Origin of the sequence: Paenibacillus cucumis (ex Kampfer et al. 2016), assembly GCF_019748695.1 — a bacterium.
Lineage (GTDB): Bacteria > Bacillota > Bacilli > Paenibacillales > Paenibacillaceae > Paenibacillus > Paenibacillus polysaccharolyticus.
The window spans coordinates 1-230686 of sequence record NZ_JACLIC010000009.1; the positions used below are offsets into that span (position 1 = coordinate 1).

186 protein-coding genes and 2 pseudogenes (1 of these 188 cut by a window edge) are annotated in these 230686 nt (G+C 45.2%); 48 read left to right on the plus strand and 140 right to left on the minus strand.

Annotated features, from left to right (window positions below; all coding sequences use genetic code 11):
• The first annotated feature begins 163 nt into the window (after positions 1 to 163).
• Entirely contained in the window at positions 164 to 718 is a 555-nt protein-coding gene (locus tag H7T88_RS05290; protein ID WP_221787481.1) for an NAD(P)H-dependent oxidoreductase, read from the plus strand.
• Between the two features lie 171 nt (positions 719 to 889).
• On the opposite strand, the gene H7T88_RS05295 is transcribed toward H7T88_RS05290, so the two are convergent.
• Positions 890 to 1636, minus strand: coding sequence for a Bax inhibitor-1/YccA family protein (locus H7T88_RS05295; protein ID WP_221787678.1), 747 nt, complete (start codon positions 1634 to 1636; stop codon positions 890 to 892).
• Positions 1637 to 1877: 241 nt separating this feature from the next.
• A complete protein-coding gene (locus tag H7T88_RS05300; RefSeq protein ID WP_090921395.1) occupies positions 1878 to 2234 on the minus strand; it encodes a nucleotide excision repair endonuclease in 357 nt (118 codons plus the stop codon).
• Between the two features lie 697 nt (positions 2235 to 2931).
• Here H7T88_RS05300 and pdxR point away from each other — a divergent pair.
• The 3 genes from pdxR to H7T88_RS05315 are packed head-to-tail and all read left to right on the plus strand — an operon-like array spanning position 2932 to position 5780.
• Positions 2932 to 4389 carry a MocR-like pyridoxine biosynthesis transcription factor PdxR gene (pdxR, locus tag H7T88_RS05305; protein ID WP_221787482.1) on the plus strand — a complete coding sequence of 486 codons (1458 nt, stop codon included), beginning with the start codon at positions 2932 to 2934 and terminating at the stop codon, positions 4387 to 4389.
• A gap of 27 nt (positions 4390 to 4416) precedes the next feature.
• A complete protein-coding gene (locus H7T88_RS05310; protein ID WP_221787484.1) occupies positions 4417 to 5337 on the plus strand; it encodes a D-alanine--D-alanine ligase in 921 nt (306 codons plus the stop codon).
• On the plus strand, positions 5334 to 5780 hold the full coding sequence (locus tag H7T88_RS05315; RefSeq protein ID WP_260510729.1) for a GNAT family N-acetyltransferase: 447 nt from the start codon (positions 5334 to 5336) through the stop codon (positions 5778 to 5780). Before H7T88_RS05310 ends, H7T88_RS05315 begins: the two co-directional genes overlap by 4 nt.
• An 86-nt stretch (positions 5781 to 5866) precedes the next feature.
• Here H7T88_RS05315 and H7T88_RS05320 read toward each other — a convergent pair whose 3' ends face one another.
• The 5 genes from H7T88_RS05320 to H7T88_RS05335 all read right to left on the minus strand — a co-directional run bounded on the left by H7T88_RS05320 (position 5867) and on the right by H7T88_RS05335 (position 10891).
• A complete protein-coding gene (locus tag H7T88_RS05320) occupies positions 5867 to 6652 on the minus strand; it encodes a glucose 1-dehydrogenase (RefSeq protein ID WP_221787486.1) in 786 nt (261 codons plus the stop codon).
• A gap of 63 nt (positions 6653 to 6715) precedes the next feature.
• The gene (locus H7T88_RS05325) at positions 6716 to 8164 is read right to left on the minus strand and encodes a GNAT family N-acetyltransferase (RefSeq protein WP_221787488.1); all 1449 of its coding nucleotides are present in this window, start codon (positions 8162 to 8164) and stop codon (positions 6716 to 6718) included.
• 255 nt (positions 8165 to 8419) lie between these two features.
• A complete protein-coding gene (locus tag H7T88_RS05330) occupies positions 8420 to 9967 on the minus strand; it encodes a copper amine oxidase N-terminal domain-containing protein (protein ID WP_221787489.1) in 1548 nt (515 codons plus the stop codon).
• A 187-nt stretch (positions 9968 to 10154) separates the two neighbouring features.
• On the minus strand, positions 10155 to 10283 hold the full coding sequence (locus tag H7T88_RS28635; protein ID WP_260510730.1) for a hypothetical protein: 129 nt from the start codon (positions 10281 to 10283) through the stop codon (positions 10155 to 10157).
• Between the two features lie 140 nt (positions 10284 to 10423).
• Positions 10424 to 10891, minus strand: coding sequence for a DUF1877 family protein (locus H7T88_RS05335; protein ID WP_154889914.1), 468 nt, complete (start codon positions 10889 to 10891; stop codon positions 10424 to 10426).
• Between the two features lie 155 nt (positions 10892 to 11046).
• Between H7T88_RS05335 and H7T88_RS05340 the strand changes: the two genes are divergently transcribed.
• Together H7T88_RS05340 and H7T88_RS05345 are read left to right on the plus strand one after the other, a co-directional pair.
• Entirely contained in the window at positions 11047 to 11511 is a 465-nt protein-coding gene (locus H7T88_RS05340) for a DUF4385 domain-containing protein (protein ID WP_154889912.1), read from the plus strand.
• A 104-nt stretch (positions 11512 to 11615) separates the two neighbouring features.
• Positions 11616 to 12923, plus strand: a pseudogene (locus tag H7T88_RS05345) (VWA domain-containing protein).
• Positions 12924 to 12973: 50 nt separating this feature from the next.
• Here the strand turns inward: H7T88_RS05345 and H7T88_RS05350 are convergent.
• Positions 12974 to 13756, minus strand: coding sequence for an SDR family NAD(P)-dependent oxidoreductase (locus H7T88_RS05350; RefSeq protein ID WP_221787491.1), 783 nt, complete (start codon positions 13754 to 13756; stop codon positions 12974 to 12976).
• Positions 13757 to 14008: 252 nt separating this feature from the next.
• On the opposite strand from H7T88_RS05350, the gene H7T88_RS05355 reads away from it, so the two are divergent.
• Positions 14009 to 14668, plus strand: a complete 660-nt coding sequence (locus tag H7T88_RS05355; protein WP_221787493.1) for a TetR/AcrR family transcriptional regulator — start codon at positions 14009 to 14011, stop codon at positions 14666 to 14668.
• A 162-nt stretch (positions 14669 to 14830) separates the two neighbouring features.
• Here the strand turns inward: H7T88_RS05355 and H7T88_RS05360 are convergent, their stop codons facing one another.
• The 5 genes from H7T88_RS05360 to H7T88_RS05380 form a co-directional block, all read right to left on the minus strand.
• Positions 14831 to 15892 (minus strand): LLM class flavin-dependent oxidoreductase, encoded by a 1062-nt coding sequence (locus H7T88_RS05360; RefSeq protein WP_090921199.1) that lies wholly within the window; start codon positions 15890 to 15892, stop codon positions 14831 to 14833.
• Between the two features lie 141 nt (positions 15893 to 16033).
• A complete protein-coding gene (locus H7T88_RS05365) occupies positions 16034 to 16852 on the minus strand; it encodes a class I SAM-dependent methyltransferase (protein ID WP_221787495.1) in 819 nt (272 codons plus the stop codon).
• A gap of 426 nt (positions 16853 to 17278) precedes the next feature.
• A complete protein-coding gene (locus tag H7T88_RS05370) occupies positions 17279 to 18940 on the minus strand; it encodes a DUF4179 domain-containing protein (protein ID WP_221787497.1) in 1662 nt (553 codons plus the stop codon).
• The gene (locus H7T88_RS05375; protein WP_221787499.1) at positions 18897 to 19454 is read right to left on the minus strand and encodes an RNA polymerase sigma factor; all 558 of its coding nucleotides are present in this window, start codon (positions 19452 to 19454) and stop codon (positions 18897 to 18899) included. Before H7T88_RS05375 ends, H7T88_RS05370 begins: the two co-directional genes overlap by 44 nt.
• Before the next feature lie 197 nt (positions 19455 to 19651).
• Positions 19652 to 19993, minus strand: a complete 342-nt coding sequence (locus H7T88_RS05380) for a zinc ribbon domain-containing protein YjdM (protein ID WP_090921192.1) — start codon at positions 19991 to 19993, stop codon at positions 19652 to 19654.
• A 272-nt stretch (positions 19994 to 20265) separates the two neighbouring features.
• Here H7T88_RS05380 and H7T88_RS05385 point away from each other — a divergent pair, with 272 nt between their 5' ends.
• The gene (locus H7T88_RS05385) at positions 20266 to 21417 is read left to right on the plus strand and encodes a VanZ family protein (RefSeq protein ID WP_221787501.1); all 1152 of its coding nucleotides are present in this window, start codon (positions 20266 to 20268) and stop codon (positions 21415 to 21417) included.
• A 182-nt stretch (positions 21418 to 21599) separates the two neighbouring features.
• On the opposite strand, the gene H7T88_RS05390 is transcribed toward H7T88_RS05385, so the two are convergent.
• The 7 genes from H7T88_RS05390 to H7T88_RS05420 form a co-directional block, all read right to left on the minus strand.
• The gene (locus H7T88_RS05390) at positions 21600 to 23060 is read right to left on the minus strand and encodes a carboxylesterase/lipase family protein (protein ID WP_221787503.1); all 1461 of its coding nucleotides are present in this window, start codon (positions 23058 to 23060) and stop codon (positions 21600 to 21602) included.
• 542 nt (positions 23061 to 23602) lie between these two features.
• Positions 23603 to 24688, minus strand: coding sequence for a metallophosphoesterase family protein (locus tag H7T88_RS05395; protein ID WP_221787505.1), 1086 nt, complete (start codon positions 24686 to 24688; stop codon positions 23603 to 23605).
• Entirely contained in the window at positions 24688 to 25026 is a 339-nt protein-coding gene (locus tag H7T88_RS05400; RefSeq protein WP_221787507.1) for a DMT family transporter, read from the minus strand. The genes H7T88_RS05395 and H7T88_RS05400 overlap by 1 nt, the downstream gene beginning before the upstream one ends.
• Entirely contained in the window at positions 25023 to 25793 is a 771-nt protein-coding gene (locus tag H7T88_RS05405; RefSeq protein WP_221787508.1) for an HAD family hydrolase, read from the minus strand. The genes H7T88_RS05400 and H7T88_RS05405 overlap by 4 nt, the downstream gene beginning before the upstream one ends.
• A gap of 123 nt (positions 25794 to 25916) precedes the next feature.
• Positions 25917 to 27293, minus strand: a complete 1377-nt coding sequence (locus tag H7T88_RS05410) for an ABC transporter substrate-binding protein (RefSeq protein WP_221787511.1) — start codon at positions 27291 to 27293, stop codon at positions 25917 to 25919.
• Between the two features lie 51 nt (positions 27294 to 27344).
• Entirely contained in the window at positions 27345 to 28199 is an 855-nt protein-coding gene (locus H7T88_RS05415) for a carbohydrate ABC transporter permease (protein WP_221787513.1), read from the minus strand.
• Positions 28200 to 28249: 50 nt separating this feature from the next.
• Positions 28250 to 29125 (minus strand): carbohydrate ABC transporter permease, encoded by an 876-nt coding sequence (locus tag H7T88_RS05420; RefSeq protein ID WP_154889888.1) that lies wholly within the window; start codon positions 29123 to 29125, stop codon positions 28250 to 28252.
• Positions 29126 to 29325: 200 nt separating this feature from the next.
• Between H7T88_RS05420 and H7T88_RS05425 the strand changes: the two genes are divergently transcribed.
• Positions 29326 to 29901, plus strand: a complete 576-nt coding sequence (locus H7T88_RS05425) for a GbsR/MarR family transcriptional regulator (RefSeq protein WP_154889886.1) — start codon at positions 29326 to 29328, stop codon at positions 29899 to 29901.
• A gap of 151 nt (positions 29902 to 30052) precedes the next feature.
• On the opposite strand, the gene H7T88_RS05430 is transcribed toward H7T88_RS05425, so the two are convergent.
• From H7T88_RS05430 to H7T88_RS05440, 3 genes are all read right to left on the minus strand, one after another.
• Positions 30053 to 30532 (minus strand): lysis system spanin subunit, encoded by a 480-nt coding sequence (locus tag H7T88_RS05430; RefSeq protein WP_154889884.1) that lies wholly within the window; start codon positions 30530 to 30532, stop codon positions 30053 to 30055.
• Positions 30533 to 30683: 151 nt separating this feature from the next.
• The gene (locus H7T88_RS05435) at positions 30684 to 34721 is read right to left on the minus strand and encodes an S-layer homology domain-containing protein (RefSeq protein WP_221787515.1); all 4038 of its coding nucleotides are present in this window, start codon (positions 34719 to 34721) and stop codon (positions 30684 to 30686) included.
• Positions 34722 to 34923: 202 nt separating this feature from the next.
• Positions 34924 to 35472, minus strand: coding sequence for a hypothetical protein (locus H7T88_RS05440; RefSeq protein WP_221787517.1), 549 nt, complete (start codon positions 35470 to 35472; stop codon positions 34924 to 34926).
• A 98-nt stretch (positions 35473 to 35570) separates the two neighbouring features.
• On the opposite strand from H7T88_RS05440, the gene H7T88_RS05445 reads away from it, so the two are divergent.
• Positions 35571 to 36488 carry a phosphatidate cytidylyltransferase gene (locus tag H7T88_RS05445; protein ID WP_221787519.1) on the plus strand — a complete coding sequence of 306 codons (918 nt, stop codon included), beginning with the start codon at positions 35571 to 35573 and terminating at the stop codon, positions 36486 to 36488.
• A gap of 69 nt (positions 36489 to 36557) precedes the next feature.
• Here H7T88_RS05445 and H7T88_RS05450 read toward each other — a convergent pair whose 3' ends face one another.
• The 4 genes from H7T88_RS05450 to H7T88_RS05465 all read right to left on the minus strand — a co-directional run bounded on the left by H7T88_RS05450 (position 36558) and on the right by H7T88_RS05465 (position 39018).
• On the minus strand, positions 36558 to 36962 hold the full coding sequence (locus H7T88_RS05450) for a toxin-antitoxin system TumE family protein (RefSeq protein ID WP_221787520.1): 405 nt from the start codon (positions 36960 to 36962) through the stop codon (positions 36558 to 36560).
• Positions 36937 to 37632, minus strand: coding sequence for a helix-turn-helix domain-containing protein (locus H7T88_RS05455; RefSeq protein ID WP_221787521.1), 696 nt, complete (start codon positions 37630 to 37632; stop codon positions 36937 to 36939). Before H7T88_RS05455 ends, H7T88_RS05450 begins: the two co-directional genes overlap by 26 nt.
• 218 nt (positions 37633 to 37850) lie before the next feature.
• Entirely contained in the window at positions 37851 to 38426 is a 576-nt protein-coding gene (locus H7T88_RS05460) for a hypothetical protein (protein ID WP_221787522.1), read from the minus strand.
• Positions 38427 to 38631: 205 nt separating this feature from the next.
• Entirely contained in the window at positions 38632 to 39018 is a 387-nt protein-coding gene (locus H7T88_RS05465; RefSeq protein ID WP_260510731.1) for a LysM peptidoglycan-binding domain-containing protein, read from the minus strand.
• Between the two features lie 308 nt (positions 39019 to 39326).
• On the opposite strand from H7T88_RS05465, the gene H7T88_RS05470 reads away from it, so the two are divergent.
• The 3 genes from H7T88_RS05470 (at position 39327) to H7T88_RS05480 (ending at position 41848) form a co-directional block, all read left to right on the plus strand.
• Positions 39327 to 40379 carry a bifunctional transcriptional activator/DNA repair enzyme AdaA gene (locus tag H7T88_RS05470; RefSeq protein WP_221787681.1) on the plus strand — a complete coding sequence of 351 codons (1053 nt, stop codon included), beginning with the start codon at positions 39327 to 39329 and terminating at the stop codon, positions 40377 to 40379.
• A gap of 51 nt (positions 40380 to 40430) precedes the next feature.
• Positions 40431 to 41216, plus strand: coding sequence for an isocitrate lyase/PEP mutase family protein (locus tag H7T88_RS05475; protein WP_221787523.1), 786 nt, complete (start codon positions 40431 to 40433; stop codon positions 41214 to 41216).
• A 116-nt stretch (positions 41217 to 41332) separates the two neighbouring features.
• Entirely contained in the window at positions 41333 to 41848 is a 516-nt protein-coding gene (locus H7T88_RS05480; RefSeq protein WP_221787524.1) for a hypothetical protein, read from the plus strand.
• Positions 41849 to 42005: 157 nt separating this feature from the next.
• Here H7T88_RS05480 and H7T88_RS05485 read toward each other — a convergent pair whose 3' ends face one another.
• From H7T88_RS05485 to H7T88_RS05515, 7 genes are all read right to left on the minus strand, one after another.
• A complete protein-coding gene (locus tag H7T88_RS05485; RefSeq protein ID WP_221787525.1) occupies positions 42006 to 42704 on the minus strand; it encodes a hypothetical protein in 699 nt (232 codons plus the stop codon).
• The gene (locus H7T88_RS05490) at positions 42701 to 43579 is read right to left on the minus strand and encodes an ATP-binding cassette domain-containing protein (protein ID WP_221787526.1); all 879 of its coding nucleotides are present in this window, start codon (positions 43577 to 43579) and stop codon (positions 42701 to 42703) included. The genes H7T88_RS05485 and H7T88_RS05490 overlap by 4 nt, the downstream gene beginning before the upstream one ends.
• Positions 43576 to 43956 carry a GntR family transcriptional regulator gene (locus tag H7T88_RS05495; RefSeq protein WP_221787682.1) on the minus strand — a complete coding sequence of 127 codons (381 nt, stop codon included), beginning with the start codon at positions 43954 to 43956 and terminating at the stop codon, positions 43576 to 43578. The genes H7T88_RS05490 and H7T88_RS05495 overlap by 4 nt, the downstream gene beginning before the upstream one ends.
• A gap of 142 nt (positions 43957 to 44098) precedes the next feature.
• Positions 44099 to 44269 carry an aspartyl-phosphate phosphatase Spo0E family protein gene (locus H7T88_RS05500; RefSeq protein WP_090921152.1) on the minus strand — a complete coding sequence of 57 codons (171 nt, stop codon included), beginning with the start codon at positions 44267 to 44269 and terminating at the stop codon, positions 44099 to 44101.
• A gap of 256 nt (positions 44270 to 44525) precedes the next feature.
• Entirely contained in the window at positions 44526 to 45911 is a 1386-nt protein-coding gene (locus H7T88_RS05505; protein ID WP_312027583.1) for a helix-turn-helix domain-containing protein, read from the minus strand.
• A gap of 300 nt (positions 45912 to 46211) precedes the next feature.
• The gene (locus H7T88_RS05510; RefSeq protein WP_090921150.1) at positions 46212 to 47129 is read right to left on the minus strand and encodes an aldo/keto reductase; all 918 of its coding nucleotides are present in this window, start codon (positions 47127 to 47129) and stop codon (positions 46212 to 46214) included.
• A gap of 194 nt (positions 47130 to 47323) precedes the next feature.
• Positions 47324 to 48214, minus strand: coding sequence for a diacylglycerol/lipid kinase family protein (locus H7T88_RS05515; RefSeq protein ID WP_221787527.1), 891 nt, complete (start codon positions 48212 to 48214; stop codon positions 47324 to 47326).
• Between the two features lie 262 nt (positions 48215 to 48476).
• Between H7T88_RS05515 and H7T88_RS05520 the strand changes: the two genes are divergently transcribed.
• Complete coding sequence (locus H7T88_RS05520) at positions 48477 to 49970, plus strand: leucine-rich repeat domain-containing protein (RefSeq protein ID WP_221787532.1); 1494 nt, start codon at positions 48477 to 48479, stop codon at positions 49968 to 49970.
• A gap of 277 nt (positions 49971 to 50247) precedes the next feature.
• Complete coding sequence (locus H7T88_RS05525; protein WP_221787533.1) at positions 50248 to 51588, plus strand: glycoside hydrolase family 30 protein; 1341 nt, start codon at positions 50248 to 50250, stop codon at positions 51586 to 51588.
• A gap of 209 nt (positions 51589 to 51797) precedes the next feature.
• Here H7T88_RS05525 and H7T88_RS05530 read toward each other — a convergent pair whose 3' ends face one another.
• The gene (locus H7T88_RS05530) at positions 51798 to 52760 is read right to left on the minus strand and encodes an endo-1,4-beta-xylanase (protein WP_154889866.1); all 963 of its coding nucleotides are present in this window, start codon (positions 52758 to 52760) and stop codon (positions 51798 to 51800) included.
• 254 nt (positions 52761 to 53014) lie between these two features.
• Here H7T88_RS05530 and H7T88_RS05535 point away from each other — a divergent pair, with 254 nt between their 5' ends.
• Complete coding sequence (locus H7T88_RS05535) at positions 53015 to 55321, plus strand: 5'-nucleotidase C-terminal domain-containing protein (protein ID WP_221787535.1); 2307 nt, start codon at positions 53015 to 53017, stop codon at positions 55319 to 55321.
• A gap of 560 nt (positions 55322 to 55881) precedes the next feature.
• Positions 55882 to 57330 carry a DEAD/DEAH box helicase gene (locus H7T88_RS05540; RefSeq protein ID WP_221787537.1) on the plus strand — a complete coding sequence of 483 codons (1449 nt, stop codon included), beginning with the start codon at positions 55882 to 55884 and terminating at the stop codon, positions 57328 to 57330.
• 196 nt (positions 57331 to 57526) lie between these two features.
• On the opposite strand, the gene H7T88_RS05545 is transcribed toward H7T88_RS05540, so the two are convergent.
• The 3 genes from H7T88_RS05545 to H7T88_RS05555 form a co-directional block, all read right to left on the minus strand.
• Positions 57527 to 58936 carry a DKNYY domain-containing protein gene (locus H7T88_RS05545; protein WP_221787539.1) on the minus strand — a complete coding sequence of 470 codons (1410 nt, stop codon included), beginning with the start codon at positions 58934 to 58936 and terminating at the stop codon, positions 57527 to 57529.
• A gap of 39 nt (positions 58937 to 58975) precedes the next feature.
• Complete coding sequence (locus H7T88_RS05550; protein WP_221787541.1) at positions 58976 to 59752, minus strand: SDR family NAD(P)-dependent oxidoreductase; 777 nt, start codon at positions 59750 to 59752, stop codon at positions 58976 to 58978.
• Positions 59753 to 59858: 106 nt separating this feature from the next.
• Entirely contained in the window at positions 59859 to 60635 is a 777-nt protein-coding gene (locus tag H7T88_RS05555) for an FRG domain-containing protein (protein WP_221787546.1), read from the minus strand.
• Positions 60636 to 60898: 263 nt separating this feature from the next.
• On the opposite strand from H7T88_RS05555, the gene H7T88_RS05560 reads away from it, so the two are divergent.
• A complete protein-coding gene (locus H7T88_RS05560) occupies positions 60899 to 62767 on the plus strand; it encodes an AbfB domain-containing protein (RefSeq protein ID WP_221787547.1) in 1869 nt (622 codons plus the stop codon).
• Between the two features lie 133 nt (positions 62768 to 62900).
• Here the strand turns inward: H7T88_RS05560 and H7T88_RS05565 are convergent, their stop codons facing one another.
• Entirely contained in the window at positions 62901 to 63365 is a 465-nt protein-coding gene (locus H7T88_RS05565; RefSeq protein ID WP_154889859.1) for a hypothetical protein, read from the minus strand.
• Positions 63366 to 63498: 133 nt separating this feature from the next.
• Between H7T88_RS05565 and H7T88_RS05570 the strand changes: the two genes are divergently transcribed.
• Both H7T88_RS05570 and H7T88_RS05575 read left to right on the plus strand, forming a co-directional pair.
• Positions 63499 to 64515 (plus strand): S8 family peptidase, encoded by a 1017-nt coding sequence (locus tag H7T88_RS05570; RefSeq protein ID WP_260510732.1) that lies wholly within the window; start codon positions 63499 to 63501, stop codon positions 64513 to 64515.
• 27 nt (positions 64516 to 64542) lie between these two features.
• On the plus strand, positions 64543 to 65412 hold the full coding sequence (locus tag H7T88_RS05575; protein WP_154889858.1) for a hypothetical protein: 870 nt from the start codon (positions 64543 to 64545) through the stop codon (positions 65410 to 65412).
• Between the two features lie 195 nt (positions 65413 to 65607).
• Here H7T88_RS05575 and H7T88_RS05580 read toward each other — a convergent pair whose 3' ends face one another.
• The 3 genes from H7T88_RS05580 to H7T88_RS05590 form a co-directional block, all read right to left on the minus strand.
• Positions 65608 to 66162, minus strand: a complete 555-nt coding sequence (locus H7T88_RS05580) for a GNAT family N-acetyltransferase (RefSeq protein ID WP_221787548.1) — start codon at positions 66160 to 66162, stop codon at positions 65608 to 65610.
• A 201-nt stretch (positions 66163 to 66363) separates the two neighbouring features.
• The gene (locus tag H7T88_RS05585) at positions 66364 to 66657 is read right to left on the minus strand and encodes a CD3324 family protein (RefSeq protein WP_221787551.1); all 294 of its coding nucleotides are present in this window, start codon (positions 66655 to 66657) and stop codon (positions 66364 to 66366) included.
• Positions 66658 to 66937: 280 nt separating this feature from the next.
• Entirely contained in the window at positions 66938 to 67849 is a 912-nt protein-coding gene (locus H7T88_RS05590) for a helix-turn-helix transcriptional regulator (protein WP_312027584.1), read from the minus strand.
• Positions 67850 to 68028: 179 nt separating this feature from the next.
• Between H7T88_RS05590 and H7T88_RS05595 the strand changes: the two genes are divergently transcribed.
• From H7T88_RS05595 to H7T88_RS05615, 5 genes are all read left to right on the plus strand, one after another.
• Positions 68029 to 68607 carry a hypothetical protein gene (locus H7T88_RS05595; RefSeq protein WP_221787553.1) on the plus strand — a complete coding sequence of 193 codons (579 nt, stop codon included), beginning with the start codon at positions 68029 to 68031 and terminating at the stop codon, positions 68605 to 68607.
• Positions 68604 to 69575 carry an MBL fold metallo-hydrolase gene (locus H7T88_RS05600; protein WP_260510733.1) on the plus strand — a complete coding sequence of 324 codons (972 nt, stop codon included), beginning with the start codon at positions 68604 to 68606 and terminating at the stop codon, positions 69573 to 69575. The genes H7T88_RS05595 and H7T88_RS05600 overlap by 4 nt, the downstream gene beginning before the upstream one ends.
• Before the next feature lie 380 nt (positions 69576 to 69955).
• A complete protein-coding gene (gene rsgA, locus H7T88_RS05605) occupies positions 69956 to 71032 on the plus strand; it encodes a ribosome small subunit-dependent GTPase A (RefSeq protein ID WP_260510734.1) in 1077 nt (358 codons plus the stop codon).
• Positions 71025 to 72059: an aminoglycoside phosphotransferase family protein gene (locus H7T88_RS05610; protein WP_260510735.1), complete on the plus strand. Its 1035-nt coding sequence runs from the start codon at positions 71025 to 71027 to the stop codon at positions 72057 to 72059. The genes rsgA and H7T88_RS05610 overlap by 8 nt, the downstream gene beginning before the upstream one ends.
• 142 nt (positions 72060 to 72201) lie before the next feature.
• Positions 72202 to 72735: a dihydrofolate reductase family protein gene (locus H7T88_RS05615; protein WP_221787563.1), complete on the plus strand. Its 534-nt coding sequence runs from the start codon at positions 72202 to 72204 to the stop codon at positions 72733 to 72735.
• 167 nt (positions 72736 to 72902) lie between these two features.
• On the opposite strand, the gene H7T88_RS05620 is transcribed toward H7T88_RS05615, so the two are convergent.
• The 9 genes from H7T88_RS05620 to H7T88_RS05660 all read right to left on the minus strand — a co-directional run bounded on the left by H7T88_RS05620 (position 72903) and on the right by H7T88_RS05660 (position 84039).
• Entirely contained in the window at positions 72903 to 74030 is a 1128-nt protein-coding gene (locus H7T88_RS05620) for an SGNH/GDSL hydrolase family protein (RefSeq protein ID WP_221787565.1), read from the minus strand.
• 33 nt (positions 74031 to 74063) lie between these two features.
• Complete coding sequence (locus H7T88_RS05625; protein WP_221787698.1) at positions 74064 to 74471, minus strand: hypothetical protein; 408 nt, start codon at positions 74469 to 74471, stop codon at positions 74064 to 74066.
• A 255-nt stretch (positions 74472 to 74726) separates the two neighbouring features.
• Positions 74727 to 75449: an amino acid ABC transporter ATP-binding protein gene (locus tag H7T88_RS05630; RefSeq protein ID WP_090923440.1), complete on the minus strand. Its 723-nt coding sequence runs from the start codon at positions 75447 to 75449 to the stop codon at positions 74727 to 74729.
• Complete coding sequence (locus H7T88_RS05635) at positions 75446 to 76102, minus strand: amino acid ABC transporter permease (RefSeq protein WP_090923441.1); 657 nt, start codon at positions 76100 to 76102, stop codon at positions 75446 to 75448. Before H7T88_RS05635 ends, H7T88_RS05630 begins: the two co-directional genes overlap by 4 nt.
• Positions 76103 to 76120: 18 nt before the next feature.
• Positions 76121 to 76918 carry a transporter substrate-binding domain-containing protein gene (locus H7T88_RS05640; RefSeq protein ID WP_221787566.1) on the minus strand — a complete coding sequence of 266 codons (798 nt, stop codon included), beginning with the start codon at positions 76916 to 76918 and terminating at the stop codon, positions 76121 to 76123.
• Positions 76919 to 77230: 312 nt separating this feature from the next.
• A complete protein-coding gene (locus H7T88_RS05645) occupies positions 77231 to 78133 on the minus strand; it encodes a response regulator (protein WP_154889831.1) in 903 nt (300 codons plus the stop codon).
• Positions 78105 to 79421: a sensor histidine kinase gene (locus H7T88_RS05650; protein WP_221787567.1), complete on the minus strand. Its 1317-nt coding sequence runs from the start codon at positions 79419 to 79421 to the stop codon at positions 78105 to 78107. Before H7T88_RS05650 ends, H7T88_RS05645 begins: the two co-directional genes overlap by 29 nt.
• A gap of 293 nt (positions 79422 to 79714) precedes the next feature.
• Positions 79715 to 82696, minus strand: a complete 2982-nt coding sequence (locus tag H7T88_RS05655; protein ID WP_423246119.1) for an ATP-binding response regulator — start codon at positions 82694 to 82696, stop codon at positions 79715 to 79717.
• Between the two features lie 179 nt (positions 82697 to 82875).
• Positions 82876 to 84039, minus strand: coding sequence for a response regulator (locus H7T88_RS05660; RefSeq protein WP_221787569.1), 1164 nt, complete (start codon positions 84037 to 84039; stop codon positions 82876 to 82878).
• A gap of 167 nt (positions 84040 to 84206) precedes the next feature.
• Here H7T88_RS05660 and H7T88_RS05665 point away from each other — a divergent pair, with 167 nt between their 5' ends.
• On the plus strand, positions 84207 to 84704 hold the full coding sequence (locus H7T88_RS05665) for a DinB family protein (RefSeq protein WP_221787570.1): 498 nt from the start codon (positions 84207 to 84209) through the stop codon (positions 84702 to 84704).
• 221 nt (positions 84705 to 84925) lie between these two features.
• Here H7T88_RS05665 and H7T88_RS05670 read toward each other — a convergent pair whose 3' ends face one another.
• The 4 genes from H7T88_RS05670 to H7T88_RS05685 all read right to left on the minus strand — a co-directional run bounded on the left by H7T88_RS05670 (position 84926) and on the right by H7T88_RS05685 (position 91275).
• Positions 84926 to 85909: an SMI1/KNR4 family protein gene (locus tag H7T88_RS05670; protein ID WP_221787689.1), complete on the minus strand. Its 984-nt coding sequence runs from the start codon at positions 85907 to 85909 to the stop codon at positions 84926 to 84928.
• 214 nt (positions 85910 to 86123) lie between these two features.
• Positions 86124 to 87749: a rhamnogalacturonan lyase B N-terminal domain-containing protein gene (locus H7T88_RS05675; protein WP_221787571.1), complete on the minus strand. Its 1626-nt coding sequence runs from the start codon at positions 87747 to 87749 to the stop codon at positions 86124 to 86126.
• 252 nt (positions 87750 to 88001) lie between these two features.
• Positions 88002 to 88619: a hypothetical protein gene (locus tag H7T88_RS05680; RefSeq protein WP_221787581.1), complete on the minus strand. Its 618-nt coding sequence runs from the start codon at positions 88617 to 88619 to the stop codon at positions 88002 to 88004.
• Between the two features lie 184 nt (positions 88620 to 88803).
• Complete coding sequence (locus H7T88_RS05685; RefSeq protein ID WP_260510736.1) at positions 88804 to 91275, minus strand: S-layer homology domain-containing protein; 2472 nt, start codon at positions 91273 to 91275, stop codon at positions 88804 to 88806.
• 207 nt (positions 91276 to 91482) lie between these two features.
• On the opposite strand from H7T88_RS05685, the gene H7T88_RS05690 reads away from it, so the two are divergent.
• Positions 91483 to 93822, plus strand: coding sequence for an AraC family transcriptional regulator (locus H7T88_RS05690; protein ID WP_221787584.1), 2340 nt, complete (start codon positions 91483 to 91485; stop codon positions 93820 to 93822).
• A gap of 20 nt (positions 93823 to 93842) precedes the next feature.
• Complete coding sequence (locus H7T88_RS05695) at positions 93843 to 95498, plus strand: extracellular solute-binding protein (RefSeq protein WP_221787586.1); 1656 nt, start codon at positions 93843 to 93845, stop codon at positions 95496 to 95498.
• A gap of 323 nt (positions 95499 to 95821) precedes the next feature.
• Here H7T88_RS05695 and H7T88_RS05700 read toward each other — a convergent pair whose 3' ends face one another.
• From H7T88_RS05700 to H7T88_RS05710, 3 genes are all read right to left on the minus strand, one after another.
• The gene (locus H7T88_RS05700) at positions 95822 to 96004 is read right to left on the minus strand and encodes a hypothetical protein (RefSeq protein WP_154889812.1); all 183 of its coding nucleotides are present in this window, start codon (positions 96002 to 96004) and stop codon (positions 95822 to 95824) included.
• A gap of 124 nt (positions 96005 to 96128) precedes the next feature.
• A complete protein-coding gene (locus H7T88_RS05705) occupies positions 96129 to 96671 on the minus strand; it encodes a hypothetical protein (RefSeq protein WP_221787587.1) in 543 nt (180 codons plus the stop codon).
• Between the two features lie 262 nt (positions 96672 to 96933).
• Positions 96934 to 99087: a TerD family protein gene (locus H7T88_RS05710; RefSeq protein ID WP_260510737.1), complete on the minus strand. Its 2154-nt coding sequence runs from the start codon at positions 99085 to 99087 to the stop codon at positions 96934 to 96936.
• 476 nt (positions 99088 to 99563) lie between these two features.
• Between H7T88_RS05710 and H7T88_RS05715 the strand changes: the two genes are divergently transcribed.
• Positions 99564 to 100661, plus strand: coding sequence for a hypothetical protein (locus H7T88_RS05715; protein ID WP_260510738.1), 1098 nt, complete (start codon positions 99564 to 99566; stop codon positions 100659 to 100661).
• 142 nt (positions 100662 to 100803) lie between these two features.
• Here the strand turns inward: H7T88_RS05715 and H7T88_RS05720 are convergent, their stop codons facing one another.
• Positions 100804 to 101949, minus strand: a complete 1146-nt coding sequence (locus H7T88_RS05720) for a response regulator (protein WP_221787588.1) — start codon at positions 101947 to 101949, stop codon at positions 100804 to 100806.
• 153 nt (positions 101950 to 102102) lie between these two features.
• Between H7T88_RS05720 and H7T88_RS05725 the strand changes: the two genes are divergently transcribed.
• Entirely contained in the window at positions 102103 to 105261 is a 3159-nt protein-coding gene (locus H7T88_RS05725; protein ID WP_260510739.1) for a hybrid sensor histidine kinase/response regulator, read from the plus strand.
• Between the two features lie 101 nt (positions 105262 to 105362).
• Here the strand turns inward: H7T88_RS05725 and H7T88_RS05730 are convergent, their stop codons facing one another.
• The 14 genes from H7T88_RS05730 to H7T88_RS05795 all read right to left on the minus strand — a co-directional run bounded on the left by H7T88_RS05730 (position 105363) and on the right by H7T88_RS05795 (position 118157).
• Positions 105363 to 106868: a malate:quinone oxidoreductase gene (locus tag H7T88_RS05730; RefSeq protein ID WP_090923461.1), complete on the minus strand. Its 1506-nt coding sequence runs from the start codon at positions 106866 to 106868 to the stop codon at positions 105363 to 105365.
• 405 nt (positions 106869 to 107273) lie between these two features.
• Positions 107274 to 108056 (minus strand): ABC transporter ATP-binding protein, encoded by a 783-nt coding sequence (locus H7T88_RS05735; RefSeq protein WP_221787589.1) that lies wholly within the window; start codon positions 108054 to 108056, stop codon positions 107274 to 107276.
• A complete protein-coding gene (locus tag H7T88_RS05740) occupies positions 108053 to 108853 on the minus strand; it encodes an ABC transporter ATP-binding protein (RefSeq protein WP_221787590.1) in 801 nt (266 codons plus the stop codon). Before H7T88_RS05740 ends, H7T88_RS05735 begins: the two co-directional genes overlap by 4 nt.
• Positions 108850 to 109704: a nickel transporter permease gene (gene nikC, locus H7T88_RS05745; RefSeq protein WP_221787591.1), complete on the minus strand. Its 855-nt coding sequence runs from the start codon at positions 109702 to 109704 to the stop codon at positions 108850 to 108852. Before nikC ends, H7T88_RS05740 begins: the two co-directional genes overlap by 4 nt.
• On the minus strand, positions 109701 to 110648 hold the full coding sequence (gene nikB, locus H7T88_RS05750; protein WP_154889796.1) for a nickel ABC transporter permease: 948 nt from the start codon (positions 110646 to 110648) through the stop codon (positions 109701 to 109703). The genes nikC and nikB overlap by 4 nt, the downstream gene beginning before the upstream one ends.
• Positions 110648 to 112219, minus strand: a complete 1572-nt coding sequence (gene nikA, locus H7T88_RS05755) for a nickel ABC transporter substrate-binding protein (protein ID WP_221787592.1) — start codon at positions 112217 to 112219, stop codon at positions 110648 to 110650. Before nikA ends, nikB begins: the two co-directional genes overlap by 1 nt.
• Before the next feature lie 187 nt (positions 112220 to 112406).
• Positions 112407 to 113570, minus strand: a complete 1164-nt coding sequence (locus H7T88_RS05760; protein ID WP_221787593.1) for an immunity 26/phosphotriesterase HocA family protein — start codon at positions 113568 to 113570, stop codon at positions 112407 to 112409.
• A 107-nt stretch (positions 113571 to 113677) separates the two neighbouring features.
• Positions 113678 to 114010 carry a hypothetical protein gene (locus H7T88_RS05765; RefSeq protein ID WP_139168924.1) on the minus strand — a complete coding sequence of 111 codons (333 nt, stop codon included), beginning with the start codon at positions 114008 to 114010 and terminating at the stop codon, positions 113678 to 113680.
• Positions 114010 to 114522, minus strand: a complete 513-nt coding sequence (locus H7T88_RS05770) for a hypothetical protein (protein ID WP_221787595.1) — start codon at positions 114520 to 114522, stop codon at positions 114010 to 114012. The genes H7T88_RS05765 and H7T88_RS05770 overlap by 1 nt, the downstream gene beginning before the upstream one ends.
• A gap of 28 nt (positions 114523 to 114550) precedes the next feature.
• Positions 114551 to 115015, minus strand: a complete 465-nt coding sequence (locus tag H7T88_RS05775; protein WP_221787597.1) for a hypothetical protein — start codon at positions 115013 to 115015, stop codon at positions 114551 to 114553.
• Between the two features lie 20 nt (positions 115016 to 115035).
• On the minus strand, positions 115036 to 115527 hold the full coding sequence (locus tag H7T88_RS05780) for a hypothetical protein (RefSeq protein WP_221787598.1): 492 nt from the start codon (positions 115525 to 115527) through the stop codon (positions 115036 to 115038).
• A 42-nt stretch (positions 115528 to 115569) separates the two neighbouring features.
• Positions 115570 to 115968, minus strand: a complete 399-nt coding sequence (locus tag H7T88_RS05785) for an Imm7 family immunity protein (protein ID WP_221787600.1) — start codon at positions 115966 to 115968, stop codon at positions 115570 to 115572.
• 18 nt (positions 115969 to 115986) lie between these two features.
• Positions 115987 to 117159, minus strand: coding sequence for a WXG100 family type VII secretion target (locus H7T88_RS05790; RefSeq protein ID WP_221787602.1), 1173 nt, complete (start codon positions 117157 to 117159; stop codon positions 115987 to 115989).
• A 194-nt stretch (positions 117160 to 117353) separates the two neighbouring features.
• Positions 117354 to 118157 carry a DNA-binding protein gene (locus H7T88_RS05795; protein ID WP_221787604.1) on the minus strand — a complete coding sequence of 268 codons (804 nt, stop codon included), beginning with the start codon at positions 118155 to 118157 and terminating at the stop codon, positions 117354 to 117356.
• 170 nt (positions 118158 to 118327) lie between these two features.
• On the opposite strand from H7T88_RS05795, the gene H7T88_RS05800 reads away from it, so the two are divergent.
• Positions 118328 to 118681: a helix-turn-helix domain-containing protein gene (locus H7T88_RS05800; RefSeq protein ID WP_221787606.1), complete on the plus strand. Its 354-nt coding sequence runs from the start codon at positions 118328 to 118330 to the stop codon at positions 118679 to 118681.
• 402 nt (positions 118682 to 119083) lie between these two features.
• Here H7T88_RS05800 and H7T88_RS05805 read toward each other — a convergent pair whose 3' ends face one another.
• From H7T88_RS05805 to araA, 8 genes are all read right to left on the minus strand, one after another.
• The gene (locus tag H7T88_RS05805) at positions 119084 to 121450 is read right to left on the minus strand and encodes an AAA family ATPase (protein ID WP_221787608.1); all 2367 of its coding nucleotides are present in this window, start codon (positions 121448 to 121450) and stop codon (positions 119084 to 119086) included.
• A complete protein-coding gene (locus H7T88_RS05810; protein WP_221787610.1) occupies positions 121440 to 122159 on the minus strand; it encodes an ABC-three component system middle component 1 in 720 nt (239 codons plus the stop codon). The genes H7T88_RS05805 and H7T88_RS05810 overlap by 11 nt, the downstream gene beginning before the upstream one ends.
• Positions 122156 to 123568 (minus strand): ABC-three component system protein, encoded by a 1413-nt coding sequence (locus tag H7T88_RS05815; protein ID WP_221787613.1) that lies wholly within the window; start codon positions 123566 to 123568, stop codon positions 122156 to 122158. Before H7T88_RS05815 ends, H7T88_RS05810 begins: the two co-directional genes overlap by 4 nt.
• Positions 123569 to 123810: 242 nt before the next feature.
• Positions 123811 to 125838 (minus strand): AAA family ATPase, encoded by a 2028-nt coding sequence (locus tag H7T88_RS05820; protein ID WP_221787615.1) that lies wholly within the window; start codon positions 125836 to 125838, stop codon positions 123811 to 123813.
• Positions 125839 to 126010: 172 nt separating this feature from the next.
• The gene (locus H7T88_RS05825; protein ID WP_221787616.1) at positions 126011 to 127711 is read right to left on the minus strand and encodes a histidine kinase N-terminal 7TM domain-containing diguanylate cyclase; all 1701 of its coding nucleotides are present in this window, start codon (positions 127709 to 127711) and stop codon (positions 126011 to 126013) included.
• Positions 127712 to 128086: 375 nt separating this feature from the next.
• Positions 128087 to 128266: a hypothetical protein gene (locus H7T88_RS05830; protein ID WP_221787623.1), complete on the minus strand. Its 180-nt coding sequence runs from the start codon at positions 128264 to 128266 to the stop codon at positions 128087 to 128089.
• Positions 128267 to 128314: 48 nt separating this feature from the next.
• Positions 128315 to 129085 carry an AAC(3) family N-acetyltransferase gene (locus H7T88_RS05835; protein WP_221787625.1) on the minus strand — a complete coding sequence of 257 codons (771 nt, stop codon included), beginning with the start codon at positions 129083 to 129085 and terminating at the stop codon, positions 128315 to 128317.
• A gap of 288 nt (positions 129086 to 129373) precedes the next feature.
• Entirely contained in the window at positions 129374 to 130798 is a 1425-nt protein-coding gene (gene araA, locus H7T88_RS05840) for an L-arabinose isomerase (protein WP_154889766.1), read from the minus strand.
• A 135-nt stretch (positions 130799 to 130933) separates the two neighbouring features.
• On the opposite strand from araA, the gene H7T88_RS05845 reads away from it, so the two are divergent.
• Positions 130934 to 131170 (plus strand): hypothetical protein, encoded by a 237-nt coding sequence (locus H7T88_RS05845; RefSeq protein ID WP_221787626.1) that lies wholly within the window; start codon positions 130934 to 130936, stop codon positions 131168 to 131170.
• Positions 131171 to 131262: 92 nt separating this feature from the next.
• On the opposite strand, the gene araD is transcribed toward H7T88_RS05845, so the two are convergent.
• Both araD and H7T88_RS05855 read right to left on the minus strand, forming a co-directional pair.
• A complete protein-coding gene (gene araD / locus H7T88_RS05850) occupies positions 131263 to 131958 on the minus strand; it encodes an L-ribulose-5-phosphate 4-epimerase (RefSeq protein ID WP_221787628.1) in 696 nt (231 codons plus the stop codon).
• A 2-nt stretch (positions 131959 to 131960) separates the two neighbouring features.
• On the minus strand, positions 131961 to 133628 hold the full coding sequence (locus H7T88_RS05855; RefSeq protein ID WP_221787630.1) for a xylulokinase: 1668 nt from the start codon (positions 133626 to 133628) through the stop codon (positions 131961 to 131963).
• Positions 133629 to 134005: 377 nt separating this feature from the next.
• Here H7T88_RS05855 and H7T88_RS05860 point away from each other — a divergent pair, with 377 nt between their 5' ends.
• The 3 genes from H7T88_RS05860 to H7T88_RS05870 all read left to right on the plus strand — a co-directional run bounded on the left by H7T88_RS05860 (position 134006) and on the right by H7T88_RS05870 (position 137323).
• Positions 134006 to 135097 (plus strand): GntR family transcriptional regulator, encoded by a 1092-nt coding sequence (locus H7T88_RS05860; RefSeq protein ID WP_090923506.1) that lies wholly within the window; start codon positions 134006 to 134008, stop codon positions 135095 to 135097.
• 166 nt (positions 135098 to 135263) lie between these two features.
• The gene (locus H7T88_RS05865) at positions 135264 to 136118 is read left to right on the plus strand and encodes a helix-turn-helix transcriptional regulator (RefSeq protein WP_154889764.1); all 855 of its coding nucleotides are present in this window, start codon (positions 135264 to 135266) and stop codon (positions 136116 to 136118) included.
• Between the two features lie 242 nt (positions 136119 to 136360).
• Positions 136361 to 137323 (plus strand): aldo/keto reductase, encoded by a 963-nt coding sequence (locus H7T88_RS05870; protein ID WP_154890317.1) that lies wholly within the window; start codon positions 136361 to 136363, stop codon positions 137321 to 137323.
• A 149-nt stretch (positions 137324 to 137472) separates the two neighbouring features.
• Here the strand turns inward: H7T88_RS05870 and H7T88_RS05875 are convergent, their stop codons facing one another.
• Complete coding sequence (locus tag H7T88_RS05875; protein WP_221787632.1) at positions 137473 to 138687, minus strand: ATP-binding protein; 1215 nt, start codon at positions 138685 to 138687, stop codon at positions 137473 to 137475.
• Between the two features lie 230 nt (positions 138688 to 138917).
• Positions 138918 to 139463 (minus strand): 50S ribosomal protein L25, encoded by a 546-nt coding sequence (locus tag H7T88_RS05880; RefSeq protein ID WP_154985723.1) that lies wholly within the window; start codon positions 139461 to 139463, stop codon positions 138918 to 138920.
• A 334-nt stretch (positions 139464 to 139797) separates the two neighbouring features.
• Between H7T88_RS05880 and H7T88_RS05885 the strand changes: the two genes are divergently transcribed.
• Positions 139798 to 141270: a hypothetical protein gene (locus H7T88_RS05885; RefSeq protein WP_154985724.1), complete on the plus strand. Its 1473-nt coding sequence runs from the start codon at positions 139798 to 139800 to the stop codon at positions 141268 to 141270.
• A gap of 159 nt (positions 141271 to 141429) precedes the next feature.
• Positions 141430 to 142302 (plus strand): hypothetical protein, encoded by an 873-nt coding sequence (locus H7T88_RS05890; protein ID WP_221787635.1) that lies wholly within the window; start codon positions 141430 to 141432, stop codon positions 142300 to 142302.
• 84 nt (positions 142303 to 142386) lie between these two features.
• Here the strand turns inward: H7T88_RS05890 and H7T88_RS05895 are convergent, their stop codons facing one another.
• The 4 genes from H7T88_RS05895 to H7T88_RS05910 all read right to left on the minus strand — a co-directional run bounded on the left by H7T88_RS05895 (position 142387) and on the right by H7T88_RS05910 (position 149197).
• A complete protein-coding gene (locus tag H7T88_RS05895) occupies positions 142387 to 144246 on the minus strand; it encodes a hypothetical protein (RefSeq protein ID WP_154985726.1) in 1860 nt (619 codons plus the stop codon).
• 11 nt (positions 144247 to 144257) lie between these two features.
• The gene (locus tag H7T88_RS05900; protein ID WP_090923520.1) at positions 144258 to 146549 is read right to left on the minus strand and encodes a glycosyltransferase family 2 protein; all 2292 of its coding nucleotides are present in this window, start codon (positions 146547 to 146549) and stop codon (positions 144258 to 144260) included.
• A complete protein-coding gene (locus H7T88_RS05905) occupies positions 146549 to 147643 on the minus strand; it encodes a bifunctional glycosyltransferase family 2/GtrA family protein (RefSeq protein WP_221787636.1) in 1095 nt (364 codons plus the stop codon). The genes H7T88_RS05900 and H7T88_RS05905 overlap by 1 nt, the downstream gene beginning before the upstream one ends.
• 285 nt (positions 147644 to 147928) lie before the next feature.
• A complete protein-coding gene (locus tag H7T88_RS05910; protein ID WP_090923524.1) occupies positions 147929 to 149197 on the minus strand; it encodes an L-lactate MFS transporter in 1269 nt (422 codons plus the stop codon).
• Positions 149198 to 149446: 249 nt separating this feature from the next.
• Between H7T88_RS05910 and H7T88_RS05915 the strand changes: the two genes are divergently transcribed.
• The gene (locus H7T88_RS05915) at positions 149447 to 150169 is read left to right on the plus strand and encodes a YheC/YheD family protein (RefSeq protein WP_221787637.1); all 723 of its coding nucleotides are present in this window, start codon (positions 149447 to 149449) and stop codon (positions 150167 to 150169) included.
• Between the two features lie 93 nt (positions 150170 to 150262).
• Here H7T88_RS05915 and H7T88_RS05920 read toward each other — a convergent pair whose 3' ends face one another.
• Positions 150263 to 150598 (minus strand): hypothetical protein, encoded by a 336-nt coding sequence (locus tag H7T88_RS05920; RefSeq protein WP_090923530.1) that lies wholly within the window; start codon positions 150596 to 150598, stop codon positions 150263 to 150265.
• 156 nt (positions 150599 to 150754) lie between these two features.
• Positions 150755 to 152884: a 5'-nucleotidase C-terminal domain-containing protein gene (locus tag H7T88_RS05925; protein WP_221787638.1), complete on the minus strand. Its 2130-nt coding sequence runs from the start codon at positions 152882 to 152884 to the stop codon at positions 150755 to 150757.
• A gap of 506 nt (positions 152885 to 153390) precedes the next feature.
• Here H7T88_RS05925 and H7T88_RS05930 point away from each other — a divergent pair.
• Positions 153391 to 154017: a hypothetical protein gene (locus tag H7T88_RS05930; protein WP_221787639.1), complete on the plus strand. Its 627-nt coding sequence runs from the start codon at positions 153391 to 153393 to the stop codon at positions 154015 to 154017.
• A gap of 109 nt (positions 154018 to 154126) precedes the next feature.
• Here the strand turns inward: H7T88_RS05930 and H7T88_RS05935 are convergent, their stop codons facing one another.
• The 7 genes from H7T88_RS05935 to H7T88_RS05965 all read right to left on the minus strand — a co-directional run bounded on the left by H7T88_RS05935 (position 154127) and on the right by H7T88_RS05965 (position 167991).
• Positions 154127 to 160426: a cadherin-like domain-containing protein gene (locus H7T88_RS05935; protein WP_221787640.1), complete on the minus strand. Its 6300-nt coding sequence runs from the start codon at positions 160424 to 160426 to the stop codon at positions 154127 to 154129.
• Between the two features lie 393 nt (positions 160427 to 160819).
• A complete protein-coding gene (locus tag H7T88_RS05940) occupies positions 160820 to 162211 on the minus strand; it encodes an ADP-ribosylglycohydrolase family protein (protein ID WP_221787641.1) in 1392 nt (463 codons plus the stop codon).
• Position 162212: 1 nt separating this feature from the next.
• Positions 162213 to 163172: a nucleoside hydrolase gene (locus tag H7T88_RS05945; protein ID WP_154889735.1), complete on the minus strand. Its 960-nt coding sequence runs from the start codon at positions 163170 to 163172 to the stop codon at positions 162213 to 162215.
• 10 nt (positions 163173 to 163182) lie between these two features.
• Complete coding sequence (locus tag H7T88_RS05950) at positions 163183 to 164118, minus strand: ABC transporter permease (protein WP_154889733.1); 936 nt, start codon at positions 164116 to 164118, stop codon at positions 163183 to 163185.
• Positions 164111 to 165160, minus strand: coding sequence for an ABC transporter permease (locus H7T88_RS05955; protein WP_154889731.1), 1050 nt, complete (start codon positions 165158 to 165160; stop codon positions 164111 to 164113). The genes H7T88_RS05950 and H7T88_RS05955 overlap by 8 nt, the downstream gene beginning before the upstream one ends.
• Positions 165157 to 166713: an ABC transporter ATP-binding protein gene (locus H7T88_RS05960; protein ID WP_154889729.1), complete on the minus strand. Its 1557-nt coding sequence runs from the start codon at positions 166711 to 166713 to the stop codon at positions 165157 to 165159. Before H7T88_RS05960 ends, H7T88_RS05955 begins: the two co-directional genes overlap by 4 nt.
• 150 nt (positions 166714 to 166863) lie before the next feature.
• Complete coding sequence (locus H7T88_RS05965) at positions 166864 to 167991, minus strand: BMP family ABC transporter substrate-binding protein (protein WP_154889727.1); 1128 nt, start codon at positions 167989 to 167991, stop codon at positions 166864 to 166866.
• 266 nt (positions 167992 to 168257) lie between these two features.
• Between H7T88_RS05965 and H7T88_RS05970 the strand changes: the two genes are divergently transcribed.
• Both H7T88_RS05970 and H7T88_RS05975 read left to right on the plus strand, forming a co-directional pair.
• Positions 168258 to 169019 (plus strand): AraC family transcriptional regulator, encoded by a 762-nt coding sequence (locus H7T88_RS05970; protein WP_154889725.1) that lies wholly within the window; start codon positions 168258 to 168260, stop codon positions 169017 to 169019.
• Positions 169020 to 169396: 377 nt separating this feature from the next.
• Positions 169397 to 169636 (plus strand): hypothetical protein, encoded by a 240-nt coding sequence (locus H7T88_RS05975; protein ID WP_221787642.1) that lies wholly within the window; start codon positions 169397 to 169399, stop codon positions 169634 to 169636.
• Positions 169637 to 170181: 545 nt separating this feature from the next.
• Here the strand turns inward: H7T88_RS05975 and H7T88_RS29235 are convergent.
• The 13 genes and pseudogenes from H7T88_RS29235 to H7T88_RS06040 all read right to left on the minus strand — a co-directional run.
• Positions 170182 to 170439: pseudogene (locus H7T88_RS29235) on the minus strand (CD3324 family protein); the annotation flags it as partial.
• A gap of 11 nt (positions 170440 to 170450) precedes the next feature.
• A complete protein-coding gene (locus H7T88_RS05985; RefSeq protein ID WP_221787643.1) occupies positions 170451 to 171155 on the minus strand; it encodes a hypothetical protein in 705 nt (234 codons plus the stop codon).
• A 233-nt stretch (positions 171156 to 171388) separates the two neighbouring features.
• Entirely contained in the window at positions 171389 to 172264 is an 876-nt protein-coding gene (locus H7T88_RS05990; RefSeq protein WP_221787645.1) for an AraC family transcriptional regulator, read from the minus strand.
• A 103-nt stretch (positions 172265 to 172367) separates the two neighbouring features.
• The gene (locus H7T88_RS05995; protein ID WP_221787646.1) at positions 172368 to 173618 is read right to left on the minus strand and encodes a TerD family protein; all 1251 of its coding nucleotides are present in this window, start codon (positions 173616 to 173618) and stop codon (positions 172368 to 172370) included.
• Positions 173619 to 173857: 239 nt separating this feature from the next.
• Positions 173858 to 174268, minus strand: coding sequence for a VOC family protein (locus tag H7T88_RS06000; protein WP_221787647.1), 411 nt, complete (start codon positions 174266 to 174268; stop codon positions 173858 to 173860).
• Positions 174269 to 174511: 243 nt separating this feature from the next.
• Positions 174512 to 175150: a hypothetical protein gene (locus H7T88_RS06005; protein WP_221787648.1), complete on the minus strand. Its 639-nt coding sequence runs from the start codon at positions 175148 to 175150 to the stop codon at positions 174512 to 174514.
• Positions 175151 to 175359: 209 nt separating this feature from the next.
• Complete coding sequence (gene srtB, locus H7T88_RS06010; RefSeq protein ID WP_221787649.1) at positions 175360 to 176136, minus strand: class B sortase; 777 nt, start codon at positions 176134 to 176136, stop codon at positions 175360 to 175362.
• A 22-nt stretch (positions 176137 to 176158) separates the two neighbouring features.
• The gene (locus tag H7T88_RS06015) at positions 176159 to 182221 is read right to left on the minus strand and encodes a DUF7601 domain-containing protein (protein ID WP_221787650.1); all 6063 of its coding nucleotides are present in this window, start codon (positions 182219 to 182221) and stop codon (positions 176159 to 176161) included.
• Between the two features lie 327 nt (positions 182222 to 182548).
• Complete coding sequence (locus H7T88_RS06020; RefSeq protein ID WP_154889712.1) at positions 182549 to 184039, minus strand: aldehyde dehydrogenase family protein; 1491 nt, start codon at positions 184037 to 184039, stop codon at positions 182549 to 182551.
• 15 nt (positions 184040 to 184054) lie between these two features.
• On the minus strand, positions 184055 to 185140 hold the full coding sequence (locus H7T88_RS06025; RefSeq protein ID WP_221787651.1) for a 5-methyltetrahydropteroyltriglutamate--homocysteine S-methyltransferase: 1086 nt from the start codon (positions 185138 to 185140) through the stop codon (positions 184055 to 184057).
• 222 nt (positions 185141 to 185362) lie between these two features.
• On the minus strand, positions 185363 to 187102 hold the full coding sequence (locus tag H7T88_RS06030; protein ID WP_221787652.1) for an ABC-F family ATP-binding cassette domain-containing protein: 1740 nt from the start codon (positions 187100 to 187102) through the stop codon (positions 185363 to 185365).
• A 310-nt stretch (positions 187103 to 187412) separates the two neighbouring features.
• Entirely contained in the window at positions 187413 to 188276 is an 864-nt protein-coding gene (locus tag H7T88_RS06035) for an aldo/keto reductase (RefSeq protein WP_221787653.1), read from the minus strand.
• Entirely contained in the window at positions 188273 to 188662 is a 390-nt protein-coding gene (locus H7T88_RS06040; protein ID WP_312027586.1) for an ArsR/SmtB family transcription factor, read from the minus strand. Before H7T88_RS06040 ends, H7T88_RS06035 begins: the two co-directional genes overlap by 4 nt.
• Positions 188663 to 188973: 311 nt before the next feature.
• Here H7T88_RS06040 and H7T88_RS06045 point away from each other — a divergent pair, with 311 nt between their 5' ends.
• From H7T88_RS06045 to H7T88_RS06070, 6 genes are all read left to right on the plus strand, one after another.
• The gene (locus tag H7T88_RS06045; protein ID WP_221787655.1) at positions 188974 to 189969 is read left to right on the plus strand and encodes a YndJ family transporter; all 996 of its coding nucleotides are present in this window, start codon (positions 188974 to 188976) and stop codon (positions 189967 to 189969) included.
• Between the two features lie 131 nt (positions 189970 to 190100).
• Positions 190101 to 190553 (plus strand): HEAT repeat domain-containing protein, encoded by a 453-nt coding sequence (locus H7T88_RS06050; RefSeq protein WP_154889698.1) that lies wholly within the window; start codon positions 190101 to 190103, stop codon positions 190551 to 190553.
• Positions 190554 to 190782: 229 nt separating this feature from the next.
• On the plus strand, positions 190783 to 192813 hold the full coding sequence (locus H7T88_RS06055) for a right-handed parallel beta-helix repeat-containing protein (RefSeq protein ID WP_221787657.1): 2031 nt from the start codon (positions 190783 to 190785) through the stop codon (positions 192811 to 192813).
• Between the two features lie 354 nt (positions 192814 to 193167).
• Entirely contained in the window at positions 193168 to 193878 is a 711-nt protein-coding gene (locus tag H7T88_RS06060) for a hypothetical protein (RefSeq protein ID WP_154889694.1), read from the plus strand.
• Positions 193879 to 193924: 46 nt separating this feature from the next.
• On the plus strand, positions 193925 to 194491 hold the full coding sequence (locus tag H7T88_RS06065; RefSeq protein ID WP_154889691.1) for a hypothetical protein: 567 nt from the start codon (positions 193925 to 193927) through the stop codon (positions 194489 to 194491).
• A 13-nt stretch (positions 194492 to 194504) separates the two neighbouring features.
• On the plus strand, positions 194505 to 195353 hold the full coding sequence (locus tag H7T88_RS06070; RefSeq protein WP_154889689.1) for a hypothetical protein: 849 nt from the start codon (positions 194505 to 194507) through the stop codon (positions 195351 to 195353).
• A 198-nt stretch (positions 195354 to 195551) separates the two neighbouring features.
• Here the strand turns inward: H7T88_RS06070 and H7T88_RS06075 are convergent, their stop codons facing one another.
• The 5 genes from H7T88_RS06075 to H7T88_RS06095 all read right to left on the minus strand — a co-directional run bounded on the left by H7T88_RS06075 (position 195552) and on the right by H7T88_RS06095 (position 200823).
• A complete protein-coding gene (locus H7T88_RS06075; protein WP_221787659.1) occupies positions 195552 to 196748 on the minus strand; it encodes a DUF418 domain-containing protein in 1197 nt (398 codons plus the stop codon).
• Between the two features lie 324 nt (positions 196749 to 197072).
• Positions 197073 to 197552, minus strand: coding sequence for a 23S rRNA (pseudouridine(1915)-N(3))-methyltransferase RlmH (gene rlmH, locus H7T88_RS06080; RefSeq protein ID WP_062327777.1), 480 nt, complete (start codon positions 197550 to 197552; stop codon positions 197073 to 197075).
• Positions 197553 to 197894: 342 nt separating this feature from the next.
• Positions 197895 to 198062, minus strand: a complete 168-nt coding sequence (locus H7T88_RS06085) for a CxxH/CxxC protein (protein WP_090923561.1) — start codon at positions 198060 to 198062, stop codon at positions 197895 to 197897.
• A gap of 367 nt (positions 198063 to 198429) precedes the next feature.
• A complete protein-coding gene (locus H7T88_RS28645; protein WP_260510742.1) occupies positions 198430 to 198951 on the minus strand; it encodes a hypothetical protein in 522 nt (173 codons plus the stop codon).
• Between the two features lie 594 nt (positions 198952 to 199545).
• Positions 199546 to 200823, minus strand: coding sequence for a S1C family serine protease (locus H7T88_RS06095; RefSeq protein ID WP_154890313.1), 1278 nt, complete (start codon positions 200821 to 200823; stop codon positions 199546 to 199548).
• Between the two features lie 596 nt (positions 200824 to 201419).
• Here H7T88_RS06095 and H7T88_RS06100 point away from each other — a divergent pair.
• Positions 201420 to 201632 (plus strand): hypothetical protein, encoded by a 213-nt coding sequence (locus H7T88_RS06100; protein ID WP_090923564.1) that lies wholly within the window; start codon positions 201420 to 201422, stop codon positions 201630 to 201632.
• On the opposite strand, the gene H7T88_RS06105 is transcribed toward H7T88_RS06100, so the two are convergent.
• From H7T88_RS06105 to H7T88_RS06220, 24 genes are all read right to left on the minus strand, one after another.
• Positions 201601 to 202407, minus strand: a complete 807-nt coding sequence (locus H7T88_RS06105) for an MBL fold metallo-hydrolase (protein WP_090923565.1) — start codon at positions 202405 to 202407, stop codon at positions 201601 to 201603. The two genes, H7T88_RS06100 and H7T88_RS06105, sit on opposite strands and share 32 nt — an antisense overlap.
• Before the next feature lie 6 nt (positions 202408 to 202413).
• Positions 202414 to 203157 carry a two-component system regulatory protein YycI gene (gene yycI, locus H7T88_RS06110; RefSeq protein WP_090923623.1) on the minus strand — a complete coding sequence of 248 codons (744 nt, stop codon included), beginning with the start codon at positions 203155 to 203157 and terminating at the stop codon, positions 202414 to 202416.
• A gap of 39 nt (positions 203158 to 203196) precedes the next feature.
• Positions 203197 to 204477: a YycH family regulatory protein gene (locus tag H7T88_RS06115; protein ID WP_154889681.1), complete on the minus strand. Its 1281-nt coding sequence runs from the start codon at positions 204475 to 204477 to the stop codon at positions 203197 to 203199.
• The gene (gene walK, locus H7T88_RS06120; RefSeq protein WP_154889679.1) at positions 204461 to 206311 is read right to left on the minus strand and encodes a cell wall metabolism sensor histidine kinase WalK; all 1851 of its coding nucleotides are present in this window, start codon (positions 206309 to 206311) and stop codon (positions 204461 to 204463) included. The genes H7T88_RS06115 and walK overlap by 17 nt, the downstream gene beginning before the upstream one ends.
• Positions 206311 to 207033 (minus strand): cell wall metabolism response regulator VicR, encoded by a 723-nt coding sequence (gene vicR, locus H7T88_RS06125; RefSeq protein WP_221787661.1) that lies wholly within the window; start codon positions 207031 to 207033, stop codon positions 206311 to 206313. The genes walK and vicR overlap by 1 nt, the downstream gene beginning before the upstream one ends.
• A 291-nt stretch (positions 207034 to 207324) precedes the next feature.
• Positions 207325 to 208857 (minus strand): LysM peptidoglycan-binding domain-containing M23 family metallopeptidase, encoded by a 1533-nt coding sequence (locus H7T88_RS06130; RefSeq protein WP_221787663.1) that lies wholly within the window; start codon positions 208855 to 208857, stop codon positions 207325 to 207327.
• 467 nt (positions 208858 to 209324) lie between these two features.
• Positions 209325 to 210083 (minus strand): class I SAM-dependent methyltransferase, encoded by a 759-nt coding sequence (locus tag H7T88_RS06135; RefSeq protein ID WP_221787695.1) that lies wholly within the window; start codon positions 210081 to 210083, stop codon positions 209325 to 209327.
• 389 nt (positions 210084 to 210472) lie between these two features.
• A complete protein-coding gene (locus H7T88_RS06140; protein WP_221787664.1) occupies positions 210473 to 211159 on the minus strand; it encodes a hypothetical protein in 687 nt (228 codons plus the stop codon).
• Positions 211160 to 211320: 161 nt separating this feature from the next.
• A complete protein-coding gene (locus H7T88_RS06145) occupies positions 211321 to 212607 on the minus strand; it encodes an adenylosuccinate synthase (RefSeq protein ID WP_090923571.1) in 1287 nt (428 codons plus the stop codon).
• Positions 212608 to 213051: 444 nt separating this feature from the next.
• Positions 213052 to 214413, minus strand: coding sequence for a replicative DNA helicase (dnaB, locus tag H7T88_RS06150; RefSeq protein WP_090923572.1), 1362 nt, complete (start codon positions 214411 to 214413; stop codon positions 213052 to 213054).
• A gap of 1 nt (position 214414) precedes the next feature.
• Positions 214415 to 214858, minus strand: coding sequence for a 50S ribosomal protein L9 (gene rplI, locus H7T88_RS06155; protein WP_090923573.1), 444 nt, complete (start codon positions 214856 to 214858; stop codon positions 214415 to 214417).
• Complete coding sequence (locus H7T88_RS06160; RefSeq protein WP_090923574.1) at positions 214855 to 216852, minus strand: DHH family phosphoesterase; 1998 nt, start codon at positions 216850 to 216852, stop codon at positions 214855 to 214857. Before H7T88_RS06160 ends, rplI begins: the two co-directional genes overlap by 4 nt.
• Before the next feature lie 11 nt (positions 216853 to 216863).
• Positions 216864 to 217775, minus strand: coding sequence for a DUF2232 domain-containing protein (locus H7T88_RS06165; RefSeq protein WP_221787665.1), 912 nt, complete (start codon positions 217773 to 217775; stop codon positions 216864 to 216866).
• Positions 217776 to 217780: 5 nt separating this feature from the next.
• Positions 217781 to 218083 carry a MazG-like family protein gene (locus H7T88_RS06170; protein ID WP_090923575.1) on the minus strand — a complete coding sequence of 101 codons (303 nt, stop codon included), beginning with the start codon at positions 218081 to 218083 and terminating at the stop codon, positions 217781 to 217783.
• A gap of 204 nt (positions 218084 to 218287) precedes the next feature.
• The gene (locus H7T88_RS06175) at positions 218288 to 218713 is read right to left on the minus strand and encodes a CBS domain-containing protein (RefSeq protein ID WP_090923576.1); all 426 of its coding nucleotides are present in this window, start codon (positions 218711 to 218713) and stop codon (positions 218288 to 218290) included.
• Positions 218714 to 218907: 194 nt separating this feature from the next.
• Entirely contained in the window at positions 218908 to 219942 is a 1035-nt protein-coding gene (locus H7T88_RS06180; RefSeq protein ID WP_090923577.1) for an LCP family protein, read from the minus strand.
• 253 nt (positions 219943 to 220195) lie between these two features.
• Positions 220196 to 221806, minus strand: coding sequence for an MFS transporter (locus tag H7T88_RS06185; protein ID WP_441005018.1), 1611 nt, complete (start codon positions 221804 to 221806; stop codon positions 220196 to 220198).
• A gap of 246 nt (positions 221807 to 222052) precedes the next feature.
• The gene (locus H7T88_RS06190) at positions 222053 to 224479 is read right to left on the minus strand and encodes a S9 family peptidase (protein WP_221787667.1); all 2427 of its coding nucleotides are present in this window, start codon (positions 224477 to 224479) and stop codon (positions 222053 to 222055) included.
• 114 nt (positions 224480 to 224593) lie between these two features.
• Positions 224594 to 225490: a D-alanyl-D-alanine carboxypeptidase family protein gene (locus H7T88_RS06195; RefSeq protein ID WP_154960421.1), complete on the minus strand. Its 897-nt coding sequence runs from the start codon at positions 225488 to 225490 to the stop codon at positions 224594 to 224596.
• A 156-nt stretch (positions 225491 to 225646) separates the two neighbouring features.
• A complete protein-coding gene (locus H7T88_RS06200; RefSeq protein ID WP_221787668.1) occupies positions 225647 to 227473 on the minus strand; it encodes an oligopeptide ABC transporter substrate-binding protein in 1827 nt (608 codons plus the stop codon).
• A 19-nt stretch (positions 227474 to 227492) separates the two neighbouring features.
• The gene (locus tag H7T88_RS06205) at positions 227493 to 228398 is read right to left on the minus strand and encodes an ABC transporter permease (RefSeq protein WP_123067009.1); all 906 of its coding nucleotides are present in this window, start codon (positions 228396 to 228398) and stop codon (positions 227493 to 227495) included.
• 28 nt (positions 228399 to 228426) lie between these two features.
• Positions 228427 to 229389 (minus strand): oligopeptide ABC transporter permease, encoded by a 963-nt coding sequence (gene opp4B / locus H7T88_RS06210; RefSeq protein ID WP_154889655.1) that lies wholly within the window; start codon positions 229387 to 229389, stop codon positions 228427 to 228429.
• A 7-nt stretch (positions 229390 to 229396) separates the two neighbouring features.
• Positions 229397 to 230329 (minus strand): ABC transporter ATP-binding protein, encoded by a 933-nt coding sequence (locus H7T88_RS06215; RefSeq protein WP_260510743.1) that lies wholly within the window; start codon positions 230327 to 230329, stop codon positions 229397 to 229399.
• Positions 230330 to 230333: 4 nt separating this feature from the next.
• Positions 230334 to 230686: the end of an ABC transporter ATP-binding protein gene (locus tag H7T88_RS06220; RefSeq protein ID WP_090923585.1), read on the minus strand. 646 nt of this gene lie beyond the right edge of the window; 353 of the gene's 999 nt are visible here — the last part of the coding sequence; its start codon lies beyond the right edge, outside the window; its stop codon occupies positions 230334 to 230336.

Here is a 230686-nt window from a genome sequence, read left to right on the forward strand (position 1 = left end):
TAATTTGTCCTTTACAAGGGGTACATTTTACATGCGGGGCTGCCTTTTTCAGCTTACTTACTACTTTGTAAGTATTGAACTAAAAAGTGCGTACTTACTTTTATAAAGTTAATTGACTATGATGTAAGGGCGAACACATTTTCCGCAGAATGGAGAGATAACTATGAAAACGTTAATTATTGTCGCTCATCCCGATCTGGCCTCATCACGGATTAATCAGGCTTGGGTACAAGAATTACAGCAGCATGATCATATTACCGTGCACGACTTATACCGCCAGTACCCCAAAGGAACGATCAATGAAAGCCATGAACAGTTGCTACTGGAGCAGCATGAACGCATCATCTTCCAATTCCCGTTGTATTGGTATAGTAGCCCGCCACTTCTGAAGTGGTGGTTCGACACCGTGCTTCAAGCCGGATTTGCCTATGGGCCTGACGGGGGCAAGCTGCAAGGAAAACAGATAGGCGCAGCCGTTTCGACTTTTGGTACAGCTGAATCTTATCAGTCAGCCGGAACCAACCGCTTCACGATTGAAGAGCTATTACGGCCTCTGGAGGCACTGGCACGTTATGTTGGAGCAGACTACCTACCTCCATATTCGCTTCATGATGTATCTCATGTAACCGATGAGCAGTTGGAGCATAGCCAATCACAGTATCTCCTGTATGTAAACGCTCCTGCGGAGCAAACCGAAGTTCAACAATTCGGCTCTTGATGTCCTCTTCGGTCCAGCTTTCTCCACGGTAATAACCGCCCGCAAGCCGAACAACTCAAAGAGGGCTGCTCAGGTCTATTGTATTGACCTGACGCAGCCCTTTAAGTTACCAACGCAACACAATCAAACCAGATACAATCTTATAGCTCGGCTCACTGCTGAGCAGTGCTTCTAGTCGCGGCTCCGCAGTTTGCTGAGCAGACGAAGAATCTCGATGTAAAGCCAAACTAGCGTGACCATCAACCCGAAGGCACCGTACCACTCCATATACTTGGGTGCCCCTTGTTCTGCACCACCTTCAATAAAGTCGAAATCCAGTACCAGATTAAGCGCAGCAACAATGACAATCACAACCGAGATGCCAATACCAATCAGGCTGTTCTCATGAAGATATGGAACCGTGATGCCGAACAGACCGAGCACAAAGCTAAGCAAATACATAATCATGATACCGCCCGTTGCAGCCACTACGCCTAACTTGAAGTTCTCTGTTGCTTTGATTAACCGCGTTTTATAGGCTGTTAACAGGGCAACAAACACCGCCATGGTTAGCAAAGCTGCTTGTAACGTAATTCCGTTGTACAAAGACTCATAACTTGCCGAAAGTGCACCCAGGAACATCCCCTCTGCTACCGCATATATCGGTACAAGATATGGAGATACCACCGGTTTAAACGAAATAATTAGCGCCAAAATAAAACCGACAATTAACCCGCCATAGGCAAGCGGCATCACTTCTTGTCCTTTGAAAAACATCATCCAGGTTGCAAATGCACTGCCCAGCAAAATGATCAACGTGATGAACGCTTTGTTCACCGTGCCGTTAATCGTCATGTAGTTCTGGTACCGATCCCCTCCATATCCTCTGTTCTCAAACGTGCTGTCCTTAAGTGTAGGATTACCGCTACGACCGATCAACACAATCACCTCTTCTTATGTATTGGGTAAATCTGTGAAACCCATTTTCTAGTGCTACTTCCTTGAAAAGTGAACTTTTTAGCTTCTATATTTGTTACGTAGAACTATATTTGCAAAGGGAATGGAGTTGGATGCAATCCATGGATCACATCCTGTCCACCTGCATACGAACCTAGGACATATGTCCTAAATGCATTCAAGCTTACGTTCTTGCTTGTGCACCTTAAATAAACTTGTTTACTTACTTATATAGAACTTTGTCTACATTATACTTCGCCCGCATCGTGTTAATGATATAGGTCTCATAAATTTCACGATCCATTGGATCTTCTACCAAACAAACTTCAATCTTTGTGACTTCGTCGCGGTGATTCTTCATTGGAGATACCGTATCTTCAAAATGCTTTTTGATTCGCGGTCTTAATTTTCGCGCTTTCCCGACAAATAACAACTCACCTGCGGCATTATAAAACATGTAAATTCCGCCTTGCTCGCGCGTAATCAGGTGAAAATCAGTAAATCCATAAATGTGGCTTAACTGCGGATTTTCCTGCTTGGTAATGGTCACATCTGGTGTAGGAACCGTAATCTGAATCATCCATTTCACTTCCTTATATTCTATAGAAATACATCCTAACACATATCATAATCCGACACCATTTCGAGTTAAAAGAAGTACAATTCACGGAATTTTCGCTTTTGCGACAAATATTTCAAAAAAAAGGTTAACTTCCCTGATTCAAAGTGGTACTATAGGGGTATGAGGAAGAATTTGGGCACAAAGACATATGTCTTTGTATCCACGCTCGTTTTATAGAGCCTACCATTTTTCATCTTTTTCATACTGAATTCGGTGACGTGCACACGAGAAGAGTACAGTTAGTAAGAACCGTAGCTTTGAAGTAGATTGTAGAATCACCATCTTTACGAAAACCTATTGCAGCAAGCATTGAGTGGCAATAATTAGCCTTTTAAGATTTCTTTTTAATACAGCATCAAGTTTATCATCTAGAATTAGAATAATATAGACAAAGCATATCGCATAGGAAGTCGATCCACTTAGAATTATACAGACAGGTATTTCTAGAGACTAGTCAGAACATGCAACTGTAGCTAGAACAGAATAGTATTACACCCATAGAATTGAACAGGTTTCACCTCCAGCCCGGCATATGAGCCAGGGCTTTTTCCCGTTGTGCGTACAACTCAGGCCACTTTAGCTACGAAACAGAGGTATCGTGGTTCTTTCTGCTGGGTTTATAATATGGCAAGATACCAGTAGAGGGAGTGATGGGATGTATTCCGACCTGCAATTGACGGAGGACCGCCCTGTATATATACAAGTCAAAGATTATTTGAAACGGTTAATGTTAAAAGGCGGTTTGCAACCTAATCAGAAACTGCCTTCAACCCGTGAAATGAGCACGTTAATGAAGGTAAGCCGAAGCACCATTCTGCTCGCCTACGCAGAGCTTGAAGAGGAAGGGTTGATCTATGCGCTCAAAGGTAAGGGTAACTACGTCAGCACACTTATTGAAACGCAGCAGACCAATGCAATCCATTGGCAACTAGATTGGACGGCGGAGGTTAGCGATTATGCAATTCAGGCAGAGCAATATGATCTGATGAAACATGGCTCAGGAGCCGAGCGCGGCGAAATTTCCTTTACCAGCATCGCGCCGGATGAAAAACTGTTTGATCTTCAAAATGTGAAACGGGCCTTCCTGGATCGCATGTCACTTGAAGGAGAAGTTTTACTTAATTACGGCTACGCCCAAGGATACAAACCGCTCATGAATTATTTGATGAACTACATGGAAAACAAAGGGGTCGACCTTACAGGTAAGGATATTTTGATTACGAACGGGTTTACGGAGGGTTTTGACCTGGTACTTGGAGCATTGCGCAAGAAGAGCGGCAAAGCACTCTGTGAGAATCCTACACATCACACGGCGATCAAAAACCTGAAGTTGCACCAGTTTCAGCTAACCGGTATCGATATGGAACCGGATGGCCTGGATCTGAAGCAGCTAGAGCAACAACTGGCTGGAAGTGCATATGATCTGGCATATCTTGTGCCCTCATATCACAACCCGACCGGAATCGTGACTTCGCCTGCAAAACGAACTGAAATTATACGTTTAATGAACGCATATCAAGTTCCGATTATTGAGGATGGATTTAACGAAGAGCTTCGTTATTCCGGCTCCCATGTCTCACCCTTGATCGCCAGTATGGGTAAGGGTAACGGCCTTGTCTATCTCGGCAGCTTCTCCAAAGTATTGTTTCCCGGACTGCGTGTGGGCTGGATTATCGCGGATGCTACATTGATCGATTATCTGGAAAGCATGAAGCGGGCGCGCAGTATTCATACGTCTACTCTGGATCAGTCTCTGTTATATCAATATTTAAGCAACGGCAATTTTGAAAAATATCTAAAACGGGCTCGTACAGAGTACAAGCGAAAATATGAACTCGCTGTGCATTGTCTAAAACGGCATCTGCCGATGTGTCAAATATCCGGAGCAGGCGGTTTGCATCTGTTTGTGCAGTTTCCACCAGAAGTGCGAACAAGAGAGTTGCTAGCTGCCTGTAAAGTAAACGGGGTAACCTTTACTCCTGGAGATACCTTTTATCTGGAGCCTGGTCAAGGGCTTCACACCATGCGGCTTGGATTCTCCAGAGTCAGTGACGAGAACATCCGCAAAGGCATCCGTATCATCGGGGAAACCGTTGCGAGCATGATGAATTGATTTAATAACATTAAGGAGGATTTTCACATGAGAGTCGGCGTTATTATGGGCGGTACATCTTCAGAGCGGGATATATCCCTGCTCACCGGACAGGAGATGATTGCGAATCTGGACAGAAGTAAATACGAGATCATACCGATTGAGCTGAATTCCAAACGCGATTTGATCGATAAATCGGATGGAATTGATGTAGCCTTGCTTGCCCTGCACGGAAAATACGGAGAAGACGGCACGGTGCAAGGCACGCTTGAATCCCTAGGCATTCCCTATACAGGTTGCGGCGTACTTGCAAGTAGCGTATGCATGGATAAGGACATGTCCAAACAGCTCATGCGGCAAGCAGGGGTACTCACCGGAGACTGGCTTCAAGTGAATCGAATGCAAGATCTGTCCTCTGTGGCTGTCCAGCACTTAACGTACCCTGTCGTAGTTAAACCCAACTCAGGCGGCTCCAGCATTGGAACACAGATCGTTCATGAGCCATCAGCCCTGCCTGCAGCAGTAGAAGCTGCTCTTGCCTGGGATAACAGTGTAATGATTGAGCAATATATTGAGGGTGAAGAGATTACCTGCGCCATTGTAGACGGTAAAATGCTACCCGTGATCTCGATTCGTGCCAATGCTGCCTTTTTTGATTATGCAGCTAAATATGATGATAACGGTGCGGATGAGCAGGTCGTGCAATTACCTTCTGAGCTGCATCAGCGCGTAGAAGCCGCAGCGCTAACTTGTTACAACGTACTCAAATGCAGTGTCTACGCCAGGGTGGATATGCTCATTCGGGATGGAGTGCCTTACGTGCTGGAGGTAAACACCTTACCGGGGCTTACACGGAACAGTCTGCTGCCCAAAAGCGCAGCCGCTGCCGGGATTTCTTTTGCCAAGTTGCTCGACACCATCATTGATCTGTCTCTTAAACAACGTTCCGGGGAGTTGTCGCGTGTATGAGTCTCGATGTAAATATTCGGCATAGCACCAAACAGGATGTACAGGACATGGTTATTCTCATGGATCAACTGGGATACCCCACAACCTACGCCGAGATGCAGGAAAGATACGCTCATATCGCTGCTGATGCCAATTTTACAACGTTGGTAGCCGAAGTGCGCGGACGTGTAGTGGGACTGATTGGCATGCAGACATCCTATTCATATGAAAAGAACGGCAGACATTGCCGCATCATGGCACTGGTTGTTCATGAGCATTACCGCAGCTCCGGTATCGGCCGTCAGCTTCTACTCGCAGCTGAGCAGTGGGCGGCCGAACAGCAGGCGGACTCTCTGTCGCTAAACAGCGGCAATCGTGCGGATCGTGAAGCCGCGCATGCATTTTATCAGAGGATGGGTTATACGGCTGGCAGCACCGGATTCAGTAAAAATGTCATTCGATGAAATCTAAACAACAAAATATGCCCTTCCAAGCACTAATATGGCTTGTAAGGGCACATTTATGTTTTCATGATCTTATCCTGACTGATTTAGTACTTGGCAGATTGTGCACCGTCAATCGGAATGATGGCTCCGTTGATAAATGGCGATTCACCGGACAGCAGGAATGCGACCAAACGTCCGACTTCCTTGGGATCACCCAGACGTTTGGCCGGGTTGTCCTTTACAAACTCTTTGGACGCCGACTCCCAGTCATTTGGGTTAATCTGTTTGAATGAACCGATAACCATGTCTGTCAAAATGGCTCCTGGAGCTACTGCATTGATGCTAATACCATGCTCTGCATATTCAATCGCAGCATCCTTGGTCATGCCTGCAACGGCATGTTTACTTGCCCCATAAGCGATCTGATTAGGCACAGCGCGAATACCACCCACGGAGGAGGTGTTGACGATAAAGCCTTCGCCTTGCTTTTTCATCACAGGCAACACGTGTTTCAAGCCATAAAATACACCTTTTAAATTAATGTCGATTACCTTGTTGAACATCTCGGTTTCATAGTTTTCGATCAGGTTCTGCTTGCCCTCAATACCCGCGTTGTTGAAAAAGGCATCGATGCGCCCAAACTTGACCATGGTATCCCGAACATAGTTCTTAACCGCTTCCTCATTGGCTACGTCTCCCTCGATCAACAGAAACTCAGCTCCGTTCACTTCTTCCGAAATTACCCGCTTGGTCTCCTCCAGTGCCTTCATGTTAACATCCACCAGAGATAGCTTTGCCCCTTCTCGCGCGACCTCTACTGCAGCCGCCCGGCCAAGCCCCGAGCCACCTCCTGTAATCAAGACCACTTTATTGGTGAACCGTTCTGTCATGGTATAGACCTCCTAATGATTTTTTAGATCATCCATATTTCAATACCCTTTTCAAATTAGACTCTAACATGGCTTCGACAACTCATATGCCTCCATTAATTTCTCGATGGGAATCCCATTAATTTTCATTCCTGACACTTGGCAGGCCTCAAGCTCAACACCTGAAAGATCACAGTCGACAAAACGACTGCCTCCCAAATCACAATGTCTCCACTGCATTGGCACACGGTCGTCACCAAGATGTGTATCTTGGAACTGAACCCCGTCCAAAGCACAGAATTCAAACTTGGTATTTGTTAAACGTAAATCTGCAAGCAACATTTCCGTCATATTCAGGTTCGTTAGTTTGCTTCCACTCAGATTACAATCGGTGATGCGGCTGTTCCTCATTGTACTGGAGCTGTACCACATCGAATCCAAATTGGCTTGAACATGTTCATGCTCCTGAATTGGATCATCCTGCCCGCTCCTGGTAACGATCTTCTTCTCATAACCGTACTCTGCATCGGAGGCATACATGCGAACATAACCGAGCTTTTCGTAGAAGTGATGATTACTCGTCTGCCGACTAGAAGTTTCCAGCCTCCAGTGCAGGATATGCGGGAACACAGCCTCAATCTGTCTGATCACTTGTGAGCCTACTCCGCGCCCTTGGAAGACAGGGTCGATATAGATTCTGTCCAACCTTGCGATTCCCTTTCCAAGCACATTTATGCTCACGCCACCGATTGCACAGCCATCTGCTTCCACTACATAGTAGTCCCACTCACGAATGACATACTCATGTAAGCGAACAGCATTATAACCCGGAGGACAAAGATTGCTATCCAAGTCCTGCTCTCCATTCGCCCAGACTTGCATGGCATGATCAAAAGCACGTGTGCAGATTTCTGTCAGTACAATGGCATCTTCGTGTTCTGCTCGGCGCAGGTTTATCGATAATGGTTTGGGTTTAATCCGCCCAGTGGCTTTCCCATTGAAATCCGTGCTGTGAAGTTCAAAATAATCATAGACCTCCCCATCAGACAGGAGTCTTCGATTCACATACTGGAAGCCTGTATGCTCCAGCACTTTGCGAGAAGACGGGTTATATGTCTTCACAATGCCCACAATCCGGTTTAACGACGTATGTTCGAATAGATATGCTGTCAACGCTCGTACCGCCTCAGTGATATAACCTTTGTTGCGGTGATCGCGTGAAATGGCATAAGCTACCTCACGATCAGACGGATCAAGCATATCGTTAGGAAACACACCGCACCAACCGATCAACTGCTGACTCTCCTGATGTATTACCGCAAGCATAATCCGTACATCCTGCGGATCAAACTGTTCATAACTCCCTACGACAAACTGCAAAAATTCACTTAATTGCTCTTCTGTCATCTTCCAATCGGGTAACAGGTCGGTAATTTCAGGCTGATGTGTCAAGGTTGCCAGCGCGGCTTGGTCTTGCAAGGTAAAGGGACGTAACATTACTGAATTAGCAACAATCGTAAAACCATGATTCATATAGAACACCTCTAAGGGATTACTTTGTGATGACACGACAAAAAGGAGCACCTCCAATAGAGGTACTCCCTTGTCGTTTCATCCTTTCAGATCAAACGCCGAAGCTCCTCGTAATGGGTCAAAAAGGACAGACGTATCCCGTGTTGGTCTAACGGAATTTTTGCGCCTTGTTCTTTTCTACATCATTACGAGAAATCTGGCATTCTCTGAAATCCCCTTTCAATTCACGCATCGTTTATAACGATTCACATTGTATTATGGACGATCAATGAAAATCCAGCCTGTATCTTGTTCTTTTTCAATCGTGGCTCCAAGTGATTCTGCCATGAAACGAAGCGGCACATAAGTCTTGCCGTTTTTGCCAACAAAGGCGGATTCCACCATCGTGACTTCTTGCCCCGCAACGGTTGCTTTCGGAGAATCTACCGTCAGTACGATCTCATCTCCAGTGATGTCGTCAATGACAACGATCTGTTTCGAGCCTTTCGTCCATTTCACTTCTGCATCCAATTGCTCGGACAGATACCGAAGTGGCACAAAGGTTGTATTTTTGACCGTTATTGCTCCATTTTCTTCACCCGGATGAAGGAAGATGCTTTTTGTTGAAATTTTCATCTCATTCTTCAGGAATTGATAGACGAATGAATTCGAATCAAAATTTCTAAGCACCTGACCTGGTGTAACTTCCCCTTCGGTTAGTTCCATCACACCACGGGAAGCATCCACTTCATCGACAGTGACCGCGCCGCCGATATTCCATAGCTCACTGTCTGCGCTAACCGTTACAGAACGCACTGGCAAGTCTTCTGATGCAGGCACAGCCACCTTCAAAGACATCTTTTGTTTGCGAATATCGAGTTTACTATCCAGGAAGAAGTCCATATTCAATTTGGTTTCAGGGCCAAATACTGTTTTCAGCTCCGGTGTATCTTTCAGCAGGTTGTTCAGTTCCTGATCATAATTCACCAGAATGCTGTCCAAACCTTCTTTGATCATGGCATAGATGGATGTAACTGCTTCTTCCTTCGATTTTGGCAAGATAGAAGTCATTTCATCGTCTTCCATACCTTCTCCTTCTATACCTTCCAAGCCCATATAACTTTCAAAAACAGGGTACAGCACATCATACAAGTCTCCAATCAACTGTTTGAGACCTTGCTCATCCTTAGAGATACTTGTCAGGAACGGCTTAACCATCGCAAGCAGCTCTTCACCGTTAATCTCCATATGCAGCTTGTTTAGAGACAATGTTTCACCATTTACGGCTTCCTGAACAGGAGTAACGGATATGTTTTTCGGATTGGACAGATGTTTCATGACAAAAGTTAATACCTTTGGAGAAAGCTCTTGCATCTGTTTCTCCAACTCTTTTGTATCTATAGGAAGAAGCATTGTCTCTGCTCCCCCAAGTGTATCCAGAGATATGTAAACCGGTTTCTGAGCTCCATCGACATCGATGGTCATGCCCGACTTGTCCATAGACAGATGGAAAGGCAATTTCGTTCCTTCGATGCTCACTGATCCTTTGAGCGATGCCGTGTTGGCGTCCTTCATCTTGGCATGATCAATGTTGAGTGAAATGGAATTGATTCGTTTAATCATTTCGAGGTCTTCGTCGGTTGCGAATTGTTTGTCCGGTTCTATGTTAATATGCATGGATTGTTTGGTTTCACCGGATTTTACATTGGTGTTATTGACCATGGCTTGGCCAACATCTACTCCGCCCACGGCCTGACAACCTGTAAGAATAACCAGTAACAGGACAAGCGGTACTGCCATCCATTGTCTTAACTTTCGGCTCATAATTGGGATCTCCCCCTTAGCAAAATATGGTTCATTCCATATTATGAGGGCACTTGGAAGCAATGTAAACGGATACGCATAAAAATAGGCCAAATAGGCCGGAACACGTCCGGCCTTCTGGTTCTTCTATCACTCATATGTCATAACATGCGCGTGGGAACATGCTGTTTCATGTAATATTTTCAGACTATTCCTGCTCCTGATCCTCCGCAGACTCTTCCTCTTTCACTTCATCTGCCGGTGTTACAGGGGTCTCGAATTGATCCGGTTCATCGTCTTGAATTGCTTTGTTCTCTTCGTTCTGATTTTGTGTCATAATCGCTCTCCCTCTCTTCAGCAGAATATCATCAAGGCACTGCCTTGTGTGTATCAATAACCGGATGGCATATGAATCAAACATTGTTCCAAACCATGATTGCACACAGACCGGAATTCATCCCTTTAGAAAGAGCCCTTTCAGAACACGTAAAAGATAATCCCGTTGCCGTTCTCTACGGTCACTTGAAACAAAGCCTGTATCTGATCAATCGTTTGCACGATCTCCTGAAAAGTCTCTTCTTCGTCCCAACCTTCCATTACGGGATATACCCCTTCAGCAAGCATCTTGTCCAAGCTGAAACGCGTCCTCACATCCTCAGGGGTAAGTTGCTCCAATGCCATATAAGCCTCAAGAACCTGCTTGTTATTAATCAAGAATAGATCCATATCCGAATAGTTCCCCAAATACTGTTGACTAGCGAGCGGCACAACATAACTTAGCGGAGGTTCTCCATCTACGAGGTTACCATTCAACGTCAACTGTAGCATCTGCCACGTTTTATCAATATCCAGATCAACCTGACAATCATGCACACTAACCTCTCCCGATTGAATGGAATTCAACAACTCATCGGTTACTACCACATATCTACCCGACATGCCCATCGCGTTATCCCTCCTGACATTTCCTTCTATTATTCCCCATTAACCGCGCATGTTACATCAGAATCGGGGTAAAAAGGAAAAAGGGCACAATAACGTCACCCTACAACGATCATGTGGGGAGCGTAAACGAACCATTTCCTAAGGAGGATATCCCGATGAAAAAATTTGACTACAGTCTTAATTACGAGGAACTCGATCTGCGCAAGCAGCCTGAATTATATACCGTTGGCCGGGGCGAGCAAGGGGTGCTCATGGTGGAACCCTACAAAAGCGAGATTCTGCCGCACTGGCGGTTCAAAACACCTGAGATTGCGACAGAGTCATCGAAGAAGATCTATGAACTATTTTTGCAGTATAAGAAAAAGGGGGATTTCATTGGCATGGATATGGCTCGCAAGTTTTTACAGATGGGATACACTCGGGCGAGACGTTATACCAATCATAAAGGCGGGCGCAAATATTCGAAGCAGGATGGCTCGATCCTGCCTTATCAGAACGATCCGGTGAAGGCGGAAGCAGCAGCCATTTTCAAAGCGCAGTGGGAGGTAGCGAAGAAAGATCCCGACTACGTGAAAATGATGAAAAATCATCGGGAAAAGTACGAGTCAGAGGAGGGCTAGGCGCATATCTGAAATCATTGACTTGTGGAAACATATGGTTCAGAATCTATCTTGTTACTGTTTGTTTTCCACCACTATTTTGGAGAAAAGAGGCGCAGCCGACTATGACAGATTCGTTTATACAATTAAACACAGGCCAGAATACCAACATCAACGAATGCGCTCAGCTTCAGGTGACGATCAAGTGCACATCCGCCCCCTCTGCCCTGGATGTTAGCTGTTTCATGGTAAACGAAGCAGGAAAAGTTCCATCGGACGACTATTTTGTATTTTACAATCAGGAGGCTGACCCGCATAACAGCGTTCGTTTGCAACAGATAGAGGAATGGCAGTCTACTTTTGTACTGGACACGCATAAATTGCGGCAAACCTCATTAGAAAAATGTGTGTTCACGGCTACACTTGATGCGGGACATACATTCGCCGATGTTCATACATGCCAGGCGGTTGTTCAAGCCGGTTCCCAGCAGATTACGTATGAGATTACGCAGGCCACAGCAGAAACAGCGCTTATTTTCATTGAAATTTACAAGTATCGTGACGGATTCAAAGTTCGGACCATCGGACGTGGTTTCTTTGGTGGATTACAGCCCCTGGCAGAATCCTTCGGGGTAGAGATTGAAAGTAACCAAGCCTCGGAAGCCGAACAAGCTCTGCTCACAGCACAAGCTGAAGTGGCAGCAGCCTCTTCCCAAACCACAGCACCTGTTGCTGAATCAGTCCCGAGCCCTCCACCACTGAACTTGACCAAAATCGATCTGCTCAAGCATAAAGTAACCCTGTCTCTCCAAAAGAAAAAGGTTGAACCTATTCAGGCACGTGTTGCCGTTGTATTCGATGCATCAGGCTCCATGTACCATCTGTATCGTAAAGGCATCGTGCAAGAAGCCTTTGAGCGGATACTGGCGATTGCATCCGCATTGGATGATAACGGAGAATTAGACGTATGATTCTTCGCCAAAGACTTCTTACGTGCCCCTAGCGTTACCGCCAAAGATTTCGAGAATTATATTGAACGTACATATAAGCTGGGTAGCAAAGGAGGTACTAATAACGAACCTCCTGTAATGCAAGATGTCATTCATAAGTACACCATCGAGGAACCCAATGTAAAGATTCCAACGTATATTATCTTTTTTAGCGATGGCGGGGTTAGTCAAAAAGGAAAAATCAAGCGATTGATTACCGAAAGCTCAACCAAAAATCTGTTCTGGCAATTCGTTGGTTTGGGTAGAGCTAATTACGGTGTTTTGGAAAATCTCGATGATATGGAAGGGCGTTTCATTGATAACGCTAACTTCTTCGCACTGGACGACATCTCGAAAATCAGCGATGAAGAATTGTACGATCGTCTGCTCAATGAATTTCCAAGCTGGATCAAGGAAGCTCGGGCCAAAGACATTCTGGCCTAAAATGTTCATCTTCTATGCTTAATTCAGGCTTGTAGCTTTAACTTGCAATCTTAGAATCGTGGTCTTAACATGCTGCCTACAATTCGCAGCATGGACTTGCGTGGCATGAGGCGGGAGAACTGTGCTGTCCAGTAATTTCGGGCTCCTGGTACTGCATATGGCTTGCCTTTCTCCAGCGCCCTCATGGCCACGGCCACAACATGCTCAGGTGTATCCCGTTTGCCTACAGAAGCTTCACTAGCACCTACCACATCAAAGAACGGCGTCTCGGTTGAACCCGGACATAGTGCCAAAAATTGAACCCCACGCTTCCAATTTTCTTCATATAACGCCTCTGTAAAAGAAAGTACAAATGCCTTTGTCGCCCCGTACACCGCCATAAACGGATCGGGTTGGAAAGCTGCCGTCGAAGCCACGTTAATAACCGTGCCATTCTCCTTCTCTAACATGCTTGGCAAGAAAAGATGCGTCATGTTTGTCAAAGCTAATACGTTCAACATAATCTCATCCTGTTGCCGGGAACCAGGCAATTGTTCAAAGTATCCATGAGTAGCGAATCCAGCGTTATTGATCAGGATATCAATCTGTATTCCCCGTGTCTGGCATTCCTCATGTACCTTCTGTGGCGCGTCTAATTCGGAGAGATCCGATACGATCACTTCTGCCCTTACTTGATATGTACGTTTGATTCGTTCTGCCAATTGTTCCAGCTTAGACTCCGTTCTTGCTACTAGCACAACATGGTTACCCTTCGAAGCCATTTCGAGTGCAAAAACTTCACCTATTCCTGAAGAAGCTCCTGTAATAAGTGCCCATTGATGTTGTTTTATCATTTCTCATCCACCCTTTGCATGAATATGAACACACGTTTTCTATTGGAAACAATGTTTCTATATAGAACCATCGTAACCACTATTCATGATCCTGTCAAATACAATCTGTTTAACTCGACTTCAGAATGTAGTGCTTACTTTCAAGAATCCAATTCAATTGACGTGATCTGGCGTAAAACAGTAGAATGACCATAAGCAAAGGAAGCGTCGCAGTTTCTGTTTAACAACAATACGGTTATGAGGATGAAATCAATGAAGGATACACATTCGGGTTCCGCGGAATCTGCACATACGGTAACAACCTTTCAGGAAGCAAGGCTGCAGCACTCGGATAATCTTCGGCAAAATATTGTGCATGCCGCTGCGGCTTTATTACAAGAGCATGGACCGGAAGCCGTCACGGTACGCCGCGTAGCTGAACGCATGGAATGCTCCACCAAGATCATATATAACCTTTTTGGCAAAAAAGAAGGGTTAGCCAAACATCTCTATTTAGAGGGATGCTCCGTTATGGCCCAGCGTTTTGAAGCTGTTCCCCGGCAAGCATCGTTCGAACAATATTTTCGTGATCTGGCCTACGTCTACTGGGACTTCGGCATTTCTCAATCCAGCTTCTATCAGCTGATGTTTGGAGGTTCTTTTTCCGAATTCAAACCGGACGGAGAGACGTTACAGGGAACAGCCACTGCACTGAAGCAGGTGTCTGGGTTAGTTGAATTATCCATTGAACAAGGAATGATTCAGGTGCAAGATCCCCTGCTTGCGGTGCGCATGATCTGGGCTCCCTTACATGGTGTGATACATCTGTACCTGGGAGGACATATTGAAAACGAAGAAGCTGCCAAAACCCTCTATGATCATACGTTATCGATGGTTATAGGCTCTCTTGTGAACAAATCTGCGAATGGATAAACACAAGATTGGTGCATGTAGAAACGGTTAAAGATAAACGTAAAAGAAGCCTGTCCGCTCGCGTACGTAATACGCTTAGGACAGGCTCCTTTTTCTTTTGCTACTCTACTTCGGTGTACATGAATAGATCAATTCAGATCATTTTTATCATCTACAGCCGGCTTAGCGTGCTTCCTGATTCTCCGCTTCCCAGCGTGCAATTTCCTCACGAACTTTCGGCGCTACTTCTTTGCCCAGTAGTTCGATCGCGTGCATAACCTCATCATGCGGCTGTGTACCCAGTGGTGTATGCAACATGAAACGGGTGATGCCCACTTCTTTGCGCAGATAGATGATTTTCTCAGCGACGGTGTCCACATCCCCTACGTACAATGCACCTTCCAGGCTACGTGCCGCATCAAATGTTTCTCTGCCATAATGTCCCCATCCGCGTTCGCGTCCCAGCTGGTTCATTACCGCTTGCGCAGGGCGGAAAAACTTCTCTACCGCATCATCGGTTGTATCGGCAACAAAGCCGTGAGAGTGGGAAGCAACGGTTAACTTGGAAGCGTCGTGTCCGGCATGTGCGGCTGCTTTTTTGTACAGCTCCACCAGAGGTGCGAATTGTTTTGGACGACCACCGATAATGGCAAGCACCAGCGGCAATCCGAGCAGACCTGCACGGACAACCGATTCCTGATTACCGCCGCTGCCAATCCAGACCGGAAGCTTCTCCTGCACTGGACGCGGATAGATGCCCAGGTTGTTGAAGGAAGGGCGATGTTTGCCTGACCAGGTTACTTTTTCCGACTCCGTCAGTTTCAGAAGCAGATCCAATTTCTCGTCGAACAATTCATCATAGTCGCCCAGATCATAGCCGAACAATGGGAAGGACTCGATGAATGAGCCACGCCCTGCCATAATCTCCGCACGTCCATTTGAAATACCGTCCAATGTCGCAAAGTCCTGAAACACACGTACTGGATCATCCGATGACAACACGGTTACCGCACTGGTCAAGCGAATGTTTTTCGTCTGCGAAGCTGCCGCCGCAAGAATGACTGCCGGGGATGAAGCCGCATAGTCCGAACGATGATGCTCCCCTACACCGTACACATCCAGACCCACTTGATCTGCCAAAACGATTTCTTCCACAACATCACGAATACGCTGTGCATGGCTAATTACTTCTCCTGTATTAACATCCGGGTTTGTTTCCACGAATGTACTAATTCCGATTTCCATGATATGTTCCTCCCTGTGTATGAAGCGATCCGTCGTTCATCTAACCTATTGTAAGTAGATCACCTTTTGTTATATACCTTTATATTGGACTATTTTGAGCAAAAATACAAGTACCCTCTGTTTCCAGAGGGTACTTTTCTTCTACAACTTCCTTCCGACATACAGCAGATGAGACGAGATTCCCAGAATGGAAGGATCTTTGGCCACCTCAATCAAGTATTGAAGCAGTTCTTGCTCCTCGCCCCGTTCCTTCCAATAGTGCTCCTGTTCATCCGTGATCATTGCTTTAAGGCTGGAGGAACCAACCAGCTGAACAGTCTCGAAGCTGTGCTGTTCCATGAACGGCACAACATCCTGCACATGAAAATAGTATGCTCCCGTAAAACGGCCCTGATCCTGATGATCAAATGTGCCTTTTTCTACAAAAGACCGGATCGCATCCATGCTGTCATTGGGCCTCCAATGATGCGGCGATTGCAGTGAGTTGATACTCATCCGCATCCGGGTCTGTACCGCCACAAATACAACGCCTCCCGGCTTTGTTACCCGATAAAGTTCACGCACTGCCGCCTCCCGCGCTTCTTCCTGTTGCAGATGATACAGCGGCCCCAGCATAAGCACCGCATCATAGGTTTCATCGGCAATCCCGTTCAGATGAGTCGCATCCAATACATGAAATCCCTCAAACTGCTGCGTCAGCCCAAACGCTTCGGCCTTTTCTCGTGCTTGTTCTACGGATGAAGGTGTAAGATCCGATAACGTAACCTGGTATCCCCGTTTGGCGAGTTCCATCGCATATTTCCCCGGCCCTGCACCGTTATCCAGAATCAGACCGCTTGGCGGAAGATGTTCGCGAATATAATGCATGTTAATGATGAATTCGATGGGTTCACGCTCCAGCCTGCCCCACTCATCAAATCCGGAATAATATTGAATAATGCGCTCTCGATCTCTATCCATCTCTTGTGCACCTGCCCTTTTCTCTGGAATTAAGCTTGACAGAACATCAAAAAGACCTGCCGCCTCAGCTAAGAGGCGACAGGTCTGACCTTCGCGGTACCACTCTTTTTGTTCATAGACAGGATTATAACAACCTATCCTTCCATAACATCTCATGACCTGATGACGGAGGTTACCCGTCAGAATCTACGTAAAACTCATTCGATCCTGCCTCTCACAGGTGAGTTGGGGACTGGCTGGACTGTCTCTCACCGAATTGACAGTTCTCTGAACCACGCCATATACCTTAATACTCCTGATCATTGCGTTTGCTTATTTAATTTCTCCAAGTATAGATCTCCTAAATATTTACTGTCAACTCTAAATTGGGATGTACCACCATGCTTCTCTCACCTATAGAATACATGTCTAATTATAACAATCCTTCTACTTTTGCTTCTTTTCCACTAATGGTACAGCTATTTTAGCTTCCGGTTCTTCTATACTGTACATCCATGGATATACAACGGCCGTATCCGATGTATACTTCTCATACCGATCAATGCCCTGATTATCTCCGTCGCCTGCAAACTGGGTCTTGGTCGGCATACCATAGCTTCGTTCACCCTTTAAGAGCATAAAGGTCTGATTCATCCCCCCGAAATGGGGATCATCACTATACCTCTCCACGTACAAATCCCCGTCCTTAAGGTAATATGTCCAATGGATTGTATAACCGCCAAGCTTTGAATCCACAACTTGTGGCTTCTCACCAATTACAGGTAAAGTAACCGGCTCGAACTCACCCTCAATATATTGGACTTGATGATGGGCATACAGAGTCATTGGGGTATCCGGATTGATCTTCAGACCTGGGTTTACTTCAAAGCGCAATTCCATTTGGTTTGAAGTATCTGACGGCCATACGGCACCTTCCAACCGGGTACCATTCACATCCAGATCATATTTCAAATAGGGCAGTTGCAAGATGGATCGATCCTGAGCAAGAATCACCCGGATTTGTGTCGGCGTAATGATGGTCTCCTTCACGAGTACCCCTTCCGATTGCTGGCCCAGAGGGAGATCCAACACTCTTTTGCTCGTGCCGCTAAGCATCTCCGTTTTATCTAATCGTATACCGATATTCAGGGGCTGATCCATTCTACCTTCTTCTTTATGATACGCGAGTACATAAGATGAGGCTTGTTGCTCTAACGTGTCCAGGTTATAGAACTGTTCTGATATATATTCACCATGCGCTCCTGGCTTACCGCTTATACTCGGTGCAACCGAATCTAATGTCTGTCCTTTCTGATCATAAATCTTTAAAAAAGGATAAGCATACTCACGGACATCAGATTGGTCAAAAGTTAACGATGTAGACAGCATCACTTGATTATTTTTCTCGTTGAATACACTCACTGCAAGTTTACCCAAGCCGTCTTTATGGATATCAAACCCTTGTGACTGCCGCTGGGAAAGATCCAGGTTAATTGCCTGTTCTTCGGGAGCCAATACCTGGACTCCACTTACTGTGAAATCAACATTGGCCTCTTTTGCTGACGGTGTCCACTCCGTTTCAAAATAACCTTTGTATACTCCGTTCGCCTGATCAAAATCATGATAATACCTGCCTTCGATTTGCTTCCCCGTCTCATCCCTAAGGCCGATCGAAGGGAATCTTACCGTATCCCCTTTGTACTTACCGGGGTTCAAGGTATACAAAATAACGGTACGATTATCATCAGTAAAGGCAGTATCGAGTGTTAATGTTACCCCGCCGACTGTCACCGATTGATTCAGTTTCTGTCCAAGTCCATTTTGCAGCGCATTCCGGATACCACTCCGGTGATCCAACAGGTCAAACCAGTCATAGTGGACTGCTGCATATACAGGTGTCGCCATAAGAACAACGGCAGCTGTTCCGATCAGTGTGGTTTTTTTCCATCTCAGGTTCCGACGTACATTTTCTTTCCTCGCTGAAGCATGAAGCTCAGGGCAACGTTCTTGATCCTTTTGGATCTGATCCCACATGGCATTAAAATCGGGATAATGGATATCCGCATCATTTTTCAGATGATGAGACAATCTTTTTTCTGTATGTTTCACTGTACACTTCCCCTTTCTGATATTGTTTGCTGGCCTTCTCCCATTTTTTCCTCAGCAGACGAATTCCCTTATATATTCTTGATTTCACCGTACCCAGCGGAACTTCCAGCGTTTCGGCCGTTTCCGATAAACTGAATTCGTTCATATAGCGTAGCAGAATGGCTGAACGTATTTTCTCAGGCAACTCCTGAACCCATTGTTCCCAGAGATCCGATTCCTCCGCATGCTGAGCCACCTCGTCAACCGGATCAACCGTTCGTTGCGGCGTGAGCATAAAAAGCCTTTTTTCCCGTTGCTTGGATGCATGCTCTCTTTTCATAAAATTAAGGCAGTGATTCACTGTGATTTTCATCAGCCATGTTTTCATGTAATCTACCTTCCTCCAATCCTGACGGAAGACGGTAATAAAAACGTCGTGGCATACATCTTCCGCATTCTGCGCATGATGGAGCATGTAGTAACACGTCCGGTACACATCTTTGTTGTACATTTCGAACAGTTCTTTTTCAGTCAAACAATTCTCCTCCTTTCTCTGCATCAGCCTTTTCAAATCTATAGACAAAGCCGTTCATTCAAAGGTTCATTCTTCTTCTCTCTTCACAGCCAAAAAAGAACGTTCACTTCCACAGCAATGCAGAAATGAACGTTCTTCATGGATGAAGACAAGTATATTTGAACTCACGTACAGTGCAGTCCCTGAACGACAGCAGCCTAGATCTTTTTCACAAATTCGGACTTCAACTTCATCGCGCCCAAGCTATCGATCTTGCAATCAATATCGTGATCTCCATCGATCAGACGAATATTCTTCACTTTGGTTCCTTGTTTCACGACGAGTGAGCTGCCTTTCACCTTGAGGTCTTTGATGACCGTAACGGTATCCCCATCATTCAGTACATTTCCATTGGCATCACGCACAACTTTGGATTCCTCAGCGTCCCCTTGATCTGCTTCCAAAGACCATTCATGCGCACATTCCGGGCAAACGAGCAAATTTCCGTCCTCGTACGTATATTCCGAATTACATTTCGGACAATTAGGCAAAGTAGACATATGTATTAAACTCTCCATTCTAAAATTGGCTTACATGCAAGTATACGGGATTTGGGCCGTTTGTTCCATACGATGGATCACTGCAACACGGTTTAACTTATATGGAAGGTTCCACCTACACCGAATTTAAACCAAATTTAAACTTGATTCTACCCTTGCTTTAAGGAAATCCGCTTAATATATAAGTATCCAAACAGTGTAACGAAATCATTTTATAAACCTTACGGACATTGTCCTCTGCTTATATTTCCATGCCAAAGGAGTTTCTGCTTATGTCATCCTATGTTTTCCCCATTCAGACCGCGTTTATCATCTTTGTTATAGCCTCCATGTTCCTGCTGCTACCTTGGTTAATCTATGGTTATCGCAAAGACGGCTTCTTTAGCTGGTCCCGGTTTGCCGTCAGCTTTTCTTTTATTTTCTTCCTCATGGCTGCTTACTGCCTTGTGATCCTGCCGCTTCCCGCGACTCGAAATAACTGTGCTGGCCACGCAGCGAATGCGGTTTATTACAACCTTCAACCCTTTATGTTCGTGAAAGACATTATGAGGGAAACACCGATCATCTGGTCTCAACCCTCTACGTGGATCAACATGATTAAGGGCCGAGCTTTCCTGCAAGTGCTGTTCAATGTATTACTGCTCATGCCACTGGGGGTATATATCCGGTATTTCTGGCAAAAGAGGGCGTTCTGGAAACATGCCTTCGTCGCTGGTTTCGGGCTTTCCTTATTTTTCGAAGTCACCCAACTCACCGGGTTATACGGATATTTCAGTTGTCCTTACCGGCTGTTCGATGTGGATGATCTGATGCTGAACACCTCCGGTGCAGTGATTGGATTCTTCGCAGCCCCGCTGGTGTTGGCTTTGTTCCCGTCACGTGAGAGTATTCAAGCCAAGAGTGAGCAAATCGTGGAGCAAAACCGCGTCTATCCTGTGCCACAGTTACTTGCACTACTGATCGATGGTATTGTGGTGGTGATTATCGCCAATCTCATGTCAATCTTCACCTTGTCCAACGATATCCAGGATGTACTAAATACGTCCACGGCGATGGTTATTGTTCTGTTCTTTATCCCATGGGTTCAAAGCGGAGTTACACCAGGCTCTGCCGTTCTCCGGTTCCGATATGTCGATCGTCAAACGGGTACTCCGACGCTTTCAACACTATTGAAACGATTGATTGCTATCTATGCTCCGTGGCTTCTGTTAACGGTTATTCACCTGGTAAGTAAATATGCATACCCTAACTATCGAGATGATGTCATTCAGCCTTATCTCGTCTGGATTTCGCTCGGTATCAGCATGGTGTACTTTCTCGTGTATATCATCCTGTTTATCCATGTGTTGGTCGTGATATTCTCGGGTGGAAAACGTTCCTTCTACTTCGACGAAGTCTCCCGTACGCGAGCCTCGCGTAAATAATAAATCAAGTGTACTCTCTCTTACAGGGACGATCACATAGGCAAAAAAGCGGCCTTTCATGGTGAATCCATGAGGCCGCCTTTGAATTTTCGGATACCGAATCTGATATCGAAATTAATACTGAAATCTGTAAAGTTGTTGAACTCTCTGCATAACATCAGACTTGTGAAATGAAGGATGCCTTACTTAACCCCAAGCAGTTCGCGTTTGGAAGCCTCCGGGTCATGTACAACCTCGATCTCATGGTTGAAAATGAGTGTCGCCCGATCCTCACGATATTCAGGCCATTCGATTCCTGCTGTCTCCGGCTTGCCGTTTTTCGCGAAGGAAATCCAGGCATCCTGTACCTTGAGAGCAAGCATTTTAGCCGCTTCATCCGGCACAGCCTTCATGAATTTCAGCGCATCCAGCGTGTTAAATACAAAGAACATCTCAATGCTGTGGATCGCTCTTTTCAGAAGGGGATGCTCCGGCATCACCCAGTCAAAACGGTACATCCACACCGGGGCATGCTTCTGCTGTGCAGATGCATACTGTAGTGCTGACCGCCAGAAGAACATATCCGTCATGACTTGAGCTTGTCCATCCGCTGTCTTCGGATAACTATCCGCGATAGCAGCGCGATTCTCCAGATCCGGCGTCATGAAGTCGACACCCTGCACCATATCAATTTCGTTCGAGAATGGTACATCCGGCTGAATAAATAACGATCCCTCATGCAGTGTTGTGCCGATAAGTACAGAGACATCCTGTGCGAAACCCTCACTAACAGCCTGAAGTGGTATTTGAGGCAAAGTCTCACCATCGAGCACAGGTTGGAACAACAAGGCCATGCCTGCTCCGCTCTGCTGCTTCACCGTTTCTGCTGCCGCCATAATCTGCTCTACCGGAATGCTGTTCAGCTTAGCTAGGTTGTCTCGGTCCACACCAAGAACCTTCAACATGCCCTCACGCAAAGCCGAAGCTTGCTCAGACGGCATGAGCTGCGAAGCACCACTCTCCATGATGGCACGTTGGAACAGCCCTTTGGCTGCTGGCATCGCCATTAATGCGGCAATACTCATACTACCTGCTGATTCGCCGAACACCGTAACCTGACCCGGATCACCGCCGAAGGCAGTAATGTTATCTTTCACCCATTGCAGCGCAGCTACCTGATCCAGCAGGCCTGCATTGGATACATAGGAATCACCCAGCGGAGCCATATGCAGGAATCCTAGCGGCCCCAGACGATAGTTAATCGTCACCACGATAACATCGCCACGAACGGCTAGTTGTGTGCCATCGTATACAGGCAGACTGCCTGATCCGGTTACGAACGATCCCCCGTGAATCCAGACCATAACGGGAAGAGGCTGACTGTTTTCTTTTTCGGGTGCCCAGATGTTCAGATACAGACTATCTTCTGACTCTGGCGGCTTCTGCCCGCCCATCCACTCTGAATCCCGACGCGGTTGTATATTCTCAGGCCCGAATTCGGTCGCCTGTCTGATTCCTTCCCATGACTCGGGCTGTACCGGAGCTCGGAAACGCAGCTCTCCTACTGGCGGCTTCGCATACGGAATCCCCTTCCATACACTTGCACCGTGTAAAAGCTCGCCTTGAACCGTACCATATTTCGTTTGAACCTGAAGTTCTCGCATTCCGCTTCTACATCCTCTCCGTGATTAAATACATTCATTGGTAACCATGATTAGAGCTTAATGAGGGCTAACCATGTGTATATATTTGAGTATAAATCTTCGGCATACCCATTTACAACTTTGCCCAGATGAATACATTGGGTCATGCCCTCTTTTGAGTTGGATTAAGAAATTCGATCTAAAAATTCTCCGAATGTATATCCCGTACTATAAAATTTTTCAGCAAGAGCAACTATGCTTTTGAGTAGAAAATTAAAAGTATTAAAAATAATAATGCCTAACACAGATATAATCACAGGTAACATCCATTTTCTATATAAATTCCAGTTCGTATGCCTCAAGGTAAGCCATCCCCTTACCAAAACAGTTATTTCATTCCCCAAAAAGGATATGTTAATAATACCTTGTATATCCCAAAAAATACAATATTTAATATTGATGAAATTGCAGTGAAAATTGAGACAAAAACAGAGTCATGTATATACACAACTCTGCTTCAATTACGATTATATCAATCGTCCTCTTTTCACAAAAAATGATGATTAACGCTCCACTACTGGATATCGCACTGTATAGTCAGCGCCTTCAACCCATTTCCCGGCAGTGAAGTCCCGCCCTTTCACAACGACTCGATCCTTGTAAATCTCTACATGCAACCCTTCGCTACCTTCCAAATGTTCATCCTCATCCGTCCATAGATAGGCAACAGAGGAGGCATTAAACATGGTTGGCATGTGGCCTGCACCATCATACATCGTATGCGGTGCTTTCAGCTGCCAATGCGTATGCCCGGAAAACAGAATCGCTTGTGGGTACTTGGCAAGCACGGCTTTCAATTCAGCATCCTGATTCACGCCATACCAGCCTTGTGCCTGAAGCGATCCCGCAACGGTGTCCATTAACGGCTGATGGATAAAGATAAAAATGGGATGATCTGGCATAGCCTGTTCACCCAGCTTCGCATCCAGCCATTCCAGTTGTTTAGACGACATCTCACAGTCCTTAGGATGCGGCTGCTCCGTACCGAGAAAGATGTAATGATATCCATCGATCCAATGATCGTGGTACGTTCCCTTCATTCCTGTCGCCACTTCAAAATCAATCAAACGCCGATGCCATAATCCCGCGACGGTAATGGTTTCGGCTCTAGCGGATATGTCTGCGTGAATTTCCCCTTCATGTGCGGTCTGCCCTGGTAGCACGAATTGGTTGCCAGCCAGTTGCTGAATCAGCGCCGCTGACTCCTCCGCAGTCTGTTTCACCGGATGCTCTAACTCCGCATCTCGCTCCAGGATCTCCGCTACCTGACCTTCATTCATCTCAAGCAAAACCAGGGGAGGCTTCTGCCAGATGACTGCACCAATATCATGATTACCCACCGTGAAACGTATCTCCGGCAACTTCTCCGCATTTTGCTCCCAGATTCGCTGCCATTCCCGATACTCGCTCGGCAACCCGCGGTCGGTTACATCACCCACATGCATAATGCCACTGCTTCCATCGCTAAACGAAGCTATATCTGCAAGCGCCTGCTCCAGATGCCGGTTATGAATATGATCTGCCTCGTCCCGTACATGTGTATCCGTGATCACCTGGAAGGTAGCCAGTGGCTGCTCAGTAGTACTCATTACGAATCACTCCATTTCAGTCCAATAATGCCTATCAAAATAAAACCGATCCATACCATCGACGTCAGCCGCAGTCGTTCACCAAAGAAATAATGCCCCACCACGCCAATCATCGTGATCCCCACGCCTGACCAGATCGCATAGACCACAGCCAGCGGCATATACTTAACGGCATAATTCAGAAAGGTGAAGCTTGCGGCGTAACACACAAACATCATCACGGAAGGCCACAATCTGGAGAAACCATCCGACACTTTAAGTAATATCGTGGCACTCAGTTCCAGAGCAATGGCAAGTGCCAGCAACACCCAGCCCAGATAAGTCTGACTACTCGTCATCGGCCTAACCCACCGGAGAGTAATTCATGGAACGTCTGGATTGTGCGATCCGCCAGTTGTATTTTCCCAGACTCACCAATGCCAATCTTGTAGCCTGCTCCAGCAGCTCTTGCCATCTCCATATCCCCGTCCGTGTCCCCAATCACCATGACCTGCTGCGCCTGTACACCGAGTCGCTCACAAGCAAGTAGCAACATGTCAGGAAACGGTTTACCGCGGTCCACCAGATCTGTGCCAATGACGATGTCAAAGTAATCCTCCAGCCCCATCCATTGCAGATGTTTGACTGCATTTGCCGTTTCATCGGCTGTCACTACGCCCATTTTCAACCCCTGATTCCGTGACTGCTCCAAAAACTCTCTTACACCGGGCAGCGGATGCGCCGGACGATGTACCTCCATCGCTTCCTCGGCCTGTGCGAGGCATGCTCTTACGATCATTTTGGCTTCTGCCCAGCTTAGTCCTGCACGATATCCATGCCACGTCAGCACGGCATATACTTCATCCATCGTACCCATGGCGAGCGGACCCCGGACATCATAACCGTTCATCCGTCCCTGTTCATCGTGAAACGTGCCCCAGATCTTTGGAAGATCGGCTTCATCCATCTCTAGACCACGAATAAGCAGTTGTTCTCTGAAATCATTCAACACACAACCTGTCCAGAACCCCCACATGCCTGTAAAATCAAGCAACGTCCCATCCTTATCAAACAGAATGGCTTCAACCTGCATCTGTGTTCTATCGTCTACTCTATTCTCTTGCATGGACTAACTCCTTGTCTGTGATCGTAATGAATGGAAAGGGCGGTACGTGGTGTACCGCCCTTTTTGCTTAGGCACTAAAGCTTATACATGAGAGAGGATGCAAACTTCATGTATTACAATGAATTATTTTGCAATGCGATCCAGTTCTTTCTGTGCTTTTTCTTTAGCTTCCTTTAACGCCTGCTCTGCAGGAACATTGTTGATCTGTACTTTATCCGCCGCTTCTTTCAGGGCATCGTTAATTTTGCCGCCCGTTGGATCACGGAATGGAGCTGAAGCATGTGCTGCCTGTTGCAATGGTACCGTAATCTGTGGATGCTCTTCACTAAACTTCTTGAAGTCTGGGTCTTGCTGTGCAGATTGGCGTACCGCAATGTAACCTGTGTTCATCGACCATGAAGCGGTGTTCTCGGTTTTGGAGAAATACGTCAGCCATTTATACGCTGCCTGTTGTTGCTCTGGACTAGCTGCTGCCGGAATACCTGCAAGAATTGCACTCGCTACAGGTTTACCTTCGCCAATGCCTTCCCAGCCTGGCTGTTGCATGGCCGCAACGATTTTAAAATCCAGATCGCCTTGGTCACCACTTGAACCGGTGTATCCAGCCGCTTTATTTTTCATCACATCGTCAATGGTCTTGTACCAATACTCCCAGCCTTGACCGCCATATTGAATGCCCATGATTTTGTCTTCGTTGATCCATTTACGGAACAGTTCCCATGTCTCGATCCATTCAGGGGAGTCGATCATCACCGTTTTACCGTCATCACTCAGAATTTTGCCGCCTTTGCCCATAACAGCATCGATCATGTTATCTCTGCCCCACATTGGCTCCCAGCCGTAGAAAGTGGTTTTGCCATTTTCTTTCTTGGACATCTTCGCGGCAGCCTCGGCAAATTTCTCCCATGTCGTCAGGCTTGCCGGGTTAATTCCGTTCTCTTTGAACGTATCCATACGGTAGTACATAATTTGCGTCGTGCCATACATCGGTAAAAAGAACTGCTTGCCATCTACATTCCCTTGTTCCAGGAACGTTTGAATAAAATCGTCTTTTTTGAAGTTCGGGTCAGCCGCGATCATCTCATCCATAGGTGCATAATAACCTTTGCGGGCCCAGTCAATATTGGCACTCAGAACGGCAGCAGGCACTTTCTTGGACGCAATGGCCGCTTGAAGTTTCTGCTCAGTCTCCGTGTAATCAGCTTGTACAATCCCTTTTACAACCACTTCATTCTGCGAAGCGTTGAAAGCATCAATTTTCTTCTTCATATTGTCGCCCAGGTTACCGCCCAGGCCATACCAGAACTCAATCTCCACCGGCGCTTTGGCCTGAGTGTCCGTGCCGCCGCTAGCAGCCGCTGTTGAATTCGATTCTGCCGGGGCTTGTGTTCCACAAGCAGTTATTAAAGCGAAGCTTGCGGCGAGTACCAGCGACATGCCACCTTTCCAGCTCAGGTTCAGTTTCTTTTTCAAAGTCATGCCTGACTTGCTCCAATTCATTGTTGTTCCTCCTGTTTTTGGGTGACTTTATTAGACAAAAGGTGAAGCATATCAATTCTTGTTTACGCCAGCCGTCATGTTCACACTCTGCATAATCGTTTTCTGGGTGAACACGAAAAGAATAAGTAAAGGTGCGATGGTAAACGCACTTGCAGCCATAATCTGCGGCCAAGCCAGTCCATAGGCACCGCCTTCCACGAAGAAACTTCGCAGCCCGGCAGATACCAGCTGTAGGTCAGGATTTTTGGTGATAAGCATTGGCCAGAAATAGTTGTTGTACTGTTCGATGAATGTAATCAGCACCATCACGGCGAAGCTGGAGCGAACGAGCGGTGCAATAATCGTCCAGAGAATGCGGAAGTGTGATGCCCCGTCCAGCTGTCCGGCTTCTACGAGTTCATGAGACACCTGCATAAAGGCCTGACGAATCAGGAAAATGGAGAACACACTGACACAGTTGGATACGATCAGGCCCGTGTAGGAATCCAGTAGATTCAGCTCACTTAACACCAAGTAACCTGGCAGATATACGGCTGTGCTCGGGATCATGTAACCCACCAGAATGATGGCGGTCAACGTTCCTTTGAGGCGGAATCTCATATGAGTCAGGGCATATGCCATCATGCTGGAGTTCACAATCTGGAGCAGACAGATCGCTATGGCGACCCCGGTGCTGTTCAGCATGTACCGTGCAAACGGTGCGGCGTTCCAGGCATCCACGTAGTTCTGCCACAGAAATGTCTCCGGCCAGAAGGTCGGCGGGAACTGCCAGATTTCATCATTTGTTTTGAATCCGCTAATGACCATCCAATAGAACGGAAAGGCAGTGGCAAGTGCAATAATAGCTAGCACCAGATAGCGAAGGATGGCACTGATTTTTACTTTTTTACGGGATGCCTTATGCATCTCTCTGGGCTTCATTTGGCTAGTGTTACTTTTGGGCATGGTCATTGTCATTAGTAGTGCACCAGGCGTCTGCCAAGTAGGAAGGAAACTCCCGATAACAGCACGCAGATCAGAATAATAACTACAGCGATCGATGAAGCTTCTCCGACGTTAAACGATTCAAAAGCAGACTGATAGTACATATACAGCAAGGTTCGAGTTGATCCAGCAGGTCCACCTTGAGTCATGACGTTAATCTGGTCGTAAGCCTGTAGCGATTGAATAGTCAGAATGATCGAAAGGAAAAAGGTCGTTGGTGAGATCAGCGGCAACGTAATGCTTCTGAACTTGTCCCAAGCTCCCGCCCCGTCAATCGAGGCTGCTTCAAGCAGATCGGAAGGCAGATTCCTTAGAGCTACCAGATAGAACACCATCGCCCAACCAATGGACTTCCACAAGGTTACAATCAATACAGCAACAAGTGCCCAATCCATATCGCGGAGCCATCCGATCGGTGATACTCCTACCCAGCCCAGCATCAGATTGGCTAGTCCCACTTGCGGTTCAAAAATCCATGACCAAGCGATGGATACGGCAACCGTTGGTGTCACCCATGGTGAGAAGAGTAATGTGCGAAAAATACCGGATGATTTCATTTTGCTATTCATCAGCATCGCTAGTGCAAGTCCTCCCACAATCGTAGGGATCACACTCCCGAGTCCGAACAACAGCGTCACTTTCAAAGATCGATAGAATTCAGAGTTCGTTAGCAGGTACGTGTAGTTATCCAACCCGACGAACAGCTTGTCCGGGCTCATGAAGTCCCAGTCCGTAAAACTGAGATATACGATGTATCCCAGAGGCCCCAGCCAGAAAATCAACAGCGGGATTAGAGCAGGCAACGTGAATAGAACCGCCTCCGACTCCCTCCAACATTTCAAACGCAATTCTCCCACTCCTTATTGTCCAAATTTTCTTTAACAATTGGCAATTTATAGATGTATATTGGCTTGTTTAATCTTCTGTACAAAAATGATTGTACATTCGAATTGAAAAATCTATTTCGGGGTTGTGTTAAAATTCGAAGGAGTCATGTAAAATATGAATATGTTCGTGGAAACGTTTATTCTATTGCCGAGGTGACATTGTGGGAAAAGAAATTGTTGGGAACCCGAATCATTTATCGTTACCTGATCGGTCTGCACTGAGGGAGAGAGTCATTGAGGCGATTGCCAATACGATGGATCTCTATGGGGTTAATCATACGTTTGGTAAATTGTATGGTGTGATGTATTTCGAAGACCGTCCGATGACGCTGGAAGAGATGAAGACCTCTATGAATATGAGTAAAAGCAACATGAGTTATGCCGTTCGTTCGTTAACCGAGTCTCAAATGATCTATAAGCTGGACGAGAAAAAGGAGCGGCAGGATCAATATGTGGCGGAGACTGACTTCTTTCGCACGTTTCAAAATTTCTTCGGATTAAAGCTGCAGCGGGAAGTGGATGTGATGCTGGAAGGCATCCGCGAGGTGATCCCTGACCTGACAACCATGATTCTAGCGAAACATACAACTGCACAAGAACGGGAAGAGGCATTACGAGATTTGCACAAACTCCAGCATGCAGAGCAATACTATGTCTGGCTTCAAGGATTCGTGGATCGGCTGCGAGAGGGTAAGCTGTATGAACAAAAATCAGAAATACCGGAACAGCAGGACTAGCCTTGTTGAGCATAGACTTAAAGATGTCGGATCTTAGCAGAATAAATTTAGCAGCAGATATGAGATTGAGATCAATCCATTATGAATAAGCATATACAACAAAGAGCTTTACCCAGCCGATGAATGGCTTTGGGGACAGCTCTTTTGAAACCTACATATGTCTGAGTATAAAAGATAAACTTGGCCTTGATTCAAAATACAAATATTTGGAATCCGTTGTTTGAATGTAACATGCACCATTCCACTTATCATCTACAGGAAAAAGGATCGATGTGAATTCCACTTTTTCTGCAGAGTCATTGCCATTGTTTATCTGTATTGTAATTGGTTCATTATAGACATATTCTATGGCGCCACTCTTTTTTATATCTTTGACCTCATCTTCTGATAACGGAGCATTGCCACCTGACATCATATCTCCTTTTTCAAATACGATTAAAGAGAGAAGCTGATCAAAAAGTTGCGGATCTTCTTTTTTATTAATTGATTTCTGTTCTTCAGCGCGATAAAGATGTATCAGATCTGGCTCCCATTTTTCCGGTTCACTGCTCGGATGGAGATACCAACCGAGTGTGAAGCCTAAAGCAACCGCGATCACCACAATAATAGAAACAGATGTATTGAGCTTCATCCCTTCACCTCTCATGCTCGTTTACGTTATAGTATACTGTGAAAACATTATTCATGATTTCCATAGTCCCTATGCTACTTCAATCTCAATAGATAAACAAAAAACCACCCCCTCGGGTGGTTTTCTGCTTCCATCTTTTTAGTTAAAAAAACTACTTCTGTGCTGCAGCTTCAATATCTGTGTAGGCCCAGTGTGTTGCTGGCACGTCGCTAAAGGATGGCGTGGCCACTCCCGTCAGCGGTGTACGTTTGAACAGGACGTTCAGCACTTTTACCGCTTCTGCACGGGTCAGCTTGCTGTCTGGTTTGAATGTACCATCATTGTAACCCGTCATCAGACCAGTGGACTGCACATAGGCAATGGCATCGGCTGCCCACAGATCAGCGGCTACATCCGTAAAGGACGCTGCTTCTGGTGCTGTTGCTGAAGTACTCGCAGTCACAGCATTCGTTTGTTGTTTCTGCAACCAGCGGTACGCGATTGTTGCCATCTGGGCACGCGTAATCGAACCTTCTGGTGCAAACGCTGTGTCACTGAGACCGTTCATGATACCTGCAGCTTGTGCCTTTTGAATCTCACTCGTTGCCCAATGTGTTGCGGCTACATCGGCAAAGGCTGTACCTGCCGCCGTAGCTGTTGCTGTTTCACCCGGCAGATTACGAGCCAGCATTGCAGCCATCTGGGCACGTGTAACGAACGCATCTGGACGGAAATCGGCACCGAAACCTTGGATGTATGGCTCATTCGTCTTTTGAGAGGCTTTCAGCCCATCGACGACAACCAGTGTAAACGTACTGAACTTGGTTACCGTAAACTCAATGCCTTCGCTGTTATTAGCCAGTTTCACGAGTTTGCCTCGCAACAGTTCTTTCGTGCCATCACTGTGTTCAATGTACACAGCCAGGTTATCCAGAATCTGCTGACGAGTTGCCACATCGGTTGGCAAGCTGTTGCTTAGTGGCAATGTCAGCGTCACTTCACGGCTCTGCATGTTCGTTTCGATCTCAACCGGACGAGCCAGTACACGAACATTCGTATTTGGAGCAACTTGCTGAATCACTTGCTCTTTCTTCGCCCGCTCTTCCAAGTCTTTGCGCTCGGATTCCTTTTTGAGTGGAACCAACCGGAAGTATAAGTCTTGATCGAATCCAGCAATGGACTTCGTTGGAATGGAGATTACAGCATTTTCGGTCGAAATTTCCAGTTTCATCGAACCGTCACTTAGATCTTTGACAGCTGTTTTTGGGACTTCGACCCGTGTCTCGGACACGGCATCTTTCGTATCTGGAATCACAATGCGTGCTGTATTGCTACCCAATTGTTTTGCTTTTTCAACCGATTCCTTGGCAATCGCATCTGTCATTTTCACCAAATCTTTAACCGTGCCGTTGGTTTCGGTTGTACGTGTGATTGGGGTTTTGGTCAAGTTTGTGCCGTCAACACCGTTCACATCCACCACGATCTGCTCTTGCTTAGTCGTTGGTGCAGGTGTGGACGTCACTAGTGCAGATGATCCACCGCCACCGTTACCACCTGTGTTGTTGCCCGGGTTAGTTGTGGAACCATTACCATTACCGCTGTCACCGTTGGCTGTAAAGATAATCTTCACAGCACGGCCTGGCAACTCATCACTAAACGCTTTGTGACGAACCCATACTGTTTTGTTACCGCTAAAATCCAACTTCTGAATGGAAGCCAGATCAATCCAATTCAGTTTGCCATCGAATGAAATTTCCATCGTATCATTCAGACCTGTTATTTCGTTTTTAACGTCGTCCCCTTTTACATTAGGGGCAGTGAAGAAACGATTAATTACATATTGTAAATTCCCAATATCCTCATAGCTGTCTTGTTCATCAAGTACCCATTGTGCCAATTCCTTTTGATCTTCCACGCTAAGCTCTGCTCTTTTGGACAGGTCGAGGGCACCCGTACGATCAAAAGCATACTTCTCGAAGAAAGCCTCACCCTCCATTTGAGCTTCCATAGCACTTTGGAGCCACTGACTCATTGGATCAATTTTGGTGGCCTTTTCAATAGATTGATACGGGGCAGTCAAAAGCCCTAACACTACCATTGGTTCCACGATATCTCCTTGGTAGAGTCCTTCCAACTTTTCATAGGCCATCGAATACAGATATTTATAAGCAAAAACATTTTTGTCTACTTTATTAGTGAGTTTCAAATATTTTTGACCAATGCTTCCATACTCTTCTGCTTCTTGGTCGTTAAAGTACTCTGATATATCTACCATCTTTTGTGCAAGTAGATCCAGTTTATTGCTCAAAGCAGTAAGCTCCGTTTGTTCCCAAACAGATTGTGCCAACATGCCAAGTTCAATCATGAGTTGAACCTGATTTTTATTCTCGTAATCTTCACTGACGTATTGGATCAAGAATCCTGCAATGAAATCTCTAACCTGTGGGTTTAAATTTTCGTAGCCGTCAGGAAATTTAATTTCTAAAGCCGGATCTTCCATAGCCTCGCGCATGGCTGTTTTATTTCCACTTTTCCTCGCAGCGTTCAAGACAGACAATACATCCGTGTTATTATCACTGGAGAAAAATTTGTCAAATGAGGTCTGGATTTGAACAAAGGATTCGTACCCCCCATCTGGCCGCTCCGCAATCATGTGATCTGCCAGTGCATTTGACTTTTGTATATCTTTCTTGATTCCATCTATTTTCTCTACATCTATCGGAAAGCTCATTTTAGGATGTTCTAGGTTTTTGTTGTAGTCCGCAATCTCCGATTGAATTTGTCTCAATTGGAACATCGAACCCAACATTTCATTAGTGGTCAGCGCCTTGTTAATTAAGGGGGTGAACCTTGCTTCATCATCGAGAGAAGTTAATAATTTGAATACAGACGACGGACCCTTTTTAAGTTGTAGCTCAAGCATAGCCGCTGTGATACGTTTTTCAATGCCTGAGAATTCAGAATATTTACCAACAAACTGATAGAACATACTGTCAGGAGCAGGTTGATCCAGATAGTTAACTTGTTGCATCTGCTTCGCATATAGTTCATCAAGAGAACTCATTTCATCCGGTCCACCGATGTCATGAATGAATTCAACCGCCTTTAAAGCTAGCTGCACGAGGTATTCAACTTGCTCTTTATTGGCGTACCCTTCACTGGTTGGTGGATCTAAATTAAGCATATAAACTGCGATATCATTCTGATCCTCTGAGGATAATTGCTTGAAATCAGGCGTAGCTATGAAGTTTTTATCGCTCAGTAGTTCAACAGCATCAATTATAAAGTCATTTGCGTTGCCTTTATCCGCTGTTTTTATTAATTCGTTAAACTTTCTCAGTCCTGGTTCAAAGAACTCATCAAATGCTTTTTGCACATCAGATACCGTTTCATAGCCATCCTGCTTGTGATCAAGCATCCACTGAGCCAGTTCATTTTTTTCGTCGTCATTCTGAATTGTAGACATCTTCCCCATGTTAAAAACAAATGGTGGTAAGTTCAGATCTGGCCTAAAAATTGCGTAGTTTTTGATAAATGTATATATTTCAAAAAGTGAGTCAATCGCCTCATTCATACTGTTGATATCCGTTGCTTTATTTATCTCTTTGTAATCCTTAAGTTTCTCATATAACATTGCGAGCTGGCTATTATGGTAGATCGTAACAGAACTGTTTTTGAAAACAATATTGTATAGCAATATATTATCAATAAACATTGTCCAATCCGCACCATTCAGATGCATATAACGAGATGCAGCTTGTGTCCATTCTGCCTTCTCGACACTGGGGAAATAGGAGTACCACTTCCCTAGCAAATTGTATACCTGATCCATTTTCGGTCCTAAGGTCTCAATCTCGAACTGTCCGGGTATTACACTGACGTTATAAATCAGATTAAATGCATATACAGCCTGATTGTCACTATTATATTGCACATCTAGTGGAATCAGCATAATCATACCTCTGGCAATCTCATTCTTTTGATCCTCGCTTAATGCTGCGTAACCTTGAGGCAGCTGTAACAATTCTCCTTCCTCAAGCAAATGACGAACATTAGCTATTTTTTCGCCAGGGTTGGAATCATCATACCCTTGTCTCTCCATGTTTAAAAGTTCGTATGGGTAAGATCGAGCACTTACCACACCTCCAGGACTTACAATCTGAAGCAACATCATAGCCACCAACATAAAACTTACTATCTTTCTGAACAAGGCTTCGCTCTCCTCTCATTTCATGTTTGATCCTTATGCTTGTATCTTTAGACCTAGTTTAGAACACAACAATAAACAGATTCTAAACAAGAAATGATAATAAAAGGAAAAAAATCCACTCCATAGTTGAAAATAGAGTGGATTCCTTCATATTTTTCGTCAAAATTCATCATTTCAAAAAAAATTTAAGCGAAACTTCTTGTTAACGGTCCGGATTTACCTGATATTCACGCAGTCTCCCCTCATACACCAGCTTCAGTTGCTCGCACTGGCGAAAATCATCCGGGGTCACCAGCGCAGGCAGCTTGTTCCACAGCTTGATGCCTGAGCGTTGCAGGATTTCGGCTACAAACTGAGAGCAAAAATAGGAGTTGCTGAACTCCACCGGCTCCTTGAGTGTAATACCAAGAACGCCCAGCAGGTTGTACATATATTTCTGGCGGCTACGAATGAAAATGTGTAGCACCCGCTTCATTTTTTCCACTTCACGCTCCGAGACCCGAAGCTCATAGATGACACATGTCGTATTCGGATATTTACTATACGTCCCTGTCTGGATATCTTCCTTCACAAACCCACCGTTCAGCGGATTGCTCGGATGTTTGCGACCGAAGCTGTACAATTCCGTTAATTCCCGGTCGAACGAGATGGAGGCGTGATTATACGGTGCTTTGGTGTAAGTTTGAATGACTCTTGTAAACAACGTACCTGTATTCGTCAGCAAAATATAAATCGAACGTTCATCGGTCATCCTCATATTTCCCCTTATCAAGTTGGCACTATTCCTTCATAATAACATAGGTACCCTATAATGGAATCTTACATTGAATAAGCAGGTGATCTTCGTACATGAACAGCTCTCTACTGACATTAACTCTGATTTTCGCAGCTCTACTCGTTATACATATTGTGTACAAAGTGATTGCCAAACTGCAGCCAGACAAGGATTATTCGGGCATTGGAACAAAAATTAAAACCTGGTGGGGCATGCTGGCCATCTTTTGCCTTGCTACCCTTTTTAATCCCATCGTCTCGCTGATCTCGCTCATGGTGCTGGCATTTTTCTCGCTGAAGGAATACTTCTCCATGATCCGTAACACCCGCAAAGCCGACCGCCGTCTATTTCTATGGGCGTATCTCGCAATCCCGGTGCAATTTTACTGGATATACATTGGGTGGTATGGCATGTTCATCATCTTTATTCCGCTCTATGTATTTCTCGTCTTGCCCATGCCACGTCTGATCAACAAGGGAACGATCGGATTCCTGCGCAGTGTCAGCTCCACCCAGTGGGGACTCATGCTCATGGTGTTTGGATTAAGTCATCTCGCTTATTTTCCGTTTGCCTCACCCGAGTACGGATCGAAACTGGTGTTGTTCCTCGTTGTGCTAACACAGCTTAATGATGTGGTGCACTATCTCGTATCTCTTTATCTGGGCAAACGAAAAGTGGTGCCTACAGCGAATCCTTTTATTACATGGGAAGGATTTGTGTGTGCATTCCTAGTCACGACGGCGGCCTCCTATTTCATCTATCCCTACCTGACACCATTTGATTGGCAGTTTTCCCTGTTCATCGGAGCACTGATCGGCCTTGCCGGATTCTTCGGCAGCCTCACCGTATCTGTGCTGAAACGGGATCTGCTCATCGGGGATGACAACAAGTCGGATGCACTCAAAAAAAGTTATCTCAGCCGGGTCGACAGTCTCACCTATACCTCGCCGGTCATGTTCCACGTCGTTCGTTATTTCTTTGAATTTATGTAGTTATCAGATATGTCAAAAGGCCTCTCTCATCACCCTGAAAAAAGGATATGGAGGAGGCCTTGCTACAATTTAGCGTTTCAAACTCAGTTGTCTTAATCGAATAAATTCAAGAATATCATTTAATTCATGAAACTTCTCATTATGATGTCTTTCATCATCAGCAGAGTGAATATGGAATGGATCATATTTTGTTACAGAAGAATGCGTACCTTCTGGGTGTTTATGAGCGTGGAATTTCATGATCAATTGTTTGTTGCTATCGTACCAATCATACCAATATAACTCGATGAAACATCGATCCATATCCAATTCCTCAATACAAATTAATTTGGAGAAATCATGAAATAGGATTGTTTTTCTAATACTCCTTCTATCACTTCGAATTCCATTTGCATTTTCTCGAATTTCGGAGATGATATCCGAAAAGTTTTTCTCTATGAATTTAAAGTTACTTTTCGCTATCTTCAAACTCAAGTCTCTGCCTCCCAAGCAAGTGTTGCCAAACTTGAGCATCGGTTTCTTCCTCAGATGTCAGTTCACTTTTAGTCCCGAGCGTTTGTTCAAATTCACCACTGTATTTTTCTTCATAAAACGAGATTTGACGAGTGTAATATTCCAAGTTGTTCTCTTCTTTGGTTATAGATTCATTCTCCTGTTTTCTCCACATATCTACAACATCACGAATAGTAACGACATTCCCTGATGTCATCCTAAAGGCTGTATCATCTGCTATTTTATTATGTTTATTAGCAGCCGCCTTTTGAACACCAATGAATCTGCCTTGTTTAAGCCAATTGTGAATCGTCATGACACTAACACCGAAAAACTGGGCTAATTGGCTGGGAGTATATTCTTCAGCGATTTCTTTTTTCCCTGAGGGGGATACAAGCTTTGTATCCTTATCTGTCGCGACAATTAATGCGTGCTGTAGCAATTGCTCGAATCCTTTTTGGAAAGCTTCATGGTTTTCGAAGATTTCCTCATCTAACTCTTGCATAAGAGTCTCATTATTACGCAATGAATGTGCAAGAACTTTAAACAGCAGAACGCTGTTTTCATAATCACCTAACCTAAATGCAAGTTCCTTAGCAATTTGATTTGAATTTTTGTTAAATAGACTCTTCTCACTATATGTAATAGACATGATCATTTCACCTCACACTCCTATATTATGTCATTCTTCTCTCAAATTCAATAACCAAGTTAAATCAATTTAAATCAAATTAAACAATATTCAATACTCTAGTATAGCTTGCATTTGAAATTTTATACCACATGAGCAAATCCCAGTTGTAAAATAAAACTCCCCCGTTCTTTACGAACGAAGGAGTTGAATCCATCCACTTCTATACTTAACTACGTCTACTTCAAATGAATCTCCTTCTCGGACATCAGCATGTCACCCTCATCATTGGTAAAGACAAATGTGGCTTTTCCGCGTTCACCTTTCATCTCGTCCGAATAGATAAAGCCTGAGAACTGTCCATTACCGCTAAAATAAAAGCCGTCTTCTCCGTTCCCGCCATGCTCGATCGCTTCCTGCATCGTATTCACAATCGTTACCGTGTTGGATGTCCAGCGCATTTCCGTTAGGCTGTAACCTTTGGGCACTTGTTTGATCGCAAAATCAAAGCTGTTGCCTTCACTCGGTTTATCCGATTGATCAATGACAATATCAATATTCTCTGACATTGCCGCAGCGTTAGACTGCGTCTGCATCTTGCCCTCTTCACCTTTTGCGCTATTCTGATCATTTTTGTTTTTGGCCTCTGCATTAGGTATAGATCCCTGTCCAGCTTCCTCGATCGGTTGCTTGGATTGCGGGTAAGCATGCTCCTGTACAGACTCTTTATTATTTTTGGCGCCACAGGCGCTAATAACAATGACCATACATAACACAGCAGTATACAGTGCAGATCTCTTGATCCCCTGTTTCATACTCCATCTTCTCCCTTCGTTCTTCTTGCATCCTTCTCACACACAGATTAGAACCTTATTCATCACTACACCATATCGTCCCTCATGAAGCTCCATAATATGTAAATGATTTTAAAATTCCAGACTGCACCTGTTCTTTTGCAGTGATGAGTGTATGAGTTTTCATACAAAAAGATGGGAATCAGACGTGTATCAATTCTTGTAATTAATGTTGCAATTGCGGTAACTCCAGCACTTGTCCTGTCTGAATGTTTCCGTGTGACAACTGATTTGTATCTTTCAGTGCTTCGACATAAACCCGAGTATCCATCTGATCCGGTTTGTTCGCAAGAGATATACTCCACAAGGTATCTCCCGAAGATACAACAACCTGTTCATTCAGTAGCACAGGCTGATCTCCCGCCGATGCCTTGAATACTACACTGCAACCAGCAATAAATACGCTCATCGTAATGAGTAGCTTAATCATCGCCGGGCGTGTGATCTGATCTCGTAGAAAGAGCCTTGAAGCGTGTTTTTCATATGAGAATTCCGGCTTGGTTCTTAGAACCTGCTCAGGTTCATGAATGCTTTTGTACGTGGAATACTTCATTTCCATCTGACCCCCGATTGTTATCTTCCTTTTTCGTCAATCTTCAACTTGCTTGCCTATATAACTTCACTTAACAACATAATTTTCATCTCTCTCTAAAGCCAAATAGGCACATATTACTAGCTTTTAATCGTATACATAGGTCTATGTTATCACTTCATTCTAAACAAATTCTGAACAATGATCGGTCCGACTGAACAAAAGTTTCAATTCGAGAATAGATGCCTGATTTTCGGCGATGGGACGTGTGATTCTGCCCTATAATAAGGGAAAGATTATGATTCTACTGGAGTAAGGACGTGCGGTTTATGATCTCTGCAGATCTGAAGGAACAGTATTACCAGGCACTGATCGCTAAAGATTCAGAATATGAAGGCTTATTCTATGTCGGTGTTAAAACAACGGGGGTATTCTGTCGTCCCACCTGCCCGGCTCGGAAACCTAAATTTGAGAACTGCGAATTTTATGAGACCGCTCAGCAAGCCCTGCTTGCGTCATTTCGTCCATGCCAGCGATGCCGTCCTTTATCTCATCCCAATCAAGTTTCGGATGTGGTTCGCATGTTGGTGGAGGCTGTCGAGAAGGAGCCGGAAAAACGCTGGAAGGGGCACGATTTCAGGGCACTATCCATTGATGAATCTACTGCTCGCCGTCAGTTCAAAAAAAGATTCGGGATGACCTTTGTCGAATACGCTCGCGCACGGCGTATGGGACTAGCACTGAAACATATTCGTTCAGGGCGCACTGTCATTGATAGCCAACTCTCCACCGGATATGAATCCAGCAGTGGATTCCGGGATGCCTTTTCAAGGATTATGGGAGCTGCACCTACACATGTAGATAACGAACGGGTATTAAGGGCAGCCTGGATCGATACCAGACTTGGCCCCATGATGGCTGTAGCGGATGAGCAAGCTTTATATTTACTCGAATTCATTGATCGCCGAGGGCTGGAACGCGAGGTGGAACGCCTGCGCAAGCGCACCAAATCTGCGATTGTACCTGGCACAACAGCACCTATTCGATCCATTGAACGGGAATTAAATGAATATTTCGACGGCAAAAGGACAACTTTCGACACGGCATTGTTCTGTTTAGGAACACCATTTCAGAAGCGGGTATGGGATGCGTTATTAGCCATTCCGGCCGGGGAAACGAGATCTTATCAGGAGATCGCAAAAGCCCTTGGAAAACCTTCTGCATGCCGGGCCGTAGCCCAAGCGAACGGGGCAAATCAGCTAGCTATTGTTATTCCTTGTCACCGTGTGATTAACGCAAGTGGTGAATTGGGCGGATATGGAGGTGGACTGACACGGAAAAATTGGCTGCTTCAGCACGAGAGACAGATGTCATTACAGTAGGAATTTTCAGTAACAGCACCTTATCTATTTCTATAAAGGAAGTGAGCCAAAATGAAAAACAACCATTGCACACAGAAAGAAAAAGCTGAACAATTTCATCAATATCATGTGAAGGGACAACCACTCTTACTGGTGAACGTGTGGGATGCTGGGAGCGCGCAGACCATTCAATCTACAGGTGCCAAAGCTATTGCTACAGGAAGCTGGTCTGTTGCCGCTGCTCATGGGGAACAGGATGGTGAAGCCCTTCCGTTCCAATTGGTGCTTGCTAATCTTTCACGTATTACAAAGAGCGTAGATCTGCCTGTAACCATCGATATAGAGGGAGGGTATGGCAGGTCCGTGTCAGAAGTGAAGCAAAACGTGTTGCAAATTATTGAACATGGGGCAGTTGGCATTAATATCGAGGACCAGTTACCACATGGTGAAGGCTTATACAGTGTCACAGAACAATGTCTGAGATTATCCGTTGCTCGCGAAGCTGCAAGTGAGGCAGGCATTCCCCTTTTTATCAATGCACGCACCGATCTATTTCTACAACAAGTTCCTGAGAAACATAATGAAGTGTTAGTTAACGAAGCAATTGCACGGTCCGAGGCATATGCGGAAGCAGGGGCAAACGGTATATTCATTCCAGGTTTACAGGATCAGCATTGGATTCAGGAACTATGTGACCGTTCGCCAATCCCCGTCAACGTGATGGTAACCTCCAACGAACCTTCACTCAGACATTTGGCAACACTAGGGGTAGCACGAATCAGCTACGGGCCTTATCCTTATCTGCAAGTTATGGAGAACCTGAAAGCACTTGGGCAACGTATTTTAACAGGAGCATAAGGATTATACTGATGAGGTGTGTTCATACCACGCCGTCTTGCACGGACAGAAGATAGGATGTTTCCAGCCTTCACCTGTGGTATAATCCCACTACCTAACAGTAACAGGAGGCACATATGCTTAACGTTGAACAAAAGCTTGAAATTCTGGAGTCGTACCCACAGCTGCAGCGCAAAAATGTTTCTCTGGGTCGTGTGAACTTCCACTACGAGGACAGTGCCTACGAGAAAAAAATTGTAGCACTCCATATTCACCCGAACGGTAACGGTTATATCTATGCAGGGTTATTGCCAAACTACGAGACGGATGCAAAAGGGTTCGTCAATGTCCGTGATTACTCCGAAGCAGATCTGCGTACATTGCTGGATGCAACACTCGAAGCGATGTCTCATAATCCAGACGCAGTTGAAGTGACTGAGAACGTACCCCCCCCTAAAGAATCTGCCCCGGTTATCCTGTCATCAAGCGGTGGTATCTGGATCAATGAAGAGGGACACACACTTACTTTAAAATATGACAATGATATGTGGTGTGTATATGCTGATTCGGAGCTGGAGATGGCTTTTGAATCACGCGGCGAGGCTGGCGAGTATCTTGAAGAGGAAGGATTCAAACCGCAAGCTCACGCTTAGATTAAAGTACAACCCATAAGAGACGACAAAGAAAAACACGAGGCGAGCATACGTCCTCGTGTTTTTCTTATCCCTCGTGTCTAATTACTGGTGTGATTATTACTGAACATCCTCATTTGCGTTCCCCTAACGGCTTAAACTCTGTAATTCATCACAGTTAGTCTTTGCTGCCTTTGCGTACCAACGGAGCATGCTTCATCATGGGATAGGTGGACAGAAGCAGCGCGCCACCGATTACACCCAGCACCGTAAATACGAGCATTCGATTTTGATAGGCAATCCAGAGCGTGAATTGTCTCATATCTCCAAATGCAACCACCAGCGACAGCACCAGACCAAAGCCAAACAACAGAATCAGGAAATTACGCAGGCCCAGCCGAATACAGCAAACCGTCAAGAAAACAGATAGACCGAGTACCAAGAGCCCCAGCATCATGTCAATCCACAGGTATGGGAACACAAGATAACTCGAAGAATAGAGCATTCCCGGTTGATACAACGTGACCTGTAGCCATCCCCCGACATTCAGCAGATGAACAACCCCATAGATCACATGCAGAATGATCATCGTGCCCACAACCATACAGGCTCCCATCATATAGAAAGATTTCATGAATTGAATCCGTGTACTGCCCATACCAATGGCCACCGGGTAGAGTGTGATTAGACCCGCAATGGCAAAAGTACAGATCCCTCCATACATCGGCCCAAATAATTGTGAGGCATAACTGACATGAAACAGAAAACCAATCGCGACATAGACTGCTGTCAACCCAAGCGCAATGGATGTAAAGATCAGCATATATAAACGCATGTCATCTAAAATTAGCCGATTCGTTCCTTTTACTGCATTCATGCTCTCACCTCCTCCTTCCGCGTTACATTCACCAGATAATCCTGGAGCGTTGCTTTTTCAATGGAAAGCCCATGATGTTGAGCCTTGGCTACCCATTCCTTCGAATACATATCATCAATCATCACTTTGCCGGTTGTACCCATACGAGCAGAATCAATAATATTAGCACCTGCAGAGGCTATCTCCACATCTTGAATTAACCCTGTTAGAAGAACTCCACGTTCGCGCATCTCCTCCATGGGGTGATGATATAACACTTTACCTTGATGTACCACAATCAGGGTTTCACACAAAGGCTGTACCTCTTCGATATGATGTGTTGATATCAGAACCAGACGAGGGTTATCTTCATACGTTTCCAATAATGCTTCATAGAAAAGTTTTCGTTTCTCGGCATCGAGTCCATTCGTAGGCTCATCCATAATCGTCACACTGGCGTTACTGCACAGCCCCAGAATTATTTGAGCGGCTGTCTTCATGCCCTTCGAAAATTTACTCATTTTCTGTTTGGACGGCAGTTCAAAAACATCGATGAGCCGCTTGGCAAGTTGTTGATCCCATTGTGAATGGAAATGTGATCCGATGCTGACCAGATCATTCATTGTCCAGTTTTTACCGAGCGGATGATTCTCCTGGATATAACATAGATGCCCTTGAGCAGACAGATTATTGTACGGGTCCTGACCCATAATTTGAATGGTGCCACTGTCAGGGCGGTTGTGTCCGGCGAGCAGACTCATTAGCGTCGTTTTACCAGCACCGTTCCTTCCCCAAATTGCACCAATTACAGGTTCATTCTCATGCAGGGTGACACTGTTCAGAATAGAGGGCTTACTCTTTTGATAGCTGTAACATACCTGCTCCACATGAATCATATTTCACTCTCCTTATCCTTCTTACCGCGAATCAGATCAATAATCATGTCCTCATCCATCCGAATACGTCTGGCTTCTTCAAGTAAAGGTTTGATGTATTCTTCGTAAAAATGTCGCTTTCGTTCAACAAGCAAGGCTTCCCTGGCTCCTTTGGCAACAAACATTCCCACACCTCGCTGTTTGTATATGATGCCTTTGTCTACCAACTCCTGTAGCCCCTTTCGCGCCGTAGCCGGATTAATATTGTAAAAGCGTGAAAGTTCATTCGTCGAGGGAACCTGCTCCTCCACTCTCAATCTGCCTTCCACAATATCATCCATGATCATCATGGCGATCTGATGAAAAATAGGCTGGGATTCATCCAAGGTCGATTTCATCTGTTTCCAACTTTCATACATAATAATGATTTGCGTGTGTCTTATATGGGGGTCAATTTTTTCTTTTCTTAATTAGTTAGTCGGTTAGTTACTCATGTAACTAACTATAGTATACAAGAACATAAATGTAAATAGACCCTTGTTAATTGATCAACTTCTCCACACGGATTCGGTTATATTGGTTCAGGAGAGCGTCAAGGACTACGGATTGTCTGATCACTTCAGGATGAAGCAGACTGCCATATTGCAGTTGTATCTGATGTAGCTGTTGTCTCGCGTCTTCGATCTGTGATTTTAATTCCATACGATCCATAGCACCCCCTCCTTTTGTCATATTTTAGCTTATTATGCCAATCGGTAGTTTAATGAGGGTATGACAGATATGCTCTTCTATGCGTTACTGAACCGTTTATACATACAAAAAAGAACGCCTCTGAGTTATTCAGAAGCGTTCTGTGGCTCAGGCTTATGTCCCTAAACCGTGATCATTCGTTCGGTAGATTGGAGGAGGGGTATCTTCCTTGACTGGAGATGGCCCGGTAACGGTCGGCAGGATGTTCACCGCGATACTACAAGTAACTATCAGCAAAGCCAGTTTTTTCTTCATTGATTTTTTGCACCTCACCAATCAAGATTTTGTATTGCTGTATAGCAGTATCGGACGCGTAATCCCTGTATTGTTCGAATAGTCCGACACTTCTAAGCATACCTCGTCCATCACTAATTTCAATAGCAAATCTTAAGCTATCCAGAACAAAATTTAAACCTTGTGCAAAGTGATCCCTCTTCAGATAATACTTGCCCAATCCAGCCAATAATCGGACGTAACGATCATCCGTAACCTGCTTGCTGACTTTTCCAATTCGGTTCCGTTGCTCCTGATAAGTAAAATGCGGTGCATACTCTTCTAACACATCATCGATATCCATATCGTATCGATTCGCCGCAGTAACAATATCACATAGCGCAGGAAAGATCTCGTTCTCTTTTGTTGAAATGTAGGCCAGATACTGAGGAAGAATTTCGAACTGTCCAGCCATTAATTGATATATATAACGATTCCCTTCAGCCCATTCCTGAAATTGTTGAATAACAACCATTTCTTCATGATCCGGACCTTTGACCCAAGAGGAATCGGTGTATAACGAAACATATTTGAGGGCCATCTCATAGTTGTCTAAATGGAAATACGCACTTCCCGATGCCAAATAAGCATACATAACATAAAAAATGATAGGTCGTTTCGTTTCTTCCGCTTTCTTTCTCCCATTCAATTCATAGTGAATGGTTGCCTTCACCCGCAGTTTCTCTGATAACTCCTGCACCTTACTCCACCGATGAAGTGAGGCGAACGCATTAATCAATTCATTTAATGCATCCAGTTGATAGCGTTCATCCAGTCGATCCACATAATATTCAAATTGAGCCGCAATAATAACATTCCGCTGCTGATCATTCGACAGTCCGAGCTTGAACAGACGATACTGACAGAGCGCAAGCCGCTCGGAATGTTGCATCTTCTCACTTTCAGCGATTGTTTCATATAAGAGAGTTGCCGGTTTCCATTTACCAGCATGATAGAACTCCTCCGCCACATCAAATAACATCGGGATATACGAAAGATTATCCATCATCAGACGAACGACCTCTTCGATACAGTCCAGCTTATCCAGTTCAGCACATCGATGCAGAAAAGGGCCTAACCTCCGCCAATCCGGCGTTGCGTGCACAAAGCACTCATCAATATACAACTCATAGAAATGGCCCGCTGCAAGCTTCATAGCTACCGTAATACGGTCCAGCTGCTGCATGGAGATAGGTCGATTCTTATTCAAAATGTTGCTGAGTGTGCCAGAATTAATTCCGGACAGCTCTGAAAATAAACTGATCGACATCTGTTCACGCTTCAGATAGCTTGCTAAATGATCGCGTATCGTGGTTGTTGTCGGCTTCAAGGGAACACCACCCTCCAAAATAAAAACACAAAAAGCGAGATTACAGGTACATGCAAAAGTAATTATATGTAATATATACTTGCATTACAATGAAATAATTTCAACTAATTTGTATTAATTACATTTTAATCCTTTTAGAGCGATAAAATATGTATCTATATTTTATATCGAAATGGTCTGTTCTTCCAAGACCCAACTGCACAAAAAAACACGAGCCAGACAGGCTCGTGTCATTTGTCCAAATATCATTACGCATTCAGCGTATTTCACGGTGTTATTCCATACTCAATCTAATGTGACCTAAGGCAGTACATTCCCTGCAGCACGATAGATTTCATACCACTCTGGACGAGTGAGGTGAACCTCACCTGCTTTCACACAATCTTGCAGACGTCCAATATTCATTGTGCCTGTCACAGGTTGCATCTTGGCAGGGTGACGAAGCAACCACGCAATCGCAATGGTCGTATTGCTCACGTCATACTTCGCAGCGATCTCATCGATCTTTGCATTCAATTCCGGGAATTTCTCATTGCCAAGGAAGACACCCTCGAAGAATCCGTATTGGAACGGAGACCACGGTTGAATGGTAATATCATGCAGACGGCAGTAATCCAGAATGCTGCCATCTCTGTTCACCGCAGCGTCATTCTCCATATTCACGTTGATGCCGCTATCGATCATCGTCGTGTTGGTAATACTCATCTGCAGCTGGTTGGCTACCAGAGGTTGTTTGACATATTTTTTGAGCAATGCGATCTGGTTCGGATTCTGGTTGGATACGCCGAAGTGGCGCACTTTTCCCTCACGCTCCAATTGATCGAATGCTTCAGCTACTTCCTCCGGTTCAACAAGTGCATCCGGGCGGTGCAAGAGCAACACATCCAGATATTCTGTTCTTAGACGTTGCAGAATGCCATCCACCGAATTCAGGATATGCTCTTTGGAGAAATCAAACATACCCTTGCGAATGCCGCATTTGGATTGAAGAATCAAATTTTCACGAACCTGGGGATTCATCTGCACAGCATCGGCGAAAATCTCCTCACATGTTCCTGTGCCGTAAATATCAGCGTGATCGAAGAAATTCGCGCCTATTTCCATAGCAGAACGTACAAAATGCTCCGCGTCCTTACTGTCTAATGAATTGATTCGCATACAGCCTACAGCAACTACAGGCACATCGAGTGCACTGCTGCCCAGTTTAATGGTTCTCAAGATGTTTCCCCTCCATATTCAAAAATAGTTTGTGTGCATGAGACCCTGATACATATCCATATATGCATGTCCATGCCTGTCTTCCGTCTATGATTGTGACATATATCTGCAATCGGTTTCAATAGACTTTCCCCACATTTATATGGAGAAATGATTTGTTATAAGCAATACCGCCCAGCCTTGGGCAGTAATCGTTAATCTTTTTCCGGCACGATCACCTTCATATAACCAGGCAATACACGGATATCAACCGGTAAAGCAGGGCCTTCCTCTCCATCCACATTCGTACGAATGGTTTCGTCCGAGCGAACATGAACTTCTTTGGCTGTAAAATAGTGCACGTCCTTATGGTCCTTCAGATTGCCGAAGAACAAAGAAGTGCCTAAGGTCACGCTGTTGAATACACCGATATTTTGAATCACAAAGCAGTGAATCAGTCCGTCGTCTACCTCTGCATCCGGTGACAATTTTTCGAATCCTCCGACCGAGTTAGTAAGGGCCGCCACAAAAAGCGGTGACTCTCCTTCCCAGAATTGCCCGTCATATTCGATCTTCAGAACGTTTGCCGGTGTGTTTACCAGATCCTTCAATCCTTCTTTCAGATAAGCGAATGATCCCAGCTTTGATTTTTCCTCGGACGAAACAGAGAATAACGCCTCCGCCAAGGAGCCGGCAGCCACCACATTGGCAAACAGTCGCCCATTCACCATGCCGAGATCGACCAACCGGGTCTGTTCCGAACGTAACTGCTCGATCGCTTCCTCCGGGTCAAGAGAGATATGTAACGCCCTTGCAAAATCATTCACCGTTCCCAGTGGAACGATACCTAAAAGAGGACGATGTTCCTGGTCCAGCATACCATTAATCGTCTCATGTAATGTGCCATCTCCCCCGATCGAGATGACCAGATCACATCCATCTTTGCAGGCATGTAGACCGTAATGGGTAGCATCGCCTTCCCCGGCTGTTTCGTTCACCACTACTGCATATTGACTGGCTTCCAGAATAGACCGAACCTGGGATACATAATGCTCTGCTTTTTCCTTGCCTGACGACGGATTGCTAATGATCATTGCTTTCCTCATCGATACATCTCCCTCTCCGCATATAACCTCTGTACATCCTTACCCTTTTCATCAAGAGGTTGAATACAGGTGTGATGCAAATATGTTGATCACCATGCAAATTTTTATAATTTACACAAAGTTATGCTGAAAAAGTGCAGGGCATGGCCCTTGTCATATAGAATAAAAGTATAGATAAATAAACGTTATAAAATTACTGTTCCTATAATCCCAAGATGGGTTAATAAGCTAGAGACGTTATGATTTGGAGGGAAGGCATGTAATGAAGAGAATCACACTTGTATTGTTGATATGTATTCTAAGTATAGGTACGGCGGGGCAAGCGATGGCATACACCACCACGGATTCGGATCATTCCCTCATTAAAGATTCTGCGCTAGAGGAAGGACTCAAGCTAATTTTAAATATTCCTGTAGGTGAACACCTCACATCTAAAGATCTGAAGCAGCTTCGTGTGGTGGATCTGAGCAATGCAGGCATTCAAAGTCTTTCCGGGCTGGAACATGCCGTGAATTTGACCCATTTGCGTCTGTACGGTAATGAAATTACCGATCTCACACCACTGGAACACCTGACGGAGCTTCGCGAGATTGACGTCCGAAACAATTACATTACAACCATTCAGCCTCTTGCTGCATTACAGCAACTGGGACGTCTATATATCAGTAACAATTCGATATCCTCCATTGACGTTGTGCGAGAATTTCCCAGACTACATACACTGCATGCCAGCGGCAATCAGATTTTAAGCCTAAATGCTCTAACAGAGCTGCATTCGCTGAAATGGCTCGAAATCTCAAATAATGATATAACCGATCTTACACCACTTGCGGAACAGACTCAGTTGACGCAATTGAATGTGGCGAACAATCATATTTCGGCACTTGATGCTCTCACAGAGTTGCCAGATACCATGCATGAGCTGAATGTGGCAGGTAACCATATATCTCGCCTGGCACCCCTGAGCCACATGACAGAATTGCGGAAACTGGATATCTCGGGTAACCAAATCCAGCAACTGAGTGACATCGCAACATTAACAAACTTAACGGAGCTGAATGCGGAGTCCAATCAGATCTATAATCTGGAGCCGTTGCGCGAGTTAACCAAACTTAACGTCTTGAAGTTATCCAATAACCGGATATGGGATCTAACACCAATCTCGGAATTATCCTTCACACCCGATAACTCAGAAGTACAAAGCGTAGACAACATCTCTGCTTCCACTTCTATGTCCTTAAGCACATCAAATGTGATGACAGAGACGGCTACTGCCGGGCTTACTGTACATAACAATTATCTGGATGTGACAAGTGGCAGTCATACGATGCAATTACTGAACGAGATGAATGTCAGAGAGCAGAAGCGTACGCCGCAGGGGCGTTTTCAACGCCTGATCGAAGGATCTGCCACGGCATATGTGGGCGACCGTGCGTACGAACTTGATGCAGCTCCTTTTATTAATGAAGGCCGGACGTATGTGCCTCTTCGCTTTGTATCCGAGCATTTAAATGCTCGTGTGAACTGGAACAGCGGTACACGCGAAGCAGTCATTACCCAAGAGGATCAAACCATTCGCTGGGGCGTAAGCAACAAGCAGGTTACCATTAACGATGAACTCATCATGAATGATGCTCCGCTGTTAATGAAGGATGGCAATGCCTATGTTCCCATTCGATTTATTTCAGAGAAGCTTCATACAACCGTTGGATATATCGCCAAGAGTAAAACGATTCTGATCTTTGAAAACAAATAACCATATCCCCGCTGCATTGTTAGCGGGGATTTTTTCTGTATTCTGAGGAATAGGGTATATCGCGCTAACTATATGATGAGCCCTTAATTGTGGCCAACATAAGTGTTATGGGTGTAGTGAGCCACTCCCTCCCACTCCATAATGATTCATTTCCAAACGAACCACCTTGGATTAGGGTAAATATTGCACGGATTAGCACATCTGCTTTTGCAGTGGAAGTTGGTATACTAAACGTAATCAAGAGGATTACTCACCAGCCTACGAGGAGGATCATCATATGACATTTACGTTTAACGGATTTTCGACTACACCTACAGAGCCGTGGAACCAGTTATCTTTTTCAGTCACCAATGAAAGCGCTAACTTAAAATTAACCGGTGAACAGCATCAGCTTGTTGAAGGGTTCGGTGGTTGCTTCAATGAGCTTGGTTATTTGGCTTTGGCCCATTTAAGTGACGAGCAGCGACACGAAGTCATGCATTCCCTGTTCCACCCGGAAGGGGAACATCGGTTCACGATCTGTCGCCTGCCGATCGGCGCGAGTGATTATGCAGAGCAGTGGTATAGCCACAACGAAGTAGACGGAGATGTGGCCATGGACCATTTTTCTATCGAACGAGATTTCAAATATCTGATCCCTTATATCAAGGAAGCTTTGAGTTATAACCCAGATTTGCAATTATTCGCATCGCCATGGAGTCCGCCAACCTGGATGAAGTTCCCCAAAGCTTACAACTACGGAACACTGCGCTGGGAAAAGGACATTCTCGAAGCCTACGCTTTGTATTTTGTGAAGTTTGTTAAAGCCTACCGTGAAGCGGGCATTACAATTCATCAGGTACATGTGCAGAATGAAGTGATCGCAGATCAGAAGTTTCCTTCCTGCATGTGGACAGGCGAGCAGCTGCGTGAATTTATCGCTGATTATCTAGGGCCGGCTTTTGACAAACATGGGCTGGACACCGAAATTTGGCTGGGTACGATTAATGCGCCTGATCCGTGGGAAGAACTGATGAAAAAGAAAACAACCGGATTCGATGAATATGCCGGACTGGTGCTCAGCGATCCCAAAGCCTACTCCTATATCAAAGGAGTCGGATATCAATGGGCAGGCAAACACGCCATTCAACGTACCGTAGCAAGTTATCCGGAGCTTCGTTACATGCAGACCGAGAATGAGTGCGGGGATGGGAACAACTCTTGGAACTACGCCAAGCACGTGTATAACCTCTATCAGCACTATTTCAGTAATGGCGTCAACGCCTATATCTATTGGAACATGGTGCTTGAGCCTAAAGGACGTAGCACATGGGGCTGGGAGCAGAATTCAATGATCACTGTTGATCCTGCAAGTAAGGACGTCACTCGTAATCCAGAGTATTATGTCATGAAACATTTTGCTCATCATATCGTTAACGGCGCTCGCCGGCTGGGTCTGTCTGGAGCATGGAGCGGCAAAGCCGTTGCTTTCCGCAACCCGGATAACAGCCTCGTTATCGTTGTTAACAATCCGTTCCCGGATCGCCGTGACCTTCACTTGACGTTCGCCGAAGGACACACGGTTCATGTGCAGTTAGAAGCCGATTCCTTTAACAGTATGGTGATTACAGCGAATTAAAACACCGTATGAACGGCAAGAAACGCAAACATGGCATGATACTGATGCAAGTTAAAAGATCCTGTCCCACATCGTAGTAGGACAGGATCTTTTTTGAGGGGATAATGCATGTTAACTGATTTCAAACGGGTAGAGTGAATCCATTCTGCCTGTGATTGTACTTTTACTAAAGTTTATACAAATGCCCACTCCAAGGTCTGTACCTGGGCTTATGGATTGTTCGCCATGTAGGTTTTCAGCCACTGCATTGCAGGACGCTCTGTGCCATTGCTTCTTACCAGGTGGGAACCACTAGTCCAAGTTTGGTTTTCGTTGTAACCCCACAGCGTAACACCTTTAACAGCCGGGTGCTTCCACAGTACAGGGAACTTCTGTTGGTAACGTTGCAATTGGGTATTGTCATCGCCAGTCATGTCCAGCTCAGATACATACACTGGAAGGCCTGTTGCTTGCAGTTTGTTCAGAACAGTGTTCATCGTGTTCACAGATACATTGTCCATATTGAAGTAGTGCGCTTGAATACCGATGCCATCAACGAGACCTCTGTTTTTCAAAAGGTTGATGATTTGGATATATCGATCTGCCTTCGCAGGGTCACCGATAATGCCGTATTCATTGATCAGCAACTTGGAATTCGGGAAGGCTTGTCTTGCTTGTTGGAATGACCAGATGACCCAATCCCAGCCCGTCTGTCCATCTCCACCAATCGCATTGTGGAAGGCTGGCTTTGCATGCAACGGCTCATTGACTACGTCAACAAACTCCGACTGAGAGTAGCGTTGTCCTGCAGCTCTGATCCATTGAATTACTTCGTTTCTCTGATCTGTTGCAGAAAGGCCATTCATCCAGTTAGGTGCCTGATTTCCCCAAACAAGGGTGTGGAATTTGAAAGGCATTTTATTGTTTTTCGCATAGTTGTAAGCCATATCTGCCTGGCCCCAATTCATCACATTACGCGTACCTTCTACCGCACCCCACTTCGTGGAGTTCTCCGGCGTCACCTGATTCCAGTACGGACTGAAATTGTTTGGTACCTGGTTAGCTATAATATTCCCCAAGAATTTACTGCCTTTAGCCAATCCGGCACTGACACTGCCCACCGCGACTGACGCGGCCAGCACACCTGCCAGAGCAAGCGTACCTACCGTCTTAAACCATTTGGACTTCAACATAATATTCCTCCTTGGTTTGGTTTATTTTATAAAGCGCTTACAAGGACATCATAATGGATAATTTTGGTTTTATACACATATAAAACATACTATTTACTTTGAAAAGTATACTTCCTATTGCTTTATCTTTTTTCTCTGCTTTACGCAACTGTATCGGACATATATGTTACATCAGCGTTTACATTGCGTTGATGTTTCTCTAGTATGGAATGATACATATCATTACAAATATTCAAACACAAAGGGGATTACACATGCGCACACATGGTTTAAAACGTTTTGCTAGTTGGTCATTATCCATTCTATTAGGCACTTCCCTGTTGCTCGCGCCGCTCGCTTCGGAATATGCTCACGCAGCTGAAGCAAATCCAGAGACTAAGATTACTTTGCTTGGCACATCTGATATTCATGGTCGCTTTATGCCATGGGACTACGCACTGGACGGCCCCAACCCTGCCGGAAGCATGACACAGCTCTATACGATGGTAAAAAAGGTTCGTGCTGAGAACCCTAACACCATCCTGCTCGATGCGGGAGATATGATTCAGGACAACTCAGCTGAGCTGTTCAATGATCAGCCCCAGTCACCGATGATGGTGGCCATGAACGAGATGAACTATGATGCCTGGGTTATGGGGAATCATGAATTCAACTTTGGCCTGGACGTGCTGGAGAAAATCTCTTCTCAGTTCAAAGGCCAGGCGCTTGTCGGTAACATTTTCAAAGAAAACGGCGACCGTTACATGCCTGCATATACCATTATTGAGCGCGATGGTATCAAAGTAGGCGTGATTGGTATGAACACCCCGATGATTACTGAATTTGAAAAAGGAACCGATCACCTGGATGGTGTCATTGTCAAAGACCCTGTAGAAGAGACTCGCAAAGCCATTGCTGAGCTGAAAGGCAAAGTGGATGTGATGGTTGGTCTCATGCATATGGGACTGGATAACGAGAACGGCAAACCGGGAACCGGCGTCACGGACATCGCCAATGCCAACCCGGAACTGGCTGCTATTTTTGCCGGACATATGCATCAGCTGATTGAATCACAGACTGTAAACGGCGTGCTGATCTCTGAACCCAACAAATATGGTACACACATGTCACGTATTGACCTGACATTTGCCAAAGAGGACGGCAAGGTTGTGTTGAAGAGCAAGGAAGCCAAGGCACTCGCTGTCAAAAAAGCAGACGGCACTTATGAAGTTTCCGATCCTTCTCTGGAAAAAACACTGCATCCGTTCCACGAGTTCGCTCGTGCCGATGCTAATATCGTGGTCGCGGAACTGAAAGGAATGAATCTGGTTCCGGCGGATGAGATCAAAGGCATCCCTGCCGTGCAGATTCAGGAAACGCCGCTGTCTGATTTTTTCACCGAGGTCATGCTCCATTACAGTGATGCTGACGTTGTTGCCCATCAGATTGATAATGACAAAGCCAAGCTGGACGTTGGCCCGATCAAGAAAAAAGATATTGCGTTTAACTACCAGTACACTTTTGGTGAAGTGACGGTATATGAAGTGACCGGACGAGATCTTAAGGATTACATGGAATGGTCTGCGGGATACTTTAACTCCACTCGCCCAGGGGATGTAACCATCAGCTTTGATCCGAAGCGACGTGCTTCCAAGTACAGCACCGATGATTTCTTCGGCGGTGTGACCTATGAGATTGATCTGACCAAGCCATATGGCAGTCGAATCACGAATTTGAAATACACTAATGGAAAAGCCGTTCAGGAGGGTGATACGCTCAAGCTCGGTATGAATGCTTATCGGATGGAAGCACTCATTGCCAAAGGCGGGGCGCTTGAAGGACGTAAGTTCAAGCAACTCTGGTCCTCCAAGGATGCTTCAGCCTTTGGTGAGATTCAAGGCACGATCCGTAATCTGTCTATCGCATATCTGAAAGACGTGATGAAAGGTGTCTACGAACCGAAGATTCAGCAACATTGGAAAATCACTGGTGTAGACCTGACTGCACCGGAGCGTGCAGATGTCGTGGAACTGATTAATGCTGGCGTTATGACTGTGCCGACAACGGAAGATGGCAAGTACACCAATATTGCCTCCATTAATATTTTGGATGCTGTAACTTCGGACGAGATTGAAGCTCTCTCTTCCAAAGCAGGGATAGATGCAGCACAATTCAAAGGCGTAAAAACGAAAGGTGCTTTCTACCAGAATTTGAACAAGGCTCGCAAAGCAGTAGAAGGTAAAGACAATGGCGGGGGTTCCCCATCTCCAGCAAAGCCGAACCCAACTTCGGTTCCTACACCTGGAGCGCCAAAACCAGGTACTCCGAAACCAGGTAAACCACCTGTTTCTTCGGACAATGGTAAGCCAAGTGTCACAGCTCCAGGCAAACAAGCGAGGGTTACAGCCACTCATCTGAATGTACGTGCGGGTGCATCCTCCAAATCTAAAGTGATTACTTCCGTACCACAAGGTACGATACTTGAAGTAGTTAGCATAGGCCATGCCTATGGCTGGGTCAAAGTGAAGCTGAATGGACAGATGGCATACGTTTATGGCAAATATGTAAGCATTTCAAAATAACACTGTATGTATCAAGGCGGTACACCCATGTAATGATGGAGGTATCGTCTTTTTCTTATTATGGGTTCACTTTCGAGGAAGCTCTCTTTGGAATGATACAAATCGTTTCACGTGGAACGTTGCACATCTAACGATCTCCAGAAACGCTATTTAAGCGATTTTACGCGTTTTTATTTTCTAACGATCTCAGGAGAGCTTATTTGGGCAAAATGAAGTGAGATCGGATGTTCTTATCGTATTTTCAGCAAAATAAGCTTTCTGGTGATCGTTACAATTTCAGAAAGCCCTATATCGTTCAAATAAGCTCATCTGAGATCGTTAGAATAATGCGGGTGCGGACAATGACCGTAACTACCTTCACCGGTATATAGGGGTGCTCCGATATTCAGAAGGTGAGTCTCTTTATTTTCCACGCGCTTCCCGTGCACATAGAGTATAATAGGCAGGTATATGTTACATGTACGGTGCAATGCTGGTAAGTAAGATCATTCACATGGTTACCGAGACCAAAATAACGTGAGCAGACTGCATTTCAAAACTAAAAGCAAAAGAGGTAAACGATGAGTAAGCAGTATTTTAAAGATTATGGCTTGGGGGAAGAGATCGTCAAAGCACTGGACAGCCTGGGTTACGAGAATCCCACCGAAGTTCAGACCCGTGTTATCCCCGTTGCTCTTGAGAATCAAGACCTTGTTGTGAAATCACAGACAGGCAGCGGCAAAACAGCCGCATACGGTATACCGCTCTGCGAACTGGTGGACTGGAACGAAAATAAACCGCAGGCTCTGATTCTGACTCCAACACGAGAGCTGGCCTTGCAGGTCAACGAAGATATCACCAACATTGGTCGCTTTAAACGTATCAAAGCAACTGCGCTGTATGGACAATCTCCTTTTCACATTCAAAAAGCCGAGCTGAAACAACGGACCCATGTGGCTGTGGGCACACCAGGCCGAGTATTGGATCATATTGAACGGGGCACGCTGCCGCTGGATCGCATCGCATATCTGGTCATTGACGAAGCAGATGAGATGCTGAACATGGGCTTTATTGAGACGGTACAAGCGATTATTCAGGCGTTACCGCAGGAACGGACAACCATGCTGTTCTCCGCAACGTTCCCGGAAGATGTGGCGAAGCTGTCCCGTCAATACATGAACACTCCTGTAGAAATCGAGATTAAGGCTAGCGGACTGACTACAGCAACGATTGAACATGCCGTGATTCGCACGTCGGAAGTGAACAAAACTGCACTGCTTCAGGACTTGTTGATTACAGAAAACCCGGACAGCTGCATTGTATTTTGTCGCACACAAGAGAATGTCGATAAGCTGTTCCGCGTGTTGGCTGATTTGGACTATCCGGCAGATCGTATCCATGGCGGTATGGAGCAAGATGAGCGAATTGAAGTGATGAATGCCTTCAGACGAGGACAATTCCGTTATCTGATCGCCACTGACGTTGCCGCACGTGGAATTGACATCACGAACATCACCCATGTCATCAATTATGATATCCCGCTTGAAAAAGAAAGCTATGTACACCGCACAGGCCGCACGGGCCGTGCAGGTAAAACAGGAAGAGCCTTCACCTTGGTCACGCCAAAGGATGGCAGACGTCTTGCAGAGATCGAATCCTACATTGGATTTGAGATTCCTGTGGTCAAAGCCCCTTCAGAAGATGAGGTAGATCGCTACCGGGAAACATTCGAGAAACGCCTCAAGATCGCACCTGAGCGCAAAAAGGACAAGCGTGAGCAGTTGAACCAGCAGATCATGAAGCTGAACTTCAACGGAGGTAAGAAGAAGAAACTTCGTGCGGTTGACTTTGTAGGAACGATTGCGAAGATTGAAGGCGTAAGCGCGGACGATATCGGGATTATCACGATTCTGGATAACGTGACGGATGTGGAAATTCTGAATGGTAAAGGACCGCTCGTGCTGGAAGTCATGCAACATACTACGATTAAACGTATGCAGCTTAAGGTACGTAAAGGTCACAAAAATTAACGAAGAAGCAACGAAACAACGAACAACGAAAGAAGAAACAAATCCATTTCTTCGCTTATGAATCAAATCAAAACCAGGGATAAAGACTTTTAAAGTCTGTCCCTGGTTTTTTATCTACATATAACCAATGCCATTCCATCTAGGATGGCTATAGATCTTATCTCATTTTTAAATCCCTACACCGTAATATTCAGATCTACTTTTTCTTCTTACGCACCGCTCCATCGTGGATAGAATACCGAAACAGCTTATCCTCCGCGCTACCTTGATCATTCGTCACCTGAAAGGTCTCCGCATCCGCCGTTTTGTATACCCCTCCTGTCACAAAACTGAATACGGCCTGATCATCCTTGCCCCAATACCTGTTTAACATGACAAAAGATGCTCCATCGATGCCTTTTACGGTACGTTTGCCATTCGCATTATACAGACTATTTCGATCCTTGGCCCAGCTCTGGGGATCAGCTTCGAGCAAATGAGTAAAGCTAGCACGATCTATCTTTTTATTGACTATGCCCCAGAGATATACCTGATTCGCATCTACAGCCCAACTACCAGATGGTGTGAGTACTTCAAAAGTTGCCGCATCCGCTCCCTTGATCCGTTGAAGTACATCATCAGGATGACCGAAAGGCTGACTCGTACGCGCATACTGCGCGTGATATACATGATTCTGATCCCTGGAAAAACCCAGATGCTCCGTACCGCCTAACACTTCAAACGTTAGTGCATCTGCTCCCTCAACACGATACCCGTTATAATAAACATGCTGCTTGTCTCGACCAAATCGGCCTCCAAGTGACTCGAAGCTCTTCGGATCTGCTTCACGGATGATACGGCACTGAAAATAAACCCAATTCCGATCACGCGCAAACTGTTCGTCTAGCGGTTCAAATGAACTTCGATCCGCACTGCGAACCAAATGGAAGGTGTCTTTAGCATCTCGCCTGTACCCACCGCCGGACTCTGTCCGATAGAATACGGAGGTAGCCGTGGCATACCAATCCCCCGTAAGCTGCATCGCATCATCTGCATGATGAGCGTAGTTAGTCCGCCACCAGCCCGGTATATCTGGGTAATGCTCCCGGAGCCAATCTACGATCTCATATTTATATTCATTGGCGTAACGAAGGCCGCTCGACAAGTGAAACAAATGATCCAGATCCGTACAGTAATCATGCCGCGCAATGGCTGAACTTGTATCAATTTCATCGAACACATGAAAATGCTGGCTGTCTTTGACGTATAGTTGATGTTTATCCTTTGCAAAATAAGGCGTCCCTGGCAACAGCTCAAAACTGCCTGGATCGGAGGGAGAAACGGGCTTGTCCTCCAGATAGACATGCTGCGAATCAGAACTGTAATCCTCGTGCACGACATGGAATGCTTCCGTATCTTGACTGAACAAACTGGCCTTGTTCGTACGTGCATTGAACCACCATATACCCTGATAATCTTTTAGATAGGCAAATGTCAGCCAGCCGTTGGGGTAGGTCGATAAGACTTCGAAACCATCAGCAGTGATCCCGCCTTTGACCAGAACCGCCTCTCCGTTCTCTTTCTGCAAGACCACTAGAGCATTCGCATTGATCACAAAGCGATCCATAACCGTTCCTCCTTCAATCCATGGCTATATCGTCAGAAATTATAAATGAGAGCCACCACTGGCATCCAGACATTGTCCTGTCATCCAGCGACTATCCGCCGAGGCAAGAAATGCAGTGATATCAGCCACGTCCTCGGGCTCTCCCCAGCGATTCATTACAGAGAGCCCGGCTGCGTACGCCTGTCCCTGTGGGTTCGCAAGTGTTCCTGCATTCATCTCGGTGTTAATGATACCCGGTTGTATGGCGTTAACCCTGATCTGGCGGCTCCCCAGTTCTTTAGCAAGCAGCTTCGTGAACGTATCCATGGCCCCTTTGGTCATACTATAAGCAAACACTCCTGGGGAAGCTACACGTGTAACAAAAGAGGAAATGTTGATGATGCACCCTCCATCCCGAAGCCGAGAGACGGCCTGCTGTGTCACAAATAGAGGTGCTTTTACATTAATTCTCATGACATCTTCAAAAGATTCTTCCGTCGTTTCCTCCAGGCTAAGGATCTGTCCTATGCCAGCGTTATTGATCAAAATATCCAACTTGCCTTCTTGTCCGTGCTTCTGAACAGCAGCATCAACCTTGGAAAACAATGCATGAATGCCATCCAGCGTACTTAAATCAGCTCCGATGGCCTGCCCCTGTCCACCACGGTCTATGATGTGCCGCACCACACTCTCCGCTTCCGCCTGCCTTGTTGCAAAATGCACAAGAACGTATGCCCCCTCCTGTGCCAGGCGGATCGCAATACTTCGGCCAATACCTCTGCTCGCACCTGTTACTAAGGCTACTTGTCCTTCCAGTCTTCTGCATGTCTCGTTCATAACGTCATCCCCTTCAATGAATAATCTGACCTTCTCAAAGGCTCAGGACAGTTATATCACGAGACGACAATCACAATCTTGCTCTTATATTCGGGCGATACCTCAATCACTTGTACAGTCCCAAACGGTGATGAAGCTGCTCTCGAATCTCTGTTTGATTGAGTACTTTAACGATCAGCGCAGGCGTGTACTGCTGTTGCATGATTTCAAAAGAAAACTCCGGACTGCACGATGAGGGAACCGTCTGAAACAACTGATAGAAATATAGGCCATTCGGTTCGTCTGAGCCTCTATACTTATACGGTGCCTGATAAATCAGGTAAGGCATTTGGGCCAGATCAGGCTTGTGAAATCCCTTTTTATCGTGATCCGACAACAGACTTATCCATCGCGGGTCATCGCCCATATCCTCAATCAAGTTATAACGAGATGACTTCATTTCCACATTCTCCAATATTAGTTCAGTCACATCGGCTGTATTCTCTCTCGCAAAACCATATACGTACCCTGCCTGACTCGGCTCCTCGCTATGATCGGTGCGGCTCAAACAGGCAAAGTACAAAGCGCGTAGCGGAGACGCTGTAAGTTCGAGCAAGTTCGTAGGCAGACCCTCATGGTGACACCAGGCTAACACATGCTCGCGCTCCCACTCTCCCGCTTGATCTGCCATATCTCGGACATAATCATTTACTGCATCCACATAATATTCCGGGTTATCTCGAAGCAATCGCGCTATTCCTGATCGAAGTAAAGGCGAGGATTGAGTGGCATATCGCCTGTTTTCTCCGCGATAATAATACCCCTCCTGACCATTCGGTAACTCTTCGATCATCGCTATATAGTCTTCTACCGATTTCATCTCATAGCATACGGCATCATTCATAGCAATCTAGCACCTCCAGCACCTATATGTGTTTATCCTTCATCTTCCTACAAACATACTACCATTTACATACGACTTCATCTGATCTTTGGCTTCATATCACGGACAATTGGGGCAGAATTCATGCTCTTTCCGCTTATACTCCATCAGATGTTGCTATGTTCAGCAATCTCTGAATTGTTCACTTGCTAAATATTGTAAATCAACTACAATAGATTTGAAAGCGCTTTAATTATTCTCTAATCTATATGGAGGTGTACGTAATGGGGAAACGTAAGACGGTCTGGCTTCTGGTTTTCACACTCGCATTAACGATGTTTGGTCTACATCCTGAACGAAGCAACGCGGCAAGTGTAGCAATTACCAATGGTACCGATTGGCTTGATACGGCTGGTAATCCCATTCATGCCAACAGCGGTAACATCCTGCAGGTAGGCTCAACGTATTATCTGTATGGTGAACACGCGGTGGGCGGTAAGTTTGACAGCGTGAACGTCTACACCTCAACGGATTTGAAAAATTGGACCTTCAGCAATGCCATCTTGACCAAAGACTCCGCGACGGAACTCGCCTCCAGCAAGATTGAACGTCCCAAAGTGATCTATAATGTCTCCACCAAGCAGTATGTACTCTGGGCTCATTATGAGAACGGTACAGATTATAATCTCGGCCGCGTTGCGGTAGCCACAAGCAGTACACCCAACGGCAAATTTACGTATGAAGGCAGCTTCCGCCCGCTTGACTATGAATCTCGTGACATGACTGTTTTTGTGGATACGGACGGCACAGGTTATCTCGTAACGGCCTCCCGTAAAAACGGCGGTGCGAATGATACGATGGCTATTTTTAAAATGAATGCAAGTTATACAGGGATACAGTCGTTCGAAGGATGGTTGTTCGAGAATGCATACCGAGAGGCCCCGGCTGTTGTGAAAAAAGGAAACCGCTACTACCTCTTCACCTCCCAAGCGGCCGGCTGGTATCCGAATCAGGGTGCATACGCTACAGCTACTTCAATGACCGGGCCATGGTCTGCACTAACGCCTTATGGCAACCCGTCTGCCTTCGGCTCCCAGATCCATGATATTGCCACGATTCAGGGCAGCAGCACCACTTCGTATATCTATATGGCGGATCGCTGGAATCCGATGAATCTGGGCGAGCATAAACATATCTGGTTGCCCCTCACGCTGAATGACGGCAATGGAACGGCATCGCTGGAATGGTATACCACATGGAATATTGATGCGGCAACAGGTCAGATCACGTTACCTGCTCTCGTCAATCATGCCCAAGGCAAGACAGCCTCCGCTAGCTCGACGGCTTCTGGCTCGTCGCCTTCCCTTGTCAATGACGGTAACTATCAGACCTCGTGGGTGGCTTCCTCCAACAGTTGGCCTGCATGGTGGCAGGTCGATTTTGGAGCACCAAAGACCATTACGGAGATAGATACTTCGTGGTTTATGTATAAAGGTTCCGAGGGATATTACAAATACAAAATCGAAATTAGCAACGATGGTGTAAACTACTCCACGCTGGATCGCACCAATAATCTGACATATGGTTTCACCACGGATGCGGTGCATTTCACGGCCCGCTATGTGCGAATAAATATGGTTAACGCTGTATTGTGGAACAATCCGGGCAACTGGTACACCCCAACACTGCATGAAGTCAAAATGCTGGGCCCATCCACGCCTGAAGCTACAGGCTACAGCCAGTTCGCTTCACACAATGTACCGGATCGCATGATCCGTCACGCCAACTATGTTGCTCGCATTGATGCAAATGTCACCCCCGCTCTGGATGCCCAGTTCCGCGTTGTACCGGGTCTTGCCAGCTCTACAGGTGTTTCGCTGGAGGCAATCAACTACCCTGGTTATTTCCTGAAGCGTAATGCGAGTAATAAAATTGTACTTGAAGCCTTCACAAACACCACTGCATATAAAGGCGATGCCACGTTCCTGATCAGCCCCGGCTGGGCAGACGGCACCAAAGTATCTTTGCAATCCTACAGCCAACCGGGATATTACATCCGACATTATGATTATGTCTTGCAACTGGATGCCGTGAATGCCGCCAGCAATACGACTACAAAAGCAGATGCTACGTTTGGGCGATTGAATTTGTAGTCTGTATCGAAAGCCTTTGAATAAATGATTGATGAAAGTGATCCACCATAGATAAAAAAGCCGAAGCACGGGATTAGTATACTTCGGCTCTTTTTACTTTGCAGTTTTGTAACTATTTTTCCTGCTTCAAGAATCAACTTTTTATAGTGATACACCAGCTTTCATTAAGAACGACATCCAAATCAGATAGAGTAATCGTAGAGAGGGAAAAATTCTTTTTTAGTATGACTTCATCCTCATTATCATAGCCAAACCATAGATGCCAGATTTCCAAGTTCGTTTTTTTATCGAGTGAGGTTATATATTGATACAAATCCTTTGTTAAACTGATATGAGGAGCATCAAATTTATAAATATGAGTCAGATCCGTATACTTACTCATGATCTTTAAAGCATATGGAGCCCTATCTATATGGAAACGATTAGAGGCTTCTGGATCTCCATAAAGCACCTTTGCATTTTCATTCATCTCTTTCCAAGGAATCAAGCCATCCGGAACATTCATCCTAATCATATCGCCAGCAGTCAAAATCTCTTGCCCACGAAGTTTAACCTCAGGGATCGGACGATCAGACGCTATGTAGTATTCAAAGCTCATCTTGTACTCCATCCTTCCTTCATTAGCCTCATTATGATTCTATTACAATTTTAACAAAATATTCAATATATAAATGTTAATATATAAAATTTTACTGTATTTACATAATTAAATTTATTAAATAATATTACTTTTGGAATTAATTTTAAAAACTAGAATAAAGCGAGGTGAGTTTATAATAAAAAGAAAGTGGATATTACTTCTTATTTTTTCTGTTATTGTAACATCTATATTCTTTATTTTAAAACTTAGTGAGGAGACTAAGCACTCTTTTGTTGTACTTACTAATCAAGAAGTTGAAAATCTAGATTTCAGTTCACAATTTGAACCTTGGGGAGTTTCCTACATAAAGTCTAGTTCTCACTTTTCGAAAAATGTTAATAAGAAAAGAATAAGAGTTGCAATTATGGATAGTGGTGTAGATAGCAAACATCGAGATCTTGAAGGAGTCTACATATCACATTATAATGCTATCTCTCCCCACAGTAAGGAAGTAGATAAGCTGGGCCACGGCACTGCTATAGCAGGTATTATTTCAGCAAATGACAACGGAAAAGGTATTATAGGGATATCCTCCAATGTAGAGATTATCTCTATAAAGGTTCTAGATGATGAAGGAAAAGGCGATTTAAACAGCTTTGTAAAAGGAATTGAATGGGCAATTAAAAAGGATGTCGATATCATTAATATGAGCTTTGGAGTTAAACGGGACGACCCTCGTTTGAGAAATGCTATTGATGATGCCTCAAAAAAAGGAATAATTTTAGTGGCAGCAGCAGGTAACAATCCAAATATGCACACTCAATTTCCAGCAGCTTACGAAAATGTGATTTCCGTTACCGCTATTGATCACTTAGAGAATTCGTATCCCTATGTCTCGTTGGGAAAAATTGATTTTAGTGCTCCTGGGGTCAATATTCTAACTCTAAAGACTGACAATGAATACCATGTTTTTGATGGCACGTCATTTGCTGCCGCTCATGTTACTGGGTTTGTTGCTAATCTTCTATCAACTAAAGAGTTTTTAAAAAACGAGAACATGATTGAACATATCAAAAATGAACTTCTTCTCATGTCAAAAGATCTCGGAGAACCTGGATATGATCCAATCTATGGCAATGGTTCCTTGTCTTTCGATGAAAACAAATAATGAAAATTATTGGAGGCTAAAAAAATAATGAAAAAAACTCTGAATAAATCAATCATTGCAAGTTTACTTGCGTTTGTTATGACATTTTCACTCGCTTTCCAAGCTCACGCGCAAGAAACTAGAGTATCTAATTTCTCTTCGGAATCCCAATCGGATATAACTATTCTGATTGATAACGAAGAAAAGATGGTTGTAAGTGCTACCATCCCGGCTATAACTCCTAATAATTCCTTTGCTAAGATAAACGCCTTAACATCTGAGTATGATGTTACTACTGATATAACTGGAACTATGACAATAGATAAGAATGTTAAATCAATGACATTGGTAACAAATGAGAAATCAGAAATCAGCTCAGCTAATCAACGCACTTACGATGTTAACATTCACGAAATCAATTCGTTAGGGGACATTCATGCGACTTTTACAGATCTAGAAACAAATCAAACTTACACTATTGAACAAGATAAATTCCAAGCATCGTTTGCAATTCAGCTTGGAATTATAGTTGGCGAAAAGGTGATAGCAGGGTTGCTTGCAATTGGTGCTATCTTAATTGTAACAAATGAAACTTGGGCTTCAGTAATTGAAATAAGAGAGACGTTGAGACAGAAAAACCACGAATACTATCAAGCAAATATAATGGGCGGCCAGTTATATGTGGGACCTGCTATCGATTTAGCTTCAGCTTCAGCTAGACTGATAAACCCTATGTTTTCAGCTGCTGCTCAAAATGTTTGGTCCACAACTAGGCTAGGAGCTGAACGAGTGGCAAGAACAGCCGGTGGTGGAGTAACACCAGTAGGTCCAGAATTAAATGTGGATAAAATCCCAGGATTCTATTACTATGCACATTATCATACATGGAACCGAGTAGGCGGACATTCATTCTTCTAGGCCATAGTGCTCAAGTTCCTATTCCCCTTCTAAGGGAATATGTAGATGTCTCAAAGCCCTTAGAAATATTGGCAAAATGTCGTTTCATATTGATAAAGTCCAACAAAACCGAAGCTCCATCTTGCTTCGGTTTTGTTGGACTTTTCCATTGATGTAGCCCTTTCAGATAACTAGGGAGCAAGCCCCCCTCCCTATCTATATGCTGAAACGAAAGATTAATTTGCGTCCATCCTCGTCTGCATCTGCGGTTATTGCAACGTTCTCCTCATACAATCCTTGCGTATAATTCGCTACCGTCTTGCGCCAGAAATGCTGACCCGTTTTGTTTTTCTCCCCTGGATTGGTGAATATCTCCCAGTTGCCTTTAAACATAGCGAAGATCGTTGCCGCCGCCTTCTCCGCGATACCCATTCCCCGATACGGCTGCAACAGGAAGAATTCGTGCATGAAAAAATCAATACCCGGTGCACAGTGAGGCGGTGTTGCCACCATTGCAAATCCAGCAGGCCTATCCTCAGCCATGATCAGAAAAGGATAGAGACAGCCCGGCTTTTCCCACCATATATTTTGCACATCATATTGGTCGTGTAATGTTCGGTAGTCAGAACTCGCTTCGTAAATACCATGTATATTCGGCCGATGTCCCTCCTGCAGACCATAATGTCCTGACAGGTCATGCAGGTATAACGGATACATGTTTTTGATGATATACGCCTTGTCTGGATTCGTCAGTTCCACTTGGATATTCATGTTTATCTAAATCACCGTTCCTTCCACTGGTTCTATATAAGTAAACGTGCCCTCTGAACTCTATTGTACGAATGCTGGGGGTGGACAGATATGTAATATTCGTTTTCTAATCATTCTGTACATCCACATGTCTACTCATTGAAAGAACATAGTAAAAAGCCACATCCGATGGCTCGAATGTGACTTCCTTTTCATCCAATCTTAATTCATTTCTATTTCTATTTCGCTTCGCTTTTTAGAATATACAATTTTCTTAATACTCTCGATGGATAAACAATATTGCTCTGCAAGCTCATCGATCGTTGCTCCCGTAGCAAACTTCTGGCGAATCTCGTTGTTCCGCTCCCGAATCAGTTGTCGACCGCCTGAATTCTCTCCCCATTTCTTATGGGTATCCTTCGGCCTCGGAATATAGATTAATCCGCCGGGAAGATGACGTTGTATCTCTTCGAGCAATGCCTTCGGAAGGACGGCATCCGCATTCACATATTTCATCGTACTCCACTCCTTAAAAAGTTAATCTTTAAGGTAGCAGAGTCTTACGAAGATTCTTCTGACTTCATCGCGTCAATGATGGCGGGAATGGATATTAGGCTCTATGCAAACAACCGCCGTTGTTCCTCGCATGGACTCTGCATAGAGCTTCTCGTGAAACCTCTTATGAATCGAATCATGGTAGCCCCCCTTTCGCTGAATCGATATAAGATTACGTTAAGTCATGCCCCGGCATTTCGAATTACACTCCTATATCTTCCATATAGGAAACTGATATCCTTTAATCCTCCTTATACTGCGCTACACTTTGCTCCAGCATCGTACGGACCTGCTCTTGAAATTCTGGTGGAGATATCACCTTGACCTCGGGTCCATAGGAGAGTAGCCTACGCGCTGTAAAAGCAAACTCCGAATGTGGCACAACGCCGCGCCACTCTTGATCTGATACGGTCTTGAATAATGTATCCGACGCGGCTATTCTCGCCCCGAATGCTGTAAATTGCAGTACAACCTCTTCGCCATCCGTGTGCGCTGCCTGTTTCAGCCATGCTTTTAGTGTGGGTACAGATTCATCCATCTGATCCAGCACTGTAAGCTGCTTTATTCGATCCACACGATATAACAATACGCGATCGTTATGCCGTGCAGGCATGTACCAATACCCCTGCTCATAATAGATGCCTACGGGATTGACGGTCACCTTTTTCCAGCCACTGCGAGCGTTGTACAAAAATGAAATCACTTTCTTCTCGACTGCGGCTGTTAACAGATCCGATGTAAGGGAATCGTGATGCTCACCCGGATGTTGCATAAAAGCTATGTGTTCCCGTAGCCCTACAATCCGTTCCTGTACATCCGAAGGCAGTGTAGAGAAATACTGTTCTGCCAGATGTCCACGAATCGAACCATACGGAAAATCAGGAACCATCTCCAAATATTCAAGCATCATAAACAAACCTAATGCTTCCTGCTGCGTCAGCTGCAGAGGTGGCAAAATGCGATTGGGCAGCACACGGTATCCACCGTTAACACCTACCTCCGTGTATAGGGGAAAGCCCATCGCCTGTAATGCATCCAGATCACGCTGAATGGTTCGAACCGACACTTCGAATCGTTCTGCAAGCTCCCGAGCCGTGAACTTATGTCTGGAATCCATGAGGCGCATCATCGCCAGCCTGCGTTGATTCATCATATCCCCACCTAAACTACGTCATTTTTTGTCATAGAAAAATTGTAACATATCCGAGCTATTCCACGAACGCGAAGACGTTATAGCATCCTTGAATGATTTTGCTTTGCAGGCAGGCTCTCCGCACATAGATGTAGAATATTAAGGCATCTACCATTAAATGTCGGGAGTTGAGACCAACAATGACCAGTAAAGAAATCTTTCCTGTAAATGTACGTGAGATTATTGATTACATAGAACATGGCGATGTATTGAAGGGGCCTTACCTTTCGGTTACCCATGACGGTGCAGTGACTGGAACAGCATTCGAGACACAAGATTCGTTCACGAATCTGGAGGAAGCCCTGATATTTTATCAGGAAGAAGACGTTGAGCCGCCTTGTTACTTTCTACTGGACATTACCGCAGACGCCTTAGGAGATATTCCACCTGCCTCTGGAGAGGAGCAAAAATCCCTCGACCGAGCATTTATTCTGTATGAAGAAGAGCAAGACTTCTACGGCATGATGAAGAAAAAATTAGAGGGACAGGCCCCGGAATTGGGCCTGAAGCCTGATCAACTTAACCACCTTGCTGATATTATCAGCAGTGATCTATTTCAGATTGCGAGAGCGCGATTGTTATGCAAGGAGCCACATCCGTATTTTGAAGAGATGTTTAATATCTATAAAAATCAAGGACTGCCTGTAGGCTGGGTAGGTGGCGAATCTGCCAGTGAAGGGCACTTCGTCATTTACAGTCGTCCGAGACAGGAGAGATGATGTTGAGAGACCGGATTGCAGCCTTTCGAGGCTCCAAGCATTTTCAATTAAAATACATCACGGATCACGTCATTGCTGCCATTGCGGTTCCAGGAACAGGATCATTAGGGAATGCAACCATCATTGATCTGGGCGATGCAACAATGGTCGTGGATACTTTCCTAACCCCGCAGGCCGCATCCGACCTGAAAGAAGCAGCCACTTCTATTACAGGGAAACCGGTAACCTACGTTGTAAATACACATTGGCACAGTGATCATACCTCTGGAAATCAAGTGTTTGTACCCGAAGCTCTCATTATCTCGACAACGGCTACCCGCGAGATTATGGATACCTTTTCAAGACAAAGAATAGCTCAATATCGGGAGAATACGGAGCAGATGAATCAGGCGATTCATCAACAAGAAATACAACTGCAGCAAGAGACCGATGAAAAGTTAAAACGAGAGATGGCCTGGGATAATGCCAGTGACCGTGAGTTTATGCAGATGCTTCCCGATCTGGTACATTCCGTTCCCACGATAACCTTTGATCAACAGCTGGTGATTCACGGTAGTCAATGCACCGTTCAACTCCTTACATTTGGTGGGGGACATACCCAGAGTGACACCATCCTGTGTATTCCTGAAGAGAAAATCGTTATTACAGGAGATCTGGTCCTGTCCAAACACCATCCGGTTTTGGCTAATGCCAACCCGCAGGAGTGGCGGCGTATATTGGAACAGATCGAGCAGCTTGGGGTGGAGACAATCATTCCCGGGCATGGAGAGGTATGCTCTCTGCAAGAGCTTCATGATGTAAAAGGATATATTCAGGATATGCTGGCTCTGGTGACAGAAGCCGTGAAGACCAAACAATCTATAGATGATATTGAAGTACCGCACAACTATAAGGAATGGTCGTTTACAACCTACTTCAAATCGAATTTAAGCAAAATTCACACGCTTATCACGGAGTCAGAAACATAAATAGTGTAGTTTATAAAATTTTGAAATTTGCATAAAATCAACATTGAATTATTTTCCATTACAGGGTATGGTTAAGAAGCTTAGCGATAAGCAAGTTCCTTACACGAAGGGAGAGGTTTTATATGACTGCTACTTATACGAATATGGTGGTTCAGTATTAAAACCGAATAGCTGGCATATCTGAAAAAAACGGGATGACTCCCGTATTCTTTGTTATGCCATCCAAAGAAACCTTTCGTGAATATTGCTGTTTGCAGATACGATGAAGGTCGTATCTTTTTTGCGTCCTGATGCCGCAGAACAGTAGCTTCGTAAGAGGCTGCTTGTTTGCGGCATTTTTGCGTCCAAAAACAACATTTAAAGGAGCTAACCTTATACCCATGATGAATTTAAAAACCTACGGATATATCGAAACAGAAGAGGTCCCCGATGGATTAATACCTGGAAGAATCACAGAACTTCGGCGGGAGCAATTCACGGTCATGACAGAGCGCGGTGAAGTCACCGCTGTACTAAAAGGATCATTTTATTATCAGGCAGATATGCCAACCGCCTTCCCTTGTGTGGGGGATTTTGTCCTGCTGCGCTACAACGATATCGGTGATTCCCTGATTGTTAAGGTGCTGCCCCGAAGGTCCAAATTCTCGCGCGCAGACTATGCAGGCCATGCTGCAGGCTATGCCAAAACGATAGTGGAGCAGGTTGTCGCCACCAATTTCGATGTCGTATTTATCCTTTCTTCGCTAAACCAAGATTTCAATGTGAATCGCATTCTGCGTTACCTGACACAAGCCAGACAAAGCGGTGGTAAACCGGTCATCATTTTGACTAAGGCAGACCTCGTTACAGAAGATCATGCCATGCTCACGGAAGTTAAACAAAGGATCTCCGATGTACCTGTTCACGTGATCAGCAGTCATACTCGCTTGGGGCTGAACGAACTGGACACTTATCTAGCACCAGGTCAAACCGTTGTATTTCTCGGCATGTCTGGCGTGGGTAAATCCTCTCTGCTCAATGCATTAATTGAAAATGACGTCATGAGAGTGCAGGCCATACGGGAGGACGACAGCCGTGGACGCCATACCACAACACATCGTCAACTCTTTATGTTGCCTTCGGGCGCAATGGTTATTGATACGCCTGGCATGCGTGAGCTTGGGCTTTTCGATGCTGACGAAGGTATTCATGCAAGCTTTGCCGATGTCGAAGCATTATTCGCTCAGTGCCGCTTTACTGATTGCCGCCATCAGACCGAGCCTGGTGTGCAGTTCTCTCAGCACTCGCGGACGGTTCATTACAGCATGAACGGTGGGAGAATTATATTTCCCAGCAGTCAGAGAACAAGTATGTACAACACAAAACGAACTACCTCATCGAAAAAAGAGCAAAAAACAAAATCAACAGGATTCAGAGTAAACAAATCAACAAAAGCGGAGGTCGGAAGAAATGAATAAGACGAAGATGACGAAAATAAAGATGCAAACGTTAACTCATGTTTTAAACCAATATTTTAAGAAGAACATTATTGTAGCGGAATATCATACAACTACTCTGCATGGCGGAACTGTGGGTAACGTCAATCTGGTAACAGGAACAGCCGAAACCGAAGATGACCAAAAGTTTCCTTACCAACTTGTACTGAAGGTTCAGAAACAATGGGAACGTTATAATGATCCCGGTTCCTGGCGCCGGGAATATGATCTGTACATGTCTGACCTCGGAACAACATTCTCGGGGACCTTCCGCTGGCCCAAATGTTATTACGCGGAGATGAATGCCGAGGAAAATGAATTTCAACTGTGGCTGGAATATATCGATGGTGTGTCCGGTCTGGATCTGTCTATTGAAATGGTTGAACAGGCTGCGCTGGAATTAGGGCGTTATCAAGGTAAACTATACGCAGAACAGCCCGCAGTGCTGAAGAGTCTGAACAACCTGAGCCATGCCGATCTCATGAAAAATACGTATCTGCACTATCGCTCATGGCCTGTCGTTTATAATTACATCCGTTCTGAAGACTGCGAATTCCCACCCCATATCCGGCAAATGTTGATTGATATGGATGAACACTCGGACGAAATGTTCGCTCGTATCGAACAGTTGCCACTTGTGTTAAACCATCGGGATTTCTGGGTGACCAATCTGATCTATGCCGATGGGAACATCGCGCTCATCGATTGGGATACATCGGGGTGGGGATACTTTGGAGAGGATATCGCAAGCCTGGTTGCCGATGAGTGCGATATTGAGCATATGGTGGAATATTATCAGCGCTGTGTTCCTGCGTATTATAAGGGCTTTGCGGAATATGCCGATGCTCCTCCACTCGCCGACCACTGTGTACACGAGATGATTCTGTTCGTGTTCGGATACAGACTTGTCGAGGGTTATGTACATGCCGAGTCCGATGCGGCGAAGGAAGAAAACCTGCATATACTCCAGAAAATCTATGAAATGAAACATAGCCCGCTCCAGGGATAAACGGTGCGGTAGTTCATTGCTTATCCATGCTTCCAAGCTCCCTCCTTGGCTGTACTTTAAGTAAATAAGCATTTAAACTACGTCAAGTATTGTCATAGTTATGGTGTATCTTACAGGTATCACAGGAAGGGAGCGATGAACGATGAATACTTCTAATTCAAAAACGATTCTTTACATTGCCATGAGCCTGGATGGATATATTGCCCGATTGGATGGTACGTTCGATTGGTTGCTTGATGTGGAAGGTGATGGCGGCGATAACGGCTATGCCACATTCTATGAAACGATTGGCAGTGTGGTTATGGGACGTTCCTCGTACGAGGCAGTGCTTACCATGCCGGGAGACTTCCCTTATGCAGATCGTCCGACTTATGTGCTTTCTCGCTCAGAACACCCACCTGCACCGCATGTACAATTCACAACCGAGAGCGTAAAAACACTCATTCCCCAGCTGAAACAGTCTTTCGAGGGAGATGTTTGGATTTTAGGCGGAGGCCAGCTTGTTCAATCTGTGATGGAGCAACAGTTAATGGATGAGATTGAGGTGGCTATTATCCCGAAAGTACTGGGTGAAGGTATTCCCTTATTTCCAATGGGCACCGTACCGACCCTGCTGAAAACGATTCGTACCCAGACGCTTGGGCAGATCGTTTCCATCCGATATGAGGTACGGTGAAGTCTTGCAACAGATGGTTGATTAGAATTAGACGACCAGACTCAATAAAAACAACTCGAAGAAGACCGCATAGCGTCCTGCTACGCGGTCTTTCGTTACCCTTGGGTATATAACAACCATTGGGAGAATCGATATAAGTTGGAGAGTTCATTTACACAACTTGTATATTATAGAATTCGCCGAATGTACTCTGTTAAAACATCAGCCGACCGGCGATGTGATTGATCGCCAGGGTGTGACCTTGCGCCGATCGTTTCCTCGGTCGTATTTGGCAACTGAAGGATCGACACAGCACGATCTCTTGTTTGCCCGTGATAGGCATCCACCGCACGGTAGATGGCGGGAAGCAGAGAAGATCCAAGCATGCCATACGCCCAGATGATATGCGCTTGCGGGTTATTTTTTCGCAGCTTGATCAGAAAGCGCTCCACTGCATTCTCGAACTTGGCCAAGTCCGCCTCATGATACGTCCCGTCTCCGTTGAGGCGTTGCTTGTACACTTGTCCGGTCAGTGGATCTGTCCACGCTGGAGACTGGAATGCACCATCGTCATTGCTACCCAGATTGACTACAATAACATCAGGCTGCCAAGAGCTAAAATCATGTGGCTCTAACGCGCCAAGTTGCTCATTTCGCTCTCCCTTCAGCAGACCGCAGACCTGTTCATAATACGCCGGAATATTGCCATTCGGATTGTTGTCCCAACTACTCAGCACGCCCCATCCGCTCTGAGAGATGACACGATACTCTGCATCTAAGGCCTCAGCCGTCATGAACGTATAATTGTGTAGTGCACTGAACCACATGGGTACCCAGTCCTCTTCTGTCTTCGCCCCAATTGCTCCTTCTCCCGAGGTAATGCTATCTCCGATAAACTCGATTTTAAGAGGTTTCTCTTCTACAGGTAGGAACATGCCATCCGCCTTCAGCGCATGAAACTGCAGACTGTTGTTCAGGTCACCACTCATCGCCTGTACATCCTTGATGATACGCACATTTTTGACCGCATTAGGATTCATGCCACGGAATACACAGATCCAGGCTCTACCCCTGGTTAACATCTGACGGCTTACCGGAACACCATTGATAACAATGCTGATCCAGGGCTCAAGCAGATCATAGGAGGATTCTATTTCAACCCAAAATTCCGCACCCTGTACGTTCAATTCGACTGCACTACCTGTCCAAAACAAGGTCAATGGTGACCGCACGGTCGTAGTTCTACCGTGTATTTTTACATGCTGTACATTCGAAATAGCGATAACCTCTAATTCTCCATTGGAGCTGTTACTCATAGGAAACCTCCTGTTCAATTCATGGTTATATTCTCACTTATCGGATACTACCACCCGGAATGGAGCATGCCCTGTTTCCGCATGAAGAAGCTGTGTGGGTTTACGCAGACGCAGACTGCAGACCAGTCTAAATATAGCCCGCTTCTGTTCAACTTCCACCAATGAAACATCAATCCATAGAGGAACCAACGGGGCATGCCAGCATAGGAGATCCACGGCCTCATCCACTGTAAATTGCCGATGCTCTACATTCTGCGGAGCAAGCACAACCAACCGCATCATCTCGTCTGCACCGTTCAGCGATTTGTCCAGTTCGGGAGCAGGTTCAATGAGCAAGCCCATCTCTTCATACTCCAGTTGGTCCCGCTCCCTAATCTCTTCGATGGCCTGTATCAGATGTGCTCGGAAGATTACTTTATCCATCTGAGTTATTCGCTCCATAAACCCATGCCCTCCCTGGTCATGATATGTACTGACACAACTGATGAATCTATCTATATGTTTACACGGACACTCCTACTTATATAGACCTTTTATAATTATTATGCACAACAGCAAAAATCCCCTGCAAGCAACCCTGTTTAAGTTCATCATATCAGATGTGCTCAAGTCCATGGTTTGCCCGTAAGGGATATGTTCATTTATTTTTGATTATCGGAGGAAAAAGGTAGCCTTTTCCGGCTTCTCTTCTGCGCGTTACAGCACCTTACCCAGGAATGCCTTGGTTCGTTCATGACGCGTATTCTGAAAAAGTTCCTCTGGCGTGCCTTCTTCGACAATATAACCGCCGTCCATGAAGATCACCCGATCTGCGACCTCACGGGCAAAGCCCATCTCATGTGTCACAACAATCATCGTAATGCCTTCATGCGCAAGGTTTTTCATGACTTGTAGCACTTCCCCGACCATCTCGGGATCAAGAGCCGAGGTAGGCTCATCAAACAACATCACACTCGGATTCATGGCGAGTGCGCGCGCAATGGCTACACGTTGTTGCTGTCCACCGGACAGCTGATCGGGATAGGCATCTTTTTTCTGAGACAGCCCTACCTTACCAAGCAGTTCCATTGCTTTTTTCTCATTTTCGGCTTTGCTCAGCTTCCGGATATGTTTGGGCGCCAGCATGATGTTCTCTAGCACGGTCAGATGCGGAAACAGATTGAACTGCTGGAATACCATGCCCACATTGGTGCGTAGCTCGTCGATATTGGTCTTCGGGGAGGTAACCTCCACCTCGCCAATCATGACCTTGCCTGACGTGACCTCCTCCAGTAGATTGAGGCAGCGCAAGAAAGTACTTTTGCCAGACCCCGAAGGGCCAATGACACATACTACTTCCTGCTCCCGAATCGTTGTGGAGATATCCTTCAGCACCTCGTTCGCACCAAACTGCTTTCTTAAGTTCTCTACAATAATCATCGGATTGCATACCTCCTTTCAATGAATCGGGATGCCCGGGATAACAGCACAATAATGATCAGATAGAACACACCGACTGTACCCCAGATTTCAAATGCCCGGAAGTTCGCGGAAACGATAATTTCCCCGCTCTGTGTAAGCTCCGCAATCCCTATCGCTGATAATAACGAAGTATCCTTAATCGTAATAATAAACTGGTTTACAAAAGTAGGAATCATACGCCGTGTTGCCTGCGGCAGTACCACGAGCCACATGGTTTTGAAACGACTTAGGCCTAGTGACCTTGCTGCCTCATGCTGCCCTTTGCCAATAGATTCAATCCCTGCCCGGAAAATCTCCGAGATGTATGCACCAGCATTTAAGCTAACCGCGATAATGCCTGCCGTCATGGCCGGAATGCGCATATCCAGAAACACCGGCAGACCGAAGTAAATGAAGTATACCTGCACGAGAAGCGGTGTGCCACGGATGATATCCACATAAAGCGAAGCCACCAGTCGCAACAACCGATTCAGGGAAGTGCTCATCAAGCCGGAGATCAGACCAATCACCATTGCAAAGATGAGCGAGATCACAACAATTTTTAACGTAACGACCGTTCCCTCTAACAGAAGAGGCAATGCATCCAGTATGACTTGCCAGGAGGAATCCATCCGTACCACCGTTCCTTTCTACTTCGCTGCTGTTCCTAGATATTTTTCAACGATCTTGTCGTATTCGCCGTTTGCCTGCAATTTTTTCAGTCCGTCATTGATCTTCTTCTGCAATTCAGCATCGCCTTTAGCTACAGCAATCCCGTAGAAGTCACCGTTCAAGCGGTCACCAACAATCTTAAGTTTAGAGTTAGGGTCCACAGCGATTTTATAAGAAACCACCGGGAAGTCTTCGAGTGTCGCATCCGCGTTTTTATTCGCTACTTCCTGATACATGGATGGGCTATCATCAAAATATTTCACGGTTGCGCCATAGGTCTTCGCATATTCATCAGCGAGATTCGCACCTGACGTTCCTTTTTTGATCGCAATTGTTTTACCTTTCAAATCCTGCGGACTCTTAATGTCGTTGTTATCCTCATTCACGATTAAGGACAGTCCAGCTTGATAGTACGGTTCGGAGAAATCTACAACCTTTTTGCGCTCATCCGTAATACTGATGCCTGCAATTGCGCCATCCAACTGATTTGCTGTAATGGCTGGAATGATACCTTTGAAATCCATCGGCTTGATCTCTACCTCAAAGCCTTCTTCTGCCGCAATGGCATTCATCAGGTCAATGTCGATCCCAACGTATTTTCCATCCTTCTGAAACTCAAACGGAGGATATGTTGCATCCGTACCAAATGTATATTTGGTTACTGCCGATCCACTTGCAGACTGGGCACTGCTGTCTTCTCCTGATTTTGCTGTGCCGCAGGCACTAAGTGCCAGAGCAAGAACTGAAGCCATAACGATGGATGCTACCTTTTTCATGGAAAAACCCCTTTTCCTGATTAGATTGGAATCGACCGAATCGATCATTTGTATTTATGTACGTATTGTATTTCTACACCTACGAGAACTTACGCAATCCTACACATTTTATTAACAACATATGAAAAATAAATTAACACAATGTTGTTTTTGACTACTTTTTTGTACAAAACTCTAAATAATTATATGAAAAACCCTCGTTTTATGTAACTTTATATAACACAAAAATAAAAAAAGACCCTTGGAAAGGGTCTCTAGAATTTTGACTTACACATACCTGCGCTGTGATATGGATTTTATTCACTTACTATTCTAGCTATTTATTTTCTCTACTGTCTCCATGTAGAATACTTGCAGGAATTTCTTGATGTTTACCTTGCTCTTGTTGTCGCTCGCCTGCTCTTCTTCCATCGCCCGCATCTTCATACGCACGTCCTGAAAATCAAAATAAAGCGGCGCATAATGCTCAAATTTATGATTGCTGTAATCCGTAAGCCCAATGGAGGCGAGATTTGTCAGTGCCGTCAGAACCGTTCTGCGGATGCGCTGCTCCATCGCCTTGCACTCCTTCTCCACTTCCTTGGGCGTTAGCTTGTACTTCTGAGCCACAGCTTCATAGGATTCCTTCAGCGGCGGTAGCTCAGAGGCCTGCTTTTGCTCAATAGCGTACTCCATCAGGGCTATGATATCTTTGCTCCCACTCTCACCGATGATGCCCAGATCCATTAATATGCTTCGCGCCGAATCTCGCACCGTTCGGGTCTGAGCAGGAGCCAGGGCCGGAGCTTCTACCAGATTCAGGCGAGCCATGGACTGTTTGATCTCCTGTACATAACGCTCATACTTCCATTGCTCATTCACTTTATTGAGCACATGCTCTACCTCCACCCGGTTGATCGGTTTGTGAATGAAGAACTCAATCCCCTTCTGGTAGGCCGCTCCCACCATCTCTTTGTTGACCACCTGTGAGATCATAATAAATTTGCCGTTATAGCCGCTCTGCTTCAGGTTCGCCACGGTTTCAATCCCGTCTTGATCTGGCATCAACAGGTCAATCAATACGACATCGGGCTTGAGATCCAGAATCATACGCTGTCCTTCCAGACCGCCCTCGGCCATACCCGTAAGCTCCCCGGTTCCACAATTCTCGATGATATCCTGTAGCATGCTGCGGCTCACCACATCATCATCCACGATCAGGATCGAAAGTGTCATGGGCATCGGCCTCCTTCATTAGATTGACCCTGGGGATCATGACTGTGAACACCGTACCCCTTCCAGATGGAGCACCTTCTACCTGAATCTGTCCTTCCAGCGACTGAACGATATCACGTACATGGGAGAGACCAATACCTGTGGCAGCAATGCCCACTTCATTAAACTTGGTCGTATAACCGGGTTCAAAAATAACCCCGCGCTTCGCGTCAGGTACACCTTTTCCCGAATCGGTCACCACAAAATGCACATCCGCATCCTGTTCAAACACCCGTACTTGGATCATGCCCTCCTGCTCAATTGCTTCAACCGCATTAGCCAGCAAGTTATTCATGACCGTAAGCAGTGGGATGTAGTATGGAGACTCCCCTTCATATTGTTGTTCAATCTCGATCTTCACCTGTTTGTGCAACATCTCACTGTATTTCCGATTGGCCCTGCCTGCAAAATGTACCACTTCCGACAGACTCATATTGACCGTCTTCTCGTTATCATAAAGCTTCAACAATCCGGCCAGAATCCGCTGCGAATCCTTCTTCACTTCATGAATCTGTTGAGCAATGCCCAGGGTTCGCTGGCTGTATTCGTTCATGTCCTGCTCACGCAGATCACGATATAGCTCATAACTGTTAGCCGTAATACCTTCAATCGTATTCATCGCTTTTTTCAGGTAAAAAACTTCGCCGTACAGTCCCGAATTCACACTTAACATCTGTTCGATCCGCTTTTCCTGTTCTGCATGCAGGAGCCTGATCTGTCTGACCGCAAAACTGTTATACAGCCCGATGACAAAGTAACTTCGCAAACCACCTACAATCAGCAGATAGAGCCATTCACGCATATAAAAAATATTCGTCCCGCCCAGCACACCTCGCACGAATAACTCCACCAGGTTGGAGGAAAAATCTATACCGGTGATGATACCACCAAGCAATAGCGGGGGAATTTCATGAAAACGGTGTTTGAGCTTGCTTAGCCCATAGGCAAAGACCACATAGTATAAACCTGCTCCAAGGTTATCTTGCATGCTCTCTAGTACGGAGATGGTGTGTATATGGTGAATCAAATCAGCCGATTGGAAAGCTATGCTCGCTAGCCCCGTCAGGATTCCTGTTTTTATATAAGATAAATGGGGCATAATCATCAGCAAAAACAAAAGAATGCTGACCCCGAGGCCGATCCGGAAATAATCTTCCCGAAAGGGATTAATTTTGAACTGTGCACCTACGGACGTAGCCAATGCAACGGCAACCATCTGCACATTCTCGTTTTTGACCCAATTGCGCATCCCTTAATCCACCTACTATCGCAACGTTCACAAGCCCACACTGCTACGGCTCATGCTTCTGATGTTAAATATACTAACATACGCGAGAAACATTAGAAATATTTAAAATTTGGGGATTGTGTCATTCCACTGTTAAACAACATAAAAAGGCTGGAAGTTTGACTTCAACAGCCTTTTTTATCCTTGGCTCCTACCTGCAGGTTTTCCGCTCAACGATTCTGGTCATACGTGAGTATTCCTTGGAGGTTAGGAGTTTAGCTATTCGATCCGAAACGGAACTCCGTAGCTACGGGTTATTCCGTTTCACTGTCAGGAATCTCGAAAGATACCGTGGTCCCCTTGCCCGGCTCACTTACAATGGTTAGTCCGCGGCCATAACGCTGGAGCAATCTACGGTTTGTGTTCGCGATCCCAATCCCGCCTTTACTGCTCCAGGAAGCTTCCTGTAATGCGGCGACTTGCTCAGGTTGCATGCCTTTGCCATTATCCTTGACCTCAATTCGGGTGTAACCCTCACACCGGTTAATGCTCAACCATATCGTTCCTCCGGCAGTACGGCTTAATAAACCATGTTTAACCGCATTCTCCACCAAAGGCTGAATGGATAGAGGAGGCAGACGCAGCGTGAGATTAGACTCCATGTCCAAGACAACAGACAGCCGGTCCTCAAATCGTGTTTTTTCGATAAACAGATACGCTTCGACGAGCTCCAACTCATGGGACAACCTCACTAATTCTCCAGTATTGAGGTAGTTAAAACTGATGCGAAGGTAAGATGAAAAAGCTTCTCCCAGCCTGCGCATATGATCCGTATCTATATCGCTCAGCACCATCAGTGAATTCAGCGTATTAAACAAGAAATGAGGCTGAATCTGTGCCTGCAGATAGGCCGCTTCCATCCGCAGCCGCTCCTTGATAGACTTATTCAGCATCGTCAGTGCTCGTATCCGGTATTTAAGCTCCACGGCATCCACCGGTTTGGTAATATAATCATTAGCTCCGGACGCAAATCCGGTATAAATGTCTGGCGGCTGACTTCGAGCCGTGAGCAACAGCACGGGAAGCTCTGACATGGAAAACTGCTCACGCACCTTCCGGGTCAGCTCATATCCCGACATGTAAGGCATCATTACATCCGTAATCAATAAATCCCACTGGCGTGTATTTAATAATTCCAGCGCTTCCTGCCCTGAACGAGCGGTTGTAATCAGACAAGGCTCATTAGAAAGAATACTGACCAGCACCTCAAGGTTAACCGGGTCATCATCAACAGCCAGAATGAATGACTTTCCTTCTGGCAAAAGAGGGGGCATTTCTTCTGCCGCTGCGGATTCGGCATGTTCTGAAGCAGTATGCTGTAACACAAAGCCGTTTAATGCTTCCTCCATCATCTTGGAGCTTTGCTCCCACACGGCAGGCAGTGGCTCAGCCAGCTGCGGTTGCGGATCTCCCTGCTCGGCTGGCTGAGCCAGCCGCAGATCAAAGCTGAAAATTGAGCCCGCCCCTGGCATGGAACTCACGGACAGTGATCCGCCATGCAGCTCAACAAGCTGTTTGCAGATATTTAATCCAAGCCCGATGCCCTGTCCGTCCCGTTCATCATAGGGACCCTGCTCATACGGAAGAAAAATTCGCGCTTGCGTTTCCTCGTCCATACCTGTACCTGTATCGGCAACATGAATTAGAGCATGGCTCTCAATAAGCTCGGCACTTACCGTAATCGTACCTCCCTCTGTATGTTTAAGGGCATTATGCAACAGGTTATACATAATCTGCACAAGTCGCTTCTCATCGGCCATGACCTGAGGGAAACCTTCTTTAATGTCCATTTGCAGCTGCACCGGCTTTCGTTCAACCATGTATCCCAGCATCGTCATGATGCCAGGCACAACAGATTGCACGGATACCGGAGAACACTGCAGTGTAATACGGTGCTCTTTAAGTCGTACAACATCCAGCAGGTCGCCAAGCAGATGAGACATTCGGCGCCCGATCGTAATAAGCAGCTCCATATCCTCTACACTGCGCGCTTCAAGCTTGCTTTTTTCCCGAATAACGACATTATGAGCAATGTTAATGATTCCGTGCAGCGGTGTTCGCAGCTCATGCGATGTGTTCGCGAGGAACTGGTCTTTGATCTTGTCACCTTTTTGCAGCTCCTTATTCAACTCTATAATTTCGTGGGCATTTCTAAAATACTTTTTGAACCAATAGGCCGAAAATCCCGTAATCGCAAACACGATATCCAGCGGATAATAAACGGTCATGTCGCCCCCGAACCTCCCCGCTGCACTCCATAACAGGTTCGATATAATACCTCCAGCAGTTAGAAGCAGGAAGACCGTATCCCGATCCAGTGATACTCTAAAGATCATCGTTGCTACAATTGAAAAGAACCAGAACGCTGAGATCATAGTGAACAGGTTAATCACATAGTAATGACTCATCGCATAAACAACGCTGATAGGCACGACCAGAATGACAGCAATATAAGCTAAAGTGACAGCTGCATAAATTTGAAGCCATTTTTTTCGGATATGAACGAGAGCCAGTCTCTGGAATAACAGCAGGATACAAGCATTTTGCAACATTACACAGATGACCCGCAGCTTGACTCCCCATGTATAGTTTATCGGTAGCCACAGCATCAAGAGGTTATCATGACCAGCCATAATAATGAAACCAACCGAAGATGTAAGAATAGCTGAAACCAGCAAGCCCCGCTCTTGCGGATTGAAAGCATACAAAATACAGGCGTACATTCCATGCAGCATCAGCACAAGAAAGATCGCCAGTTGAAAACCAATGGAACACCAGCGCGCATATTCTACAGCAGCTTCCGAGCCGAAACGGACAGGTTTGCTAATCCCACCCTTATAAGGGCTGTCATAATTGGCTACACGAACAAGCAGTTCAATGGATGTCGTACCTTCCTGATCATAGGTGGCTGTAAAAGCCGTGCCCCTGGGTACATAGCTCACTTCATTGTCCGTCACTCGTCCCATACGATAAGCGTTCTCTCCGTTAATCTCGACATCGGATGCACTGCGGATATCTTTGAACCAGAAGGTCACGGATGTCTGAAGTGGATCAGTCAAAATACGCAATCGATATGTCGCATATCCAAGTGAATTTCCCCCATCCGGTTTAAGCTCTTCCCTCCAGTCCCCTGGAACCCGAACAAGCTTTCCTTTGGCATTCTCCCCTTTGTTCATAAGCTGCTGACCCGTTAATAGTTCATGCGAGTACAGCTCCCACTCTCCGTTCAGATACATCACAGGAGACTGTTCCAGATCGCCCCCTCGCAAGTCAATGACGCCATTCACGGCGCGATGTTCATCCGTAATCGGAAATAACTGAAACCACACCCAACGCGTACCTAGCAATACAGCAAAAATAGCCAACATTATCCATATGTAGTGATAACGCTTTACCCATCCTTTATCCTGTGCCTTCATCCCATCGTTTGCCCCGGCTCAGTTAAGCCCAGCTTCCAGTCACGATACCAATGACGAATCTCTTCACTAATTGGAATGCCCAAGTCCTGCTCCATTCTGCTCATTAAGAGCCGGTATTGCTCTTCTACACCAAGGTCATGATTTATCTCATCATATAGTTTCATGAGCATGAAGTAGCTTTCTTCTTCGTCAGGTAACATCTGCTGAATCTGCTGCATGTTCTCGACTACACGTTCGTTCTCATCCTGCTTGAGATAATAGAGATTGAGTTGTCTCATATGGTACAACCACAGGTAACGTAATCTCTCCCGCTCAGGTTCAGCCCAAATAAAGTCGTATTGTCCAAAATAGGTGCCCTTGTACCGATATAATGCCTGTTCATAAGCTTGAACCGTTCCGGGCTGCACTTCCCCCCATGCTTTCATCTCCTGCTCCCACTGCTCACTGTCCAGCTGAGCATCCCCCACTTCAAGCTTGTAGCCCGCTTCCAGATGCGCACTTTGAATTTTAATCATATCCATACCACAAGCCTTCAATGTCTGACGAACATGATACATCGTAGTGTAGAGTTGATGCGCTGTCTTCTCTTCTTCCATTCCCGGCCACATCAGGTCCAGCAGCACACTGCGATAAATAACCCGGTTCCGATGATGTAGAAGGTAGGCAAACAACTCCTGAGCTTTGCTGGTACGCCACTTGGCGATCTGCGGCTCTTTGCCTGGCAGTTTAAAGCTTATTTGATTGAAGCAGCAGATCAAGGGAACTTCTGTATCCATCACTCGCTGTTCACATCTGACGGCAAGCTTCTCCCGCACACGTTGCAACGTCCGCTTGAGACGTTCCGTCTGCAAGGGCTTCATTACATAATCCAATGCCTGAAGTTCAAAGGCATGAACTGCATATTGATCATAGCTGGTGACAAAAATAATCTCAGTACCGGGCACCGCGATCTGAATTCGCCGCCCCAAGTCCATTCCATCTATTTCTGGCATATGGATATCCAGAAATACCACATCCGGCCGATGCAGCACAACACCTGCCATCACCTCAGCCGGATTCATATAGCTGGCAGCAATCTGAATGCCGCTTACTTCTTTCTCTAATAACTTTTGCAGTCCGATCAACGCAAGGCGTTCATCATCAACCAGAATGACCTTCACAGGAGCTTCCTCCTCGACCCAGAGGTCTTGATTTTTATTTATACTATTATATCATACGTGTTTTCCAAATCAGGTCCCTGTTTCCACTTTTTAATTTTCTGCAATTTAATTGTATAATGGACATAATGACAGGCCAGAGCCTGTTCTTATAGAGAGGAAGATCACACATGTCAGATGTAAATCAGAGTTTTGGACAAGCCCTTGTTAAATCCCTCGTAGGGGAGCGCGGACATATTCGCATAACCAAAGCACTGCCCGATATTGATGTGGAGCTGGCGGGACGTACGCACGAGGCTATGCCCTATACCATTTATCAATTGGTTAAACATATGCACTACTGGCAGAATTTCATGCTGGAGCATGTTGAGGGGCGCAAGCCGCAGATGCCAGCCAACGTAAGCGAGAGCTGGCCGGTAGAGACAGGCCCACAGGATGAAGCGACTTGGCAAGAGGATATTCAGGCATTCCTGGGCGGAATTGATCAAGGCGTATCCATCGCAGAAACCGCACAACTGAATGATCCGCTTCTCTTTTTCCCAGGCGAAACCAAAGGTGGATTACTGCGCAATATCGCCTCACATAACTCTTATCATCTCGGCGAGATTGTGCTGCTTCGCCGTTTCTATGGCGCATGGCCGCCTCCAGGCGGCGGATTCCCGGCATAATAACGAAAGAACGTACGGGAAAACATCCTCGAATCTGCGATTGAGGATTGTAAACTACAACAATGGCAGATAAAGGCATTGCAACATATGGTACACCGCAGACGAGAAGCCGCATGGGGGTGCACCCTGCGGCTTCTCGTTCATTTAGGATGTTTTTTTAATTGTAACTGCTTTTCATCTTTTGGCACGTAAGGCGTAAACCCGGTTGTCCATCAAAGTGTTTATCGCGTTAACCCTTGGATAAACGTTTCAAAGTTCGGTGCGAGCGGTGTAATCTTTCGCTGGTTCTTATCTACGTAGACGACCTCTGGCTCACCATCATTGCCGAAGGAACGATAGTCCAGCATGACAACCCCTGCTTCGGCAGACGCTTTCGCAATGACCACCCCAATCTCGGGATAACCATCACGTTCAATCACAGCCCAGCTTCCTTCTTCACCGCACAGGGAATGGCGCTTCTCACGGCCAATACCTAATATCCCCTCAATCTCGACATGTCCGGTTTCTCCAGACTCTTCGTTTGTCACGGGGAAAAAGCGGTTATATGGAATGCCTCCGTTATGCTCCTTCATCATCTCAATGTAAGAGGCAGGCAAGCGGAATACAAGTTGTTCTTCCACCGATTCAATCAAGCCATCGCTTGGCAGATCAGACACATACTGCTCCAGAGCCAATTCACTGTCATTCCAGAATTCACCGGATACGGGTACTGGATCATCATGGACTAAAGGTATAGAAGAGATCACCACCGGTTGCTCTTCGGCTGTTATTTTTTCCAACTCACCGTCTTCGTCATCTTCACCCGTTACGCCCTCGCCCTCGCCCTCGTCCGCGTCCTCATCCTCTTCTTCCTCATCGTCCCGGTTTCGAATCCATTCCAGAAACTCCAGCGTATCTTCATCCCCAGGCTCCAGCTCGTCGGATCGTTCAAAAGCTTGCTCTGCCTTGTCGTATTGTTCCAGATAGTAATAAGCCAGTCCAACGCGATACTGCCAGAGTGGATCATCTGCTCCCTCTTCGGCCACGGTCAGGAATTGCTCCACAGCTTCTTCATAACGCTCCAGATTGTTTAAAGCCCGGCCCAAGTGATTCACTAGCTCATAGTCTCTCTCTTCCGCAGGAATCTCCTGCACTGCTTCTACAATTTTCTCGTACTCGTCTTGCTCATGCCAAGTTTCCAGTTGCTCCAATAATTCTTCGTTCATCATCGTGCCTCCGTTCCTTCTTCTCATCATTATGTATTGAAAATTATACCACTATACGGAACCGCTTCTCCAGCGAAGAGGGAAACGGTCTACATCGCAATGGCATTTAACATTGAAAAGCCTAAAAAAGTAGCCCGACCTCATGTTATCCATTCAGTCAGGCCACTCAAGCTATTGCTTCCTTCGTTAACTCTTGTTCTTGGTTAACCCCTGATTAATTCAGCAATTCCACACAATCGTACACCCAACCTGCACTTAACCAGTTGCCCAAGTCGCTGGAGCCACTGATTGGTGTAATGGTGATTGTATTAGCACCGTTAACAAAATGAGATGCGGGAATATTCCAGCTAAAGGTAGTATTGTTGCCCCGGTACGTGCCGATGGTGAAACTGCGTGAATTAGGCTGAGCGGAAGGAGCTGGATTACTTAATGTGCGTCCATTAATAGTTACACTTGGTCGGCCATTATTGTAAGCAGCTGTGATACCGATGTTCAGTACATGTGAGGAGGATGCTTGTGCCGCACTCAAGTTAAAATTCACCGTTGTAGGCGAGTTCTGACCCCGGAATTGAATAGCCGGAAAACGATTCGTTGCACTGCCCGGAGTATACGTTACCGGCCCCCAGCTTGGGTTGCGACTGTCCGAAGGATGACGAATCGGAATCGTCTGTCCGTTCAGGAATTCCCGTGGTGTCCCGTCCCAGTTCCCAATCCGCCAGATGCTGGAGGCTTTGCTCGGATCATTGTTGATGGTGCGGGTATTCACCGTTGTCGTTTGTCCCGCATTCACGTTCACATTTTCCGTGTATACGGCAAGCTCACCTTTATACACCGTCATGGTATATGTTCCCGGAATCATGCCGTACCTGGTAGCAGACCCGCCAGATGATGCATTTGTCCAATACTGAGCGTTGCTGTTCGCAAATCCAATCGTGTAGGCGTAACCTGCCTCCATGCCAGAAAGTCCATTCAACACCACATTACCTCGACTGCTCACCCATCCTTGCAGATTTAATCCTGACATCCAGCTAAAATCAGGTGCGGCAGGTGTTCCTCCAGTTGTAAAAATAAGTGCATACGGCCCATGCAGACCAAGACGCCAGTTCTCCGTCTGGGCATGCCCCGAGTTCATATAATTATAGACTTCCGTCTCAGAGCCGCTCTGGAACTGAATATCACGGAAGAAAGGCCCGCCTGAGCTTTTCTCTCGGTTGCCGTACGCCATAAATACACCAACTCCGTTGCCCGTTACCCCTCGAACAGACAGGTCTTTCGCCTGATCATTACCATAATATTTGGAGGCCGATTGCCCATTCGAGAATCCGAATACATCCTGACTTTCAATCGCCCCCGTATTACCCCTGTTGTTCGAGTTCACCGGCACACCGGTCAGCACACTCCCATTGCCGCGGAAAATATAACGAAGCTCACCAATAGACGGCTGTGCCGTAATATGGGTGGCCATATAGATGATGTTCTCGCCGCCGCGCGAAGCATAATAATGCGTTAATGTACTGGTAGAAACGGTGATTAATACCGTTGAACCCGAAGGTGATCTATTCCACGTCACATTCGCGGATGATCCTAAACCTGAACCAATATGTGATCCTCTATTACTGTTCAGCTCCGTTCCGTTCATCTTGGCCGAGATGATATCTCCATTCGTTTTGTTGACCACATACACAAGTCCTGAACCGGTATTTACCTCGATTCGGGAACCATTGTCTGTCACCTGAATGGTGGCTGCATGGCTCTTTGAAGCAGGAAAAGCAAAAACGGAAGCAACCATGGCGATGAACAGCAGCATACTCGTCCATTTTTTTACCAAACGTTGAGTCATGTGAATATCCCTCCTGATTATCATCACATTATGAAGCGCTTACATTTTAATGTATGCTCAACCTCTACGGTGGATTGTGATGTGCCACATCGTTTGATGTATACCTCATAGTTGCAATACTTCGTTGCGTATTAACCTCCTTTCCCAAAACACCTTTTGATACGATTTTCTTACAGTTACATTATCATAATACCATTATATTACATATCCATACAATGATAAGCTTCCCGTCCCTATGAATACTTCTTTTTCTTATTTGGTGTCCATTACAAGCTCGTATCGATCAAAAATCCAGCCGCTCCTGATCTGCTCAGCAGCCTTCTCGCTAATACGCACAGAAGGTTTTTGCACGCGCGACCCATCTGGTTCAGGCACCGAAAACCGCAGCAGTTTTGTTCTGTTTTTAATCTCACTCACCAGTTCTTCGTACAACTTATATATGGAAGGCCGATATTCCCTGATATCCTCATACGTATAATCTGTTCCTTCTCCACTTTCGGCTTGAATTCGGATATCTTTAGGAAGCGAAATCATAATGCTAGGCAGCTCATCCACAGCCCATTGCTCATGATACGGGAAACTGATGCCTTCATTTCTGACGAAAAACCCAGACATCCCCTGATCCATAGTAAGTACGATGGAATATACAAAGTGCGGGAAGTAGTCCGCCACCTTCTCATTAGCTACATAGTAATCATAAAATTGCTCATACGCCTGAAGCACCTGTTGTTTGTCGTATGAGGTCCGGGCATAGTTCGTTGATACAAACGAAGCTTCTCGATCCTTAAACAGCTTCAGGATCTCACCCCACTCTTCCGGTGTGATCCAAAACTTGATTTTGTAGAATCCACTATTAGTCAGTCGACTCAAGTTATCCCCGCCCTTTACGTAAGTTATATTCGTACAGGTAATAATCCATATTTTACTACAAACTCGGATGACATAGATGTCTACAGCATCATTCACAACAAAAAAAAACGAAACGGCTCGCATATGCGAACCGCCCCGGCAATCTTAATCGATCATAGTAGGATGAGATGGGATGAGATTTGAATTACAGACCTGCAATCAATGATTTGATTGTGCTGTCGCTTTCCAGCGCACGGATGATGATCGTTACCGCTTCAGCGCGAGTTGATTTGCCGTTTGGCGCGAACTCGGAAGCTGTCAATCCATTAACCAGCTTCGCGGATGAAGCAAGTTCAATCGCTTCAGCAGCCCAGTTATCGGATTTCACATCGCTAAAGCTGATTTTCGTACCTGTTGCAAGTGTGTTCAGATCCAGTACACGAGCAATGATGGTAACCATCTCGGCACGAGTGATCGTTGCGTTTGGCTTGAAGGAGCCATCCGCATATCCGCCGATTACACCTTTTTCTGCCAATGTACCAATGTATCCAGCTGCCCAGCTTGTGTTTGTATCTTTGAAGCTGTTGGCTGCTTTATTCTCACCAAGGCCAAGTGCACGGGCAATCATAGCTGTGAATTCAGCACGCGTTACAGAGGCATTTGGCTTGAATGTGCCGTTCTCATATCCGTTGATGACACGTAGTTTCAATGCAGCATTAATATTTTGGTTAGCCCAATGTGTAGAGATATCACTCATCGCCAGTTGTTCATTTTTCGTTGCTTCAATCGCTGCATTAACATTGTTCAATACGTCAGCTTGGCTGACAACATCCGATTTGAACGGATTAGTGGTTCCGCCACCAGGATTTGTAGTATCCTTAACAGCAAGAGCAACACGGTCATTTTGATACACTACCTCAGTTGTATATTTGCTTGGCAGACCTTTCACTTCTACCGATGCAAATTTACCATTCAGTTTGTTTGCATCAAATTTGATCAAAGTGAAGTTGCCTTGTGCAGGTACATAATTATTGTCAAAGTTCACTTGCAGCTTACCGTTCGCATTCACTGTACCTTTGACATCCAATACATCACTCGCAGTACTCACATTCAGCTCCAGCGTTCCGCTTGAGGCTTGTGTGAAGTCACCTTTAATGTTCCATTTACCCTCAACTTTCTCTGCAACCGTACCGCCATTATTCATGACAGAGCCAGCACCAAACGCATTAGCTGAATTACCTTCCAATGTACCTGCCTTAATCTCAGTACCTCCAGAATAGGTGTTGTTGCCTTGCAGATGAAGAACACCACTACCTTCTTTGGTTAGCTTGCCTGTACCAGAGATGTCATTGCGCCATGCGTCTTTTGCGTTAAATCCACCTTTCGCCGCATCCATAACCACGGTTACATCGGTGTTAAATGCGCCATATCCATCTGCTGCCGCGAAGAGGTTAAGACGTCCCCAACCTTCAGGATCATCCAGTACCGGATAGCCTGATGCAATACCTGTAGTCGCCAGTACCGCGCGACGTTGTTGATCGTTCAGGTAAGGCTGTCTTGTTTCAATGAGTACTTCCGCACCTTTAGGCACTTGTACTACCTCCGTTGTGGAGCCGATTTGCGGGAATCCATACGTCATGCGCTCTGTGAATTCGGATTTATTGCGAGCATAGTTGGTAAAGCGGTCTTTACTTATGCCCGTCTCTTTCAAAAGAATTTCATGTGCTTGAGCATATGCCTGCTCTTTCAACTCTTTATTATCCGGATCATTCAGTGCAGATGCTGCAAATGCCGTTGCCAGCACACGGCCGCCCATCACATCCAGAGGGGAGTGCATACCGGCTACAATTCGGTCATCACCCATTTCAGAAGCACGAGTCATAAGCTCCTGGTAACGTTCAGGCACAGCGTAAGCAAGAGCAATAGCTGCAAGGTAGGACGCATTCGTGTGACCGCTCGGGAAACCACCATCCGTCTCCGGTTTGCTGCTCTGCACAGCAACCAGCGAAGGTACGATCAGTTGTTCACCCTGCCAGCGGAACGGGCGCTTATATTGGTAGAACATTTTCGCCTGTTGTGTTGAAGCGTAATCACCGCGAACTTTGCCGATCAGATCCACCATTTTTCCCAACTCGGAATTGGAATCCCCTGCTTTGTTGGAATCGTTTTTATCCGAATACTTGGTTGTCGCCGCATCTGCCGGAATACTTGTAATGGAAGTAAACGTGCCCGACTTTTCCCGATATACACCGGCCAGTTTTCCCAGACCCTCAACCGCGCCATAGGATTGATTCGTACGGTCTGTATAGTACGCAGCATCCTCGTCCGCTTTGGAACGTGTTTTAGCACGTTGTGCCACATAATCAATGTTGTAGTCCAATACGGCGCTATTTAGCTTCGTACCATTATCCCATGCACTTCCTGGTGTCCACAGGTCGAGGAACTTGGATAACGTGCCGATCGCCGGATTGCTGGATACCGTCATATTATCCGGTTTGTTATTTTTGTACGTGTCTACGAAGTAACCCCATGCCGGTTGCTTCGGTAAAGCCACGGTATCATTATTCTGTGCTGCGAGTGCGGCGCCTGGTGCAATAGAACTTGTCAGAACGACCAAACCTAGAGCAGCAGTGAACAATCTTTTCTTGTTTTTGTTTGTAGCAACTTTTGTTTTCAAATCATGTCGACTCCCATCGTTTAATAGTTGGTCTCGGTACGGTCTCAATGTAGCATTGGGGCCGCAAAACCAGCAATAAAACAATTTCGTCATTGTATCAATTTCGACGCAATATCATAAATCCTCAACATTTTACATCAAGTTAATATAAATCGTGAACCTTACTGAATTCGGGTAGTGTATAATTTGGGCCGGGAGGAATGTTTGATGAAAAAGTGGAGCTCTGCATGGGCGGGACTAGCCCTGTCTTATGGTTCAATCGTCATCGTTATTGTGCTGCTGATCTGCTCATTTTTCTATATCTATTTCTCACGCAGTTACAATGAAGAATTAAGAAATAAGAATCAGCTGATTCTTGAAAATACAGCACGTACTATTGAAGGAACCGTACTCAAGCGGGTGCAACAGATGTATGTTGACCTCTCTCTTAATAAATCAGCCAATATTCGTCTCTTTACCGATCAGGAGGATCGAAATGAATTAAATCAGGTGGTAGACCTGCAAGAACTGCTCAAAGCCAAGGTTGCCGCCAATACCGATATTGTTCAAGGCATTCATCTCTATTATCCTGCACGTAATATTATGCTCTCCTCGCTCTATGGACTGCGCTATAAAGCAGATCAGAGCGAAGGGTCTGTGTATTATGCGGACTGGCTTCAGGAGATGCGCACCAGTAAACATAACAGCCTGTGGACGCCAGTACGTCATATTCCAAAGGACATTTTCTCCAGTCAGACAAGCGAGAATACCAATGGTTTGTTCACGTATGCGCACAGCTATCCTTTTCGCTCAACAGGAGAAACCAGTGATGTCATTATCGCCATAGATGTCAAAGAAGAGGCCGTGAATGCAATCATTGAGAATATGATGCCTTCCCAGTATCAACATACCGTAATCGTCAACGCTGCCGGGAATGCAGTGAGTCGATTGCAAGAACAAAGTGCCGGACAGTCTGATATGTACACCGCAAGTCTGAAGAAGACGCTTGAGCTAGGCCACGCCAAAGGTAGCTTCGACGAGAAGATTGGCGATGCACCATATGTGGTTTCCTATCAAACGTTACCATCGACTCAGTGGATGATCTACAGTGCTACGCCATCCAGCTACTACTATGAACAGTCCATCATGATCCAGAAACTTATTCTCGGGATCTGTCTCATTGCGCTGTTGATCGGGCTGATTTTATCCGCTGTGCTTGTACGCGCGAATTATAGTCCGATCAAACGACTGGTGGGCCGCATTAAGGATCTTTCTGGGACTACATCTCATCAGGTTACCAATGAATTTCGCCTGATCGATAATGCCTTTCTTCATCTCAAAGAACAAGTGAATCATCTCGAAGAGACTGTACATGCGAACAGTGCGGCTGTAAGGCACAAAGCTGTGCTTAACCTTTTGCAAGGTAATCCGGAACACAGGCCATGGAAAGAGGAACGTGCTGCTCTCGGTATCGCAAGACAATACAAGGAATACTGCTGCATGCTGATGAATACCGGTTCAGCGATTGCTGAAAGTGGCTCATCGAAACAGCCTGAGACCATTGCCAAACTGATGCATGGGCTGGAATGTTTGTCCTTGCAAGATAGCCGTCTCATTGCAGAAGAACTGCCAGATAATCGATTTGCCGTCATTCTCTGTACCGATGTGGCTTCAGAAGCATTATTGGACAAGTTCGCCGAGCTACTGCTCGCAGAGACACGTCAGCAGCTACAACCAGACATTCAGCTGTCTACAGGCTGTTGGGTCAAGGATCTACGTGATATTCATCAGAGCTTCAACGAAGCGCAAGCTTTGATGAAATATGCTTATCTTTTGCCAGAGCTGCACATTCTGAAAGATCACTCCCTGCTTCAGCGTGAGCACAGCCTGGATGAAATTCCGCAGACTTTGCTTGCCAAGTTCAGAGACAAACTTCAGAGCAGGCAACTTGATGAGGCTGTAGGCACCATCGAACAAGTGGTTGAACTTATGCGGGAAGGACAGTTCCCTGCGGATTATTGCCATTTTATCCTGTCAAATATGGTGTTTATCTACTCGGATGCAGCCAAGAACGTGCGTTATAAGCACCCGTTGCAGTTCGGACACCCTGATCTGTATCACGAATATACCAATCTGCATGATATATTGGCATACCGTAGCTGGCTGACAGCATCGATCACTACATTTATAGAAGAAACCGAGAATCGTAACAGTGATCGAGCCGTCTCCACCATCGAGCTGGCGAAGCAATATATTGAAGCCAACCTTTCGGAAGACCTCTCACTTGAGGCTGTTGGAAGCAAGGTATTCCTTAGTCCCAAGTATCTGAGCAAGCTTTTTAAGGAAGAAATGGGTGTCACCTACACCGACTATGTAACATCAAGGCGGATGGAGCAGGCCAAGCTGTTGATTGAAAACAACAACATGACCATTGACCGGGTTGCAAGCTCGGTTGGTTACGGCACAACCGCCTATTTCATTAAACGTTTCAAAGAAATGTACGGCTGTACACCGGGCAATTATGTACGCAATCTCTCTTCGGCAGCAATATCCGAAGCCGGATCATAAGGATGAGGAGGATGGATCGGATGAAGGTGAAGGAACAGCAGGCAGGAGCGAAAGTTCCTTATCGCTATCGAGTGTTTCTGACTACGGCACTGCTGACGTTGGCGGGCGTTATTCTTGGCGGCTGTAATCTGCTGACCGGACCCAGTGCTGTAGTCGAATCAGAACTGAACGGCACGCCATCCTCTCCTTCGGGCAAAGCCAAATATCACATCTCGTGGACGTTGCATCAGAATCTGCCCGTTCCGCAAGATGCCGAGATGTTGAAACAGGTGGAAGAGCAATTTGATGTAGATCTGGACATCTGGAATATGGAAAACAACAAATATGAGTCGCTTCTCGATATGAGGCTGGCTCAAGGTAACATTCCCGACCTCTTCCGTATTCGTCAGCCGCAGGATTTGTTGAAATATCAGCAGCAAGGGGTGCTTGCCGAGATTCCGGTAGAGACGTTGAAACAATATGCCCCAAATCTCATGCGTATTATCCATGAACAAGCCCCGGCCTATGAACATGCAGGAGTTATAGACGGGAAGTATTACGGCATTCCTGTCATCAATCCAACGAACATCTACCGTACACCGGTGGTATATCGGCAGGATTGGCTGAACAAGCTGGGTTTGTCCGTTCCGCAGACGCTGGCGGAATTCGAGAAGGTTATCTATGCATTTACCTTTGATGATCCCGACGGCAACGGCATCCAGGACACGTATGGTTTATCTAGTGAAGGCATGAATGTGGTATTCGGAGCCTTCGGTCAGATTGTTTTTGCAGATCAACTATACTTCGGCACGAAGGATGGGAAGAAAGTTATTGGTGCGTTGCAGCCCGATATGAAGGAAGCACTGACCTATCTGCGGAAATGGTACAAGGACGGTGTAATCGATCCCGAGTTTGTCACTGGCGAGAATAAAGGCGGTTACAAACATCTGTCTCATGCGTTTATTAACGGTAAAATCGGGATGACCTCGATGGGTAACTACTACCACTGGATTCAGGATGGCGATTATGAGGATTGGCATGCTGAACGTGACGGTAAAGTGGTGAAAAGTCCAGTCCAAGCAACCTTTAATGTAAAAGAACTAACGGCCAAGTTCCCTGAAGCTGGGGTCACATTAGGCCAACCCTTCATGGGACCTCACGGACAACGTGGCTCCAAAGGAAATGACATGTTAATGAGCTTCACTGCCATCGGAGCGGATGCGGTCAAGGAGCCGGGCAAGCTGGAGATGATCCTGCGTATTTTGGATGAGGTTAGTGCAAGCCCTGATCCAGATAAAGCAACAAGCATGACCTATGGCGTGCAAAATAAACACTGGGTCTGGACACCGGGCGAGCCGAAAAACATCGTCATTATGCCGCCATATGACACCATGTTCGGGTATCAGAATACGATTGGTGCCAATATCGGCATGACGGTTCCGCTGAAAGAGACGGGAGAACGGGAGCAATGGGCTTCAACGCTACACCTCGATCAGAACGGCATTTATAATGCGCTGGAGGTCGCCACACCCGCACTGTCTAAATATAGCGATTCGTTGATTCGATTGAAGAACAAAGCCTATATCTCATTTATTACAGGTGAGCGATCACTCCGTGAATTCGATGAGTTTGTACAGGAGTTCATGTCTGCAGGCGGTGCAGAAGTGGTGAAAGAAGCGAATGCGTGGAAGCAGTAGGGGAATGAGGAGGAAGTTTCTCGCAGGCGTGCCGGGGCAGCTTGTGAAGGGAAAGTGACGCAGCAGGATTGAAAGGTGAAAAAATCCATTTCAGTGAGGTTTAAGACACACCTAGGCAACACGCTCAACTCTAACGATCACCAGTGACCTTATTAGGCTGATTTTCACACATTTAGAAATCTAACGATCTCCAGCGACGCTATTTCGGCCAAAATGCATTAAAGATGATGATTTTCCACTGAAAAAACGCAAATAGCGTCATCTGTGATCGTTAGCCGCTGTCCAAAGCTTCGGGGACTGGATCTTAGCTAACTTATGCATCTCTAGACCAGCTGAGGGAGAAGAAGCAATAGAATACACAACATCACCGTCAGAATTGCAAAACAAACTCCAGCCCACATAACATATCCTTTGGGTGCCTGAGGATTAATCACTTTACACATAAAGTAAATAAAGAAATAGCTAACCAACGCAAACAACACCAAAATGACAGGGGTAATAGTCATACTTCACGCCCCTCCTTCTTGGCCACCGTCAAATATGCCCAATCTTCTCCACGCTTAATCGGACTGTTTACATCTTCTTGAAACTTGATGACGGCCTCGTCATACTGCTGTTTCTGCGCTTCGCTTAGACTCGCAACGTATCGCTGCCTCGCCTGTTCAAATTGCGCATCGTCCCATAGCGATAGTAAAAATAAGGGCTGAAAATTCTATTTGCCTCTATCACACCTTGAGGATCAGATATAAGCTGCTCGATTAATAGAATCTCGTGTTGTGTAATGTACTCCATCATCGATAGGAGGCTGCCCTCGAATGCCTCTTTCCCCAATAATTCATACCACTTTATCTCCGAATGCTCATAGTAACTTTCCGGCAGTCCTGTGTAGGACTTATGCTTGATATGCGTAACTTTACAGTGCAGCATAACTTCTATACTCGTTCCTGCTGTATTATGTCTATTGGCCTGCAAATAGATGGATATCAACAATTTCCTCGTTTTCATCTCCAGGGCTTTGCGGGATTTGACAATCTTGAAGCCAGCGAGTGGCAACAAGCTCTGCAATGATTTTAATGTGAACTCGATCAATTCAGTGGACGATGAATGCTCGTTAAATGCATACTGGCCGAGAATGGAATCCACGCTTGTATTTTGACTTGAGTTATTATTCATGTAGATTAGATCACCCCTTATAGTCACGCCAAAGTTACTATAAAATGGAACTCATCGTCAAATGAAGTCATGTTAACATGACTCTCCCATTGATATGTTCCTGCATAGCTTCTGAACCAGCCTAAAAAAGAGCAGCCTTATGACTGCTCCTTCTTCACCAGTTGTGCTAATTGTGCTCGCACATACATACTCATGGACTTCCAACACAACACAGTACCTCACATTACCCAATCCACTCCAAATCATGCCGTCCTTGTACGGATCAAGCCAGATATTCCGCCATAATCTGCTCGATATCATACGGTGTCACACCTTCATCGACCGCATAGATCGTATCGGCCTGCTCCTTCGTATCCACCAGTTCACCTCTCGCCTTGGCGTGCAGCATGAACAAGTCATACAGGTGAGGTTTGCGTAATGAGGTCATTGCTTTCCCCATCAGCACGATGCCTCCCCGATTGCCTTCCACATTGTTGTAATAGTCCGGGTACCTTGTCAGCGCCAGATCCGTCCAGATGATCGTACGATCAACCAGATCCAGAATGACGGGAATTGCGATCTGCGTATCCGCCGTAATATCAATCTTGTTCTCCACCGTGGATGGTTCATAGATTTCGCCCGAGCCGGGTTTCTTACGCATCATCCAGCCTGCAAAACATTCCGGCAAGTTGCAGTACGGATGGCTGGTGAAGGAGTGAAGTGTGGTCACCACATACCTTCCGCCATAATTCACAATCGAAGGGATATGCAGGTCAATAAACTCACTCGCCCCATAAGGTGCAGTCACAATATCCCCGCTATGGACAGCCTTATATTTCACAGACTTCAGATTCGTATATGAGATATGTTCAACATAGTTCCAGTCCTTGTCATACATGATCGCAGACAGGTCAATATCCACACGCCCTGTAGGCGTACCATCGACCTCGCCCTCTTTCCACCAACTGAAGAAACGAATTGTGTCGCCCTCTCCCATCGGGATACGGCTTCCTCTCACAATCGTCCGTAAGGCTTTGCTCGCGGATCGTTGTGAAAATGGAACCAGATAATGTCGCATCCGCTCATCCACATACGTCTTCCCGAGGGAAGGGAATTCAGCGAATCGTGTGATCAGGGCCTGCTCGCATAATTGCACCACTTCCTGACAGACTGCTTCATTCAGCTCTGGCAGCTCATTTGGGATGCCAACCGCCTTGGCCACATTGCCTTTCGGGAAAAAGACCCGCATTTTTGACGCTTCATTCCGCTGTGCGAAATGCTGTCTCACCTGTAATAACACTGGCGTAGACACCTGTGCAGCGACCTCTCCAAAAGCAAGCAGCACATATTCTTCATTGTCTGTAATGCGCAGCATATGATCCAGCTTCCGCGCAAATTCACCCGGACGCTGGGACAACAGGTCAATCAGGCTCCAGATATTCCGATACTGGAACGCGAGCTCTACGCTACCGTTAAAGGTTGTAAACGACTTGTTATTTCGCAGGATATCGAAGGCTTCCTGGCTCCGCGGATACCGTAGCTTGTATTCGGATGGGTGCAAAATCTCCCCCAGCCGAATCCAGCGATCCTTGTAGCGCAGCATATCCTCCGTGATGGAGCCGCATTGCTCCAGTAAACTGAGGAGCAAGCGGCGCTCACGGCGTTTGAATTTACGGAAAGGCGTGGCGGTTGCCAGACTGACGTCCCCCTCCGACCAGGATACTGCCAGTCGGAGTACATCGCTTGCCGTTTTAAAATAATTCCCGATACGTTCCATGCTTGCCAGTTCATTTTTCAATAACACCGCAACAACGAACCCTACATTCTCCTTAAACGGAATCTCCTCCGGTAGTATGGTCTCGACCTCGCTCGGATCAGCGTGTTTCAACGCTTGTTTGATATCTTTTTTGTCCGTATCCGAGATGGAGCCATTCGCTTCGATTACCTGACGGATCAGCTTCTGGAACGCTTGCTTGTTCCCCAGATCGATGATTCTCAGCTTCGTTTGCTCCAGGAAAGGAGACCGCGCGCCAGCAGCCATAGCCGAAAGCTCAAAATCACCCAGCGTATGATGTGTCAGGTAATAAAAAACAGCATTCAAGTACAGCTCCGCTTCGTCTGCTTCCATCACCTGCTCCGGGAATCCCGCATACATCGGTTTGTATTTCACATGGGCACCGACCATCACTTTCAGGTCTTCTACCAGCTGCCCAATCAATGCTGCAAATTGTTCTTCGGACAGCGTCCGCAATGCCTGCATCAGCTCATTGGAGAAGGTAAACCCAAGTGACTCTATATTTTTGAGCGCTGTTGCCAGAAGATTTTTGGGCAATCGATGCACCCTCTGTTGGTCAGGCTCGATCATTAATTTGCCGGCTCTGCGCACATAGATACTGTTCATTTTTATATTGCTGTAATTTACATCTTTATTGTTCATGATCAAAGAGTCCAGGAAAGCCATATCCCTAATTAACATTTGGTGGTTAGCTTGAGAAGGAAGGAATATGATAGCCTGGACGCCTCCTCTCTGATTTGAAATCTTCAGGAGAGCGGCGACCCTAATAATCTCCAATGATGTAGAAGGAAGGACCGCCATAGCCTGAAGGCCAAGAGTTCGAGGTTCCGAAGTTCGTCACCCGAACCTTTGGTGAACTCATCATCTCAGATTTTGGCATCTATGAGCAGGGCAAAAGTATTACGACATGAATTTATACAGAGGGAGTGCTCGAACGGGTGTCGAATAGGATGCAAAGAATAGAAACCAGAGAGTACAATGAAGAGCGAGGCAGAAGTACAGGAATCAACGTATTTATGAAACGAGGTTATCCGAAAATGAGACTCCACACTTTATATAATGATTATATTCGTCTTAAATTCCATCTCCCCCCGGAACCCACACACGGAGATATGATAATGGCATTTGGTCAATATGAGGATGACAGTGCAGCGTTATTCTTTAATGATCACCCCGAGGAAACCTTCTCAAGCTGGATCGTCCGATTACGTCCGAAAGACCCCTACTATGGATCAAAGCCAGACTGGAAGCCCGTATTAGCTGAAACGTTTGAGCAACTTAATGTATATGATGAGATGATTCTGTACTACCTGCTATTCACGATTAATAGCACACTATCCATCAATACACACAACACCTACAGCGAGATGAATGATGTGATGAAAAAATATAGCTTCCTCCAGCTGTCCCATTTGCATGACATAACTTGTTTAAAGACTTCACAGAAGCAGTCGCTGCGCGACTTTTTCTTCTTTATCTATCTCTACGCTCATCCGGTGAATGATGAGACTTTATACGCCTGTACATTTGACCAACAACGTTTGATTCATACCAATACGGGCATTCCACTCGAGGATTATTTCGTTGCTTATTATAATCACTACACCACACATCGCGACGAGCACGCGGAACATATCGTGATCTCAGCAGACGAGATTCAAGCCTGCAAAGCGTTAACTCTGGAGCTGTTACAGGTCATTGAGGGACGTTCCCCCAAGTTAATCATACCTTCTATTAAAAGTTTGGAGCCCGCCATTCAACTCATTAACGATGTCGATGGAATGCTCAAGCTATACAAGGATGATCCTGCGGCGTTTTGCCAGATCATTAGAGATTTGCTCGCTGATGTCATGATGGAGGTGACGTGTGAGACAAACGCTAGTGCTGATTCGGATTCCGATACCACTGCCAATACGGATACACTGGGAGTTGCCGCTGAAAGTGCTTCGGTGAACTCCAGATCATATCGTGATTACTGTTTTACCGTGTTGCTTCAAAATTACGCTTCATATATCCTGTTCTTTGATTTCAACGAAATTCGAGTGCTCATAAATGCTTTCCAGGATACCCCCATGGAATGCCGTTTCATCATCAGCAAAATGTTCACAGACACCATTTTTCTCAATAAGATCATACGCCAGCAAGAGATTGATCTGAACGAGTATCCCGAGGTGACCCGATTTTTTAATGAACAGGCTACGGAGTGGTTTCTGTAGTACCCCTGCAACGAGTAACAATGAGTAACAAGTACTCTTGGCAGTGTCGTTGGTATAAAAAAAACAGCCTCATTCATGAGGCTGTCACAAGGTACAACACATTGATTTTTTCCATACGCCAAATATCCCAGTGAGCAGATGCTCATATATTCCTGGTTTTCCATTCCCGATACCATGATTCCACTTCGGGGCCAGGGTCTACTCCTGCCTCTTGTTGTAATGCTGCTGCCAATTGATGATACTGAGCAACCACCGGCTCTTTATTGCCTAACCGATCATACAACTTCATTAAAGAAAGGCTGACCTCCTCCATCATCGGATCAAATTGTTGCATCTGGTGATACAACATCAGGGCTTCATTGGGGTGTCCTGATTCAATGTAGTATTGCGCCAGCTTCAGCGCATGATTCTGCCAGAGCGCATGCAATCGCTGACGTTCCAGTTCCGCCCACGCGTAATCACCCTCACCGAAATACTTGCCTTCATATTGATCCGAAACATACCGATGCTCGGCAAGTGTAGACGGCGATAATGAAGGCAATCGGTTAAGACGGCTCTCCCACTCTTCCGCATCAATCCGGAGTTCGCCAGTTTCCAATATATAACCAAATTGTTGATAGCGTACCGAAATTCGGTCCTCACCCATGAATTCGTTCAGCATACCACGTAAGCGATGAATGCCACTGTGCAGGTTCGTTATACCTCTCCTCTCATCGAGCTCCGGCCATAACAGCTCAAGCAGGGTGTCACGCTTGATCGGTTTATTGCGATGATGGAGCAAATACGCGAAGAGTTCTCTGATTTTGGTCGTTCTAAACTTCAGATGTTTGGGCGCCTCATTCGGATGCAACTGCACCTGGAGCATTCCCAAGCAACGAATTAACATTCCTCGCTCCGCTGTGTCTTCGATCACGTCCATTGGTGCCGGTACAGCCCTGCGCTGATACATCTTCATCGTTTTATCCAAACGATTCCTTGTTACGGGTTTCATAATATAGTCCAGCACTTCAAGACCATAAGCTGTTAGTGCATGTTCGTTATAGGCTGTTGTGAAAATAACTTCTGTTCTTGGAGATACCTCATGAATTCGTTCAGTTGCTTCAATTCCATTCATCCCCGGCATCTCAATATCCATGAAAACGAGGTCAGGCAAATGTTGCTTAATTTGCTCTATCGCTTCTTCTGCCTTCAAAAAAGAACCGATGACCTCGCAATCCTCTCTCTCAACTAACAATTTATTTAACCTGCTCAGAGCGAGATTTTCATCATCTACCAAAATCACTCTCATATGCACAGCCCTCCGACTCACTTGATGATCCTTTAATCTATAATTTTACCATAAACTTTGGATTGCGAACGCTATCAATTTGGTAATACGTCTAAAATTCGAAATAAAAAAAGGGCGCTCATCGAACACGACGGTGCAGGAGTTAGACGAAACTTGTCGAAATTAAAATCTGCCATGAAACCAATAACCAATATAAAAATACCTAGATATGTCGTGTTGTCCCTTGTCTTTTTAACCATTTTACTTAGCTTTCGCTGGATATGGTCCGCCTCTTTTGTTATACCGGATCATCCAGAACCCGTTCGAGGCGTGTTGGATCTTCGCGGTTGGGATTTTGCTGACACTTCCCCGATCTCTCTGGATGGAGAATGGGGATTCACAACCCATGCATTGATTTCTGGCGGAGAAGATAAACATACGAATTCAGATATGGGGTCGGACAAGCCTTCCACCTGGGTCCAAGTGCCGGGTGACTGGCGCAAGGCGTTACAACCACCTTCTGCTTCGTCATTCGGATATGGAACGTACCAGCTTCGTATACTGCTCGACCCTTCGGTGAAGGAAATATCCCTCTGGGCTCAGAAAATTCAAACCTCATCCATCATTGAGATCAACGGAACGGTTGTTGCCCAGTTTGGTCAACCTGCCAGCGATGCCGAAAGCTATCAACCAGAAAGGACTGCATTTGTAACTTCCTATGCACTAGATGGGACAAATGAACTCACTCTACTTGTGCAGACAGCCAATTTCGACGATCCATTCAGTGGAGGCATTACGCGTTCTCTATACTTGGGTTCTCCTGAAGCCATCGGAAGTGAGCGAGGTTTATCGATTGATTTGCAGAAAATTACGTTCGCTATACTGCTTCTACACAGCCTGTATGCCTTTGTCATGTTTCTGTTTATCCGGAAGCAGCGGGCACTGCTCACGTTCTCGTTGTTAATACTGGCCACGGCCTTAACGGTGGTCTCTGACCATGACGGGCTGTTATTAAACTGGCTGCCACTGAACTTCACTTGGATGGTTAAAGCCAAGGCGATTTCATATGCTTCATTTGCGCTTTTCCTTCTTATGCTGGCCAGAAGCTTTGCGAATCCGAATCATGGGCGAAAGCTCTTTCTTGCATATGCCGGTATTGTAGGAGGATATCTATTATTTTTGCTCCTTGCTCCCGTAACGCTTGTGTACCAAGCACTTCATACTCAAATTCCTGATTTCCTGTATTTGTTCGCCATTGGTTGGTCTGTGCTCCTGTTCTTCAAAATGGCCGCAGCCAAACAAAGCGACGCAAGCTTTCTGCTCTTTGCAGCAATGAGCAGTATGTCCAGTGTGCTGTGGGGAATTGTAAACTCACACAACGAAATCACCAATGTGTATTATCCGATCGATGTTATTGCTGCCATATTTGGCTTTGCGGCCTACTGGTTCAGGAAATATTTCCGCAATGCCACTGAAATTGAAAAACTGTATGAACAGCTCAAAGTGGAAGACCAGCAAAAAGATCAATTCCTGGTGAACACCGCGCATGAATTGCGCACTCCCCTGCATGGGATTATTAACATTGCCGAAAGTATTGCGGTGCGCGAACAGCGTCAATCCGGAGGACAACATACGGAAGACATGAAACTGCTCGTCAATATCGGGAGACAGATGTCGCAATTGATTGATGATCTTCTGGATGTCATTCGTCTGAGAGAAAAACGCATCATATTGCAGAAAAAACCGTTATCCCTCGCCTCTGTCATATCCGGCGTCATTGGTATGTTCCGATTCATGGCGGAGGGCAAGCGAGTCCAGATCATCGTAGATACACCCGAGGGATTACCGCTTGTTCAGGCAGATGAGAGACGACTTGTTCAGATCTTGTACAATCTGCTGCATAACGCGCTCAAATTCACGGATGAGGGTACCATTACCGTATCGGTCAGGGCAGATAAAGATAGCGTCATTATGCAAGTTTCGGATACGGGCACGGGAATTAGCGAGGAGTTACAAGAACGAATATTTGAAGCTTACGAGCAAGGTACTGCTCAAGCACGTTTGAGTGGTGGGATTGGGCTCGGGTTAAGTATCAGCAAACAGCTCACAGAGCTTCATGGTGGTGAACTTACCGTGCAGTCCGTGCTGGGACAAGGATCTACTTTTCAAGTTTCGTTGCCACGAAAAGATACACCTGCCTTAACCGAACAGACCGATCAGACGGAGCATTCGCGATGGGGTGTCCAGCATCTGAGTGAGGTCGCTGTGAGCCTAGATGAAGAGCAACATCCTGTGAACCCCGTCATACCTGGGAAAACTACTGCTCGCATTCTCGCTGTCGATGATGATCCGGTCAACTTACGTGTACTCATCTCGATGCTGTCGAATGAACCCTATGATATACAACCTGCCACTTCAGCGTTAGAAGCCCTGGAATTACTAAATACGCAGTCATGGGATTTATTAATTGCCGATGTGATGATGCCTCATATGTCCGGTTATGAACTGACAGAGAGCGTGCGTAAACGTTATTCCGTATCGGAGCTTCCTATTCTGTTGTTAACGGCCCGAAACGAACCTGCTGATATTTATGCCGGATTCATGGCGGGTGCTACTGATTATGTGACCAAGCCTGTTGACGCTGTAGAGTTGAGACATCGCATTGGTTCATTGATTGTGTTGAAACAATCGATTGATGAGAGATTGCGGATGGAAGCCGCTTATTTGCAGGCACAGATCCAGCCTCACTTCCTGTTTAACACACTCAATTCCATTATGATGCTCAGTGAGATCGATACAGATCGAATGCAGCGATTGGGGGATGCTTTTATCGAATATTTGCAGACCAGCTTCCACTTTGTGAATTCGGAGAAAATGGTGGAGATCACCCACGAGATAGACCTTTCGAAAGCCTATCTCTACATTGAGAAGGAACGATTCGCAGAACGATTAAACGTAGTCTGGGACATTCCAGAAGACATCGATGTGATTCTTCCTCCACTCACGATCCAGCCGCTGATTGAAAATGCTGTTCGCCATGGTGTACTCAGCCAAGTGGACGGTGGGACGGTATGGATCCGCATCGTTGCCCAAACCACGGGCACACTGATCGAGATCGAAGATAACGGCTCAGGCATGCATCCGGAGCAGATTGAACGAGCGCTCGCATGGCCTAAACCGAATCCGTTAAAACCTGGAGGCATTGGTTTAACCAATACCCATCGGCGCTTGAATCAGCTCTATGGACAAGGGTTAAAGATCGTCAGCTCCCCTGGGCAAGGGACGAAGGTTTCCTTTTTTATCCCTGACCAGACCGAAATGGATTCGTTATAAGTTCATTTTCGGGAAAACTAAACCATAAAAAGCTGAGCCTGGACTTGATCCGGGCTCAGCTTTTTTGATTCATTTCCTGGCTTCATGAAGCACTTTATCCATTACACATGCAATGCTTGCTTCTCATCCGACAACCCCAGCGATTTCGCCGTAGACAGATTCACCTCACGTAATAGATCGAGGTTCTCTGCAAGCGAGATGCCGTAAGACGGGATCATCTCTTTGATCTTTGGTTCCCATGCCTTGATATTCTGCGGGAAACAACGTTCCAAAATCTCCAGCATGACTTGAACCGCCGTCGAAGCACCCGGCGATGCGCCTAGTAATGCCGCAATGGAGCCATCTGCCGCAGTTACAACTTCGGTTCCAAATTGCAGTGTGCCTTTGCCGCCCTGAACGGTGTCCTTGATCACCTGCACACGCTGACCTGCCAGCACCATATCCCAGTCCTCACTCTTCGCACTCGGCACGAAATCACGCAGTTCCTTCATGCGTTGTTCCTTCGTTAACATGAGCTGTTGAATGAGATATTTGGTGAGTGAGAGTTCCTTCACACCCGCCGCAAGCATTGTTAAGAGGTTATGCAACTTCACCGAAGCAATGAGGTCTGCATTCGATCCGGTCTTCAAGAACTTCGGTGAGAAACCGGCGAAAGGCCCAAACAGCAGTGACTTCTGGTTGTCGATGTAACGTGTATCCAGATGCGGTACGGACATCGGTGGAGCACCTACGGAAGCTTTGCCATATACTTTGGCATGATGCTGTTCCACGACTTCTGGATTTTTGCAGACCATGAAGATCCCGCTTACCGGGAAGCCACCGATATGTTTACCTTCCGGAATACCGGACTTCTGGAGCAGGTGCAGACTTCCGCCGCCCGCGCCAATGAAAACAAATTTCGCCCGATGACGTTCAACAGCTCCACTCGTCAGATTTTTCACGGTCAATTCCCATGACTTATCGCTTTTGCGTTTAATGCTCTTCACGCTATGTTTATAGTGGACTTCCACCTTTTGTTCCTGTAGATGTTTCAGTAGCATACGCGTTAAAGCACCAAAGTTAACGTCCGTACCGGAGTCAATCTTGGTCGCCGCTACCGGCTCGCTACTTGTGCGGTCTTTCATCATTAGCGGCATCCACTTCGCCAGCTCTTCCCGGTTGTCCGAGAAATCCATGCCTGCGAACAGCGGATGGTTTGACAAGGTGTCGTACCGTCTTTTCAGAAACTGCACATTACTCTCGCCATGCACGTAACTGAGGTGAGGAATCGGCATAATGAAGTCCCTCGGATTCCGAATCAGACGACTGTTCACCAGATAGGACCAAAATTGCTTGGAAACCTGGAATTGCTCGTTCACCTTAATGGCTTTGCTAATATCTACGGTTTTGTCTGGTCGTTCAACAGTATAGTTAAGTTCGCACAGCGCAGCATGCCCGGTTCCGGCATTGTTCCACTCATTCGAGCTTTCTTCTCCTGCCGTGGCAAGCTTCTCAAAAACCTTAATATTCCAGTCTGGTGCCAATTCTTTAAGCAAAGTTCCCAAAGTTGCACTCATAATTCCGGCACCGATCAAGATTACATCTGTACTCGTTTGTCCCTGGCTCATGTCTACCGTCCTTATATCCTATATTTGCCAAAAGGATGTAAGCGTTATCGATTTGGCATTGGCTGCAAGCCCACTCTTCGAGGGTTCACGCCTTGTCTGAATGAATATAACCTTGAACTAGTGTATCAATAATATGGAGCAATTTAAATATGCAATTTCAAGATATTTGCTATTCCCTCAGTATACGCTAGTTTGCCGCGGTTCGTTAGCCCGGTTATAGGCCTGAAAGATTTATTTGTTCAAAGCAAAGAAGGAACTTTGCATTCGCTAGGCAAACGGCCTGTTTTTAAAACATATGATTCGCTGTGAAAAAGAGTGCACAAAGAGCCGCATGCATCATAACCTTCGCATAACGGCTCTTATTATAGTAAGAAGTCAGTCCACACGCTCATACGCGCTATGTCTTCAGAATATCGAAATCAGTTCCTTCGTATACGGGTGGCGTTCCTCGGCGAACAACGCATCCGCGCCAAATTGGTCTACGATCTGTCCGGATTGCATCACGATAATTCGCTGGCTCATTCGGTGCACCGCCGCCAGATCATGTGAGATGAACACATAGGACAGGCCGAGAGATATACGAAGGTCGGTGAGTAGCTGCAGAATCGCTCCCTGCGAAATAACATCCAGACTGGCCGTCGGTTCATCCAGCACAACCACATCCGGCTCAATGCCGATGGCTCGCGCAATCGTAACACGTTGCCGCTGACCACCACTCAGCTCGTGCGGGTAGCGGTTCGCCAGTTCACTCGGCAGTTCTACGGCCTCCAGTAGCTGACGGATGTAAGCTTCTTTCGATGTATAGGTGAAGTGTGTGAGCTTCGCATCCCGACCTAGTTGCTCATAGGGATCGATCAAAGATGCTCCAATGGTAAGTTTCGGATTAAGTGCAGCCGAAGGATTCTGGAAAACAATCTGAATCTTGCGACGGTGCGGGCGCAAGCGGCGCCCATCCAGCCGGGCAATATCCTGCCCGCCAAGTTGAATCGAACCTTGATCCACGTCCTCGATGCGTAGCAGGCAGCGGGCCAGTGTGCTTTTGCCGCAGCCGCTCTCTCCGACAAGACCCAGGCATTCGCCGCGATTCAGGGTGAACGAGATAGCGTTGACGGCAGGATGTTCCGCACCAGCATAGGTGCGGGTGAGCTGTTCCACGTGTAACACGACTTGGCTGGCTTGGCTTCTCACTCCGCGCCCACCTCCTTCAAACCAGACTTCAATTCATTAGTCAATACGGGCGCTGCTTCAATTAATTGACGTGTATACTCATGCTGGGGATGATCCAGAATCCGGTGTTTGCCGCCTGATTCCACGATCTGCCCTTCTTTCATGACAGACAAGCGGTTCGCATATCGGCGCACATGCCGCCAATCATGCGTAATGAACAGGATCGCACAGCCCGTCTCGGCTTGCTTGCGTGCGAGTAGTTCCATTACGCGATGCGCGGACATGCTATCCAGCGCTGTCGTTGCTTCATCGGCAATGAGCAGACGAGGCGAGAGCATGAGCGATGTAGCAATGGATGCGCGCTGCAACTGACCGCCGCTCAGCTGAAACGGATAGCGGCGAAGCAGTTCCGGGCTGAGTCCAACAGACTCCAGCGCTTCTGCGGCACGCTTTTTACGGATCGTAGCAGACTTCTCGCCATGCACCTTCTGATATTCATCAAAGTGTCCGCCAATGCTGCGAAAAGGGGTAAATGCTCCCTGATAGTCCTGAAAAATATACGAGATATCGCGTCCACGCAGTGCACGCATCTCCTTCGGTTTCCGTTCGAGCAGATTACTGCCTTCGAACAGGATACGTCCAGATGCGCGCAGGTTGGGCGGCAGCAGCTGTCCGATCGCCTGCGAGAGCAGGCTCTTGCCACTGCCGCTCTGTCCCACGAGCGCCATGAATTCCCCTTCGCGGACGGCAAGGGACACCTGGTCCACAATCGTCCGCTCTTGGCTGAAGATGCTCAGTTCCTCGATAGAGAGGATCATGACTGCACCTCCTTTTTCACATCAAACCGATCTCGCAAGTAGTCGCCCAGCATATTCGCCAGTAGTACAACCGATACAATAGCCAGACCCGGAAAGACCATTAGTTCAGGTCTGGACTGGAAGTAAGGACGCGAGTCATTCAGCATCGCTCCCCATTCAGGTGTCGGCGGCTGTGCGCCTAGTCCGATGTAGGATAAGGATGAGATCAGCAGGATGATTTTGCCGAGATCCAGACTCGCCAGTACCAGCACATGACCTGCAATATGCGGTAGCAGATGTTTGGTCATGATTCGTGCATCGGACAGACCGTTGGTTCGGGCTACACGAATGTAATCCTTTTGCGACTCGGATAGGACAGTGCTTCGAACCAGACGCGCGTAACTCACCCATTTCACGATAACAATCGCCAGCACCAGATTGCCAATGCCTGCACCAAGCAGACCACTCAGTACAATTGCGACAATGGTGTCCGGAAAAGCCAGAAATGCATCTGCAATACGCATGAACAGCTTGTCGATCCATCCGCGTTTGTACCCTGCGATTAGACCAAACGGAATGCCGATAAGTAGTGCCGCACCGAGTGCAAGCAGGCTGTAACCGAGCGTCTGACCGCCGCCGAGAAGCAGACGTGTCAGCACATCACGGCCCAGATGATCGGTGCCAAGCGGATGAAGCGCGCTCATCCCTTGCAACCTGCTGCGCAGGTCGGTGAGGGTATGATCATGTTTCAGATATAGAAAGGCATACAGGGAGGCCGCGATAACCAGCAATGCAAACAGCATGCCGATGATGGCCTGCCAGCTGTGCTTTTTTGTTTTGGTTGACGGCATGCGCAGGGGTATCGTTTTCATCGGTGGGCCTCCCTTTCCTTCAATTTCATCTCTGGATTTAAATAACGGTAAGACAGATCTACCGCCGTATTCACCAGGAACACGACAACCGCCATAATCAGGATGTATCCCTGAATCAATGGATAATCGCGCTGGCGAATGGCATCCACAACCAGCTTGCCGATCCCCGGATAAGCAAATAGCACTTCAATTACCACAACGCCGCCAATCAGACTGCCCAGACTAACTCCAAATACGGTGATCACCGGGGGCAGACTGTGTCTGAACGCATGCAGGAAGAAGATACGCCCCTCCGAAAGCCCTCTGGCCCGGGCAGATCGCACAAACTCCTGGCTCAGAGAGTCCAGCAAGCTGGAACGTAAAAGACGCACATAAACGCTGGAGATGGCGAGTCCCAGCGTCAGTGATGGCAGAATAAGTGAGGTAAATCCGTCCCGTCCCATCGTGGGCAGACTGCCAAATCGCACGCCGAACAGGTCAATCAGGATGAGTCCCAGCCAGAAGCTGGGCACAGCTGCACCCAGAATAGACAAGATACGGCTCCCCTGATCAATCCAGCTGCCCCGATATAGTGCGGACAGGGAGCCCAGGGGGATAGCCACGAATAGCATGACCAGCAGTGACCCGATTGTCAGCTCGGCTGTTGCCGGAAGTGCGCGCATCAGTGTCTGCATTACCGGCTGACCTGTTGAATAGGACACACCGAAGTCCATCCGCACAAAATCAAGCAGCCAGCGGCCAAATTGCACGGGAAGCGAGTCATTGAAGCCCATTTCCTCGCGCAGTGCTTCAACTTGCTCCTTGCTCACCGATAATTCCTCAACATTCAGGATGGTTAATACCGGATCGCCGGGAGCAAGCCGGATGAACAGGAAACTCACGAACATAATGAAGAGCAGAAATACAAAAACCTCCAGAAACTTGCGAAGCAAAATGCGAAACATTACATCACATCCAGCTTGTTGGTAATCATGTAATATTCACTACGCGTGGTGACCCAGTTCTTCACCTTTTTGCCGTTGTAGGCCACAATCGTTGCTGGATGCAGTACAAACGAGTTCAGCACGTTATCATGCACATAATTGGCTGCTTTCTCTGCCAGCTCCGCGCGTTTCTGCGGTTCTACGGTAAGGTTCAGTTCGTCGATGATCTTGGTCAATGCAGGATCTTCCGATCCACTGAAATTCAGCGCGCCCTTCGGATGGTATGTCGCATTCAGATAATAACCCGCATCCCCGCGTGGAGCGGTCAGATTACTGTATGTAGCGATGTCCCAATCCCGGTTGGAAGCCATGTATTCTTCCGGTGCATCAATCTGACGAATCTGTACATCGATTCCGATCTTTTTCGCATCCGACTGGAACACTTGTGCAATGAGCGGCAGATCGGCGCGTGACGAATAGGTGAGTAGCGTCAGCTTCAATGGTTTGCCGTCTTTGGTCATTACGCCGTTTTGCTGGGTGTAGCCAGCTTCGCCAAGATACTTCACGGCCACATCTGAACCGGTCTCCGTTGTTGCATGTGTATATTTAGGTGCAAAAGGCAGTGATGGCAGGAACGGGCCAATGGCAGGCTCGCCGTAGCCAAGCAGGATCGTATCGACAATACCTTTACGGTCAATCAGCGCATCGAGCGCTCGGCGGACATTCACATCCTTGATGCTCTCCCGCTGCATATTCATCGTCAACTGGTGCACACGGAACGTGGATGTGGATTCAACTTTCAACCCGTCGATGGCTTTGAGAGATTCCAGACTTTCCACTTCCGGGCGGTAAACGACGTCTACTTGACCGGACTTCAGTGCAAGTGAACGGGCGTTAGCATCTTCATTAAACGAAAATGTTACGGAATCCAGCGGCGAAGCCCCGTCCCAATATCCGTCATATCTGCTCAGCTCCAGCTTGCTGCCTGCCGTGAAAGAAGTCAGCTTGAACGGGCCTGTACCGACAGGCTTGTTCACAATGTCCGGCTCACTAACGTCAATAATCGCCGTGTTCGGGTTCACCAGTTCGGATGCAAACTCAGGGAACGGCTCGGTCGTGGTGATCTCCAGCTTGTTCCCCTCGGCTTTGATCGTATCCACCTTCAATGTATTTTGGATGGCTACGTTCTCCTTCAACGCCCGCTCCAGAGATGCTTTAACCGCTTCCCCTGTCATCGGTTTGCCGTTCTGGAACGTCACATTGTCGCGCAGATTAATCGTCCAGTGCTGACCATCTTTACTCTCCCAGCTCTCGGCGAGCCACGGCGCAACGGTCAGATTGTCCTCATCCAGACGCAAGAGCGTTTCCGTAATGCCCGCACGCAGCGGCACATAACTTGAATCCACATGTGGATCAAGTGAACTGGTGGAGAAGTTATATAGGAAGTGAACGTTCTTATTCCCTTGGGTATTGGTATCGCCTTGCTCCGCCGGGCTAGATGTGGATGCTCCGCAAGCGGTAAGTAAGACTGCCGCACTTAGGGCCAAGGAGATTAGCGCCAGCAAAGGCTTCTTTTTCGTAAACAAGGTCATGCCCCTCTCTCATTATGTTTCATATGGTTGTTAATCGTAATCATTATCATCTAAACAATGAGTATTATCTTATCGTAATGATTACGTTTTGACAAGATATTTTTGGTTGATTGGACGCAAAAAATCCGTCTCACCAATGAGAGCGGATTTGGGATGTGTATGTTTTTGTATATGAGATGCGCAGGATTTAATTCTCACCATCTGTAGGGATGTGATACTTTCTTTTTACATAATCGATATACTGCAAGCGTGTCATAGCCCCTGTTTTCTGGCAAAATTCATCATATGTAATGTCTTCGGATAATCCAAATTCCGCCAATGCCAGTTTACGCTCCTTCGCATACTGCGGATGGGCCAGGTCCCTCTCATGCATACGCTCAGATGGCGGGCCAAAGCATTCGGTGGTCAGACCCGAGCAGACTCCGTGATTCATGAAATTCCGTTCCAGCCTAAACGGCGTTTGCTCCTCTGGTTTATGTAACGTGCCCAAGCCCCAGCTCAAACGGACTACACGCTCATTCGTCACGCTCGTTGTCGGTCCGTACCCTATAGGAAACAGGATATCCTCTTCCTCCAATGGTTTATGATACACAAACTCATATCCTCCGCGCAGAAAAAAGTCATCCATCACAATCCTCGTTGTCTCCGACATCGGGGCCGCCAAAATATCCTCTAGCGAAGGGGAACGCTCCGTTGTCTTCCATAAGAAGGGCCGTACAAATAGCGGCATGGTCATGACCGATCTCCAGATGCTTTGCTCGGAAAATAAATCATCCTTTTCCATCTGACGAAGGTTGCCAATCACAAGCACATACCCATCGGTATGCAGATCCAGCTCTACTCTGAAAATATCACCTGGCACCGCCTGATAACGTTGGTTTGGCATATTTTTCAACCGATCAAGCTTGCGGTCATAGTCATCTGGCACGGTGCCCGGAAAATGCTCCAGCCAGGAGATGATCTCTGCTTTGGATGTCATGTGGGAACAGTCCGAAATCGGTAGACTCACGCTGTTACGTTTATTATAAGCTGTAACGTAGCTCTTGCCATCATATGGACTGACTCCAGCGGAGAACGTAACACCTTCTGCCTTGAAGCCGGATACTGTGGTGTAGGTTAGTTTCTTCTCCTTGCCTCTGCTCGTTTTGGGCACAACAAATTGCCGATCTCGCACCTCAATATACACGTCCTCTTCCACATAACTCTCCGGCAGGCTCGATATTCGTTTACGAATAACGTCTCCATCAAAATAAATATAATAGCCATTCTTGATGTCTACCCTATCCCAGTGCGATTCAACAGGCTCAAGACCAACATATGCGCGGTTCTCATTGCTCAGCCATGCATCCACAAGCAAACTCTCCTTTCCAAAAGTAATACTTCCCTGTCTTTTTTATTAGCACTCATCTACGTAAAGAATGCCGTAGGAACCGGAGCTAGTTGACCAAGCCGACAACCCTAGAATATGTACAAAATAACTTCTTCACTGTCAAAAGCATTCGGTAAAATCCGCTGTAAATGCTCTACTCTACCTTTCATATACTCCAGATCGGCTCCCTCCAACCGCTGGATAGCCCACTCTCTCAAACGTTCCAATTCATCCAGTGCATCCCCAAGCTGATGAAAGGCAATCTCGGAGCCGTCCTGTATAATCAAGATGCCCAGTTCATGAATAGCTCTCTCCCAGTGCTCATCATAAAAGTCCTGAGTGGAGATATTCTCACTAAGCGTTAGTTCCGATTCCCGGTCATCTAGTTCTCCGCTGTATCTATACAGCCCCACCGACATCATTATCCCTCCAGCCCACTACAATCTATAAGATCCAAGGAATTATCGCTAATATCTTGAACGGGGATCACCAGAGTTCTCCAATACATTAGTGGATATGCTGCATTATCTACTTCCAGTTCACCCTTTCGTATAGTAAACGTCCCACCTCGTTCGAAGAATTTCAACATTGGCTCATGCAAATCAGCATTTTGAATCGCACCATCTACTCCTTGATCGATTAATTCGCACACTTCCAGATAGCTATAACAAATAGCCTTCATATAGACATTATGAAGTGTATCCAACTGGGGACAAGCACGGTACACATCAGCATCTATCTCTCTTCCAATCATCTTGGCAAAGCTAAATAGGGGATAACCATCTGGGAATAGGCTCAGCTTGTCTAGGAATACATTCACACGTCTTAGATACTCACTGATTAATATGTGATGTGAGTTTTGGGGAGAAAAGCTATCCATTTGAAACGAAATCGCAGACAAACGCTCGATCCCTTTAGCTAATGTAGCCCCCATATTGTTACCCCTCTCCTCGTGATCCTTCTCAGAGTAATCCCGCCATGTCCTTTTCAATAAAATCGCCTTCCAGTGCATCAAAAGGCCAGGCATAGATGTCCGGGTTCTCTCGGCAATGTGAGTTTATTATAAGCTGACCGTTAGAACGTATGAATATCACCCCAGATGCACTGTCTGTCAGTGCTACATCCTTATCCAGTTGTGCAGTTAGTTTATTCACCGCTTGAAAGATAACCCGCAGTGCTTCTTCTGGCGAATGTGAGAAAATCGTGATAGAGATACAATAGTTAATATCCAGACTCAACTCTTCCCTTGTAAAACTCACTGAATCATCATCCTGTACAATACAAGAAAAGGTAGCATTCATTAAAGTGTAGTAATCATCTTTGCATTTCATGCGAGTCTCTGGCGAAAATGACTGTATAGCACTCATTAATAATGTCGCTAGGTGTTTCGTATCTTGTTTATTGAAAACATACAATGCTAATTCCATAAGAAGACCCATCCCGATCATTATTCTTCCAAGTTGTTTAAGTCGAGCGGTTCCATATCTATAAACTTATCGTACCAATGATTTAATGGAATATGCGCTCGCCCTACCACGTTTAATTCTCCTGGCTTGAGTACAACCAGTCCTTCTCTTTCAAAGATTTTGATGAATGGTTCATATATAAGTAAGTAATTAACATAACCATGATCCAGATCAACCAACTTTGCTAACTGCAAGTAGTATTCAAAAACTTTATACACATAAACGTTACTACCGTGTGTTCCCATGGCTTCCACGTTGCAATATTTTGAAATTTCAATCTCTTGTTCATCACCAAGTATATTGGCAACATTAGCTATGGAAGGAGGCAAAGGTTTAGTAGACGTATTTCTAAAGAAGAGCGCTAATCTTCTTAGATACTCTCGCGCTAAATCGGCTTCTATTTCAGAAGAGCGCGTTCCTACACTTTCCCAATTAATCGTATTAATCCTGGTTACTGCTGTTTGCAGATTCACTCTGCTCACCTCTTGTTCATTTCCGTTCTTAGGAGCAAATACTCAGCATTCATCCTCTAATTTCGGCACAAAAGGTGAAAGAAATGGATCTTCTTGCTCTGCGATCTCACCTCGTATTAACGTATACACCTTGAACTGATTAGATGATGCTAAATCATCACTATCTCTTACGTAAAGAATGCCGTAGGAACCCGGAGCTATTTCACCTGCTTTTCTGAACACTTCAATCGGATTAAATTGGATTTCAGGTTTGTGGTTATCAAGGCCAGCAATCCAAAGCTGATAGTCACCATTAACAGCCCTCAGATCTAGTACACCTGAAGTCCAATTCAACTTCTCAATGTACTTCTGTAACTCCTGAATAGCTTCATCATATTGATCCTCATCTTCTTCAAACGACGCGCTTTCTCTTATCGTTGCCCATCCATGGTATTCGAACATATCATTCATCCTCCCTAGTTATAAAGGTCTTGTATCAATAACAATATCCACTTTGTATCTTTCGGCATATTCATTTAACTGTCGTAATACCCTATCATCAGGTTTACCCTCAAAATGAAAATAAGCTTTTTTCCCTGTTTCAATAGCTGCCTCTATCGTTGCTTTTGCCTGTTTTCTAAACTGTTTATCTAGGCTATTTAATGGAGGTTTAGTTTGAGCTATATACTCATCACTAACTGTATCAAATTCCCTACCTTTAGGATCATTTTTAAACTTAACTCTCGACTCACCAGCCAGCTTATCAGCTAGTTTATCAGCCGCTGCATCACCTTTTGGAACTTTAACTAATCCTCCAGAGTATTGTCCAGTATTAATAATTTCAGTTTTAGGCTTGGGTTTAGCTTCTCCTCCACCTGCATTCAATTTAGTTTTTTCCGATTTTGAATTAACCTCCGCAATATTCTTCTTCAACTTCGCCACCGCCGGATGAGAAGAAGGCAAGCGAAACGGGCCTTTGCGCCCCGGCATACTTCCGCGAACCATCTGAAAAGCCATTAAAATCTGACTGAACTTCAGAGAAGTCACCATCATCTGCGCATATCGATCGTTCACTGGTTCGCCTGTGAAGGGGTGAATTCGATTTTCAAAGGCTTCAATCTGCAAAGCAAAAATATCTTCCCCAGGTTCCTCAGTCCCTACGGCTTGCATCCGATTAAAGTCCAAATGTCCCTGATCCTTTTGATACGCCTGCAAGGCCGCCTGATCAGTAACACCATCCTCATTCACAGGCATCTGCACCATTTTACCAAACACGTTGACTTGCGCCATCCGGTAGCCTTTATCCTCCGAACCCGCATCACTCCCCGAGCTCTTCATCATCGCTGCCGCACCCACAGCGCCAATAACACCACCCAGACTGCCCTTCTCGGCATCTGCCTGCTCAAACCTCGTAGCAATATCCGTTAACTCTTTTGAAGTATACAACATGCTCTCCAGTGCTTTCTGTAATACGGGCCGTGACCGTGCAAAATCACCATAAAAACGCTCCTGCGTCACACCCAGCCATACAGCCTGAAGAAACATGATCTGCCTTGAAAGGTTATCCTGGATATGCTCCAACTGTTGTCTCGCCTGATCCACCTGATTGGATACGTGATGTAATTGTTCAGGGGTCACTTTGATTGTACTCATACGCTTTCTCCGCTCATTTGAAATAGGATTATCCTATGTTAGCAGAAGTATAATATGTAAAACCATCCGGCTAACATCCTGAATTTACCTATAACCCGACATCTGACACACCACTCATCGGTGCTATAGTCCTATATGCATATACCCACATCCAAGCACATCCTACCATTTTCAGTAAACCCAATAAGGACTCCCTACTTTATCCCCGCCAAAAACACCCGATACTGCTCAATCTGCTCCTCCGTCGCCATTTTTCGCAACGACTCCAATACCGCTGTACACCTGATAATTTGCCGTTCCATCCCCGGTCTGTCCGCTACACGCATCGCCTTCAAAATAAAATCCACCGCCTCCTGAGGCCTTCCTATCCACTGTTCATATAAAGCCCTTTGATAACAATAGTGGTACATATCATCGTTGTTTAACGAACCCAGACCCACTCCTGACCCATCAACCTTCTCCTCAAGCATATGTATGATAAAATCAATCCGCCACCCATGCCGCACCGCGGCCTCTGTGATCACCTTCAACCCTGACAAACGTTCCTCCGGATACTCCAGCAAAAGGTTCACGTACCCTTCCAGCAACTCAACCTGCCCTGCTTCAATCTCAAGTGCATACCGATAGATTTCAGCTTTACGTTTGAACTCCTGTACAACTTGTAGCTCTGCCTCATCCAATCCTTCCATACACCCCAATGTTGCATACTGCCGGATACAAGCTCGCGCCTGATCGATCTGCCCCAGCTTCTGATAAGCCATACCTCGCATCATATGACTCCATCCTATGTAATAAACCAATGGACGTTCCGTATGGGTATGAAGTTTGGACCCACCTTTCTCCTGACACTCCACCCGTTCTTCATATATACACTGCGCGCACTGGTACAACACATCCGCCGTCTCCAGCACCTTGTTCCAATTTTCAAATGCAACAGCCATATCCAGCATCTCAACGATAATGTCCGGTTTGAGGGATTTCAGGATAGATGGTCGCAAAAAAGGAAGCCTCCTTTAATTAGTAAAAGTAAAGTTGTAATTACTTCTATCACGTAATACTCAACTTACATTATACTACTTTAAAGGCGTAAATAAAACCATTATTGCTATATATTATATCCTGACTTTTCTACCTCATCTTATCTAAGCTTATTAATGAGGTGATTCAAATGTCAGAGTTACGTGAAATGATTGGAACACGAATTAGAGCTATGAGAAATGCTAAAGGACTTACTCAACAAAAGCTGGCTGATATCGCCGGTTTGGATTATAGATACATCGGAGCATTAGAAAGAGGCGAAAGAAACTTTTCCATAGATACGTTGGAGAAAGTTCTACTCGCCATGAATTTGGATATTAGTGAACTAATGTACAGTGGCAGTAGAACAGAAATATTAGATGTTACAAGGCAAGAAGCTCTTGACGAGTTCATTGCTTTGACTAAAAGTCTAACTCACCAGCAAATAATCATATTAAAAAATGTTAACAGAGAACTTTCTCATGCTTTTAAGACAGATAATTAAAATGAAATCTGTATAGCTTTGGGAAATACTTAAACAAATCTTTTCAATAAATTTCTCAGTTTTTCATTTTTTAATATATCGTGATCTAGAGACTTCCATTCGTATAGTTCAAAGTATAATCTCTCTTCAATTCCGTACACTTTAATAGTGGCCACAAATGTTTTTTCAGAGTTTTCGAAATGAAATCGCCATTCTTTAGATACTCTCACTTCTGACTCAACATTAGCTGTTGAGTTTATTAATCTAATATAGGAATTGATTGCGCCTATCATTCTTTTTGTGAAATGTTCACTATTTAGCACATTCTAGCCTCCGTTTTATGCTATTTCTTAAATGTATTATTCTGAATAGATAAAAAGTCCAAAAAAAAATCGCCACCAATTGGTTAGCGATTAATTATATTTATATATTTTCATATAGTTCATTCTTAACGTTAACGTTACCTACACTGTAACCATATTTAAAGAATTTATATCTCAAATACAAAGATACTTTTTCCTCATGTGTTGATAAAATTATCTGTCTGTCATTAAAATCATTACGTAGCAAATCTACCAATGAGACCATATTCATTTCATCCATTGTTTGCACTGGATCGTCTATAAGAAGGGTAGTAATCTTCTGATTACTATATACTTTATTTAAGGCCAATGTAAATGCTATAACAGTTGAAGAAAGTTGTCCTGAACTAAAAGAATGCACAATATCATGATCTGTTTTCCCAGGAGGTACAAAATTTATAGACTTTAATTGTGCCCCGATATCTTCGTTACTGTTAGATTCTTCCTTTATAAAAACTCCAATTCCTCTTTGATGAGTTTGTATAATTTTACCGCAATAGATGTAAAACGGAATCTCTACTTCCATAATCATTTTTCTTCTATATATATTTATATTTTTATTGTATACCTCTAAAATTCTTGTTGTAGATTGACAAAGTTTATTAATATCTCTGAATTTATCCTTCATTTTTTTTAAATTCCTATGAACTTCATTCATTTGCAGATAATACTGATATTCAATGTAGTTTTTCTTCTTGTTAATGCTTTCAATGGATATGTTTTGTATTATACTATGTTTTTTGTTGAATCTATCGATGTACAGCCTTGAAAACAATTGCATATTATCTTTACAGAGCTCACTAACATTCTTTCTCTTACTCTTTATTTCTTCACTTAATTTATTGGCTCTTTCATCAAGATTTTGAATGGCATGTTCTTCACTATTTATGTGCCTTTTTAAATCAATATCGTTAATGACAAACCACTCTTTGGCTTTGTTAAAATCATTAATAACATTAATATATGACTTTAATTGTTCCATAAAGTCTGTTTCAATTGATTTAGAGTTTTCAAGTTCAAATTGTATTTCTTGTATGACTTTATTTAAACTATTATCATAAATTATATTTAGTTCTTTTTTAACTTGCTTAGAAGTTTCATCAAGTTCTAACGTAAGTGCAGTAGTCTTTAATTCAATATCAGTAAGTAGTTGGGCCATATCCTCCTTTTCATGGCCACATAATGGACAAGAAATTGAATCCGAAGGGTTTTCATCAATAAGTTTTTGAAAGATTGCCTGTAAATTTAATCTTGAATTATTTAATTGCTCTATTATTTTAGACATATTATTTGTGCTATTTTGCATTGTTTTCAATCTTTTTATTTTTGATAACAACTCATTATAAGAATCGGTTTCCATTCTGGTGTTTATAATAACCAAATTCAAATCTTTAACTAAAATTTCTCTGTTTCTTAAAATATCTAGATTTTTTTGTAACTCTTTTTGTTCATTATGCTTTTTTTCTAAATCCTTAAATTTATCATGAAAGTTTCCAAGCAATATTATTGCTTTCAATTTCTCAGTTTGATTAGATAATTTCTCTATTTCAATATTTTTTTTCTCGATTTTAAAATCAGCCAAATTCTCAACAAACAACAGTAACTGATCTAATTCGGAAAGATATTCCTCTTTTAATTCCCTACTAATATTCGGAATAATCTCTCTGTCCCAGTTTATTTCTATCTCTTTATCTTGTATCAGAGGTTCGTATGAGATTTCACCTATACTTTGTTTATTAACATCATTATATTTCAATGTCTCTTCTTGGATTTTTCTTTCGAGTGCATTTCTCTCTCTGACTAGTTTATTTTTTAATTTTTCTATATATTCTTTTTGAAAGATCTCCTTCTCTATATTGAAGAGCTTTGACACTGAGTTCATCCTATCCTTTTCATTTTGTTTGAAAAAATGTCCACTCTCCTCTTGTTCAACATAGTTATACATCATAAAGCTGTCATTTATATTTTCTATTCCAAATAGTTTAATAAGTTCCTTGGAATCCACAGCATTCCCTAATAAGGGATCTTCATCAAAATCATTTAGTATATATAATTTAAGGTTACCAAATTCCCCAGGTCGCTTCTGGGTACTTGATATAATATTGCTCACTAATACTCTAGCTAGAACTATACTTTTATTTTTATCTTCATTTGAAATGAATTCAATCTTTATAATAGTCGGTTTACCCTGATTTTTGCTTAAGAGATGATCTGAATATTTTCTATTTGTAGATGCTATTTTATTGGATTGTATCCTTCTAATTTTTCCGGTTAAAACTAATTCAATTGCATCAAAAATAGTTGTTTTTCCAAAACCATTTGGTCCATCTAAAACCATCAGATTTTTACCCTCAAAATCAATTCTTGCCATGTCTACTGATTTGAAGTTCTCAAAGTAGATTCTACTGATATAATAATTATTCAACATCTTCTTCCTCCAATGAATTAACAAAAAACTCCATTTTTTGTATATCATCTTCTAGTTGATTTGATAAACTACTCAAATTAAGTAATTCAATCCAAATATTATAATCTTCTTCTTTTATTTCAGTCTTAATTAATGCTGACAAATCAAGTGTATCCCTAGATAAGTTTCTTAAATTCAAAAAGGGTAACTTAATATATAACTTGGTGATCAGTTCATATTCCGTTATAACCCCGTTTTTCTTCCCTTTCTTAAAATCAGAAAACAGTTCAGAATCAACCAGTTTTTGTTCGATATAATCTGTAACTTTCAATTCATTATCACTTAAATTTTCACTTAACTCCTTTACCTCATCCAAGCTATGTACCAAAACATACTTTTTAAAGTCATAAGGATCCTCTTCTATGTCAAAAATAATAGAATCAATTTTTTTATGTTCCTCTAGTGAATTACATTCTATGAATATTATTAATGAGAGATTTTTGTCTAAGCCTATATAATTTTGTCTTCTTTGAACTATTAAATTTAAATAATTGCTAAACTCATCATCCAAATCTTCGGTTATTTCTTCTGTTTTTTTAAATAAAACTACAAAAAAATCAAACTTATTATTTGCTGTACGTTCTGCAAAAAAAACATTATTATTCAATAAGAGTTCATTATCTATTTTGAACCCCTTCTCATAAAAAATCTTTTCGATTATTTGCTTCATTTTAATTCCTCCTTAACTATTTCCAGACTTATAAAGTCTAATTTTTTAGGAATCATAATGGGAGTTTTATTATCTAATTTTTTACTTAGTTCCTTATGATATGTCGATTTTATATCAAATATTTCTCCATCGAATGTACCATCTAAATCCGTCGTAATAATTTTATGAATATCGAATAACAAATGAGATAAATTGCTATCTTCTTTTAAATTTTTTATTATTCTTTTGCTTACATTATCCACTGCTTTAGGTGCTTTCCCCTCACTTATTGTTGAGATTAGGTGATGACTGCCCAGATTGTTTAAAACGAATACATTTTTTACATCTGTAAGTTCTAATGATAAATTCCCAATTTCTAAAGTAAGGTGAATCAAAGCTTCTTTAACGCCCCTACTATTCAGCAATTCTCTATATTCAACTAATGTTATTGTTCTACTCTTAACTAAGACATTTGGTGATATCTTCCTGCATAATAAAATAAAATCATCGTCATTTAATTGACGAATATAGTCCCAGTTTCTCTCCCAGTTATGACAAATAGGATCATTTTCTTGACTTATTTCATGATCTTCACAGTACTCAGAATAGCATTTTTTAAGAGCTTCTTTTAACAGACCTGCTGTAGTTTTGTTGGAAAATGTAAATATATTTTTAGACAATAATATTTCATAAAATACACTAAACGAAATCTCTGGATCTTCAGAAATTTTCTTATGATTTTTAATAATCCACTTATCAAGCTCCGATTGTAGATTATGATATATAAAATTGATATTGTCATCAGAAGTAAAATATATTGGACTTAAGGAATCCGAGAACTTAATTTCAGAACTGTAGATTGAATAGAATTTATACAGTTGCTGCTTTATTTGATCTCCAATTTCATCGATGTCAACAACGTGACTGTAGGGTAAGCTATCCTCACATTTATTAAAGAAAAGCTTCTCATATACCTCATCAAACTTATTCAACTCAAACATTGAATGCTTATACTCATTCAATTTTTCTATTTTCTTTATTGGAATATATTCAGATAATATTCTTTTCATCTCATTTTTTGTTGGTTTTTCTATTAATGACGTAGTATGTAGATTCACACTTTCTACTACTTTATACTTTGCACACTTGCCTAGTAATTCAAGAATCGCTTCTTTATAAGAGCTAAACAAGTATTTATCTTGATACGATTTAACTTGATGTAATGATATGTAGCAATCATTTTTTTTAATTGAGAAATCCTCTAGATGCTCAATTTCCAGAGAATATTCACTTATATCATTAATTCTACTTTTTAATTCATTTAAATAACATAAGACAGTATAAATAGCTACCTGGCCTTGAAAATCATATCCACTCCAAGATGAAACTGCGCTGTGAACATCTTGAGAATCAGGATGTTTTTTTTTCATAATGTTGACCTCCATTCAAACTTTTATTTATAAGTTTCAACAGTTATACTTAAACTTCCTTCTTCTGTTAATTCTCAACCTAGTGTTATTAAAAAGAAAGAGCTTAAAAGAGGTTCCATATCAGCATATAAATCTTTAATATCACATTATTTTTCTTATTTCATAAAAAAACCTTCGAGATTAGGCCAATCATGATATGAATTCATGGTAGCACTATCTTGAAGGTCGTTAGGTACACTTATTTAAATTTCTGTTAGTACTTCAGGAGTTGCTCTTATCACATCCTCACTAAAAAAATCATTTATGCTAATAAAGACTGATGGAACTGTGAAGGGTTCAATTAACGCCGCTCTATTAAATTCTTCTAAATACTTGAATGATATCTGAGTTTTTTTTGACTCAACAAATGAAATAAACTCACTCTTTGCTTCTAATGATTTAAGTGTTTTACAAAACAAAAATTTGGAATCACCTAGAAGATTAGTAAAATTAGAATCTCCCACTAGCTCATAGTCATCAAATAGTATATGACCATACTCTTGTTTGTTTTCCTCAATTATAATACCGATTGCCTTCTTGTATATTTTAGAGTCCAACACATCTTCTATTCTAGTAACAGTATATGCTGTACTCGGATTGTAGTTATCTAAACTAATTAAATCAACTCGATTTTTATTGTGGTTTATTTGCAAACGCTTCAACTGGATTTTTCCAGAGGGATCTTTTCCTAAATCGGAATTATTGGTTATACTAGGATCTGTATCCGTCAAACAAAGAACTTTTCTTATACTATTAGCTCTTCTATCAATTTTTAAAGGCATTACTAATAGATTGTAAATGTTTCTTACGTTATTGACTCCCCCCACTGGAAGTATCCTTACTTTGTCAGTATCTATTAATGTCTCTAGATATCTTTTATCAGTACCTCCCTCGCACAAAATCAAGTGTTTGGAAGATTCTTTCCTTATATATGCCGAGAGACTAACAGCTAAGTCATAAACACTTTTCAATTTTATTTCATCAGGGAAATACTCCTGACTATCAAGATAATTATAAAAATCAAAAATCGAAAACTTACCGTGATAACTAGATTCCTCTGTTTCAGCCAAATGCAACAATGTCCCATTCTCTATTACTGGTAGAACACCATACCAATGGGTTGTAACCAAAACCTGATTTCCATACATATTTGAGAGTTTTTCCAGTCTCTCAAATTGTTCGAAACAGTGCGATAGGTCTTGTGATACCTCTGGCTCATCAATAGCTAATATAACATTCCTCCCTTTAGCCTCGTCTTCCTTTCCTCTATTTGTCAAAAATGCGTACACTATATCTATTAGTGCCCTCCGTTGCTCTCCGGAACTCAAATCTTCGATTTCCTTATGAGAGCTTTTTAATGTTCTTTTTGAAAAGTAACCATCTAGAATATTATCTACTATGTCAGAAGGTGTTAAGTTACGTCGTTTATTTCTTAATGCTCTAAACTCATAATCAGGATTTACGGTCTTAATTACCTTATTGATATCTTCAATAAAATGAGATAATTGTCCATTTATATGTTCTATTAACGATTGATATTTATCATCTACACTCATTTTCTCCTTAAGAAGCTGCTCAATCTTAAGTATAACATTCTGATTCATTATTTTCTGCATTTGCATATTTTCAATACGAAGTGTTGAATTTGCCTGCTGTTCAACAGGTATATATATATAATTGTAATAGTTCTCAATAACATTATTTATTTGATCTAATGTTATGGTTCCTAGGTTCTTATCGATATTAGAAAAAGGTTTACTTATACTTTTTGCATCTACGTTTTTCCCTATTACCAATAGATAATGGGTTTCTATATAGTTCGCCCTTATCATCTCAGATTGATTGAAAAATTCCTTAATGTGAGCTCTTCTGGTAGCACCTTTGAATGTATCGTTAGCTTCATCCCATAGATACTTGCTTACCTGTTCTAAACCAGACTTTATATCCCCAACCTTTGATTTGAAATCGGAGCTTTCTAGCCATTTTTCTAAGGAACTTTTTTCGATGAGGAAGACCGGTGATATAAATAAATCTTCTTTGTTTTTGCTACTTCTATTAATATTCCAACTTCCTTGTTTAAAAAAGAAATTTAAAGCTTCGAGTATCGCACTTTTACCAGTCCCGTTTTTACCAACAATAGTAGTAAACTTGTATAGATCACTCTTACTTAGATGAATATAGGCTGTCTGAGCGTAAGATTTAAATCCATTGATAAATACTCCTAGTATCATCTTAATATAACCCCTCTTTTATCATTTTTCTTCCATTCTCTATATAAATCGCTACTTATGATCAATAAAATACGAAGCCTCTATACTCATCACTTTATTCTTTTTGAATTGCGCCCTACGCTAATTCTACGGGGCCTATAAATTCCGTCAACATCTTTCAGATATATAAAATTCACACCACACCCCGCGCCAACACCCCATACTCCACCCGGTTCCGGCCCTTTTGCTTCGCCTGATACAGAGCCTTGTCCACTGCATCGAATAGCTGAATTAAATAGCGTTCGCCATCTTCCGGCACGTCTTCGTCCTCATATGCAAAATCATCAATAGATAGAATACCGACGCTAATGGTAATTGCTATTTCCCCCATCCCATAATTCAATGAAATACGGTTGGATTCCACGGTCTGTCTTACACGCTCTGCAATATCAATCGCTAGATCATGCTCGGTATGCGGCAGGTAGATCATGAATTCCTCTCCGCCATAGCGAGTCAGAATATCGGTACTGCGCACAGATTGCCGAAGCGCCTCTGCCGTGCGCACCAGTACTTCGTCCCCAACAACATGACCATAATGGTCATTAATGGCTTTGAAGTGGTCGATATCTAGTAGCATGAGGGAAAACGGCATTTTATATTGAAGGTTCGTGAGTACTTCATGATTCAGATGTTGCGTCAGGTAACGGCGGTTATAACACTGCGTCAGACTGTCCGTCAGCACCAGTTCTTCCAGCTTGCGGTTGGCATCGGACAACTCCTGCCGAATCAGATCCAGTGCCTCATTGCGCTCCTGTAGCGTCTTGTACTGCTGGTTCATCGTTTTCGCATAGAAGCGCTCCTGCGAGACATCCTGGAACGTCAGCAGGTGCCCTAGCGGTGCAAGCGCCGAGTCTACAATCGGAGAAGATTGCAGAATATAGTGGCAGAGCTGGCCGTCTTTCTCTACGATCACTTCGATCTGGCAAAGCTCCATTTTTTTCAAACGATACTTGTTCAGGAATTTCCGACTATTCCCCTCCACAGACACCCCAGCGAGAAATGCCTCCATGTCCCAGGCATCCCCTACATGTTGTTCTATGAAAAAACGAGAGGCTTTGTTCACCTCCACAATCACTTCGTTCTCATCCAGCACCAGGATGCCATACGGAATCGTATTAATGACGTCCTCATGGGCGATGGAGACCAGATTGAACACGTTGTACCTTTTGATTACATACACGAAGAACAGGTCGGACAGGAAAATACCCAGTGAGGTCAGACCCGGAATAATCGGCAACCAACGGCTCAGTAGCACATTGAGGACCGCATCCAGCGTTGCAAACATGGCTAGCACAAAAATACCCCAAAGGGTGATTTTGACCTGCTTTTGAATCATCGCGGGGGTCTTGGACGAGAATACAGCCCGAAACATAATGACGAGGGAAGTCACGAAATAGCTCACCAAAATGAACATGACCACCCAGAACCACGGGCCATAGGCACGCTCGATATAACCGCCCTCCAGAGGCATGACAAAATCATGCCAAGGGTTCGCAACAACCCCAATCGCTCCGATTACAGCGGGTACAAACAGCAACACCAGCCGCCTTTGGCTTAATCGTTCCGCATAACCGGTAATAAACAACGTCAGCAGCAGCCACCCGCTCCCTAGCAGCGACACCGCTACAAAGGACAACAAAACATAGAATAATTGCAGGCCCGGATCATCGGTGAGCGTACTCGCAAATTGACAGAAAGGCCACATCATCATCAAACCGTGAAACAAAAAATACACCTTATGTAAATTGGTAATTCTAACGGTAGCAAACACATACACGCCCACACCAAACAATAGCACGAATAACGAAAGATCATACCACACTAATGGGTTCACAAATCTTCTCCTTCTTGGAAGTGACACTGTTCCATAGTTATCAGCGGAATTCTGATACGTTACCAAACGTTGAACTTTGATTTTTCTTCGGATCATTCTACAAACAACTATATGAGATACATCTGCTAGGCTTTGAATTTGTTCTGGTTAAATTACCCATATCGTACCACACCCCTGATACGCTGAGTAGCCCATTCACTGGAAGTCTGCCCAACCTCTGATTGAAATCGTATTCATTTTTTGCACTTTTGTGAACGTTTTATTTGAAGACTCCACGTCAAAAAAACGCCCAGCTTGCAACTGAGCGTCATCCAGCCCGTAACGGAATACGTAATCTATTTTATTAAAAAAAAAGCTTCACTACTGGTAACTCTCCTACGTCCGTGCTATTTCTATTTTTCTTTTCAATCTATTCATGACTAGCTCATGATCCATCAAAGGTTCTTTAGCAGCAATCTGCTTCTCCGCAACGATTAAACGAAGTTGAAGCTCGTGTCTTGCCTCAGTTAGTCCGTTGTTTCCATCCAATTCATTAGAGGACCGTTTACTTCCCATAAAAATCAGACTCCCTTTTCGTTCCTGATATCGACGCTTCAATTCCACTTACTTCAAATCTGCCAACGGCTCATTGTCCGAGAACAGATCCGGGTTTTCCTTCAGCATCTCCGTAAGCACCTCGGTTGTTCTCTCAGCATCACAGACACTTGCGACAGCATCCCCAAAACTTCCTTTGTGCATCGCTCCTGCTTGAACCAGCACCTCATCCACCTTCCAGAAGTGCTCTGACCAAGATAGTCCGCAATGTCTGCGTGAAGGCACGGAAATTTTAGTTCCATCTGGCAATACGGTATACAGCATCTCATGTTCATCGGTCATTCTGCCCGGAATGTCCACCCACTCCTCGATTCCATGAATAAACGTGTTTCGTTTCAAATCCACCCCCACCAGCAGAATTGTCGCTTGGCGATCAAGTAGCTTGCCCCATGCAGAACCTCGTGCACATGGCGTATCGAAGAGATGATCGTCCTGTGTGAACGCCCGTGCGTCCTTCCCTAATGCCGCTACAGAGTGTGTAGGATGCCAAGAACGGATAACGTTAGGACGTTTACGGAACAACTCAGGCAGAATACCTACACAACAGGAAGACGTTTCCACGTGGAACAATGGATTGCTTTTGTTAATGGTAGACCACGTATGCGTAGGCAAAACGAGCAACCCATCCTTCATATAATCACTCAGCGCATCCAGTACGGTATCTGCTCCGCCTTCCACCTCCCCCATACTCTTCATCGAAGAATGCATCAGCAACGTGCCGTGACGATCTATGCCTAATTCCTCTAGCTGCGCGATAAGACTTTCGTATGTATGTGTCATCTTGGAATAACCTCCTTAGGAATCGATGTGATGTATCGAAAAATAAAACAAAGAGCCGAGATAGGTTCTCGGCCTCTGTAATTACACTTTTATACGGCAAGCAGATGCTCGCTTTAACGTTGAATACGCTTATGAATTTGATCTCTGATACTCTGATCATACTTCAGGTATGAGCAGAGTACAACCGAGATTTATCCTTTGGAATTGGAATCAAGGCGTGGATTAAAGACCTTAGTGATTATTCTAGAACGATATATACCATATATAATTCCATGTTTGTCAGTATGATTATTTAATAATCACGTACTCCAGATTCACCAGCTTCGCATACGTTACGATCTGATCTGTCGTCAGGTTCAAGGATACCACCGTGTGGTGTCCGCCACCGTTCTCAATCCAAGCTTTAACGCCGTCTTGGAAGTTCGGTTTTACTGTCCACAATACACGAGCGACTGGCAAATTTGGTGCAGGAACCGTTGGTTCGAAGGCAGATACTTCATTGATCAGCAATTTGTAGTGTGTACCGAAGTCTGCCATGGATACGACGACACCTTCGCCAGCTTTGCCGTCAAAGACGAGACGAGCCGGATCTTCGCGATCGCCAATCCCCAGTGGAGACACGATGATTCTTGGTTTTGTGCTAGCAAGTGTCGGGTCAACTTCAAGCATGTGAGATTGAAGAATCGCTTCTTGGCCGGCTGCCATTTCATACGTGTAATCTTCCATGAAGCCTGTGTTTTCGTTATGCGCCATGATTTTCAGCAAACGATCCAGCGCCGCTGTTTTCCAATCCCCTTCACCCGCAAATCCGTAGCCTTGAGCCATCAGGCGTTGTACTGCCAGACCCGGAAGTTGCTTCATGCCGTGCAGGTCTTCGAAGTTCGTTGTGAAGGCCGTGTAACCGCCGTTATCCAGGAACTTTTTGATCGCAATTTCATAGCTTGCTTGCACACGTACACTAGCTTCCCATGCTTCTTTGCTGTTAGTGCCATAATCGAATTCATACAGGTCCGCATATTGTGTGATCAATTCATCAATCTCTTGCTCAGTTACAGCGTTCACGTACTCAACAAGGTCGCCGATGCCGTAGTAGTCTACAGTCCAGCCAAACTGGATTTGAGCTTCGACTTTATCCCCTTCTGTTACCCCTACGTTACGCATGTTATCGCCGAAACGAGCAACTTTGATGTTAAAGCTTTCGTTGTATGCCACCGCTACGTCCATCCAGTCTGCAACCTGCTGTTGCACTTCCGGACGCTCCCAGTAACCCACAACAATTTTATTTTGTTTTCTCAGACGGGCATTAATGAAGCCATATTCACGGTCGCCGTGTGCCGCTTGGTTCAGGTTCATGAAGTCCATGTCGATGGTTGCCCATGGAATGCTCTCGTTATATTGCGTTGCGAGGTGAAGCAATGGCTTTTGCAGCAATTTCGTACCGCGAATCCACATTTTCGCTGGAGAGAAAGTATGCATCCAAGTGATTACACCCGCTACTTCGTCGCGGTAGTTTACTTCTTTCATGATGCTGGTGATTTTATCTGCGGTTACAGCCAGATCTTGCAATACAAGCGGGTAAGGAAGTACGCCGCTAGCGTTAAGGGCATCTGTAATTTTCTGTGCGTTTGCTTTAACTTCACCGAGTGCTTCTTCACCGTACAAATGTTGTGAACCGACAACGAACCAAAACTCTTTTGCTGCTGTTGCTGACATGGAATCATCCTCATTTCGTTAGTTTATAGTTGGATAAGATGGGTTTACACCGGGTCACTACGATTGCAGTACCATCTTTCGATCGCTGGTTATCCTCGGATTTCTTTCCATTCCCCTCTTTAAGGGGGAAATCCGATGATAAACGCGAGCGCTTCGCTTCTTCAGATTGGTTCTGCACTCTCCGTTAATGGTGTAAAAAGGTTATTCAACTTCGGGTTGGGCAGGGTAGTTATACCGGGACACTGCGCAGACAGAATAATCTTTCGATCACTGTTATCCCCAGATTTCTTTGAATCCCTTATGTATAAGGAGAAATCCGGTGATAAAGGTGAACGCTCCGCTTCTACAGCTTTCTTCTGTCTGCTCCGTTAGTGGTGTAAAAAAGTTCTATTTAACTGCGGGTTGGGCAGGGTAGTTACACCGGGTCACTCCGATTGCAGCGTCCCAACCTCTACAGTTCCAGATTATTTCTGGCCGTAGTATGCGTCCTTGCCGTGTTTGCGCAGGTAGTGTTTATCCAAAATACCTTGCGGCAGTTCTTTGGCAAAGTTGTTCAACTGGCGGGCGTACAGGTTCATTTTGCACACTTCCTCCAGCACGACGCTGTTCACCACGGCTGACTTGGCGTCTTTACCCCATGTAAACGGTGCGTGACCATGCAGGAGCACTGCCGGAATCGCCATTACATCCAGTCCGCGTTGTTCGAACGTCTCAATGATTACACGGCCCGTCTCTGCTTCGTATCCGCGATCAATCTCATCCTGGTTCAGGAAACGTGCACATGGCACGGCTCCGTAGAACGTATCCGCGTGAGTCGTTCCCATGACAGGTACGTCCAGACCGGCTTGCGCCCAGATCGTTGCCCATGTGGAGTGCGTATGCACGATGCCACCAATTTCCTTGTAGTGTTTGTATAAAACGGCATGGGTAGCGGTGTCCGAGGAAGGTCTCATCTCCCCTTCCACCACGTTACCGTCGAGATCGACGACAACCATGTCGCTGGCTTCCATTTTCTCATAATCGACTCCGCTTGGTTTAATAACGAACAGACCGCTTTCCCGATCAATTGCGCTCACATTGCCCCAAGTGAACTTCACCAGTCCGTGCTTCGGAAGCTCCAGGTTGGCCTCGAATACCTCTTGTTTCAGTTGCTCTAACATGTTTAGTTTCCTCCGTTCTCTACCAGATGCTCTACAGCGGCGTGCTCAATGGCAAGTCCGCTCCGATAGCGTTCGATAAATGCTTCAAATCCCTTCACATCGGCAGCTTCCGGAGCCACTTCGACCCCTTCGACATCCTTGAACACCTTTTGCTCCAGGAAAACATCCAGCGTTTCTTGCTCGCCTTTGTCCTTCAGGTACGAAGCCAGCAAAGCCATACCCCACGCGCCGCCTTCACCAGCGGTAGACATTACCGATACCGGAACGTTCATAGCCGCCGCGACGATTCGCTGACCAACTACAGGTGTCTTAAACAGACCACCATGTGCCAAAATGCTGTCGATCGCCACCTGCTCCTTCTCGGTCAGGATGTCCATACCCAGCTTAAGCGCGCCAAAGGCGCTGAACAGATGTGTGCGCATGAAATTCGCCAGGTTAAACTTGCTTTCTGGAGAGCGCACGAACAACGGACGACCTTGTTCCAGCCCTGTAATATTTTCACCAGAGTAGTACCCGTAGCTGAGCAATCCGCCCCCGTCCGGGTCGGCTTCAAGCGCCTTGTTAAACAACACGCTGAACAGCTTGCCGGAATCGGCCTCGATGCCCATCGCCTCTGCGAACTCGCGGAACAAACCGATCCATGCGTTCAGATCACTGGAGCAGTTGTTAGCATGCACCATGCCAACCGGACTGCCGTCTGGCGTGGTCACCATGTCAATCTCGGGATACACGCTGGACAATTCCTTCTCCAGAACGATCATCGCAAAGACTGACGTGCCCACGGAAATGTTCCCTGTCCGTTTGCGCACACTGTTCGTCGCGACCATACCTGTTCCCGCATCACCTTCTGGTGCACAGAGTGGAATTCCTGATGCCAGTTCTCCTGACGGATCAAGCAGCTTCGCTCCAGCTTCCGTCAATGCACCTGCATGTTCACCTGCGAGGTACACTTTAGGTAGCAAATCCTCAACCTTCCACGGATAACCTTTGCCAGCAATATGCTCATTAAACTGATTGATCATTGCCGGGTGGTAATTATGCGTTGTCTCGTCAATCGGGAACATACCCGATGCATCGCCGATCCCAATCGCCTTATTGCCCGTCAGCAACCAGTGGATATATCCTGCCAGTGTGGTCAGGTAATCAATCTGAGGCACATGTTGCTCTCCGTTCAAAATCGCTTGATACAGATGGGCAATGCTCCAACGTTCAGGGATGTTGAATTGCAACAATTCTGTCAGCTCGCGTGCAGCCGCACCTGTCGTTGAGTTACGCCATGTACGGAACGGTACGAGCATTTCCCCCGCCTGATCCAGCGCGATATATCCGTGCATCATTGCAGAGAATCCGATTGAACCTACAGTCGTCAGCGGTACACTATACTTCTGCTGCACATCCTGCTTCAACTCGCGGTACGCTGTCTGCAAACCCGTGATGATATCCTCCTGATTGTACGTCCAATAGCCGTCTTTCAGCAGGTTCTCCCATTCATAACTGCCAGAGGCAATCGTCTCGAAATGCTCATCAATCAATACCGCTTTAATGCGCGTTGATCCAAGCTCAATCCCAAGTGAGGTTGCTCCCTTGGCAATAGCTTCTTTCACATCCACATGACTCGTCACTTCCGCATATCCCCTCTCTGCTCGCCATCTACGTCCGTGGAATGGCATCTATTCCAACTGCACCCTCGTAAGGTGCAATCCACCACCTACGTTCGTGGCTATAATCTATTTCAGCATTCCAAGAATGCGCTTTCCTGTACTGACAGCCTTAGTATATTTTTTGTACGTACATTTGTCAATGAGATAACGAAGTTATACTCACAAAGGACTTTTTTTGCAAAATACTCAATTACATCAACGAATTTTAATTTATTTCCCCTGTAGAAATTCAAGGTTTAATTCGACAACATCGTAGCCAGTTGTACGTAACATTTATAAAAATGTACGGTTTCTCTTGCAAGTAAAGTGAATCATGCTAGAATATGTACGTACAACTTGAGCCATATTGATATAATATAGACGTTACAACGAAAGAAGTGGACGAATTGAAACCTAAATACCAAGTCATTATTGATGATATAAAGAGCCATATCCTGTCTGGGACTTACAGCATCGGCGAGCAGATTCCTACTGAATCAGCCTTGCAGGAGAGTTATAACGTGAGCCGTCAGACCGTTCGTAAGGCCATTTTGGAGTTGTCTAACGAAGGTTTTTTACGCAGCGAAAAGGGTTCTGGCACCTATGTCAGCAATCAGTACCGATCGCGAGCAGGTGGCAACACTTCCAAGAAGACGATCGGGGTCATTACCACCTATATCTCGGACTATATTTTCCCTTCCATTATTCGCGGTATCGAGCGTCGTCTGAATGAGGACAACTACTCGCTACTGCTCGCCAGTACGAATAATGATGTAGCACAAGAGAAAAAGGCACTTGAGATGATGTTATCTTACGGCGTAGATGGTCTGATTGTTGAACCGACGAAAAGCAATCTGTACAACCCGAATATTGCGTACTATCTGTCTTTTAAGGAGCAGGATGTGCCGTTTGCGATGATCAATGCATTTTATGAGGAGTTAGAGGTGCCCTTTTTCTGTCTGGATGATGTACAGTCCAGTTATCTCGCCACTAAGGAATTAATCTCCAAAGGCCACACCCAGATCGGGATTATTGCCAAAATGGATGATCTGCAGGGCAAGTACCGGATGAAGGGATACATCAAGGCACTAGGGGAAGCAAAACTGAGGTTCCACCCCGAGCATGTGCTCTCGTTTGATACCGCATCAAAAACAGATCTGTCCGCAAACGTGACAGCATATCTGCAAGAAAATCGGGAAGCACTCACCGCGATTGTTTGTTACAACGATGAAGTTGGGCTGGAAGTGGTACACGCTTGCCGCCAGCTCGGTATTTCGATCCCGGATGAGCTGTCCATTATTGGTCAGGACAATTCGTACATCGCCAAAAATGCAAACATCAGGCTGACCACACTCACTCATCCCCAAGAGCAGATGGGGCGTGATGCTGCCGATTGGGTTATCCGCAAGCTTCAGGGGAAGAAAGACCTCCCTACTCAAACCTACTATCAGCCTGAACTGGTGGAGGGAGAAACAGTGAAAGAGATGGAGATTGAGTAAGTATTCTCATGCTTGCAACGCGAGCCAGTAGCAAGTGATATACTAGATGGGGCACGGAGTAATATATATCGTACGGATGGCGTAGAGTTCCATACGATTTACGTTTTTTTAAGTTTACATGAGCAATACAATTTGGGATAAAAAGAGTTCAGGAGGTGATCTCGTCATGGTTGAAACGAACGGCCTATCGCAACCAGCACATCTGTCACCTGTGGACTTGAACAGCATGCGTGCCAAAACGTTGGGAGATTATCTGAAATCACGGCGCGCACGGCTTCAACCGGAGCAAGCAGGGCTCGCCAAGACTCATGGTCAACGCCGGACACCTGGGTTACGCCGAGAAGAGGTTGCCATACTGGCAGGGGTTAGCGCAACCTATTATACGTTTCTGGAACAGGGGCGAGAGGTCGCCGTCTCCCGAGAAGTTATCGAGAGTATCGGCCGGGCACTTCAATTGTCTCCCGATGAGCACACCCATCTGCTCGGCCTATGGAATGGCAATGAACCTGAAATGGCCCCGCCAATTACCTCGGAGATCACTCAACCTTGGCGGGATATTGTGAATCAGATGGCGTTTCCTGCGTTCATCACGAATGATCGTGCTGAGTTGCTTGCCTGGAACACATCTGTCGACAAATACGTATTGGACTACACTTCACGTGCTCCAGAACAACGGAACATGATGTTTAGCCTATTTACAGATCCGGAAATGCGCGCTCGCCTTATCAATTGGGAGGAGATGGCGGCACATTCCGTTGCCATATTCCGTACCTCTTATGATAGATATACACATGATCCGTGGTTTCCCAAGTTTGTAGATGATCTTTCCAAAGAAAGTTCTGAATTTGCATCGTTATGGGAGCTGCACCACGTAGAGGCAAAGAGGGTTACGCGCGTTTACTACCAACTGCCCGACCAAGAACAAGCTATCGCATATGACATTAATTCGTTATCCTTCACGCTGGATCACCCGGATCTGCATCTGTGCATCTATTCTCCAGTCAAGGAACAGGAATCTTAAACAGCGCTTGCCCCTCTTCTTTCACAAATCGTATGATCTACACTTCATTTACCACCGTAGTCCTATACAAGACAACCAGATTCATGCCATCCTGGTACTGCCGTTACTAGCATTAGCATGCTGTGGTTGGGGTAGTAACTGCGAATTAGAATGGAATCATGCCTTAAGCATAACGATGAAGGTACTATATTCTTTAATTTGCGGAAAAGAGGGATGATCGGATGGAGTTTAATAATAATGGAGTGGTGAAAAGAAAGTTAGGTTCACTTGGACTTGAGGTATCCGCACTGGGACTTGGTACCATGATGATGCCTGACAACGAGGATTCTATACGTACGATTCATGGTGCACTGGATCACGGAGTTACCTTGTTCGACACAGCTGATATATATGGGGAACATTTCATGCAACAAGGACTGTTCGGAGGTAACGAGCAGCTGGTTGGTCGAGCTCTGAAAGGCCGTCGTGATCAAGCCATTCTGGCGACCAAATTCGGCATTGTATCTCCAAACATGAAGGTACTCGGACACCCGGCGTATGTCAAAAAATCAATCGATTCCAGCCTGCTTCAACTGGGCACCGATTACATCGACCTGTACTATCAGCATCGCGTTGACCCGGACGTCCCCATTGAAGAGACTGTCGGCGCTATGGCTCAACTTGTGCAGGAAGGTAAAGTCCGCTTTCTCGGTCTCTCGGAAGCAACGGCGGATCAGATCCGGCGGGCACATGCCATTCACCCCATCACGGCGGTAGAAACAGAATACTCGCTCTGGAGCCGCGAAGTAGAGGATGGGGTGCTGCCTGTGCTGGATGAACTGGGTATCGGTTTTGTACCCTATAGTCCCTTGGGACGCGGATTCCTGACTGGACAGATTCGGACGTTTGATGATCTGCCTGCGGATGATTACCGCCGCTTCTTCCCTCGTTTCCAAGGAGATAATTTCAATAAAAATCTGGAGGTCGTTCGGCTGATTGAGCAGCTTGCCGCACGAAAAGGCTGTACTACACCTCAACTGGCTCTAGCCTGGCTGCTGGCGCAGGGGGAGCAAATCGTACCTATACCCGGTACGAAACGTCTAGAGCGGTTGCAGGAGAACCTTGGTGCATTGCAGGTCACGATCACACCGGAAGAATTGGCCGAGATCGAACACATCTCGCCCAAAGGGTTCGCAGCAGGTGAGCGCTATCCTTCGTTTTCCTGAGGTCAGAGTTGAATAAAGAATAAGAACAGGAAAAAGGCTGTCGTTCGGCAGCCTTTCTTAACTCACTTTTTAGAGCTATTTTATACTTATTCTTATACTCTTCTTTTATTTACTCCTCTTAACAAGGAATCTGCCAATCTCCGTGCCCTTCAGCCGCGGTCTGTTGCCGGAAACGTCAGAATCACCGTCGTACCCACGCCCTTCTCACTCACATACTTGATCGTTCCGTTAACCTTCTCCACGATGTTGAAGCAGATCATCAGCCCGAGTCCCGTACCATTCGTTTTCAGCGAGTAAAACGGGGTACCCAAAGCTTTAACTTCCTCCTCCGTCATCCCACACCCCTGATCCACAATTTTGATCTCCACCTTCTGCTTCACAAGTCTTGCTGTTACATGAACCATGGCTCCCGTATCCGAGGCTTCCAGAGCGTTCTTGATCAGATTAATGATCACCTGCTTAAACTCAACGGCATTCATGAAGATCGTGCAGTCCTCTTCAATCTCGATATCGATATGTTTATTGGACAACATGGCGTAGGAGCCCAGTAGGCTAGCTACCCCCTCAAGTAGCTCTTGCACATGTACTTTCTCATCAACCAATATCTCTCGGTTTGGTTTGGCAATGGATAAAAATTGGGAGGTCACCTGTTCCACCGTATTCAGCTCATCGATCATCAGCGCGAACTTGGATCGATCGGCAGCATCGAAGGCCGGATTTTGTTGATACAACTGCAGGAATCCCCGAACCACCGTTACCGGATTACGAATTTCGTGCGCAACCGCTGCCGTTAGATGTGCAACCATTTGGAGACGTTCGGATTGTTGTACCTGTTCCAAATATAGTTCCTGTTTGCGGATCCGATCAAAAGTTAAATAGAAAATGAGAAACAGGAGCAGTTGACTCGCAATGATATTAATCAGATTTCCGGCCAGATCTATATGTATATATTTATACAAATTATCTTGCTTGTGAATATACGTCGTTACAATCACCAGCATGACTGTATTCAAGCTGAGCGAAATATAAAACAACTTGAAATCATAGAACAAGATCGCGAGTGCTGGAAGCAAACAGATCATAATGTAAGTTGTCCACGTCTGAGGATAGATCAAAGCTAGCGTGTAGAAATAGACAAACCCAAGTAAAATAATGCTCAATCGAAATGCAAATGTCTCATATCTGGGGTAAATGAGCAGACATACAGGTATCGTCACAACACATAACAAATGAATGACATATCCGATGGTCATACCCTGAAGCTCTGCGGTAGATACGGCTAAACCGGCTACCATTAGAAGGATCATTAGAAACATCGATATATAATAGGTCTTCCGGTTCATTGGACTATGCAATTCCTTCATCTATTCACCACCTTGTTCGTGAATTTCTATATATAGTATTGTAGCTTATTTCCTGTATCACCTTCCATGGATGAGAAATATTTTATTTTAGTCATACCAAAATAAGCTGCATGGACATTTAGCCCATACAGCTTATTTCGATTAATGCAACTGTATATTTACAGCACATTCTATTTAAAAAAATGTACTCGTAATTAAAGAATAACCCCGATTACGCAAGTATTTACCTATTAAGGTTTAATCACAGAGAGAAGTGATTCGTTGCCCTCTGAGATCACCGTTACTTCCGGCGCGAACTCGGCATCCTCAACATGTAGGGTTTGACCAATTTTCATTGCACTAATATCAAACTCGACCACGGTTGGCAAATGACGAGGTAGAGCCTCCACTTCAATAGTAGCTAACTGAATCTGCACAACCCCGCCGTACTTCGCATCCTCTGGGGTTCCGTTGAACTTGACCGGGATTTTGGTACGTAGCACCTCATCGTTCTGTACCTGCTGAAAATCGACGTGAATCAAATCTCGTGTAACCGGATCACGCTGCAGATCTTCCAGCAATACGGTAAGTGAAGGTTTTTCTTCGAATTGCAGTTCGATGAATCCGGACGCACCTTGGTTCAACCATTTTTGAAATGGTACCGACGGGATATGAATCATTTCATTTTCTGTGTTTTTGCCAAAAACAATACCTGGCAGGCGGCCAGATTGGCGCAAATTCTGAAGTCTGGACGGCTTTAATTTGATACGAGTTTCCGCTTGTATAAGAGTAGTCATGCTATGTTCGCTCCTCTGTATTCTATGATTTTCTGTACACGTTCACTTACCATCATCCAACATTCCCCTACGGGGGCTAAAGAGAGAAACATAGCATCACCACCTCCACACGGCCTCATTTTATAACCATTAAATGTAAACTCCCATAATATACAGCAAGGCACTCTACTTGGAAAAGTAGAATGCCCTTGGGATGCTTCCAGCCTATCATAGAAACCCATGTTTGTCGATGAATCGACCAACTGTACCATGATATTCATCACTTAACAAATACATACATTTGGTATATTATAGAATTGCAGCAAAAAATTATAAGAAGAGAGGAGTTTACACTTTGAAAAAGACACTCTCCATGCTTATCGTCATGAATTTAGTTCTTACCTTTGCTTTTAGTTTCAGCGCTTCTGCTAACAATGATCCTGAGGGAGAAAATTCGCCTGAGGCACGCATTACGGAACAGGTCATACAGCCAGACACTGAGATCATCACTGAGCTGACCGAGGCTCCCACCGAGTTGGATTCCGCTCCATTGAAGGAACATCAGCTCAAGGAAACGGTCAACCTGAATGAAACTTCTGTCACTTCCAAAACACATAAGCAACAAAGTCTACTGGCTACTCCGCAATCGGAGGATACAGATAACACAACAGCTGCAGCTGAGACCACTACATACACTGGCTACATCCAGGAGCAAGGCACCTCCAGCTATTTATACCCGATCTATGTACAGCCGGGGCACATTCTGCAAGTACAGATGGATACCCCCGCATCTGCGCAGCTTGATTACGATCTATATCTCTATGAATTCGATATGTCCACCGGGGAAGTGAATCCGAATCCTATTGATTACTCCATCTACGGGACATATTTGAACAATTACGGGAACGGGTTCAGAACCTTATCTGAAAATGTAGGCACGAAAAATATCACTTCCGGCGCCAAAGCCTACTTAATTGAAGCCTACGGCAAGGTTGGTGCCAGCATTAATGAGCCGTTTACCCTGACGGTCTCCACAAGCTCGACATATGATGCCTTCGAGACGGACGAGAACGCGCTACGTGCCTATCCGCTTACCGTTGCTGTTGGCGGCTCTACACTCGCAACCCGTTCATTGAATTCGGAGATTGATCAGGATTGGTACAAAATCACCGTTCCTGAGAGCAGAAACTATGATGCGATGCGCATCACGCTGGACCAGGCTTCAACGGCGAATGGTTACAAAGCTGAATTGTACGGGGCTTTAAGTAACAATCGAATGGCCTTGATGCCGACCACGAACGGTAATGTATCGTTAGGTACAGGCACTTATTATTTGAAGGTGTATACCACCAACACTTATTCGGACACCAACTATTCACTGCATTTGCAGCCTGTATTACGTGCAGACAAAATTGTCATTACGGGCTACAACTCAAACGGCGGCCCCAATGATTATCCTTCTTACGCCTATGGACGCTACTACCGAATCACAGGATCAAGCTTCACGGTGACAGGGGTTGCGGCTACTTCCGATAACTATGCCGTTGCTAATACGGAAGTCGAGGTCATCTGGGCGAATGATGCCTGGTCTGAAAGCAGCAACAATCGTTATCGCAGTGCCAAAGTTATGACCAACAGCAGTGGGCAGTTCACAGCAACGTTGTCCCTGCCTCCTTCCGCCGGTAGCCTCAGTCAGTACTTGCCAGGAGCCATAAGCTTCACACATTATTATGATCTTTGTGCTGTGGTGGCTAGAGTGACAAGTCGCCCAAGTGTGAATACGACCGATATTGTGTATCACTTCGCCTACAGTATTTATGGCGGTTGATTGAATCAAGGAGAGCAACGAGTGGTGAAAGATAACCGTTCGTTGCTCTTTTTTTGTCCATTTATATTAAAAATATGGAATATTATTCCGATAACATAAAGAGACATGTCTGAGATGGAAACTAGAGCATTTATTTTTGACGAATAGGGGTGTTTACGAATGAAGGTTTCAAGCACAACGCCGTTTGACCTCAATGCCTACACTCATTCACAACAACGCACAGGACAAGCGAATCCATCAAATCAACCAACGATGATTACGGGGAAGTTCGATTTGTCTCATGACATAGATACCGTGGAGATCAGTAACGCTTCCAGACAGCTTGCCTCCTCGGATGTCGTGAACCATTCAGCCGTTTACTTCGGCACCGTTCAGATCAACGAGTCACTGGAACGCCTGCTCAAGGGCCAATCTTCTGAGGTTAAAGGAACGGTCTATGGCATTATTCAATCTAACCTGATTACGGATGTAACAGATAAGGACGATCGATCCGCTTTACTCGAACTGGGTCTAACTCAAGCACAATACATAGCGGACAACTACATGAAAGGCGATCAGGCCACCGAGTTCATGAATACGTTCCGTCAGATTGGAGCAATCTCCACAACCAGAACGATCAACCCTGAAACGAAGCAAGTTCAGTATGATACACCACCACAACGGCCGGTTGGTGCACCAGAGGATTACGTGGATCTTAATTATATGATGCGTAAATTCCAGCCTCAGACCTATGATAAGTTGCAAGACGCCATCGTAAACAACAAGGACTGGAGCAGCATTCTACAGAACTTTGCGAAACAGGCCTCCACGAATCAGGCATGGATCAAAGAATACCGTGAGGATGCGGCCCGTTCTGCTGATAACATGCCCATCCCGAACCGATTTGAAAAGGCTGACACGACCAACCTAAGCTCATTTGTCCATGCGGTGAAAGAGATCATTACCCGGACCGATTCGCCAAACAACAAGCTGCTAATCGATAATATTGAAGCTTTTATGCGAAAGCTTAAACCCGAGGGTAAGGCTACCTAACTAGTCGTTCCGCTCACTGCATATTAAAAAGCTCCACTCCCCGGTTTCATGGGAGTGGAGCTTTTGTTTAATTCGTTCTTGTTGCTACTGCAACGTCAGCATAATTTTATCGCCGGATCGAGTGATCTTATAGACCCCTTTTTGCATATCAATGCCGTAGTGTTTTTTCAGTAACATTTTCGCGTTAAGATCTGTCTCAATCACCACAAGGTAGTCGTAGTTACTTAGCAGATTGTCCATATTATCCTCGTAGAACAGCACAATACCGTCCACATTGGGAGCATATAAGAAGTATCTACCCACGTATTGCATGTAATAACTGGTGACCTGTTGATCTCGGTCAGAGCCGTAAAACAGATACTTGCTTCGATCCTCTTTGCCGCCCGTATACCACCGATCCCCTGTCACCGCATGAACTTCGTAGGGAAGGGTTTTGTCGTACGTTTTGTTGATCGAGATCATCCCGTTATATTCGGACAAGAGAGTTGTTGCCGCGAGTGCCATACACGCGATGATTCCCTGTTGATAATGCCTCTTCGTCTGTACCGTCTTGAATGATTGATAATCAGGAACCTCACCAATGCGGTAATGGAACGTTCGCTCAATATCAACGGCTGCACAAAGCACCAGTCCACCAGCGAACAACACCACGATACTTGATGCATAACGCTCGAACCCAGCCAGTCGAACAGCCTCATCCACAGGCATGGAGAACAGATACAGTGCCAGAATTCCGGCATAGTACAGTACCACGACCACATTCAGTGCAATCAGCACTTTCCACAGGTTCCACTTCTTCTTGAGCACCACATAGGCTACAATTGAAGCCGCGATCGCAACAACTTCAAAAATAACAATGCCCAGCACAGGTCTGGATGTAATATCCACGCTAGACTTCAAGAAGAGCACCAGGATGTCCCACTTTTGCTCAGCTGTTTTACCCGGCTTTAGGGCCGCAGCTGCTCCCTCGAACTTGTTATTCACACCGTGGAATACCGTTGCCATACGCAAGCTCCAACTGAAATACGGCAATAATGCCCCTGCAATCGTACCGAGTACAGCGAGCCCAATCTTCCAGTTCGCACGTTGCTTATTCGTAAGCCAGACATATACGAGAAAGATCAGGCCCACGGCAGCAAAGATGATTCCTGTACTTTTGATCACCGTCAGCAGACCCGCCAGAGGCAGAATAATGATGCAAGCTCGCTTAAGATCATGACGATACTGGTATATCACCGCCACAATCGCAAGTGCAAAGATTGGAAGCAGGAAGTCTACTAGCAGGTTGGTGATACGAATCGTCAGGTTGAAGAAGGATAAGGTCGATAAACCTAACCCGAGAAAAGCATATAATAGGAAACGTTTTTTCTCTGACACGATGCCGAACATGGCGTAGAAACATGAAAAGATCAGCAACCCCTGCGCCAGTAACATAATTGGCTGGGCATGTCCCATAAATCGGCAGATGTAGTATATAAACGACGACGTGCCGAGCGGGTAATTCTTAAACTCAATCAGGTCCGAATTCGGTGTTGGAAACGCATTGGTACTGAGCATCTCCTTCACCACAATCGCCCAATGTGAGAAATTATCGTAGTGAGTAAGCTCCGTGTGGAACAAAATGAGCAAAAATATGAAAACCCCGCTCAAAAAACTCAATTGAAATAACGAAAATGATAATGACCATGAGCCCCGTTTACTCTGGTACAAAGCTTGTATCACTCTGCCTCTAAACAACAATAAGCCTGTGACTAGCACAACAATGCTGCCCGTGAAGAGCTGCCCTGCTAGTCCGGCAAAATAGACGATACAGGCGATAGCCGAGAACACAAATATCGGAATGAACTCCCACCGGATGGACATCACCTTACGGACAAACTGCATATAACCGATCATCGATATTATGAGTAAAATGCCCATCACAAGTTGAAGCAAAAACAGCATGTCTATCTCTCCTAACCCTCTTTGGTGAACCGCTCAGCTTGTGGACGAATCAAATCACTCAGTAACTGATCAATCAAACCACGCCCCAAGATCTCATCGATATTCTCTACGGAGAGAAGCACTTCACGTTTGTTTGCCGTTGTTTTTCCCGTATGTTTTAAGACCAATTCAATGTTGCTTTCGGTGTAAAAGGTAACCTCTGACCCCTCTGCTATCTTGCCTTGCAGATTCGTGGCAGAGAAGAAACGATAATTAAAGCTGAGCAGTGTACAGCTCGCATGATTCGTAAACGTTACGGGAAGATGAAGGGAAAGCCTTGGCATCTTCCGCTGATCCGATTTGGGCTGCACAATCCGTTTTTTCACATTACGCAACATGTCGTCATATGCAGTGTCCCATAGGTTCATTTGCTCCGGTAGCGAATGCTTCCGGTCATAGATGAGCTGCATGTACTGCCGGTTATCCGCCTCACTGAGCGGTTTCACCGTTGCGGAATAACGCCATCCTTCGCCATCTGCTTTGACGTATACGATAACCGCATCAAGATTGGCCTCATATCGACTGGATTTGACGACCAGAGAGATGGTCTTCTGCTCTGGTAGATAAATCGGGTACGGCACATAAAATGCAATGCCATTTTCCGAAAGATCCACTGTCTTGGCCTCGTAACGTAGCGTGCTGTCCGGATAACGGATGATCACATCTTCTTGCGCCCGTATCCGTTCATTCTCCCGGTATGCTCGCCGCCCGATCATGAAGAAGAGCGCATAGAACAAGGCAATCATATTGTGAACGAGCCAGAAGATGATAATACTGCTGAAAAATAAAGCAATGCCGTACTTGCCATTCACGTACCGGATAATCGCAGCGATGGACAGGATCACCAGAAAAATATGCGGCAGTGCATATTTCATCGAGGCAATCCACTCGCGTCCGGTTGAACGATTTTTATTCGTCACCTTGAACTTACGCTCGCGGATGCCCACCGTCTCCAGAATAACCGGCCAGATCAGATACGGCATGAAGATGGTATCGATGACCTGACTCCAGCGCTGATTCCGTATATTACTGGACAGATAACGCATTGATAGACTGTAGAAGAAATACGATGGCAACCAGAAGATCAGAATCTGCCAGAAGGTCGTATTTACGATCTGGAAATCAAATAAAGCGAAAAGAATGGGAGACAAGATAAAGATCAAACGATTGAAAAAAGACCACCAGTATAAAAAACTGCTCACATAGGTCACTCTCGTCCAGAAAGGCAACTTTCTGGAGATCGGTGCACGCGTATTTTGCAAGCTCTGAATGATGCCCCTCGCCCATCGTATCCGCTGTTTGATCATGCTCGGAATCGTGGTCGTCGTCTGTCCTGCAGCTTGAACCTCTTGCGTGGCATACGTGATATACCCCTCTTGCTGCAAACGGATACTTGTCTCAAAATCCTCCGTGATGGTGTTCAGCGGAAACCCACCGATATCTACCATCCCTTGCCGGGCAATCACTGTATTACTGCCCGTATAGGCTACGGCATTGGACGCATTGCGCAGAATGTTAACCTCGCGCGAGAAAAAGTCCTGCTCGTTCGGAATACCCTGCTCCGCATACAGATTGAACTGGAATAGATCCGGGTTGTAAAAGCTTTGCGGGGTCTGTACCAGCCCCAGCTTAAAGGTTGGATCGATCTCCTCCTCACGGCGAAGGCGCCATTCCCCATTTTCTTCGATAAACGTGGAGAGCATGAAGTAGGGTACGGTTTTCATCAGAAACGTATGCTGCGGAATCATATCTGCATCAAAGGTTGCAATAAGTGGAGACGATGTCTTGCTCAGTGCATTGTTCAGGTTGCCGGATTTCGCATCCTTATTACCAGGAAACCCTAGATAACCAATGCCGAACTGCTTCGCCAACTCTTCTACCGCAGGTCTGGCACCATCATCGCACAGGTAGATATGTACCTTCGATTTGTCCGGGTAATCCATAAACGTACAGGCATTCACCGTTTTATACAAAAGGTCAACGGGTTCGTTATGTGTGGCGATAAACACATCGACGTGCGGGTAATATTCGTCCGGGATCACCGGAAAATCGAGTTGTGCCCGTTTCTTTTGCATCTTTTGAAAAAACAACTCGAAGGTCGTGCCGACCGTAACCGCCTCCGCCATAATGAGCAGTATGCCAAAGATGACATTCAGCACCCCTTCGCCCCATGGCAGCGTAAAGAACATACGCCAGATCAGATAGATGGTCATGAGGATCATCGTGATGATGAAAAATACATTTTGCCTTTTCTCGTTTTGCACTACAGCTGCTTCCTCCTTGCTGCAAATACCCACCTCCGCTGCAGTTGGAAACTTAGCAGGAACAGGATGGCATCACAGACGAATTTCGCTGCCTTCTCATCCACGAGGAATAGGGTATGGAATAAATACACGCCTGTACTCGACAACAATATAACCAGGCCGCACAACGTTAAGTAACGCCATAGACTGCCCCGGCTGTCTTCCTTGCGAAACACAAAATATCGATTCAGAACATAATTCACGACGATCGAGATGACTCGGGCAATAACCGTCGCGAGCAAAATTCTTAAATAATGCTGATCCCCCATCATGGGGCGCAGGAAATCGATCAAAAACCAGGCAATGCCCAAATCAACGACAGAACTGGCAACCGACGATGATATAAAACGAAAGAAATTCGAGAACAGCACCCCCATCACCCGGGCACTATCCTGAATCGCTTTGAAATGGGTACCCGCATTGCCATTTTCATAGATCACTTGAATGGGTACCGTATGAATGCCAATACCTGACTGAATACAGGAGATCAGCATCTGCAGTTCATATTCAAATCGCTTGCCGCGTACATCCAGCATAAATGACAATAACTCGGTACCGAAGGCACGAAGTCCCGTCTGGGTATCCGACAGTTTTTTTCCATATAACAGCGCAAAAATAAATGATGTCATCCGATTACCAAATAAAGATTTAGGCGGAATATCGCCCTCACTGAAATCCCGCACGCCGAGTAGTAAGTCATTCGGACGACGTTTGGCTTCCTGAGCAATCCGATACACATCCTCTGCAGCGTGCTGCCCATCTGAATCCGCAGTAACTACGTAATGAGCCTGCCCATAATGCTGTGCTATGTAACGAAATCCGGTCTTCAGCGCCTCACCTTTTCCTTGGTTCTGTGCGTGTCGCAGCAAAGAGCATCCATTATCTTCTAATTCTTCGAAAATGTGCTGATATTTCTCACCAGAACCATCATCTACAATGACCAAATTCATAAAACCGTAATCCCGCAACTGACGTACATAGGATAAAAGTCTATCATCTGGTTCCAGAGAAGGAATGAGGATGATCGTTTCGTCCTTTTCTTCTGCTATAATCATCCGAAATGAGCCCCAATTCGACATATTTTCATGAAAATCTGTTGTATATTAGCGTTAATATCTTCCTTGAATATAGGAGAGTATACCATCGAAAAGGTGGGGCGTAAACGAGAACTTTTGTAATCTAATGGTAAAAAAGTTTTACATTTTCATGTACATGTGATAGTCGTAACAGACTATATCACTCTGATATATTAATCATTCAGCTACCTTATAAATAATAAAGAACCCCCGTCTATTAAACGGAAGGTTCGGGTTACTCACATGCTATTGATATACTTTTGCTCAGACTGTCACTTTGTGGTTGTTATTCACATTTTTATTCTGATATCTGACAGCCCACTTATATACGAAGGTCAGAATAAATCCGGTCAGGCCACAGACGGCCGCAATAACAAAGGCTCTCTGATAACTGCCATCTGCACTATACACATTTCTCATGATTGAGGGTCCGAAATAGCCGGCCAGTGCGAATCCGATAAACATAATTCCGTAATTGACACTGTTGTTTTTGGCCCCAAACTGATCTGCCGTGAAGCCGGGAAATACCCCCATTAAAGAACCAAAGCTTAAACCAATCATGGAAATCCCCATATAAAATGTACCTACACTGTTCTCTCCTGAAAAATAAAGCATGATCAGGCCGGCCACAGATAAGAGAGACGTAATGGCAAGTGTATTGATTCGGCCAATCTTGTCTGAGATATATCCGGCCAGAATCCGGCCACCTGTGTTAAACAGCGCCAAGATCGATACAACTGTTGTTGCCGCAGCAGCCGATAAACCAACCATTTTCTGAGCGATAGGTGAAGCTTGAGAGGTGCACATCAGTCCGGCAAAAGCTCCACTGATCAACAGCAAGATCATCACGTAGAAGATCGGGCTTGCAAGCATGCCTTTCCAATTCTTCTCTTCTCGCGGAGAACGGGCAAGTTGGACAGCACTTGGTGTCCATCCTGACGGAGCAAAATTAGCCGGGCATTTCTCAATAAAGAACGACGCTACGCAAATAATAAGGAGAAAGGCAATCCCTATGATCAAGAATGCAGAGGTTACCCCCGAGTTGCTGATCAACACATTGGCGACCGGAGGAATAATCACAGAACTTAACCCATAAGCAGCCGTCGTTACGCCCCCAACCAATCCGCGTTTGTCGGGGAAGAATTTGATGGAGTTGCTGATCGTACACCCGTAAACCATTCCTGTTCCCAAACCAAGCACAATTCCATAAGCAAATACCAGAAAACCTACAGATGTGGCAAAGCTCGATAGAATCATACCACCCCCGAATAAAATCCCTCCAACCAGAATGACCTTCTTGGGTCCGAATCTGTCATTAATCCATCCACCCGATATCATCGTAATGGGTCCGACTGAATTGCAGATGGTAAACGCAATAGCCAAATCCCCTGGCGTCAATGTACGTCCTGTGAGACCACTTAGATAAGCTGCCATTGGGGCAGCAAATACACTCCATGCATAAATGGAGCCAATACATAGGTTGATAAAACAGCTTGCAATCAGAATAATCCATCTCTTTTTTGTCAGTTCCACTGAGATCTTTTCCCCTCATGATTGTATTGTGAAATAATTCACTAACTTATGCGATAAAGTGTAGCACAGCTTTTTATATCCATCTATGACAACATGTATAGCTTTATCAAGGATTTTTTTGTAGTTACCTGACAGGGGAAAGATTCTCATATTTAGACGAATGGCAGCTTATGCCAGACACAGGTTTGAACTAAAATAAGATGAGAGTCGTAGACCCTGATTTGACCCTGATTAAAGGCTGTGATGTCAATGTTATTTCAACGGGACAAATGGCTACAGTATCGGGCCTTTCGCAATGTCCCTTTGCTCGCCAGACGATTGCCAGAAACACAGTTGCTTGAGAAAGAAACCTTAGACCATATGCTTCTACAACATTCAAGTGTCGTACTGAAACCCTGCGACGGACGTTATGGGAGAGATATTGTGTTCATCCGGCGGCTGAAAACAGGTACCTATCAAATCCAAAATGAGAATAATATCATTACCATGCAAAACAAAAGTGATTTACAGGATTGGTTTGATCAAATTGACAAGGATCGTGAGTATATCATCCAGCAGCGTCTGTATTTAGCTCGTATTCGGCAAAGACCGTTCGACCTTCGTATCATGGTTCAACGTCAAAAAGCAACTTCATCTGCCTGGAAGGTAACCGGTTCCTACGCCAAGATCGCATCACGCGGGTATCTGGTGACTAATGTGACCAACCGTACCATTCCTGTGCTCAAAGCGTTGCAACTAGCACGTGTAGGTGGACGGAAACTGCTCCTTCAAGTAGAGCGCACTGCTCTGCTGGCCGCCAAGAGCCTGGAGGTACACTACCCTGATCTGAGACAGATCGGTTTTGATATTGGAATCGATAAGAAAGGCGGGATCTGGATTATTGAAGGCAATTACCGCCCTGACCTTCGTCCGTTCCGGCACTTGAAGGACTCTTCGATGTATCGCCGAATCTTGTGGTATCAGAAGCATTAATTCCAATCGTTACGACGCAAGAAGCGACTCCCCGTTGACCTGGAGAGTCGCTTCTTAACATCCGTTTCTTTGTTCAACCGATTGCCGATATTATTAACATTTCCGACGGCGTCTAGCTGAACTTACTACACGCGTTACCCGGAACTGATTCGGGCCCACTTGGATAATCGCGAACTGGCTGTAGGATGTTCCTGATGACGTGTAAGGTTCTGCTTCAATATTTCCACTCGGTGTGATCACAGTTGCAGTAATTCGAGTCACCAGACAAACCCCACGCCCCGATGACTGCCAAGTCCCTTCACGTTGAACACTGTAACGGTCATTGCTACAGAAAATAGACGCATACTCGACCGTTCCATACGCATTAAACGAAGTAGAGTTATAAATCTGAACTGGATCATACCCACCTGTTGGTCTACGATTTCCCATTCTCAAAACCTCCTTATTGTTGATAGTTTATTAGATGCAATAGAGCGATTTTGGTGAGGGATAGACGTGGACAAGGCTGAAAAAGTGTATTTGCCTTACAAAAAAAACCACCCGCCATGTTAGCGAGTGGTTTGCAACTGCTGTAGCAATGATGAATTAGGAAGCTTTCGCCGCCGCTGCTTTTTGAATCAACGCTTTGGCATCATTCACTGAAAGGCCTTGCTTAGGTTCCAGCATTTTTTTGTCTGTTGCACTGAAAATGCCTTTATCAATCAGTTTTGCTAGTGGTTTCAACGCGTAAGCAGCCACCGATTTTCCGTCTTCGAAGCCAGCAATGATCGTTGCCGCTTTCGCTTCGGATGCCGGGCTATTCACCAATTTCGCCAAAATGGTTGCTGCCTCTTCCCGAGTGATATCACGCTCAGGATAGAAGTTACCGCCGTAGCCTTGAATAAATCCGGCTTTGGAAGCTTCTGCAATGGCATCGGCATATGCAGCATTCGCAGCAACATCTTTGAATGCAGGTGCTGTAGATACTGCGTCAAGCTTCAGCATATTCACGAGCGCAGTGACAAATTCAGCACGAGAAATAGGTTCATTGTTCGCTGGTGCTGGTGTTTCTGCTGGCTCTGTAGCGACACCGATGTTTGTAATGCGGGCTTCTTTTTTAGCTTGAATATCGCCACCCTTGAATGTATCTGTGATGTATTTGTAGAACACATCCAGATCAATTGGGCCAGCCAAGGAGGATTTTGCATCCAGCAGTACTTTGTAGTTGTCTCCACCTGCAGCCATGAAATTGTTCACGACAGCGGTGTATGATTTTTTAGGATCAATCGGTGTACCATCTTCAAGCGTAAGAGCCGTCACACGCTCAGTAACCGGCTTGCTGAAGTCGGCTGTGTATTTCAAACCAGCAATTTGCAACGTTTTTGTATTTGGTGTACCGTCAGCATTGGTTCCCCATTGCTGTTGTAGCAACGTTTTTACCTGCTCACCTGTCAGCTCCAGCTTCACGAGTGTATTGCCGAAAGGCTGGATTTTAGCCAAATCTGCAAAGGTCACATCCCCTTTTGGCAGGTCTGCACGGATACCACCTGGATTCATGAATGCAAAGTCAGCCTTACTTGCTTTATCGCCAAAGTCTGCTTGACGCATCGCATCTGCAATCAGGTTGCCCAGTGGAGCTTCGTTATTGTAAGCATCCGTACGCAAAACGGTACCATCTGTTGTACCTACTGGCTTGGTCAGCTCAGGGTGCTTATCCAAAGACTTTTTGATAATTGCTAGTGTTTCAGGATCTTCTTTTACACCCTCTTGGAACGTGGTTGTCACGGTAGCCGATTTTTCAGTTACATCTCCCGTAACAGGGTCAATCATCAGCTTGATATCTTCAAACGCTGTACCATAAGAGTATGCTTGCACGATCAGTTTGCCATTCACGACACCGTTCGCCAGAGCGTGATTATCACCCGCAACGATGACATCAACAGGAGAGTTTGCAGGCAACGCTTTTGCCAGATCAGCTGCTTCTCCAGTTGTTACCCCTTCTTTGGTCGATGCTGGGTCATGTGCCAGAACGATAATCGTTTCAACGCCTTGGTCTTGCAGTTCTTTTGCATATTTATTAACGGCTTCAACCTCTTCTTCAGCGCTCAGGAAACGTACACCTGCTGTACCCGCTGGAGATACTTTGTTTGGCGTTGATTTCGTCACGAGTCCGATGAATCCGATTTTGACGCCACCTACTTCTTTGATCACATACGGTTTAATCAAGGGTTTACCTGTGGAGTTCTCAATCACGTTTGCATTCACATAATCAAATTTCGCACCAGCATGGGTTACTTTACCTTCTTTTGGATCAAGTCCGCCAAAAATTTGAGCCTTCAATGCAGCAATCCCTTGGTCAAATTCATGGTTACCCAGAGAACCTACATCAAATCCCATCATATTCATCCATTCCATGGTAGGCTCATCACGATCCATAGATGAGACTGGAGCAGATGCACCAACCGAGTCGCCGTTATGGAACAGCAAGGAATGCTCATATTTGGCCTTAGCTTCTTTGAGATAGGTTGCTAGAATTGGAGCAGAACCTGCCTTCTTATCACCAACCATAGATGTTGTATCCAATTGGCCGTGGAAATCATTGATTCCTATCAAATGTACCTCTACATCTTTACCTGCGGCAGAAACGGAACCGGCTGCTCCGAACAGCTGAGTGAGTAATAATGTAGCAGCTGCCACACGAATGGTGCTTTTCCCCAAAACTTTTTTCCAAGACATGAGTAAACCAAACCCCTCTCCAATTTCAAATCCTGAAACATTTTACCATAGTTCAATTCATAAAAGTGACCAATTCTATTAAATCTATGTAAAAAAAATTACAAAAGAATACATAACTCTTTATATTGAAAATGTTGTATTTTATATTTTTCTCTTGCTATAGTGGAATAAAATGTTATATATTCTCTTTGTAATCACTTTCTAACTCTGTTAAATGAATGAATCATCCTCTTTCACTACCACTATGCCTTCCTGCAACTTCTACCAAACATATTTAAGCTCACAACGATATAAACCATCTATTTTAGCATTTGATGTCCATTAAAGGAGGTGACCCTGAGAGCACTGTACATATGGCTGTCCCATAAATGACCACTGGGGGATGTGTTGATTGCTCTTTCACCACTTCTGACCGAACGCTATGTTGCATTACGGCAATACCCGTAAGCGTTTGTTGTACTACGCAATTTGCATCAACCATTCTAAGGAATATAGGAGAGTGTCCAATGAAAAAGCTATTTTTCCCAAAATCATTCCGCATTTTGATCGCATGTTTGTTGATCCTGGCCTTTGCTGTACCTACAACAGCTTCCGCAGGCTACCTTGGAGATAAATTGTTGATCGGTCAGAGTATGCAAAAAGGGGACTATCTTACCTCCCAAGACGGCAGGTTTTCAGCCATCTGGCAGGATGACGGGAATTTCGTAATCTACCAGAACGGCTCTTCTCTATGGAGCAGTGGCACAAGTAAAAGCGGAGCACTTTCGTTTAAATTCGAACAACAATATGGGAAGCCTGTCATCTATAAATATGGAACGAAGTGGCAAACGGTTTATCAATATGCTTATCGTTGGGGAACCAACCCGGCCACAGGGAAGTATGAATACTATTATGGCCCGGGCTGGGATACCGTACTGGTAACAGATACAACCAAGCTGGTAGATGCCTGGTTTGCGAATACTGCAGCATGGATTCCTGGTCACCATGGAAGCGCGTTACCAACGAACACAACAGGGGACACTTTCGTCATGCAAAATGACGGTAACCTAGTTCTCTACAATACTACCCTGACCAACGAATATTACCCGAATAGCTGGATTCCTGTCTGGGCTTCCAATACGGGCGGCCGTTAATAGGGGATCGACAGAAGCCTTATATTTATGTTGATTGATACTCGCAATGAATATATGAAAAGCCGAAGCAGGAGTTTATCCCCGCTTCGGCTTTTTTATTTTTCGCGAATTACCACAGATCTTCCGGAATGTATTTTAACATCGTTTCGGAGCCATCTGGATTGATCTTGTACGTATGCGTTCTTGTCGCTTCCTCAAGATGTCCGAATGACCATCTGCCCAAACGGTTGTCTGGATAAGAAGCTTCAACCCCGGTTAATGGACCTCTGTACAGCATACCGTTAATCATCTTGACAGCTTCCTCTCTGGTAAGCTGACTGTTGGGTTGGAAGGAGCCATTTTTGTATCCTGATAGGAATCCAAAACGGTATACCTCATCGATAGACTGCTCCGCCCAGCTCCCTTCAATATCGGTAAACGAGCTGATTCTCAATACATTGTTCATCTTCAGCTCTCTTGCAACTCCGAGATAACGAGCAATGGCTGTTGCCAGCTCTGCCCGTGTGATCGGTTGATCTGGCTTGAACGTGTTATCTGCATAACCTTTAAATATCTCTTTGTTTACAACTGCTTCGATATAATCGGCTCCCCAGTAACTTGTAGCAACATCGCTGAATAACTGTACGTGACGAACCTCATCTTGCAATTGCAGTGTACGGGCAAAGATGGCAGCAATCTCTGCACGGGTAATGAGTCGTCCGGGTTTAACGTTACCATCTGGATATCCCATAATGTAACGGGCATGCTTATGTTCATAACGGTTAGAATACAACATCACCTTGATCAAGGATGCATCATCTTGTGTATTCGTAAGTGTAAGCTTGTGATCCGTGCCTATACTAGCCGTTATGGTCCCAAAATCTTCACCTTCGTTCATATCGTTAACCTTGAGTTTGAACGTCAGCTTGCCTTGCGTTCCTCCCGTCAGCTTACCAACATTCCACTTGAGTTCTTGGCCTGTCAAAACACCGCCGTTCGCATCCACCAAACTTAGCCCTGAAGGGATCTTAACTTTGATGTACACACCATCGGCATCGATCGAGGTTTTATTGGCATAGATCACGGTGAAGGTAAGTGTATCTCCTTCGCCACCCTTCATTTTGTCAACCAGAATCGCTGTAGCGAGATCGATAGACCCCGAAGGCGTCGTAGTTGTTGGAACAGTTGCTGGTGGAGTTGAAGTTGTCGGTGAGTTTGATGCACCCGCACTCGTTCCTGCTCCTGATCCTGTTCCTCCAGATGTTGGCATAGGTGTCATGCTAAAGTTATACAGCACAATATCCGTACCCACATGAATCAGCGGTTGGCTTGGATCAACAACTCTGCTATCAAAATCCTTATATCCAGCTCTCTTCGCAGTTAAATAATAGTCCGTATGCGGAAATACCATAAAGGCATATTGCCCTGTCGCATCACTTGTCTGCGGGTTGGCATTATCCGCTGGTGGGAAGTTATTCACTGGCGGCAAGTTAACAACTGTTCCGTTACTGTAATGAAGTGTAACAACAGCACCGGTTATCGGTTGACCTGTTACGGAATCTGTAATTGTACCATACGGGTCAATAAGCACTTCACTGATGCTAATCTGTCCGTCTGCATTAATTTCGGCATTCATGTGCCCTACAACGATAGGTTGTGTCCCGCCTCCTGGAAGCGGAATGTTATAGATAACTTTTGCCGTATAGCTGCCCTTGAGCACACTGTCAATATTAAATATACCGTTGTGGTCAACTGGACCTGTATGATCGCCATTGCCATCATTGATCAATACGTTGTAGCCACCGCCCACAGTCCCATCGAGCGTTGCGGATTCCCCTTGCGTTTTTCCAACCAGGACAATACCTGATACCGTTTTATTTCCATCAAAGGAATGGCCATCCACACTTCCGTTTACGGGGACGTTCTGATTAAACGTGACCGATTTCTGCTGACCGTTGATCTCAACCAGCTTTGTAATCGATACATCGTACGTCACATTCCCCTGCGGTATAGCAATGGTGTATGCCCCATCAACTCCTGTAATAGCAACCGCGTGAAAATCAGCAATGCCATCTCCGTCAAAATCTTTACTTACTTTAATCGTGGAACCTGCTAACGGATGTCCTGCCTGGTCTGTGACAACACCTGTAATAACCCCAGGAGTAATCGTGATATAGATCGTGTCACTAACCTGGATACCCTTTTGGCTATCATCTACGGTTGCCGTCAGCGGTATGGATACCGATCCCGCACCCCCAAGAACCGCTGCAGTAAAGGTTGTCTTAGCAACGCCTTGTGCATCCGTCAGAACCGTTATCGTATTGGTATTTCCGGTAAAATGACCGTACGTTGTATTCGGTACTTCAAACACAACTTCAACGCCTGCCTGAGGACGCCCCTCTTTATCGGTTATCACCGTCTTAAATTCGGATGTAGCCGTACCATTACCAAGTATGGATGAGGGGTTGGCTGTTAATGTTATCTCGTAATCCACAAGTTCAAAATCTTCGGTGATACGTCCGTTTCCATTCACATTGGCTGTAGACACAGAGACTTCTCTATGCGCCGGGCTATATCCATCACGCACAACTTCCAAAATATAATTATTGATGACGACGTCTTCGAAATTGTACTTCCCATTTGTATCGGTCGTAGTACGCCCCTTCTCTTTACCCGCAAGGTCGCGCAAAATTACAGTAGCACCGGATACCGGATTTTGGGTCTCTTTATCTCTGATTGTTCCATCAATGCTAGGGTTGATAAATGTGATTGTAACCGTAGCTTCGTTGGAATTACCTACTCCATCATAAGCCTGATAAGTGAACGTCACACTGCCAGATATTTCTCCAGCAGGCACAAACGTAAATGAACCATCGGTTTTAACATTCAGTGTACCCTTGCTTGTATCACTCAGGGAGCTGATGCTCACGGCAGTAAGCGTACCGTTCCCTACAACGGTATCATTTGATAGAATACCGATTGCCGCAGGAACGTTCAGCGTACGGCCCTTCACTACCTGATAGCTGTCATTCTCAGCTGTAGACAGCTTACTGAATTTTGCATAATAGTCTCCAGCTGAGGAAACTGTCAATGCATAAACTTTATCCGTACTTACAGGTGTACCTGTACCTTCCTCGTTGTCATACCATCCTGCGAAGGCATAACCGGAAGCTGGAACTGCCTTAATCGTTGCAGATTCACCAAGTGCGTAGACACCGTCACCTTCTGTTACGCCACCAACATTACCAATGACATGAGTCGTGATCGGCACTTTGATGGTGATGGTAACCGTAGCTGAACTTGAGTAGGCTGTCCCGTCATAGGCCTCATAAGTAAATGTCACATTACCCGATGCATTTGCTTCCGCAACAAACGTAAACGATCCGTCCGGATTTACATGTAGTGTACCTTTGCTCGTATCACTAAGCGAACTGACATGGTCCACGGTGAGCGGATGATTCTCATCATCGGTATCGTTAGAGAGCAAGCCCTTCTCCGCTGGAACATCCAGTGTGTCTCCGCTTCTAACGTTGTAGCTGTCGTTTTTCGCGGTTGGTTTATGTGCAGGTGGTGTAATGTTAATCGTTACCGTCGCTTCATTCGATAGGGCAGAACCATTATTAGCTTTGTAGGTGAACGTCACACTACCCGATGCTTCTGCTTCCGCCACAAAGGTGAATGATCCATTTGAATATACATTCAGTGTCCCCTTGCCTTCATCACTGATTGAACTGATACTTGCAGCAGTAAGTGTACGTCCCTCGCTATCCGTATCGTTGAGCAAAATGCCCTCTTCCACTGGAACACTGAGAGTTTCTCCTCTCACAACGCTATAAGTATCATCATGGGCTACGGGTAGCGTTGTGAACTTTGCATAGTAATCCTGATTCGTCTGAACATTGAACTGATAAGTTGCATCCGTACTTACAGGAGTTCCTGTTCCTCCCGGGTTATCATACCACCCTGCGAATGTATAACCCTGATTCGGAGTAGCTGTAATTGTTGCAGAATCACCAATGTTATAGGTGGCATCCCCTACAGATGTACCACCAACGGCTCCAATAACATGCGTGTTGATTACAGCTGTGGTCACGTTGGTTACATCCGTAGATACCGTATTCGACGCAAGGTTAATTCCTGAAATGACAGCATTATCGCTATCTAACGTCTGCGGCGTGCCCGGTGCAGTTTTCGTAAAAGTAAGCACCTTGCTGTCATTGGCTGGAACATCAATCCCTGTTTGGGTTTGGCCATCGCTAATGACGCTGAGCCCTGTAATAGCTATATTTGTATAGTTATAGATGGTCACTTTGTAATCTATAGACCCGTTAATTGGAACGGTTGCCGGGCCTGTCTTCATAATTCCCATCTGCAAATCAAGCTTCCCGTTGTTTCCAAGTCTCATAATGGCCTTGCCATTATTCAGCGATTCCTCGGTTACATACGTTGCGCCGATTCCACCCGTTTTGGAAATGGTCTGTTTACTTGTTAAAGCCTGATAATAGGGACTGTCAGCAGGTGGGTGGAAGTACGCTGCCGTCTTGGCTCCGTCATTCGCATTGCCCGCATTGATGTAACGGGATATGTCCGTCACCTGATCAGGTGCTACCTGAAATGTCGGTTTTACTTTATAACTGATTTTAAAAGAACCGCCTGCTGGCGCACTATAGTCTCCAGGTTGCGGACTTGTCCGGTTTTTGAAACGGTAAATATGCGATTGCATATCATCTGCGTCAATATACCATGTAAGATTGCTAACGCCTGCGACGGTTTTAATGACCGCCTTACTTCCATACCCCGCGAATGCATACGCTGTACCACCGTTTATATTCGTATTTGTGTCTACTGTCGCAACAGCATCCCCGATTTTTAACGTGGACAGATCCACAGCAAAATCATTGCTGATATCGTCTGCAACAACGATAGCACTCGCGATATCTGCCGTCTCCCCACCGTTCCCCAAATCCGTGGTTTCCGGTATGTTGAGAAGCGGAAGTATCGTTGTAGTAGCCTCGACATCATTGGTTAAACCAGAGAAAGCTGATTTCACAATGTCATACGTTGGGGCAAATGTGTAATAACTACTGTATACAAATGAATTGGCATAGTTAAATCCATTAGGCCCCTGAGATGCATATGCACTCAGTTTGTCATATGTGTTCTTGGCAGTACCATAGTTATAATTACTATCTTCCTTATTCTCGTTGACTCGTTTCGGATCAAGTCCTGCCCACGCATACACAGGTTCGTTACCGTTATACGGTCCATTGATCGCCGTTGTGGAACCCAACCCTACAGTATACACTTTGGACTGAGTGGCTTCTCCCCCATTGTATTCGGTGTATTTACGGTCCATAAGATCCTTCATATATGCACCGGTAAGAATGGTTAACGCAGCAATTTCCGGATCACCTGTATTTGCCAAACCGACGCCCGCTGTAGCTGGCACATACTTGTTAACATTCGTTCCGCTTTGATTATAATTCGGGATTGTTATAGCCTCAGCTAATGCATTGGCAAAATCGGTCTCAAATGAACTGCCTTTCGGCGAAAGAGACCATGCTTTCTTGGCATGAATTGCCGCTCCATCAGATAGAAGGAATAAATAAGGCTGTCGCTTTGGGCCTGCTCCCTTCGTTCCCACCTTACTCATCGTCTTCGAGACACCGTACATGATGCCGTCCTGAGTGGGAGTGCCGGGCCCTAGTCCAACTGCAGGTTGTGTTCCAACGGAACTACCATCTTTGATTAGATTACTGTTCAAAGTAACCGTTTGAGTATTGCCACCTACATATTTCAGATAGTCTTCTGTACCATGACCCGAACTAAATTCGTAATGTCCCATCTCCATAAATGTACCGAGATGGTTAGCATCAGCTGATCCGCCGAACCAATATACCGCAACACGGTTGTTGGAATTGGCATTCATGACTGTACGGATGGCGTCATTTGCAGCCTTAGCCATAGCTTCTACGCGATAATAAACGCCTGCATCTCCAGCTGTGAGCGCTATTTCTTTACCGCTGCGGGTACCCATTGAAGAACTCATATCCAAAATAAAAGTTACGTCTGCCGCAGATCCGTTCGCATTGCTGTTACCGCCAACGCCTGGATTCGTGGAGTTGGATGTCATATATTCTTGTGCTAGTGCAGATAACTGAATATTGAATGTACCATCATTCTCTGCCGTAACACTTTTGTCTGTCCAGATCCTTCCATCTGAGGCAGCTGTACCGAAGCCAGCAGGTGCTGTATCTGTGACCGGATCGGCCATTAACTTCACACGATATTGCTTGTAGTTTGCCTCTGCTGTGGTTGGAGCGTTATTTGCATAGGCTACTGAACCTAATAATGCAGATAGGCCACTCCCCCCCAGGATTAAACATACCGTGAGCACAATAGAAATGATTTTTTTGATGCCTTTGGTCATATCCTTTTTGCCTCCATATAAAATTGAAATGTAACTGGTTTCTTGCTGTAGATAATTCTGAATCCCCTTTCATATATGCAACCCAGTTAACTTGCTATAGGGAATTCTTGTGCCTGATCTACAAACGTGCATTCACAAAGCAATCTACTGAATCTATTATTGTTTATGACCTACTTTCTATATAAAAGATGATTAGCGAGATTCAGTATAACCTCTGTCTCTAAACAAATACTGAACAACAAAAAAGCCTTAGGAAAATCCTAAGGCTACACACTATTAATATAATTAATTCGAGTTCTATTTTATGATAGGATCGTTCCAAGCAAAGGAAACTGACGCATCAGGGACGAAAAGGCGGTAAAAGATGTACTTCAGTAGGTTTCAAGACACGCCCTAGTTACGCGCTTGATTGTGAAGCTTCAAAAACACCTGATAGCTGCGTTCAGCACAGGAAGAGATCGACACCGGATCGAATCCAACCAGATCGGCGTACAGCGTGTCGTTTAGTGGAGCTGTCCAGGATTCGGGCAACTGTGCTGCCCCAAGGCGCGCACCCATGATCGACCCAACCGTAGCTCCATTACAATCGGTGTCGAGCCCACCATAAACAGACGTGACAACTGCCTTCTCAAAATCATTGCCAGCATACACCAGAGATGCTGCTACCAGTGCAGCATTGTTATTGGTATGCACCGCATCATAATGACTGAACGTATCCCAAATCCTGCTGACCAATTCCCGCTCGTTCCGAGCAGAGAGTCCAATCTCCATGCCTTGAAGCACATCTGCGGCCAGTCTGCTTGTCTTCGGAATCTCGCTGAGTCCAATTTCTACGATACGCTCGCTATTATTTTCCACAAACGCCGCAGCGATCATCGCTGCATTCAACATCTCACCATAAATACCATTCTTGACATGAGAAAAGGAGGCATCTCGCCAGCCAAGTTCGGCTGCCAGTTCAGGTCGTCCGGCTACACCATATGCTAATCCGTCAGCACGGATTGCAGCTCCGATCCACTCGCGGTATGGATTAAGATACATACGCACACACTCCTGGCGTTGCGCCCAATCTACAGGTTTATCCGATTTCAGGTGCGAGGTCTCCTGAGCGAAATTCATGTATGCTTGTGTCTCCGCTGTACATACCTGACTGTATGTGAGACGGTGATGCCACAGTTTTCCGATATCCCACGAATCCCAGTCCAGCCCTTTTTCCTCCAGCAACAGCAAGCCCAGAATCGTGTAACGAATATCATCATCGCTCTCCATAAACCGAATTTTCTCTCGGACACTTAAAGGCCCTAGTTCTGTCAAACTCAAGCCATACTCCTGCTCCGCACGGGAATGTTCAGGAGTATACCCTCGAATTGGCCAGGCGTCAGCTCCCTTGAACCAAAGCTCAATATTTTCCCAGCCCGGGCGTCCATCCTTACCGTAGAGGTAATCGGGGTGTTCCAATGGCTTCCCTAGTGCACACCCAACACTTCGCCCGAGCCAAGCCCCGTAGAATTTATCTCGCCATACTTGCTCACTCCAGTCCGCTTGAAGCTCGCGAGGTCCCTCTGGACGCAAAGCACGGATGTCTTCCAAATTCGAAGGTTCTGCAAAAGGAAAATCAGCCGATACCTGAAGTTCCATCAGTTCTCGGTAGAGTTGCAACAGCGTGCTCTCATCATCAGCGGCCTCGTCCCACTTTTGCATATATCCCTGAGTGTCACAGCCTTCCTCACCCCGTTGAAGCAGTTCAAGTCGCACCGTCTCTCGCAAGTCAGTCCAGCCTGCCATATTAAGAATCCCCTTGTGGAGATTGCTCTACACGAGCGTCCAGGATAGCAAGTGCATCATAGATGAGACGAATGAAGGCATCACGGTCAACATCTAGCAGTACGTTCACATTAGGCTCGCGATCTGTCTTGGTGCGCAAGTCGCCCACGGTCATCCCGCGTGTGTGCGTTCCTTGGGTTTCGATCGTCACGTCCAGCATTTTGCTTTGGAACAGCTGAGGCTGAAGCAGCCATGCAATGGCACACGGATCATGCAGGGCATTGCCATGGTAACCCATCTTTTTGCCGTAAATCGAGTAGAAGTCCAGCAGTTCCCCAACCATAACTGATACGGGGCCGCGTGTTTTCAAAGCCTCAATCTCCTCGTCAAAAATAGCCGCTTTATCCGTCACATCCAGTCCACTCATCGTGATCGGAATTCCTGATTCAAATACAATTTGGGCCGCTTCCGGGTCAACATAGATGTTAAACTCTGCTGTACGAGTTACATTTCCATAAGCAATGCCTCCACCCATCATGGAAATGCCCGCAATCCGTGACTTCAGTTCAGGATACGCACGAATGAGGGTAGCAATATTGGTCAACGGGCCAATGGGCACAAGGGTGATCGGCTCATCCGAAGACAGCAACAGATTTCGTATAAACTCTACAGCCCCTTCTTCAATTGCCCGAAAGCGGCTTGGCGGAAGTACAGGGCCGTCCATTCCCGATTCACCATGGGCTTCCTCTCCCGTCACTAAGGAACCCAACAGCGGCCCCTTCGCTCCTTTCGCTACCGGGATATCCGCTCCGACAAAACTGAGAATTTTGAGCGCATTATTCGTAATCTTCTCTAAGGTCTGGTTGCCGCCCACTGTTGTGATGCCCTTAATCTCCAGCTGCTCTGGGTTAGCCAGCGCCAGCAAAATGGCAATTGCGTCGTCATGTCCTGGATCACAGTCAATAATTATAGGTTTTGTCATTGTTCTCTCCTCAGTTCGTTTTTTGTGCGAATTTACGCCGCTTCTTACGTGTCTCAGCAATCGCATAAACAATTAGTCCGATCACGGTGGCTACATAAGGCAATGTACCGATTAACTCAGCCGGTATCTTGAGCACCTGCAATGCATTAGCCAGTGCCTCCGCTCCACCGAATAGCAGTGAGGTCAGGGCTGTGCCTACGGTTGTACTGCGTCCCATAGACTCCGCTGCGATGGCAATCCAGCCCCGGCCAGCGATCATATCTCTGGTGAATAGAGATAAATATCCCATCGACATGTAGGCACCACCCAAACTGGCAAAGAATCCACTCAGCAACAAAGCCATATACTGAATTTTCACCACACTGACACCAACCGACTGTGCCGCATGCGGATTCTCACCGACGGAACGAATTTGCAGACCTAGTGGCGTACGTTTTAATAAATAATAGACGGCAATAACGGCTAGAATGGAAGCATATGTCAAAATATGATGCCCTGACAGAATCGGGCCGAGCACCGGAATTTGTTGCAACAGGGGAATATCTATACTAGGCAGCACCTTGCTCGGCAAGGACGTAGATGAACCTTTGTCACCACTAAGCAAGTACAGTAGAAACACCGTTCCCCCTGATGCAAACATATTGATGGCAACGCCGCCGAGAATAATATGCGTCTTGAATTTAAGGGTGAAGAAAGCAAGCATTCCGGCAATCGCCGTACCCGACAGCACTGCGCCAAGTAATCCGATCCAGGCACTGGCCGTGTATGAGCTGACAACAACCCCCGCCAGTGCGGATACGAGCATGATTCCCTCCATACCAATGTTGATGATCCCAGCTCGATTGGAGATCAATGCACCTAAAGCCGCGAACAAAATCGGAGTAGTAACCCGTAATACAGAGAAGGCAAAATCCGTCGTTAAAATGACGTTCAGCAGGCTATTCATGCAGTTTGGCCTCCTTCAGCAGCATCCGATTCTTCCAGAATTTCAAGAACTGCTCCGCAGAGATCAGCAAAATAATGACTGCTTGAATAATGGAAATCATCTCGGAAGGCACATCCGACAAACGAGCCATCAGGTCCGCACCGATACGAATATAGGCGAGGAAGAGTGCGGCACCAATGACGGAAAGAGGATTGTTCTTGGCAAGCATGGCCACAAGTGCACCATCCAGTCCATATCCCGGCAATGCCGTCCATTGAAAGCGATTATACATGCCCAGCACTTCGACCGAACCACCCATACCGGCAATAAAACCTGCAATTAGGTGCACCAGAATGATGACTTTTGCTGTTTTCATACCGGAGTATCCAGCAAATTCGCGGTTGGCTCCCGTCATGCGCAGCTCATATCCCCACTTCGTGCGATACATGAAATAATGAGCAAGAACAATCAACACCAGCACAATGATCAGTCCGGTATGCAGCCGTGTGCCTGGCATTATTTTGTCCAGCTGTGCCGTCTCGGCAAATTTATAAGATACATTCGAGAACGCCTTGGCATCCCGCAGGTGATAATTCAACAGATACAAGCCAATTCCAAAAAAGATGCTATTAAACATCAGTGATGTGACCAGTTCATTGGCATTCCATTTGGCCTTTAGATAACCGGGAATAGCTGAGAGTAGTGCACCCACAATCGAACCCGCTCCAATCGCCACGATCGGGTGCATAATTCCGTTCATGCTTAGATGAATAGCCAGAATGGCAGCAACAATACCTGAGATATAAAAGATGCCTTCTGCGCCCAAATTGAACATGTTCGTTTTAAACAGGAGTGACACCGACAGCCCTGTAAACATGAGCGGGATTGCCATTTCCACAACATTGCCCATGCGGCTTAAGGTGGACAGCGGCTCAAACAGGAAGATGCGGATAGTCTCTACAGGCTGGCTGCTCACCAGAGAGATAATAATAAATGCAATAGCTAAAGAAATAAGAATGACTGCTGCCGTGCGGTATACTTCAAAATATTTTAATCGGATCATGGGGAAGCCTCCTCCTCATACTGCTCCTGCTGCTCACGAATCCCAAGCATGTAGAGACCCAGCTCCTCTTCGCTGACGCTTGACGGCGAATCCAACCGGGCGGCAATCTTGCCGTCATATAACACAAGCAGTGTATCACTCATTTCCAGAATTTCATTCAGATCAGCCGATACAAGCACAATTGCAGAGCCCGCATCCCGTAGCTCCAGCAACTTCTGATGGATAAACTGTGCCGCTCCAATGTCCACCCCCCGCGTAGGTTGCTCTGCTATGAGCAGATCCGGTTCGGTTGAGCACTCACGGGCAACGACTACCTTTTGCATATTGCCTCCTGACAACATACCGATTGGCTGTGACGGGCCGGAGCAACGAACCTTGAATTCCTCCACCAGAGAACTTGCCAGCTTTTGAATGGATGACATACTAAGGAGCGGCCCTCTATTCAGCAATTTCGAACGGTACCGGGTGGAGATCAGATTGTCTGCAATACTTGCCTCACCAGCTGACCCCTGGCGCATCCGGTCTTCCGGGATGTAGGAGACGCCGAGCCCACGAATCTCACGGATACCGAGTGAATGAATATCCTTTCCCTTCATTTCGACCTTGCCGCCTGCATAGCGGTTCCCCAAGCTTCCAGTCAGTGCTTCTACGAGCTGACTTTGCCCATTGCCTTCTACACCAGCAATCCCGACAATTTCTCCTGCACGAACATGAAAGCTGATATCCGACAACAGTGCCTTGCCTTCGGGATCAACTGCCCCTAAATTCTGCACAGACAGTACAGGCTCACCATAATTCTTCTGCGTCTTGTCATACTTAAGCACAACATCCCGTCCAACCATTAGCCGTGATATTTCCTGTTCTGTCACATCTGCAATGTTAAGCACACCCTCGGTACGTCCGCCACGCAAAATGGTAATTCTATCGCAGATCGCTTTCACTTCTTTCAGCTTGTGCGAGATAAACACAATCGTATGTCCTTTTTCTTTCAGCAGCTTCAACTCTCGGAACAACTCTTCTGTCTCCTGTGGAGTTAGTACGGCTGTAGGCTCATCCAGAATGAGTATTTCTGCACCACGTAGCAGAGCTTTCAAAATCTCTACCTTTTGCTTCATCCCTACGCTCAAATCCTCAACCTTGGCCCTTGGATTCACGGACAGATTGTACTTGCGCGCCGTTTCCTCCGTCATGCGGACAGCTTCTGCATAATGAATGCCCACACCGCGTCTCGGCTCCATGCCGAGCACCATATTCTCAGCCACGGTGAAGGAAGGAACGAGCATGAAGTGTTGATGCACCATACCGATTCCAAGCGCAATAGCATCCTGAGGGTTGCCAAGCTTGATCTGTTTTCCTTTTAACAAAATCTCGCCTTCGCTCGGCTCTTCCATGCCAAACATCATCTTCATCAATGTAGACTTGCCCGCCCCGTTCTCCCCGGCGATGGCATGAATCTCTCCCTCCTGCAAGGAGAACTGAACATTCTTGTTAGCGACCACCCCATTGGGGTAAACCTTTGAAATATTACGCATTTCCAACAGTGCGCCGGACATGTCGGGTTGCTCCTCTCTACTAGCAATGTGCACAAAAAATGTACAGCCGAAAATGCATCAATGATCATGACTACATCTCCAGCTGTACAACATACACTCGGTTATTTCACTCCGATGATCCTATCCAGTAAACGAATGTTTATGCTTATCTTATGGCTTCACGCTATTACGGATCGCTTCGATCTCTGAGGTTTCCATGCCCATCGCATTGGATACCTTAATCTCTTTGTTTTCAAGTTTCTTCTTGATCTCTTCTACTTTCGCTTGCAGATCAGCAGGGAATACACTTGTATAGATGTCATTCTCCGCAATACCAACACCGTTCTCGACAAAGCCCATCACCTGGCGCTTTCCTGTCTCCAGCTTGCCCTCTTTCGCCTGGTTCACGGCTTCCAAAATCGAAGTGTCGATCTTTTTGATCGCAGAAGTAATGATAAGGTTAGCTTTGGCAGGGTCTGTCTCTTTGAGCAACGCAGCCTGGTCCGAGTCCACGCCGATCGCATACTTGGTTTTTTCCTTGGCTGCATCAAAAATCCCCAGGCCTGTACCGCCCGCTACGTTAAAAATCACGTCAACTCCCGAGTTATATTGAATAAGGGAAAGTTCTTTTCCTTTGGCCGGATTGACGAAATCACCAGCATAAGATACAGCGACCTTAATATTTGGATCTACGTACTTAGCTCCTTCAATGTAACCGACGAGAAAAGCATTGATACCGGGAATGTCCATCCCGCCCAGGAAACCGATCAGGTTGTCCTTGTTTGCATTTGGCATGTCCGACTTGGTCGTGAGCGCCGCAACCGCTCCCGCCAGGAAGGATACTTCATTAGTAGAATAGGACATATTATATACATTGGCCGGGGCATCCTCGATGTCTGTATCGTAGTTAATGAACGTTTTATCCGGATGCTGCTCCGCAGCAGCATTAAACATTTCTGTAATTTCAGAGCCACCAGAAATGACGATGTCCCAGTCCTCAGCAGAAATATCGTTAAACGTTGGCTCCCACTTTGTTTTGTCTGCACCCATTTCAATGACCTTGGTCTTAGCGCCCAGTTCGGACTTAACTAGCTCAAGACCATGATTAGCAGCGTCGAAGAAGGATTTGTCTCCCAGTGTACCTGGAATCAGCAATACCACTTTCAGTTGATTGGTCTGCTCACCGCCATTCCCCGTTCCTGCTGAACCCGTTTCACCTGTTGTACCCTTCTTACCTCCACATGCGGACAGAAGCAACAACAACGCTACCATACAAATTACCAACGCATTCTTCTTCATGTTCTTTACTCACACCCCTGTTTGTTGTTAAAATCATGGATAATCTGTCGTGCTTACAGCCCAGCTTTATAAATCATGTAAATTAAAACCTAATTCTGAATTGTAATGCGTTTTCTTTTCTGCTATAACCGAACGTAAAAACGATTACTTTCATTTAACATTCGTTTATGAGTATGATCATAACAAAATCAAGCCATTATATTTATATGATTTCGGTCGCTTTTTTGTACGATTCGGCTAATTGTCGAAATTAGGGGGAAACAATAATGGATCAAGTTCTATATGTTGTCAGAGCCGAACACGTCCGGTTCACACATATCATCCCTCATCGCCATGAATGTTATGAGTTGGTATATTATTTTAAAGGGAACGGGACATCCATGATTGGAGAACATAACTACCATTTTCAAGCTGGAACCTATGCACTTATTCCGCCACACCAACAGCATGATGAGGATCATCGCGGGGACGCTGAGGTACTTTTTGTTGGATTTCAGACGGATCTGTCCGAAATTGCCGAGCTGCAAGGCATGCATCAGGATGACCGGGAGCATAACATCTATAACTACATGCTACAGTTGAACACGGAATATACACGGCGGGGTGAAGGTGCTCAGGACTACCTGAACGACCGTCTACACCATATGTTACTGCACTTGCTCCATCGTGGAGGTAACAGCATGTACCCTCTGTTCTCCGGAGATCGACTCCAACATGTGCTTTCATATATAAATGAACATTTCACACAACGTCTCTCCATCGAGATGTTAGCGAACATGTCCGGATATAGCTATGATCGCTTCCGGCATCTGTTCAAAGAGAAATACGGAGCCTCCCCTTCTCGATATATGCTAATCAAACGCCTGGATTACGCAAAGCATCTGCTTGCCAGCACACAGATGTCCATCTCGGATGTCTCCGCCGAGGCTGGATTCGTGAATGATGCTCAGTTCTGCAACATGTTCAAAAGAGAGACTGGTACAACCCCGCGCTCCTATCGCAAAAACTTGCAGATCACGAACATCTAGCACCCTTGATTTTTGCTCTGTGAGAGAGTGAGGGTGCCAGATGCTTTTTTGGGGTTATACCTCGCCTGTTGCTACGTTCAACTTAACGAACGAAAAACGCCCTATCTACTGGTTTGTTGATAACCGTAAACAGGACGTAAGATTGTTCTTATTTTTATGGATAGACCTTGTAAAAACCGGCACGTTATAATACTCCCCAAATCCCCTCTCGTCAAGAAATAATGTGCGAATGAGCGATATAACGAGCGAGCCCCCCTCTATTCTTTCTATACAGTAATGAATTTCCGGATATGCAGGGCAATATCACTTTTTTCAATTCATCCGATATCACGTAAAATATTGTTCAGATTGATGAGGAATTAAGAAAGGAGCTTTACATGAACAGCGTGGATAAAATCCAATTTTTTCTCTTTTATGGCGAAGTGCCTGAGGCAACTTGTTACGGGTATATGGAGATAAATCAGGATGGCAATATGATTGCTCTCTACAACAATTATGGCGAAGAGATCGACCTGTTTGGCGGGCATGCAATGGTCAAGGTGCGGACGCTTGGCAAATTAGATGATGAAGACCGCGATAATTTTTACTCCCTGTTAGAAAGTGATGGCGTAGGATAAACTGCACAATGTTTGCTTTACTACTAAACTTTGTAGATTAAAAAGAAAGAATATCATTTTCCCAATTACATTAAGGGCCTCCTTTACAGGATGGCCCAGCTATTAAATCAAACTTTATTAACAAAAATGAATACATTGCCGAAATGTTTCATGAATCTTTTATACTCGGCGTTTTCTTTTAATACAATGATGGAGGGATAGGCATTTATTTTGCTTTGTTTCAACGAAGCGAGCAATCCCTTCTGCATCATGCAATGAAACTTTCCTTCCCTATACTGAATAAGAAGTGGTGGGGACATCGATGTATCATCACTTTCGCTTGCTACGTTCTCCACGTTATCGAATTCTTCATACTGAATAAGGCGTAATGGAAACTGCACCACTCCAAAGTATAAACCATCTTCCTTTATGAGTCCCTGCACATCGGGAGAGGCCTGGCAAGTGAGCAACAAATAGCATTGTATCCATTCTTCAAGCATGCCGGTATTGGCATAGCTTACAGCTGATTCTAGTATCGGAGAATACGTTAATTGTGCATCGGTATGCTTCGAGTAGATGATTTTCTTAATAGAGTCCAGAGATAAATAATATTCATCCGCAAGTTCTGATACAGTGAGCCCATGAGCGTACTTATTTCGGATCATTCGATTGCGCTTTCTGAGTTGAGTTCGGTAACCCGACGTTTCGCCCCAACCCTTTTTTTCCTCCCCGGAAGGAATATACAATAGTTTGCCTGCCGCATACTTCTGAACTTCTTTCATCAGTTCCTCGGGAAGAACATCGCTAGCATTGATATATTTCATAATATCACCATCTATAACGCGTAAATTCGATCTTTTAGTTCACTGATAGACTTCATAATGGACCAGCAGGACTCCGTATCATCAATAGATGCGTGCCAGCGCAAGACGTCAATGCCTTTATAATAAGCCATACATAGAAATCTTTCCTGAAAATCGGGTATGACAATCTCCCTTTTTTTGCAGTAATCAAATAATAATTCTGGAATACGCAAGTATGGCTTATTTAAATCCATAATTACAAAATCGAGAAGAAAATCGCCGATGCCGGATCTGCTCCAGTCAGGGAATCCAACCGTCGTTTTGCCATCCGTGATCATATTAACGAAGAATGTATTGTTATAGACCAAATAGCGTTTCCCCTCACAATACGGGATTCTATCCTTCATTTCCTGCAAATATGTTTCAAAAAATTCACGATCAAGTATCGTTGTCTCGAACATCTCCTGCCAATTATACCAATAGCCCTCTTGAGGTTCTGCGAATGTTTCGATCAGAAATTCTTTACAGCTTCCGTATTCTGTTTTGCATTCCTCATCAAATTCACCGTAGCCCTCGATTCCCTGGATATCAGATACATGAATTTCCATGATCTTGTCAAAAAATAGCTCGTGGCACTCCGCAAACTCTTCCAGGTTTAATTGATCAGCGATACGTCCATTCGGCGTCATATTTACTTTTTCAGATAACATCGAACGAATCATGTGGTCCTTACTCATCTCTTCTTCTCCTTTTCTCAATTAAGACTCATCAGGTGCGCATCTGACATAAGAAAAGGATACCACTCGAATGATGCGGGATATAGGCAATGAATATCTTAAGTGAACTTTACATAGCTCTATAAAAATTCCCCTATACTTGGATCAGGGTTTACCATGCTGTGTTCAAACATACGTTTAAGGCCATCCTCTGATGGATGGCCTTAAATACAAGTAACCGCACTACTATTCTATTATCTTGGAATAACAGGTATCCAAATCTCGCTCTTAAAGTTGGGAGATGACACATCTTTACCTTCATTCCATAAGATTTCCGGTCCTTCCGCCACTTCATAGCTGGCAGAAGGAAACCATTCGGAATAGATTCGACCCCATACCTGTTGTAACGTTTCCGGGAAAGGTCCAGCCGCTTCGAAGACGGCCCACGTCATTGCGGGAACCTCTAACTTTGCAAATCTCTCAGGAAACTCCTTGGATGATGTAGCAGCACCTATATAATGGTCCAGCTCTCCTCTTTCCTCCATTCGCCCTTCAGAAAAATGCACCGAAGCTGAAATTAATCCCTGTGGCTCAACATTGGAAAGTTGTTTCAATTCACCAATATCTTCACTGGTTAAGCTTTGCCACATTGATGCAATTTCCGGGTTCACCCCGTCAAATTGAATGGGTACCCTCTTCATTATGCCTACAATATAGAACGATTCCTTCTCAACAACACGATAGTTCATTGCATTTCCTCCCTGAACAGTTAATTGGAAGGTCATTCGTGGATAGGCTACTAAAGACGACACATGCGACCTGACCGATGATGGCGTTATTCCGTGCAATGCTTGGAAAGCTCTGGAGAAAGCATCAGCTGATCGATAACCATATTTCACTGCCACATCCACAATTCTTAAATCTCCAGCTTGAAGTTCGAATGCCGCGAGAGTCAGACGCCTCCTCCGGATGTATTCCGACAACGGAATGCCTGCAAGAAAGGAAAACATTCTTGAAAAATGATAGTCTGAACAATGTGCCCGTTTCGCTGCTTCCTTCAGATCGATGTCTTCCTCAAGATGATCTTCAATATACTGTAAGGCTCTATTCAGATTGGCCAGCGAATCCATCCAAATGACCTCCTTTCAGGTATAGAATATCAAGAGTGGAATGTTCACATCCGACATTTCATGCACAGATTTGTGGGACAGTTAACTTGAACGAACCATTTGATTATTTATAGTCATTCATCGGCCCTTTATCCATGATCACTTCTACCATTTTGGAAGATCCCATCTTGAGCTTGGGCCTATTCTCTGAATTAGGCTTACTATAAAGCTCCAATGGACTTATGATTACACCGTCTGGTGTGTTATACAGTATTCCTGGTACACAGGTATATATCTTATCATTGTTATTAGCATTCTTAGCCGAGATCGTAACAGAGGTTCCCTCATGATTATCTATACTCATCGAGACCTTGTATCTGTAGAAAGAACCTGTCCCATTGGACTGAGCTGAATAAACGACAGGAACAACCGCGAGGATATCATCTCTTAATCTTAACTTGATCACCTCTGTCTTAATGGCTTGGTTACTTCTCCCCACATCACCCTTATGTTCTACAGCACCGTTACCAAAGCTTTGAAGTGGCGGTACGCCCTTCGCACCAAACATAGCTACATCAATCTGCTTACCATCCTTGGTGTAGACCAAAGCGTAGATATCATAATCCGTTCCAGTCTCCCATGATACTGTAGCTGTAATCTCTGGTGTTTTATCTATGAGTACTGACTTTTGCCCTTTTTCGAGGTTAATCTTACCCGTTACCTTTTGAAGATTTAATGATGATTTAGATGATTGGGTATTTGTCTGATCAGCAGCAGCTCCACTCATTGAATCAGACACTTTTGGTGATGGATTTGGAGTAATGTGAGGCTCAGCAGGTTTGCTTGGTTCGTCCGCTTCAACCTCAACACCATAGTTTTTACACAATCCTTCAAGCCCTGAATTAAATCCGCGCCAGATTGATTTTGCCTTGGTTTGTCCATTCCTTAAATATAATTCCAGAACTACGATTCCATTTTCATTCGTGAAGCTGGAGGGAGATAACTGAATAACTGTATTATCAGTACATATTTCAGCTGTCAGATTTTTCACATTCGAAAATCCTGTGTTATGATCCTCTGTCAGTGTTATTGCTATTTTGGTTATCCCTTCAGGAACTTTATCCATATCGAAATCAATTCTATGTACTTTGGTATTACTTGCTTGCTCGGAGGGTAAAAGAGTGGCTACACCTGTGGAACTTGTTGGTTGATTGTAAAAAATGATCCCGCTATCTCCTTGCACCTTGTCGGACTCCGTTAAAAGGAAGGCCGTTAGTGAAACATCGATGAGATTCGAAATCTCGTGGCTAATCTTGATACTCCCTTTTGCCGCACTTAAAGTTGTATTTGCTCCCATCTGAAGAAACTGACTCATTCAAAATCACTCCCTATCCATTGATGTCTCGTACTCAAGCTGATCTTTTCGTTCCCAAAGCGCAGAATATGTACTGACTCACTTATATTACCACAAGAAGGAAATACTTAGGAGCTGAATCGCTGCCGTAGTTATGAGTTGCTTTTTTCCGCCAAATACAGATTTAAAAACGCCCTGTCTACTGATTTATTGAAAATCGTAAACAAGACGTGATTTGATTTTATGCGTATATTTATAAGTTAATGTCTATCATTTAATCGTTGAATCGCTTCTTTGGTTATCGGTTGAAAGAAGTTTACCATGTTGCCATCCGGATCACGAAATAGCATTGAGCGGTTTCCCCACGGCATTGTGGTTGGTTGTTGCACCCAATCATGAATGTATGTTTTCAGGCGCACGTATTCCGCTTCGATATCAGCAACATGAAACTCCAAAATGACCGGATGATTCATGGCCTCGGCTACATTTTCAGCGTCCACCCCAAATAATGTTGTGGTCTGGGTGTGCCCGATGGCAAGCGTGCATGATGGTAAAACAAACTCTGCAAATACAGGTGCAGGGCGCTCCGCTGTAACCCCAAGAACGTGTTCATAGAACGCTATAAGACCCTCTACATTGTCAGTAATGATACGTACAGAAGCAAAATTCATAACAGATCATCCTCCCTAATTTTCTACATTATTTATCCCTAAATCTTGTTACTTACCTGTCTCCCTTGCTGCACTGATCTGATTATAAAAAAACGCCACTGACAACGTTATGTCAGTAGCGTTTATAGGTACTCTTTGGATTTACATATCACGAAGCAGAGACGTTCCAATTCGCCTCTCCCCAAATAACCGCTGCAGAGAACAGGACGGTTAAGGATTTCATGCGATTTTGGTCTATTGCACTTAAGAAAACTGACAGAAACCGGCTACAGGGTGTTCTATTTCAGTACCCATTTTGGCGAAAATATATAGAGAACCAAAACCAAATGGATAATTGCCATCCTCTTGAATCAATGTATCGGGATAACCATCTTCATCGACTTGGAAAAAGAATGATAGTGACTCTTTTTTGAGTTTTGCAAAATAATAGTCTTCATCCTGAATCAGTCTCGGATTACCGCCCACCTTGATCAAAAAGGGCTGCTCCATTGATTCTTCGTCCTTGCTTCGTTCTCCGTGTGAGATGGAGTGTCTTATCAGATCCTTGTGAGTAAAGGACCCCTGGATGCTTTCTGCTGAAACAGGATGTTCAATCACCTTGATCGAGCAATCAGGATAGATGTTATTTTCCAGATAGCTTTCACGATTTTCAGGGATAAAGATCGAGATCATGCTCTCTGGTTTGAAGGGATGGTTAAGGCTCAGATAAAAAGCATACTTTTGGTTACCTTCGTGGATGAGTTCAGATTGGTCATCAAAAAACTCAGGTGCATTACCGCCGATCCAGCCTGCTCTATGTTCACTGGTTAAGAACGGTTCGGCATAATAAAGAATAGATTCTACTCTAGTCGTCAACATATTCGCTTGATTCTCTATCGGCACTTTACAACTCCCTCTCCAGAATCTGATATTTACTTGTTTATTCGCGTATAGCACTCATCTCCATTATAAAGAAGACTCCTCTCTAATCCACCTACGTTTAACCTCAATCCTGAAACTTCATTAAAAGTCAGGGGATAACACAAAAAAACGTGTCCTCTAAAGAGGACACGCGAGATGAAACCCATTCATTTGGTGTTTCGTCATCGGCCTTAACGCTTTTTAGCAACTACCGCTAGCCGGCCATTTTCAGTCGAATATTCACATGTGGACAGTACAACAAGTTTATCACCATACTGAGCGTTTACACCTGTGTCGTAAAGAGCGAGTTTTTTGATATTCTGAACATATGAATCAAACTCGGTGGACGTCTGTACATCCCCAATTTGATAGTACTTAAACACGTCATCTGATTTACGATACACTTTGGATAGAATCACAGCAACAATCTCGTACTCTTCCTTTTCGTAAAGCGTACTAAACTCGAATGTAGCGTGCTCTTTATAAAAGCTTTCACTCTTGTATTTCATTAGGTCTTTAAACATCCAGCCACTTTTCATATGATGTCCGTGAATTAGCAAAATATCTGAACCCCTGATCTGGCTATGCCTGTCCAAAAAAGGAAGGCCACCTTGGGTTTCCTTCTTATCGAAATCATGATCCAGATAATAATCCGCATCCTCTGGATTTTGCATGACAGGATATTCAATTCGAGTGCCGTTAATCTTCAGCCAGCCCACTATGTCCGAGTTCCGCTCGTAAAGGGCTTGAAATTCAGGAAGTATGACTCGCTTTTTCTTCTTATTGAACAAAAAAGAGGGGATTGCATCCCCTCCGTTTTTATTCGACCCTTCCTCCCACATGTTCGCCAACTCATCTATTTTCTGTTGCTCAGCATAATCTCGCAGCAGCGTTCTCGAAATACCGATGAGAGAGAATACCAACACAAGGGAGGAAATGGCGATAAGAATTTTTTTGGTTTTGCTCATGTTCTTACCGCCTTTCCGGTCATTAAATGTGCTTTTTCTTCTTGTTACCGAGCAGACAGAAAGCGATCGTGATCAAGGACATCAGTGCCAAAATCATATAGAACATTGGCGATATACCGTTGTCTCCTGTTTTCGGAGCATCGTCCAACTCGTTGCTGACGTTATCCGTAACCTGGTCACCTTTGGTCGCTCCATCGTTGCCATTGTTGGTTCCGGTGTTGCCGTTGTTCGTTCCCGGAGTACCGTTATTGGTTCCGGTGTTGCCGTTGTTCGTTCCCGGATTACCGTTATTGGTTCCGCTGTTGCCAGTGTCAGTTCCTGGGATACTGTTATCGGTTCCTGGAACACCATTATCTGTTCCACTGTTCCCATTGTTCGTTCCCGGAGTACCGTTGTTGGTTCCTGGAATACCATTATCGGTCCCACCGTTCCCATTGCTCGTTCCTGGAGTACCGTTGTTGATTCCTGGGATACCAGGGTCGGTCCCACTGTTGCCAGTGCTCGTTCCTGGAGTGCCGTTGCCGGTTCCACTGTTGCCAGTGTTGCCTCCGCTGTTACCACCGGAGCCACCACCTGAACGGATCGGCTTCATTGGCACATCGTATTTGACAATGTCAAAATCTACAGAAATCGTACCGCTAGTGTGCGTTTCGTATCCATCCTTCGTTACAACCAGATAGTAATCTGCTTCAGGGAATACCATGTACGCATAGAATCCATTGACATCGCTATCCTGCTCTGGACTCTTGTTGTCGTGCGGCGGGAAATTTGGAACCGCTGGAAGTGTTACTTTTGTACCCGGAATGCGACCTTTATCTCTATTCCGCTGTGTATCCGCATAATACAGTGTAACTTTGGCTCCTTCAATTTTCTTGCCCGTGCTCGCATTTCCTGTAGTTTCATCGTAGACCGTACCGTAAGGGTCGACTAATTCCTCAGAAATATTCAGCTCTCCGTTAGCTTTCACGTCGAGTTGCGTTACTTTGAGGAGCAACTCCTCACCCGTCTCCACTTGATAACGAACTTCCATGGTGTACTTCTGTTCGCTTAAGCCTTCCACGGAGAACGTTCCGTTCGAAGCCATTGGAAAAGCCTTAGGACGACCATTTTCCGTAATATAATTACCGTCTCTGTCTTTCAGGTAGATATACATATGGCTGGTATGCAAGCTGTTAAATAGCTCTGTTGTTCCGTCCATTTGTTTGAGCATAATGATACCTACAGCAGTGATATCCGCTGGAATGGTCTCGTCTGTAACACTGCTGTTTACATTTGCTTTTTGTGTAAACTTAACAGGTACATCTCTTCCGCCTACCCGATACAACTTCGTATATGTGATCGTGTAGTCCGTATCAGCTACGGCTGGGACTGCATATTCACCCTTCTCATTCGTCTCAATCTGAAGCTCTTCACCTGTCTTCAGATCAGTCACCGTGATGGATGCATTCGGAATGACTTCTCCTGTATTGTTGTCACGCAGTACACCTTCCAGATAAGGGCGAGTATTTTTAAATTTAGCTTCAGCCGCTTTTTTCTCCGGAATCACACCCGTGTGAACAAAACGTTCAGGGTCTGTCACATAACCATCTTTCGTATAATCGTCCTGCGTTACCGTATACTCGAGAGATGAAGGGAGTCCTTGCACAATAAGTGTCTGGCCATCGGTAAGCTCGAAGCTATCGCCGTTCTTGATCATGCCCTTGCTGCCATCTGACTTCTCATAGGCGTAGGACTCATCTGATCCCTCACCTGTGAAGGTGATGGTGTACTTAAACAGCTTGCTCTTATCTTCGTCTTTGCCTTTCACTGTGTTGCTGATGAGTAGTCCGCCCTTCAAAACGCGCACGTTCGTGAATGGAGCTTCTTCATCCATGCCTTTCATCACCTCGGAATAATACCGTTCCTCAGGAGTAGTCATGTATTCATCGGTTGTGTAATCTTTTTGGCTAACTGTGTATCTCAGATGTTTAGGCAGGCCTGAAATATCCAGTGTCTCTCCGTCTTTGAGGCGGAAGGTGTCGCCAGACTTGATCGTGCCTGTACTATTATCCGACTTCATGTAAGAGTAACTTTCATCTTTGCCTGTTTCTTCAAAGTGAATGGTGTACTCGAACTCCTTCGTCTTATCGCCACCGTTGCCCATGACCGTATTACTAATAGTCAGCTTGTTAACGATTCGTTCGTTGATGAAGTCCGCTTTATGATCACCTTTGTTCACAATGGAGCCGGACAGCTCTCTCGTATCAGGTGTGGTCGTATAGCCATCAACGGTCGTATAATCGTCCTCAGTCACGGTATAGACCAGATTCGCAGGCAAAGCAGGAAGTATTGCAGATTCCCCATGCTTGAGGACGATCTTGTCTCCATTTTTGAGCGTTCCAGACGTATTATCCGATTTCTTATAGACATACTCTTCGTCCTGACCTTCACCAGTGAAGGTCACAGTGTATACAAACCCTTTGTTCGGATCACTGCCGTTGCCTTCTACCTTATTGGTAATGGTCAGCTTGCCTTGGGCAGGTGTTGGCACAATCAGTGGCTGATCCGAGGTTACTTTTACCCCGTCTACCCAGAGAGGTTTTCCCGGTGTATTACCTACATATACTTGATAAATCTTTGTTGTAGGCAACCAAGTATTTGTATCAATGTATGTTTCCTTCAGCTCATAGTAGCCTGGGTCAGGGAATAGAAGATTAAGTTTCCCTAAATTATCGGTTTTTCCTTTGATCACTGTAGTTCCGCTGTCTTTTTTATAGAGTGTAAATTCTACATCTTTCAACGGATTTCCATTCGGATCTACTTTTCTCAGAGGCAACAAGGCATTGGAGCTTGAACTACCTGCTACGTCTGAACTGTCCAGTGTACTTTCACTTCTAGCGCTGACAGCACTCAGACTGTCATCGCCCTTCAGTTTTACCTCGTTGCCCATTTTGTCTCCGGCTTTCGCTTTCGAAGGATCAACTTCAGTTTGGTATACAAACTGGTAAAACTTATTCGGATTGTTCATTTTGAATTTGAGGACGGTAGTCCCATCTGCACCTGGTGCAACCTCTACTTGAACTTCGCTATTAGGATCGCTCAGGTCGAGGGCTTCACCTCGTTCCAGAGTACCGCTAGCTGTTAGTTTAGCAAGGTAGACGGCCATACTAGGTGATGTCAGCACAAGCTTTCCGTTAACTTCATAACGTAAGTTCATGCCTGCACCCAGGGTATCCTCCAGATAAACGCCCTGCTTCATGTTAAATGGCGGAGTATAGTTTACTGTCCATTCCAACACACCTGGAACAGGTTTAGTTACCGACTTGCTCAGAGTCTGGATCGGTACGATAATCTTACGCTGTTCAGAGACAATCTTTTCTACTCCACCCCAAGACATATGGAGGTCAGCTTTGTTATATACCACTTGCTTGTCCGTGCCATTCGTCGTGTATTCGTTCAAATATTCCTCTAAAGCTTCGTTAGAAGGTCTTGCCTTCACCAAGATCACATAAGGACTCTCCAATTTAGAGAAAGTGAACGTTCCTACGTTGCCATTATGGGTGAAGGAGCTTACGACATGAGCGTCAGTGCCTGGTTCAATAATGTTCTTGGCATCGTTTCTCGTACCGTAATCTGTACCTGAACCGTTGTCGGAATATCCTTTCCAAAGCTCATAGTCTTTACCTTCGGAAAAGGGAACAAACTCCCATCCTTCAGGCAATGTGTCCACTAACTTCATATTACTAATGACTCGATTACCGCCATCTTTAGCCATTTCTTCTGTGTTATATCCGGGCATGTTTACCCCTAGACGGAAGGTGACTGTCTTGGTTGTCCGGTCATAAGCAGAAATCGTCCATGCATCATTACTATCGTTTCTAATGTAACTGTTAACGTTATTTGGGCTAACATTTTCAAGTGTGCCATCGACTTTCAACGGCCTTGAAGCAAAGAGCATATCCTTGTTCAGCATACGCAGGTGAAGATTGGCATTGTTTTGCGTTTGTCTTACGTTCTCACCATCAATGAGCAAAGCGCGATTAGAACTTGTTTTGCCTACGTTGATGTCCTGTCTGAAAAGGATGTCCGGGTTGGTCTCCAGTGCACGGAAGCTGAAGGATGCGGAACTATCCGTATATCCAGTCACCTTGATTAAATCCGCCACCACTTTACCATCCACCGTTAAAGGGATTGCCTTCATCGTCAGATTGGCTTCACTCGTTTTCAGCGTTCCTGCCTTATACTGCTTCCAAAGCTGTGCGGAAGTTACATTCGCCTTGATTTTCGCAATGGTTTCTGCACTCACTTCACCACTTACATCTACGGCATTGTCCAAGACGTCCAAACTACCGCCATGTACAAGGACATCATATACCGCTGCATTCGGCAGAGCATATTGTGGGGCAAGGTTAACCGTCCACGTGATGCTACCTTGGTTATAATCCTCTGTAGAAACAGCACCTGATTTGGTGAAATTATGCGCGCCGATGTTAACGATGGCCTCGTCCGTTACTGCTACAGGCCATTTACCCGTCGTTACATCGTTGTTCTGTATACCAGCCGGTGTATCCAAATTCCAGTTGGCGCGAGGATCGATTCTGAAGCTGGAACCACTTATTACTTTGCTTTTAATAATTAAATCCACTTTACCGTTAATATTTCCAAAAGAATACACACCGTTTGCATCTGGTGTAATGGGTGTTAATCCAGATTCGGTACCATCCTCTTGCCATTCAGCCGATACAAAATTCAGCCCGGCAGGTAAACCATTGGTAATCGTAAAGTCTTTCAACCCATTTTTGTTATATCGGTTAACTGTGACTTTCCAGGTAATGGTCTCACTCGCATGATCGTATGAAGCACTGGATTGAATCCAGTCGGGAGCAAAGGCCATCTCCAGCCCAGCCTGCACCAGCATGCTATCGTCTTGTCTCAGTTCCACTTTACCATTCGTATCCCGGTGGCTACGCCCCAGATTGGTTGGCGGATTCCGATACTCGTAATAATACGATTCCTTAGGAATCCAGGTTTTATATTCCACTTTGGGTTCCGGACCTGTTCCCTGTGGAAAAATGTAAGTCAGCGATCCGTCTGCTCCAACAACTGGTGCTACGTTCTGATCGTTAACTTTGAAGGAGCCCTCCACATAAATGCCGCGTGAATTTCCAGAGCCTGTATTATATGCTGAGGGATTCGTATAAAATGTCTTCCCGTCTAATGGCAATTTGATCGTTTTATCAAACTGATCGGATGCCGATACGGTTGACTGCCAAGTAATCGCGCCTTCTACGAATTGGGCCGGTTGAAGTCCGCGATAACTATACTGATCCCACCTGATCATTCCAGGCGAGGTTAACGTGATACCGTACTCTGCTGTAACATTCGGATTCTCTAGCTGATATGTACTACCAAAGATGTTGACAGGTTTTTTATCACCATAATTCAATCCCGTTACATCTGCATCAGCTGTCGTTTCGAAACTGAAAGTAACACCTCGTCCAACACCATTGAAAAAGTTATCATCACCATCAAAGACAACTCGAATGCTATTTGGAGTAAAATAGGTAGTACCCAGTTGTTTAGTGCCTGAGTCAGTCTGTGCATACAAGGTTCTGGTCGCTGTTGGAAGCACGACTTCCTTGAAGTGATCTTCTCTTTTCAGCTCAATCCAGTCACCCTTTTGAATGTATTTCTCAGGATCTGCATTCGTTGGATTGGCATCATCTCCATTGACAGGTATCTTGAGCCCTTCCGATTTGAGCGTAAATGGTTGTCGTCCCTTAATAATACCGTTCAGATCAATGACCACATTCCCTTGCTTCAACTCCAGCGGAAAGGATACATTAGATTCCATAAAAACTGCTGTTTTATCCATTGGGACAGCTGCCAGCATTATGGAATTGTTGGGTACATCATATACTGCCTCGGATACTGAAGTTGGTTCTTCCATACTCATCGAGTCAGATTCGCTAACTGCGCCCATTCCATTATCGTTAGGTACACTCTCTGCATATGCGGCAGTGGAGAACATCACTGTCTGCATAACAAGCATAATTGCCAGAAATAAGGACAATAACGGTTTACCTACATTGCGTCTTTGCTTCAATACGAGAATCTCCTCCATTTCTAAAATTTATGGCGAAACTGGCATACCTGACCATTATAAATTAGAGGTCTAACCAAATTCTGACCACCCGTATATTTGCCCTTTAGAGATGATATGTACTGAGTTGCCTCCATTAAATAAGTACTACATTTATAGCGTTATAATATTGGTTAAGAATCTTATATGTAAGCAAAAAAGCGCCCTGTCTACTGATTAACAATCAGTAAACAAAGCGCAAATGAAGAGCCTACATTCAATGTTTAATTCTAATTTCACATCATATTTATTCCCTGCACACTGTCGATGTGGTGTGTTATTCGATTAAATCTATTCAGGTATATATGGAAGATCCAGCATCTTCGGAACGTTGATCACATGTTTTTCCGTATACGTAAGAATACCCTCTGCGCCGTATTCACGGCCAATACCTGATTGCTTGAAGCCACCAAAAGGGAACCGAACATCAAGCCCCTGCACAGCAGCTGTATTGATCATGGTTGTTCCAGCTTCGAGTTGACGTGCCAAAGAGATGGCATCCTCTTCTTTTCCCCACACAGAACTCGTAAGTCCATATATGCTCTCATTGTGCAGTTTAATAACCTGCTCTTCATCGTCAAATGGCAGAACCGGAACCGTCGGACCAAACTGTTCCTCCACAACAATCGGATCATGAGCATCGCAATCCAAAACAAGTGTAGGTTGCAGGTAGTAACCTTGTTCAAACTGCTTTTGATCCAGGATTTGGCCGAGAGGGATGACCTTGGCTCCGCGCTTCTGCGCATCTTCAACCAGACCATTCACGTACTCTCTCTGCTTCAGGTTATTAACGGGCCCCACCGTCGTGTTTGGATCAAAGGGATCACCAATTCGAATCCAGCGATTAGCTGCCTCTATATATTTTTCCACAAATTCATTATAAATCGAACGGTGTACATATACGCGTTTGGCAATCATACAGATTTGGCCTGTTGTCAAGAAATTAGAGATGACAATTCGGCGCATCGCTCGCTCATCCTGAACATCAAAGCTTTCCAAAAAGATTGCCGCATCATTCCCACCAAGCTCCAGCGTCATATCTTTAATCGTTTCGGAAGCGGCTTTGATAATATGCTTCGCTGTTGCAGTTCCACCTGTAAAGGCGATTTTCGTCACAAGAGGATGACTCGTCAGTTCAACGCCCACATCCGCATCACCGTATACAACATTGATTACGCCAGCCGGGAACTCACTCGCGATAATCTCTGCCACCTTCGCCGCCGCCAGTGGTGCATATGGACTCGGTTTAAGCACAATCGTGTTGCCCGCAAGTAAGGCAGGAGCGATCTTGATTGTAGATAAAGCAATAGGATAGTTCCATGGACTAATCGCTGCCACCACACCGATTGGATCATAGGATACAATCGTTTTACCATGGTCATGCTCCTGAACCTCGTCCGCCAGAACGGATGCAGCTTCATTACAAGCAAACTCCATCCACATCAGCGAAACAAAAATTTCACCGTGTGCATCATACAGAGGCTTACCATGCTCTCTGGACAGCAAATGCACAATATCATTCTCCGCTGCTCTAATTTTCTCTATCGCCTTGCGCATCCGAGTAATGCGTTCACCAATGGAGGTCTGTTTCCACGTTTTAAAAGCCCCTGCCGCCGCTTCAATGGCGGTGACCGCTTGTTCTTTGGTCGTGACAGGGAAATAACCTACGATCTCAGTTGGATTGGCCGGATTCTCTTTTGCTAACTGCGAAAGGGATTTTACATGTTGACCGTTAATGAAGGCTTCAACTGTAACTGTCTCTTGATCTGCTTGAATTGTCATATGAAATCCCCTCCCTTAACTCCATACTTCCTCTGCAATTTCCTTAACGTAACGAAGTTTACGCCATTGTTGTTCTTCAGTTAGAATGTTGCCTTCCTCGGTGGAAGAAAAGCCACATTGTGGGCTCAAACAAAGTTGATCAAGGGGAACGTAAGTTGCTGCTTCTGCAATCCGGGCTTTAATCTGCTCTTTATTTTCTAACTCTCCGGTTTTCGATGTGATTAAACCAAGCACGATTTTCAAATCTGTTCGATTCACATATTTTAATGGCTCGAAACTACCTGAGCGCTCATCGTCAAATTCTAAAAATAACCCATCTACATTTAAGCCTCCAAAAATAACTTCAGAAGCATAATCGTAACCACCTGTTGAGAAAAAGTTGGATTTATAGTTTCCCCGACAAATATGCATCGTCACAACTAAATCTGCCGGTTTATAAGCCAAAGTTTCATTAATCATGCGTTGCATCGTTTTCAACTCTACTGCCGGTTCCAACCCTTTAGCGCGCAGTTTATCATGACCAGCCTCTGAGAATAGGTCTGCCCAAGCTGTATCATCTAATTGTAGATAACGACATCCTGCATCATAGAAGGCTTGAATGACCTTTTGATATGCTGCAATCGTATCCTGAAGGAATTGCTCCCGATCCGTATAGCTGTTGGCGCCGTTTTCCAATCGATAGAGAAGCATATTCGGACTTGGAATAGTTTGTTTTGCCACGGCGTCCCCTGCATGTTTTTTCAAAAACTTAAAATGATCCACAAAGGGATGCGTAGAGAAATCTACCTTACCTACAACTCGAATTCCGCCCTTGCGAGTCTGCATGTTATGGAATTTAGGTCCATCAATTTCCTCATACAGCTCTACACCGTCCAAACCACCCAGGAAATCAAAGTGCCACCAGCTTCTGCGAAACTCACCATCCGTAATAGCGAGTACGCCATTTTCTTTTTGTTTCTCAATCAATCGGATGATCTCTTGATCTTCCACATCTTTTAGTTCTTCATATGTAATCGTGCCAGCTTTGTATTGTTCACGCGCCTGACTCAAGTTCGCAGGACGTAGGAAGCTTCCAACATGATCGTTACGGAATGGTATCATAGAAAAATCTCCTTCTAACTTTTAGTTTCCTGAGTATAGCATGATCAAAATGATTACCTGTAATATGAAAAAAGCATGACTGGTCATAGCTTTTAGCAATAGCCAGAAGGCCTTAGAAAGCAAAAAATCCACAACCACATAGGGTCATGGATTTACAGGGTGTAGCCCTATTTTTAAATCATCGTTCATTAATAAAATTGTACCCGTCCTCAACTACTATGATTATAGTTGCTTGATAATGCCTTCCAGCTCATCGACCAAGCCTTTTGCCCGTTCAAAATCGGTATTTTTCAAAGCCAATTCAATCTGCATTTCAACAGCCTTTTTATTTTGTTCATTTTGCAAATAGTCTTTATCGAAATGACTGGCGTATATCATCTGTCTGAATTTGCGCATGCTCATTTTTCTGATCGTCTTATTCTCAATAATGAGTACATAATCCATACCGTTGACGACCGAATAGAAATCATGCGAAACCATGAGGATCGCGCCTTGATATTCTTCGATGGCTCTCTCCAGTGCAATCTGCGAATAGATATCCAGATGGCTTGTCGGTTCGTCAAGAAGCAACAGGTCAGCTTGAACCCCGGCAGCTTTAGCCAATTGAAGCATGTTTTTTTCGCCGCCGGACAGTGATTCGATCTTTTGATCCAGGATTTCGCCTTCAAAGCCGTAGTTTACAAGATAAGCTCTGATCTCATCATACGTTTCAAACCCGGCATCGATGAATTCATGTAGGATTGTATTCGAATCTTTGAGCGTTTCGCCTTGAAGCTGTGATAAATAAGCCGATTTGAGATCCTCATTGATTTCGATGGATGGCTGATTGTTTTTGAAAATATCCCGAAGCAACGTTGTTTTTCCGGTACCATTGGGGCCGATGATGGCCACTTTATCTGTCGATTTGATCTCGAAGTTCACATCTTGCAGAACTAGCTCATCAAAGGAAACACTATAGTTATTGACCTTGATCGCGATGCTGTCTTTCACTTGATGATCCAGGCCAAACCGAATATTCGGCTGCTTGATGTCGACAAACGGTGCTTTGATTCTGCGCGCTTCCAAACGTTCTTGAAATTTCACTCTCGCTTTTAACGCTCTTCCTCTGGAGGCTTCCGAATTAATCGTTGCTATGGCTCTGAGATTTTCGATGACACCGTCGTATCTTTCGATCTCTTCCGCTTCAGCAACTGCGATTTCCTGCAGTTCAATCTTCGTCTGAAGCAAGGAGAAATTGTACTCGATATATCGTCCATCGAACTCCTGAAGCTCCATGTTCTCAAGGTGAATGATTTTGTTGAAGCAATGATTCAACAGATAGCGGTTATGCGTAACGACCAGTAACATGCCTTTATGGGAATTAATCAATTTTTTAAGCGCATTGAGGTTTTCAAAGTCTAGAAATACATCCGGCTCATCCATGATCATCAGATCCGGACTGCGGAGCATTTCCTTCATGACTTGAACAAGCTTGAATTCCCCGCCGCTTAAGGACGATAGGCTTGCATCTTTCAGCTTCATGAGGTTGGCCAGATTCAACTGTTTATGAATGGTATTTTCATAATCATCTCCACCCATGGCCTCCAGTGCGTCCAAAGCCGATTGCACTTTTTTCATCAGTGAATCCATATCCGATGTGTTGGCCATTTCCCCATAAATCGCTGTGATCTCATCCTGAAGCTTGATAAATTCTTCTGCGATATATTCAAAAACCGTCATTTCTGTCGTTGGGTCTACCTGTGAGAACTGACTCATATACCCGATTGTGCAATCCGGATCGATCTCCAGCTTTCCCTCGAACAAATGTCTTTCCGGGTCCATCAAGATTTCAATCAACGTACTCTTGCCACTACCGCTTGTGCCGATAAAAGCGCAGTGTTGGCCCTCTTCGAGTGTAAATGAAATGTCTTTATAAAGTTCCTTCTGCGGAAAAGAAAAAGATAAGTTTTGGGCTTTGATCATGGTGTTACCTTTCTTGGTATCTAGAATAGTAATTTATTGTTTGGGGTTGTTACAGAACGTAAGTTTGAATAAACCTGAGGTTGTCGATTCTCAGCGTAACACTGATTGAGGGCAAGTACAATTGATTTGTATTTCTAGGCCGAAACCAAAGTTTGGCTATGTCGATTACGCATATGACCAAAGAAACCATGTCTTAAAGAGGAATCTGTATGCCGCCATATGAGGATAAGGCTTTCTACATCCTCTATATTCTCTTTAAACTGCACGTTTAAGGGTATCCTTCGTCGGATGTCCCTGTCGTTATGCGTTATTACGGACGACTAAATAGCTTCATAAAATGGATGTAAATCGGATGGACCATAAGACCAGTCGGGCTTACGGAGTATCTTTTTCCCGTATCCAATCGGCGAATATGTTCCATTTCCTCAGCATTCAACTCAAAATCAAATAATTCACTGTTCTCTCGTATTCTTCGCGAATTTGATGATTTCGGGATTGCAATAATACTCCGCTCCAGATGCCAGCGCAAAATGACTTGTGCCACCGACTTTCGGTGCTTTCTAGCGATTGTAAGCAGTTCGGGGTGCTCCAGCAGTTCTTTGCTCCCCTGACCTAACGGGCCCCAGGCCTCGTGCAGAATCTGATTTTTCACCATATACTCATGCAACTCTCGTTGTTGGAATTCCGGGTGTGTCTCGATCTGATTCACCATGGGCAAAATCCGGGCATGTTTCTTAAGATGCTCCAAATTCTTGATCTCAAAATTAGCTACGCCTATGACTTTGATCCGGCCTTCGTCGTACAACTCTTCCATCGCTCTCCAGGCATCCACATAATGGGCACCGGCAAAATGAATTAAATACATATCGAGATACGTTACGTTTAGTCTTTGGCAAGTTCGCTCAAATGTCTTTTTCGTCGCATGATATCCGAGATCCGTTGTCCAAGCTTTCGAGGTAATAAAGAAATCTTCCCGAGGAATGTCACTTTTTTGAATGACTCGGCCTAGCGCTACTTCATTCCCGTAAATTTTCGCTGTATCAAAATGGCGGTATCCGATTCGAATCGCCTCTTCAACCGTTTTTTCGAAAGATTCCCCCTGCTTGATCTTATATAGGCCGAATCCGAGTTGCGGAATATCGACTCCGTTTGCTGCTTGCATTGTACGTTTCATCGAAGATCGTCCCTTTCATTGGTTCGGGATCGTGATTCCGTGGCTGGCTCCTCACATTGTTCAAATAGCTTATCAATCTCGCTCGCCAAGTTTTTCAACGACTTCAGCTTGCTTCCGGCGTCCAGCCGATAAAAGTTACGAGTTCCTTCTTTGTGAACGCTGATAATCTGCGCTTCTTTCAGTATTTTCAGGTGATGTGATACAGCAGGCCGGGAGAGGTGTGTTTGCACTCTGATCTCACCCACACGCATGCCCGTTTTCTGCGGTCCTTGAATTAAAGCCATCAATATCGCCTGCCGAGTCTCGTCTCCGATGGCATTCAGTACCTTCTGGTTGTTCTTAAATTCGGTCGCGATTGTATTCAAAAATTGCTGTTCGACGGGAATCTCCTCTTTTCGTTGAACCGTTTAATTCTTTTGACGAATATAAGATACCACGATCTCAGACACAGCAGTACTTCGGGAAAGAAATCCAAGAACAACATTTTTCCAATTTCACAGGATTTTTAGAGAAATTGCTGTGACTTGTGGTGATAAGGTTGACCATGTTATCTAGAGGGTCTCGTTTTATATGCTAGACAATATTTTGAAAATCAAATGTGTTAAACTTAAACGAGCATTGCCCGTCTATTCTAATGAATGCTACATACCTGAATGTACGCCGCTTATACAACAAATATAGTTAGAAAGGAACTGCCATGAAGCGTTCTCTGAAGCAACCAATGAAGTCATTATTAATGCCTGTGATTCCCGGTGGAATCATGACGATTCTTATATTTTATTTGGATTACTTCCAATTCCAACTTGTTGAAAAGTTCATACTGTATGCGGCATTCGTCATCGTTCCTCTTGTCATTTTACTTTTGAGATATGATGCACAGAATAAACAGCAACGAATAATGTTTGTTCTTATGAAGTGGCTTCAATATCCGGCCGCGCTTCTTACCCTATTTTCCGTCATGAGCAATAAGATGTGGAGTTTCGAAGGCACGGTAATACCAGGCATGCTCTCCCTGGGTTGGCTACTGTTCACACTACTGCTGGGCATCTATGGCTTGACCACAATTGTGATGGCTAAAGGAAAAGCAGCGGAAATAGCCATTGGCGCGGGACTTGTTTACTTTTTTATCGGGGGAATATGGTTTACGTTATATCAATATCAAGTGGAGCTTTTCAATGCCAATGTTACTACGCATGCCTTGAGCTCGGTTCACTTTCATTTCTCATCTGCGATCGTTCCAATTTTCATTGGTGCACTGGGACGGATTATGGCGAAAAAAAACTGGTATCCCTGGGTCGTTGCCATCGATATTATCGGACCGCTATTGATTGCTTTTGGTATGATTTTCTCCAAACCGATCGAGTACGTTGGTGTCGCTTTGTTCGCTTGTAATATTGTGGTTTATACGGCTTATCTCCTGGCTTACTTGCGGAAAAACGCTTTGAATATGAAGGCATCCTTCTTCCTAGGCCTTTCTTGTCTAGCCTTTTACACGGTTGTTGTCATCTCCATCTTCTATCCGTTACTGAAAAATATGTATTCCTTAACCATACTCGACTTTATTCCTATTTACGGAGCTCTACACGCATTTGGTTTTGTCTTATGCGGATTGATTGGTTGGGTGTACATGGTAAACTCTATTCAGGAGAAAAAGATGGCCAAGGAGAATAGATGGGTTGGTACATCTTTATGAGTTGGGTGAACATGGTTTTAGGCTAACCCATCGGCTTCGTATGAGTAGTTTAGTCAGGTTCGTGCTATAATAGGGATCACATAAATAACATTCATCATTTGCCAGATGGCGATGATTAAGGAGATTGAATCTTGACGAACAACCATGATAGTGGAGCAGTTAACGGACTACCAGAGAACTTTGAAGAGCTCAAACGAGCGGCTAATCGGTCTTCAAGCTGGAGAGACAGACTGAACGCGGTGAACGAATTGGGGAACTGGGACACAGAACCTACCATTAAGTTACTGCAGAATGTTTTGAAAAATGATCAAGTGTTCCAAGTGCGCGAAGCCGCATATCTCAAGCTCAAACAGTTGGGTGAAGAAGTACAAATGCCTGCCAAAAACAAAGGCGAGCTGTTTAAAGGTACGAACAAAATTTTGCTACGGATCAAAAAAAGCCTTCCCGAAGGTCACACATTTGAGGAATTCAAGGAAAAACTGCAAAAAACACGTCTGGATCTCTATGATACTTACGAGGGCGACAAAGATGCTGAGTTCGACTCCTGGCTCCATGGTATTTGGGAGACACTAGGTAGAAGATAAGATGGCTGCCGTTCACCGTATGAATAGCAGATTGCAAAATAATAGCCGAGTAAAAAGCCACTTCAAAAAATGGAGTGGCTTCTTTATTTCTTCAGGGTCATCTCCATCAGATCAATGTCACTAGAGCACCTGTTCATAAAACATCCTTCTTCCTGTATATCCCAATACATTTATTTACTAGTATAATAGTGGAAACCAACAAACATTTTGAAATAGAAGGAGAGCTGTTATGGAATATCATGTATCCATACATGGGAATGATCAAGGAAAAGGAACCGCAGATCAACCCCTTCGTACCATATCACGCGCTGCGGCTCATGCCATGGCTGGTGATACCGTTATTGTTCATGCGGGAGTATACAGGGAATGGGTCAACCCGACGAATGGAGGAACAGCCGAGCATCGAATCGTGTATCGATCCGCAGGAGACGGTGAAGTCGTCATTACAGGAGCTGAGCGGGTTACCGACTGGAAAGCTGAAGGAAATGACGTTTGGAGCACAGAAGTGCTGAATTCCATCTTTTCCGTTCGTAATCCCTTTGAAGTGGAGCTTAGTGGAGACTGGTTGTTCGACGGGCCCTTCCCAGTTCATCTCGGCGATGTCTATTTGGATGGAAAGTCATTGTATGAATGTGCTCATGTTGAAAGCGTTCACAATCCGGAGGTTTGGCCCGAAGCCAAGTATTCCGAGGATTCACTGTTGAAATGGTATGCCGAGGTCGATTCTACGACGACGAAGATTTGGGCTAATTTTGGCGGAAAAGATCCTAGAAAAGAAAATGTAGAAATTAATGTACGTCCTTATTGCTTCTGGCCTGAGAAGCCAGGATTGAACTATATCACCGTGAGTGGCTTCATATTGCGTCAAGCTTCGCCTCAATGGGCGCCACCTACGGACTACCAGGAAGGTCTGATCGGACCACACTGGAGCAAGGGCTGGATTATCGAAAACAATATAATCAGTGAATCCAAATGTGTTGGTATTAGCCTAGGTACCGAAATGGGTACAGGGCACACCAACTCTTTGGAAAAGCGCAGTAAAGGTGGGACACAACGGGAGCAGGAAGTTATTTTACGAGCATTACGCTCCGGCTGGCATAAAGATCACGTCGGCAGTCACATCGTTCGAGGTAATGTAATTCATGATTGTGAACAGGCCGGTATTGTGGGCCATATGGGAGCAGCCTTCAGCCACATTTACCAGAATCGGATTTATAATATTCATCATAAACGGCTCAGACACGGTGCTGAAGTTGCGGGAATTAAACTGCATGCTGCACTGGATACTCAAATTAGCGAAAATATAATGTACAGTTGTTACCGAGCGCTTTGGCTTGACTGGCAGGCACAGGGCACTCGGATCAGCCGCAATGTATTTTTTGACAACATTTCAGAAGACCTCTTCGTTGAGGTGTGCCATGGTCCATATATGGTTGATCATAATCTATTCCTCTCACCTATGAATTTCAGAAATATGGCTCAGGGCGGGGCGTTTGCCCATAATTTATTCGCAGGTCGATTTGTCGTTCGTTCCGAGATCACACGGATTACGCCATATCACTTCCCTCATGAGACAGCCATGGCGGGATACTCCAATATCACTGGAGGCGACGACAGGTACTACAACAATATCTTCTTGGGGGATAATGACGCCGACGCCAATAAGGAACCTGTTCCAATCACCTTTTTTGAACATCTTCCCCTCAAACCAAGGGATGCCGTTGGAGAGAACGGGAAGACGGTTATGGATGGTGTGCCGGACGATTCCATTTGTTATCTGCATGCTGTCGGACTTGGCGGCTACGATCAACATCCGAATGTGAAAGATAAGAAGTGGTGGGAATACACCAAAGAAGAGCTTATGGAGCTTGGCGATGCCGCGAAGGATTTCTTTATAGGCAATGCCGTTCTCCCGGTAGCTATGGGTGGCAATGTATATCTCAATCATGCGGTTCCAAGTACTCACGAATCCGATGGGAAGGTCTCTAAACAGAAGGGCATAAACGTTGAGATTGATCCTGCTCTAGGTAAGGTGCAGATTCAGATCAATGAGGCCGAATTGCTTCGAGGTACCTCTGCCATGGTGATTACTACCGACCTGCTCGGAAAAACGTATCACGCCGATATGAAGTACGAGGAACCCGACAGCACTCCCTATCGCTTAGATTCTGACTTTATCGGCACAAAAAGACCGGATGCAGATGTTACACCAGGTCCGTTTGAGTTAAGGGAGAAGGGTATTGTTGAGTTTGGGATTTAGTTTGTTATTGAGGGTCCAGTCACTTTGGGTGACTGGATCTTTTTTGTGTGAAGCCTATATTCCGATAATCAGAAAATAAGGCTCTAATTGAAACGAGGCTCTGATTTTATTTGAGATAGCCTCTTACTTCAAAACATAAGAAAATAAGTGTGAAGATCACTTTTGACTTGCAACTGCTCAACGGAACTTTTTTTCTCTAAATACTATATTGTAACTTTACATGGAAATTAAAAATACATATATATTAATATATATGTATTTTATTGTATATTTACAATTTAAATAAAAATGGTAATATATCCAAAGGGAATAACAGTAAGTATTTCATAAAATTATATTTAGGAGGAGAATAACTTGATCAAAAATAAAATTTTATCACTGTTGCTTTGTGTTTCTTTGTTCGCAGTATCCACTCCACAAACATTTGCTAACGGTGCAGTTGATCCAAATCCCAACACTGAAAGAGTGCTCACTGAAAAAATAAAGAGTGATACTTTAGAGATAATAGAAAACTCTAGAGGTTCAAATAGTGTCCAACCTCAGAGTGAAGTTCGTCCAGCTAATATCTTTAGGATTGTTATGGAGGCAGCTAAATTGCTCTTTGGAGCAACTAAAACATATAATAAAGTTACAGAGGCCTATGTTGAGAATGCTATCGAAAATGAGTTTAAAGATGAACTTCCTTTCTTAGTCACTCGGAATTCTTTAATTGAGGAATTTTGGCTTATTGGCACGAATGAATATGTGGAACTTAAATTCGGTACTAGTGACCGAGGATTAGAACATATCTTAAGCAAACATCATCCAAAATATTGGACTGGTCTAGGATACAGAGAATATAATTCATTTTTCAACGACACCACCAGCATGAGAGATATTATAAGTATTATTGCAGTAGTAGCAAATCAAACCCAAAACAATAAAAATAAAATAATCGCAAACAACAGTGGTAACGTTTCAGTAGATGGTACTTATGACGGTAAAAAGTATAGACTTGTTGTTAGTAGCGACTATGAAGTAGTAACTTTATATCCTTTGGGCTGGAACGTAGCTGAATCTAAATAATTTTAATAAATATATTTCGTTAAGAGGATCGATATTTGGAGGGCTTATGGTTTCCATTCAAACGTTTCTTATTCCACCGCAACAATCACTTCCAGAAGTATATTCTTGTATGGGGACTGAAGAGTTGCGAGAGCTTTTTGTCGCAGTTGAACATTTTGAAAGTTTATATGTTGGCCAGAGTGATGAAATTCCTATGAAGAGTAATGAGCTTAATATTGCCGTTATTGTTCAAGATACTCACCAACTACTGATTGGATTTGAACAGTGGGGATTAGATTTGTGGGGATGCTATTTGTCAGTCTTAAAAATTTATATTGAAAGTGGATTTGAATATGGTGAAGGAATATACGGTATCGATCCAAAGTTGATATGCTTTAAAAAGATTGATAATAGGTTGATAGAAGTAACTCTAAAATATGATCCATTGCACGTAGAAAAGACCATATCTCAATTTATTTTAGAAGAACGTGATTTTCTTCAACAACTCATTACTGGAGCATCCAATTTTTATGCTTATATGAATAGCTACAATATCCATACAAGTAAAAAAACACTGAACTTCCTCTCTCAAACAATAGAGTTGTTAAAACAAACATATTCGAAAGAATTGTGAGGCGATTTTTTGCATGCGAAGATTAAAAGTATTTAGTATTGTTTGTGTTCTTTTCTTTGGAATTTCTACCACTATCTTTGCTAATGAGTCTACTTCAAATAGTGAAGCTTCGGAATTTATATTGAGAGAGTATCTTGAGGCCTCGGTTAATCAAGACTATGAGAGACTTAGTAGATTGACTGAAGACCATCGTTATAACAGTTTAGAAGAGAAGCAACAAGAGTATAAATCTTCTCTGGAGAATCCTTCAGAAGTACCTCTTTCATTTACAATCATTGATCAACAAAGAGTTAGTGATAAGGAATATAATTATAGTGTGAAGCTAGAATTTCCAGACAATGAAATAATAAACCTACCAATAAACATGAAAAATATCAATGAAAACTGGAAAGTAATTATAAGTACACAGCCAGTCAACGAGCAAAAGGGTTACGAAATAATAGAGCACGCTGATGACAATCTGATGATCCAAAAGAATCAAGCCCTAGCTGAACCTCAGCCTAGCACAAAATGCACTTGGAGCTTTTCAGAGAGAGTAGATGGACGCACATTCACCTCTTTGTGCAAAAAATTCGACTTATCTACCAAAGACTATAGAACAACTCTAAATCTTCAACAGTATAACGATCATAAAGATAAAATTATTCCTCTTATTAAATATGAAATATTTGAAACTAAGTTCTTTGGAGATAATCTTTGGGGATACACTGATGTATACGGAGAAAAAAAAGGAGTTGGCTTCAAAGCTGAAATTTTTGGAGATACTTTAAAAGCAACTAACTGTTATATCAAATTTTCAATTGAAAATAGCAAGAATACAGTTACTACCTTTAAAGGATTTGGGGAATTATATAGTTTCTGACCAAATGGGGCTGCCCATTTCATATTAATTAGAATGTCGACACCCCAAATCATTACAATTATTTATCATCCTTTATGTACATTAGATTAGACGTAAAGGCTCGTAATTACGTAGGGAGAGTAAATTATCCTACTTATACGAGCCTTTTGTTTGTTCCAGAACGATTCAACACATTGCTTTTGGAGAAGTTTGGTGATTTCATTCCTTTTTTCTTGGCTTCCCTCTCAAGGACATATATGTCCCAATCCTTAGGACATATTCCACTGGTCCGCTACTAAATTTTTTGAGATATAGATGACTGAACAATAATTGAATACCATATACAGAGAGTGCAATAATCACTCCAGCAAATACTCCAGCACGGCCAAACAGCCCCAATCCATATCCATAATAAATCGTTGTACAGATTACACTCTGCATTAGATAATTGGTCAATGAGAGACGACCAACCGCCTCGAACTTGACGAATATACTAGCTCGACTGTTTACAGAATAAAGTAGAGCAAACAAGTAAATGTAGCCTAGTGCGAGCAGTATCCCTCCCAACATCGATCCAAATTCGATGCACAACCAGTCTTCGGCATTGAATTTGGGTCGTAGCACACTATAAACTTTAAGCAGCAAACCGATTGGTAGCAGAAACAAAGCACGGCGAATATACATAGATCGCATCGCTAGTGGATCATTAAATGTACCAATTCTAGCAGCACGCATGCCAAGCAGAAACATTGGTAGTGTCATAAGAGGAGCTAACACCAAGGCTAACAGGAGTATCCCTTTATCCGACTCCCCACCGAATGGACTAACACTATTACTAAAATCTCTAATCTCTGTGTAGCTACCGTTTCCAAAAACATTCTGACTCTGTATGATATAACTCTCCATATGTGTCGATACATCAGCAATTGGATTCATTGGATTGAACTTCAGAATATCCAGCAATCCAACTCCGGTGAGTAGCATTAACGCCAAGATAAATAACGTTTTTGGATTTCGATTTAGAAACAGAAGCAAGAAGAATCCGAGTACACCGTAGATCGTCAAGATATCCCCTTCCCATAGATAAGTTATGTGAAGTATCCCAATAACCAACAACAGTAGGAAACGACGAGCCAAATGGTATTTCGGTCGTAAATCTCGTGATTCTAGACTTTCAGCCAGCTTAATCATTCCAAAACCGAATATAAATGCAAAAATCGGCATAAAACTACCCACCACAGTGATAAGAAGTAAGGAGTGAAGAGTGCGGTCTGCACCATCGATTCCTAACAGTTGGGGTTCACTCTGTCCAAACATTCCGTATTGGAAAGCCAGCATATTCGCCAACACAATGCCTATCAGACTGAATCCACGTAGCCCATCAATTAATTGGACGCGATTTTTTGATGAGTTCAAACAATCACCTCTTTTTTTATACTCGGCCTTATATCTATCCTTTTATTTACTGTATATTTTTCAAATCCTATATAGATTAAAAATAGAGACTTACTTAGGCGACATTTCTTTTTATAAAAAGTGCTTGAGGGCTGAGACCTAGTATTTCTCCTCGCTCTTCATTCAAATTCAGTTTACATGGTATCATATAAAATTAAAAATTTAATTGATTACTTAATCACTTGCTTGTGTGACAGTCTTTATAACCAATAGGCAGGGCAGTCCCCCCTCACGAAGTGGGTACACTTCCACGCTCGGAAAGTATAAAATGTAGAAATTTCTCCCTTACTTGTGGTATGGTTCACCCCGATTGATCTTCACTGCGCGATAAATCTGTTCTACCAGCACCAGCCGCATTAACTGATGCGGCAGGGTCATGCGCCCGAAGCTTAAGCGCTGCTTCGCGCGGCGCAACACCTCATCGGAGAGCCCGTGGCTTCCTCCGATGACAAACACGACATGGCTCGTCCCATACGTGCCGAGCTTGTCGATCTCCATAGCCAGCTCCTCCGAACTCCAGAGCTGGCCATCCAGTGCGAGCGCGACGACATGCGCCTCGCTCTTCACATGCGCGAGGATGCGTTCGCCCTCGCGCTCTTTTACCGCCCGCACCTCAGCTTCGCTCAGGGTATCGGGCGCTTTCTCGTCTGCGACCTCGATCATCTGAAACTTGATGTACGGGGCGAGCCGCTTGGCATATTCCTGAATGCCCAGCGTTAAATATTTTTCCTTCAATTTGCCTACGCCAATAATTTGAATTAACATCTCATCATTCCTCCTGAATCGTCGTCTTGCCATCCATCTATATGTTAGATGCTTCAATCGCATCGTTCATGCAAACCAAGTTCATTCCAAAACTCTAACGATCACCACAAACCTTATCCAGCTCGAATCGCCCACTTTTAAAATCTCCCATGCCACAGCCGCTCGCTCCCTACAAACGCAAAAAGAGCGCTCAACACGCTCTCTCTGCACCTTGCTGTGATGTTCATACCGGATCGAACCAAGTCTAACGCCAGAAGCACTACCGCTACGCTACTACGCCATGCACAACGATATCCCATAGCAACATCCAATAGCACCCCTGGCGGCCTGCTCTACAGTACGCTAAACGACAAGGAATTCCGCGTGCTGATCGCACTCAGCGCATTTGGCAGGCGGGTCCCAGTCGGCAAATTCCGTCTCCTTCAGATCCACGATATCTGGAGCGTCCTCATATTCATCTACAAACATGTCGATGGCAATGTCCACGTGTTCTTTGCATACAACGTACATCCGTCAAGCATCCTTTCTGTCACCAGCTATGTTCCCGATTCACAACCGCTTATCCCATTACAGGATAGCCACTTCTCAGTTCTATCACACCTGCCGCGGAAAAGAAACCCCTACATCACTGATCCACACAAAAACTTGCCACTCTTGCACAAAAAAAGCCTCTTCCTTAAGATGTGCACACCTATCTTTCCCATAAGATCAAAAAAGCACCCCCTCAACAATACCCACCTCAGTCAGGTATCCTTGCTGGAATGCTTCAACTTTAATTTAACTCCAAGCGCATTCACGCTCTTGCACTCATCCTTGCTTTACCCTTGTCGTTACCTTTACGCTATCCTCAACTTGCTTCTTACCCCCAGCTACCAGCCTACTCCAATCCCGACTGAGCCTTCGTGAGCAATTTCCCGCCTTGAAAAGCAATTACCGCGTTGCCGCCGTTGCCAGCTGTACCTTTATAGTTGTACACGACCATGTTCTCCGCTTCACTTAGCGCTTCACCTTCACCGCCTAGAATATTGATGACCTCTTCCACGGTCATGCCAACCTCCAGCTTCTCATACTGGGCAAACGTAATCAGCACCCCGTCTCCTTTCCCAGCAGATCCGTTGTTTCCTCCAGCTGTCGGTGTTTTGCCACCTGTCCCTTGTCCAGCAACGCCAGCTGTACCAAATTCATTCAGCTTTTTCTCAAGTGCAGCAATTTTCTGCGCCTGCTCATCGCTTTTAATTCCCTGCTCGGTCAGCTTTTTCTCCAGGCCAGCAATCTTCTCCTGCAACGCGCTCGTATCTACTGATGCAGCTGGTGTGCTCTCCGATCCACAAGCAGATAACAACAGCATCGATAGTGCCAAGCTTGTTCCTCCAAGTACCTTTTTCTTCAACAGATTCATCTCCGAATCCCTCCATTTTCAGATTAGCTAGCCAGATCACACGTTATCCAGCTGTTATTTGCAACAACGATCTATGTAAACACATTAAGAACAGTTTACCATACAGGCGAACAAATGTATCTGCGCCTTTCGCTCCAAGTCTTTCTGTCTATATAAATTGAACTAAAGATTTTACACAGTCCACTCCGATGACAGAATAACCTTCCAATCGCTGTTATCCCCAGATTTTTTTAATTCCCTTTTCCAAAGGGAAAATCCGGTGATAAGCGTATGCTTCCGATGTAGCTTTCTTGCAGAAAGCTTTCAGGCGAGCGCTTCGCTTTTCCAGGTTTTTTCTGTCCTCTTCGTTAACGTGTAAAAGAATAGTCCAACTTATATAGTTGTGTCCTGCCCTACCTTCAGGCTCTACCTCATGCCCCATGAACATAAAAAGAGTGGTCAGATATATTCTGATCACTCTCTCTACTATCATCTGTCTCATGATCACCTTATCAGTATGGCCATGTTCCATGACATATGATCATTTCAGTGAAACAACCTGCAAATCATGCTCCACGGTCACAGCCCCACAAACTTCATAAAACTCAGCAAGCCTTACTCCGGCTTATCCGTCAGCTTCACAGACACTTTCTCCGCTTTGCCATCCCGATAGAACGAGACCTCTATTGAATCGCCGATCTTTTTCTTATCGTACAGGAATTTCCGCAGGTCCAGCGTGGAGGTAATTTTTTGCCCATCAAATTCCGTAATCACATCGTTCAGCTTCATGCCTGCCTCGGATGCCGGGCCGGAAGCCTCTAATACGACCACACCGCTATCCACGTGGGATGGCAGTTTGAGGTCCTTGCGCTGATCATCATCTAGTGGAGCATACGGATTACTCAGATCAACGGTGTACACGCCAAGATAAGGACGGGATACTTTGCCGTTCAGCAAAAGGGAATCCACCGTTTTCATCACTTCGTTCATCGGAATCGCGAAGCCGAGACCCTCAACGCCGGTATCCGAAATTTTCATCGTGTTGATGCCTACAACCTTGCCGTTCAGATCAACCAGTGCTCCGCCGCTGTTGCCTTCGTTAATGGCTGCATCCGTCTGAATGACGTTTTGCTCCCAGTCATATACCCCATCCTGATTAATGGATACAGGCAAAATCCGATCTGTGTAACTAACGATTCCCGAGGTCAGCGTACCCCCAAGTCCCAGCGGGTTACCGATCGCCAGCACCGTCTGGCCGCGTTGCAGCTTGCTGGAATCACCGATTTCTGCCGCCGCTCCGAGGCCTTTGTCGTCCGTTGACAGTACCGCGATGTCACTCACCCGGTCTTTACCTACCAGTTTGGCTTTATGTGTTTCCCCGTCCACCGTCACGATCTCCAGATCACTGGCACCTTCCACGACGTGGTGATTGGTCATAATGTAGGCTTTGCCATCTTCTTTTTTGAAAATAACCCCAGACCCCAGCGCGGAATCTTCCATCGACAGGCTACTGCCTGTTTTATGATTCACGATGCTGACAACAGAAGGACGTACTTCTGCCGCCGCGTTGATGATGCGGTCGTAAGGATCAGCGACCTGTGCTGTCTGTGCAGTTCCACTACCTTGACCTGCCGCATTCGCCAGAGGTAATTGCGTTGCAGGCTGGCTGATGAAGCTGAACAGCGTAACCGTCACGATGGAGCTAATCACCGAACTGATCACAGCTACCTTGACGGTAGAACTGAATTCCGAGCGTGATCTACGCGGATTGCTCCAGCGATCACGTGCGCGTTTTCCGCCTCCCGGGCGGATGATCTGAAGTTTGCCTTTCTGTTCAGGTTCGGCGCGTCTTGATACCTTGGTTGAATAAAAATCGTCTCCAAACAATCCCATCGTGATCCTCTCCCCTTCGTTGTCACGCATCAAGACCCTGACTGCCGCCCAAGTTATTGCATGGATGACCAGTGAAACTCCCTGTTTCCCCATGCCTTTTTGCTTTTTAACAAAATGGTCTTGCACATCGCTACATTCCCGAACAAGGCCAGGAACGAACGTATATATACAACAGGATGGCACTGCATCCGTGTGCTCTATCAATCATGCTCTCGCCTATTGCGAGATTTGAGATTCCATTTCATACGCAAAAACAGCCAAAATCATAATACTCCTTATATACTAAACACTTTATATCCCAAAAAGTTGCATAATTACGTAAATAAACGTAAATTTTCGCGACAACTCCCTTAACAATAAAGGTTCATACTATCTATCACCACAAAATGGGATACGCTAAGCGCTATTCTTTCGAATTCATCAAACTTTTCAATCCCAACTCATTCCAAATTCAAAGCGGTACAGCTACAGTTTCAGCATACACATCCCGCCCGGAGAATGTTAGCGGCAAAAAGAGGAATGTTTTCCACCCAGCCTGACTACAATAATAGTAAAAGAACAATTCAAAGCTTCATAGAATGAAGGAGGATTCCACAATGGAACGCACGCGAACACTCACAGCTATGGACGAAGTTCATATGGCGGCCAAGCTGGCTGATCTCAAAGAAGAACATTATCGTAACACACTCGCGCTCAGCACCATCATTGAACTGCTTATTGATAAAGGCATCCTCACCCGCGAGGAAGTGGAGCGCAAAGCCGCCGAACTAGACAGCTTTATGGCTCACCCACCCTATCCCATGGTGTAGGACGATCATAATACGTATCACAGAGCTTGAACTCATGGTCCCGATAAAAACAGCCACGGCTTTCCATCGCATCACGCACCGACATTTTAGCCAAATCCATCATATTATGATCCCGGCTGAGATGTGCCAGATACGTACGTTTGATGCGTCCGTTCATCAGTTCACTAAGCGCCGCACCTGCGGCTTCGTTCGACAAATGCCCGATATCACTCAGAATCCGGCGCTTGGTGTTCCACGGATACCGCCCCATGCGGAGCAATTCGACATCATGATTCGCCTCCAGCACGAGCACATCCGAGTCCGAGATCGCATCGCGAACCTTGTCGCTCATATAGCCGAGGTCTGTCGCAACGGACAACTTCTCGCTACCATCGTCGAATGTATAACCTACCGGTTCAGCCGCATCATGCGAAATACCGAAGGACTCTACGCGTAGCGAGCCAAAATCATGCTTTTCACCCGTTTCAAAAATCCGTCGGTTCTCCTCGGGAATCGCTCCGACCGACTTCTCCAAAGCCGCCCACGTATTTGTATTTGCATAGATCGGTAAATTATATTTCCGAGACATCGCGCCTAGTCCTTTAATATGATCCGAATGTTCATGTGTCACCAGAATGCCATCCAGTTCCGTTCCCGAAATCTCCCGTTCCAGAAATAATGCCTCCAGCCGCTTCGCGCTAAGACCCGCATCAATCATGAGCGAAGTGCCCCCATGCTGAATGACTGTGGCATTACCTGTCGAACCACTGGATAACACCGTAAAATATATCCCCATAACGCATTACTCCCCTGGTTTATCTGACTTGGGACTGAATACATCCCCACTGATGCCCTGCACGTACAACACTTCGCCACTTTCCAGCACGAACCGCCATGCCGGCATCGCTACCTGTATATCTGAATTGAACAACTGGCCGTAATAGCCCAGCTGTATGTCTTTCACAATTGCATTGTTTGGCAAAAAGTTTTCGATCAGCGTTCCCAGCGCCTTTGACGCCGGAAGCACCTGCTGATCGCTCTCCTCGGCGGTTGTAATCCGCACGGGAGTCTGATGATAACCCGTGATTTTCTGATCGCTGTAGAACAGCTCCAGACTCACGTTAAAGAGCGGCCATTTGCCGTCCACCAGCGGGTGGAGCACAAAAGCCCCATCTTCCGCCATCAGCTGATCCAGCCGGTACGTGCCGATTTGCGGAATCTCCGCCTGCAGCGCGTCCGCTAGCTCGCTTGGCGAGAAGATCAGCTTGCTGTCCACCGGCTCCTCCAGCTCCACTTCAATCCCCGACTTGTCCTCTTCGGTAAACTCATAGGACAACTTCGGCAGCTTCGGCGTTTCATTTGGAATCGGCGCCAGCACCTGGATGCCCTTCTCTTCCATCGCCTGCTGTGTATTATCTGCGAGCGAGGTGAAGTCCAGATTGGCTCCGGCCGTCTCCCGCGCATCCATCCAGATCTGATATCCCAATACCAGATTCAGCAGCAGAAATGCATATATTAATACATTTTTCGCCCGTCCCCAATCCAGATCATTCACCTCCTTATTTACATCTCCATTGAGACTAAGCTAAGACACCGTCGTCTCCTCACCGTTGCCAAAGCGGATCACCCAAACCGGGATCAGCCGCAACCCATCCTCCATCGCAGATGGACGATATGCCGGGTATACATCCACGACTTTACGGTTTTCACCCGCTACTTTGCGGATCAGATTTTTCAGTTTATCCCCGCCGGGCAACTTGATGGACTTCTTCGTCTCCGCACCTTCGTTCAAATATTCCAAAGATCGTTCATAACTAGATACCGTCTCCTGCTGCATTTCCATGTTGATCGTGCCGAAACGGAATTGCATCGAATCCAAGATTGGGTAACTGCCGTAATACTGCTGGAACTGCAACTTCGTTTTGTTGTCAGCTGATTTGAGCATCATGTGTGAGCGCCCTTTCCAGCCACCATGCTGATTGACAAAGTCAACCGCAAACAGTGCGTCCTTGGACGCATCACTCTGTCCAGCTGGCGGTGCCGCCGGGTCTGTATAGCTGATCCAGCGTTGCTCCTGCTTCACTTGCAGACTACGTTTGCTATCCGTATAAATCTCTGATCCATCTTTTTCCCGAATATTCCGGGTCATGCTTGGATCAGTGAACAGACTGCGCTGCATCTGCTCTACCGTGAACTGCCCTGTCGGCACATCTGCCTCAATCGTATCCAGTGCCTGCGTCGGAATATAATATCCGCCTTCCATTAGCGTGTACGGTGTCCAGCTCGTCCCAAAATCGACATGTTGCTGCACATCCTGCACCGTCAAGTCGGCCTGTGTGGCCTCATAGACCACATCCCCCTTGGCACTGAAAAAAAGCGCATGAGCCTTTGTCTCATCTGGAGTTGTATATATAGCGATACGGTTGATTGTCTCTCCTTGAAAAAGAGAATCTGTTCCTAAGCGCATCACTCGCTGTAACAAGGCCACTGGCATGCCTTCCTTAAACGACAACTCAAAGCCGGGACTCTCCTTACGAATCTGATCCCAATTCACCGACTGCACATTGCGACGCTGAAAATCCTCGAACGTCCGGCCTTTCAGCCTGGAATAGATCAATTGATAGAACGTGTTGCCAGGGTAAAACACCGTATGTTTATCCTGACCCAGATGAATAATCATCTGATTCGGGAAAATTAACTCCTCAATATTACGCTCTTGGCCCATATTTTCGGTCTTCACGTAGTTTGTCTCCGAGGTCACCACAGAGTCACCGCCCCCAGGAAGACGATAGATCAGGAAATAACTCTGGATCAGACTGGCTGCAACCAGTGAAGCGAGCACCAGAGATTTAATCCGTTCCTTCAAGGTGCTCACCTCCCTTATCACGCATTGGCAATGTGAACGTTACCGTTGTGCCAACGTCTACCTCAGACTCAAGAGAGATGTTTCCATCGTGAGCTTTTACAATTTCCCGGGCAATGGACAATCCAAGCCCTGTGCCCCCCATGCTGCGAGAGCGTGCTTTGTCAACGCGGTAAAAACGCTCAAATATCCGATCCAGATCACGCTGCGGAATACCCATACCTGTGTCAGATACGGAGATAGCTAACGTATGCTCATCGCTACGCCGGGCGGCGATCGTAATGGTGCCGCCCTCCAGCGTATATTTCAATGCGTTGGACACTACATTGTCCAGAACCTGGTCAATCTGATCCCGATCGAGTGGAACGGCTGGAATATCATTCTCCACAGACAGAACAGACTGAATGTCCTTCTGATGCATCTGGAAGGAGAATCGATCCGTGACTTCCTCCAGCATCTCCAAAATATCGATAGGTTGCTTGCGTAGCAACGCTTCCTTGGAATCCAGTCTGGACAGGTGCAATAGGTCCGTCACCAAACGGATCATGCGCTCGGTCTCATTCTGAATTACACCGACAAAACGTCCCGCCAGCTGCGGGTCTTCCAATGCCCCATCATCCAGCGCTTCGGCGTAACTTTTAATCGTGGTGAGCGGTGTACGCAGCTCATGCGATACATTCGCTACAAACTCACGCCTGGAGTTTTCCAGTTCTTCCTGCTCCGTTACATCCTGAAGTACCGCAATTGTGCCGGTGATCCCCAGCTCACGCCGGTGTACAGGAGTGAACGTCATGCGAATCACGACCGGCTCTTCCTGACCTGCCGGAGCAATCTGGAGCAATGTTGAGCCGGTGAAACCACTTGCCAGTGCTTCCGCGTCCTCCGGATCAATACCCAGCAGGACAGCAAAGTGCCTGCCCTCAATATCCGATGGGCGCATGCCGAGAATGTTGCTGGCACGGCGGTTGACGAGAATGACTTTTCCATGCTCATCCGTCGCAACAACACCATCACTCATATTGGTCAGGATCGAGGTCAGCTTCTCTTTCTCCTCTTCGTTCTGGGAAAGAGCATCTCGCAGCCTGCTGGTCATATAGTTAAATGCCTGGCTAAGCTGACCAATCTCATCTGTGCCAAATACCGGTGTCTGCTGATCGAAGTTCCCTTCTGCAACCGCGGTTGCCCGCCTTGTCACTTCCTTAATCGGCTGGGTAATCGTATGTGACAGAATGACACCGAGCACCGCCGTTAATACCAAGGCAATCAGAATACCGGATATGAAAATCTTGTTAATGCCTTCCATCGTCGCGTACAGCTCGTTCATCGAAGCGGCGATGTAGACTGCACCAATAATTTTGCCGCCGGTTAAAACCGGCTTGGCGACGACTTTTTTGCGGACATTATCCTCGTCTACGATATATTCCTCATTATCCCGAATGCCTTGCAATGCACGGCTGACAACGGTCTGGGTATTTTTTCGCCCAATATAATCGGAATGTGAACTTAGCGAAGTCGTAAGCACCTTGCCGCTGGCATCCAGCACCTGAATCTCGGCACCGTTGATGTTGAACAGATTGTTTACCAGGACACGCAGGTTCTCCGTTTTGTCCTCTCCACCCTCCGCTTCTCCACCAGCCATCGTCTGACCGACTAACACCGACAGCATCTCTGCCCGTGCCTGCAAATCTTCTGTAAAGTTGCTAGTGAGCGAGTTCTTCATCGCACTTACAAAATAAACCCCGATCAATTGCATCGCAATTAGAATCAGCAGCACATATATAATAATTAATTTCGCCTGAATCGTTCGAAAGAACGAAAATTGCGAGAATCGGCCCATTATATCCCCACGCTTTTGGCACTGCGCACGAGATAACCAAGCCCCCGGCGAGTCAGAATCGTTTCCGGCTTGCTCGGATTTTCTTCAATCTTCTCCCGTAGCCTGCGAATCGTCACATCCACTGTACGCACATCTCCAAAATATTCGTATCCCCATACAGCTTGCAACAGATGCTCTCGTGTCATGACTTTGCCTGAATGCTTGGCCATATAATAGAGTAGCTCATATTCCCGATGCGTCAGATCAAGCGGTTCTCCGCCCTTGTATGCCGTATACATGTCCATATCAAAAGCCAGATCAAAGAGCCGCAATATCTGCTTTCCTTCTTCCTCCGGCGCTTCTACAATCGCTGCAGGTTTCTGTTGTCTGCGCATCTGAGCCTTGACCCGTGCGAGCAACTCCCGTGTGCTAAAAGGTTTGGTTACATAATCATCTGCGCCTAGTTCCAGACCGAGCACTTTGTCGATCTCCCCGTCTTTGGCTGTCAGCATAATAATCGGAACCTCCAGATGAGCGCGCACCTCGCGGCACACATCCATCCCGTCCTTGCCCGGAAGCATCAGATCCAGAAGCATCAGATCCGGTTTCTCGGATAACGCCAGTTCGACCGCACGAATACCATCAAACGCACAGATGACCTCGTATCCCTCTTTTTCCAAATTAAACTTCAGAATATCTGCGATGGGCTGCTCGTCGTCCACCACCAAAATCTTTCCCTGCATCGGCTGAATTCACCCCTATATCCTGCTTAATCCGCCACTGGCGCTGTCTCTCTAATCTATTGTATTGCTTATAGTCCATATCATGTTGTGTGTTGAATATAGTCAACGACTTATACTCTCTAGTTTAACATACCTGAGGCACCGTCACATCCCGAACCCCCTCTTGGAAGCCGTTTCCTGTGAAAATATTTCACACCAAAAAAACAAGGCCAGCTTTACAGCGGGCCTTGTTCTCATCTCAGCATCGTGAAGCGACACCTTGTGTACTATACTCAATATCGTGATATATCCTTAATTCAGATAAGTCATCGGATTTTCTGCTGTACCATTTTTCAAAATCTCAAAATGCAGATGTGTTCCTGTGGAACGTCCGGTATTGCCCATCACGCCGATACTGTCGCCCTTTTCCACCACTTGGCCAACATCAACACTGATGCTATTCAAGTGACCGTAAAGTGTTTCATATCCGTTGCGATGGTTAATAATGATGACATTCCCATAACCGCTCTTTTGGCCTGCAAAAGTAACTACACCTTCATCTGCAGATTTCACATCGCGATTACCGACCAGATCGACACCTTTGTGCTGACGCCCCCAACGTTGACCGAAGCTGCTGCTCATCGTCGCATTGGATACAGGCCATGCAAACTGTCCTGTGCCTTCGCCAACCACTTTAGTTCCGCTCAGCACTACCTCAGTCACCGCAGTTTTGAGAACTTCCTGACCCAGCCATTCTTCGCGAACGACTTCGCCGTTTTCTTTGGTGATGCGATACTGCATATTTTTTAGCCCGCTTTGGCCTGGACGAACCACTTTCGTCGTACCTGCCTTCAGCTCAGCACTTTTGCGCACCTCAACCTGTGGTTTCACTTCAATCTGTTCTACCACTTGCTCCACCGATTTAACCGTGATTGCCGGCTTTGGTACGGTCAGAGTCAACTCCTGTCCAATCTGGAGGGATGTCTCCTTGATACCCGGGTTATGTTTGCGAATCTCGCTTTGTGTAATCTCATATTTGGCTGCGATCGAAGAGATCGTATCCCCTTCTCGCACTACATAGGTTACAGGCGCGTCTTTACCAACGGTTAAAGCTTTAACCGCCTCGGACTCATCCAATATTTTATTCGGGTCCGCCTTCACCGTATCCGTTGTCACTTCTTCTTTGATGTCTACGGATTTTAACGTTGTACTTGGCCCGTTATCTTTTTTAGAAGAATTCGCCGATACCGACTTGGTTTTCAGTGAGCTTCGCACAGCCGATGCCGGTATGTATTTGCTCTGTACTTGTTGCAGGATCTTGTCTGCCGTTTCCTGATCCTTCACAATGCCGACGACTTCACCGTTCACTTTAAGCTCCACGCCTTTGGCATAAGCCGTTAACATGTTGCCCAGTTTGTCCAGCGTTTGCTCGCTGTTCACTTCGGGTTTATATGCCCTTACCGTTTCCGTTGTAATTCCGTCTGTGTTCAGCACCATCTCTGCATCCGGATACTTCTCCCGGTATTCTTCGGTTTTTTTCGCAAACAACTGCTGCAGTTGTGCCTCGTTGGCAATGGTTCCAACTTCAGTGCCTTTGACTATAACCTTATAATAAGGAACCGTATTGGAAGCCACATATTGCTTAACTCCGAATCCAACCGATGCTGCAATCAGAATGCCACAAGTTGCGGTAATGATCCATTTGCGCGATGACAAAATTCTTTTCTTATTTGAACTGAAGTTGGACATGCTCATGCTGTTTTTGTCTTCGGCCGTCCGGTGTTCTCCGGATTGTTCGTGTACCCGGTGTTGATCCGGTTGGCGTTTGCCTCTGAAACCTTTCATGATTCTCTCCTTTTCAGCACTTCTTAATCCGCATTTGAATCGGACTTCACTCATGGTGAGTCTTATGCAAGTAAGTTCATTGTTATGATTATTTAAAAAAGCAGGACTTTAGCTGTGCTCTTAAAAGTGTCAAAATTTTAACCTTTTATCACACCCGTATACTTTAACACAGGTTTTACAGTCATTTCAACTCTTATCCTCACAAGAAAAATCCGCGTCCTATCTGGTTTCCCTGATATATCCATAGGTTAGAGCGTCTGTTCCATCACCCATTATGCCTCAACTCCAGTTATACTATGTACTTTTTATCTCAATCTAAGACTAGGTTCTAAGACCTACTGAATTTCATTCAATTTTTCATGTAAATACAAAAAATCCCCCATCAGAATACCTCTGATGAAGGATTAAAATCGGCTTGTTCTATTCTTAGTCTGGCAGGCTCATCACGCTTAAAGCAAGATTCATTTTCACTTATTCTTGGTTGCACCTATAATAAACCGCTTTTGTTGCACTTCCCAGAATCCATGCCGCTCCATCTCCAGATGAATCTCCCATAATGGTTCACGGAATCGTTCTACTGTAAAATCAGGTACTTGCCACGGGATGGTGTTTAGATAATAAACCAGAGCCCCGATATCATAGAAACGCTGTACAGGCGTAGCTTCACGCTGATTCCAGATGTGAAAACCGTTTCTCACCATCTGATCTACGGCGAAATCGAGCTCCCATCCAGCATAATCAGATGGCATTGGGATGCCTAATCGATCATTGATCTCACGGCAATCCGACCAACCTACCTGCTGAGTCAGAAACACTCCACCTTCTGAAAGCAAGCGCCAGACTTCCCGTGGATTATACGATTCATGCCGATTGAGAATTAGATCAAATTCCCCATCTGCAAAAGGAAGCTGAGAATCATCCGTTACAGGATACACATTTACGCCTAACGGGCTAAGACGATCCTTCGCAATCGCTATATTTGGAGCGTATCCTTCCGTTGCACAAGTGTATGGCGGTAACGGATGCAGGCTCGACAGCAGCTCACCACCACCTGTGCCCATATCCAGCATTCGCTTCGCATCCTTCATACAACTCCGTGCCATCTCGTCGTAAGACCAGGACAACACACCACTCTGCATCCGCCCACTATCCGTAATATATCCAAAATCCCAACCATGGAAGGGCTGCTCTGCTTCCTTTAATCCTTGCTCAAATCGTTCCTTCATTGCAGCAAGTTGTTCAGCCGGCATCATTGATGATGTATTTATCGTATTTTTAGAACCTGCATTATTCGATGTCTTCATAGTTATTAGGCCTCCAATAGTCCATTTCATGCTTTTCTCCGGTATCGGTACAACGTACCTCTGGTACAAAGGCATGAACGGAGGGCCACGACTCCTTGGCCTGAGAGCCGGTGTTAAGGAGAGGTTCTGTTGTTATATATCGTGTTCTTTACGGTTCATTCTCATATACTCTTCCTCCTGGGTACGTTCTCTACTATTTCATGCAATTATATGGGGAAAGAATCATGGATTTCAACATGAATGTAACATTTCCCCAGTTTAACTGGTTATTAGTTGGAGGATACGGGGCTAAGAAGGTACCGCGACCCTTTTTATTCCGCTTGCAGTACTTGCATCAAATCATCGTATTCTTCACTCGTGAGATACTTCGAGATCACCTGTTCAATCTCTCGCAGTTCCTGCTCGGTCAGTCCACCCTCCATCGCTCCTGAGATCTGTTGCATTTCCTTTTGGGGTAACTTGTTCATCAGCAGAGTGAAAATACGTTCTTTTTCCTCCGTTGGCAGTTTGTTTTTGGCGCCTGTAATATCATCCGGTGTAACAACGATTGCATCATTGCCCTTTGCATGGTTACTGTTCGCTTCTTGACCACTCGACGTGTCACGTTCAGCCGCTGTTCCGTTGCCATCTACTGTTCCATTTCCAGAATCCCCGCTTGCTCCTGCTCCGCCCGTTTCATCGTTGCTGGAGGTTCCGGAGTTCGTCGTTCCGTTGCCCATCACCGAAATTGAATTCTCCGGAGCCTTTTCCTCTTTCGTTCCCGCTCGCTGATCCGTAGACGGATCCTCTGACTTTTCTCCCTCACTAGACTGCTTGTCTCCCAAGGCCCCTTGGAACATGCCCATCAGACCCATGGGCTGACCTTCCCACTGTATATTAAAACTGGCTAGCAATGACTTGGCATACGATTGCACGATTAAACCTGTCGTAAGCAACGTCAGTGAACTGACCAGCAACACGATAAGCACCATTTTGACAAACCACATCAGCAACTTCATCTCTGTTTTTCTCCCTCCATATACATTTCATTCGTTCAACGTATATCCTGTTATCCAGTATTGACGGAAATCTCGGGATTATATCCGAAACAGACACAAAAAACCTCCAGTCGCCGCTGAGTAGCAACAACTGGAGGTAGATCTATCATTCATATATCATGTTATACGTAGATTGGCAGAACCTGATTTGTCTGCTCACGGTTACGACCTACAGAGAAGATCGCGATCGGAATACCTGTCAGTTCAGATACACGCTTCACGTAGTTCTGTGTGTTCACCGGAAGATCTTCCAGCTTCTTCGCTCCTGTAATGTCCTCACTCCAACCTGGCATTTCTTCGTATACCGCTTCACATTCAGCCAGCATTTTGAGGCTTGCCGGGTAGTGAGTGATTACTTCACCACGGAATTTATAACCTGTGCAGATTTTTACGGTATCCAGACCTGTCATAACGTCCAAAGAGTTCAATGACAGCCCTGTGATGCCACTTACACGACGAGCGTGACGAACAACCACACTGTCAAACCAGCCCACACGGCGCGGGCGCCCGGTTACTGTTCCGTACTCATGACCTGTCTCACGGATCTGGTCGCCAATCGCATCATGCAATTCGGTAGGGAATGGGCCGTCACCTACACGAGTTGTGTATGCTTTCGCTACGCCAATAACTTGCTGAATGCGTGCTGGACCAACACCTGAACCGATACATACGCCGCCTGCAGACGGATTGGAAGAAGTCACATATGGATACGTACCTTGGTCAAGGTCCAGCATCACACCTTGTGCGCCTTCAAACAGTACTTTTTTATTCTCATCAATGGAATCATTCAGCACAACCGATGTATCCTTTACATAAGGACGAAGAATTTCTGCATAACCAAGGTAATCCTTCAGAATCTCTTCTACATCAACCGGAGTACCGTTGTAAACTTGCTCGATAACACGATTTTTCTCTTTAACCAGATGACGCAATTTCAATTCGAAATCTTCTGCATCCAGCAGATCCACCATGCGGATACCGATCCGGGCAGATTTGTCCATGTAACAAGGGCCGATCCCTTTGCCGGTTGTACCGATTTTGTTCGGGCCTTTACTCTCTTCCTCCAGTGCATCCAGAACCATATGATAAGGCAGGATGATATGTGCACGCTCACTGATGGACAGGTTTTTCGTTGTAAATCCGTTATCATGAATATAATTAATTTCTTCGATAAGTGCCTTCGGGTTGATAACCATACCGTTACCAATCACACAAGCTTTGTCTGTGTAAAAGATACCCGATGGAATCATCGTCAATTTATATTTTTTGTTGTCGATCAGGATCGTATGGCCAGCATTGTTACCTCCTTGGTAACGAGCCACCACGTCAGCGCTCTCCGCCAAATAATCCGTGATTTTACCTTTTCCTTCGTCTCCCCATTGCGTTCCCACTACAACTACCGTTGACATAGTTAACATACCTCCGTGGGTGCCTTGCGCACCTTTGTATTGGTCTGTCCGTCCTCTATCCCGGCAGGCATGTTACGCAATAAACCGACTGAGAAGCGTGCTAACGGACAGTAAAAATGTCCTTCCGTTACATTCAAGGGAAGGTTTGCGCTGCTTTAACGCAGCAATATTAGTGTACCAGTCCCCTTTTTCAAAGTCAAATGAAATGGCGAACAATTATATATGCCAGTTGCTTAATGTTCGGAATTATGACCGAATTTCACAGTAAAAAACCGGTGATCCCAGTCTTGTTACCTTGACTGCATTTTCACCGGTACTTTTATATTTGCAATGGATTGACGCTACATATGGTATAGATCCTGATATCTGACCAAGCTAATCTCCTATTACTGGTTGTATCGGATAGCCTGTGTACCCCTGCTTAGAGTAATCGCAGTCTATCCGCTACATCGCGAAGGCATCATTATGTGCCCTCTCGTAATTGACGAATTTATTAAAGTTTTTCAAGAAGACTAATTCTACGGTTCCTACCGGACCATTACGCTGTTTAGCAATAATGATCTCAATAATATTTTTCTTCTCGGTTTCCTGGTTGTAGTAGTCATCCCGGTACAGGAAGGCTACGATATCAGCATCTTGCTCGATCGAACCGGATTCCCGCAAGTCACTCATCATCGGACGTTTATCCTGCCGTTGCTCTACACCCCGGCTAAGCTGAGACAAGGCGATAACCGGAACTTCCAGTTCCCGGCCAATCTGTTTCAGCGTACGTGAAATCTCGGATACCTCTTGTTGACGGTTCTCCCCGGCTTTACCACGTCCACTAATCAATTGAAGGTAGTCGATCAGAATCATACCGAGACCCTTCTCTTTTTTCAGACGACGGCATTTCGCACGAATATCAGCTACCGTAATCCCTGGCGTATCGTCGATGTAGATGTTGGCTTCGTTGAGAGCAGCAATCCCCATGGTCAGCTTCTGCCAGTCTTCATCGCCTTTGAATTCCCCTGTACGAAGAACTCCCGCATCCAGATTGGCCTCGGCGCAGATCATCCGTTGTACGAGCTGTGCCGCGGACATCTCCAGACTGAAGATGGCTACCGTTTCTTGTGCCCTGATGCCTACGTTCTGAGCGATATTCAAAGCAAAGGCGGTCTTACCTACAGATGGACGCGCCGCTACAATAATCAAGTCGCTACGCTGGAATCCAGCGGTCATCTTGTCCAAATCGATGAAGCCGGAAGGGATTCCTGTTGTCGTTCCCCGGTTCTGATGCAACGTTTCGACCTTGTCGAACACTTCCATGAGAACATCCTGGATGGCGATAAAACCACTACTGGAGCGTCTGTTGGAAATCTCCAAGATGCGGCGCTCCGCTTCCCCGAGCATACCTGCAACATCTTCTCCACCTGTGTAGCCTTCACTTACAATCTGCGTAGCTGTGCGAATCAGACGACGAAGCATCGATTTCTCTTCGATAATCTGCGCATAATAATCAACGTTGGCCGCTGTTGGCACACCGTGAGCAAGCTTGGCAAGGTAGCTAACGCCACCGATGTCCTCCAGCTCACCTTTATCCTTCAGACGCGAAGTCAGCGTAACAAGGTCAATCGGTTGATTTTCCTCACCTAGCTGGATCATCGCTTCATATATCAATTGATGGGGCTTATCGTAGAAATCCTCGGTTTGCACCCGTTCCATCGCTGTAATCAGAGCTTCGCCCTGCAACAGGATTGCACCCAGCACAGCCTGTTCGGCCTCTAGGTTCTGCGGGGGGACCCGGTCGAATAACATTTCGCCGCCCATCTTACTCCTCCGTTACCTGTACCTTCAAGGTTGCCTTCACCTCAGGGTGAACCTTGACGATCACTTGCGTTACACCGAGCGTACGGATCGGATCATCCAGCTCAATTTTGCGCTTATCTATTTTCAGGCCCTTTTTTGACAAAGCTTCCGCGATCTGTTTGCTCGTAATGGCACCGAACAGACGGCCGCCCTCACCCGCTTTTGCCTTGAGTTCCGTTACTTCTGCCTCCAGCTTTTTCGCAAGTGCTTCAGCTTCCGCTTTCTCTTCCTGCTTAAGTCTTTCTTCCGCTGCCTTCTGATTGTCCAGAGTCTTCATGTTACCCTCCGTTGCCGGACGAACAATTCCCCGTGGCAACAGGAAGTTCTGTGCATAACCCTCAGATACTTCCTTCACTTGCCCCTTCTTGCCTTGACCCTTCATATCTTTTATAAAAATGACTTTCATTCGAATAACCCCTCTTCCTTTTCGATTTCAGCCAGGACGTTCATCAGCCGTTTCTCCGCTTCTCCCAGCGTTCCTTCAAGCTGCACTGCAGCATTGGTTAAGTGACCGCCGCCACCTAATCGTTCCATAACGACCTGAACATTCATGCGACCCAGTGATCTTGCACTGATGCCAATTAATCCATCCGTTCGCTCACTGATGACAAATGAAGCGACCACGTCGGTCATGTTCAGCAATGTGTCCGCCACCTGGGCGATCATCATCTGTGAGATCTTGTTGCCAGGGCCAGTGACCGCCAGCGCAATGTTCCCATATACCATTTTAGCATGCTTTATGATTTCTGCCTTAGCAATATATTCTGACAGATCCTCTTTCATCAGCTTCTGGACCATAATGGTATCTGCACCACTACGACGAAGGAAGCCCGCTGCTTCAAACGTTCTGGAGCCGGTATGCAGTGCAAAATGCTTCGTATCCAGCGTGATGCCGGCAAGTAGGGCCGTTGCTTCAAGTGGAGTGAACTGTACCTTTTCGTGAATATATTGCAGAAGCTCCGTAACAAGTTCAGCGGCAGACGAAGCGTACGGTTCCAGATAGATCAGTACTGCATCATTAATAAATTCCTCACCCCGGCGATGGTGATCCACGACCACCACACGCGTTGCAGATTGCACCAGTTTAGGTTCCATCGTCATTGAAGCCTTGTGGGTATCCACAACAACCAGCAGTGTGTGCTCTGTCATCAGCTGCGTCGCTTGCTCCGGTGATATCAAAGCTTTGGACAACTTCTCGTCCTTGTTGACCTGTTCCATCAGCCGTTCAATAGAAGGATTCATACCGTCCAGCACAATACGAGCCTCAACGTTGTACAGACTCGCTGCCTTCCATACCCCAATGGATGCACCGATGGCATCCATATCCGGCATTTTATGACCCATAACGATTACACGGTCACTTTCCTGCATCAAGTCCCGCAAGGCGTGAGCAATAACCCGCGCTCTGACGCGTGTGCGCTTCTCCACTGCATTGGACTTACCACCGTAAAACGATAAACGCTGACCCGACTTCACAGCCGCTTGATCTCCGCCTCGTCCAAGTGCCATATCCAGACTGGATTGTGCCAGTTCTCCCATCTCGCTGATGCTGTCTGAACCCGATGCAAGGCCAACGCTTAGCGTCATCGGCACTTTCAGATCGGCTGTCATCTCCCGAACTTCATCCAGAATAACAAACCGGCTCTGTTCAAGCTCCTGCAGAGACTTATGATTCAGCATCATCAAGTAACGATCCGACGAAAGACGACGGAGATACACGCCATATTGCTTTGCCCAGGCTGTAATCTCACTGGCAACTCGTGCGATCAGCGCTGTACGTTGTTGGTCATCCATGCCTTGAGCAGCCTCATCCAGATTGTCCAGAACAAGAATGCCCAGCGCAATACGTTCGTTCTCATATTTATCCCGCAATATAGCTAACTCGGTGATCTCGTACACATATACGTACCGCTCCTGCGGGTTGTGAATTACACCGTAATAGCGATCATCCAGTTGGAATTCATCATGGAATTCCTTGGGGGAAGGTTCTTTCGATCCATCCTTATCCTTCTTCTCCTTCGGCTGGGGAAGATGTGGGAACAAGTTAAGCAGTGAGCTGCCGACGACCGTCTTCTCATGGAACATATCTGCAACGAAGCGGTTGTGCCACTCTATCGTACGATCCTCGCTATACAGCACAATTCCGAAGGGAAGCATGCTAACCGCCTCACCCTCCATACGTTTAATACGAATGGTAAGGCCATTAATATAGTCATTAAGCTCGCGGCGGAATGCGAGTTCCGCCTTGATCATGACGATTCCCAGCGCCGAAGCCAGTATCAGACTAATCAAACCAAGCGTCCAGTTATAGATAGTAACTAACATCACTAGTAGCAACAGCAGTATGAACGCCCATACGGTATAATAGCCGTGCCAGCGTTTCTTTAGAAATTTAGGCATGACTCATCACCCTATCGTTTTGATTTCGATATTGCCTCACGGATCGGGAACGCCAGATCAATAATTCCGACAATGCGAAGCGGACCAATGAAAAACACTGCCGCTCCCAATAAAAATGGGATAATCGGATTCCATTTTCTTGTATATGAGAGGAAAAAGAAGAAACCGATGGCTTGAATCATGAAACCAAGATTAATTAATGGTGACAAGTTCATCGCAATCATCTTCCAATATGATCCGTCGTTTTGTCTGGATACTACCTCAATAATCAACGCGAGGAAGTAATACCAGATCAATGCACGTGGCATACGCCATTCTCTTGCAGGTGGAAGTTTGGATACGTTCAAGCCCATAACACTCAGAATCGGACGAGCAATGATATGTGTAATGAATGCCATGACCATCGACGTAACGACCAGGGCAAAAGGAATCATTAACTGTGTTTGTTTCGCGATATCTTCAGTCATTTCAGGTGTCCAAACGAAACCATTGATCATCTGATTCGAAGAATTCGTGAGTGGCTCAATCGTTAATTGCACCACATCTCTGATATAACTGGACAGATCAAATTGGAAAATGAGACTGCCCACCAATAGTAACAACAAATATTCCGCCAGCATCGTTCCGGCACCTGTCATTAGAGCAAACAAGGCCGATTTTTGTTTCTTATACGCGTGACCCATAGCGATGGCTGGCAAAATCAAGATCACCATGAACAACAGATAAATCGGATGGACCATAACCAAAATAATAGCAACCGGCACTAGATGCAAAATAAAGGATTTTACAGATAGTGAGGCATACAAAATAACTCCCGGAATCATCATAAAAAATATAGAGAGCACCGATAAAGGAGTTAGTAGCGAAAGCAGCAAAAGTAAAAGCACTGTACTCCAGACAGCTGATTTAAAGCTAAATTTCAACAAATTCACCTCTTACGCATATGATCTTCTAGCGCGGAAATATCCTGGTACCAGTCTTCCAGCTGGTGACCTTCCTGTTTATGCTTTTTTAATTTCTCTACAAGCAGAGCATCGAGATCCTTAAATGGAATACCGAGCCGACGGCCCAATATGTAACTGCTCATCATTAAACTGGCAAGACTATCTCCGATTCGAATCGTGCTGCCTTCCCACAATGCTTTGAATAATCGGGATACTTGATCAAGTACTTCGGTTTTCAGCCATTCAATCACTTTAGCACGCTTGGCTACATCCAGTTCTTTAGGCATTTGGCGAAAGTCACTCTCCCCCGAAAAAGCTTTATTCTCGATTATAGCATAAAAAAGGGACCTGCAAAATTACCCCCAAAAGCGGAGAAATTCTCCGAAACTCCATGACAGGTGCGATGCCGAGCCCCGTTTGTCTTATCATATATATTCGTAATAATCGCTTTGATTATCCCTGCAAGCCCGCCATTTCTGAAAAGTAATCAACTATTTAGCTTTCATGGACTCCTTGGCCACAATTCCTTCACAGTATTCAATGATCTGACTGCGTCTCACAATGCCGATAAAACGTTCCATATCATCCACGACCGGGACAAAGTTCTGCACCTTGGCTAGATTAATTAAATCCTCCATATTGGCATCAATGGATACCGGCTTGATATCAAGTCTCAACGGAACGTCCTTGAGAAGAAATTTTGAAGCGTTTTCAAATGATATCTTCCCCTCGGCATTTTTCATATACCACAACAGATCGCCTTCCGTAACCGTACCAATATATTTGCCTTCCTTATTCAAAATAGGCACTGCTGTAAACCGATGATATTCCATCCGTTCCAGCGTTTGCCGCAGTGTAGAGTCTGACGTGACACATGTAACCTCTTGTTTGGGCAGCAAAAAAAACGCGATGTTCATACCCTCATATATCCTCCTTGTCTATTTCTCGTTCAACTAGATCGCTCAACTTATATTATACGTTATAGAACGAAGGATGTTCCAAAAGGATGAAGTTCTTACACGATGAAAAGCCTCACACAAAGAAAAAAACAGCAGCCCGCTTAAACGTACTGCTGATTGTTGTGTAAGACAAACCATCTGTATGGAGTTAACTATTCAATCTTCTGCCGGTCAGGAATCATGACTTCACCGGCTGGGGTCGATTGATCCATCCAGTTTTTAATCAGCTCTTTAGCATATTGAACATCTTTCTCATCGGCACGCCCATAATAAATGCCGTTTTTACGCATACCTTCGCTCAAAATCGTAAAGCTGGAAACCTGTGGTTTTTCCTGTGTCAGAACTTGTTTCGCCAGATCAATGATAAAGTTCGGCTGCATGTCGGTCTGAAAATTATCCCCCATGATCTGGAATAACTCAGGGATCTTCGCGATCTGATTCAGATTTAACATTTTGTCTGCAAAAGCATTCAGGAAAATTTGCTGCCGATTCGTACGGTTAAAGTCACTGTCTTCCCGATATCTCACGTAATAGAGTGCTTCCTGTCCGTCATAGATCGGTTTGCCGCCTTTTACCGTGAACTTTTCATGGTTTGGATCTTTGTTCACGATATCCTTATCAATTGGCAGTGATATGCCTCCGAGGGCGTCAACCACCTTTTTGATCCCCTGAAAGTTAATCGTTGCGTAATAACCTACGTCTGCATCAAGAAACTTTTCCACCGTATTGATGGACATATTCTCCCCGCCGAAGGCGTAAGCATGCGCGATTTTGTCATAATCATCCGTCCCGTCCTTGTCCGCATCTCTTCCTACGATCTGCACATACGTGTCACGCGGAATAGATACCAGAAGCACCCGAGATTCCTTCGGACGTACCACAGCATAGATGACTGCATCCGAACGTCCGCGTGACTTCTCGTAGTCTCGTTTATCGGAGCCCAGGAGCAACACAGAAAATGGTTCTTTACGATATACCGTTGGATCAGGCGTTTTATTACCTTCCTGCGGCACGTAAGATTGCGTTAGCTGCGCTTCTACTGTATCCGCCAGAAACAGGTCAAAAGCGGCCACAGCGAGCTGCTGACGGAAAACATAACCGCCAATGATCAGAACGACTAGGGAGATAAGTGTTATATAGAGGCCTTTGCGACTTTTTTTCTTCTTTTCTTTAGTTCTGCTTTTCATCCGTCGATTCCTTCTTCACTCTCGAAATTGAAATTCATTACTACCCATTAAACGTGAGCAACGTCTGATGACACGCCGTTCTCCAAACTTTTATTTCTCTTTGGGCCGGAGTACCGCTTATGCTCGTTCTATTGTAATCATTCCTGCATCATGAAAAGTTACAATCGGGTTAAATTGAAAAGAACAGCGCCCCCTTTTTCGGTTACAAAAGGTTCACTGTTCCTCCGTATCTTTTCATTTTACTCTCTACATATTATGTGGATCCCAACGATCCCTCCGGTTGCTGCTTCTGTTTCTCTTTTTGACGAAGACGTCCCGTTACTAGAGCCACGATCAAGGTTAACACGCTAAAAATAACTGCTGACCAGAAAAGTCCATTGTACCCCTGACCTGTCGTTTGATGTACAGCCTGAAGCAACGTCTCCCGTATATTGGCATCTGGAATCTTGGACAACCCCGCCATGAGACTGGAGACATCATTTCCTGATGTTCCACCAGAAGCATATTGCTCCAGCGCGGCTGGTGGTACTTCAATTCCTCGATCCGCCAGACCTGACTGGATGTTCGAGCCCAGGTTAGAAAAAGAACGTGCCAGGAATCCGGCGAAGATCGTCGGTGCAATCGCCATCGCCATTTGACGGAACAAAGAGCTGGTTGCTACTGCAATACCTCTATTGTTCTCACCTGCCTGTTCGGTTACAAGAACGTTGACTGGCGCACCCAGCATCATGCCAAAACCAATACCGACAAGGGTACTCGCAATAACAAACTGCCAGATATGCTCTACCCACAACGGGAATAATAGGAAGCCAATCGCAGAGAGCAAGCCAGCTACCGACAATGTCCAGATTGGTCCTTTCCGGTCAACGAGGTATCCTCCTCCTCCTGCTCCAATCCCTGAAGCCAGTGCGAGCGGTGTAAACCAGTAGCCTGAAGCTGTGCTGGATACGCCTAGATATTGCTCTACAAAACCCGGAATAAAGATAACAGAGGCCAAAATGGCTCCTGAGAAAAAGGCAATGAGCAACGTCCAGCGGAAGGACGCTATGCCAAGCAGTTTTGTGGAAACGACCGGTTCACGGTCGGACCCCTCCAACCTTTTTTCCATAAAATAAAAGATCACCAGCACAGCTACACCCACTAGAAAGAAGCTATAAAACATTGGCGAAGCCAAGCTTTGAAGCATGTTCACACCGTCGAGATTACTGAAGCTGTACATCAGACTCAGTACGCCTATTGTTAAGACCGCTATGCCGCTCCAATCGACAGCTGCCCGGCTGAGCTCCTGTTCTTCCTGGATATAACGGATTCCGGCAATGAACAGCAGGATTGCAATCGGTACGTTGATGAGAAACAACCAGTGCCAGTTGCCTGTAATATCAAGGATCAATGCTCCGATGTTAGGGCCAAGAATAGCTGCAATGCCGTTCATGCCTCCCAGTAGCCCCAGAGCTGTACCCTGCCGCTGAGCAGGAAACTTGCTAAGCACATAAGAACTTGCGATGATAAATATCCCGCCTCCACCAAGCGCCTGAATGACCCGGGCGATCAAGAAAAAGGTAAACGAAGTGCTTAACGCAACAAGGAGCGATCCGATTCCGAATAAAGCAACCTCAATGAGAAACAGTTTTTTACGTCCAAATCGATCTGACAGCTTACCCGCAATGGGTACACTGATTGCAAGCCCAAGCGTGTATAGCGTAATCGTCCAAGCACCCCATGTTGGCGAAACACCAAACGAGGCATTTAATGTGGTCAGCGACGATGTAATTATTCCGTTATCCAGCGCGGCCATAAATACACCCACGGCAAAGAGAATCAATGGCCATTTCATTTCTTTTTGCATCCCGGATTCCTCCTTCATCTGATTCTGTACACTCTCGTACAACTCTTAATACCATCTATATAAACCTGAATGAATAAGAATGACTCACTGGTCATTTTAAAATAAAGCGAGTCTATATGTCAATTGATGAATATCGATTAGACCCAATTTATGTAACACTTGCATTCCATTTCAATGATGTATTCTTCAGTCTCACGATTTTAAAAAAAGAGGTTGTTCTCTGATCCTTATCGGAATGAGAGAACAACCTTAGCTCTTATTTTTTTACTGCATCAGATGACGGTTCAGGAATTTCTCTATCGCACGATAGAGATCCAGTTGATTCTCTACATTGGCGAAGCCGTGCCCTTCATTCATTTTCAACATATATGGCACGTCTACTCCACGTTTACGCAGTGCTTCGACAATCTGATCGGACTCAGCCTGTTTGACACGCGGATCATTGGCACCCTGAACAACAAATAGTGGTGCTTTCATCTGATCAACATGGAAGAGCGGTGAGATTGCGGTAAGCAACTCTTTATCCTTCACAGGATCACCTACACGTTCATAAAATAGATTGCGCCCTGATTCCCAATATGGCGGTAGCGAGTTAAGCAGTGTAAAGATGTTGGATGGGCCTACATAGCTAACACCAACAGCGTATACGTCCGGGGTGAAGGCCAGGCCAGCGAGAGCCGCATAACCCCCATATGATCCACCATAAATTGCGACTCGCTTCGGATCAACTGTACCTTCTTTTACCAGCCAGTTCACACCGTCGGTGAGATCATCCTGCATGGCTTTACCCCACTGCTTATTGCCTGCCTCTAGAAACTTCTTACCATAACCTGTTGATCCACGGAAGTTCACTTGCAGGACTGCATATCCGCGGCTTGCCAAGAACTGGACATCCGGAATATATCCCCATGAATCCCGGGCCCAAGGTCCACCATGCGGAAGAACAACCAAAGGAAGATTCGATGCCGTCGCACCTTGTGGCAGTGTCAGATATCCATGAAGGTCCAGGCCATCCCGAGACTTGAACGTAATTGGTTTCATATCTGCCATTTTGGTCTCATCAATCCATGGAGCCGTATCCGCCAGCTTATCGAGCTTGCCTGTTTTGGAATTATAGAAATAATATGTGCCCATCGATTTGTCACTGTATGATATAAAGAGTGCCTGCCCATCATCACTTGTGCTTATAATACCAACCTCTTTGCCAGGCACCTTGGCTTTGATATCCTGCATGAGTGTCTTGAACTCGTTGTCAAAATACTCATAATTGACCTTGTCTGTCTCATAGACTGCTGCAAGGATCTTGCCTTTTTCTTTGGAAGGAATAACATTGCTGACATCCACATCTTTGTTTTCAAAAAGAGTTCTGGTTACCTTCTTTGTTGACAGGCTATATTCCACGACAGCCATCTTGTCTTGCTCCAGATTGGATACTGCGTACAGGTTTTTGTTGTCGCTTGTGAACATGACAGGAACAAACGTATCTCCCAGATCTGTTGTGAGCAGTGGCTGGAACGGCTGATTCTCCGCATCACGATACAATAAGGAAGATACATTGCCATCACTGGATATGGCTACACGAATTTTTCCTTCATGGTCTGTCATCCAGCCTGTAATGTTACCCGGATTCTCGGCAGCAATAACTGCCTCCCCTGTCTTGATATTGATACGGTATACGTCAAAAACTCTCGCATCACGCTTGTTCATGCTTACCAAAATTTCATCTGGAATATTCTCCAAAGGATCGACAAGCATCGCTCTTGTATTTGGATAAGGCGTCAGATCTTTGCTATTTTTTCCATCGATATCTGTAATATACAGGTGGTAGTTCTCATCTCCAGCCGCATCCTTTGCATACAACAGCTTGTCATTCGTTGCCCATGCAAAACTAGCAATACTGCGATCTGTTTCACTTGTAATACGTACAGGCTTATCTTGACCATTTGCCGTAACCACGATGTTCATCCGATTGTTCCACGGCTCCATGTAAGCCAGATGTTTGCCATCAGGGGACATTTGAAAACCTGCCTGAGCAGGCTGTTTGAAGAAGTCCTCAAGCGGTGTGACCCCTGCTTTCTTGACATCAAGCCCTAGGGCAAGGTACAGTGCACTAGCAAATTCCCCATGCGTTACTGCTTGTTTTGCATGAAATGCATTACCTTCGATAATGAAATGTTGTTTAACTCGGACAGCATCATTCACATGTACAGCCGGGATTTGGTCAGCATCACTGTAGATCACCTGTATACCGTTATCCTTCAATTCGAAAGCTCGTGTGAACAACGAGGCCATCTGGGCACGTGTGAGCGGAGCATCTGGCGCATACCCTTTGGTATTACCTTGAATGAGATCACCTTGTTTCAGCGCATAAATGGCTGGTGCTGCTGCATGATCGGACAGAACGTCTGCAAAACCTGTAAGGGTTGCCGGAGCATCCAGTTCAAGCACACGCTGCAGAATAATCGCAGCTTCAGCACGTGTAATAGGTGTTGCCGTTTCTTTCATTCCATCTGTGGTGCCATCTATGTATCCCAGTTGTTGCAGTGTCTGTGTTGCCTTGGAAACGATAGATTCCGAGACAGCCGCCGTAGGTTTGACTGCTTCGGCCGCCTGTACGGCAGGCTGAATCAAGGCAATCGACATGGCCATGGACAGCGTGAGTGCATAAACTTTTTTGCTAATTGAGTTCAAATGTTTTCCCCCTTATAAGTGAATTACAGGATAATGTGGAACTATACGTATCCTATTTTACTATGATTATCCATTTCGGAACAGCGGCAACTCTCCTTGACACGGGTGGTATGTTTAGTTTACTTTTGTGTTCGAAAATCCGTAATTCAACAGCTTGCGCGTCTCAACGAACCGCCCTTCCCTCGTATCTGATCCAAATACAACCGATATTAGCCGTTTGCCATCTCGCTCAGCCGTCCCAACGAAATGATACCCCGTATCCTTGTCATATCCAGTCTTTAATCCATCATTACCTTCATAAGCATATGGACCCCCGATTGAAGATAACATCCAGTTTGTATTGCTCATATAGATCCCCTTTTGGTGCAACGAGACTTGCATTTGATTGGAAACTTTAAGAATCTCGGGGTGATGGTTAAGCAAATATTGGGCAAGCTTGCAGGCATCCATCGCAGTCATTAACGTTTGACCCTGGATATTATGTGGACGATAAGGACCAAGCATAGTCTCGCTTAGACCTGTAGAGTTGGTGAAGTGAGTATCCCCTGACAGACCAATCTCAGCAGCCTTTTGATTCATCCGCTGTACAAATTGATGTTCTGAACCGCTGATATGTTCCGCCAAAGCAACGGTAGCATCATTGGCAGAATATACTGCCACCACTTGGAATAACTCCTGAACAGTGAATCGATCCCCCTGTTTGAGTGCAAGCTGATTCCCGCCAACAGAGCTGGCGTAACGACTAACATTAACAGGATCATCCCAACGAATATCTCCTCTCATTGCAGCCTCCATTACAAGTAGCTCGGTCATTAGCTTGCTGATACCTGCAGGAGCAATCTCTTCGGAGCCATTGTAATCCATCAGCACCTGTTCCGAATTCATATCCATCAAAACAGCCGACTCGGCTTTAATGCCTGGCTTACCAACCAGCATGTCCGGTTTTACTCCCAAATATATAATAACTAGTAAAGTGAATAACATTCCTGCGCGTTTCCACCATATTTTCATCGATTCATCACCTCTTACCTATATAGACGTAGCAAAGAGGCATTTTGTCTGCACTTTTTTGAGAAAAAATTAAATTTTTTTTATTTTTTGGTTACAAAAAAAACATGGACTCCATACACCCCATGCCAGAGTGTTGGAATCCATGTTTATTAATAATTACTGAGCAACAACCGCTTTATCTGCATTTACAGCCAGATCGCTCAAGTATACGCCAGTTCCATCACCAATCGCATAGTTCATTACACGTTTGTTAACTGGTGATACCACAGCACGGTACAACGTTGGGAATACTGGAACTTCATCTACCATGTATTGTTGCCATTCATTGTAGATCTCTTTACGTTTCTCTACGTCGAATGCTTCAGCAGAGATACCACGTGCCAGCAATTTGTCGTTCTCTTCACTGGAGAAACGAGGGAAGTTATAGAGTGCATCGCGTCCATACAGACCTGATGGATCAACGTCGATACCAACACCCCAAGCCGCTTGGTACACATCGACATTAGGATCATCTTTACCTGTGTTACCTACACGGTCGTAGAAGTTGTTAAACTCGATCATTTCCAAGTTTACTTTCAGACCGATTGCTGCCCAAGATTGAACATAGTAACGTGCAAGTGGCTCAGCTGTGTCGCCACCTGTCATAGAAATAAAATTGATTTCAAGTGGTGAACCATCTGGCTTCGTACGGAATTCTCCGTCCATTTTATAGCCAGCTTCGTCAAGCAATTTCTTTGCAGCTTCCGGATCATATTTCACACCTGGATTGTTGGAATCATGGAATTCAGGGTGAGAAGGTGGAATCAGTGTTGTTGCATTCCAGCGAAGACCGTTGTAGAAACGTTTACCTACTTGGTCATTATCTACAGCCATCCACATCGCTTTACGCAGGTTTTTATCACCCATTTTTGCGTCAGGATTGGATTTAACTTTATTGTTCTCAGCATCCCATGTTCCCAGTTTGAATCCGATGTACGTATACGCACGGTCGATTGCACCCAGGAATTCAACGTTGGAGAGGTTCGCATTGTCTTTATACTGGTCTGTCGGGAAGGAGTCTACCAGATCTACACCGCCAGATTTCAGCTCTTGAACAACCGTTGTCGGGTTGATTACTTTCAATGTTACTTTGTCCAGTTTTGGAGTTCCGCGCCAGTAGTCATCGTTTTTAACAAACGTTACAGACTCACCTGGTGTGATCGTTTCTACTTTAAACGGACCAAAACCGATTGGCTTCTCACGTACTTCTTTGGAAGAAGACATTTTCGCAATATCCATGTTACCAAAAATATGTTTCGCTAATGGATATGTCCACACGCCGCCTGTCAACAGGGATGGCGTTGCTTCTTTATACGTAATGCTGATTTTTTTGTCACTCAGCACTTTAATACCAGAGATTGTTTTTGCTTTTCCAGCATGATACTCATCCATACCTACAACACTTGTGAAATTGGAATCATAACGCGGGCCGTCATAACCTTTGCCACCGATGACTTCATAAGCAAACTGCAAATCTTCAGCCGTTACCGGCTTGCCATCATGCCAGTTTACATTGTCACGAATCGTGAGCGTAAACGTTTTGCCGTCTTCGGAAGTTTCGTATGTTGCTGCACCATCATTGGTGTAAACATAGTCTTTATCCCAAGTCAGCAAACCTTCGTCAAACCATTGCAAAACTTGCGCATCCGGATTACCGGAATAGAAGTTATAGTTCAATGTACCTTCAAAAGCAGTATCGGATACGAGACCAAAGGTAAGTGACCCACCTGCAATGGCTGTACCTTCATTCTTTTTGACATTACTGAAATCCTCAATAGAGTAAACCCCTTCTTCTTTCGCAGGTTTCTCCTCTGTTTTTCCTTCTTCTGTTTTTGCTCCTGGTGCAGGAGTTGCTGCTTCTTTCTCGGAGCACGCCGCAAGCGCCAATACAAAGACCAGCATCATCGTGAAAAATAGTCCTCGTGAAAATAATCCCTTTTTCATGAACCTTTCCTCCCTTTTTTTAACCTCTTCTTTGTCTTGCATCCGTCGCACGTTTCAAGGCCTGTCCGACATTATTTATACTCAACATCAATACCAGGATCAGTAGTGATGCAGGTAGCCAAATCCACCATCTGTATTCCAAGGTTTGCGGATTACGTGCATAACTTACGAGTGTTCCAAGACTTGGTGTGCTTTCCGGGAAACCAAATCCCAGGAAAGACAACCCGGATTCAAGACCAATATTAGCTGCCAGGTTCAATGTCATCGTTACAATGATAATCGAACTTAGGTTAGGAAGAAGCTGCGATACAATAATTTTAAAGTGAGAAGATCCAAGTGTTTTGGATGCTTTAATATACTCGAGTTCACCCTCCTGAAGCGCCTTGGATCGAATCAATCTGGCGATTCCCATCCATAGGAAGGCGGTCATAATGAGCGAGAATGAAACGATATTATATTTCGGTACAGCCGTTACAAAGGCGATAACCATCATCAGGAATGGCAAGATCATGAAAAAGTCCACCACACGCATGAACATATTATCAATCATTCCGCCAAAGTATCCCGAGAGCACACCAACCAAAATGCCAATAAATCCAGTCATTAAGGTTACCAGAATACCGATAGTTAAAGAGTTTCTTGTCCCAATAACAAGCTGACCAAATACATCTCGTCCGCCATAGTCTGTTCCCAGCCAGTATTGTGCGGAAGGTGGCTCATATAGTGCAAACAAATCAACTTTAACAATATCGTCCTGATTCAGAATCATAGAGGTTCCATATACAAGAAGAATGACAAGCCCCAGGAATATGAGCGAAACGAGGGCTACTTTGTCCCTGACCAACTCTCGCCACACAATGCTTAAGCCGGAAGGACTTTTATCAACCTTCTGCGAAGTTACAATAACATCATTGGTCTTGCTCATCTGTTTTCACCCCGAAATCTTCAAGTTCTTACTTAATGCGAATACGCGGATCGACCAATCCCAGAATAATATCAGACAGCAGTGAGCCTAGAATCGTAGCAATCCCATATAATAATACGAGTGCTGTGACTACACTGAAATCCCGTAATGAGATGGAATTCAGGAACAACTGTCCCATACCCGGGTAGCTGAATATACTTTCAATAAAGATGGTTCCGCCGATCAGCCCCGTAATCTCATACCCGAAAAATGCAGCAATCGGCAACAGGGAGTTTCGCAAAATATGTCTGTTGTAGATTCGGGATTCCGAAGCACCTTTGGCTCTCGCCGTGATTACGAACTCTTTGTGCTTGATATCAATAATCTCACTGCGTAAATATTGTACCGTGGATACAGTGGAGATTAGTGCCATTGATAACGCTGGTAATAGCAAATGGTGAATCTTACTTATGACGTATTCAAATGTTCCTGGTGTAAGGCCTGGTGCCACACTTCCCCCTGTCGGGAACCATCCAAAACGGAACCCGAAAATCCAGACCATGACCAGAGCGAAAATGAAGAGTGGTGCTGCAAAACCCAGGTACGTATATCCTGTAATTAAACGGTCAGACCAGGTGTCGTTATAACGACCACTGATGATACCGAGTGGAATAGCAATAAGATATGTGAGAATCAGTGTTGCCAATGCAAGCCAGAATGTATTGGCAATCCGTTGACCAATAAGATCTGTTACTGGCATTTTAAAACGGAACGATTGTCCGAAATCACCCATAGCTGCATGCCTGATCCAGTCCCAATACTGTATATACCATGGATTATTCAATCCTAGCCGTTCACGCTGTTCTTCTAGCGCTTTGGGATCAATACTCGGATCAAGCAGTCCCGTCAACGCGTCACCTGGCATGGCTTTGGCCATCAGGAAGACCAGAATACTAAGCAAAATTATTTGAGGAATCATTATAAATATTCGGCGTACAATAGTTTTCCACATATGGCCTTCAACCTTTCTGAGGTAAAGCTACCCGGTGAGTATCGGAAATGGATTGGAGCGAATAAGCAAGCCCTTCCTCATCGAAGAAATTGCGGTATGAATTTTCATACTCGGATTTGATCTGCTGTCGGAAAGCTATCATTTCCTCACGTTTGGTTGGGTCCATATCCGGAATCGCTGCGATAAGACGTTTGGTATAGATATGTTGGGGATTTTCAAAAATATCATCTGTTGTCCCTTGTTCCACATATCGACCTTTATACATAATTCCAATCTGGTCGCACATATGACGAATAATGCCCAGATCGTGGCTGATAAACAAATAGGTCAGATTCAGTTCTTTCTGAATTTCCTGCATGAAGTTGAGCACCTGGGCTTGTACGGATACATCCAGTGCAGATACAGGTTCGTCAGCGATAATCAGTTTGGGCTTGAGTGCAATGGCACGAGCGATTCCAATCCGTTGACGCTGTCCACCTGAGAATTCATGCGGATACTTGTAGATAGACTCCGGACTCAACCCTACCTTCTCTAATAAGCTACCGACCTGTCTCTTCTCTTCCGTTGCCGTCAGTCGTTCATAGTTTCTTAGAGGCTCAGCAATGATGTCCATAACGCGCTTCTTCGGGTTAAGAGACGAATAAGGATCCTGGAAAATCATCTGTACATCCCGCTGAAGCTGGCGATCTTTGCGTCGTTCTTTGGTCAAATCCCTGCCATTGAATAAAATTTTTCCACTTGTCACATGATTCAGACCAATCACAGCTCTGCCTGTTGTTGTCTTGCCTGAACCGGATTCTCCAACAAGACCGTAAGTCTGGCCTTCTTCAATGGAAAAGCTGACATCGTCAACCGCTTTGACACTGTCAATCTCCCGTTTTAGTAATCCTCCGCGAATCGGAAAGTGTATTTTGAGTCCTTCTACTTCAAGTAATGCCATTATGTTATGCCTCCTCCGCTTGATCAGGGAAATGAAAGTGCTGATAGCAGGTACACCTTACAAAGTGTCCTGGCGCAATTTCATGCATCTGCGGGTTATCTTCATGAGCAGAGTCGCTAATCCATGGAATTCGGGCCTTGAATCTGCACCCCTGCCTTGGAAGATTTTTGAGAGAAGGTACGATGCCTTGAATGACATGTAATTTGGATTTTTCTTCAGTAATCGTAGGGATCGAGTTTAATAATGAACGTGTATAGGGATGTTTTGCATTGGTCATCAATGTAACAATATCCGCTATTTCAACAATTTCTCCTGCATACATGACGGCTACACGATCAGCCATCTCGGCCACTACAC

Bases quoted from the DNA above. Each gene is read 5' to 3' on its own strand.
- H7T88_RS05290 (WP_221787481.1), top strand. From the start codon at position 164: ATGAAAACGTTAATTATTGTCGCTCATCCCGATCTGGCCTCATCACGG.
- H7T88_RS05300 (WP_090921395.1), bottom strand. From the start codon at position 2,234: ATGATTCAGATTACGGTTCCTACACCAGATGTGACCATTACCAAGCAG.
- pdxR (WP_221787482.1), top strand. From the start codon at position 2,932: ATGTATTCCGACCTGCAATTGACGGAGGACCGCCCTGTATATATACAA.
- H7T88_RS05310 (WP_221787484.1), top strand. From the start codon at position 4,417: ATGAGAGTCGGCGTTATTATGGGCGGTACATCTTCAGAGCGGGATATA.
- H7T88_RS05315 (WP_260510729.1), top strand. From the start codon at position 5,334: ATGAGTCTCGATGTAAATATTCGGCATAGCACCAAACAGGATGTACAG.
- H7T88_RS05320 (WP_221787486.1), bottom strand. From the start codon at position 6,652: ATGACAGAACGGTTCACCAATAAAGTGGTCTTGATTACAGGAGGTGGC.
- H7T88_RS05325 (WP_221787488.1), bottom strand. From the start codon at position 8,164: ATGAATCATGGTTTTACGATTGTTGCTAATTCAGTAATGTTACGTCCC.
- H7T88_RS05330 (WP_221787489.1), bottom strand. From the start codon at position 9,967: ATGAGCCGAAAGTTAAGACAATGGATGGCAGTACCGCTTGTCCTGTTA.
- H7T88_RS28635 (WP_260510730.1), bottom strand. From the start codon at position 10,283: ATGACACAAAATCAGAACGAAGAGAACAAAGCAATTCAAGACGATGAA.
- H7T88_RS05335 (WP_154889914.1), bottom strand. From the start codon at position 10,891: ATGGGCATGTCGGGTAGATATGTGGTAGTAACCGATGAGTTGTTGAAT.
- H7T88_RS05340 (WP_154889912.1), top strand. From the start codon at position 11,047: ATGAAAAAATTTGACTACAGTCTTAATTACGAGGAACTCGATCTGCGC.
- H7T88_RS05350 (WP_221787491.1), bottom strand. From the start codon at position 13,756: ATGATAAAACAACATCAATGGGCACTTATTACAGGAGCTTCTTCAGGA.
- H7T88_RS05355 (WP_221787493.1), top strand. From the start codon at position 14,009: ATGAAGGATACACATTCGGGTTCCGCGGAATCTGCACATACGGTAACA.
- H7T88_RS05360 (WP_090921199.1), bottom strand. From the start codon at position 15,892: ATGGAAATCGGAATTAGTACATTCGTGGAAACAAACCCGGATGTTAAT.
- H7T88_RS05365 (WP_221787495.1), bottom strand. From the start codon at position 16,852: ATGGATAGAGATCGAGAGCGCATTATTCAATATTATTCCGGATTTGAT.
- H7T88_RS05380 (WP_090921192.1), bottom strand. From the start codon at position 19,993: ATGTCTACTTTGCCTAATTGTCCGAAATGTAATTCGGAATATACGTAC.
- H7T88_RS05385 (WP_221787501.1), top strand. From the start codon at position 20,266: ATGTCATCCTATGTTTTCCCCATTCAGACCGCGTTTATCATCTTTGTT.
- H7T88_RS05390 (WP_221787503.1), bottom strand. From the start codon at position 23,060: ATGCGAGAACTTCAGGTTCAAACGAAATATGGTACGGTTCAAGGCGAG.
- H7T88_RS05395 (WP_221787505.1), bottom strand. From the start codon at position 24,688: ATGAGTACTACTGAGCAGCCACTGGCTACCTTCCAGGTGATCACGGAT.
- H7T88_RS05400 (WP_221787507.1), bottom strand. From the start codon at position 25,026: ATGACGAGTAGTCAGACTTATCTGGGCTGGGTGTTGCTGGCACTTGCC.
- H7T88_RS05405 (WP_221787508.1), bottom strand. From the start codon at position 25,793: ATGCAAGAGAATAGAGTAGACGATAGAACACAGATGCAGGTTGAAGCC.
- H7T88_RS05410 (WP_221787511.1), bottom strand. From the start codon at position 27,293: ATGAATTGGAGCAAGTCAGGCATGACTTTGAAAAAGAAACTGAACCTG.
- H7T88_RS05415 (WP_221787513.1), bottom strand. From the start codon at position 28,199: ATGCATAAGGCATCCCGTAAAAAAGTAAAAATCAGTGCCATCCTTCGC.
- H7T88_RS05430 (WP_154889884.1), bottom strand. From the start codon at position 30,532: ATGAAGCTCAATACATCTGTTTCTATTATTGTGGTGATCGCGGTTGCT.
- H7T88_RS05440 (WP_221787517.1), bottom strand. From the start codon at position 35,472: ATGACCGATGAACGTTCGATTTATATTTTGCTGACGAATACAGGTACG.
- H7T88_RS05445 (WP_221787519.1), top strand. From the start codon at position 35,571: ATGAACAGCTCTCTACTGACATTAACTCTGATTTTCGCAGCTCTACTC.
- H7T88_RS05455 (WP_221787521.1), bottom strand. From the start codon at position 37,632: ATGTCTATTACATATAGTGAGAAGAGTCTATTTAACAAAAATTCAAAT.
- H7T88_RS05460 (WP_221787522.1), bottom strand. From the start codon at position 38,426: ATGAAACAGGGGATCAAGAGATCTGCACTGTATACTGCTGTGTTATGT.
- H7T88_RS05465 (WP_260510731.1), bottom strand. From the start codon at position 39,018: ATGAAGTATTCCACGTACAAAAGCATTCATGAACCTGAGCAGGTTCTA.
- H7T88_RS05470 (WP_221787681.1), top strand. From the start codon at position 39,327: ATGATCTCTGCAGATCTGAAGGAACAGTATTACCAGGCACTGATCGCT.
- H7T88_RS05475 (WP_221787523.1), top strand. From the start codon at position 40,431: ATGAAAAACAACCATTGCACACAGAAAGAAAAAGCTGAACAATTTCAT.
- H7T88_RS05480 (WP_221787524.1), top strand. From the start codon at position 41,333: ATGCTTAACGTTGAACAAAAGCTTGAAATTCTGGAGTCGTACCCACAG.
- H7T88_RS05485 (WP_221787525.1), bottom strand. From the start codon at position 42,704: ATGAATGCAGTAAAAGGAACGAATCGGCTAATTTTAGATGACATGCGT.
- H7T88_RS05490 (WP_221787526.1), bottom strand. From the start codon at position 43,579: ATGATTCATGTGGAGCAGGTATGTTACAGCTATCAAAAGAGTAAGCCC.
- H7T88_RS05495 (WP_221787682.1), bottom strand. From the start codon at position 43,956: ATGAAATCGACCTTGGATGAATCCCAGCCTATTTTTCATCAGATCGCC.
- H7T88_RS05500 (WP_090921152.1), bottom strand. From the start codon at position 44,269: ATGGATCGTATGGAATTAAAATCACAGATCGAAGACGCGAGACAACAG.
- H7T88_RS05515 (WP_221787527.1), bottom strand. From the start codon at position 48,214: ATGAGGAAAGCAATGATCATTAGCAATCCGTCGTCAGGCAAGGAAAAA.
- H7T88_RS05520 (WP_221787532.1), top strand. From the start codon at position 48,477: ATGAAGAGAATCACACTTGTATTGTTGATATGTATTCTAAGTATAGGT.
- H7T88_RS05525 (WP_221787533.1), top strand. From the start codon at position 50,248: ATGACATTTACGTTTAACGGATTTTCGACTACACCTACAGAGCCGTGG.
- H7T88_RS05530 (WP_154889866.1), bottom strand. From the start codon at position 52,760: ATGTTGAAGTCCAAATGGTTTAAGACGGTAGGTACGCTTGCTCTGGCA.
- H7T88_RS05535 (WP_221787535.1), top strand. From the start codon at position 53,015: ATGCGCACACATGGTTTAAAACGTTTTGCTAGTTGGTCATTATCCATT.
- H7T88_RS05540 (WP_221787537.1), top strand. From the start codon at position 55,882: ATGAGTAAGCAGTATTTTAAAGATTATGGCTTGGGGGAAGAGATCGTC.
- H7T88_RS05545 (WP_221787539.1), bottom strand. From the start codon at position 58,936: ATGGATCGCTTTGTGATCAATGCGAATGCTCTAGTGGTCTTGCAGAAA.
- H7T88_RS05550 (WP_221787541.1), bottom strand. From the start codon at position 59,752: ATGAACGAGACATGCAGAAGACTGGAAGGACAAGTAGCCTTAGTAACA.
- H7T88_RS05555 (WP_221787546.1), bottom strand. From the start codon at position 60,635: ATGAATGATGCCGTATGCTATGAGATGAAATCGGTAGAAGACTATATA.
- H7T88_RS05560 (WP_221787547.1), top strand. From the start codon at position 60,899: ATGGGGAAACGTAAGACGGTCTGGCTTCTGGTTTTCACACTCGCATTA.
- H7T88_RS05565 (WP_154889859.1), bottom strand. From the start codon at position 63,365: ATGAGCTTTGAATACTACATAGCGTCTGATCGTCCGATCCCTGAGGTT.
- H7T88_RS05575 (WP_154889858.1), top strand. From the start codon at position 64,543: ATGAAAAAAACTCTGAATAAATCAATCATTGCAAGTTTACTTGCGTTT.
- H7T88_RS05580 (WP_221787548.1), bottom strand. From the start codon at position 66,162: ATGAATATCCAAGTGGAACTGACGAATCCAGACAAGGCGTATATCATC.
- H7T88_RS05585 (WP_221787551.1), bottom strand. From the start codon at position 66,657: ATGAAATATGTGAATGCGGATGCCGTCCTTCCGAAGGCATTGCTCGAA.
- H7T88_RS05590 (WP_312027584.1), bottom strand. From the start codon at position 67,849: ATGATGAATCAACGCAGGCTGGCGATGATGCGCCTCATGGATTCCAGA.
- H7T88_RS05595 (WP_221787553.1), top strand. From the start codon at position 68,029: ATGACCAGTAAAGAAATCTTTCCTGTAAATGTACGTGAGATTATTGAT.
- H7T88_RS05600 (WP_260510733.1), top strand. From the start codon at position 68,604: ATGATGTTGAGAGACCGGATTGCAGCCTTTCGAGGCTCCAAGCATTTT.
- rsgA (WP_260510734.1), top strand. From the start codon at position 69,956: ATGATGAATTTAAAAACCTACGGATATATCGAAACAGAAGAGGTCCCC.
- H7T88_RS05610 (WP_260510735.1), top strand. From the start codon at position 71,025: ATGAATAAGACGAAGATGACGAAAATAAAGATGCAAACGTTAACTCAT.
- H7T88_RS05615 (WP_221787563.1), top strand. From the start codon at position 72,202: ATGAATACTTCTAATTCAAAAACGATTCTTTACATTGCCATGAGCCTG.
- H7T88_RS05620 (WP_221787565.1), bottom strand. From the start codon at position 74,030: ATGAGTAACAGCTCCAATGGAGAATTAGAGGTTATCGCTATTTCGAAT.
- H7T88_RS05625 (WP_221787698.1), bottom strand. From the start codon at position 74,471: ATGGAGCGAATAACTCAGATGGATAAAGTAATCTTCCGAGCACATCTG.
- H7T88_RS05630 (WP_090923440.1), bottom strand. From the start codon at position 75,449: ATGATTATTGTAGAGAACTTAAGAAAGCAGTTTGGTGCGAACGAGGTG.
- H7T88_RS05635 (WP_090923441.1), bottom strand. From the start codon at position 76,102: ATGGATTCCTCCTGGCAAGTCATACTGGATGCATTGCCTCTTCTGTTA.
- H7T88_RS05640 (WP_221787566.1), bottom strand. From the start codon at position 76,918: ATGAAAAAGGTAGCATCCATCGTTATGGCTTCAGTTCTTGCTCTGGCA.
- H7T88_RS05645 (WP_154889831.1), bottom strand. From the start codon at position 78,133: ATGACACTTTCGATCCTGATCGTGGATGATGATGTGGTGAGCCGCAGC.
- H7T88_RS05650 (WP_221787567.1), bottom strand. From the start codon at position 79,421: ATGCGCAATTGGGTCAAAAACGAGAATGTGCAGATGGTTGCCGTTGCA.
- H7T88_RS05655 (WP_423246119.1), bottom strand. From the start codon at position 82,696: ATGTATCTGAACGGAGAGTGGGAGCTGTACTCGCATGAACTATTAACG.
- H7T88_RS05665 (WP_221787570.1), top strand. From the start codon at position 84,207: ATGTCAGATGTAAATCAGAGTTTTGGACAAGCCCTTGTTAAATCCCTC.
- H7T88_RS05670 (WP_221787689.1), bottom strand. From the start codon at position 85,909: ATGAACGAAGAATTATTGGAGCAACTGGAAACTTGGCATGAGCAAGAC.
- H7T88_RS05675 (WP_221787571.1), bottom strand. From the start codon at position 87,749: ATGACTCAACGTTTGGTAAAAAAATGGACGAGTATGCTGCTGTTCATC.
- H7T88_RS05690 (WP_221787584.1), top strand. From the start codon at position 91,483: ATGAAAAAGTGGAGCTCTGCATGGGCGGGACTAGCCCTGTCTTATGGT.
- H7T88_RS05695 (WP_221787586.1), top strand. From the start codon at position 93,843: ATGAAGGTGAAGGAACAGCAGGCAGGAGCGAAAGTTCCTTATCGCTAT.
- H7T88_RS05700 (WP_154889812.1), bottom strand. From the start codon at position 96,004: ATGACTATTACCCCTGTCATTTTGGTGTTGTTTGCGTTGGTTAGCTAT.
- H7T88_RS05705 (WP_221787587.1), bottom strand. From the start codon at position 96,671: ATGAATAATAACTCAAGTCAAAATACAAGCGTGGATTCCATTCTCGGC.
- H7T88_RS05710 (WP_260510737.1), bottom strand. From the start codon at position 99,087: ATGAACAATAAAGATGTAAATTACAGCAATATAAAAATGAACAGTATC.
- H7T88_RS05715 (WP_260510738.1), top strand. From the start codon at position 99,564: ATGGCATTTGGTCAATATGAGGATGACAGTGCAGCGTTATTCTTTAAT.
- H7T88_RS05720 (WP_221787588.1), bottom strand. From the start codon at position 101,949: ATGAGAGTGATTTTGGTAGATGATGAAAATCTCGCTCTGAGCAGGTTA.
- H7T88_RS05730 (WP_090923461.1), bottom strand. From the start codon at position 106,868: ATGAGCCAGGGACAAACGAGTACAGATGTAATCTTGATCGGTGCCGGA.
- H7T88_RS05740 (WP_221787590.1), bottom strand. From the start codon at position 108,853: ATGATCCTCTCTATCGAGGAACTGAGCATCTTCAGCCAAGAGCGGACG.
- nikC (WP_221787591.1), bottom strand. From the start codon at position 109,704: ATGAAAACGATACCCCTGCGCATGCCGTCAACCAAAACAAAAAAGCAC.
- nikB (WP_154889796.1), bottom strand. From the start codon at position 110,648: ATGTTTCGCATTTTGCTTCGCAAGTTTCTGGAGGTTTTTGTATTTCTG.
- nikA (WP_221787592.1), bottom strand. From the start codon at position 112,219: ATGACCTTGTTTACGAAAAAGAAGCCTTTGCTGGCGCTAATCTCCTTG.
- H7T88_RS05765 (WP_139168924.1), bottom strand. From the start codon at position 114,010: ATGATGTCGGTGGGGCTGTATAGATACAGCGGAGAACTAGATGACCGG.
- H7T88_RS05770 (WP_221787595.1), bottom strand. From the start codon at position 114,522: ATGGGGGCTACATTAGCTAAAGGGATCGAGCGTTTGTCTGCGATTTCG.
- H7T88_RS05775 (WP_221787597.1), bottom strand. From the start codon at position 115,015: ATGGAATTAGCATTGTATGTTTTCAATAAACAAGATACGAAACACCTA.
- H7T88_RS05785 (WP_221787600.1), bottom strand. From the start codon at position 115,968: ATGTTCGAATACCATGGATGGGCAACGATAAGAGAAAGCGCGTCGTTT.
- H7T88_RS05790 (WP_221787602.1), bottom strand. From the start codon at position 117,159: ATGAGTACAATCAAAGTGACCCCTGAACAATTACATCACGTATCCAAT.
- H7T88_RS05800 (WP_221787606.1), top strand. From the start codon at position 118,328: ATGTCAGAGTTACGTGAAATGATTGGAACACGAATTAGAGCTATGAGA.
- H7T88_RS05805 (WP_221787608.1), bottom strand. From the start codon at position 121,450: ATGTTGAATAATTATTATATCAGTAGAATCTACTTTGAGAACTTCAAA.
- H7T88_RS05810 (WP_221787610.1), bottom strand. From the start codon at position 122,159: ATGAAGCAAATAATCGAAAAGATTTTTTATGAGAAGGGGTTCAAAATA.
- H7T88_RS05815 (WP_221787613.1), bottom strand. From the start codon at position 123,568: ATGAAAAAAAAACATCCTGATTCTCAAGATGTTCACAGCGCAGTTTCA.
- H7T88_RS05820 (WP_221787615.1), bottom strand. From the start codon at position 125,838: ATGATACTAGGAGTATTTATCAATGGATTTAAATCTTACGCTCAGACA.
- H7T88_RS05830 (WP_221787623.1), bottom strand. From the start codon at position 128,266: ATGGGAAGTAAACGGTCCTCTAATGAATTGGATGGAAACAACGGACTA.
- H7T88_RS05835 (WP_221787625.1), bottom strand. From the start codon at position 129,085: ATGACACATACATACGAAAGTCTTATCGCGCAGCTAGAGGAATTAGGC.
- araA (WP_154889766.1), bottom strand. From the start codon at position 130,798: ATGTCAGCAACAGCAGCAAAAGAGTTTTGGTTCGTTGTCGGTTCACAA.
- H7T88_RS05845 (WP_221787626.1), top strand. From the start codon at position 130,934: ATGATAAACGCGAGCGCTTCGCTTCTTCAGATTGGTTCTGCACTCTCC.
- araD (WP_221787628.1), bottom strand. From the start codon at position 131,958: ATGTTAGAGCAACTGAAACAAGAGGTATTCGAGGCCAACCTGGAGCTT.
- H7T88_RS05855 (WP_221787630.1), bottom strand. From the start codon at position 133,628: ATGCCATTCCACGGACGTAGATGGCGAGCAGAGAGGGGATATGCGGAA.
- H7T88_RS05865 (WP_154889764.1), top strand. From the start codon at position 135,264: ATGGTTGAAACGAACGGCCTATCGCAACCAGCACATCTGTCACCTGTG.
- H7T88_RS05875 (WP_221787632.1), bottom strand. From the start codon at position 138,687: ATGAAGGAATTGCATAGTCCAATGAACCGGAAGACCTATTATATATCG.
- H7T88_RS05880 (WP_154985723.1), bottom strand. From the start codon at position 139,463: ATGACTACTCTTATACAAGCGGAAACTCGTATCAAATTAAAGCCGTCC.
- H7T88_RS05890 (WP_221787635.1), top strand. From the start codon at position 141,430: ATGAAGGTTTCAAGCACAACGCCGTTTGACCTCAATGCCTACACTCAT.
- H7T88_RS05895 (WP_154985726.1), bottom strand. From the start codon at position 144,246: ATGCTGTTTTTGCTTCAACTTGTGATGGGCATTTTACTCATAATATCG.
- H7T88_RS05905 (WP_221787636.1), bottom strand. From the start codon at position 147,643: ATGATTATAGCAGAAGAAAAGGACGAAACGATCATCCTCATTCCTTCT.
- H7T88_RS05915 (WP_221787637.1), top strand. From the start codon at position 149,447: ATGTTATTTCAACGGGACAAATGGCTACAGTATCGGGCCTTTCGCAAT.
- H7T88_RS05920 (WP_090923530.1), bottom strand. From the start codon at position 150,598: ATGGGAAATCGTAGACCAACAGGTGGGTATGATCCAGTTCAGATTTAT.
- H7T88_RS05925 (WP_221787638.1), bottom strand. From the start codon at position 152,884: ATGTCTTGGAAAAAAGTTTTGGGGAAAAGCACCATTCGTGTGGCAGCT.
- H7T88_RS05930 (WP_221787639.1), top strand. From the start codon at position 153,391: ATGAAAAAGCTATTTTTCCCAAAATCATTCCGCATTTTGATCGCATGT.
- H7T88_RS05935 (WP_221787640.1), bottom strand. From the start codon at position 160,426: ATGACCAAAGGCATCAAAAAAATCATTTCTATTGTGCTCACGGTATGT.
- H7T88_RS05940 (WP_221787641.1), bottom strand. From the start codon at position 162,211: ATGGCAGGCTGGACTGACTTGCGAGAGACGGTGCGACTTGAACTGCTT.
- H7T88_RS05945 (WP_154889735.1), bottom strand. From the start codon at position 163,172: ATGACAAAACCTATAATTATTGACTGTGATCCAGGACATGACGACGCA.
- H7T88_RS05950 (WP_154889733.1), bottom strand. From the start codon at position 164,118: ATGAATAGCCTGCTGAACGTCATTTTAACGACGGATTTTGCCTTCTCT.
- H7T88_RS05955 (WP_154889731.1), bottom strand. From the start codon at position 165,160: ATGATCCGATTAAAATATTTTGAAGTATACCGCACGGCAGCAGTCATT.
- H7T88_RS05960 (WP_154889729.1), bottom strand. From the start codon at position 166,713: ATGTCCGGCGCACTGTTGGAAATGCGTAATATTTCAAAGGTTTACCCC.
- H7T88_RS05965 (WP_154889727.1), bottom strand. From the start codon at position 167,991: ATGAAGAAGAATGCGTTGGTAATTTGTATGGTAGCGTTGTTGTTGCTT.
- H7T88_RS05970 (WP_154889725.1), top strand. From the start codon at position 168,258: ATGGATCAAGTTCTATATGTTGTCAGAGCCGAACACGTCCGGTTCACA.
- H7T88_RS05975 (WP_221787642.1), top strand. From the start codon at position 169,397: ATGAACAGCGTGGATAAAATCCAATTTTTTCTCTTTTATGGCGAAGTG.
- H7T88_RS05985 (WP_221787643.1), bottom strand. From the start codon at position 171,155: ATGAGTAAGGACCACATGATTCGTTCGATGTTATCTGAAAAAGTAAAT.
- H7T88_RS05990 (WP_221787645.1), bottom strand. From the start codon at position 172,264: ATGGATTCGCTGGCCAATCTGAATAGAGCCTTACAGTATATTGAAGAT.
- H7T88_RS05995 (WP_221787646.1), bottom strand. From the start codon at position 173,618: ATGAGTCAGTTTCTTCAGATGGGAGCAAATACAACTTTAAGTGCGGCA.
- H7T88_RS06000 (WP_221787647.1), bottom strand. From the start codon at position 174,268: ATGAATTTTGCTTCTGTACGTATCATTACTGACAATGTAGAGGGTCTT.
- srtB (WP_221787649.1), bottom strand. From the start codon at position 176,136: ATGAGCAAAACCAAAAAAATTCTTATCGCCATTTCCTCCCTTGTGTTG.
- H7T88_RS06020 (WP_154889712.1), bottom strand. From the start codon at position 184,039: ATGACAATTCAAGCAGATCAAGAGACAGTTACAGTTGAAGCCTTCATT.
- H7T88_RS06025 (WP_221787651.1), bottom strand. From the start codon at position 185,140: ATGATACCATTCCGTAACGATCATGTTGGAAGCTTCCTACGTCCTGCG.
- H7T88_RS06030 (WP_221787652.1), bottom strand. From the start codon at position 187,102: ATGATCAAAGCCCAAAACTTATCTTTTTCTTTTCCGCAGAAGGAACTT.
- H7T88_RS06035 (WP_221787653.1), bottom strand. From the start codon at position 188,276: ATGAAACGTACAATGCAAGCAGCAAACGGAGTCGATATTCCGCAACTC.
- H7T88_RS06045 (WP_221787655.1), top strand. From the start codon at position 188,974: ATGAAGCGTTCTCTGAAGCAACCAATGAAGTCATTATTAATGCCTGTG.
- H7T88_RS06055 (WP_221787657.1), top strand. From the start codon at position 190,783: ATGGAATATCATGTATCCATACATGGGAATGATCAAGGAAAAGGAACC.
- H7T88_RS06065 (WP_154889691.1), top strand. From the start codon at position 193,925: ATGGTTTCCATTCAAACGTTTCTTATTCCACCGCAACAATCACTTCCA.
- H7T88_RS06070 (WP_154889689.1), top strand. From the start codon at position 194,505: ATGCGAAGATTAAAAGTATTTAGTATTGTTTGTGTTCTTTTCTTTGGA.
- rlmH (WP_062327777.1), bottom strand. From the start codon at position 197,552: ATGTTAATTCAAATTATTGGCGTAGGCAAATTGAAGGAAAAATATTTA.
- H7T88_RS06085 (WP_090923561.1), bottom strand. From the start codon at position 198,062: ATGTACGTTGTATGCAAAGAACACGTGGACATTGCCATCGACATGTTT.
- H7T88_RS28645 (WP_260510742.1), bottom strand. From the start codon at position 198,951: ATGAATCTGTTGAAGAAAAAGGTACTTGGAGGAACAAGCTTGGCACTA.
- H7T88_RS06095 (WP_154890313.1), bottom strand. From the start codon at position 200,823: ATGGGATTGTTTGGAGACGATTTTTATTCAACCAAGGTATCAAGACGC.
- H7T88_RS06100 (WP_090923564.1), top strand. From the start codon at position 201,420: ATGGAACGCACGCGAACACTCACAGCTATGGACGAAGTTCATATGGCG.
- H7T88_RS06105 (WP_090923565.1), bottom strand. From the start codon at position 202,407: ATGGGGATATATTTTACGGTGTTATCCAGTGGTTCGACAGGTAATGCC.
- walK (WP_154889679.1), bottom strand. From the start codon at position 206,311: ATGGGCCGATTCTCGCAATTTTCGTTCTTTCGAACGATTCAGGCGAAA.
- vicR (WP_221787661.1), bottom strand. From the start codon at position 207,033: ATGCAGGGAAAGATTTTGGTGGTGGACGACGAGCAGCCCATCGCAGAT.
- H7T88_RS06130 (WP_221787663.1), bottom strand. From the start codon at position 208,857: ATGAAAGGTTTCAGAGGCAAACGCCAACCGGATCAACACCGGGTACAC.
- H7T88_RS06135 (WP_221787695.1), bottom strand. From the start codon at position 210,083: ATGAAGGAACGATTTGAGCAAGGATTAAAGGAAGCAGAGCAGCCCTTC.
- H7T88_RS06140 (WP_221787664.1), bottom strand. From the start codon at position 211,159: ATGAAGTTGCTGATGTGGTTTGTCAAAATGGTGCTTATCGTGTTGCTG.
- H7T88_RS06145 (WP_090923571.1), bottom strand. From the start codon at position 212,607: ATGTCAACGGTAGTTGTAGTGGGAACGCAATGGGGAGACGAAGGAAAA.
- dnaB (WP_090923572.1), bottom strand. From the start codon at position 214,413: ATGGGCGGCGAAATGTTATTCGACCGGGTCCCCCCGCAGAACCTAGAG.
- rplI (WP_090923573.1), bottom strand. From the start codon at position 214,858: ATGAAAGTCATTTTTATAAAAGATATGAAGGGTCAAGGCAAGAAGGGG.
- H7T88_RS06160 (WP_090923574.1), bottom strand. From the start codon at position 216,852: ATGCCTAAATTTCTAAAGAAACGCTGGCACGGCTATTATACCGTATGG.
- H7T88_RS06170 (WP_090923575.1), bottom strand. From the start codon at position 218,083: ATGCCTAAAGAACTGGATGTAGCCAAGCGTGCTAAAGTGATTGAATGG.
- H7T88_RS06175 (WP_090923576.1), bottom strand. From the start codon at position 218,713: ATGAACATCGCGTTTTTTTTGCTGCCCAAACAAGAGGTTACATGTGTC.
- H7T88_RS06180 (WP_090923577.1), bottom strand. From the start codon at position 219,942: ATGAAAAGCAGAACTAAAGAAAAGAAGAAAAAAAGTCGCAAAGGCCTC.
- H7T88_RS06185 (WP_441005018.1), bottom strand. From the start codon at position 221,806: ATGAAGGAGGAATCCGGGATGCAAAAAGAAATGAAATGGCCATTGATT.
- H7T88_RS06195 (WP_154960421.1), bottom strand. From the start codon at position 225,490: ATGAAAATATGGTGGAAACGCGCAGGAATGTTATTCACTTTACTAGTT.
- H7T88_RS06200 (WP_221787668.1), bottom strand. From the start codon at position 227,473: ATGAAAAAGGGATTATTTTCACGAGGACTATTTTTCACGATGATGCTG.
- H7T88_RS06205 (WP_123067009.1), bottom strand. From the start codon at position 228,398: ATGAGCAAGACCAATGATGTTATTGTAACTTCGCAGAAGGTTGATAAA.
- opp4B (WP_154889655.1), bottom strand. From the start codon at position 229,389: ATGTGGAAAACTATTGTACGCCGAATATTTATAATGATTCCTCAAATA.
- H7T88_RS06215 (WP_260510743.1), bottom strand. From the start codon at position 230,329: ATGGCATTACTTGAAGTAGAAGGACTCAAAATACACTTTCCGATTCGC.